Source organism: Winkia sp. C0117E2 (assembly GCF_056590455.1).
The window spans coordinates 57,672-288,357 of record NZ_JBWPWD010000002.1 but is presented as its reverse complement, the minus strand read 5'-3'; the positions used below and the strand labels follow the sequence as shown (position 1 = coordinate 288,357).

At 56.1% G+C, this 230,686-nt stretch carries 220 protein-coding genes, 1 tRNA gene and 1 riboswitch (2 of these 222 only partly in view); of the genes, 64 read left to right on the top strand and 157 right to left on the bottom strand.

Translation table 11 applies throughout. The annotated features are described in order from the left end of the window. Positions 1 to 643: the final stretch of a multifunctional oxoglutarate decarboxylase/oxoglutarate dehydrogenase thiamine pyrophosphate-binding subunit/dihydrolipoyllysine-residue succinyltransferase subunit gene (locus tag AC1EKG_RS03750; RefSeq protein WP_101485659.1), read on the top strand. Its footprint begins 3,041 nt before the window's first position; the window shows 643 of its 3,684 coding nt (coding positions 3,042-3,684); its start codon lies off the left edge, out of view; it ends in the stop codon at positions 641 to 643. Between the two features lie 64 nt (positions 644 to 707). Then, a complete protein-coding gene (locus AC1EKG_RS03745) occupies positions 708 to 1,292 on the top strand; it encodes a GDSL-type esterase/lipase family protein (protein WP_004806067.1) in 585 nt (194 codons plus the stop codon). A gap of 39 nt (positions 1,293 to 1,331) precedes the next feature. On the opposite strand, the gene AC1EKG_RS03740 is transcribed toward AC1EKG_RS03745, so the two are convergent. From AC1EKG_RS03740 to AC1EKG_RS03725, 4 genes are all read right to left on the bottom strand, one after another. Further along, entirely contained in the window at positions 1,332 to 2,315 is a 984-nt protein-coding gene (locus tag AC1EKG_RS03740; RefSeq protein WP_004806065.1) for a bile acid:sodium symporter family protein, read from the bottom strand. Positions 2,316 to 2,553: 238 nt separating this feature from the next. Beyond that, positions 2,554 to 2,625, bottom strand: coding sequence for a 50S ribosomal protein bL37 (locus AC1EKG_RS03735; RefSeq protein ID WP_391592316.1), 72 nt, complete (start codon positions 2,623 to 2,625; stop codon positions 2,554 to 2,556). A gap of 72 nt (positions 2,626 to 2,697) precedes the next feature. Beyond that, the gene (gene rsrA / locus AC1EKG_RS03730) at positions 2,698 to 2,988 is read right to left on the bottom strand and encodes a mycothiol system anti-sigma-R factor (protein ID WP_004806064.1); all 291 of its coding nucleotides are present in this window, start codon (positions 2,986 to 2,988) and stop codon (positions 2,698 to 2,700) included. Next, complete coding sequence (locus AC1EKG_RS03725; RefSeq protein ID WP_004806062.1) at positions 2,985 to 3,575, bottom strand: sigma-70 family RNA polymerase sigma factor; 591 nt, start codon at positions 3,573 to 3,575, stop codon at positions 2,985 to 2,987. Before AC1EKG_RS03725 ends, rsrA begins: the two co-directional genes overlap by 4 nt. Positions 3,576 to 3,718: 143 nt before the next feature. Between AC1EKG_RS03725 and AC1EKG_RS03720 the strand changes: the two genes are divergently transcribed. From AC1EKG_RS03720 to AC1EKG_RS03700, 5 genes are read left to right on the top strand one after another with little or no spacing between them, the layout of a single operon-like run. Next, positions 3,719 to 4,213: a DoxX family protein gene (locus tag AC1EKG_RS03720; RefSeq protein ID WP_004806061.1), complete on the top strand. Its 495-nt coding sequence runs from the start codon at positions 3,719 to 3,721 to the stop codon at positions 4,211 to 4,213. Further along, entirely contained in the window at positions 4,213 to 5,469 is a 1,257-nt protein-coding gene (aroA, locus tag AC1EKG_RS03715) for a 3-phosphoshikimate 1-carboxyvinyltransferase (protein ID WP_004806060.1), read from the top strand. The genes AC1EKG_RS03720 and aroA overlap by 1 nt, the downstream gene beginning before the upstream one ends. After that, entirely contained in the window at positions 5,456 to 6,472 is a 1,017-nt protein-coding gene (rsgA, locus tag AC1EKG_RS03710) for a ribosome small subunit-dependent GTPase A (RefSeq protein WP_004806058.1), read from the top strand. The genes aroA and rsgA overlap by 14 nt, the downstream gene beginning before the upstream one ends. Before the next feature lie 43 nt (positions 6,473 to 6,515). Beyond that, positions 6,516 to 7,652 carry an exonuclease SbcCD subunit D gene (locus AC1EKG_RS03705; protein ID WP_004806056.1) on the top strand — a complete coding sequence of 379 codons (1,137 nt, stop codon included), beginning with the start codon at positions 6,516 to 6,518 and terminating at the stop codon, positions 7,650 to 7,652. Beyond that, positions 7,639 to 10,590, top strand: a complete 2,952-nt coding sequence (locus AC1EKG_RS03700) for an AAA family ATPase (protein ID WP_004806055.1) — start codon at positions 7,639 to 7,641, stop codon at positions 10,588 to 10,590. The genes AC1EKG_RS03705 and AC1EKG_RS03700 overlap by 14 nt, the downstream gene beginning before the upstream one ends. Here the strand turns inward: AC1EKG_RS03700 and AC1EKG_RS03695 are convergent. Genes AC1EKG_RS03695 through AC1EKG_RS03685 form a run of 3 tightly spaced genes read right to left on the bottom strand, consistent with a single transcriptional unit; the run spans position 10,568 to position 12,718 of the window. Continuing rightward, positions 10,568 to 10,972, bottom strand: coding sequence for a DUF6912 family protein (locus AC1EKG_RS03695; RefSeq protein ID WP_004806052.1), 405 nt, complete (start codon positions 10,970 to 10,972; stop codon positions 10,568 to 10,570). The two genes, AC1EKG_RS03700 and AC1EKG_RS03695, sit on opposite strands and share 23 nt — an antisense overlap. Before the next feature lie 4 nt (positions 10,973 to 10,976). Then, complete coding sequence (locus tag AC1EKG_RS03690) at positions 10,977 to 12,146, bottom strand: CpaE/TadZ family protein (RefSeq protein ID WP_004806051.1); 1,170 nt, start codon at positions 12,144 to 12,146, stop codon at positions 10,977 to 10,979. Continuing rightward, a complete protein-coding gene (locus tag AC1EKG_RS03685; RefSeq protein ID WP_141740527.1) occupies positions 12,143 to 12,718 on the bottom strand; it encodes a hypothetical protein in 576 nt (191 codons plus the stop codon). Before AC1EKG_RS03685 ends, AC1EKG_RS03690 begins: the two co-directional genes overlap by 4 nt. 154 nt (positions 12,719 to 12,872) lie before the next feature. On the opposite strand from AC1EKG_RS03685, the gene AC1EKG_RS03680 reads away from it, so the two are divergent. Next, positions 12,873 to 13,076, top strand: a complete 204-nt coding sequence (locus tag AC1EKG_RS03680) for a helix-turn-helix domain-containing protein (RefSeq protein WP_040314892.1) — start codon at positions 12,873 to 12,875, stop codon at positions 13,074 to 13,076. Here the strand turns inward: AC1EKG_RS03680 and AC1EKG_RS03675 are convergent. After that, the gene (locus AC1EKG_RS03675) at positions 13,073 to 13,567 is read right to left on the bottom strand and encodes a hypothetical protein (RefSeq protein ID WP_004806045.1); all 495 of its coding nucleotides are present in this window, start codon (positions 13,565 to 13,567) and stop codon (positions 13,073 to 13,075) included. The genes AC1EKG_RS03680 and AC1EKG_RS03675 overlap by 4 nt on opposite strands. A gap of 85 nt (positions 13,568 to 13,652) precedes the next feature. On the opposite strand from AC1EKG_RS03675, the gene AC1EKG_RS03670 reads away from it, so the two are divergent. Further along, complete coding sequence (locus AC1EKG_RS03670) at positions 13,653 to 14,288, top strand: LysM peptidoglycan-binding domain-containing protein (protein WP_004806042.1); 636 nt, start codon at positions 13,653 to 13,655, stop codon at positions 14,286 to 14,288. Continuing rightward, positions 14,285 to 14,788, top strand: a complete 504-nt coding sequence (locus AC1EKG_RS03665) for an Rv3235 family protein (RefSeq protein WP_004806041.1) — start codon at positions 14,285 to 14,287, stop codon at positions 14,786 to 14,788. The genes AC1EKG_RS03670 and AC1EKG_RS03665 overlap by 4 nt, the downstream gene beginning before the upstream one ends. Here AC1EKG_RS03665 and secA read toward each other — a convergent pair. The 9 genes from secA to AC1EKG_RS03620 all read right to left on the bottom strand — a co-directional run bounded on the left by secA (position 14,785) and on the right by AC1EKG_RS03620 (position 24,895). Beyond that, entirely contained in the window at positions 14,785 to 17,529 is a 2,745-nt protein-coding gene (gene secA, locus AC1EKG_RS03660) for a preprotein translocase subunit SecA (protein ID WP_278614561.1), read from the bottom strand. The two genes, AC1EKG_RS03665 and secA, sit on opposite strands and share 4 nt — an antisense overlap. Before the next feature lie 147 nt (positions 17,530 to 17,676). Continuing rightward, on the bottom strand, positions 17,677 to 18,333 hold the full coding sequence (gene hpf / locus AC1EKG_RS03655) for a ribosome hibernation-promoting factor, HPF/YfiA family (protein WP_004806037.1): 657 nt from the start codon (positions 18,331 to 18,333) through the stop codon (positions 17,677 to 17,679). A gap of 155 nt (positions 18,334 to 18,488) precedes the next feature. Continuing rightward, positions 18,489 to 19,160 (bottom strand): ComF family protein, encoded by a 672-nt coding sequence (locus AC1EKG_RS03650; protein ID WP_146002937.1) that lies wholly within the window; start codon positions 19,158 to 19,160, stop codon positions 18,489 to 18,491. Between the two features lie 76 nt (positions 19,161 to 19,236). Further along, positions 19,237 to 20,892, bottom strand: coding sequence for an LpqB family beta-propeller domain-containing protein (locus tag AC1EKG_RS03645; RefSeq protein WP_481067747.1), 1,656 nt, complete (start codon positions 20,890 to 20,892; stop codon positions 19,237 to 19,239). Beyond that, positions 20,879 to 22,660 (bottom strand): MtrAB system histidine kinase MtrB, encoded by a 1,782-nt coding sequence (mtrB, locus tag AC1EKG_RS03640; protein ID WP_102202072.1) that lies wholly within the window; start codon positions 22,658 to 22,660, stop codon positions 20,879 to 20,881. Before mtrB ends, AC1EKG_RS03645 begins: the two co-directional genes overlap by 14 nt. Then, positions 22,657 to 23,340 (bottom strand): MtrAB system response regulator MtrA, encoded by a 684-nt coding sequence (gene mtrA / locus AC1EKG_RS03635; RefSeq protein ID WP_102202070.1) that lies wholly within the window; start codon positions 23,338 to 23,340, stop codon positions 22,657 to 22,659. Before mtrA ends, mtrB begins: the two co-directional genes overlap by 4 nt. A gap of 53 nt (positions 23,341 to 23,393) precedes the next feature. Next, entirely contained in the window at positions 23,394 to 24,302 is a 909-nt protein-coding gene (locus AC1EKG_RS03630; RefSeq protein ID WP_048707242.1) for a cation diffusion facilitator family transporter, read from the bottom strand. After that, entirely contained in the window at positions 24,299 to 24,466 is a 168-nt protein-coding gene (locus AC1EKG_RS03625; RefSeq protein ID WP_146002935.1) for a Trm112 family protein, read from the bottom strand. Before AC1EKG_RS03625 ends, AC1EKG_RS03630 begins: the two co-directional genes overlap by 4 nt. 12 nt (positions 24,467 to 24,478) lie before the next feature. Beyond that, a complete protein-coding gene (locus AC1EKG_RS03620) occupies positions 24,479 to 24,895 on the bottom strand; it encodes a DUF3499 domain-containing protein (protein WP_048707241.1) in 417 nt (138 codons plus the stop codon). Between the two features lie 481 nt (positions 24,896 to 25,376). Here AC1EKG_RS03620 and AC1EKG_RS03615 point away from each other — a divergent pair, with 481 nt between their 5' ends. Beyond that, on the top strand, positions 25,377 to 26,561 hold the full coding sequence (locus tag AC1EKG_RS03615; protein WP_146002934.1) for a hypothetical protein: 1,185 nt from the start codon (positions 25,377 to 25,379) through the stop codon (positions 26,559 to 26,561). Between the two features lie 20 nt (positions 26,562 to 26,581). After that, positions 26,582 to 27,001 (top strand): metallopeptidase family protein, encoded by a 420-nt coding sequence (locus AC1EKG_RS03610; protein ID WP_082149283.1) that lies wholly within the window; start codon positions 26,582 to 26,584, stop codon positions 26,999 to 27,001. Here the strand turns inward: AC1EKG_RS03610 and AC1EKG_RS03605 are convergent. From AC1EKG_RS03605 to AC1EKG_RS03595, 3 genes are read right to left on the bottom strand one after another with little or no spacing between them, the layout of a single operon-like run. Then, positions 26,988 to 28,238 carry a DUF5719 family protein gene (locus AC1EKG_RS03605; protein WP_048707237.1) on the bottom strand — a complete coding sequence of 417 codons (1,251 nt, stop codon included), beginning with the start codon at positions 28,236 to 28,238 and terminating at the stop codon, positions 26,988 to 26,990. The genes AC1EKG_RS03610 and AC1EKG_RS03605 overlap by 14 nt on opposite strands. Beyond that, a complete protein-coding gene (locus tag AC1EKG_RS03600) occupies positions 28,220 to 31,279 on the bottom strand; it encodes a glycosyltransferase family 2 protein (RefSeq protein ID WP_239181395.1) in 3,060 nt (1,019 codons plus the stop codon). Before AC1EKG_RS03600 ends, AC1EKG_RS03605 begins: the two co-directional genes overlap by 19 nt. Continuing rightward, entirely contained in the window at positions 31,276 to 31,512 is a 237-nt protein-coding gene (locus tag AC1EKG_RS03595) for a WhiB family transcriptional regulator (RefSeq protein ID WP_176744646.1), read from the bottom strand. The genes AC1EKG_RS03600 and AC1EKG_RS03595 overlap by 4 nt, the downstream gene beginning before the upstream one ends. Before the next feature lie 234 nt (positions 31,513 to 31,746). Between AC1EKG_RS03595 and AC1EKG_RS03590 the strand changes: the two genes are divergently transcribed. Continuing rightward, positions 31,747 to 32,433, top strand: a complete 687-nt coding sequence (locus tag AC1EKG_RS03590; RefSeq protein ID WP_239181394.1) for a TIGR03089 family protein — start codon at positions 31,747 to 31,749, stop codon at positions 32,431 to 32,433. Here the strand turns inward: AC1EKG_RS03590 and manA are convergent. Genes manA through AC1EKG_RS03575 form a run of 3 tightly spaced genes read right to left on the bottom strand, consistent with a single transcriptional unit; the run spans position 32,410 to position 35,949 of the window. Beyond that, the gene (gene manA, locus AC1EKG_RS03585) at positions 32,410 to 33,594 is read right to left on the bottom strand and encodes a mannose-6-phosphate isomerase, class I (protein ID WP_239181393.1); all 1,185 of its coding nucleotides are present in this window, start codon (positions 33,592 to 33,594) and stop codon (positions 32,410 to 32,412) included. The two genes, AC1EKG_RS03590 and manA, sit on opposite strands and share 24 nt — an antisense overlap. Continuing rightward, positions 33,595 to 34,497 (bottom strand): aldo/keto reductase, encoded by a 903-nt coding sequence (locus AC1EKG_RS03580; RefSeq protein WP_239181392.1) that lies wholly within the window; start codon positions 34,495 to 34,497, stop codon positions 33,595 to 33,597. Between the two features lie 54 nt (positions 34,498 to 34,551). Next, the gene (locus tag AC1EKG_RS03575) at positions 34,552 to 35,949 is read right to left on the bottom strand and encodes a class II fumarate hydratase (RefSeq protein WP_004806008.1); all 1,398 of its coding nucleotides are present in this window, start codon (positions 35,947 to 35,949) and stop codon (positions 34,552 to 34,554) included. 1,373 nt (positions 35,950 to 37,322) lie between these two features. Between AC1EKG_RS03575 and AC1EKG_RS03570 the strand changes: the two genes are divergently transcribed. After that, positions 37,323 to 37,889, top strand: coding sequence for an SGNH hydrolase domain-containing protein (locus tag AC1EKG_RS03570; protein ID WP_070425039.1), 567 nt, complete (start codon positions 37,323 to 37,325; stop codon positions 37,887 to 37,889). A 61-nt stretch (positions 37,890 to 37,950) separates the two neighbouring features. Continuing rightward, positions 37,951 to 38,838, top strand: a complete 888-nt coding sequence (locus tag AC1EKG_RS03565) for a glycosyltransferase family 2 protein (protein WP_004806004.1) — start codon at positions 37,951 to 37,953, stop codon at positions 38,836 to 38,838. Positions 38,839 to 38,889: 51 nt separating this feature from the next. Here the strand turns inward: AC1EKG_RS03565 and AC1EKG_RS03560 are convergent, their stop codons facing one another. After that, positions 38,890 to 40,785 carry an S-layer homology domain-containing protein gene (locus AC1EKG_RS03560; protein ID WP_004806001.1) on the bottom strand — a complete coding sequence of 632 codons (1,896 nt, stop codon included), beginning with the start codon at positions 40,783 to 40,785 and terminating at the stop codon, positions 38,890 to 38,892. 143 nt (positions 40,786 to 40,928) lie between these two features. On the opposite strand from AC1EKG_RS03560, the gene AC1EKG_RS03555 reads away from it, so the two are divergent. Then, the gene (locus tag AC1EKG_RS03555) at positions 40,929 to 42,770 is read left to right on the top strand and encodes an S-layer homology domain-containing protein (RefSeq protein WP_004806000.1); all 1,842 of its coding nucleotides are present in this window, start codon (positions 40,929 to 40,931) and stop codon (positions 42,768 to 42,770) included. 103 nt (positions 42,771 to 42,873) lie between these two features. Here AC1EKG_RS03555 and AC1EKG_RS03550 read toward each other — a convergent pair whose 3' ends face one another. From AC1EKG_RS03550 to AC1EKG_RS03520, 7 genes are all read right to left on the bottom strand, one after another. After that, positions 42,874 to 43,800, bottom strand: a complete 927-nt coding sequence (locus AC1EKG_RS03550; RefSeq protein WP_004805997.1) for a glycosyltransferase family 2 protein — start codon at positions 43,798 to 43,800, stop codon at positions 42,874 to 42,876. A 2-nt stretch (positions 43,801 to 43,802) separates the two neighbouring features. After that, on the bottom strand, positions 43,803 to 44,537 hold the full coding sequence (locus tag AC1EKG_RS03545) for an ABC transporter ATP-binding protein (RefSeq protein ID WP_004805996.1): 735 nt from the start codon (positions 44,535 to 44,537) through the stop codon (positions 43,803 to 43,805). Continuing rightward, positions 44,537 to 45,406 (bottom strand): ABC transporter permease, encoded by an 870-nt coding sequence (locus AC1EKG_RS03540; protein ID WP_004805993.1) that lies wholly within the window; start codon positions 45,404 to 45,406, stop codon positions 44,537 to 44,539. Before AC1EKG_RS03540 ends, AC1EKG_RS03545 begins: the two co-directional genes overlap by 1 nt. Beyond that, positions 45,406 to 46,590: a UDP-galactopyranose mutase gene (gene glf, locus AC1EKG_RS03535; protein ID WP_004805990.1), complete on the bottom strand. Its 1,185-nt coding sequence runs from the start codon at positions 46,588 to 46,590 to the stop codon at positions 45,406 to 45,408. Before glf ends, AC1EKG_RS03540 begins: the two co-directional genes overlap by 1 nt. A 101-nt stretch (positions 46,591 to 46,691) precedes the next feature. Beyond that, entirely contained in the window at positions 46,692 to 47,261 is a 570-nt protein-coding gene (locus AC1EKG_RS03530) for a glycosyltransferase (protein ID WP_143484504.1), read from the bottom strand. Next, entirely contained in the window at positions 47,204 to 47,662 is a 459-nt protein-coding gene (gene pssD / locus AC1EKG_RS03525; protein ID WP_004805987.1) for a PssD/Cps14F family polysaccharide biosynthesis glycosyltransferase, read from the bottom strand. The genes AC1EKG_RS03530 and pssD overlap by 58 nt, the downstream gene beginning before the upstream one ends. Further along, positions 47,659 to 48,585: a glycosyltransferase gene (locus AC1EKG_RS03520; RefSeq protein ID WP_004805986.1), complete on the bottom strand. Its 927-nt coding sequence runs from the start codon at positions 48,583 to 48,585 to the stop codon at positions 47,659 to 47,661. Before AC1EKG_RS03520 ends, pssD begins: the two co-directional genes overlap by 4 nt. A 123-nt stretch (positions 48,586 to 48,708) precedes the next feature. Here AC1EKG_RS03520 and AC1EKG_RS03515 point away from each other — a divergent pair, with 123 nt between their 5' ends. Next, complete coding sequence (locus AC1EKG_RS03515) at positions 48,709 to 50,271, top strand: polysaccharide pyruvyl transferase family protein (RefSeq protein WP_081499163.1); 1,563 nt, start codon at positions 48,709 to 48,711, stop codon at positions 50,269 to 50,271. Here AC1EKG_RS03515 and AC1EKG_RS03510 read toward each other — a convergent pair. The 10 genes from AC1EKG_RS03510 to AC1EKG_RS03465 form a co-directional block, all read right to left on the bottom strand. Further along, the gene (locus tag AC1EKG_RS03510; RefSeq protein ID WP_481067746.1) at positions 50,265 to 52,244 is read right to left on the bottom strand and encodes a DUF6541 family protein; all 1,980 of its coding nucleotides are present in this window, start codon (positions 52,242 to 52,244) and stop codon (positions 50,265 to 50,267) included. The two genes, AC1EKG_RS03515 and AC1EKG_RS03510, sit on opposite strands and share 7 nt — an antisense overlap. Before the next feature lie 76 nt (positions 52,245 to 52,320). Further along, positions 52,321 to 53,613 (bottom strand): nucleotide sugar dehydrogenase, encoded by a 1,293-nt coding sequence (locus AC1EKG_RS03505; protein WP_004805980.1) that lies wholly within the window; start codon positions 53,611 to 53,613, stop codon positions 52,321 to 52,323. Positions 53,614 to 53,737: 124 nt separating this feature from the next. Continuing rightward, positions 53,738 to 55,723 carry a DUF6541 family protein gene (locus AC1EKG_RS03500; protein WP_481067745.1) on the bottom strand — a complete coding sequence of 662 codons (1,986 nt, stop codon included), beginning with the start codon at positions 55,721 to 55,723 and terminating at the stop codon, positions 53,738 to 53,740. 1 nt (position 55,724) lies between these two features. Next, positions 55,725 to 57,020, bottom strand: coding sequence for a lipopolysaccharide biosynthesis protein (locus AC1EKG_RS03495; RefSeq protein ID WP_004805976.1), 1,296 nt, complete (start codon positions 57,018 to 57,020; stop codon positions 55,725 to 55,727). Beyond that, positions 57,017 to 58,255: a glycosyltransferase gene (locus AC1EKG_RS03490; RefSeq protein WP_004805975.1), complete on the bottom strand. Its 1,239-nt coding sequence runs from the start codon at positions 58,253 to 58,255 to the stop codon at positions 57,017 to 57,019. The genes AC1EKG_RS03495 and AC1EKG_RS03490 overlap by 4 nt, the downstream gene beginning before the upstream one ends. 13 nt (positions 58,256 to 58,268) lie before the next feature. Next, a complete protein-coding gene (locus tag AC1EKG_RS03485) occupies positions 58,269 to 59,408 on the bottom strand; it encodes a glycosyltransferase family protein (protein WP_004805972.1) in 1,140 nt (379 codons plus the stop codon). A 2-nt stretch (positions 59,409 to 59,410) separates the two neighbouring features. Continuing rightward, positions 59,411 to 60,574, bottom strand: coding sequence for a glycosyltransferase (locus AC1EKG_RS03480; RefSeq protein ID WP_004805970.1), 1,164 nt, complete (start codon positions 60,572 to 60,574; stop codon positions 59,411 to 59,413). Between the two features lie 38 nt (positions 60,575 to 60,612). After that, positions 60,613 to 61,599 carry a Gfo/Idh/MocA family protein gene (locus tag AC1EKG_RS03475; RefSeq protein WP_004805967.1) on the bottom strand — a complete coding sequence of 329 codons (987 nt, stop codon included), beginning with the start codon at positions 61,597 to 61,599 and terminating at the stop codon, positions 60,613 to 60,615. Next, positions 61,599 to 62,699: a DegT/DnrJ/EryC1/StrS family aminotransferase gene (locus tag AC1EKG_RS03470; RefSeq protein ID WP_004805965.1), complete on the bottom strand. Its 1,101-nt coding sequence runs from the start codon at positions 62,697 to 62,699 to the stop codon at positions 61,599 to 61,601. The genes AC1EKG_RS03475 and AC1EKG_RS03470 overlap by 1 nt, the downstream gene beginning before the upstream one ends. Continuing rightward, entirely contained in the window at positions 62,700 to 63,290 is a 591-nt protein-coding gene (locus tag AC1EKG_RS03465) for an acyltransferase (protein WP_004805964.1), read from the bottom strand. A 194-nt stretch (positions 63,291 to 63,484) separates the two neighbouring features. Here AC1EKG_RS03465 and AC1EKG_RS03460 point away from each other — a divergent pair, with 194 nt between their 5' ends. The 4 genes from AC1EKG_RS03460 (at position 63,485) to AC1EKG_RS03445 (ending at position 67,080) form a co-directional block, all read left to right on the top strand. After that, positions 63,485 to 64,162 (top strand): glycosyltransferase family 2 protein, encoded by a 678-nt coding sequence (locus AC1EKG_RS03460; protein WP_004805962.1) that lies wholly within the window; start codon positions 63,485 to 63,487, stop codon positions 64,160 to 64,162. 7 nt (positions 64,163 to 64,169) lie between these two features. Then, complete coding sequence (locus tag AC1EKG_RS03455) at positions 64,170 to 64,526, top strand: DUF2304 domain-containing protein (RefSeq protein ID WP_004805959.1); 357 nt, start codon at positions 64,170 to 64,172, stop codon at positions 64,524 to 64,526. Beyond that, positions 64,523 to 65,806: an LCP family protein gene (locus tag AC1EKG_RS03450; protein WP_004805958.1), complete on the top strand. Its 1,284-nt coding sequence runs from the start codon at positions 64,523 to 64,525 to the stop codon at positions 65,804 to 65,806. Before AC1EKG_RS03455 ends, AC1EKG_RS03450 begins: the two co-directional genes overlap by 4 nt. Positions 65,807 to 66,048: 242 nt before the next feature. Continuing rightward, on the top strand, positions 66,049 to 67,080 hold the full coding sequence (locus AC1EKG_RS03445) for an LCP family protein (RefSeq protein ID WP_004805956.1): 1,032 nt from the start codon (positions 66,049 to 66,051) through the stop codon (positions 67,078 to 67,080). A gap of 49 nt (positions 67,081 to 67,129) precedes the next feature. On the opposite strand, the gene galE is transcribed toward AC1EKG_RS03445, so the two are convergent. From galE to AC1EKG_RS03430, 3 genes are read right to left on the bottom strand one after another with little or no spacing between them, the layout of a single operon-like run. Further along, positions 67,130 to 68,137: a UDP-glucose 4-epimerase GalE gene (gene galE, locus AC1EKG_RS03440; RefSeq protein WP_004805955.1), complete on the bottom strand. Its 1,008-nt coding sequence runs from the start codon at positions 68,135 to 68,137 to the stop codon at positions 67,130 to 67,132. Beyond that, positions 68,138 to 68,653 carry a 5-(carboxyamino)imidazole ribonucleotide mutase gene (gene purE, locus AC1EKG_RS03435; protein WP_004805953.1) on the bottom strand — a complete coding sequence of 172 codons (516 nt, stop codon included), beginning with the start codon at positions 68,651 to 68,653 and terminating at the stop codon, positions 68,138 to 68,140. Beyond that, a complete protein-coding gene (locus AC1EKG_RS03430) occupies positions 68,650 to 69,792 on the bottom strand; it encodes a 5-(carboxyamino)imidazole ribonucleotide synthase (protein ID WP_004805951.1) in 1,143 nt (380 codons plus the stop codon). The genes purE and AC1EKG_RS03430 overlap by 4 nt, the downstream gene beginning before the upstream one ends. Positions 69,793 to 69,843: 51 nt before the next feature. Here AC1EKG_RS03430 and AC1EKG_RS03425 point away from each other — a divergent pair, with 51 nt between their 5' ends. Beyond that, positions 69,844 to 70,269, top strand: coding sequence for a GtrA family protein (locus AC1EKG_RS03425; RefSeq protein ID WP_004805949.1), 426 nt, complete (start codon positions 69,844 to 69,846; stop codon positions 70,267 to 70,269). Here the strand turns inward: AC1EKG_RS03425 and AC1EKG_RS03420 are convergent. From AC1EKG_RS03420 to AC1EKG_RS03390, 7 genes are all read right to left on the bottom strand, one after another. After that, a complete protein-coding gene (locus AC1EKG_RS03420; protein ID WP_004805947.1) occupies positions 70,266 to 71,894 on the bottom strand; it encodes a DUF6020 family protein in 1,629 nt (542 codons plus the stop codon). The genes AC1EKG_RS03425 and AC1EKG_RS03420 overlap by 4 nt on opposite strands. Before the next feature lie 35 nt (positions 71,895 to 71,929). Then, a complete protein-coding gene (locus AC1EKG_RS03415) occupies positions 71,930 to 72,346 on the bottom strand; it encodes a GtrA family protein (RefSeq protein WP_004805944.1) in 417 nt (138 codons plus the stop codon). Beyond that, complete coding sequence (locus tag AC1EKG_RS03410; protein WP_004805941.1) at positions 72,336 to 73,274, bottom strand: glycosyltransferase; 939 nt, start codon at positions 73,272 to 73,274, stop codon at positions 72,336 to 72,338. Before AC1EKG_RS03410 ends, AC1EKG_RS03415 begins: the two co-directional genes overlap by 11 nt. 112 nt (positions 73,275 to 73,386) lie before the next feature. Next, positions 73,387 to 75,060 (bottom strand): DUF6020 family protein, encoded by a 1,674-nt coding sequence (locus tag AC1EKG_RS03405; RefSeq protein WP_004805940.1) that lies wholly within the window; start codon positions 75,058 to 75,060, stop codon positions 73,387 to 73,389. 50 nt (positions 75,061 to 75,110) lie between these two features. Further along, the gene (locus tag AC1EKG_RS03400; protein WP_004805938.1) at positions 75,111 to 76,400 is read right to left on the bottom strand and encodes a HAMP domain-containing sensor histidine kinase; all 1,290 of its coding nucleotides are present in this window, start codon (positions 76,398 to 76,400) and stop codon (positions 75,111 to 75,113) included. A 21-nt stretch (positions 76,401 to 76,421) separates the two neighbouring features. Beyond that, a complete protein-coding gene (locus AC1EKG_RS03395) occupies positions 76,422 to 77,099 on the bottom strand; it encodes a response regulator transcription factor (RefSeq protein ID WP_040314880.1) in 678 nt (225 codons plus the stop codon). 116 nt (positions 77,100 to 77,215) lie between these two features. Beyond that, on the bottom strand, positions 77,216 to 78,265 hold the full coding sequence (locus AC1EKG_RS03390; RefSeq protein WP_048707215.1) for an adenylate/guanylate cyclase domain-containing protein: 1,050 nt from the start codon (positions 78,263 to 78,265) through the stop codon (positions 77,216 to 77,218). Between the two features lie 96 nt (positions 78,266 to 78,361). Here AC1EKG_RS03390 and AC1EKG_RS03385 point away from each other — a divergent pair, with 96 nt between their 5' ends. Next, a complete protein-coding gene (locus AC1EKG_RS03385) occupies positions 78,362 to 78,973 on the top strand; it encodes a Maf family protein (RefSeq protein ID WP_004805932.1) in 612 nt (203 codons plus the stop codon). A gap of 71 nt (positions 78,974 to 79,044) precedes the next feature. Here the strand turns inward: AC1EKG_RS03385 and dapC are convergent, their stop codons facing one another. Continuing rightward, the gene (gene dapC / locus AC1EKG_RS03380) at positions 79,045 to 80,160 is read right to left on the bottom strand and encodes a succinyldiaminopimelate transaminase (RefSeq protein ID WP_004805931.1); all 1,116 of its coding nucleotides are present in this window, start codon (positions 80,158 to 80,160) and stop codon (positions 79,045 to 79,047) included. A 1-nt stretch (position 80,161) separates the two neighbouring features. Continuing rightward, complete coding sequence (gene fdxA / locus AC1EKG_RS03375) at positions 80,162 to 80,485, bottom strand: ferredoxin (RefSeq protein WP_004805928.1); 324 nt, start codon at positions 80,483 to 80,485, stop codon at positions 80,162 to 80,164. 55 nt (positions 80,486 to 80,540) lie between these two features. Between fdxA and AC1EKG_RS03370 the strand changes: the two genes are divergently transcribed. Further along, complete coding sequence (locus AC1EKG_RS03370; protein WP_004805927.1) at positions 80,541 to 80,780, top strand: putative acetyltransferase; 240 nt, start codon at positions 80,541 to 80,543, stop codon at positions 80,778 to 80,780. A 49-nt stretch (positions 80,781 to 80,829) separates the two neighbouring features. Here the strand turns inward: AC1EKG_RS03370 and AC1EKG_RS03365 are convergent, their stop codons facing one another. The 5 genes from AC1EKG_RS03365 to AC1EKG_RS03345 form a co-directional block, all read right to left on the bottom strand. Further along, a complete protein-coding gene (locus AC1EKG_RS03365; RefSeq protein ID WP_004805925.1) occupies positions 80,830 to 81,753 on the bottom strand; it encodes a LysR substrate-binding domain-containing protein in 924 nt (307 codons plus the stop codon). Between the two features lie 15 nt (positions 81,754 to 81,768). Beyond that, a complete protein-coding gene (ahpF, locus tag AC1EKG_RS03360; protein ID WP_004805923.1) occupies positions 81,769 to 83,301 on the bottom strand; it encodes an alkyl hydroperoxide reductase subunit F in 1,533 nt (510 codons plus the stop codon). Continuing rightward, positions 83,301 to 83,864: an alkyl hydroperoxide reductase subunit C gene (ahpC, locus tag AC1EKG_RS03355; RefSeq protein ID WP_004805922.1), complete on the bottom strand. Its 564-nt coding sequence runs from the start codon at positions 83,862 to 83,864 to the stop codon at positions 83,301 to 83,303. Before ahpC ends, ahpF begins: the two co-directional genes overlap by 1 nt. Before the next feature lie 219 nt (positions 83,865 to 84,083). Further along, a complete protein-coding gene (gene typA / locus AC1EKG_RS03350; RefSeq protein WP_004805919.1) occupies positions 84,084 to 86,000 on the bottom strand; it encodes a translational GTPase TypA in 1,917 nt (638 codons plus the stop codon). Between the two features lie 108 nt (positions 86,001 to 86,108). Further along, positions 86,109 to 86,807, bottom strand: coding sequence for a YflT domain-containing protein (locus tag AC1EKG_RS03345; protein ID WP_004805918.1), 699 nt, complete (start codon positions 86,805 to 86,807; stop codon positions 86,109 to 86,111). Between the two features lie 69 nt (positions 86,808 to 86,876). On the opposite strand from AC1EKG_RS03345, the gene AC1EKG_RS03340 reads away from it, so the two are divergent. The 4 genes from AC1EKG_RS03340 to AC1EKG_RS03325 are packed head-to-tail and all read left to right on the top strand — an operon-like array spanning position 86,877 to position 90,532. Beyond that, positions 86,877 to 88,184 carry a magnesium transporter MgtE N-terminal domain-containing protein gene (locus AC1EKG_RS03340; protein WP_004805915.1) on the top strand — a complete coding sequence of 436 codons (1,308 nt, stop codon included), beginning with the start codon at positions 86,877 to 86,879 and terminating at the stop codon, positions 88,182 to 88,184. Next, entirely contained in the window at positions 88,177 to 88,713 is a 537-nt protein-coding gene (locus AC1EKG_RS03335) for a DUF1003 domain-containing protein (protein ID WP_004805914.1), read from the top strand. Before AC1EKG_RS03340 ends, AC1EKG_RS03335 begins: the two co-directional genes overlap by 8 nt. A 42-nt stretch (positions 88,714 to 88,755) precedes the next feature. Continuing rightward, positions 88,756 to 89,865: an Mrp/NBP35 family ATP-binding protein gene (locus AC1EKG_RS03330; RefSeq protein WP_004805911.1), complete on the top strand. Its 1,110-nt coding sequence runs from the start codon at positions 88,756 to 88,758 to the stop codon at positions 89,863 to 89,865. Between the two features lie 34 nt (positions 89,866 to 89,899). After that, complete coding sequence (locus tag AC1EKG_RS03325) at positions 89,900 to 90,532, top strand: O-methyltransferase (protein ID WP_004805910.1); 633 nt, start codon at positions 89,900 to 89,902, stop codon at positions 90,530 to 90,532. Positions 90,533 to 90,576: 44 nt separating this feature from the next. On the opposite strand, the gene AC1EKG_RS03320 is transcribed toward AC1EKG_RS03325, so the two are convergent. From AC1EKG_RS03320 to galK, 5 genes are all read right to left on the bottom strand, one after another. Further along, positions 90,577 to 90,738: a DUF3117 domain-containing protein gene (locus AC1EKG_RS03320; RefSeq protein ID WP_004805908.1), complete on the bottom strand. Its 162-nt coding sequence runs from the start codon at positions 90,736 to 90,738 to the stop codon at positions 90,577 to 90,579. Between the two features lie 99 nt (positions 90,739 to 90,837). Beyond that, positions 90,838 to 91,563 (bottom strand): LOG family protein, encoded by a 726-nt coding sequence (locus AC1EKG_RS03315; RefSeq protein WP_004805907.1) that lies wholly within the window; start codon positions 91,561 to 91,563, stop codon positions 90,838 to 90,840. A gap of 89 nt (positions 91,564 to 91,652) precedes the next feature. Next, the gene (locus AC1EKG_RS03310; RefSeq protein ID WP_004805904.1) at positions 91,653 to 92,798 is read right to left on the bottom strand and encodes a BMP family lipoprotein; all 1,146 of its coding nucleotides are present in this window, start codon (positions 92,796 to 92,798) and stop codon (positions 91,653 to 91,655) included. After that, positions 92,795 to 93,844 carry a mannose-1-phosphate guanylyltransferase gene (locus AC1EKG_RS03305; protein WP_004805902.1) on the bottom strand — a complete coding sequence of 350 codons (1,050 nt, stop codon included), beginning with the start codon at positions 93,842 to 93,844 and terminating at the stop codon, positions 92,795 to 92,797. The genes AC1EKG_RS03310 and AC1EKG_RS03305 overlap by 4 nt, the downstream gene beginning before the upstream one ends. Beyond that, the gene (gene galK / locus AC1EKG_RS03300) at positions 93,844 to 95,040 is read right to left on the bottom strand and encodes a galactokinase (RefSeq protein WP_004805900.1); all 1,197 of its coding nucleotides are present in this window, start codon (positions 95,038 to 95,040) and stop codon (positions 93,844 to 93,846) included. Before galK ends, AC1EKG_RS03305 begins: the two co-directional genes overlap by 1 nt. 74 nt (positions 95,041 to 95,114) lie before the next feature. Here galK and AC1EKG_RS03295 point away from each other — a divergent pair, with 74 nt between their 5' ends. Continuing rightward, positions 95,115 to 96,332, top strand: a complete 1,218-nt coding sequence (locus AC1EKG_RS03295) for a YihY/virulence factor BrkB family protein (RefSeq protein ID WP_004805897.1) — start codon at positions 95,115 to 95,117, stop codon at positions 96,330 to 96,332. Here the strand turns inward: AC1EKG_RS03295 and AC1EKG_RS03290 are convergent. The 9 genes from AC1EKG_RS03290 to AC1EKG_RS03250 all read right to left on the bottom strand — a co-directional run bounded on the left by AC1EKG_RS03290 (position 96,323) and on the right by AC1EKG_RS03250 (position 106,163). Continuing rightward, positions 96,323 to 97,141, bottom strand: a complete 819-nt coding sequence (locus AC1EKG_RS03290) for an exodeoxyribonuclease III (RefSeq protein ID WP_040314975.1) — start codon at positions 97,139 to 97,141, stop codon at positions 96,323 to 96,325. The two genes, AC1EKG_RS03295 and AC1EKG_RS03290, sit on opposite strands and share 10 nt — an antisense overlap. Positions 97,142 to 97,145: 4 nt before the next feature. Beyond that, the gene (locus AC1EKG_RS03285; RefSeq protein ID WP_004805892.1) at positions 97,146 to 98,216 is read right to left on the bottom strand and encodes a BMP family lipoprotein; all 1,071 of its coding nucleotides are present in this window, start codon (positions 98,214 to 98,216) and stop codon (positions 97,146 to 97,148) included. A 31-nt stretch (positions 98,217 to 98,247) separates the two neighbouring features. Beyond that, positions 98,248 to 99,141, bottom strand: coding sequence for a bifunctional methylenetetrahydrofolate dehydrogenase/methenyltetrahydrofolate cyclohydrolase (locus tag AC1EKG_RS03280; RefSeq protein WP_004805890.1), 894 nt, complete (start codon positions 99,139 to 99,141; stop codon positions 98,248 to 98,250). Further along, positions 99,141 to 100,424, bottom strand: a complete 1,284-nt coding sequence (gene glyA, locus AC1EKG_RS03275) for a serine hydroxymethyltransferase (protein WP_004805887.1) — start codon at positions 100,422 to 100,424, stop codon at positions 99,141 to 99,143. The genes AC1EKG_RS03280 and glyA overlap by 1 nt, the downstream gene beginning before the upstream one ends. Positions 100,425 to 100,455: 31 nt before the next feature. Beyond that, positions 100,456 to 100,542, bottom strand: a riboswitch (ZMP/ZTP riboswitch). Between the two features lie 151 nt (positions 100,543 to 100,693). Further along, positions 100,694 to 101,557 (bottom strand): formyltetrahydrofolate deformylase, encoded by an 864-nt coding sequence (purU, locus tag AC1EKG_RS03270; protein ID WP_004805885.1) that lies wholly within the window; start codon positions 101,555 to 101,557, stop codon positions 100,694 to 100,696. 73 nt (positions 101,558 to 101,630) lie between these two features. Further along, a complete protein-coding gene (locus AC1EKG_RS03265; protein ID WP_048707210.1) occupies positions 101,631 to 102,524 on the bottom strand; it encodes a carbohydrate ABC transporter permease in 894 nt (297 codons plus the stop codon). Next, entirely contained in the window at positions 102,521 to 103,465 is a 945-nt protein-coding gene (locus tag AC1EKG_RS03260) for a carbohydrate ABC transporter permease (RefSeq protein WP_004805882.1), read from the bottom strand. Before AC1EKG_RS03260 ends, AC1EKG_RS03265 begins: the two co-directional genes overlap by 4 nt. Positions 103,466 to 103,522: 57 nt before the next feature. Continuing rightward, positions 103,523 to 104,824 carry an ABC transporter substrate-binding protein gene (locus AC1EKG_RS03255; protein ID WP_004805880.1) on the bottom strand — a complete coding sequence of 434 codons (1,302 nt, stop codon included), beginning with the start codon at positions 104,822 to 104,824 and terminating at the stop codon, positions 103,523 to 103,525. A gap of 346 nt (positions 104,825 to 105,170) precedes the next feature. After that, on the bottom strand, positions 105,171 to 106,163 hold the full coding sequence (locus AC1EKG_RS03250) for a malate dehydrogenase (protein WP_004805879.1): 993 nt from the start codon (positions 106,161 to 106,163) through the stop codon (positions 105,171 to 105,173). Between the two features lie 322 nt (positions 106,164 to 106,485). On the opposite strand from AC1EKG_RS03250, the gene AC1EKG_RS03245 reads away from it, so the two are divergent. Beyond that, positions 106,486 to 108,318, top strand: coding sequence for a PPK2 family polyphosphate kinase (locus AC1EKG_RS03245; RefSeq protein WP_004805877.1), 1,833 nt, complete (start codon positions 106,486 to 106,488; stop codon positions 108,316 to 108,318). 158 nt (positions 108,319 to 108,476) lie between these two features. Here AC1EKG_RS03245 and pgi read toward each other — a convergent pair whose 3' ends face one another. From pgi to guaB, 6 genes are all read right to left on the bottom strand, one after another. Then, positions 108,477 to 110,162, bottom strand: a complete 1,686-nt coding sequence (gene pgi / locus AC1EKG_RS03240; protein ID WP_004805875.1) for a glucose-6-phosphate isomerase — start codon at positions 110,160 to 110,162, stop codon at positions 108,477 to 108,479. Between the two features lie 132 nt (positions 110,163 to 110,294). Further along, entirely contained in the window at positions 110,295 to 112,625 is a 2,331-nt protein-coding gene (locus tag AC1EKG_RS03235; protein ID WP_004805873.1) for a 6-phosphofructokinase, read from the bottom strand. Between the two features lie 223 nt (positions 112,626 to 112,848). Continuing rightward, positions 112,849 to 113,694 carry a hypothetical protein gene (locus tag AC1EKG_RS03230; protein WP_167568326.1) on the bottom strand — a complete coding sequence of 282 codons (846 nt, stop codon included), beginning with the start codon at positions 113,692 to 113,694 and terminating at the stop codon, positions 112,849 to 112,851. A gap of 383 nt (positions 113,695 to 114,077) precedes the next feature. Then, a complete protein-coding gene (locus tag AC1EKG_RS03225; protein ID WP_004805869.1) occupies positions 114,078 to 114,800 on the bottom strand; it encodes a hypothetical protein in 723 nt (240 codons plus the stop codon). Beyond that, positions 114,794 to 115,534, bottom strand: a complete 741-nt coding sequence (locus AC1EKG_RS03220) for an exonuclease domain-containing protein (RefSeq protein WP_004805866.1) — start codon at positions 115,532 to 115,534, stop codon at positions 114,794 to 114,796. The genes AC1EKG_RS03225 and AC1EKG_RS03220 overlap by 7 nt, the downstream gene beginning before the upstream one ends. A 175-nt stretch (positions 115,535 to 115,709) precedes the next feature. Further along, complete coding sequence (gene guaB / locus AC1EKG_RS03215; protein ID WP_004805863.1) at positions 115,710 to 117,215, bottom strand: IMP dehydrogenase; 1,506 nt, start codon at positions 117,213 to 117,215, stop codon at positions 115,710 to 115,712. 297 nt (positions 117,216 to 117,512) lie between these two features. Here guaB and AC1EKG_RS03210 point away from each other — a divergent pair, with 297 nt between their 5' ends. Then, positions 117,513 to 117,800, top strand: coding sequence for a WhiB family transcriptional regulator (locus AC1EKG_RS03210; protein ID WP_004805862.1), 288 nt, complete (start codon positions 117,513 to 117,515; stop codon positions 117,798 to 117,800). Between the two features lie 212 nt (positions 117,801 to 118,012). Here AC1EKG_RS03210 and groES read toward each other — a convergent pair whose 3' ends face one another. Further along, positions 118,013 to 118,309 carry a co-chaperone GroES gene (gene groES / locus AC1EKG_RS03205; protein ID WP_004805860.1) on the bottom strand — a complete coding sequence of 99 codons (297 nt, stop codon included), beginning with the start codon at positions 118,307 to 118,309 and terminating at the stop codon, positions 118,013 to 118,015. 323 nt (positions 118,310 to 118,632) lie between these two features. On the opposite strand from groES, the gene AC1EKG_RS03200 reads away from it, so the two are divergent. Then, complete coding sequence (locus AC1EKG_RS03200; protein WP_004805859.1) at positions 118,633 to 119,766, top strand: THUMP-like domain-containing protein; 1,134 nt, start codon at positions 118,633 to 118,635, stop codon at positions 119,764 to 119,766. A 159-nt stretch (positions 119,767 to 119,925) separates the two neighbouring features. Here the strand turns inward: AC1EKG_RS03200 and tsaD are convergent, their stop codons facing one another. The 10 genes from tsaD to glmS form a co-directional block, all read right to left on the bottom strand. After that, complete coding sequence (gene tsaD, locus AC1EKG_RS03195) at positions 119,926 to 120,972, bottom strand: tRNA (adenosine(37)-N6)-threonylcarbamoyltransferase complex transferase subunit TsaD (RefSeq protein ID WP_004805857.1); 1,047 nt, start codon at positions 120,970 to 120,972, stop codon at positions 119,926 to 119,928. A gap of 213 nt (positions 120,973 to 121,185) precedes the next feature. After that, positions 121,186 to 121,947, bottom strand: coding sequence for a succinate dehydrogenase/fumarate reductase iron-sulfur subunit (locus tag AC1EKG_RS03190; protein ID WP_004805856.1), 762 nt, complete (start codon positions 121,945 to 121,947; stop codon positions 121,186 to 121,188). Beyond that, positions 121,944 to 123,947 carry a fumarate reductase/succinate dehydrogenase flavoprotein subunit gene (locus tag AC1EKG_RS03185; RefSeq protein WP_004805853.1) on the bottom strand — a complete coding sequence of 668 codons (2,004 nt, stop codon included), beginning with the start codon at positions 123,945 to 123,947 and terminating at the stop codon, positions 121,944 to 121,946. The genes AC1EKG_RS03190 and AC1EKG_RS03185 overlap by 4 nt, the downstream gene beginning before the upstream one ends. 9 nt (positions 123,948 to 123,956) lie before the next feature. Further along, positions 123,957 to 124,697 (bottom strand): succinate dehydrogenase cytochrome b subunit, encoded by a 741-nt coding sequence (locus AC1EKG_RS03180; RefSeq protein WP_004805850.1) that lies wholly within the window; start codon positions 124,695 to 124,697, stop codon positions 123,957 to 123,959. Between the two features lie 304 nt (positions 124,698 to 125,001). Further along, positions 125,002 to 125,490, bottom strand: a complete 489-nt coding sequence (gene rimI / locus AC1EKG_RS03175; protein WP_004805849.1) for a ribosomal protein S18-alanine N-acetyltransferase — start codon at positions 125,488 to 125,490, stop codon at positions 125,002 to 125,004. Beyond that, complete coding sequence (gene tsaB, locus AC1EKG_RS03170) at positions 125,483 to 126,220, bottom strand: tRNA (adenosine(37)-N6)-threonylcarbamoyltransferase complex dimerization subunit type 1 TsaB (RefSeq protein ID WP_004805846.1); 738 nt, start codon at positions 126,218 to 126,220, stop codon at positions 125,483 to 125,485. The genes rimI and tsaB overlap by 8 nt, the downstream gene beginning before the upstream one ends. 9 nt (positions 126,221 to 126,229) lie before the next feature. After that, positions 126,230 to 126,838 carry a tRNA (adenosine(37)-N6)-threonylcarbamoyltransferase complex ATPase subunit type 1 TsaE gene (tsaE, locus tag AC1EKG_RS03165; protein ID WP_048707201.1) on the bottom strand — a complete coding sequence of 203 codons (609 nt, stop codon included), beginning with the start codon at positions 126,836 to 126,838 and terminating at the stop codon, positions 126,230 to 126,232. After that, on the bottom strand, positions 126,825 to 128,018 hold the full coding sequence (gene alr / locus AC1EKG_RS03160) for an alanine racemase (protein ID WP_040314962.1): 1,194 nt from the start codon (positions 128,016 to 128,018) through the stop codon (positions 126,825 to 126,827). Before alr ends, tsaE begins: the two co-directional genes overlap by 14 nt. A gap of 168 nt (positions 128,019 to 128,186) precedes the next feature. Continuing rightward, complete coding sequence (locus AC1EKG_RS03155) at positions 128,187 to 129,839, bottom strand: bifunctional ADP-dependent NAD(P)H-hydrate dehydratase/NAD(P)H-hydrate epimerase (RefSeq protein ID WP_004805841.1); 1,653 nt, start codon at positions 129,837 to 129,839, stop codon at positions 128,187 to 128,189. Then, a complete protein-coding gene (gene glmS, locus AC1EKG_RS03150; protein WP_040314959.1) occupies positions 129,839 to 131,761 on the bottom strand; it encodes a glutamine--fructose-6-phosphate transaminase (isomerizing) in 1,923 nt (640 codons plus the stop codon). The genes AC1EKG_RS03155 and glmS overlap by 1 nt, the downstream gene beginning before the upstream one ends. Before the next feature lie 153 nt (positions 131,762 to 131,914). On the opposite strand from glmS, the gene coaA reads away from it, so the two are divergent. Then, positions 131,915 to 132,919 (top strand): type I pantothenate kinase, encoded by a 1,005-nt coding sequence (gene coaA / locus AC1EKG_RS03145; protein WP_081499161.1) that lies wholly within the window; start codon positions 131,915 to 131,917, stop codon positions 132,917 to 132,919. 155 nt (positions 132,920 to 133,074) lie between these two features. Here the strand turns inward: coaA and glmM are convergent, their stop codons facing one another. From glmM to AC1EKG_RS03105, 8 genes are all read right to left on the bottom strand, one after another. Beyond that, positions 133,075 to 134,427, bottom strand: coding sequence for a phosphoglucosamine mutase (gene glmM, locus AC1EKG_RS03140; RefSeq protein ID WP_004805836.1), 1,353 nt, complete (start codon positions 134,425 to 134,427; stop codon positions 133,075 to 133,077). A gap of 207 nt (positions 134,428 to 134,634) precedes the next feature. Further along, entirely contained in the window at positions 134,635 to 135,132 is a 498-nt protein-coding gene (rpsI, locus tag AC1EKG_RS03135) for a 30S ribosomal protein S9 (protein WP_004805833.1), read from the bottom strand. A gap of 34 nt (positions 135,133 to 135,166) precedes the next feature. Continuing rightward, positions 135,167 to 135,613, bottom strand: coding sequence for a 50S ribosomal protein L13 (gene rplM / locus AC1EKG_RS03130; RefSeq protein ID WP_004805831.1), 447 nt, complete (start codon positions 135,611 to 135,613; stop codon positions 135,167 to 135,169). 182 nt (positions 135,614 to 135,795) lie between these two features. Further along, positions 135,796 to 137,961 carry a beta-galactosidase gene (locus AC1EKG_RS03125; RefSeq protein ID WP_004805830.1) on the bottom strand — a complete coding sequence of 722 codons (2,166 nt, stop codon included), beginning with the start codon at positions 137,959 to 137,961 and terminating at the stop codon, positions 135,796 to 135,798. Positions 137,962 to 138,004: 43 nt separating this feature from the next. After that, on the bottom strand, positions 138,005 to 138,862 hold the full coding sequence (gene panC, locus AC1EKG_RS03120) for a pantoate--beta-alanine ligase (RefSeq protein WP_004805828.1): 858 nt from the start codon (positions 138,860 to 138,862) through the stop codon (positions 138,005 to 138,007). Next, positions 138,859 to 139,698, bottom strand: a complete 840-nt coding sequence (locus tag AC1EKG_RS03115; protein ID WP_481067737.1) for a Rossmann-like and DUF2520 domain-containing protein — start codon at positions 139,696 to 139,698, stop codon at positions 138,859 to 138,861. Before AC1EKG_RS03115 ends, panC begins: the two co-directional genes overlap by 4 nt. Continuing rightward, positions 139,665 to 141,233, bottom strand: a complete 1,569-nt coding sequence (locus AC1EKG_RS03110) for a PH domain-containing protein (RefSeq protein WP_004805825.1) — start codon at positions 141,231 to 141,233, stop codon at positions 139,665 to 139,667. Before AC1EKG_RS03110 ends, AC1EKG_RS03115 begins: the two co-directional genes overlap by 34 nt. Further along, positions 141,230 to 141,769 (bottom strand): PH domain-containing protein, encoded by a 540-nt coding sequence (locus tag AC1EKG_RS03105; protein WP_231288177.1) that lies wholly within the window; start codon positions 141,767 to 141,769, stop codon positions 141,230 to 141,232. The genes AC1EKG_RS03110 and AC1EKG_RS03105 overlap by 4 nt, the downstream gene beginning before the upstream one ends. A gap of 203 nt (positions 141,770 to 141,972) precedes the next feature. Between AC1EKG_RS03105 and AC1EKG_RS03100 the strand changes: the two genes are divergently transcribed. The 4 genes from AC1EKG_RS03100 to AC1EKG_RS03085 all read left to right on the top strand — a co-directional run bounded on the left by AC1EKG_RS03100 (position 141,973) and on the right by AC1EKG_RS03085 (position 145,775). Then, complete coding sequence (locus tag AC1EKG_RS03100; RefSeq protein ID WP_040314872.1) at positions 141,973 to 142,674, top strand: response regulator transcription factor; 702 nt, start codon at positions 141,973 to 141,975, stop codon at positions 142,672 to 142,674. Beyond that, on the top strand, positions 142,671 to 144,185 hold the full coding sequence (locus tag AC1EKG_RS03095) for a sensor histidine kinase (RefSeq protein WP_004805820.1): 1,515 nt from the start codon (positions 142,671 to 142,673) through the stop codon (positions 144,183 to 144,185). Before AC1EKG_RS03100 ends, AC1EKG_RS03095 begins: the two co-directional genes overlap by 4 nt. A gap of 95 nt (positions 144,186 to 144,280) precedes the next feature. After that, a complete protein-coding gene (locus AC1EKG_RS03090; protein WP_004805818.1) occupies positions 144,281 to 145,342 on the top strand; it encodes an HD domain-containing protein in 1,062 nt (353 codons plus the stop codon). Positions 145,343 to 145,484: 142 nt separating this feature from the next. Further along, complete coding sequence (locus AC1EKG_RS03085) at positions 145,485 to 145,775, top strand: WXG100 family type VII secretion target (RefSeq protein WP_040314871.1); 291 nt, start codon at positions 145,485 to 145,487, stop codon at positions 145,773 to 145,775. Positions 145,776 to 145,801: 26 nt separating this feature from the next. Here AC1EKG_RS03085 and groL read toward each other — a convergent pair whose 3' ends face one another. Continuing rightward, positions 145,802 to 147,424 (bottom strand): chaperonin GroEL, encoded by a 1,623-nt coding sequence (groL, locus tag AC1EKG_RS03080; protein ID WP_004805814.1) that lies wholly within the window; start codon positions 147,422 to 147,424, stop codon positions 145,802 to 145,804. 281 nt (positions 147,425 to 147,705) lie between these two features. Then, complete coding sequence (locus AC1EKG_RS03075; RefSeq protein WP_004805813.1) at positions 147,706 to 148,305, bottom strand: LytR C-terminal domain-containing protein; 600 nt, start codon at positions 148,303 to 148,305, stop codon at positions 147,706 to 147,708. Positions 148,306 to 148,392: 87 nt separating this feature from the next. Between AC1EKG_RS03075 and AC1EKG_RS03070 the strand changes: the two genes are divergently transcribed. Beyond that, positions 148,393 to 149,070: a uracil-DNA glycosylase gene (locus AC1EKG_RS03070; protein ID WP_004805810.1), complete on the top strand. Its 678-nt coding sequence runs from the start codon at positions 148,393 to 148,395 to the stop codon at positions 149,068 to 149,070. A gap of 74 nt (positions 149,071 to 149,144) precedes the next feature. On the opposite strand, the gene AC1EKG_RS03065 is transcribed toward AC1EKG_RS03070, so the two are convergent. Continuing rightward, positions 149,145 to 150,266: an ABC transporter ATP-binding protein gene (locus AC1EKG_RS03065; protein WP_004805807.1), complete on the bottom strand. Its 1,122-nt coding sequence runs from the start codon at positions 150,264 to 150,266 to the stop codon at positions 149,145 to 149,147. Positions 150,267 to 150,495: 229 nt separating this feature from the next. Here AC1EKG_RS03065 and AC1EKG_RS03060 point away from each other — a divergent pair, with 229 nt between their 5' ends. The 6 genes from AC1EKG_RS03060 to AC1EKG_RS03035 all read left to right on the top strand — a co-directional run bounded on the left by AC1EKG_RS03060 (position 150,496) and on the right by AC1EKG_RS03035 (position 155,071). Further along, positions 150,496 to 152,097 carry a serine/threonine-protein kinase gene (locus tag AC1EKG_RS03060; RefSeq protein ID WP_051004219.1) on the top strand — a complete coding sequence of 534 codons (1,602 nt, stop codon included), beginning with the start codon at positions 150,496 to 150,498 and terminating at the stop codon, positions 152,095 to 152,097. Positions 152,098 to 152,127: 30 nt separating this feature from the next. Beyond that, a complete protein-coding gene (locus tag AC1EKG_RS03055; protein WP_004805803.1) occupies positions 152,128 to 152,961 on the top strand; it encodes a DsbA family protein in 834 nt (277 codons plus the stop codon). Positions 152,962 to 153,024: 63 nt separating this feature from the next. Further along, positions 153,025 to 153,100 (top strand) — tRNA-Thr (locus AC1EKG_RS03050). A gap of 192 nt (positions 153,101 to 153,292) precedes the next feature. Further along, complete coding sequence (locus AC1EKG_RS03045; protein ID WP_004805801.1) at positions 153,293 to 153,601, top strand: ClbS/DfsB family four-helix bundle protein; 309 nt, start codon at positions 153,293 to 153,295, stop codon at positions 153,599 to 153,601. Then, positions 153,552 to 154,019, top strand: a complete 468-nt coding sequence (locus tag AC1EKG_RS03040) for a hypothetical protein (RefSeq protein WP_004805800.1) — start codon at positions 153,552 to 153,554, stop codon at positions 154,017 to 154,019. Before AC1EKG_RS03045 ends, AC1EKG_RS03040 begins: the two co-directional genes overlap by 50 nt. Before the next feature lie 551 nt (positions 154,020 to 154,570). Beyond that, positions 154,571 to 155,071 carry a hypothetical protein gene (locus AC1EKG_RS03035; protein ID WP_004805796.1) on the top strand — a complete coding sequence of 167 codons (501 nt, stop codon included), beginning with the start codon at positions 154,571 to 154,573 and terminating at the stop codon, positions 155,069 to 155,071. A gap of 654 nt (positions 155,072 to 155,725) precedes the next feature. Here AC1EKG_RS03035 and AC1EKG_RS03030 read toward each other — a convergent pair. Beyond that, positions 155,726 to 156,517: a hypothetical protein gene (locus AC1EKG_RS03030; protein ID WP_004805793.1), complete on the bottom strand. Its 792-nt coding sequence runs from the start codon at positions 156,515 to 156,517 to the stop codon at positions 155,726 to 155,728. A 203-nt stretch (positions 156,518 to 156,720) separates the two neighbouring features. On the opposite strand from AC1EKG_RS03030, the gene AC1EKG_RS03025 reads away from it, so the two are divergent. From AC1EKG_RS03025 to AC1EKG_RS02995, 7 genes are all read left to right on the top strand, one after another. Then, a complete protein-coding gene (locus AC1EKG_RS03025; RefSeq protein ID WP_160309227.1) occupies positions 156,721 to 158,742 on the top strand; it encodes a bifunctional metallophosphatase/5'-nucleotidase in 2,022 nt (673 codons plus the stop codon). Positions 158,743 to 158,833: 91 nt separating this feature from the next. Continuing rightward, positions 158,834 to 159,313 carry a GNAT family N-acetyltransferase gene (locus AC1EKG_RS03020; protein WP_040314868.1) on the top strand — a complete coding sequence of 160 codons (480 nt, stop codon included), beginning with the start codon at positions 158,834 to 158,836 and terminating at the stop codon, positions 159,311 to 159,313. Positions 159,314 to 159,324: 11 nt separating this feature from the next. Beyond that, positions 159,325 to 159,672: a DUF488 domain-containing protein gene (locus AC1EKG_RS03015; RefSeq protein ID WP_004805788.1), complete on the top strand. Its 348-nt coding sequence runs from the start codon at positions 159,325 to 159,327 to the stop codon at positions 159,670 to 159,672. Between the two features lie 20 nt (positions 159,673 to 159,692). Next, positions 159,693 to 160,850 carry a pyridoxal phosphate-dependent aminotransferase gene (locus tag AC1EKG_RS03010; protein WP_004805787.1) on the top strand — a complete coding sequence of 386 codons (1,158 nt, stop codon included), beginning with the start codon at positions 159,693 to 159,695 and terminating at the stop codon, positions 160,848 to 160,850. A gap of 58 nt (positions 160,851 to 160,908) precedes the next feature. After that, positions 160,909 to 161,421, top strand: a complete 513-nt coding sequence (locus tag AC1EKG_RS03005; protein ID WP_004805785.1) for a gluconokinase — start codon at positions 160,909 to 160,911, stop codon at positions 161,419 to 161,421. Between the two features lie 21 nt (positions 161,422 to 161,442). Beyond that, positions 161,443 to 162,837 carry a GntT/GntP/DsdX family permease gene (locus AC1EKG_RS03000; protein ID WP_004805783.1) on the top strand — a complete coding sequence of 465 codons (1,395 nt, stop codon included), beginning with the start codon at positions 161,443 to 161,445 and terminating at the stop codon, positions 162,835 to 162,837. Positions 162,838 to 163,104: 267 nt separating this feature from the next. Next, complete coding sequence (locus AC1EKG_RS02995; protein ID WP_048707195.1) at positions 163,105 to 165,948, top strand: hypothetical protein; 2,844 nt, start codon at positions 163,105 to 163,107, stop codon at positions 165,946 to 165,948. Positions 165,949 to 166,012: 64 nt separating this feature from the next. Here the strand turns inward: AC1EKG_RS02995 and AC1EKG_RS02990 are convergent, their stop codons facing one another. Then, complete coding sequence (locus AC1EKG_RS02990) at positions 166,013 to 167,434, bottom strand: sodium:proton antiporter (RefSeq protein ID WP_004805778.1); 1,422 nt, start codon at positions 167,432 to 167,434, stop codon at positions 166,013 to 166,015. A gap of 181 nt (positions 167,435 to 167,615) precedes the next feature. Between AC1EKG_RS02990 and AC1EKG_RS02985 the strand changes: the two genes are divergently transcribed. Then, on the top strand, positions 167,616 to 168,743 hold the full coding sequence (locus AC1EKG_RS02985; RefSeq protein ID WP_004805776.1) for a 6-phosphofructokinase: 1,128 nt from the start codon (positions 167,616 to 167,618) through the stop codon (positions 168,741 to 168,743). After that, positions 168,744 to 169,532 carry an alpha/beta fold hydrolase gene (locus AC1EKG_RS02980; protein WP_004805775.1) on the top strand — a complete coding sequence of 263 codons (789 nt, stop codon included), beginning with the start codon at positions 168,744 to 168,746 and terminating at the stop codon, positions 169,530 to 169,532. On the opposite strand, the gene AC1EKG_RS02975 is transcribed toward AC1EKG_RS02980, so the two are convergent. The 8 genes from AC1EKG_RS02975 to AC1EKG_RS02940 form a co-directional block, all read right to left on the bottom strand. Beyond that, entirely contained in the window at positions 169,529 to 170,920 is a 1,392-nt protein-coding gene (locus AC1EKG_RS02975) for an amino acid permease (RefSeq protein WP_004805773.1), read from the bottom strand. The genes AC1EKG_RS02980 and AC1EKG_RS02975 overlap by 4 nt on opposite strands. 66 nt (positions 170,921 to 170,986) lie before the next feature. After that, complete coding sequence (locus AC1EKG_RS02970) at positions 170,987 to 171,745, bottom strand: iron ABC transporter ATP-binding protein (RefSeq protein WP_004805771.1); 759 nt, start codon at positions 171,743 to 171,745, stop codon at positions 170,987 to 170,989. Beyond that, positions 171,742 to 172,701 carry an iron chelate uptake ABC transporter family permease subunit gene (locus AC1EKG_RS02965; protein WP_004805769.1) on the bottom strand — a complete coding sequence of 320 codons (960 nt, stop codon included), beginning with the start codon at positions 172,699 to 172,701 and terminating at the stop codon, positions 171,742 to 171,744. The genes AC1EKG_RS02970 and AC1EKG_RS02965 overlap by 4 nt, the downstream gene beginning before the upstream one ends. Further along, a complete protein-coding gene (locus tag AC1EKG_RS02960; protein ID WP_004805767.1) occupies positions 172,698 to 173,696 on the bottom strand; it encodes an ABC transporter permease in 999 nt (332 codons plus the stop codon). Before AC1EKG_RS02960 ends, AC1EKG_RS02965 begins: the two co-directional genes overlap by 4 nt. Then, positions 173,696 to 174,673, bottom strand: a complete 978-nt coding sequence (locus AC1EKG_RS02955) for a siderophore ABC transporter substrate-binding protein (protein WP_004805765.1) — start codon at positions 174,671 to 174,673, stop codon at positions 173,696 to 173,698. Before AC1EKG_RS02955 ends, AC1EKG_RS02960 begins: the two co-directional genes overlap by 1 nt. Before the next feature lie 223 nt (positions 174,674 to 174,896). Continuing rightward, positions 174,897 to 175,160: a DUF1540 domain-containing protein gene (locus AC1EKG_RS02950; RefSeq protein ID WP_004805764.1), complete on the bottom strand. Its 264-nt coding sequence runs from the start codon at positions 175,158 to 175,160 to the stop codon at positions 174,897 to 174,899. A gap of 251 nt (positions 175,161 to 175,411) precedes the next feature. Next, a complete protein-coding gene (locus AC1EKG_RS02945) occupies positions 175,412 to 176,089 on the bottom strand; it encodes a glycerophosphodiester phosphodiesterase family protein (RefSeq protein ID WP_004805762.1) in 678 nt (225 codons plus the stop codon). Beyond that, entirely contained in the window at positions 176,086 to 177,453 is a 1,368-nt protein-coding gene (locus AC1EKG_RS02940) for a DUF4032 domain-containing protein (protein WP_004805760.1), read from the bottom strand. Before AC1EKG_RS02940 ends, AC1EKG_RS02945 begins: the two co-directional genes overlap by 4 nt. Before the next feature lie 90 nt (positions 177,454 to 177,543). Here AC1EKG_RS02940 and AC1EKG_RS02935 point away from each other — a divergent pair, with 90 nt between their 5' ends. Next, positions 177,544 to 178,755 carry a hypothetical protein gene (locus tag AC1EKG_RS02935; protein WP_004805758.1) on the top strand — a complete coding sequence of 404 codons (1,212 nt, stop codon included), beginning with the start codon at positions 177,544 to 177,546 and terminating at the stop codon, positions 178,753 to 178,755. On the opposite strand, the gene truA is transcribed toward AC1EKG_RS02935, so the two are convergent. The 10 genes from truA to AC1EKG_RS02885 all read right to left on the bottom strand — a co-directional run bounded on the left by truA (position 178,752) and on the right by AC1EKG_RS02885 (position 184,288). Further along, positions 178,752 to 179,591 carry a tRNA pseudouridine(38-40) synthase TruA gene (truA, locus tag AC1EKG_RS02930; protein WP_102202036.1) on the bottom strand — a complete coding sequence of 280 codons (840 nt, stop codon included), beginning with the start codon at positions 179,589 to 179,591 and terminating at the stop codon, positions 178,752 to 178,754. The two genes, AC1EKG_RS02935 and truA, sit on opposite strands and share 4 nt — an antisense overlap. Next, complete coding sequence (locus AC1EKG_RS02925) at positions 179,584 to 180,354, bottom strand: ROK family protein (RefSeq protein WP_004805753.1); 771 nt, start codon at positions 180,352 to 180,354, stop codon at positions 179,584 to 179,586. Before AC1EKG_RS02925 ends, truA begins: the two co-directional genes overlap by 8 nt. A 95-nt stretch (positions 180,355 to 180,449) precedes the next feature. Beyond that, positions 180,450 to 181,022, bottom strand: a complete 573-nt coding sequence (gene rplQ, locus AC1EKG_RS02920; RefSeq protein ID WP_004805751.1) for a 50S ribosomal protein L17 — start codon at positions 181,020 to 181,022, stop codon at positions 180,450 to 180,452. 55 nt (positions 181,023 to 181,077) lie between these two features. Then, positions 181,078 to 182,073 (bottom strand): DNA-directed RNA polymerase subunit alpha, encoded by a 996-nt coding sequence (locus tag AC1EKG_RS02915; RefSeq protein ID WP_004805749.1) that lies wholly within the window; start codon positions 182,071 to 182,073, stop codon positions 181,078 to 181,080. Positions 182,074 to 182,226: 153 nt separating this feature from the next. Continuing rightward, positions 182,227 to 182,619 carry a 30S ribosomal protein S11 gene (rpsK, locus tag AC1EKG_RS02910; protein WP_004805747.1) on the bottom strand — a complete coding sequence of 131 codons (393 nt, stop codon included), beginning with the start codon at positions 182,617 to 182,619 and terminating at the stop codon, positions 182,227 to 182,229. Between the two features lie 40 nt (positions 182,620 to 182,659). Continuing rightward, positions 182,660 to 183,037 carry a 30S ribosomal protein S13 gene (gene rpsM, locus AC1EKG_RS02905; RefSeq protein ID WP_004805745.1) on the bottom strand — a complete coding sequence of 126 codons (378 nt, stop codon included), beginning with the start codon at positions 183,035 to 183,037 and terminating at the stop codon, positions 182,660 to 182,662. Between the two features lie 133 nt (positions 183,038 to 183,170). Next, the gene (gene rpmJ / locus AC1EKG_RS02900) at positions 183,171 to 183,284 is read right to left on the bottom strand and encodes a 50S ribosomal protein L36 (RefSeq protein WP_004805743.1); all 114 of its coding nucleotides are present in this window, start codon (positions 183,282 to 183,284) and stop codon (positions 183,171 to 183,173) included. Between the two features lie 33 nt (positions 183,285 to 183,317). Beyond that, entirely contained in the window at positions 183,318 to 183,539 is a 222-nt protein-coding gene (gene infA, locus AC1EKG_RS02895; RefSeq protein ID WP_004805742.1) for a translation initiation factor IF-1, read from the bottom strand. A 208-nt stretch (positions 183,540 to 183,747) separates the two neighbouring features. Beyond that, positions 183,748 to 183,987, bottom strand: coding sequence for a hypothetical protein (locus AC1EKG_RS02890; RefSeq protein ID WP_141740535.1), 240 nt, complete (start codon positions 183,985 to 183,987; stop codon positions 183,748 to 183,750). A gap of 82 nt (positions 183,988 to 184,069) precedes the next feature. Further along, positions 184,070 to 184,288, bottom strand: a complete 219-nt coding sequence (locus tag AC1EKG_RS02885) for a hypothetical protein (RefSeq protein WP_004805739.1) — start codon at positions 184,286 to 184,288, stop codon at positions 184,070 to 184,072. Between the two features lie 175 nt (positions 184,289 to 184,463). Here AC1EKG_RS02885 and AC1EKG_RS02880 point away from each other — a divergent pair, with 175 nt between their 5' ends. After that, positions 184,464 to 185,339 carry a patatin-like phospholipase family protein gene (locus AC1EKG_RS02880; RefSeq protein WP_101485604.1) on the top strand — a complete coding sequence of 292 codons (876 nt, stop codon included), beginning with the start codon at positions 184,464 to 184,466 and terminating at the stop codon, positions 185,337 to 185,339. Between the two features lie 72 nt (positions 185,340 to 185,411). Here the strand turns inward: AC1EKG_RS02880 and map are convergent, their stop codons facing one another. The 13 genes from map to rplN all read right to left on the bottom strand — a co-directional run bounded on the left by map (position 185,412) and on the right by rplN (position 192,588). Continuing rightward, on the bottom strand, positions 185,412 to 186,266 hold the full coding sequence (gene map, locus AC1EKG_RS02875) for a type I methionyl aminopeptidase (protein WP_481067731.1): 855 nt from the start codon (positions 186,264 to 186,266) through the stop codon (positions 185,412 to 185,414). Continuing rightward, positions 186,263 to 186,838 (bottom strand): adenylate kinase, encoded by a 576-nt coding sequence (locus tag AC1EKG_RS02870; protein ID WP_004805732.1) that lies wholly within the window; start codon positions 186,836 to 186,838, stop codon positions 186,263 to 186,265. Before AC1EKG_RS02870 ends, map begins: the two co-directional genes overlap by 4 nt. After that, complete coding sequence (gene secY / locus AC1EKG_RS02865) at positions 186,835 to 188,133, bottom strand: preprotein translocase subunit SecY (protein WP_004805729.1); 1,299 nt, start codon at positions 188,131 to 188,133, stop codon at positions 186,835 to 186,837. The genes AC1EKG_RS02870 and secY overlap by 4 nt, the downstream gene beginning before the upstream one ends. Before the next feature lie 128 nt (positions 188,134 to 188,261). Next, positions 188,262 to 188,732, bottom strand: coding sequence for a 50S ribosomal protein L15 (gene rplO / locus AC1EKG_RS02860; RefSeq protein WP_004805727.1), 471 nt, complete (start codon positions 188,730 to 188,732; stop codon positions 188,262 to 188,264). A gap of 2 nt (positions 188,733 to 188,734) precedes the next feature. Continuing rightward, the gene (gene rpmD, locus AC1EKG_RS02855; RefSeq protein WP_004805725.1) at positions 188,735 to 188,917 is read right to left on the bottom strand and encodes a 50S ribosomal protein L30; all 183 of its coding nucleotides are present in this window, start codon (positions 188,915 to 188,917) and stop codon (positions 188,735 to 188,737) included. Continuing rightward, positions 188,917 to 189,624 carry a 30S ribosomal protein S5 gene (rpsE, locus tag AC1EKG_RS02850; RefSeq protein ID WP_428837434.1) on the bottom strand — a complete coding sequence of 236 codons (708 nt, stop codon included), beginning with the start codon at positions 189,622 to 189,624 and terminating at the stop codon, positions 188,917 to 188,919. The genes rpmD and rpsE overlap by 1 nt, the downstream gene beginning before the upstream one ends. A 17-nt stretch (positions 189,625 to 189,641) precedes the next feature. Next, entirely contained in the window at positions 189,642 to 190,013 is a 372-nt protein-coding gene (gene rplR / locus AC1EKG_RS02845; protein ID WP_004805721.1) for a 50S ribosomal protein L18, read from the bottom strand. Next, complete coding sequence (rplF, locus tag AC1EKG_RS02840) at positions 190,013 to 190,549, bottom strand: 50S ribosomal protein L6 (RefSeq protein ID WP_004805719.1); 537 nt, start codon at positions 190,547 to 190,549, stop codon at positions 190,013 to 190,015. Before rplF ends, rplR begins: the two co-directional genes overlap by 1 nt. Before the next feature lie 18 nt (positions 190,550 to 190,567). Beyond that, positions 190,568 to 190,966: a 30S ribosomal protein S8 gene (gene rpsH, locus AC1EKG_RS02835; RefSeq protein ID WP_004805718.1), complete on the bottom strand. Its 399-nt coding sequence runs from the start codon at positions 190,964 to 190,966 to the stop codon at positions 190,568 to 190,570. Between the two features lie 75 nt (positions 190,967 to 191,041). After that, positions 191,042 to 191,227 carry a type Z 30S ribosomal protein S14 gene (locus tag AC1EKG_RS02830; RefSeq protein ID WP_004805716.1) on the bottom strand — a complete coding sequence of 62 codons (186 nt, stop codon included), beginning with the start codon at positions 191,225 to 191,227 and terminating at the stop codon, positions 191,042 to 191,044. A gap of 3 nt (positions 191,228 to 191,230) precedes the next feature. Next, positions 191,231 to 191,788, bottom strand: coding sequence for a 50S ribosomal protein L5 (rplE, locus tag AC1EKG_RS02825; RefSeq protein ID WP_004805713.1), 558 nt, complete (start codon positions 191,786 to 191,788; stop codon positions 191,231 to 191,233). A gap of 2 nt (positions 191,789 to 191,790) precedes the next feature. Beyond that, the gene (gene rplX, locus AC1EKG_RS02820) at positions 191,791 to 192,216 is read right to left on the bottom strand and encodes a 50S ribosomal protein L24 (protein WP_481067728.1); all 426 of its coding nucleotides are present in this window, start codon (positions 192,214 to 192,216) and stop codon (positions 191,791 to 191,793) included. Then, entirely contained in the window at positions 192,217 to 192,588 is a 372-nt protein-coding gene (gene rplN, locus AC1EKG_RS02815) for a 50S ribosomal protein L14 (protein ID WP_004805710.1), read from the bottom strand. It lies immediately after the preceding gene. Positions 192,589 to 192,957: 369 nt separating this feature from the next. On the opposite strand from rplN, the gene AC1EKG_RS02810 reads away from it, so the two are divergent. The 4 genes from AC1EKG_RS02810 (at position 192,958) to AC1EKG_RS02795 (ending at position 199,531) form a co-directional block, all read left to right on the top strand. Further along, entirely contained in the window at positions 192,958 to 193,776 is an 819-nt protein-coding gene (locus AC1EKG_RS02810) for an HAD family hydrolase (protein WP_004805708.1), read from the top strand. Positions 193,777 to 193,913: 137 nt separating this feature from the next. Beyond that, positions 193,914 to 195,332, top strand: coding sequence for an aspartate ammonia-lyase (gene aspA, locus AC1EKG_RS02805; RefSeq protein ID WP_004805706.1), 1,419 nt, complete (start codon positions 193,914 to 193,916; stop codon positions 195,330 to 195,332). 27 nt (positions 195,333 to 195,359) lie between these two features. Next, on the top strand, positions 195,360 to 196,727 hold the full coding sequence (locus tag AC1EKG_RS02800) for a C4-dicarboxylate transporter DctA (RefSeq protein WP_004805703.1): 1,368 nt from the start codon (positions 195,360 to 195,362) through the stop codon (positions 196,725 to 196,727). A gap of 275 nt (positions 196,728 to 197,002) precedes the next feature. Beyond that, positions 197,003 to 199,531: an esterase-like activity of phytase family protein gene (locus tag AC1EKG_RS02795; RefSeq protein ID WP_004805702.1), complete on the top strand. Its 2,529-nt coding sequence runs from the start codon at positions 197,003 to 197,005 to the stop codon at positions 199,529 to 199,531. Here the strand turns inward: AC1EKG_RS02795 and AC1EKG_RS02790 are convergent. The 19 genes from AC1EKG_RS02790 to rpoB all read right to left on the bottom strand — a co-directional run bounded on the left by AC1EKG_RS02790 (position 199,515) and on the right by rpoB (position 219,016). Beyond that, on the bottom strand, positions 199,515 to 199,730 hold the full coding sequence (locus AC1EKG_RS02790) for a DUF6767 domain-containing protein (RefSeq protein WP_101485603.1): 216 nt from the start codon (positions 199,728 to 199,730) through the stop codon (positions 199,515 to 199,517). The two genes, AC1EKG_RS02795 and AC1EKG_RS02790, sit on opposite strands and share 17 nt — an antisense overlap. A 126-nt stretch (positions 199,731 to 199,856) precedes the next feature. Next, a complete protein-coding gene (gene rpsQ / locus AC1EKG_RS02785; protein ID WP_040314863.1) occupies positions 199,857 to 200,129 on the bottom strand; it encodes a 30S ribosomal protein S17 in 273 nt (90 codons plus the stop codon). 5 nt (positions 200,130 to 200,134) lie between these two features. Beyond that, a complete protein-coding gene (rpmC, locus tag AC1EKG_RS02780; protein WP_004805694.1) occupies positions 200,135 to 200,374 on the bottom strand; it encodes a 50S ribosomal protein L29 in 240 nt (79 codons plus the stop codon). After that, positions 200,374 to 200,793 (bottom strand): 50S ribosomal protein L16, encoded by a 420-nt coding sequence (gene rplP, locus AC1EKG_RS02775; RefSeq protein ID WP_004805693.1) that lies wholly within the window; start codon positions 200,791 to 200,793, stop codon positions 200,374 to 200,376. The genes rpmC and rplP overlap by 1 nt, the downstream gene beginning before the upstream one ends. A 3-nt stretch (positions 200,794 to 200,796) precedes the next feature. Continuing rightward, complete coding sequence (gene rpsC, locus AC1EKG_RS02770; protein WP_004805690.1) at positions 200,797 to 201,636, bottom strand: 30S ribosomal protein S3; 840 nt, start codon at positions 201,634 to 201,636, stop codon at positions 200,797 to 200,799. Beyond that, positions 201,637 to 202,005 carry a 50S ribosomal protein L22 gene (gene rplV, locus AC1EKG_RS02765; RefSeq protein WP_004805689.1) on the bottom strand — a complete coding sequence of 123 codons (369 nt, stop codon included), beginning with the start codon at positions 202,003 to 202,005 and terminating at the stop codon, positions 201,637 to 201,639. A 34-nt stretch (positions 202,006 to 202,039) separates the two neighbouring features. Further along, positions 202,040 to 202,321: a 30S ribosomal protein S19 gene (gene rpsS / locus AC1EKG_RS02760; protein WP_004805686.1), complete on the bottom strand. Its 282-nt coding sequence runs from the start codon at positions 202,319 to 202,321 to the stop codon at positions 202,040 to 202,042. A gap of 14 nt (positions 202,322 to 202,335) precedes the next feature. Next, the gene (gene rplB, locus AC1EKG_RS02755) at positions 202,336 to 203,172 is read right to left on the bottom strand and encodes a 50S ribosomal protein L2 (protein ID WP_004805685.1); all 837 of its coding nucleotides are present in this window, start codon (positions 203,170 to 203,172) and stop codon (positions 202,336 to 202,338) included. Positions 203,173 to 203,195: 23 nt separating this feature from the next. Then, positions 203,196 to 203,501 carry a 50S ribosomal protein L23 gene (rplW, locus tag AC1EKG_RS02750; protein WP_004805684.1) on the bottom strand — a complete coding sequence of 102 codons (306 nt, stop codon included), beginning with the start codon at positions 203,499 to 203,501 and terminating at the stop codon, positions 203,196 to 203,198. After that, positions 203,498 to 204,148: a 50S ribosomal protein L4 gene (gene rplD / locus AC1EKG_RS02745; RefSeq protein WP_004805682.1), complete on the bottom strand. Its 651-nt coding sequence runs from the start codon at positions 204,146 to 204,148 to the stop codon at positions 203,498 to 203,500. The genes rplW and rplD overlap by 4 nt, the downstream gene beginning before the upstream one ends. A 2-nt stretch (positions 204,149 to 204,150) precedes the next feature. After that, on the bottom strand, positions 204,151 to 204,819 hold the full coding sequence (gene rplC / locus AC1EKG_RS02740; RefSeq protein WP_004805680.1) for a 50S ribosomal protein L3: 669 nt from the start codon (positions 204,817 to 204,819) through the stop codon (positions 204,151 to 204,153). Positions 204,820 to 204,830: 11 nt separating this feature from the next. Further along, complete coding sequence (rpsJ, locus tag AC1EKG_RS02735; RefSeq protein WP_004805679.1) at positions 204,831 to 205,139, bottom strand: 30S ribosomal protein S10; 309 nt, start codon at positions 205,137 to 205,139, stop codon at positions 204,831 to 204,833. 293 nt (positions 205,140 to 205,432) lie between these two features. Next, positions 205,433 to 206,833 carry a MocR-like pyridoxine biosynthesis transcription factor PdxR gene (pdxR, locus tag AC1EKG_RS02730; RefSeq protein ID WP_004805676.1) on the bottom strand — a complete coding sequence of 467 codons (1,401 nt, stop codon included), beginning with the start codon at positions 206,831 to 206,833 and terminating at the stop codon, positions 205,433 to 205,435. An 82-nt stretch (positions 206,834 to 206,915) separates the two neighbouring features. Then, entirely contained in the window at positions 206,916 to 208,106 is a 1,191-nt protein-coding gene (gene tuf, locus AC1EKG_RS02725) for an elongation factor Tu (protein WP_004805674.1), read from the bottom strand. A 126-nt stretch (positions 208,107 to 208,232) separates the two neighbouring features. Beyond that, entirely contained in the window at positions 208,233 to 210,350 is a 2,118-nt protein-coding gene (fusA, locus tag AC1EKG_RS02720; protein WP_004805673.1) for an elongation factor G, read from the bottom strand. A gap of 67 nt (positions 210,351 to 210,417) precedes the next feature. After that, the gene (rpsG, locus tag AC1EKG_RS02715; RefSeq protein ID WP_004805670.1) at positions 210,418 to 210,888 is read right to left on the bottom strand and encodes a 30S ribosomal protein S7; all 471 of its coding nucleotides are present in this window, start codon (positions 210,886 to 210,888) and stop codon (positions 210,418 to 210,420) included. Positions 210,889 to 210,891: 3 nt separating this feature from the next. Beyond that, positions 210,892 to 211,263, bottom strand: a complete 372-nt coding sequence (gene rpsL, locus AC1EKG_RS02710) for a 30S ribosomal protein S12 (RefSeq protein ID WP_004805669.1) — start codon at positions 211,261 to 211,263, stop codon at positions 210,892 to 210,894. A gap of 352 nt (positions 211,264 to 211,615) precedes the next feature. After that, positions 211,616 to 215,512 carry a DNA-directed RNA polymerase subunit beta' gene (locus AC1EKG_RS02705; protein WP_004805666.1) on the bottom strand — a complete coding sequence of 1,299 codons (3,897 nt, stop codon included), beginning with the start codon at positions 215,510 to 215,512 and terminating at the stop codon, positions 211,616 to 211,618. Positions 215,513 to 215,521: 9 nt separating this feature from the next. Beyond that, on the bottom strand, positions 215,522 to 219,016 hold the full coding sequence (gene rpoB / locus AC1EKG_RS02700; protein WP_004805663.1) for a DNA-directed RNA polymerase subunit beta: 3,495 nt from the start codon (positions 219,014 to 219,016) through the stop codon (positions 215,522 to 215,524). A 301-nt stretch (positions 219,017 to 219,317) separates the two neighbouring features. On the opposite strand from rpoB, the gene AC1EKG_RS02695 reads away from it, so the two are divergent. The 4 genes from AC1EKG_RS02695 (at position 219,318) to AC1EKG_RS02680 (ending at position 224,075) form a co-directional block, all read left to right on the top strand. After that, positions 219,318 to 220,967: a glycosyltransferase family 4 protein gene (locus AC1EKG_RS02695; RefSeq protein WP_048707177.1), complete on the top strand. Its 1,650-nt coding sequence runs from the start codon at positions 219,318 to 219,320 to the stop codon at positions 220,965 to 220,967. Positions 220,968 to 221,056: 89 nt separating this feature from the next. Next, positions 221,057 to 221,962 (top strand): ABC transporter permease, encoded by a 906-nt coding sequence (locus tag AC1EKG_RS02690; RefSeq protein WP_004805659.1) that lies wholly within the window; start codon positions 221,057 to 221,059, stop codon positions 221,960 to 221,962. Then, the gene (locus AC1EKG_RS02685) at positions 221,946 to 222,854 is read left to right on the top strand and encodes an ABC transporter ATP-binding protein (RefSeq protein WP_004805657.1); all 909 of its coding nucleotides are present in this window, start codon (positions 221,946 to 221,948) and stop codon (positions 222,852 to 222,854) included. Before AC1EKG_RS02690 ends, AC1EKG_RS02685 begins: the two co-directional genes overlap by 17 nt. A 54-nt stretch (positions 222,855 to 222,908) precedes the next feature. Then, positions 222,909 to 224,075 (top strand): hypothetical protein, encoded by a 1,167-nt coding sequence (locus tag AC1EKG_RS02680; protein ID WP_481067726.1) that lies wholly within the window; start codon positions 222,909 to 222,911, stop codon positions 224,073 to 224,075. Here the strand turns inward: AC1EKG_RS02680 and AC1EKG_RS02675 are convergent. Genes AC1EKG_RS02675 through AC1EKG_RS02660 form a run of 4 tightly spaced genes read right to left on the bottom strand, consistent with a single transcriptional unit; the run spans position 224,072 to position 228,156 of the window. Next, complete coding sequence (locus AC1EKG_RS02675) at positions 224,072 to 226,261, bottom strand: glycosyltransferase (protein ID WP_004805653.1); 2,190 nt, start codon at positions 226,259 to 226,261, stop codon at positions 224,072 to 224,074. The genes AC1EKG_RS02680 and AC1EKG_RS02675 overlap by 4 nt on opposite strands. Next, positions 226,258 to 226,923 carry a hypothetical protein gene (locus AC1EKG_RS02670; RefSeq protein ID WP_004805651.1) on the bottom strand — a complete coding sequence of 222 codons (666 nt, stop codon included), beginning with the start codon at positions 226,921 to 226,923 and terminating at the stop codon, positions 226,258 to 226,260. Before AC1EKG_RS02670 ends, AC1EKG_RS02675 begins: the two co-directional genes overlap by 4 nt. Positions 226,924 to 226,925: 2 nt before the next feature. Further along, positions 226,926 to 227,357, bottom strand: coding sequence for a UDP binding domain-containing protein (locus AC1EKG_RS02665; protein WP_004805650.1), 432 nt, complete (start codon positions 227,355 to 227,357; stop codon positions 226,926 to 226,928). Then, on the bottom strand, positions 227,326 to 228,156 hold the full coding sequence (locus tag AC1EKG_RS02660) for a nucleotide sugar dehydrogenase (RefSeq protein ID WP_481067724.1): 831 nt from the start codon (positions 228,154 to 228,156) through the stop codon (positions 227,326 to 227,328). Before AC1EKG_RS02660 ends, AC1EKG_RS02665 begins: the two co-directional genes overlap by 32 nt. Before the next feature lie 118 nt (positions 228,157 to 228,274). On the opposite strand from AC1EKG_RS02660, the gene wecB reads away from it, so the two are divergent. After that, the gene (gene wecB / locus AC1EKG_RS02655; RefSeq protein WP_070425048.1) at positions 228,275 to 229,450 is read left to right on the top strand and encodes a non-hydrolyzing UDP-N-acetylglucosamine 2-epimerase; all 1,176 of its coding nucleotides are present in this window, start codon (positions 228,275 to 228,277) and stop codon (positions 229,448 to 229,450) included. On the opposite strand, the gene AC1EKG_RS02650 is transcribed toward wecB, so the two are convergent. After that, on the bottom strand, positions 229,447 to 230,686 hold the 3' portion of the coding sequence (locus AC1EKG_RS02650) for a glycosyltransferase family protein (RefSeq protein ID WP_004805644.1). The gene runs 650 nt beyond the window's last position; only the last 1,240 of its 1,890 coding nucleotides appear in the window; its start codon lies beyond the right edge, outside the window; its stop codon occupies positions 229,447 to 229,449. The two genes, wecB and AC1EKG_RS02650, sit on opposite strands and share 4 nt — an antisense overlap.

The window sequence follows — 230,686 nt, the reverse complement described above, 5'->3', positions numbered from 1 at the left end:
TGAGGGGCAGGGCCCGGATCACTCTTCCGCCAGGATTGAGCGTTATTTGCAGCTTGCCGCGCAGAACAACATGCGCATTACTCAGCCTTCTACCCCGGCTCAGCATTTCCACTTGCTGAGGTCGCAGGCTTATCAGCGCCCGCGCAAACCACTGATCGTATTTACTCCGAAGCAGCTGCTTCGGCTGAATGCCGCCACCTCGCCAGTAGAGGACTTTACTCGCGGCTCGTTCCACGAGGTGCTCCAGGAGTCTCAGGATGAGGTGTTGGCGAACGCTTCCAACGTCGATCGGATCATCCTTACCTCCGGCAGGGTCTACTACGACTTAGTGAAGGCTCGCGCAAAAAGGAACGACAAATCGACCGCGATTGTTCGTCTGGAGCAGTACTATCCGCTTGCCGAAGAAGCGCTTGCTAAGGCTCTGGGCGCATTCCCGTCCTCGGCCGAGCTGGTGTGGGTCCAAGACGAACCGCGCAACATGGGGGCGTGGCCTTTCTTGGCCTTGAATATTACAGATGCGGCCACCGGAGGCCGAACCCTTCGCGTGGTATCAAGACCCTCCTCGGCAGCTCCTTCAGCCGGTACGGCTGCTATGCATGCTGAACAAAACGAGAGGCTCATGGAGGCCGCCTTCCAGCGATAGTTGTATTGGAGTGGGCAGCTAGCTGCCCACTCCTCTATTTGTGCGCACTTTGTAGGATGTAGTTGTGGATACCCCTCAGAATTTGATTGTGATTGGCGATGAGCTGGCCGCAGGTGCCGGAGATCCTCGCGCTCTAGGATGGGTTGGTCGGGTTATGGCCAGAACCCAGGCTGCCCGAGAAGTACAGACTTTCACGTTGGCAGTTCCCAACGAAACTTCGATAGATCTAGCCGATAGGTGGGAAGAGGAAGCTGCCAGGCGCTGTACCAAAGGCGCCATAAACAGGTTGCTAATAGGGATGGGAAGCGCGGATATTGCCGCTGGCCTCACTTCTCCTCGTTCGCGTCTTTCCCTGGCCAATATTTTGGATAAGGCTGCCGGTGCCAACATGCCCTGCTTTGTGGTGGGACCTCCCCCGCTACCGGCAGTAGAAAGCACTGGTCTGGCCAAGCTAAACCATGCGCTTGAGGACGTTTGCTCTAGGCGTTCCGTAACCTACGTTGACACTTTCACTCCGCTTAGTACTCACGATGGGTGGCTGTCAGAGGTCAACCAGTCTCCCACAGGGCTGCCCGGACAGGTTGGATACGGGCTGCTAGCATGGCTCGTCCTGCATTCAGGTTTCGGTTCCTGGATTGGAACAGAATGAAAAAATGCCGGTCCCGCGGGACCGGCATTTTTTCAACTACTACTTACTAGCCTGGCGCTTATCTGCCGTGCGGCACAGGGCTGCCACTACAGCGCCCGACAGGTTATGCCATACCGAGAAGACAGCCGCGGGCAAAGCTGCGGTCGGGCTCATGTACTGCATTGCGAGAGTTGCGGCCAAACCGGAATTCTGCATGCCCACCTCGATGGCGGTCGTACGAGAAGTGGTACGAGTCCCTCCAGTGAATTTCGAGGCGAAGAAGCCGAGCACATACCCAAAGCAGTTGTGCAGAACTACGGCCACGAAGACGACTACCGCCGAAGTGGCGATAGTTTCCTTAGACCCGGCGACCACCGTGGCAGCGATGACACTGATGGCTACAACCGATACCCAGGGCAGTGCCGGCTCTACCTTTTGCACTGCGGAATTGAAGAACGCCCTCAAAGCGAGGCCGCCTACGACCGGCAGAAGTACTACCTTGACGATCGACACTGCCATGGCGGCACCGCTCACCGGCATGTACTGACCTGCGAGCCACAGAGTCAACAAGGGGGTAAGTACCGGCGCTAGCAGCGTCGAGATGGAGGTCATCGTGACGGACAGAGCCACGTCGCCCCTAGCAAGATACGAAACCACGTTAGAGGAGGTTCCACCCGGCGCACACCCGACCAGGATGACACCGGCGGCTACCTCAGCGGGAAGCTGCATTACCCATACCAGCACTACGGCAAGCAGCGGCATGACCACATACTGCGAAACGACACCGATAAGAACAGGTAGCGGACGTTTGGCAACCAGCACGAAATCTGCCGGTTTTAGGGTAAGTCCCATGCCGAACATGACAACCCCTAGAAGGAGGTTAACCCAACCCTTTAGCGGCAAGACGACACTGGGAGCTGCAAAACCTACCAAGCCACCAATAATGACCAGAATAGGAAAACCTAGGGCAGCGATGTATGCTGCGCGTTCTTCTTTTTGCTGCACGGTTTGCGCAGACGCTGCTTTTTGCAGTGTAGCGGACATCTTCACTCCTATTCTGTTGCGCGTTCACCCAGCGTGAACGTTACAGAAACAGTAGTTGCCTGCTCAGTGACTGAGAATATATGTCCGAATAGTAGAACGACATTCTCTTTTTATTCATACCGGCTTCATCCAATCCCTACAGATTCGGCCAAAACAGCGTCGTTTCGTGAATAAATATTCAATACTTTTTGTCAAGAGATAAAAAAGAGCCCCACCGAAGTGGGGCTCTAAAACTCAGTTACTGAGGGCGTTTGCCATGGTTGGCAGGCTTGAACCTGCGATCCTTACGCTTGCGTCCACGCTTGCTCATGGGACACACTCCTTCCGGGTCGATAACCAAACCAGTTTCGCACATGCAACCCCGGAAAACCAAGCCAACCGGCTAGTAAGACTCCGAAATAGTAATAGACATCCCATTTTGGCCATCCGAAGCTGCAATGGTTCGAACGATTCTGCCGCGAAGACGTGCCGGCGCGCTCTCTCGGCACTGCCGAGCCATCAAAGCTCGCAGTTCCCGCTCCCCCTCAGCGTGGGCTGCACAATGCGGGCACCCACTTATGTGCGCCGCTAACCTGTGGATCTGGGACGGAGACAGAGTCTCGTCTACAAACTCGTATAGATCGGCCATTACCTCGTCGCAGCGACAATCATCGCTACCACATCCGCAGCTCATGATTCCTCCCCTTCTGCTACGTAATTCGCAAGAGCCTTGCGCAACCTGGATCGCCCTCTGTGCAATCGAGACATCACCGTTCCAGTGGGCGTGTCCATAATCTGCGCGATTTCTTTGTACGAGAAACCTTCCACATCCGCCAAAAAAACCGCGATCCTATAGTCCTCTGGCAGTTCCATCAAAGCCTCTCGAACCGTACCCTCTGGAAGTGCGGCAAGAGCTTCGACCTCGGCGGATAACAACCCCACAGAATCGTGACTAGCGGCCTTTGCAAGTTGCCAATCCTGCAACTCGCCAGCATCTGCGGTAGGTGGCCGGCGCTGTTCCTTGCGATATTTATTTATATAGGTGTTCCGCAGGATACGGAACAACCACGCTCGCAAGTTTGTTCCTGGCTTGTACTGGTCGAAAGCCGCGTACGCCTTGACCATGGCATCCTGCACTAGGTCCTCGGCGTCTGCCGGGTTCCTAGTGAAGCGCAATGCGCCGCGATACAGTTCATCCAGGTGAGGCAGAGCATCCTGTTCGAAACGCTGCCGGCGCTCGGCGACGGATTCTGCCGGCGCCCTCTTGGTTGTTTGTGTCATCACCTTTCAGCCTATCGCAGCACTCAGAACTAGTCTTTGCGAACTAACTAACTGAACACGAAGCCGCCCTGTTTTATTCCCGGACCAGATTTTATTTTTCCAATAGCTAGCGAAAAGCACCCAGGTGCGGTACCAATTGTTTTATGAGCATTTTACGCACTCTCGCCCGCACTATGATCGCCTCTCTTTTCGTCTCTGACGGCATCGACGCCGTTATCCACTCCGAAGAACACGTAGCGCGTTTTCGGTCTGTCTCTCCGAAACTAGAGAAGTGGGGACTTCCCCCAGTACTGGACTCTGACGCGCGCATGGTTACCCGTGTTGCCGGCGGAGTCACCACCGCTGCCGGGCTAGGTCTGATCTTCGGCATCAAGCCCCGTACTTGCGCGGCTGTGCTTGCCCTGTTGAACCTTCCGATCACCGCAGTGAATTATCCCGTCTTGTTTGCTGAGTCCGACAAGCGGAAGCAGAACCTGTCCATGGCGGTTACTCGGCTAGGCTTGACCGGCGGACTCCTACTGGCGGCTTACGATCGCGAAGGGGATCCGTCGCTAGGCTGGCGCTACCGGAACTACAAAGCATTGCGCGAAGCCGAAGCGGATGCAGCTATGGAACAAATCGAACAGATCGGGGATTAATGGCGCAGTGGTGGGAGGCCCCCTTAGCCCAAGGGCCGGTTTCTGGAGTAGTACGGATTCCCGGTTCTAAGTCTTTGACCGCCCGCCATCTAGTGTTGGCTGCCCTTTCGGACCAGCCCACTACCATCCGCGGTGCTCTCCGCTCGCGGGACACCACCTTGATGGTCGCCGCTCTTAAGCAGTTAGGCGTGGCCGTCTCCTGCCAAGGCGACGTTTGGACCGTACGTGGGGGCACCCTGCGTTCGAGCGGACAAATTGATTGTGGCCTCGCTGGAACCGTTATGCGCTTCGTGCTTCCTCTAGCGGCCATGGCGCAGGGTGACTGCATATTGGATGGGGACGAGGGCGCCCGAGTCCGTCCTATGGCAGGGCTGGTACAGGCTTTGCGGCGGATGGGAGCTCGGATCGATTCTCTCGGTGAAAGCGACCACCTCCCACTTGCTGTACACGGCAGCGCGCTTGAAGGGCCAGTCCGTGTCGATTCGAGTTCCACTAGCCAATTTCTTTCCGCACTGTTGCTCGCCAGTGCTGCCATGCCAAATCCACTGCGGGTTGAAGTAATGGGAAAGCTCCCCTCATTGCCGCATATTCGGATGACTATGCAGACACTAAGGGCCCATGCGGTACCGTGCGTGCAAGATGGTAACGCCTTCGTCGCTGGCGGCGTTCGCCCTGCAGGGGGAACCGTAACTATTGAACCGGATCTTTCCAACGCCGGCCCGTTCTTAGCCGCGGCCGCACTTACTGGCGGCACCGTTTCGATCCCCGATTGGCCCGCAGCTACTACACAGGTAGGAGCCCACTGGAAGAGCATCCTGACCGATTTTGGCGCTAGTGTCAGCCAGGAAGCAAACCGACTTACAGTGGAAGGAAAATCCCTTCGCGGGATCACCCGTGACATGTCTGCCGAGGGCGAGCTGGTGCCTACTGTCGTGGCGCTCGCACTCTTTGCAGAAGGCCCCACTCACCTGTATGGAATCGGGCATCTGCGCGGTCACGAAACAGACCGTCTTGCCGCCCTCGCCTGTGAAGGATGCAAGCTGGGAGCCCAGATCGAGGAAGGCCCTGATTTCCTAACTATTACTCCGGGCACTCCAAGACCGGCAAGAATCAATACTTATGAAGATCACCGAATGGCTACTTTTGCTGCGATTGCGGGGCTAAGGACTGCGGTCAAGGTAGAAAATATTGCCACTACCGCAAAGACACTGCCTGATTTTGCCCGGATGTGGAGGGGACTAAATGGGTTGGCGTGATATTGGCACGGACGATCCCAGGGTGAAGGTACGCCCCGCGCGTTCATCTAGACCTAGGTCCAAGAAACGGCCAGATTATTCAAAAGCCGAGATCGCTTCGGTAGTTGCCGTAGATAGAGGGCGTTTCACCCTTTCTTTAAAGAACAATCTCCTTCACGCGGTAAAGGCCCGCGAACTTGGACGACGCGCTGTAATCGTAGGCGATAGGGTGCGCGTTGTTGGAGACTTGTCCGGATCGAAAGGATCCCTAGCTCGCATCGTCGTCGTCGAGGAACGGAGCACCGTGTTGATGCGCTCTACTGAAGACGACGCAAGTAAAGGCACCGAGAAACCTATGGTTGCCAACGCAACTCAAATGGCAATCGTAACTGCCCTGGCAGATCCGCCTCCGCGCACGGGCATGATTGACAGGTGCCTTGTGGCAGCGGTTTCGGCGGGCATAAAACCCCTCCTAGTGCTTACAAAAGCCGATCTAGCCCAGCCCGAAGAGGCGCTCACTTTCTACAAGAATCTGGATATTGGTTTTGTCTCTACCTCGGTAACTGAAAATGGCATTGTGGGACTAGCAGAACTGGAGGCACAGCTAAAAGACAACTTGACAGTTCTGGTAGGCCACTCTGGGGTGGGCAAGTCAACACTGATCAATGCCCTTATTCCGCAGGCAGATCGGGCAACCGGCCATGTCAATGCCGTGACCGGCCGAGGGCGACATACTTCCACTTCAGCGGTTGCCTTACCGTTGAAGGACGATTCTGGATGGGTAGTCGATACCCCCGGGGTCCGTTCCTTTGGATTAGCGCATGTTGAACCTGACGAATTGTTAGCTGGCTTCACTGACCTTGCCGAAGTCGCGCAGGAGTACTGTCCGCGTGGGTGTTCCCACGGTGCGGATGCACCTGATTGCGCACTGGATGCGAAACAGGTCTCGCGTGAACGAGTCGCCTCGTTCCGTCGCCTGCTGGCTTCTAGGGAAGCGGGGCTGGAATCTTGGGAGCGGTCCTAAGGTCTGTCCTCATTAGTCGGAGGCGGGGCATAACCTTAGTGGTATGAAGTTCATCCACACTTCCGACTGGCATCTGGGACGCACATTGCACGGGGCAGACATGGTGCCGGCCCAGCGGCTCTTTATAGATTCCTTGGTGGATCTTGCCAAAGAACACCGGGTAGATGCGGTGCTAATTAGCGGCGACGTATATGACCGGGCACTGCCGTCAGCAGGGGCGGTAGAACTGTTAGAAGATGCCCTGCACCGGCTTACCAAGTTCACCCGAGTAATCTACTGTCCCGGCAACCATGACTCCGCCAAGCGGCTGGGATTCGGAGCAGAATTCTTTAGGGACGAACTAGTAGTGGTATCGCGGCTGTCCCAGGTCGGAAAAGCGGTGCCGGTAGCAGACGGAGTCGTCTATCCTCTCCCCTATCTAGAACCAATAGCTGCCAGTCATTTCTTTGGTACTGCCACAACTCATCAGGATGTGATGAGCGCGGCTATGCAACTCGTTTCCCAGGATTTGCAGCAACGACGCCAGAAAGACCCGTCTCTACCTGCCGTTGTAATGGCCCATGCTTTCGTTTTAGGGGGCATAAGTTCCGATTCAGAAAGAGACATCTCTATCGGAGGCGTGGAAGCAGTATCTGCTGACCTATTTGAAAAAATGTCATATGTGGCTTTGGGACATTTGCATCGCTATCAGCATCTCCAAGGGCCAGTTCCTATCTACTACTCGGGTTCGCCCGTGCCGTATTCATTTTCCGAGGCTGGTACTGCAAAGTGCGCTCTACTCGTTGCCTGCCAAGATGGCAATACGACAGTTACCAGGCTACCTATCCCACAGGTACGCCCCATAGCCACTATCACAGGCACTTTAGAAGAGCTTCTTTCGCCCGCTTTTGCCTCTTATCAAGATGCGTGGGTGGCGGCACAAGTCACCGATGTTTCGCGGCCCCCCAATCTTCATCGGCAGTTACTGGAGCGTTTTCCACATTTGCTGACTGTCCAGTTTGTAGGTGCGCAGCGGCGTCCGTCTCTACCTACAACCACGGTGGTCCAGCAGGATCCGGTACAGGTGACCATTGATTTTGCCCAGCAGGTCGGCAGGAAAGAACTTACGCAGAAGGGCAAGCAAATTGTCGAGCAGATCTGGTACCAGGTAAGGAAGGGCGACGAGCATGCGGCTTCTTAGACTATCTTTTTCCGGGATTGGTCCTTTCCCCGGGCGCCAAGACATAGATTTTGAAGAATTTGAGCCCGAGGGAATCATGCTTATTACAGGCCCTACCGGAGGCGGTAAGACGACTATTCTAGATGCCGTAGTGTTCGCTCTATACGGCCGTCTTTCCAGCCAAAATGCTGATCCCGCCCGAATGCGCTCTACTTTATGTGCTCCCACTGAAGAAACCTGGGTTGAACTAGATTTTGAAGTGTCTTCTGGGCAGTACAGAGTCCGCCGCTCGCCCGCATACGAAAGGCCCAAGAAGCGGGGCGATGGCTTTACCTTGCATCGCACTACCGCGCATCTGATTCGCATTGACGATCCGGCGAATCCGCTTGCGACCCGCCCTGTAGATGTTGGCCCGGCTATCTTAGAACTGGTAGGCCTCACAGGGGAACAGTTCTGTCAGACCGTGATTCTGCCTCAGGGAAAATTCGATACGTTCCTCAGGGCGAAGTCTGACGATCGCAAGAAAGTGCTCGAATCTATCTTCCGCACCCAAGACTACGCTCGTTTCGAGGACGCATTACGCGAGAGCGCGAAGGATGCACAGGCAGTCGCAAAGGATGCTTCTGCCGCCCTCAATAGTGCGTGGTCAGAGTATTTGGACCAAATACAGGAAAAGGGAATAGAGCTTAGCGAGAGGTCACCTCACGCTGCCCGAGCCGCCGTTGCGCAGGCAATGGATGCCTCGGTAGAGACCGCTAAAAGCGGCCTTGCCAAAGCCAAAGATCAAGAGCAAAAGGCCGCCGCTGCATTAACCCACGGGGAGCAGGTAATTGAGGCCAAAGCACAATTCTCTCTGCTAAAGCAAACTCTGCATACGCTGGAGCAAGAAGCCTCGCTCAGAGAGCGCCAGCAGCTCACTCTCGATGCTGCTGCTCGCTCTAAAGAGGTACTGGGCAAAAACTCAATACATGAGCACGATCTGGCTGCTAAGGAAGACGCTGAGCAAGCCGTGACCGAAGCTGAAGAAATCTTGACTCAGGCCGTAGCGGAGGTTTCGTTTTATCGCGGTGACTTGCGGGAAAAGGCTGGCCAGTACGCAGCAGAACTAGTGCCACTAGTAGGCGTAGAAGCAGACCTGAAAAATAGACAAGAAGAACTACACACGCTCCAAGATAAAGCTGCGGCGGCAAGCAAAGGGGGCCAGGAATGCTCTGCCAAGGCTGCAAAGGCGCACCAGGTAGTCGAGCACGTGAAGCTACAGGTCTTGGCTTCCCAGAATGCATCCAAGGCAATGCAGGAGCACGGCGAAAAACTAGAAAAGCTACAGGCCCAGCATCAGGCACACGAGGAATGGAAAGAGGCTGCAAAAGCCCTATCAGATGCCGCTGAGCAGAAAATTGCCGCGGCACGTGCCTGGGACACGGCCAAATCCAAGGAGGCACACCTAGTTACGCAGCGGCTGCAGGGGCTTGCGTCTCAGGTAGCCTCCCACTTGCAAGATGGGGTTCCCTGCCCCGCCTGCGGTTCTTTGTCGCACCCGCATCCTGCTGAGGAGGGCGCCCAAACTGTGTCCCTGGATCGCCTAAGCGAGGCATACAAAGAAACTGCTAGAGCCGAAGAGCTATTCAACGCTGCAAAGAGTAGGCACGAACAAGCCTTAGAACGCACTACTAAAGCTCAAGCGGAAATATCAATCGCGCAGGAGGTACTTGCGCCCCAGCTGCAGTTGGAACGAACGCTCTTCGAGCAGGCCGAACGGCAAGCAAATAAACTGGAAGGCTATCAGAACAAGCTCCAAGAAGAACAGAATAAGAAGGCGCAATACGACACCGAAGTTGCCCTCAATAAACAGGCTTTGCAGGAACTACAGCAAAGGATCCACTCTCTTACAGAGTCAATCAGTAAGCTAAAAGGTCAAATAGCGCCGCTTACCCAAAACGGAATCACTGTTCGGCAATTGCACGACAAACTGGTGCAGATTCACACTTTAGGTGACCGCCAACTACTCAACATCAAGCATCTGGAGCATGCAAAGGTAGCTGCCGAGACATCCGGCGAGGAGCTAATCCGGTCGCTGAAGAAAAACAACTTTCCTACCGTCGAGGACGCGCAGAAGGCGGCTTTGGACAAAGAGGCAGAATCTGGTCTTCGCAGCCAAATTGCCGATTGGAAAGCACAAAAACAATCTTGTTCGCAGCGTCTTTCTGAGCCCAAGTTAGTTGCACTGGCAGCAGAGAACAGTCCCGATACCGTAGCCCTGCAAAATGCTAAAGACTCTGCCACTGCCACGGCTGACGCGCAAAACCAGCAGCTCGGAAAGCTGCTAGCTGAGCGGGACCAACTGCTTCGAGCAGTAGAGCGAATTAGCTCAGCTACCGACCATTTGGATAGCCTAACTGCCGAGCACAAAGATCTACTTTGGCTTTTCGAACTGGTCAACGCTGGCCCAGCAAACCAAGATTCAATTCCGCTTTCTACCTGGGTACTACTCGAGCGATTGAACCAGATTCTTGCCGTTGCGAATCCACATCTGCAGGCCATGTCCGCGGGTAGGTATGAGCTCGTGCGCACCGATTCTGACGGGGGACGTTCTGTAAATCAAGCTCTCTCACTAGCCGTTAGGGACCATTACTCGGATACAGAACGCAAAACCTCATCGCTATCTGGCGGGGAAATGTTCTACTGTTCGCTCGCCCTCTCGCTAGCACTAGCTGAGGTAGTTAGCTATGAGGCAGGGGGAATAGTAATCCAAACGATGCTTATCGACGAGGGATTTGGAAGCCTAGATCCCCAAAAACTGGACTCTGTGATGGATCAGCTCCGTGTCAGTAGTGCTGGCAGATTAGTTGGCATCATCTCTCACGTCCGCGAGTTAGCAAACCAGGTGGGCCCGAAAGTGCAGGTAATTGCCTCAGAGCAGGGATCCCGGTTGAAACTTAATCTGCCAACTCGGCGATAAGATTTTGCCGTTCTACTATGTCGTACCATTCCAGTGCTTCGGCGCCAGCCTCTTCCCACTTGCCAGCGGCGACTAGCGCACGTCCTTCAGTGCCGTCTACATGGATTGACACGACATCCTCCCAGGAAAGGCTTGCGGGCTGCACCATGCCGTGGCCCACTTCGGTAGCCTCGCAATCTGCCGCAGCAACAATGCGCATGTCAGCCCCGAGTTCCTTACAAAGTCCAGCTGCAACCATCATGGATATGAATTCGTAATCCTCGATGTCAAAGCCTTCTTCGTGGTATTTTCGCTGAAATTCTTCCGTGGCAGCAACAGCGTTACGCGATGGCAGTTCCAGGTCGGCTAGTTCGGTCCTCAGCAAGGGAAGATATATACGCATGGCCCTATTTTCGCATGTCCTTACGGGATCTGTAACTTCGCTCCCCCGTTATACGGTCGACCAGCTTCGAAATAGCTACAGCCTCGTATGGTCTAGCCTCCAGTAATGCCTGAGCAATCCCCTCCGCATCAAAGTCAATCCCTACGATCTTGGCATGGGCAAAACGTGCAACCACATCCCCCACGTGTCTCTCGCGCATTCCTGGGATTACGCCCGTACCAGTCACAGCTACAGTGTCCGGCTTGCGCCCTCGATCTGCCTCGTCTCCATATGCTGCGAGTAGCCGCCGAATAGCAATTGGGTCAGCACGTCCGACAAGCACTTGGTGATCACAGTTATTTAGGATGGCTTCCAGAACGTCGTCACGGGCAGGCCCAAAAACAGTACCGGACTCATCTGGATCGGTTCTTGCAGCAGTATCCACAACAACCCATTCGAACATGGTCGCAGCTACCTCAAGGATTCTGCTGATGGTGCCTCCGGGCACCTCCTGCCACCTATGCGCTCTGTTTAGCCCAGTTAGTACCTTGAAGCCAGCCGATTCCTCGACGATTAGGTCCAATTCCATCTGGTCTAAGGCTCCCCGATCAGCCAATCTTGCCGCTGCTGCAATGCCAGCTCCAAAATCGTCCAGCCCCAATGTCATTGCCACAGACGGGGCAGTAATATCGGCATCGATCAGCAGCACGGAATGACGCTGCGCCAATGCGCCAGCGATTCCCGCAGCTAAGGTGGTACGCCCCGGAGATCCTATCGGGGACGTGATTACTACTATCTTTCCGAGAGGCGTCTCCTCACCGGATTCCTGCTTATCGCTTTCGGTCGAGGGCGTAGCGAGGGAGGTACTTGCAGCCTTGGAAATGACCGCGGCAACCCTGTTTAAGATTGCCGTCTTATCTGGGGGAACGACACGCGCAGGACCAAATTCTTCAATAGCAGAGGAGACAACCAGCGTGTGCATGCCGGCCTCTTCTAGGCGTTCTACAGTCGAGATTGTAAGTCCGTCTACTTCCCCCGAGATGATCGCTACAGAACCGAGTCCAGCTTCAGCCGCTGCAAGTAGCTCCGTAAGATCGGCGCATCTACGTTGAACGGCTATGTCCCGACCGGCAGAGATCGACCGGACAAGATCAACTTCTAACTCGCCTTCAAGGCATAGCAAGACCCCGATCATCGGTGTTTCGCCACCGCTACTATCTTGGATCCTTTCCCCTGTGCGGCTAGCACTCTGGAAACGGATTCTCCCGGCACCCTAACTTCGAGTTTTACCCCGTCACTGAACGCCCTCTCGTCCTCTTTAGAAGAGACGAGTCCGGCCACGCACATAAGTTGCGGTTCTTGGGATTGTCCCGAGTCGGAATTTGCCACCTCCCACAGTTCTATCTGGTCACCGGCCTTGACGGATGCGGGAAGAGAAGACGCGGCGGTGACCATCATTGGCCTGGAGGTAACAGCGTCAGCATTAGCAACAGCTGCTTTTGGAATAATCTCCCCTTTTCCTACCGGCCTCGCCAGCGGTCGATTCTCTTTTAGTTCTGAAGCCGCTAGGTAGATATCGCCCTTCCCTGCAAAACCATCAGCGACAATAGTATTTGCCTCACTCAGGACCGTGCCGGCGGCCAAGTCACTTCTTGCCTGCAACATTGCAGGACCGGATGCAGAGCGATCTAGAATGAACCAACCCGCTAGGGCCGACCCGATTATCAGAATAATTCCCGCTAGGAGTCGGGGATCGCGAAGCCTCATTGCATTAGCCATCTTGTCTCCAGTTGCCGTTTTTTGCCTTTCCTATTTTGCCCGGGTTTTTCCCGATGCGAAAGCGGAAAAGTCACTTCCGTAGCAACCCAAACAATACATTATCTATAGACATAAAACATACTAAATGGGCATAATAGGCAACATGGAACCTAGATTTTACACAATCTCTGACGTGGCCGATTTACTTGCCCTTTCAGAGCAAGGGGTCCGTGCCATGATCAAATCGGGCGAACTTCCAGCCATCCAAGTTGGCGGACGCAAGCAGTGGAGGATAGAGAAGTCTGTCCTCGAAGACTACATTCAGAATGCATACGCAGCCTCAGCGGAAAAAGCTAAAAACCTCTAACACACTCGCACGCTCTCAATAACGGCCAGCCGCACAGCACATCTCCTGTCTAGCTCTAGATAGTCGGCCCCAACCCCGGACAGTCGACCTCGCCACTGCTGCCCCGCTACAGAGGTCACCAGCACCACACGCCCCGATCTTGCAATTTCACGCATAACCATGCCGATTTTCTGCCTAGACTGCAACAAAGATTCAACGGTTCCAGCACGCCCCGGAGCACCCATCGCCGCTATTGCAGCCAACGCAACAACCGTCCGATTCCCTGCCTGATCTACAACCTGCGCCCAGGCAGAATTCACCTCTACCGCCAGCCCAGCAATCCGCGCCCCGGAAAATAGTTCCAGATCAACACGCCTACCTTGCTGCTCGCGTATCAGATCAGCCAAGTTAATGCTGAGACGAGCAGCCTCGGCTAATTCGTGCGCCTCCGCTTCACGCTCTACCGCCCACTGCCCTTCAAAAGCAGCTTCCAGAGAATCTAAAAAATCCATATCTAAATATTACTGTTGACAGAGTCGCACCCGCACGCTTAACGTTAAGTATCAAACATGCTCAAACATAGTCGTTAGGCATTCAATGCGAAGCATAAACAATATCGGCGCCGGTATCGCAACGTTGGCGGCACCAAGTAGTTGCGCCTACTGCTCTGGCATGGCGATCGACTCTGCACACCAAATATTCGTGCAAGAATTGCCATCAGCCCAGCTCTCGGCGTTAGTGGCCTGCATACTAGCCACAATCGGAGCCCTACTATCGCTGTGGTATCTAGCCGGCGGGCTGGCACTTTTGGTTGCCCAGTTTGCCCCGGCAAGAGTTGCCGAGACAATTCGCAGCAAAGTTCTACAATACGGTCCGCCCCTGTTGCGAAAAGCAGCTGGAATCTCGATCTCAGCATCCACGGCAATTGGCTTCTTTTCCGCCCCCGCAGCCCTCGCAACTACTGCTTCGCCTGCTACCGAAGGAAGTCCCGTAGTTGCGACCTCCCTCGTTGATCTGGGGCCAGGAGCTCCCTCACTGGATCTAACTGCCGGAGCGCCACCCCAAAACCTCTCCTATTACACCGTGCAAGCCGGTGATTCTCTGTGGAGCATATCGCAAGAGCACGCCACCTCAGTCAATGCCCTTTACGACCGAAACAAGACCGTTATCGGACCAAATCCGAACCTAATTCAACCAGGACAAAACCTGGCTATTCCAAAGGAAGACAAATGAGCGCACCACTAAGCCAATCCCCAAAGATGATAAAGCTTGCTCCCAAGCGACCAATGACTCCACCCCCAACCCGCACCCAGATTCCGGTACTACGGCCTGGGTGTGCCGCCCGGAGCAAGCTTAGACCTAATCAAGGTCTGCCCACACCAAAGATGCCACACCCAAGACCATGGGCGGCGAACATCGCTAAAACCGTAATCGAACTACTCACCGGTTTTCGCCCTACTTCCCCACTGTCTCAGTGGCTATTGCCCGAAATACATGGGGCGTTACTCAATCGGGTAGAGATGGCGCGAAGGCTGAATAAGCATGCCGCTCCCGCTAAATCCGCCAGAGTTGTTAGCGCACATGTGAAGGCAGTGCAGGCAATAAAAGGCGGCGGCCTCCAGGCTGTAGAGGCCGCCGTCGTAGTATTCGATGGAAAGAAGTCCAGGGCCGTAGCACTGCGCCTTGAACCGCTACACGGTAGGTGGGTTACTACGGCACTAGAAATTGGCTAGCTGCGATTTTTCTTCTTCGCGGCACGCCTCTCTGAACGGTTCATGGGCTTTCCTTCTGCCTGCCCCGCAGATGCGCCTTCCTCTTCCTCGCTCGAGGGAGAATCGGATGGCCCGGAGTAGGCAATATTGGTCGGCTCCTCACTTGCTCCGACAGTACCCATCACATTTCCGGAGTTGTCGGCCTGCTGGGCTTCAAGCTGTTCACGCACAGCCTTGAACTGGTGAGCAAAACCGAATACCGAAGAGACGGTGTCCTGGCGAATACGCCCCATCATCTCGGTAAACATCTGCGCCCCCTCGGAAGAATATTCCACCAGGGGATCACGCTGGCCCATTGCGCGCAGGCCGATGCCTTCCTTCAGGTAATCCATCTCGTAGAGGTGTTCCCTCCACAACCTGTCGACTGTCCCTAAAAGGACCCGGCGCTCCAACTCGTTCATGGGAGCATCGCCCAATTGCGAAATTGCAACCGGATTATTATCTACTTCTTCAACCGCAGTTGCGTAGGCGTCAGTAATGTCATCCAACAGAGCTTCCGTGACGTCGTCAGCCGATAGGGCGACCCTGCCACCTACTTCTTCTTCTAGGTCTTCGATCTTCAAGCTGATTGGGTAAATCGAACGAAGTTCAGTCCAGAGCTTCTCCAGCTCCCAATCTTCGGGGCTTCCTTCCGCAGTTACGGCCGCGACCGATTCGCGAATTACCTGCTCAATAAAGCCCGGGACCTGCTCCCCCATGTCAACTTTGTCGTTTAGTACCTGCCGCCGCTGATCGTAAATCAGCTCACGCTGACCGGTCATAACATCGTCATACTTCAGCACGTTCTTACGAATCTCGGCATGCTGTGCCTCGACCTGGCTCTGGGCGGACTCGATCGTGCGCGATACCAAGCGCCCTTCCAGAGGCAGATCCTCCGGATACGAGTCTGATGCCATGATCCTCTGCGCCAGACCGGTTGCAAACTTCAGCATGAGCGGGTCTTGCATAGACAGGTAGAAACGGGATTCGCCCGGGTCACCCTGACGGCCAGACCTACCACGAAGCTGGTTATCGATACGACGCGAGTCGTGCCGTTCCGTACCGAGGACGTATAGTCCACCCAGCTCCTTTACCTCGTCATGCTCCGCCTTCACAGCGGCTTCGGCCTTGGGAAGCGCCTCCTCGTAGGCCTTCCGGTAGGCATCGAGATCTTCTTCAGGATCAAAACCGGCTGCACGCACTTCTTGCTCGGCAATGCGCTCAGGATTGCCGCCGAGCATAATGTCGGTACCACGACCAGCCATGTTCGTAGCGACAGTCACTGCGCCTTTTCGGCCGGCATCGAAAACGATTTCTGCTTCGCGCTTGTGCTGCTTAGCATTCAGCACGGTGTGCGGCACTCTAACTTCCTTTAGAAGTGCAGAAAGCTCCTCGGACTTTGCCACGTCGGTAGTGCCAACCAGTACCGGTTGCCCCTTTTCGTGACGATCCGCGATATCTTTTACAATCGCCCGCAGCTTGCCAGCGCGGGTCGGGTAGACCAGGTCAGCCTTATCTTGGCGGATCATCGGCTTGTTCGTTGGGATCGGCACTACCCCGATCTTGTAAGTATTTGCGAACTCGGCAGCCTCAGTTTCGGCAGTACCCGTCATGCCGGCGAGTACCTCGTATAGGCGGAAGTAGTTCTGCAGTGTAATCGTCGCCAAAGTCTGGTTTTCGGCCTTTACTTCAACGCCTTCCTTGGCTTCGATAGCCTGGTGGATGCCCTCGTTGTAGCGGCGTCCTTCCATCGTACGACCGGTATGTTCGTCAACGATGATTACTTCCCCACCCGAGACGATGTAGTCGCGGTCGCGTTTGAAGAGCTCCTTAGCCTTAATAGCATTGTTCAGGAAGCCGATCAGCGGCGTATGCGCAGCTTCGTAGAGATTATCAATACCGAGCATATCCTCAATCGCTTCAATGCCCGCTTCGGTTACCCCAACGGTACGCTTCTTCTCGTCTACCTCGTAGTCCTTACCGCGCTCTAGCAGGCGGACCATCTGTGAGAACTTCGAGTACCACTGATCCGCTTCGCCCTCGGCAGGACCTGAAATGATTAGTGGCGTACGAGCCTCGTCGATCAAAATGGAGTCAACCTCGTCGACAATGACGAAGTAGTGATCACGCTGCACCAAGGCTTCGACTGACTGAGCCATGTTGTCACGTAGGTAGTCGAAACCGAACTCGTTGTTCGTACCGTAAGTAATGTCGGCGTTGTACTGCTTTCGGCGCTCATCAGGGCTCTGGTTCGCAACGATGCAGCCAACAGTGAGCCCGAGGAACCGATACACGCGGCCCATCAGCTCACTCTGGTAGGAAGCCAAGTAATCGTTCACAGTAATTACGTGAACGCCCTTACCTGCCAGTGCCCGAAGGTAGGAGGGCATGGTCGCAACCAGCGTCTTGCCTTCACCGGTCTTCATTTCGGCAATGTTGCCTTCATGAAGAGCGATGCCGCCCATGATCTGTACCTTGTACGGGCGCAACTTCAATACGCGGTCAGCGGCTTCACGCACAGTCGCGAATGCGTCCACCAGTAGCTCATCGAGTGTCGCGCCGTCCTCCAGGAGCGCCTTAAACTCGGCGGTCTTGCCCTGCAACTCTTGGTCGGTTAGGGCCTTGTACTCGTCTTCCTTCGCAAGTACTTCCCCTGCCAGCTTTTCTAAGCGGCGTAGCGTTCGGCCTTCGCCAATACGCAGAATCCTGTCGAGAATCGACACGTGAGCTCCTTCAGTTGATCGCACACAACATGCCTAGTCTAACGGCCAAAGCATACGGCATTACAACTGGAGTCCATCACATTTACCGATAGGTGAAAAGATGGCCCGGTCCTCACCACTGAGAACCGGGCCAACACACTTAGCAGATTACTGTTCGACCTTCGCGTCTAGCCTGAGAACGCCATAGGTCCATCCGTGCCGCCTGTAAACCACACACGGCTGAGATGTCTCGGTATCTACAAACAGATAGAACGGGTGTCCCACAAGCTCCATCTGGTACAGGGCCTCAGATACGGTCATTCGATCCGGCTCATGTAGTTTTTGTCGAACGATCACTGGGGAGTCGCCAAGCTGCTCTTCGCGCTCCTCGCCAGCCTTCATATCGGCGACAGACTTGGTCTCCTCGTGTACCGCCTTGGGGGCATCTTCAACAGCCAGTTCAAACTTCAGCGCCTCAATATCTAAGGGCTTTTCAGTCTCCTGATGAGTTACTCCCTTGCGATGGTCTTTCGCCCGATCCCTAGCTCTGCGCAGACGCTCGTACAGCTTCCCTGCCGCAATATCTACGGCAGCATAGCGGTCAGACGAGGATGCCTCTGCCCTAATAACCGGCCCCTTGCCGTGAACGGTAAGTTCAATACGCTCGGCAGTATCTGCCTGACGCGGATTACGTTCGTGGTTTAGTTCAACGTTCACGCGCTGGGCGCGGGGATAGAACTGGGTTACTTTCGATACCTTCTCTTCTACGTATTCGCGGAAGTTAGGGTGAATCTCGGCATTTCTAGCATTGACGATAATATCCATTGTGTCCTCCGGGGCACTCCGTTGGCCGAAGCCAGTTTGTGGGTACCAACCGCACCAACTGCGGCGGTCTTGTGTGTAGCTACCACCCCTCCCCTTGGAAGTTCAGGCCCATGCCTGATTTCCTTTAACTTTACCGTCTATTCACGTATCGCACATCACATATGCGGACTCGTATCTTCTATTTGGACAGGTGGCTTAGCAGCGGCTATTACTACGGCTCCGACTACCTGTCCCCCATGTTCTTCAATGGCTCTTGCACAAGCCTTCAAAGTTGCGCCAGTGGTTGCTACATCGTCCACTAACAGCACCTTTGGGCCTACCTTCCCTACGCACTTCACTCCCTCTTTCAAGCGCTCAGTTCTGCCTTTGCCTGATCTGCCTGCCTGGTGAGCACGTAGCGGCAGATACAACACATCTTGAATCTTCACTTGCTGGCCTTGCTTCGCCAGATACGCAGCTATTCCTAATGCAAGAGGACGACCGATCTTGTTTCCGAAGAGTCGCCGCTTCCAAGATGGCGGCGCCGGAACGATAGCAAGGTCATCGGCCCTACTTAGAAATGGCGCCTTTGCCAAGGCATGCCCGAGGCGAAGTAAATAGGGGTAGGGATCCACCCGCTGGTCATGTTTGAGAGCAAGCACAAGATTACGCAGGGCCCCCTCATACCAGTCGAGACACCATACGTTAGAGAGGTATACCCGCAAAGATGCAGACACGTCGAATGGAGACTCATCAAAGATGCCGCTGCATTCTTGGCAAAGTGGCGTATCCCAGGCGCCGCAGCCCATGCATTGGACGGGTACAACGAGGTCAAGTAGAGCTCCCATGGCAGTAATTGTTTCGAGGATCCGAAAACGAATCACCCGCAAAAAACCTAGGTTGTGGGTTGACTCCTGTGCACGCTTACCCGGGATAATTTAGCGAGGTAGCCTTTGTCTCTACAGACTTCCACCCGGCTCCAGACTTTATGAATAGCCGACCGTTTGAGTCAGCTACACGCACCGACTGCGAAGGGCCGCCCCGCAGCACCCGTGTTGCCCCCACCGGGCCAACCAAGTTGGTCGAGGTCGATCCGATCTCTTCTGTCTCAATATCGGGGGCGGATTGCCCATCCGCCTTCGCTAATACCGCAACCGTTGTCGAATCCACCCACCCGACATCGCGAATCTTCTGGATAGAGGTGGCAACCTGCGTGGGGTTCACCAATGCCACCGGGCTCCCGTGCTCGTCGCGGTGGACCACACACACGTAGGCCTCCTCAGTACCGTTCTTCTCGGATACCAGAAGCATCGCCCGCGCCCCATCCAGCGTAAGGACCAGGCGAGTTACTGCCCTACCGGACAGCCATTTTGCCGACACATCCTTGAGCTGGCCAGCTTCATTCATGACCACTACCGTCGCCGAGGAAGAATCGCCTGTCCAAATCCATCCTCGTCTATCCACTGCCGGAGGGCGCAATGCCTTCCCGGGGTAGGCGACTATCGGAGTCGATTGGCCAAAGAGTACCAATCCGGAATCTTCTGCATTGGCTACCAGTGGCGAGCTACTTACGGGGGAAATAGCCGGATCTGTCAACTGGTAGCTCTGAGTTTTCTGCGCGGATACTAGCTGCCGAGAATGGGAATTCAGGTCGCTTACTACGACCCCAGAGCGAATACCCAAGAGATAATCCGCGTCGTATTTCTGTTCTTCTGGCTGGGTTCCTGCGGGCAAGGCGGAACCTCCAGAAATCACGTTTAGCGTGGAAGAACTGGTCAGCCCAGACAATGTCCGTTCGATCTGGCCGCGAGCCCATCCTAGGTCTTTAGAGGAAAGGGTACGTACCCTCCCAGATAGCTTCACGGACAGCTGTGATCCGTCCGTTTTTACAGTGTCATCTAATTTAGTGTTTGCGGGAATAAAAGTTCGCACGGCTGGGCTAATGGCACCCGAGGGGCCCTTCAGCAACAGCTTGATCAGGTTAGTGGACATGCCTTGCTTCGGCAGCCACCTGGGGTCGGCTACGTACACTTTCGCGTCAGTAGAAACAAAGTACAGGTTTCGCTTCGTATAGGCAGTGTTAAAAGAATCCAGGGGGATCATGATCCCCTGTGGCAAAGAGGTGATGCGCCACTGCCCACCTACCTTGCCGAAAGTTATTTCAGCGCCTGCCCGCGTGCCTATCTGGGAGGAATCACCAATGCCGTTCTGATCAACGCGCATTCTGCGGATACCGCTGAGCTTAGACACTTGTCCGTCCTGGTCATAGGTAATCCGAATAGAATCCTGAGTAACCGTAATTTCGCGCTTGGGATCCCAAATCCGGGCTGCTTCCTTGGTCAGGTATTCGCGCGCGGTAGCAAAATCGTCATAAGTACCGGCAGCCGCAGCACGCAAGAAATCCTCAGTAAGTCGCTGAGGACTGGCCCCTTTTGTGGGTGGAGCTGCCAGCTGCGCCAATGGATCTTGTACCCCCTGCTCGGGTTTGGCCGGAGTGACCGGCCCCGAGGTAGGTAACGACGCGCAAGAGCAAAGGAGGGAGACGGCTGCGCCTAGCAAAGCTAGTTTACGAATCTTCACGACGTTCCTCCTGCTCCTCTGGATAGTCGCCCTCGCTGACATTTTCCGGATCTGCCTCGTACATAGAAGGCGTCCCATCGGCAGATAGAAGCTCCACTGTCTGCTCTCCATTATCGGCAGCAACCGAACCCAGAGTGATGTCCTCGGGGTGGGTCCTAGACCACTCGGCGCGGGCCCTGTCCAATTCCGGATCGGATATTTGCAGCGGCAGCTCGGAAATGGGCACATCTGCCTTCACAGGAACCACCAGCATGAACGCTGATCCTGCCTGTGGGCACCCAATCACCGTAAGTAAACCGTTGTGGATATGGGCATCTTCTGCCGCAATTGCCAACCCCAAGCCGGTTCCTCCGGTGGTGCGGGCTCGGGCGGGGTCGGCACGATAGAAACGATCGAACACATGCGCAGCAACTTGGTCGGTCATTCCGACGCCCCAATCGCGAACGCGCACCGCCACAGCAGTCTTCGAACACGCTACCGAAACCTTCACAGGACGGGCTTCGGCGTGTTCCAAAGCATTTGTGTACAGGTTCCGAATGATCCTTTCTATGCGGATCGAGTCAATAGCTGCGATCGCTGGACCGGCAGTCTCGAAAATAGTTTCCACCCCGTTAGCCTGCGCCAAAGCCTCAGAATCAGAAATCACCCTGGCCGCAATCTGGCTAATATCTATGTCTTCACGTGTGGAAAGCGCAGTGTTGGCATCAATCCGGCTTATTTCAAGTAGATCAGAGAGCATCCGTTCAAAGCGCTCTACCTGTTCGTAGAGAATCACCGCCGAACGCGATTCCACCGGTCCCATGTCCTCTTTGGAATCGTGCAAAACTTCAGCCGCCATTCGGATAGTGGTCAGCGGCGTACGAAGTTCATGGGAAACGTCCGAGACGAAACGGCGTTGTAGATCTGCTAGTGTCTCGTAATTTGCAATCTGTTCCTGCAGCGAATGAGCCATCTTATTGAAGTTAGAAGCCAGGATCGATAGCTCGTTGTCGCCTTCTACCTCCAGACGGGCAGACAAGTCGCCCTCGCCAAATCTGGAAGCAGCCGCCGCGGCCCTTCGCACAGGCGTAATTAGCTGGTAGGAGACACCAATAATGGTGACCGTCAGCAAGATCAAAATGATCAGCGTTCCTACCGCTAGCACCTGGATGATCATGTCGATGGTTCCCTGTTCAGGCGCGAGCGAATAGACGATGTAAAACTCGTGAGCACCTGCCATAGGCAACTGCACCGACTGGCCTACAACTATGCCGGGGACTTCTTTTCCGCCCACGTCCAGCTTCACCGATTGCCACTGAGCAGTTGAATCCGCCGCTACCTCGGTGCGCATCTGCGGAGTCAGTACTCCTTGCAGGGAGGTATCTACTACCTCGTTGATTCTTACGCTGGAGGCTTCTTGTGGACTGCGCAGCAACATGACCCCAACCGCACCGGCACCAGCCGCGCCTTCACGTTGATCCTGCATAAGCTGGTAAGCCACGTCCTGCAGCTCACCGCCATCCGTTACATTGGACTGGTCGAGCACCGTCTGCACGGCAGCACGACGCACGGACGCGTCAGAAATAATCTGATCCAGTCGCGATTGAAACAAGCCGTCACGAATGTGCGAGGAGACGAAAACCGAAAGCAACAGCATCATCACCGCTGTAGAGGCAACCAGCACCACGGTGATAAACACACCTAGGTTCTGGCGAATTGCTTTAACTAGGTATCGATCCTGAAACCACTTTACTGGGCGTAAAGAGAGGATACGTCCAGCAAGACTCACGCTTTGTCGCCACCAGCGCGGTAGCCAACTCCACGCACAGTAAGAACGATGACGGGATGTTCTGGATCAGCCTCGATCTTCGACCGAAGCCGCTGGATATGCACGTTCACCAAACGAGTGTCGGAAGCATGGCGGTAGCCCCATACCTCTTCGAGCAGCTCTTCCCTGGTGAATACTTTCCACGGCTTCCGGGCAAGGGTAACCAGCAGATCAAACTCGAGCGGGGTCAGTCCCAGATCCTTGCCATTCCTGGTCACTTCGTGGCCAGCAACGTCGATCTCGAGATCGCCAATTCGGACCCGTTCCGTCTCGGAATTATCTACATGACGCAGGCGAGCGCGCACCCGCGCCACCAATTCTTTCGGCTTGAAGGGCTTCGGAATGTAGTCGTCAGCCCCGGCTTCCAGTCCCCGCACCACGTCAGTGGTGTCGGTTTTTGCAGTGAGCATTACGATCGGTACGCCAGAAATTGAGCGAATCCGCCTGCAGATCTCGATGCCACTCAATCCCGGTAGCATCACGTCTAGAAGTACAAGGTCAGGCTGATCGCGTTCGAATGCTTCTAGGGCCTTATCGCCGTCTGCGCAGAAGGTCGCCTCGAAGCCCTCGGCACCTACTACAATGCCGATCATCTCGGCCAATGCCTCGTCGTCGTCTACAACCAAAATACGCGCGCTCATAAGGCTCCTTCTCTGTTGTTCGCCTCTTTATCTTACTTTGAAAGATTCCAGTTTTACTTCGAAAGATCGGGCTCAATGAATATTGTCAGATCTAGTTCCGGCAATGAGCCGCGGATGGCAGCTTCAGCCTCGTTGATGTGGTCCGCTATCTGCTTGCCAGAAGAATTCGCCGCCACAGCAATCTTGGCAGCCACCAGCACTTGCTCAGGCCCCAAATGCAGAGTCTGCAAATGGATGATGTGCAGATCAGCTTCCCTAAACCCTTCCCGCAGCCGTCTGGCGACGTTTGGGGTAACCGACTCTCCTAATAGCAATGAAGCCGTCTCAGAGGAAAGGAACGCTGCTACCACTATCAGCAGGATACCAATGGCGCCAGATCCTAGAGCATCCCATCTGCCATTGCCGGTAGCTAAGGTTGCTCCCACCCCACACAACGCGAACACCAGACCGGTAAGTGCAGCAATGTCTTCCAACATCACTACTGGAATTTCAGGTGCTCTAGCAGAGCGAATGTAGCCAAAGATACTCTGATTCCCTCTAGCTTTACCCGCCTCCTTCAGGGCGGTCCTAAGCGAAGTGGCCTCGGCAATGATTGAAATCAGCAGTACGACTACGGGCACCCAATGCCATGAGGTAATCGGCTGTGGATCGACAAACTTGTGGTAGGCCTCGTAGAGGGCGAAACACCCACCTGCCAAGAACAGCACAATAGAGACGATGAATGCATACAGGTAACGGGCGCGAGCATAACCAAAGTTATGTTGCGAATCAGGCTCCTTTTGCGCCCTCTTGGAACCCACCAGTAGCAAGCCCTGGTTACCGGTATCCGCAAAGGAGTGGATTCCCTCGGCGAGCATTGCTGAAGACCCGGTCAGTAGCCACGCCGCTATCTTTGCGATCGCAATTGAAACATTTGCCGCAGCGGCAGCAAAGATTGCCTTCGTTCCGCCCTTGTTACTCACTGGCGACCGCCAACATTATTCTGTTCACTTGTCAGTAAAAGAGGGACTTCGTCACGAATTGGGTATGCCTCACCGGAGGTGACGTCTACCAAGTATCCGTCCTGCTCTTCAAGCTTGTTACCGCTGGAAGGTGACACGAGAATATCTTTCACCCAGTCGCGCATACCTAACTCCTTTTACTGTTGGGGGGAAGTTTCTTGTCCCGATATTACGCGTAAATACCCCCGTTTTCTTCCTACCTGCGTCCTCGCTGCCGGATGACGCGAAACTGACGCGTCAAGTTCACTCTTTGGCTCCGGTTTGGCTATCGGCTGTGACTTGGGCTCGCTAGCCTTGCGCACTTCATTCGCGAGAGCCATCAGATCGTCATCGGTTGGGTCCCGCTCTTCGAATTTTGTTTCCAACCTGATTACTTCCCAGCCATTGGGAACAGTCAATCGATTTGCGTGGTCCGCGCAGAGATCATACGCCTGCGGTTCCGCCTCGGTGGATAAAGGGCCCAACACAGCGGTCGATTCGTCGTAGTCAAAAGTCAAAGTTGCCACAGCCGGGCGCGAACAAGTGGTCTTAAAACAGGTGCGAATAGGTCTCACATGTGCAGACTACCCGCCGGAGGGCGCGTTCCCCGGTTGGCAGGGCCGGGCAACACCAACTCCCCATAGATCTGAGTGAACAGCTGATTCATCTACCCCACAAAGACACAAATAGAATAATATGCAGTTACACTAATTTGTCGTTTCAGAAGAAATGCCTCTGCCACAGCTTTTAGCATGCATGAGTGTTCCAAGAAACTAATTGCTTAACTATTATCCAAGGGAAACGAAATTGAGACAGTTGAGGCCGTCCAAGTTACTAACTATTTGCGCTAGCGCCGCCATCTCGTATTTAGTCATGCTCCTCAGTTTCTACCCAGGCGTCCTATACGGACCTGATCTTGAAGAGCAGTTTGCGCAGGCCTCCGGTCAAATTCCTTTCAACGATTGGCACCCGCCCCTTATGGCACTCGTATGGAAATGGGGAATGTGGCTAACTTCCAAACCGTCGTGCCTATTCATCTTCGAAATAACCCTCTTTGTGGGCTCACTCCTGGTTTTTGCCTTGTCGGGATATCGAAGGGGAAAACTCGATTTGCTCTGGGCCTGCCTGATTACCCTCCTCCCCCTTTACGCCCCTCTCCTTATCCAGTCGGGAAGGTTATGGAAGGACCAGTTCCTAACATTTTGCCTTCTTGCGGCAATTGCAAGCCTTTGGGTAGGCGGCAAAAAACGCGGCCAGTGCTGGTCTTTAGCCTTGTTCTTTGTGTTCGCAGCCGCGGCCATCTTGTTACGCGCGAACGGCTTCTTTGCAGTAGTTTTCTTGCTTCCGCTAGCCGGGACGAAGATCCGCGCCTTGCTTCCACATCTGCAGTCAGGTCAGGGCAAGACCAAAAGACTCTTTCGTAGCAGAACCGTTATAGCCATCGGCTGTGCCTGCCTAGCTCTGATTGTTGCCACCGCAGGCTTGAATGCCACTGTGAAGATCGCTGCACAGCCGACAAAGACTCATCAGATCGACCAGCTATTTTTGGATGACCTCATAAATACTTCCTCCCCTACGGAGGTGATGGATTTGCCGCTATCTGGCGATTTCAAGAAATTCTTGTCCTCTGCCATCACTCGCTGCTCGGCCGAAGGGCATAAACAGAACCTGATGTGGTATTCCTGCGCAGATGGCAAACGGATAACCATTAAAGATGGAACCACAGTTTTCTCTAGCATCCACCGCTTCCACCCAGAGTTTATGAAGGCCTGGTTCGCGGTCATTCCACAGCACCCGTTTAAATATGTTGGCTACAGAATGGAAGTGTTCTCCCATTTTATTTTCGATACCTGGCCTGCCAATCTAGGAAAGATCAAAGAACATTTCTCTCCAAGGTTTTCCGCCGCATTTACCTCAACATCAAGCTACACAGATTCTGTAAGTTCCAGGTGGGCCCCATTCCTGTTCTGCCCCGCTACCTATCTTCTGATCAATCTAGCGACTATTTGCTTCCTACAAAGACGAAAAGGCCAGCTCTCAGAAGAACATCATTCATTTGCATTCTGGCCCCCTGCAGCATCTTTGTTCTGGCTGGTAAGTCAAATTCCGATAGTTCCCGTCTCGGATTACCGCTACAGTTATTTTTCGATCGCCACAACCGCGCTCGCAGTTGCAGTATTGATGGGCGGGTTGAGCCTGAAGACAAAAACTCCCGGCGGACATGCCTCGCTAGCTAGGTAAATCGGAACTAGAGTCTACGTATGAGCATCTGCAGAGATCGACACGGTAGAGGAAGACGCGGCGTATTAATGCCACCCACCTTGCCCGGTTCGCTCACTCGGTCCCAGTTCTTTGACATGCTTGTGATCGCTAATGCCAGATCCATCAGAAAGGGATTCCCTAGTGTGGCAGATTGGGAATTCGCCGTCGAGGATGTGCCTCCGTCTGATCCTGCCCCCTGGGAACGACAGGCGCCGGTCTTAGCACGAACGTTTACCGGGCGCGCTGGGTCAGGGCTGAAGCCTAGGGTGGTGCTCTACCGTATTCCACTTTCTATGAGGGCGAGCAACCGCCGCGACCTGGCAAAAATTATCCGGCTGGCGCTAGTAGACCAGATCGCCTCGGCACTGGGAATTGCCCCCACTGATGTAGATCCGGGGTTTGACCCTAACGGATTTTAACGCCTATTGCTGTGAGTTCGCGGGCTGATCTTGAACTGGTAAAAGTGGAGATTGCGGACTTGCTTACCACTGCTGTGATCGCAACCGGCCCGTCGGACTTCCATTGCCATGTGCCTTCAGGCAGCGCAACTGAAGCACTCTTTAGGGCGGGCACCTTTAGCTTCTTCGGGGTTTGCCCCGCGCCGCGGAATTCCACTACGCCATCGGCATTTGCACTGGCATAGATCTGGGCTCCCTTGGGGACGATCAAAATCCCGTCCTTTGCCGCAGCCCTTGCAGTCGTCCACGTGAAGTCTTTATCCTGTCGTTCGCGGACTGCAGCCAGAACTGGCTTATCGGATAGCACCTGCACTGTACCGCGTCCCTGTCCAAGACCAGCTAAGGAGATCTCGGCGACGGCTCCGGGTTCTACCGTAACTTTCCCGCCGGGAACGGGTATTCGTTCATCGCCCTCGGCCTTGTACACCTGAGCGTGGATGGCCTTATTTGCGGGGTTAGTAATCTGCAACTGGGCATCGGCAAAGCCTACCCCAGGAATCAAGTTGGTCATGTCGGGGCCTTCGGCGGCCTCTGTTACTTCTGCGCCTAGGTCGTTTAGCCCTTTAGTCATCGACTGTTGTAGCCAGGCGCTTACTCCCGCACCAGTCGCAGTCAGGTGTAGGCTCACGCGTTCTTCTTCAGGGGCTAGTCCTGCTAAGGGAACCGTTACCGTCTGGCCTGCTGGCAGACTCACACGCGAGCTCACCAAATCGACAGGCCCAGTCTTCGAGAATGCTTCGATCGTAACGGTAGAATCTTCCTCGCTGGGATTAGCCAGTAGCAAGGTGGAATCTGTCCCGGTGGTGGTGGCTCCTCCAAGTAACCACATTGAAGTACGCGGACTTTCGCAGGTGGAAAAGGCCTTTGGGGTGTTGCTCTGAAGTCCCACAGCCACGGCAGCTTTCCCGTTTGAGGGCGGCGCCTGCAGTATCGCCCCGGCGGGAGCCTCGGCCTCTACTTCCTTGCCGTTAACAAGCACGCGTGCAGGCGTGCCTTGTTGGGTGATGCCGGCAATGACTGCCTTTCCTTTTCCGCCTGTCGGAGCGCATGCGGTAAATGTCGGGCCTCGTTGAGGCGTGACGTAAGAGTGCGCAACGGCCTTAGTCCCAAGCGGATGAGTCCCATAGGCAATAATGCCGCCAAGTCCACCGATAAGTGCGAGGGCCGAGAGGGGCGCAATTATTTTCCTAGCTTCCACGTTACGACCTCCTTCCGTTCGGGCCAGATCGCAGCTGCCAGGGTTCCTAGCACGAGCGCCCCGTAGGCTAGCCGCCACGGCCAGATCCAGAGCGGATTGATACTCAGCCGAAGGGTGCCACCCAGATTAGCTGGCACTTCAAAGCTCTGCAGTCCTGCCGCATTAGTTGCCTCTAAGGCCTTGCCGCCGAGTGAGGCCTTCCAGCCGGAGTCTGCCCGCTCCGCAAGTTTTAGGGTACGTACGGACGGACTTGCGCCGATTTTTGCCCGAGCGCTCAGATACCCGGAGGGTACTACCTGGTCGCCAACCTTTAGGCGGGCGCTTTGAGGGCGCACACGCCACAGTATTCCTAGGTCGTTAGAGCCTATCCGGGTTATTCCCTTCGCAGCGTCGATTTTTTCGGCGAGATTCCGGGCGAGCGCTTGTTCAGTAGAGGGCGAAGCTACCTCGTCGCTTCCTAGTACGGAGCGCGGGATTATGACTTCGCCTACCCCCAGATCCGCTAGTTCGTTAGCAACATCAGTCCCCGAGTTAGAGGCTAGGTTTGCTACTGCGGAACGCAGTTTCGCCGCGGCTCCCTCACCCGGCGTCTGCGGGCTAGAGAGCACGTTCCGCCCGGTCAATGAGGCGGTATTTGTGCGCAGCAGGGACACTTCTATTGCGTCGCTTGTAGGACGCAGGGTAGCGACCTTGGAGCGCGTGCCGGAATCTTGCACTCCTTGTTGGGTTGCGGGTACCTGTCGGTTTGGCGCTGCCTGGAAGCTACCTGGGGTGGGTGAAATTGCGAAGTAAGTACCACTGCCCAACCCGCCAATTAGAAGCACCAGCGACAGAGCTACTCCTAGCACCAGGATCGGCTTTTTCCTCCAGGGTCTGCGCAGATAGTCCAGAGTGGCAATTGCCGCTCCGACTAGTCCTACCCAGGCCAGTGTCAGCCCAGGGCCGGGCCAAGTAGCAACCATGTTGTAGTTTTCGTCTACGCCTGCCGGAACAGAGGCAGACAGGACCGCGATTGCCGCCCCTGCCAGCAAGCAGAGCCAGGAGATGCGGGCAGAAACTACGCGTTCCGGAAGAGCGAGGGCGATTACTGCCAGAACAGCCAGTGCCGCCCCCAGTAGGGCCAGTAGCTCTTTGGCGGCTAGGGGTACTCCTGCAAGTAACGCCCAGGTAGGAACATTCGGGGTCTGCACCGGCATGCCAGCAGTTGAAAGAAGCGCGGTTGGTAGGTGTCCCTTTCCTAGGGCATCCGCAAGCGAGGGCGATATTGCAACTAGCATGGGAACGCCTGCCAGCACCCCGATGAGCCCGCCAGGCCGGTGGGTTAGAAGCAGATAAATACCAGCGACCAGGTATACCAGGGCTCCGCTCAATCCGAGGATCGGGGAGGCGGCGCCGACCACCAGCAGCGCTAGGATGCCGACAAAGGCTCGCGTGTGAGGACGCCCAAGTTCACCGGCAACCTCTTTTCCATTCACCCCAAAGGCTAGGTGCGGGGCGTGGGCTCTGACCAAGCCCGCGACAGCCCACACAATAAGTGGGAAGAGGGCGTGGGCCAGGGAGGGCGCAAAACGGCCCTGGTGCATTCCGATTAGGAAGAAGGGAGCACACATCCATCCGAAAGCTCCGACGGTTCTAGCCCACGGAGCGCGGGTCACGGCCCCCGTACCGGCCCAGGCTGTGGCAAAGGAGATTAGTGGCAAGAATGCGAAAAGGAACGCCATCGCTTTAGATGGAGATATTCCCACTGCAGCGAAGGGTGCTGTAAACATGCAGAGAATCGCTAGAATCGGGTCTGCCATGCCGACTTCCCCTAGCCCCGACGGGATCCAATTAGAGAAGGCTGCTTCGGCCAGGTCGCGCCATCTAGAGGGAAGGTCCAGCCAGGCACCGCCGTACGGGTGTGCCCAAACACCGCGGGTGAGGAAAAGGTTCAGAATGCCAGCCACCACTAAAGATGCTGCTAATGCGGCTTTCTCGCGTCCTCGTCTTGCTACTACCGCCGCAGCAGCGACCGGTTCTAAAGGCGCGGGTCGGGCCGCATCAAGTTCGATCTTCTTGGCAATCTTCCGTTCGGCTCGCACCTCAGCTCTGGTCAGCTCCAACGGGGCAAGCCTTGCTCTTGCCATTATTTTGGCTCGGCGAATGCGACTGCGTCCTGCTACTACTTCCCCGGGACGGGTCAGAAAAGCGATGGCTGCGTGAAGCTGCGCCCTCGCCTGTGCTCGCTGGCCGCGGACCGTGTGGCCGAGCCACCGAGTAATCCCGCTCCCCAACGCCCACAGGGCGATGAACGGCACGGCAAACCAGTACACTGCCAAGGCCGCGTTGTAGTAGCGCGAACGGCGTAGCTCTGCCGGGTTGGCCCGCTCTCCACGGAACGATTCCTGAGCGTGCCTCACTCGTGCTTTTGCTACTAGTACGACTCTGTGCCCTGCCAGGTGTAGTCTCCGGCCAAGTTCAAGTCCTTCACCGTACCTACCGGATGATGGGTCTAGTCCCCCGGCTGCGCGAACTTTCTGCCAATCCAGGAGCAGTCCCGCAGTGCCAAGAGCTAATACATCCGAACGGTCGTCATACTGGCCCTGGTCGATGTCGTCATTTAGGGGCATCCGCCATCCTGTACGCGTGGCCTCTATGCCTGCGCTCAGGAGTTTTACCCCTTCAAAATCAAGTTGCGACGGACCGCATGCTGCGATGGTCCGCCCTTTTTCCATCTCTAAAGCAAGTAGTTCCAAACAGTTTGGAGCGGGAGACGAATCGTCGTGTAGCAGCCACAGAAGAGGTTCCTCAATACTATTAATCTGGGCTATTACTTGCCCCAGTGAGGTAGCTCCTGGGACAGAAATGACGTCCAACCAGTCAGATTTCACTTCCGCCAAAAGAAAATCAGCACTGGTATCTACCACGCTAACCCTGTCGGGGCGAACAGTAGAGGAAAGAATAGCTTCTAGAGTGGCGTCGAGGTACTGGCTGTCTCCGGGAGTGACAACCAAAGCCCGCACGGGCTTGAAGGCGCGGGCGGAGGAAAGTTCGCGGTTCAAACCGCTTTGCGACGTAGACGCCGCCGCTCACGTTCAGACAGGCCGCCCCAGATCCCAAAGCGCTCATCGTTTTCAAGAGCGTACTCTAGGCATTCTTGGCGAACTTCGCATGCCGCACAAACGTTTTTTGCCTCGCGGGTGGAGCCACCTTTTTCCGGGAAAAATGCCTCCGGGTCGGTCTGGGCACAGAGGGCGCGTTCTTGCCAAGCAAGTGGCCCTTCAAGTACGTCCATGTCGGCATACTCGGAACCGAAGGCTTGGGTTAGGTCAAGGTCACCTTCGCCAAGTATGTTCCACACAGCGCTCCCCCTCGTTGTTGCGAATCTAAATTACATGCGTGTCATTAGTCTATGTCAAGAGCATACATGATAGCGAGCCCCATTTTTCCGCCCGATGATTTCCATCGCTTGTGTCTTTGTTGCTATTTCGCGCCAAACCTTGCTTGCAAAGGACTCTATTATTAGGTTATGAATCTTGTATCACTTGTTCGAGACCTGGATAAACGCGTAAGCCCCGCCCTTACTTCCTATGTTGGAGGCGAGCGGGTAGAGCTAACCGGCCACGTACTTGCCAATTGGTTTTCTAAGATCGCGAATTTACTAGTGGATCTTTCAGATGGTGACACCGAGGCGGCAGTGACCCTGGACCTGCCGCTGCACTGGCGCTCAATTTGCTGGACTATTGGCACCTGGCATGCTTCACTCCCCCTCAACACGTCTGCCCCCGTCCTTGCAGTGACAGACCAGGTAGACACCGCTAAGATCTGGGTAAAAGAAGATAGGGCCGACTCGGTTGGGCTACTATCTTTACCTTTCCATCACCTTACTTACCCCCATCCGCTTCCGGAGGGAACCATCGACATCGCCTCCGACATGATGGCGAACGCCGACTCTCTAGTGTGGGCTCCCTCGCCGGATGAAGACCTTCCTCTTTACGAGGGCGGACCCGCTTTTACCGAGGTAACTTCCATTGCGCCCGTTCCTGCCGGAAGATTCGCTATTAGTGGCGACCTCTTCGCGGTTAGCCTGTATTGTGTTCGACTATGGGCGGCCGGCGGCAGCGCGGTGTTGCTCCCAGCTGATATGGATGACCAAGAGTTGGAGCGCATCCTGCAGATCGAGGGCGCTACCTTAGGGGACGTCCACCTGCGCTAGGTGCCCGTGCCCGCGCACTCGCACGGTACCGTCAGAGGCGTCGATAAACGCCCCATGGCCCCGCTGTAAAGAAAGCTCATTCGATTTTGTAGCGATCACTGCTTGCCCATCGAGGCAAGTCAAGATCCTGGGCCCCCTCCCTGGCAGAGGGCGCCACTCGGCTCCCGGCTGCGCTAGCGAGAGTTCAAAATCGTCAACAGGGGCATAGTATACGGCGGTCCAGTTGTTGACCCACTCTGGGGCTATACGCATCGGTGGGGCTGCAGAAAAATCTGTGCATCGCAGTGCCTCGCGCGCATCCACGTATTTCTCGGTTAACCCGGCTCGCAAGACGTTGTCGGAAGCTGCCATCAGTTCTAGACCCAAGCCCGACATGTAGGCATGGATATGCCCGCAGGGAATGAACAGGGTCTCGCCTCTGCGCAAGGTGACAGGGTTTAGCAGGAGCGAAAGCACTGCTCCTGCGTCTCCGGGATATTCCTCCCCAAGCTCGCACGCAATGGTATCGGCTCGCTTCGATGGCGTGGTTCCCCGGTCGATGCGGTCTCGGCAAGCCACCACCACTTCGTTGACGGCTGCCTCATCCGGGCACGTGTCAGGATCCATCAGTTGGGTCGCAATGGTACGCATTCCGAGCGCATTAGTTTGGTGGTCCAGAATATCGAAGAGAGAGCGAGCTAGCGGTGCGGCTAAGTCGCGTAAGATCTCGCGGGCTTTGCGGGGCGCCCTAAAACCGACCACCGCCTCAAAATCGGTGAGCGCCATAAGCATCTCTGGCTTGTGGTTGGAATCCTTGTAGGAGCGCGAGGGCGAGGAACGATCAATCCCCTGTTCTTCCTCGCGCGCGTATCCCTTGACCGCGATCTCTTTCGAGGGATGTACCTGCAGAGAAAGGGGCCTGGCAGGCGCCACATATTTCATCAAAAATGGCAGAGACTGCCCAAACCGATCAACGGTGTCCTGTCCGAGTGCGGACAACGGATCAGAACAAATATGTTCCTCCAGCGTTCCCCCGCCCACTATTTTGGTTGGTGCTATCGGGTGGGATCCGTACCAAATTTCGGCTACCGGTGTAGAGTCGGCAGGCTCGCGTAGTAAGGCTGGCAGTGCATTTCGTGAGCCCCACGCGTAGGGTTGCTTAGCGCCCTCGAGCAACAACATCTAAGGAATATTCCTTCCCCGCGCGTGCTGGTAGAGGTCGTACCACTGACTCCGCTCTAGACGGACTTCCCGGGCACGCGCACAAGCCCAAATCCGTTCCGGCTTGGTAGTACCTATGACTGGCACTATGGCTGCCGGATGCTTTTCTAACCATGCCAATACTATGGCCTCTGGCGGCACCGACATATTCTGGGCCAACTGATGCACAAGTTTCCGGGTCTGTTCGACGTTCGGATCGGCTGCGGGCACATCCGCGGTGTAAAGCCCGCCGTCTAGGGGGCTCCAGGCTTGAATTTGCACGCCCCTATTTAGACACCATTCGATAGTTTGCTCGTCAAAGCTGGGCTGGCCAGCAGTGTTGAAGTCTACCTCTGCGTCCACAAAGGCGTGATGTCCCAGCGAAAGCTGGAGTTGATTTGCGGCTAGTGGAACGTATCGAGCCCAGGCTTGCAACTGCGCCGAATGCATATTCGAGACCCCCACTGCCCCGATTACCTTCTGTGCCAGCAAATCCATGAGTGCTTTACCAACGGCTGCCTTGTCGGCCAACGGATCGGGCCTATGTATCAGAAGGACGTCGATGTGGTCGGCGCCGAGGCGCTCCAGCGACCCCTCCAAGGATTCCTTCAATCTATCCGGCGTCTGTTCGTACCTGGGCACTCCTTTTAGGTGGATCCCAAATTTAGTCTGGATTTTGAAATGCTCGCGAAGCGAAGGATCGGCCTGGAAAGCCGCAGCTATGGCCTTATCGGCATACCCGTCCTTATAGATGTCAGCCGTATCGATCGTGTCGATCCCAACCTCTTTAGCAGCCCGCAAAGCCGCGAGCGCTTGAGCCGCTTCTGCCTCGCCAACACGCGGCGAGTCCCATGGGCCGCCCAGCCCCATTGCTCCGTAGATCATGGTTAAACAATAGCGGGGGCGCACCAGAGCCGCCCCCGCTAAAGTGATTACCTACTATTTTTCTTTCGGATGAGTCATAGAGGCCACGTCAAGGGCCTTGTCCAGATCCTCTTCGCTAATTTCGCCACGTTCCACAAAGCCCAAGTCAATGGTGGATTCGCGGATTGTAATACCTTCCTTGACCGCGTGCTTGGCGATCTTAGACGCTGCCTCATACCCGATCACCCGGTTCAGCGGGGTGACGATCGAGGGCGAAGATTCAGCCAGTTCCTTACAGCGGTCAACGTTTGCCTTTAGGCCATCAACTGTCTTCTCGGCAAGAACCTTGGCGGCGTTACCCACGATGTTGATTGATTCGAGCAGGTTGGAAGCCATGACGGGCAGCATAACAAGCAGGTCAAAATTGCCTTGAGCTCCCGCAAAGGCGATGGTCGCGTCATTGCCTATCACCTGGGCTGCGACCTGGACGGTGGCTTCAGGAACAACTGGGTTGACCTTGCCTGGCATGATCGAAGAGCCCGGCTGCAAGTCGGGCAGTGCCAGTTCGCCAATACCGGTACGCGGGCCCGATCCCATCCAGCGCAGATCGTTACAGATCTTCACTAGCGAGACGGCCACGGTGCGAATAGCCCCGGACATTTCAACTAGAGAATCCTGGGCCGCCTGCGCCTCGAAGTGGTTGGGCGCCTCGGTGAAAGGCAGGCCCGTGTTCTGGGCAATCAATTCGATAACACGCTGGCTGAATCCGGCAGGAGTATTGATTCCGGTGCCAACCGCAGTGCCACCAAGCGGCAACTCGCATAGCCGCGGCAGTGCGCCCTCGATCCGCTTGATGCCGTTGCGGATCTGCATAGCGTAACCGGAGAACTCCTGCCCCAGCATGATCGGGGTAGCGTCCATTAGATGGGTTCGGCCAGACTTCACAACGTCGGCGAATTCCTCAGACTTCTTCTCCAGTGACTGCGCCAAGGTCTTGAGTCCTGGAAGCAACACTTCGTTGACCGCTTGCACGGAAGCAATGTGGATAGAGGTCGGGAACACGTCATTTGAGGACTGGGAAGCGTTCACATGATCGTTGGGGTGTACGGTGTCGCCCTTGATCCGACTTGCCAAGGTGGCAACCACTTCGTTTGTGTTCATATTCGAAGAAGTGCCGGATCCCGTCTGGAAGATATCGATCGGGAATTCCTTGTCGTGCTTGTTTTCGATGACTTCTTCCGCAGCCTGCTGGATCGCCTTCGAGGTGGCCTCGTCAATTACGCCCAATTCTAGGTTGGCAATTGCTGCCGCGCGCTTTACTTGCCCAAGAGCGGCAATGTGGTGATCCGATAGTCCCTTTCCAGATATCGGGAAGTTTTGTACTGCACGCTGGGTCTGTGCGGCATAGAGAGCCTCCTTTGGCACCTTTACTTCGCCCATCGTGTCATGTTCAATGCGGAATTCGTCAGCCATTGACTTGTCTCCTACTCGTAGTTGGGTGGCGCTGCGCGCCGCTGCTAACTATTGTCTCGCACACATTTTTTCTAGGCTAGTCGTAGGTCCCATTATGCCCGCGCAAACCCTTGGGGTATGCCTTATCTGCCCATCTGCCACCACTACCGCATATACATTCGCCCATATTGGTCTGGTCCGTGTTGATGAAATAGGCAAAGACACATCCAAGGGTTACTTCCGCGGGAAAGTTTCGTTCTGAGCTACACGGACTTAGAGCCGCATCAATATTGATGGTGGTCGTGTACCACACTTGGAATTGGAAGAGTCAGCGGCGGAATTGACATCTTCCTACTCATCTCCAGCTATTTGCTGATGCAGATGTTCTTACGACGCATAGATAGAAATGGCCCGCTCAATGTTGTCCAGTACTGCCTGAAGGTCTTCCGCCGACTATTACGCCAATAAAGACCGGGTTAGCCCGTTTCAACATTTTTGGTCCCTTTCTATTCAGGGGCAGATATTCCTGGCCTGGCCCGCCCTTATTTCTTTGACTGTGTGGATAGACCGCAAGATCGGGGTGTGCGCTAGGAGCGGGCTGTGGACTGTTTATGGAATAATCTTTGTCGCATCCCTGACCTGGTTTATATACATAACTAACGCAGATCAGACCTACTCTTACTTTTTCTACTTTCACCCGCCTGTGGGAATTCGCAATAGGCGCGCCGTTCGCCCTCGCCCTGCCCTTAGTGGAGCAGCAGTTTGGCTTTGGACCAAACTTTCGGGGAACTCCTTCACTTCCCAATCGGCTGGTGCGGGCAACCGTCGTATAGGTCGCATTCATAGCCATTTTGCTGTGCGGGATTATCTGGGACGTGCAAGGAGGATTTCCTGGTTTCACGGCATTATGGCCCACTGTAGCCGCACTATTAGTTATTGCATAGGGACGCGCTCACCTTCCCTGGTCGGTAGCCTCGCTCCTTTCTACAAGACCGTTCCAACATTTGGGGGACATTTATTACGCCCTCTACCTGTACACTGGCCGCTCCTCATCACCCTTACTATCACTGCCGAGGGCGGAAAGCGTGGTTGGCTTCGCAAACTTGCGGTTCTATTCGGGAGCGTAATAATTGCTGGGCTACTCACACGGTTTGTGGATGCGCCAATACGCTACTCAAACTGGCTAACCCAGAAACGGCGCCGCTCAGCGGCGGTCATTGTAGTAGCCCTAGCAGCAGCACTAGTGCCGCTCACCGTTGCGAACATTCACCTAGATAGAATGGTTCAAGCAACAGACAGGCTAGCAGCGCGCAATAATCGGGGAGCCCGAGTTCTTTTGCATCCCAATCTGCGAAAAAATACTTGGCCTGCTTCCCCGCTCACCGAACTAAAGAATGATTGGTCGCTTACCGCACTGTATCAAGGTGAGTGTGCCCATGGGGCGGGCCTCAAAGGCGGCGAGCCAGGAGTCAGCCCAGTGTGCAAGATGGAGTAAGGACGCATTGGCTTTCACCCTGACTATGAAGCCCGATTTGGTGATATTGACTTCCTCCTTCAAACCTAAGGACAGCAATAATGAGGAAATAGTTCAACCCGGCGTCCAGGAAGCTATAAGGAGGTATTTGCAGGGTGGAAGTGCTGTATTGGCCCTGAGAGATGCTCCCCGATTCTCGACGGATCCGAACGTGAACATAGAACGTGCCCAGGAGATGGCGTTTAAGGCCACAGGTATACACCCCACGCCTGCCCCTTCGAAAGCCTATATTGCCTTTTTAAAGAAGCAGAGAGAGCCGGTGTCCTACCTAGACCCATCGCCGTGGATCTGCCCGTCTGGGGCTTGCCCAATGATTATTGGTAACATCTACGTTTATCTTGACCAGAACCATTTAAAGGCACAATACGCTAAATCCATGGGACCACTATTCGCGTGCGAGGCGCCAAAATTAGCTTTACCCAAGTAAGCTACAGGGTGTAGTGGCCTCTGCAGAATGTATTGAGGCGTTTCCACAGGAGGGAGAGGGCATGGCGACAAGGCCATTGGTTTCTATTGTTACGAGGACGAAGGACCGCACCGTCCTCCTTGATCGCGCACTCAAAGACTGCGCCAAGCAGACCATGCGCGATTTCGAGCTCATCGTAGTAAACGACGGCGGCGATCCAGCTCCTGTAGACGCGCTCCTCGAAAAGCATGCAAGCCTCTTGCAGGGACGGGCACGCGTCATTCACAATGAGACTTCCCAAGGCATGGAACGAGCCTCAAACATAGCGATAGAGTCCTCTACCGGCCGCTACATCTGTATCCATGACGACGACGACACCTGGTCGCCCCTGTTCCTAGAACGTGCATCCAACTTCCTAGACGAGCACCCCGGCTACGGCGGCGTAGCCGTTCGAACGGAAATCGTCCTGGAAAAAATCGAAGGACAGACTGTAACTGAGTTGGGCCGCGAAATTGCCTGGCCCGATGTAAAACAGTTCTCGCTGTCTAGACTAATGAGTTCCAACATTGCGGTACCAATATCGTGCATGTACCCCCGCTCGGTCATCGACGAATTGGGCGGTTTCCGTGACGATCTACCGGTCGTCGGAGATTGGGAATTTCATCTGCGCCTAGCAGCAAAGTACGATGTGGGCTTCATCGATGGGCAGCCGTTGGCCTTCTGGCATCAGCGCCGATCCCAAGCTGGTGTATTGGGTAATTCCGTGTTTGCAGGCGCAGAAAAGCACCACTATTTCGATCTGAAAGTGCGGGATGAGTACTTGCGCGAATACGCCGAGAAGAACGGAGTTGGCGCACTGCTATGGCAAGCGGCAATGTTTAATCAGTTACGGGGCAGCCAGGAGACTGCCTTCGGATGGGCAAAGTGGAAAGTAAAGAACTTCATCCAAGACCGTAGAGGCAGGAAATAGACAAACCACACTGTGGGGCCACTCCAATATTGGAGTGGCCCCACATGCTTGTTACTTGGATACGGTCATGCGGTAGACGAATGCAGCCATCGCATTACGATCAATTCGCTCCCAGGGACGGAACGTCTTGTCTTCTTTCCAGCCAGTAGTTACCCCACTGTTGTAGGCCCAGAAAATGTCGTCTGCAAAAGCCATTCCCTTCTTCACGTCACGCAGCCCGTGCCGGTCCGCTGTATCAGCTATCATCGCAAGCGCTCTAGAGTCCGGATATTTGGCTCTAAACTCTGGCGTCTGTACAAAGCGACGTAAGAAGGCTGCCATAGCATTGCGGTCGATAGGTTGCCACGGACGGAATTCCTTATGACCGCGCACCTTCCAGCCTGTAGTTATCCCCCGCTCAGCTGCCCAGGAAATCTCTTTGTAGAATGCATTCTTGGGGGTTACATCGGTGAACACTTTCTTTTTCGGAGTATATGCGGGCGAACCAGCCAACCTATATAGGTAAGCCGCCATAGCATCGCGGTTGATCTTGTTGAACGGACGGTACGTCCCATCAGGCCAGCCGGTAGTTACTCCCCGATCCCTTAGCCACTTGATTTCTGCAGCAAATGGGCTGTCCGCCCAGACATCTACAAAGACCTTACCTTCCGGCTTCGACAGTTGGGCAGCCGGTGCCGGCTTCGGCTTTTCAGCGGGAGCCGGTGTCGGCTTCGGCTTTTCAGTGGGATCTCCCCACTTCGGAAATAGGGTCCAGTCCTGGTCAATTACTGTTTGCGCATCCACTTCAGTACCGGGCGCACAATTGCGCTCGCGGCACCATTGGATGGAAACCTTCCCATCTTCCCTACCTATCTCAGGCAGTTCCCCTAGCTTCTGACCTACGGTTAGGTCTCGCTGTTTCGGCGCGATGGCCTCGCCCTTGGTGTCGAACTTTAGAAATACCTTGCTTTGTTCCCTTTGTTGTTCAGCGGTCTGGTAGACGCGAACGTAGTCAACATCGATTTTGGCATTCTTGTAGTCGAGCTCAGTTCCACTAGGCCTTCCGGCCCATATGCCTGGCGCCTTCAGGCCCATGTTCAAGATCAAGTAGAATTTCTTGTCGAATGGTGCAAGCGCTGGAGAGTCCTTGTGTACGGTGCCGTTTTCCTTATTTATCCAAGAAGAGTCCCACCGCCTATTCCCATAGGTATTTCCCTTTGCCTTTTCATGAACTGGCGGCTCAGCAGAGCGCGTATCCTTGCGCGCGTATTCCTTGCCATCCATATAGAAGACGAAGCCGTCCGGAGTCCAGTCCATTGCCCACACATGCCAACTACCTGCCAAATCTCCTCGCGCAGGTGAGAAAGCAATCGCGGCGCTATCGCCGTCGTCACGAGTAGAAGTAGATCCTGAAGTATGCAGTACTGTCTGGTTCTGCTTAGGAGTGGCAGATCGCGGATATTCAATCCAGTCGATCTCTCCATCCCTAGGCCAACCGTACGGGCTCTGTTCTGGCATCATCCATAGCGCTGGCCACGTCCCAGGTGCCGAGTAGAACTTTACGCGGGCCTCAAAGTGACCAAATTTCCACGCCTTTACTCCTGCAGTCTGAATGCCTGCGGAAGCATCTTTCCCCCACACTCCTGGCAATCGAGTGGCCTGCAAACGCAAGATGCCATCTTTCAAAACCAGATTGGAGCCATCAGGGTCAGACGGATCGAACTTATTCACATACTCCATAGCTCCGTTCGACCAAGGCTTCGACTTGTTTATATCCCCCCATCCTGCATCTAATTGCGAACCATTAAATTCGTCATTCCAAACCAGATTGTATGTTTTACCTTGCGAAGTAATAGTTTGTGGCACTTCGGAGGTAGCCTGATCATCTGCTATAGCAGATGGAATTACTATCCCTGTTGCCATAGCAGAAGTCGCGACGACTACAGGAATTAGGGTACGTCTTTTCATATTCAAACCTCAGAGCATTAAACTGCAGATTAGACATTCTCATCCTACCTGGTCAGCACACTGCAATTGATCACACTATTCTCATTTTCACAATTTAATTAGCTACCATCTAATCGACTTACACCTTGACCACAGGAGTGCTTATGCGAAAATGCATTTTACTTGCTATACCTTTAGTATCTTCACTTGCGCTTACCATTACGCCACTAAGCATTGCCCAGGCAGATGAGGGCAACATTGAGCCTCAAGCATGCGTAGCTAACACTAATGGATCCACTACCACCGAAGCCGTCCCGCGAACCGTGACCGCGGAAGGGCGCACATATGACCTCGTATGGAATGACGAGTTTTGTGGCAGTGGAATTAACTGGGCTAACAAATGGAATCGTCATGGAGAACCAGAAAATGGTCCATTTAAGTACACCAATATCGAGGCCCCAAAAACTGACCCCAGCTCTAATCTATTCGTCGAAGCAGGCGCATTAAATATTCGGGCACACCCGGCTACCGGCAAGAACGATCGAGGCATTGGGGTCCTAGCCAACTCCGGTTCTATCTCAACACGCAATCATGCGGCTTGGAAATATGGCCGCTTTGAAGTCCGGCTGCGCACCCCAGGACAACGGGGAACCTGGCCGGCTTTTTGGCTAATGCCTAAACAAAATCCTTACGGTTGGCCAAAAGACGGAGAGCTCGATTGGTTTGAGAATCTAGGCGATTCTTGGGCACGAAACACTAACTTCACTTCTATTCATGCCTCCACTGTTCCCTGGAATACCCACCGCAGCAACGACGATCACGCAACAGACGCAGACTCCAAGAACATAGGCCCAGTTGATCTTCCCGGCTCCTATCACACCTGGACTATGGATTGGAGTCCGAGCGGATTCATCTTCTACGTCGATGGGAAGGAATACTCGCGCCGTTCTACCTGGCAAAACCAGTGGGTTAGACCAGACGGGTCCCATTATTCCGGGCCAATGCCAGAACCATTCGACAAGAAGTTCTACGTAATTGCCAACCTAGCCATGGGAGGTTGGGCATCACGGCCCAACTCCACCACTGATTGGTCTCGTACTTTCCAAATAGACCATTTCCGCGTCTATCAAACTAAGGAACAGCAGGAAGGCCAGAATCGGGCATACGTGAAGTATCAGACCGAAGGGTACGGAAAGGCTCCAGCGGCCTTGCAGAACCAACCTATTGGCTCCGTAATTACTAACCTTCCTTCTCTGTCTGATCCTCGCGCGCAATTCCAAGGCTGGTACTTTGACCAAGGCTTCACCAAGCCGGTCGGAAATTCTTTTACCCTGGCAGATGATACTGTCTTATTTGCCAAGTGGAACGTGAAGAAGACTACTGTGGCAAGGGCCGGCACGCCGAGCAAGGCGCCGTTTAGGGACGTTTCTCCTTCTTCTGCTTTCGCGGGCGAAATCTCGTGGATGAAAGACACAAAAACTACGACAGGTTGGCCGGACGGCACTTTCAGACCATGGAATAAGATTAATCGCGACGCAATGGCTGCTTTCTTGTACCGAATGGCCGGTTCACCTGCTTATACTCCACCCAAATACCCCCTGTTTAAAGATCTAAAGAAGTCGAACGCCTTCTACAAAGAAATCTCGTGGATGGGCGAAACAGGTATCTCCACAGGGTGGGACGACAGAACCTATCGGCCTTATCAACCAGTAGAACGCGGCGCAATGGCTGCTTTCCTGTACCGCTTCTGCTCTAAACACGCCGACAAGTGCTCGCCTGCAGTAGCTACAAATAACTACGTGCAACCTATGAAGGACATCTTTAGGGACGTTCGTTACAAGAGACGGGGCAACCTAAGTGTCGCGGCCTTCCACAAAGAAATTGGCTGGCTAGCGGATTCTGGTATCACCACCGGTTGGCCCGATGGCACTTTCCGACCTGTCAACTACATAGACCGCAATGCAATGGCAGCGTTTATCTACAGGATCAAATCTAACAAGCGGTAGCTAATAAGTGGGCGGGCAGCAAAGCTGCCCGCCCATATACTTTTAATTGCCAAGGTGGCAATCGAACCTTTCAGTAACCTGCTAAGGTTGGCTCCCCTAAAAGCTAGTCCTTTTTCATAGCCCTGGGATAGCGAACCTTTGGCCGCAAGAAGAATCCGTCAAGGGCGAAGCGAACAAGCTTTGCGCGTACTTTCCACGGCACCGAAGACCCCTTGAGCTGCGATATCAGGTTCTGGAATAGATCAGCCAAGATTCGCGCCTTGCGCAGCGAGATCGCAGCGGCGACTTGGTTTCGCGCTCCTCTACCAAACTTCCAGAGGTTCTTCTCGGTAGCTTCGCCCCAGAACACAGCGGAATTGGCGGGCATCAAGTGGTCTACTACCGAATCAGGCACAAAGATACCGGGACGCCATTTGGCTAGCCGGTAGGTGTATTCTGCGTCGTCGAACCAGATGAAATATTCGGGATGCGGCAATCCACACGCCTCTACAGCTTCGCGTGTTACCAAGCACGATACGAAGGAGGCGCAGTCGACATCGATCCAGTTCTTTCCTTCGGCAATTGGCCGAGTCCAATCCCACCTAGGGGTAGGAATATTCATGTCGCATGCGCGCCCATCTTTCCAAACCACCATAGAAGCGGCATAAGAGGGCATTTGGCCGCCTCGAAACTCGGCGGCTTCTTCGAGGCCGCGAACGAGCTTACCCAGAGATTCAGGGCGAGGCTTCGTGTCGTCATCCATCATCCAGAAGGCGTCGTAACCGCCATCATAAGCAACATCCATCGAGAAGAAGAATCCGCCGGCTCCACCGGTGTTCTTCTTGAGCCTGTGCACCTCAATAGGGAGCTTATTCTTGCGTTCTTTGAGCATCTGCTGCGTAGCATCGGTAGACGCATTATCCACCACTACGATCTTAGAAACTGGATACTCCTGTGCTTCTAGCGCAGTCAATGTTTTCTTTAGCAGCTCAACGCGGTTATAGGTTACAACCACCGCGGCAACGCGCATAGTACCTGCATATGTAGCCATTTTTAGCCCCTCATACTTTCGACGCACTGTGTAGCCGTTCCATCTATTTTCACTTTACCGTGATCGAGCAGAATTCCTCGGTCGCACAACTTGGACATCATATCCAGATCGTGGCTGACTATAACAAGAGTCTTCCCCTGTGCTTGTAAATCTTTGATACGGGCAAGACATTTCTTCTGGAAAGGTTCATCGCCTACTGCCAAGATCTCGTCAATCAGGAAAATGTCCGGATCAGTGTAAACACACACCGAAAATGCCAGACGCAAGAACATCCCCGAAGAATAGAACTTCACTTCGGTGTCGATAAATTTTTCAATCTCGCTAAAGGCAACAATGTCGTCGAAAGCGGCATCTATCTGTTTCTTGCTCATGCCCAAAATGGCACCGTTGAGGTAGATGTTTTCCCGCCCCGTTAGATCTGGATGGAATCCAGCCCCGACCTCGATCAGTCCGGCAATCCTGCCCTTGTGGCCCACAAATCCTGAAGTCTGGCGCATAACCCCGCTGATTAGCTTCAGCATGGTTGACTTGCCAGAACCGTTGAAGCCCATAAGGCCTACAGTTTCGCCCTTGTAAATATCAAAAGACACGTGGTCTAAGGCTCTGAAGTTATCCCGGACATCGCCTTTGCGACCGGTCAGCGACCAAACTAGGATTTCTTTTAAAGTATGCGCATGCCGCAAGGTAAAGTCTTGGACTACGTCCTGTACTCGAATTACTACGTCTTGATTATTCATTACAGTTCCTGAGCAAACCTTCCGTCAAAGCGCCTAAAAGTCGCCTCTCCTAAGGCTAAGAACAATAGTGACACGACTAGCGAGACGACGGTCCAGATTCCCATTTGCGGTGGCATCGGATCTGTAACCCCCGCGGTAGGAAGCCAAAAGGCATAGTGGAATAGTTCAACTACTGGAGTTATGGGGTTCATCTGGTACAGGTACCAAACCCAGTGCAGCGGTCCTTCAAAGACTTTGGCCACCATTTCCCACCGATACAGCACCGGGGAAGCCCAAGTAGCAACCATCAGCAACAGGTCTACAAAATTTTCCGCGTCGCGGTACATAACGTTCAGTGCACCGGCAAAGAGTCCCAGTCCGAGGGCGAAGATGGTAATGATCGCAAAACCTGCGAAAGCCGCCGCAATATTCAGGATTCCCGGGCGCCACCCGTAGATCAGTGCGCCCACTACCAAAATCAGTACCTGTGGAAACAGGTGAACCATGGCTACCCACACTGACGACAGTGGGAACAGCTCACGGGGCAGATAGATCTTCTTCACCAGCGGGGTGTTCTGCACTATGGAACGGGTAGCATTGCCAAAGATCTCGCTGAAGTAGTTCACTACTACTACCCCGGCGAACATGTACACCACGTAGTTAGTAATGGCCCTGTTCATACCCATGAACTGGCCTATCGCAATGAAGAAGACCAAGAACTGGGTTGCGGGTTTGGCGTAAGACCAAAGCATCCCGAGTACGGAACCGCGGTAGCGTACCCGCAGTTCTTTATGAACGATTAGGTTCAGCAAATACCGTTCGTGAAGAGCTTCAATGAGCCCTTTCGACCGACCGGGAATGGTGAACCCATCAGTAGTTTTAGCGGTCATTATTCTCCGCTTTCCCACTCGACTTTCTGATCGCCCTCGAAGAAGGGCTTCAGTAGATTATCAACTCGCGATAAAGCCGATCCAATCGCCATGTGCATGTCGAGGTACTTATACGTGCCCAGACGTCCACCGAAAAGAACGTGCTTTTCACCCTTCGCGGCCTCTCTGTACGCCAACAGTCGGGTTCGATCCTCGGCCGTGTTGATGGGATAGTACGGTTCGTCGCCGCGTTCAGCAAAGCGCGAGTATTCCCGAGCGATTACGGTCTTATCCTTCGGGTAGTCGCGTTCGGGATGGAAATGCCTGAATTCATGAATACGGGTGTAAGGCACATCCAAGTCGCCGTAGTTCATTACGGATGTCCCCTGAAAGTCGCCCACATTAAGCACTTCCAGTTCTAGGTCAATCGTGCGCCACGAAAGGTCGCCCTCGACGTAATCAAAGTATTTATCCACCGGGCCGGTGTAAACCACGGGAACGTTTCCAACACAGGCCTTCTTGTTATACGGCTGAGATTCGTCGAAGAAGTCAGTGTTCAGGCGCACCTCGATATTGGGGTGGTCTGCCATGCGGTTCAGCCATGCCGCGTAACCATCTGTCGGCAGACCCTCCCAAGTATCTTTGAAGTAGCGATTGTTGTAGGTGTATCGCACAGGTAGGCGCGAAATGATAGACGCGGGCAGATTCTTAGGATCTGTCTGCCATTGCTTGGCGGTGTAGCCCTGGAAGAATGCTTCGAACAGAGGACGGCCAACCAGCGAGATGCCCTTCGACTGGAAATCGTTCACGTCTTTGCCAGCAACTTCCTGTGCCTGCTCGGCAATCAATGCCTTCGCTTCTTCTGGCCCGTAGGCTGCGCGGAAGAACTGGTTGATTGTGCCAAGGTTGACGGGCATTGGGTACACTTCACCGTCAACTGTCGTGTACACGTGGTGCACGTAGTCAGTGAAGCTGGTGAACTCGTTTACGTAATCCCACACCCGCTTATTGGAAGTGTGGAATAGATGGGCCCCGTACTTGTGGACCTCAATTCCCGTAGTAGGTTCGATCTCTGAATAAGCATTGCCGCCAATATGGTCGCGCTTATCAATGACTACTACTTTCAGGCCCAGCTGGGTAGCAGCCCGTTCGGCTACTGTTAGCCCAAAAAGACCTGAGCCAACCACAACCAAGTCAACGTTCATTTACCTACTCCTATTTGTTTTCGGGCGGGGCCTACCCACTCACACTAGCGTAAAAGGAGTGTTGGACCAGGATTTGCCCCGCCAGAAAGTCAGTTTCCGGATTATCTGTCCCGCCTGGCTCGTAGCGCATCTGCCACAAGGCGACCAACATTGTGCGCAGCTGCAACGGAGTCAAGATCGGCTAGATCCTGGGGACAGGAAACGCCTTCGAGACCGTTTCGTACCAGCGCAATTAGGTCGTCAGCTGAGGCGGCTACATCAACCCACCCACGGTGGGCCATAAAGTCTGTAAAGAGCATCTGGTGTTCGTCTAGGTGCTCTCCGAGAGCGGGGTCTCGGGGTACCACTACAGGCCTAAACCCGGCCCTGAGCCACTCGACCATTATCGATGGGCCTCCGTGGCAGATCAGGATCTTCGCGCTTTGCCGCAGGCTGAGCATCTCTTGCTGGGTGAGCGAGACTATCCCGTCTGCAATAGATGGTGCCTTCGAGTTGCCATATTGCACCAGAACTTCGATGCCTGTTGCGGCAAGCTTGTCGGCCCAGTCTATTAGTCGGTCAAACGGACAGTGATGGGTGCCAACCATGACTACTACCGAATAGTTTTGCAGGTTCATAGCAGCGGCCCCACCACCGTAGCGTTCGGGTATAGCTTCAGTTGCTCTTCCCACTGCACCCCAAATTTGTCAGCTATGTGGTAGCAGATTCTGCCGGACATCGATTTCAATTCGATGCGATCGAAGACCTCCACGTAGACCGTGGCAATCCCTAGTAGGCGGGCAATCGCAATGAAGATAGTCCCTAGCGATGCTCCGGTGGACACAACCACGTCCGGCTTCAGCTTAGGTACCAGCCTAATGCCTGCCCACAGGGTCTTCAGTAAGTCCCAGGGCTTACGTTCCGGGGAGTGTTTCATCCAGAACACCTTTTCGTTTTCCAAGGCACTGATAGCGTCCGGAGTGTTGAAAGTGACCCAGATGCGCTGATGGTTCTTATACCAGGGGCGCATTGAAATCATCTGCGCGAGGTGGCCCCCAGACGAGCCCACGAATAAAACCTTCAACTGGTTCATCTATGCTCCATCTTCGCGATCGCGGGGCCCACTTCTGCAGAGGACGCAAATACCTCGCGGTTGGAACGGGGGGCGCGCATTCCTGCTTTTAAGCCACTCCAACCTACTTTGACCATAGCCGGCCTATCAGCTGAGGCGCTGAACATCTTCGCCCACCGTCTGATACAAGATGCCCCGTAGAGCACGCGATCCATCAGATGCAGACCGGTGCTGAGCCTCAAGAACCAGATTTTGTTGCGCACTTCGTAGAAGAATCTATCGCGAGGGTCTTCATTCACTCCCGCAAGCTTCTTGGTGGCATGGAGAACGCGCGAGGACGGCACGTACAGTCCGACGCGATTCTTGCCTATGCGACTCAGATATTCTAAATCGTCATTCCAAATAAAGTAGTCCGCGATAGGAAGTCCTTCTTCGCGAACAGCCCTTGTATCTATCAGAACGGACACGAAAGATGCAGATCGAACCGGAATGGCTCCTACTTTCTTGGCGTGATCAATCTGTTCTGATGGCACAAAGGGGCGCCTGCGGTGAGTATTCATCGGGTGCACCTGCCCGTCGAACCACTCTGCTTTAGAGCAGAGGAATGCTGGTGCACCAGGGTAGGCGTCGGCTGTCTGCAATAGTTCTTCGAGGGCGTTCGAAAACGGGATGGTGTCATCATCCATGAGCCATAGAAAATCGACATCATGGCCCATTGCCGATGCAATGCCTGCGGTGAACCCTCCGGCACCGCCGGTGTTCTCTTGTAAGGAAACTACTTCTGCCCCACTAGCTTTAGCTACTTGCAGCGAATTGTCTGTGCTGGCGTTGTCTACTACCACTATGTGCTGCAATGGAACAGTTTGCTTCTGCAGTGCAGCGAGGCATTTACCTAACAAGACTTCGCGATTGTAAGCAACAACAACCGCAGCTACTTTTCGCATACCATCGACCTTGCCGCTCCGTGGACCTTTTTCATCCGCCCATCATACAACCCGCTAGTTCGCCGCCTCGCAGGCTACGCCACTGGGAAAGCAAACATATATAGTTAAGCCACGTTCTTTCGCATGCTACATCTCGAATGGGAACCTATGGCAAACATTGGCATCTTGACAGACATTGGCAACCCCTCTTGGCACGTTGGCGACGACGCCATTGCGCTTTCCTCCTTTAAACAGATAAAAGAAGCCGGCCATACCCCATATCTGTTTACCCATGACGCCACTCGTAGCCAACAACTTGTTCCCGGCGCCAATTTCCTCCGCTCGATTGAATTTCCAGAGCTGCCGCTAGAACGGGAAGAGTTTTTCCTTAGCGCACAAGATTTTTCAGATTTTAGGCGTAACCCCGTAGCGGATGGACTGGCGCAGGTGCACCACTTGGACGCTCTGATAATTGGTGGGGGCGGGTCAATAAATTCCTACTTTTCTAGGCTCCTTCTTGAGCGTTCCCTGTTTGCCCAATACGCCAAACACATCGGTCTGCCAGTGGCAATTTCTGGGCAGTCGGTTGGCCCCCTTCTATTAGGACACGAAGAACAGGCGGTACGCCGGCTTTTTGATTCGGCCGATCTGATTGGCGTACGCGGTCCTTTCTCTAAGAAGGAAGCCCAAAAGTACACGTCCAAAGAGATTTATGTGGCCCACGATGATGCCATCTGCTTCAGCGGGGTAGAAAACCTGCGCGGCGGGGATTTTATAGCGGGCTGCTTCAACGATGCCCATGCTGCTTTCCCTACCTCGACGTCGGCAGCGCTTATCGCTGCTACTTTAGATCGACTCAGTAAAGCCACCGGGCTTACTACGAAGCTGATCTCGCATATGGCAGACTCAGCAAAGCAGGACCAAGATGTTGCTTTCCACGAAGCCATAGCCCAGCGCATGTCTACGCCGGTGGAGGTCTTCAACCCTGCCCACCCAAGCCAGTTAGTCGCCGCTCTAGAAGGAGCTAGTCTCTCTGTTACAAACAGGTTCCATCAAGCAGTCTTTGCCATGACTTCGGCTATTCCGACTCTATTGCTTGCACCTAACCTGTACGCCAATCTTAGAATGGCGGATCTGCTGGCAAACCTCGGGCTGGATCCTAACTGGGTTCTACCGGAAGCAGCACTGGATGCAGTCGAAAGCTACCAGGCAATAGACCAGTTCGTGGCACTGGCGAACCAGATCAGTTCGCATCTGCAGTCTCGGATGCCAAAGTTGCACACCGATACAAAACGCTGGTGGCAGCAGGTGATTGCTATGTGCACCAACAACAAGGCAGACGCCTCCTCTTTCGTTTCCACGGCCTCGCCCACGCTGGCGGCCCCCGAAATTCTCGCTAAGCTTCACACGCGTTATTTAGGGCAGTTGCAGCTCATGGAAGATGCAACCGCCGACCATGAATATCTTGCTAGAGCCTGGCAGCTGTTGGAATCTTACGAGAGGCAGATTCACGCCCTTCAAGCTGAAAAGAGGCTACTAAGTGAGCAGGTGGAAACACAACAGGCACGAATCGGGTACCTGTACTGTCGCGAGGCCGAGCTCGTACAGGATCCGGGGGCACGCGTAGGCCGTTTTAGCTACCGCCAGTTGAAGAAGATCGCGCGGGTAGGTGCGCTGGCATCGCGCCTGAAGAACAGGGGTCACTGAATAGTGCAGTCCGGGAGCTTTACCAGCTTCGCTTCCCCCTGCTGATCTACCACTTTGGCACCTGGAATGTCTTCCAGATGATCAAGCGAGGAGAAATTCTTCTCGATATTCCAACCGGAGCCTCCCCACAAGTACACGTCTCGCAGCTGCAAGGCGTAGTGGATATTCTCCCGCTTCAGCAGCGAACACACCTCTGGTATCTGATCTGCCTTATCTAGATCATTGACCAGCAACTTGTAAGTGTCGGTAAGACCACCAGTAATCCTAGGGAAGAAAGGCATTCGCTTGCCGTATGGCCACGTGAGCGAGCCTCCCTCCCATGGATTAGCCAGGATCTTCTGTCCTGGTGGTACGTGTTTGTCCAGTCTGGAGAACAGCTGCAACTCATCGCTGTCCAACAGGCCGCCCTGGGAATAAATACCCCGCAGCGAATTGGTGTGGCTTATTGCAGTAAAAGCAGAGGTGATCGCTGGAGAGAACAGCGTTGCGGCAAGCAGCACCACAAGCGCAGCAGCGGTAGAAACGCCCGAAGTAGCTCGCCGTCTGAAAAGGTGGCACCCTGCCTGCAATGCCAAGGCGGCAAAAATCGGTGCACCGACACATAGTGGCGCAAACACCCTGGGAACGTCGCAGTACCAAAGCCCCGTCCAATACAAGCGGGTGTCACCGTCAAGGCAAAAGGCACAGACGAATAGTACTGCTGCCATGAAATGCGCACCTAGCAGCGGCCACGCCCTCTTCATGCTTATAGCCACCAATACTCCCGCCAAGATCGCCAAGGCGGGAACTATCATCTGGGGCAGCGTATAAACGTCCCAGTTCCCCTGGGGCTTTCCCCCTGTGAAGACGAACAGCTGGAATAGCCCCCGCAACGCATGTCCTTGGCGATACCACGTGGTTGTTCCAGTCCTCATAGTCGAAAGCTGGTTTACAGAATCTATGCAAAAGTTCAGTGCGGCATACAAGACCACTGCGGCCCCCAGGGCAACAGGGACTGTACGAAGTTTCCGCCTAGTTTGGCTCCAGAACTTCACAATTAGCCAGGCAATCGCCATGATCGCAAAAGTAATTACCGAAACAGGCTGCGCCAGAGCCATTCCGGCAGCAGTCACCAACAGGGCAACCAGGTAGATAGGAGTTACTTTGCTGAACCGTTCAAGCACCCTGTCAAAGAGAGTCATCCCAATAGGCAACAGCGCATACCCAAGTAGGTTCGGGTACAGGTTTCCCCACCACAAGAACGCCAGAGGAAACTGGGGAAATAGCAGGGCCAGGACCATTGCACATGTTTTGGTACCTGTCGAAGACGTTACTCTTCCGACTAGTGCGTAGATGCCGACGGGCCACACCAAGAATGACACGACGGCAGCCGCAGCGTTAGTAGCAACTGGTGTAAGTGTTCCCGTAAGCTGCGTAACCAGCGCGACGATGCCGTGCCAAGCGGCCGGATAGAAGTGTTCTTTTCCATCCCCGGTAAGATCCACGTGAAGGGAAGAGGCACTATCTGTAGACAGGATGAGCTCGGTTGTGTTCAGGTGAAAGACAGTGTCCCATGTCTGGCTGAATGTCCCCGGCGATTGGATTGCCAACGCAAAACGCACTGTAAAAGCAGCGAATAAAAGAATACAGATGACGGGCGCAAGGAAAGACTTACTTCCCGCCCTAGAAATATTCTTGTACGGGCGCGCCACTGCCCTATACAAAACCAAGATCACTGAGATGACCGCAGTTAGCGGCAGTAGCATCAGCGCGTTCCAGCCCCAGCCGACCTCCCGGGCCATTATCCCGCTTACCGCACTGATGCCAACTGAGGCAGCCGGTGCAAAGGCTGCAAGCGTGGACCTTCTAAATCCCGCTGCAATACCCACAACAAGCCCCGGGAGGAAAACTACCAGGGTAGTTACTCCTAGGCAGACTAAGAATCCACCCCAACTATAAAAATGACTCAGCTCTGTGGAAGCTGGGAACAACATAGACCCTCCAGGGGATGCAAAATGGGCACATGTTTTAGCCAAGATGGCTAAGACACGTGCCCATTGTAACTAATGACTATTTGTCGCCAATAACCATGCGAGGCGTACCAGCCCAGGTTTGCGGATCAGTCACGCGACGCCCGTCGAAGAGCAGCTTGATACCAGGGATATCAGAAGCAGAGATAGTCCGGTATTCCTTGTGGTCGGCCTGCACGATGGCTACATCAGCGGACTCGCCGAAGTGGTAAGCCTTCCAGCCGAATCCGGCCAATTCGTCATCACTGAACATCGGATCGTGCACGAACACGTCCGCGCCCTTTTCTTCCAAGGCTTCGACAGTACGGAACACGCCCGAGAATGCGGTTTCCTTCACGCCACCACGGTAGGAAGCACCCAGCACCACAGCCTTTTGGCCCTTCAGGTCACCCAGTACTTCTTCTACCCTGCTAACCACGTAGTCAGGCATTGCCGCATTGTACTTACGGGCAGTACGGACCACCGTTGCGTCAGGGTCAGTCGACAGGTAGAGCCTGGGGTAAACCGGGATGCAGTGTCCGCCCACCGCAATGCCAGGGCGGTGAATGTGACTGTATGGCTGAGAGTTGCAGGCATCAATAACCTTCTCTACGTCGATGCCAACCTTGTCTGCGTACACTGCGAACTGGTTGGCCAGTCCGATGTTCACATCGCGGTAGGTGGTTTCGGCTAGCTTCGCCATTTCAGCTGCCTCAGCGCTCCCCATGTCCCACACGCCATTCTGGCGAGGCAGGTCTTCCCTATCGCGGAAAGTGAGCACCTGCTTGTAGAAATCAATGCCGGCCTTCGTGCCTTCTTCGTTCAGACCACCGACAAGCTTCGGGTACTTCTGCAGATCGTCGAATACACGGCCGGTGAGTACACGCTCCGGAGAGAATACGAGGTGGAAATCTTCGCCTTCCTTCAGACCCGAGATTTCTTCAATCATGGGCTTCCAGCGGCCCCGAGTAGTTCCTACCGGCAAAGTAGTTTCGTAAGAGATCAGAGTGTTCGGCTTCAGATTCGCTGCCAAGGACTTGGTGGCGGCATCCATCCACCCGAAAACTGGCTCCCACGTCTGATCGTTTACAAACAGGGGTACAACCAGTACAACCGCATCAGCCTGTGGAATAGCTTCCGCGTAGTCGGTAGTTGCGCGCAGCTTGCCAGCAGGAATGAGCTCATCCAGTTTTTCCTGCAGATGAGCCTCGCCGGGGAACGGCTCCTTACCGGCGTTTACTAGGTCAACGGTTTTCTGGTTTACGTCAACACCAACTACTTGGTGTCCCATATCGGCAAACTGTACTGCCAGAGGAAGACCAATCTTTCCCATTGCCACTACTGCAATCTGCATATATCCTCCAAAATTTGAGTCTCATACGTATTGTAAATAAAGTCCTGGCTCCCCGCGCACTTACCCGTTGCCTGCAGCAAATATGTGCGCTCACTCTCGTCTCTAGCGGGGACGTTAGGCAATTTCAGGAGCTCCTGCAGGCGGTGATCTTGTACAGCCTGGCGGTTCCTCCCCTATCTACCAGTTCGGCCTCCTTCGGTGAGGGCGGCACTTGGATTCCGTCGTCCTTTACCTGCCCCGTCTTGCCGAAGGTTTCCTTGTCACTGTCATAGTAGAAGTACCTAATGTTGTACTTACGAACTAGATCGCAAACCTTCGGCTCCGTACCCAACTTGTCGAAATTCGATAGCAGGTAGGCCTCGTTAGTATTCGAAGGCCTGTAGTACATCTGCGGAAATACCACTTCCACGCCTCCCAGAGCCTGCATCATGGCACTGCCGTTGGTTGGATCGCCGATTACTCGCACCGGCCCCTTAATCTTCTTTTGTGCCCGCTCGATCATAGCTATTTCAGGGCTCGACATATGTATCGTCACAAAATCTGATTTCGGATTGTAGACAACCTGATAGAAGGCATTCTTAGTAATAATTCCGGCGCTAAATCCTGCTACTAACACAACACCCAGTGTGATCGCTCGTGACAGGCCAGCAGCGTTCTTTGCGCGAAAAACCGTCTTCAAAAGAAGTGAAAGCAGGTAACTCCACTGGGCTAGTCCCAACCCAAATAATAACGTCGCCGGCACTTCAAGCGGTGCTATTACCCTATGTGCGTTCATGTACCAGAATCCGCCAATCATCCCGAGGACTCCGGGTACTCGCCAATAGACAATTAGCGCTATGAATGCGGTTCCCAGCCACGAAAGCCACACGATCTTGTCACGCCTACGCCAGCACATTAGAACGGCCCCTATAAACAGGACCATGCCACAGACGTTCATAAGAGCCTGCGACATCTTTACTGGAACTACCGTTCCTTCCTTATGCGCGGTGGCTCCGGAAACAATCTTCAGTATCGCCTCGATGCCAATTGCCGGTTCCCCGCCGTATGAGCTCATCATACGCGCAGCAACAGCGCTGACATACGGAATAGTGAACATAGCCAGACTCGCTCCCACTACTACGAGTACTACGCCACCTAGCCACAGCAGAGACTTCCTTCTGCGCTGACTGGGGGAACGCCATATCCCGCGAATTAACAGATAAAGCAGGGGAAATACGCTGAGAGAGGCCATGTTGAAGACAAATGACGGGTGGACGAGCGCAATTCCGCAAGTAATCAAAATCGCTGCGGCCCCTACTCCTACATACCCAAGAGCAGAGTGTTTCTGCGCCCGCCAGTCTCTTATCGCCATCCACATTGCCGCACAAGCAAATGGAAGCAAAGCAATAGCTAACGCATTTGGCCACACCGGATAGCTACTTTGCAAGATAGTGGGAAACTCACTGAATACGAGACTTGCTAGCTGGGTCCACACCACCAACTTCGTATTCGCAGAAAAAGCTACATATGCAAGCAAACTAATACCGACAACCCAAAGCGTCGGCAGTACTATAGCCATCGTATTCGTCGCTTCCACAACCCGACCCGTACCCATAAGAGCAACCAGGTCATGCCACCCGGAAGGGGCGGCAGTCTCAGAGGTTTCAAGCCCGAACATTCTTGTCGGTGCGCTAATGGAAGAACCATTCCCAGTATTCGCCATGAACCACACCAAATTCATGTGGTAGGTGGGATCAATTTGCTGGATAGGGGTGCGCGGAGAACGCCCAATCACCGCCGGTAGTACGTGACCGAGCCAAGCGACAACGCCTCCTATCCACAAGGCAGAGAGCAAAGCCACCCGTTGCGGCCAGCGTGCTCGCCCTCGACAAATCAGAGCGACCGCAAGGCAGAAAACCACAAAGGTTCCGGCAAAGGAACCTATAGACCAACGCATCCCGAATTTAGCGAACAATACGGGAAGGAGACTCACTAGCGACATAGAGATAAGGGGCGCAAGAGCCACCACGTAACGCGGACGCATTCCAGCAAGCAAACAAATGGATGCACCCGGAATAAAAACAATACCTAGCAATCCCGCAAGTAACGGGATGCATCCTAGCCACGCCATACTATTTTGTAGTTCCCTCTCGGTCGTAAATCCTTGCGGCTCTGATCGTTAGAAGAATCATTCCCACCAGGGCGAGGGACATAAACAGCGACAGTCCCCAAACAGTTGCGACAATTCCCGCTCCCAGTTTGGCAAAGCCCCACACAGACCCCAGCCCCGTAGACATGTATACCACGGCAAAGCCAAGCATCTCCTGCTGCCTTTCAGTAACAACGAAGACGGTCGAAATTGGCGAAGTGGCAACATTCAGAAATAACCATGGCACCAGCGCCCTGCCGATCAGACCGGATTGCTCCCAGCCACTGCCTAAAAACCAGGGGAAAATCCAAGGTGCAAGAAGAGCCATTAGAAGGAATGGAATAATTCCCAGCAGTAAAGAGTATTTCACCGACTGCTTCACCGCCGCTTCCATCTTTCCTGGCTCTGTAACCGAAAAGCGCTGGAAAAATACTTGCGAAATAGCCCCGGTGATAAGCGTTACGGGAGCCTGCATCAACCTCCACGCCTGCCCGAATTGACCAACCGTATTAGCAGAATAGAGGGCACCAATTAGCATGTTGATACCGTTCAGCCGGATCGAATCTACCAGCCCGTTCGGAGCATTGAGCAGCGGCATCTTCTTATAGCGGCGCAACAGCTGTATGGCGCTGGCGCTTGGCTCGCCTTCATTTTCCGCCTTCGCCCGGCCCTTATACATTAGGGTGGCCATTGCCCCACCCTGCCCCAGCAGATGTCCAACAATAAGCCCGGCGATGCCTCCGAAAGACACAAGCGCGAAGACAATCTGCAAAATCGCGGTTGAACCACTCATTTGCACTTTGTTTATAGAAATTGCCTTGTATTGCAGCGTCCTAGTGAACCAATAGTTATAGGAATTCACTTGCGCCAGCGTGAAAATGGCGATTCCCGCAAGTGCTAGCCACGGGCCGAGTCCGGGTTGGCCCATCGATTTAGCTAAAGCATTCCCGCAGATGAAAAACACTATTGTGCACGCCAGCGAGACAATCCCGATGATCACTGACACGGTATTGCGCAGCACCCGCGCATTCGCGTGGCTCTTCGGTAGCACGATCGCCATGTCGTAACGCAGTCCCGCAACAGCAACAACGGTCATGAAGACGGAGATGAATAAGGTGTACTGCCCCATCTCTTCCGGCGAATACATTCGCGAGATTATCGGGGCCGTGACAACGGCCAGGACCTGTCCCGCCAGGGTTCCGCCCACAAGAGTAGAGACGTGCTTCAGGGTAGGCCTAGCGGTGAAAACCCCTTTTATCTTGTCGAAGGGGGAACTCACATCTGTTCCATTTCTGCAATCAGCTTCGGGTACACATTACGAGCGTCGCACTTTTCTTCCCAGGTATTCCGCGCATTCTTGCTAAAACGTGCGTACTCGTCCTGTCCCATCCGGTACCAGCGATCAAGGATCTCTGCTAAATCATTCGGTTGTATATCCGCCGCTAGCAGCGAACCGTTAACGCCCTCTTCTACCAGTTCGCCACTTCCGCCGACATCTGTGCAGACAGTCGGGAGCGAGCATCCCAACGCCTCCATGATCGAAACAGGCACGCCCTCGGAAGAGGAAGTATTCATGAACACGGTCAGCTTCGGGTCCGCCAGGAAATTTAGCGCCTCTTCGTGGGGCAGTTGGCCGATCAGAGTTACAGATTCGCTTATCTGGAGCTCGTCCAACAGCCCTTTGAGATCTTCTACCTGTTCCGCCTTCGCGCCTCCGATGTGGTACCAGTGCAAGTCAACGCCACGGCGAAGCGCTTGCGCTATACCCCGCGCGCCTAGATCCAACCGCTTCACTGGCGCCAAAGAGGAGAGGGAGACAATATTTAGCCTCCCAGTCTTTTCCCGGTGCACTTCGGGCAGAGGGCGAGTTCCTAGCCGTTGGATGCTCATTGCGGCACGCATCGAATCTCCCATGTCCCTGGAGAGCACATCTTTCGCATTCTTTGAAATGGGAAAGGCCGCATCCAAATGTTTACCTAAGAATGACCTTGCAGGTAGATATCCGAACGGAGCCTGGTCCTGATATACATCGAAGCGGTGCGCCCGCGAGGCACACTTGGTTTCGGTAAAATCTTTTGCCCACTCGGAAAGCCAATAGGCAATCATTGCTGGCTTGGCCATCCAATACCCGTAGAACACCGCCTGGTCATAGCGCGAAAAATCCACGTCTGCCAGCGCATTTTTTGCCAGTTCGAAACGATACCTACCCGAGGTCAGCGCGCGCATTTGCAAAGCAGCTGGGATCGGCGACAGCAGGGGCGAACGTACCCAGCCGCTAACAGCTTTTAGCCCAATCCCAGCGCTCTTGCATGCCGGCACGCAGCTGCGCAGGCTGCGTGCCTCAACATTCTGCGGCAGCTTTCTGGTGAGTTTCTTGGGATTTAGTTGATGTACGGGCAGAATTATGACCCTAGTAAAAGAAGCTGCCAGATACGGGAGCTCAACCTCTAAGAACTCTTCTCCGCTGTCATAGGGGAAGACGGAGGTAAGCAGTACCAGCAGCTTCTTCTGCATTTAGGTTCCTAACTCATAGCGACAACATACGTTTAAGTATTCCTCTTGCTACCTTAGCCTCATTGTCAAAAGAAAGTTCTTTGGAGTGGGTGTGAGCTTGTGCTTTGAAAGACCTCACTTTTTGCGAATCCAAGCTGGATAGAGTCTGTGTAATGCTGGAGACTTCAAATCTTTCCGAAACAACTCCCAGTGAATGCTTTCGAACCAGTTCAGCCATCTCGATCGACGGACCTACAGCAACTGCCAAGCGTGCCTGTACAAAGTCGAAGAATTTATTCGGCAGCGAAAGGCGCGCATTCGTATTGGTGGGAGGGATCCAGAAGATGCCTACATCGTATGAATTCAATGTGGCGGGAAGCTCGGCAGGCTTTACCGGATCATTGAACCTAATTCTCGGGTCACCGCCCGCTACATCTTTCAAAGTCTGTAGATACTTGCCGCCATCGCCGGCAGTAGTCAGATAGAAGTCTAGGCTGAAGCGATCGTCCAGCGTTTTGACCGCTTCGATCATCTTGTCAATAGACCGGCCCGGAACCGCACTGCCAGAGTGGACCAGGCGAATCTTGTCGTCACTTACAGGACTCGGTTCCAGATCCTGCCAAGCGGGCGCATTGCGCATCACTGAGGGAGTAACTCCAAAGTGCTTCTGGTAAAGCTGGGCGATGTGCCCAGCGACAGTCGTCTGTGCTGCGGTAGATGGTAGATAAGTTTTACAAATATCCCGCATCAAGGGAGCGACGAGCAACCTCCAGGACAGCAGCTGGGTGCGTTCCTCCGGAGCCCATTCGTGCAAATCAGCCCACACTGGCGTATCGTCCCCGGCAATAGCCATGCCAAGGGGAAGCGCTCTTGCATCGTTAGCAATTATTGCGTCAAACTTGCGATTGCCCACCAACTTCAATCCCTGCTTAGCTGCAGGAATAAGCCGTTCCGCTGTACGGAATCTATGTGCTGCCAAGGCAGCCACCCCCGCAGGAGTCTGCGGCAGAGACGGCAAAGAAGAATCAATCCGCAGATGCTCATCTGCAAATTCGGCCTTTTCTCCATAGGCAAGTGTCGTGACATGGCCGAACTCGCGCACAACCGATAGTTGACGCAATACGCGGGCGTCCTTCGGAATATCCGAAAAGGTGATCACCAGGATGTTCTTCATTACTAACCTTCTTTAGATGCCTCTAGCAGAATCTGTGCTACCTGCATGCCAGAGCTAGAGATCGACTTATTTTCTTCGGCCCATTTGCGAATCTGCTGACGCGGCCATTGCTCGGCGGCTACCGTAATCATCGCCTTAGCTACTTGGCCAGCGTCATAGCCGGCTACTATCCCAAGATGGGCATCGCGGATATCTTGCGCCGTTGGCCCCTGCCCTACGTAGAGCAACGGCGTCCCGCAAGAAAAGGACGACAGTGCTTTCGTAGTGTATGCCAGTTCGTAGCCACTATCGGGGTGAATAGAGGCCAAGGAAGCCTTCGCTCCTCGTAACCACTTTGCTAGTTCACCGGGCGCGATAAGGCCATTTACGTGGACTCGTCCTCGTAGCTTCCCCGTATTGGAGCGTTCCGCGAACGCTTGCCAGCTAGTGCCCCTACCGAAGAACACCAAATCGAAATCTACTTGGTCGACTATTTGCTCAAAGGCGCCCAAAAAGATCTCGGCTCCGTGAACCTCGCTAGCGTTACCTCCGTAAAGCAGATATGGCCGCTCCCCCAGTCCGATGGCTGCTTTCTGCGCCGGCGTGGGAACCTCACCCGAACTGGAAAAAACTGTCGTATCTACGCCCTGCGGCACGACTCGTACGTCACTAGCGCCCATTTGCCGACAAATGGAAGCGACATCTTCGTTAACCGCTACGACCTTTGCCGCGCCTCGAATCGCGAATTTTTCGATCGCCCTCAACGTGTTCGACACGATTGAAGGAACCGTTCCGTCCGCTGCGCGAGACCAAATATCAGCAGCGTAGTAGACGTAGGGCACACGTTTCAGAAAACTTGCAATGCGAACCATCACTCCCGTTGTTGGAGGAGGTTCTACTAACACGGCACTGGCAGACCTAGAAAAGAGCAGCCGCGCTAGCAGCGGGACATCGAAAGATGCGTACTGCACGTAGCCCCGCAGGTAGCCCTCGGAATCACGCAATGCTGGCCATCTACTTATCCGAAGGGCACCTTTCGATTCACTGCCGGTGCGCTCATACGTAGTTGTCAGGACGTTAACAGCGCAGCCTCGATGCAGTAGTGCTTCCACCACTGCATCGAGGCGCAATGTAGCAGCTGCAACCTCCGGAGAGAATATGCGCGATACTAGCTTGATCGACTTCATAGATCCTCTAGAGTGCAATATTTCCCTCTTCTGGCAGCTTAGAAGGAGACAGCCTTGCCGGATTCGGCAGAGTCCAAAATCCCCTGAATGACCTTCATCGTCGTCAATGCTTCCCGCATGGTGACGTGTTCTTCGGCCTTACCTAGGATGGCGTCCCGGAAATGCTCGTGTTCGACTGCGAGCGGTTCCCGCTTCTGCAGGGCGTAACGAGTAACTTCACCTTCGGATACGCCGCGGAAATTCCGGATTTGATCCCAGCCAAGAGGTGCCTTGCCATTCTCGTAGAAGGTCAGATCTCCCATGACGGTCTCGGCTACCAGGGCACCCTTCTCTCCTAGAACAACAGTGGTGCGATCCTTGAAGGGGCTCAACCAATTGACAGTATGGTTGACCAGAATACCGTTCTTCAGTTTGCCAGAAGCAATAACCATGTCTTCAAATTCGCGCCCTGCCCTATAGGTGGTCTGCGCAGAAATGGTCTCGTAGGCAGAATCGGCTACCCATGCGGTCAGATCGACATCGTGGGTTGCCAAGTCTTTCACAACTCCGACATCCGAGATACGCGCCGGGAACGGCGACTGCCGCCTAGTGGAGATCTGGTAAACCTTCCCTAGCTGGCCCTCAGTGATGCGCTTACGCATTTCGAGCAAGGCAGGGTTGCAGCGCTCAACGTAACCTACAGCGCCAACCAGATTCGCCTCTTCAAATGCCTTTACCATGGCCTCGCCATCTTCGATCGAAGAGGCAAGCGGCTTTTCTACCATCGTGTGAACGCCAGCAGCTGCCAACTTCAATGCGGTCTCGGCATGGAAAGCGGTAGGCACAGCAACCATGGCTGCGTCTAGGTTCTGCTCAATCAAAGCCTCGACGTCTGGCAACACCGGCAGGTCTCCGGCAACTCCAAACTTATCGCCATACGGATCCGCCACGGCTACCAGGTCCACGCCCTCTAGGGCACGGATATTGCGGGCGTGGTGGCGCCCCATGGAGCCAAGGCCGATCAGGCCGTAACGCAGGTTAGCCACTATGCACCTGCCTGAGCGAGCTTATTGACTGCCTCGACGATCCGCTCCAGATCTTCCTGATCCAAGGACGGGTGTACCGGCAGCGACAGGCACTGCTCCGCCACCTGCTGCGTGACAGGCAGCTCCAAATTCGGCGCGTACTCGGCCAAAGAAGGAAGCTTGTGGTTCGGAATCGGGTAGTAGACACCGGAACCGATCTGGTACTCGTCCTTCAGAGCCTGCTGGAAGCCATCGCGATCGGACTCAACACGGATCGTGTACTGGTGGTAGACGTGAGTTGCCCCTTCCATGACCTTAGGAGTAATCACGCCCTCGATGTGGTCAGAGAGGTACTTCGCGTTCTGCTGGCGAGTCTCGGTCCAGGCGCCAACCTTCTTGAGCTGTTCGCGGCCGATCGCAGCGTTAATGTCGGTCATACGGTTGTTGACGCCAACCAGTTCATTCGCGTAACGCTTTTCCATGCCCTGGTTACGGATCATCTTGGCACGACGCAACACCTCTGGATCGGAGGTAGTGATCATGCCGCCTTCACCGGCCGTCATGTTCTTGGTCGGGTAGAAGCTGAAGGCACCAAACGCACCGAAGGTACCAACCTGCTTGCCATTCAAGGTGGCTCCATGCGCCTGAGCACAGTCTTCAAAGACGAAGAGGTTGTGTTCCTGAGCAATCTTTACAATCTGCTCCATCTTGGCCGGATGTCCATAAAGGTGCACCGGCATGATGGCCTTAGTGTGCTCGGTAATCTGCTCTTCTACATGCTTCGGATCGAGGTTGAAGTAGTCGGCCTCGATATCAGCAAATACCGGCTTGGCGCCGGTCATTGCTACCGAGTTAGCGGTAGCCGCAAACGTAAACGAAGGAACAATAACTTCGTCGCCAGGACCAATCCCGGCAGCCAGCAAACCAACGTGCAATGCCGAGGTACCCGAGTTGACTGCACAGGAGGAAGCTCCCTTGGCCATCTGGGCCGAGAACTCCTCTTCAAAAGCTGCGACCTGAGGGCCCTGTGCGACCATCCCGGATTCCAGCACCCGCTGGACAGCTTCTTCTTCTTCCTTGCCAATTAGTGGCTTGGCTGCAGGAATGAATTCCTTAGACATTTATTCGCAAACCTCCGTCAGTTCGCCGTTTTCTTCCTTGTAAAGCATACCTGTCTGCGGGCAGCGGTATCCTTCTGAAACACTTTCAAGCTTAACCCCTGCTTTTCCTACCCAACCGATCTGTTTGGCAGGAACTCCCGCAACTAACGCGTGAGCAGGTACATCTTTTACTACTACTGAGCCTGCGGCAACCAGTGCCCACGGCCCGATCTTCACTGGAGCTACACATACCGAACGAGCCCCAATTGCAGCGCCCTGTCCGATAGTTACTCCTACCTGCTCCCAATCAGAAGCAGATTTGAGCGAGCCATCTGGATTGACCGCCCGTGGATAGTGATCGTTCGTAAGTACGACAGCTGGACCGATAAACACGCCATCTGCAATCTTGGCGGGCTCGTATACCAGCGCGTAGTTTTGCACCTTGCAGTTATTTCCTAGCTGCACGCCCTCGCCGATATAAGCCCCACGGCCGACGACGCAATTTTCACCTAGGACTGCATGTTCACGTACCTGGGCTAGATGCCAGATCGAAGAGCCTTCGCCAATCTTTGCCTCATCAGACACGTCTGCAGTGTCAACTATCCGAACCATGAGCCTCCCCTTGGGCCTTACTATTTACACAAACACGTTAGCTTATTTTCGTTAAATACGACTATGACAAACCGCCTAGAGGCCACATTAGATCAGCCTTCACCTGGCAAGGGGCATGTCAGCATGACACTTTTCACCAGGGGCACGCCCTCTTTGTCAAGCAGTTTTAACGGAACTTGTGCAACACTGTTACCATGTCTTCTCTCACTACCAATACGTACCTGGTTATGCCTCTTTATAACGAGGCCGAAGTAATTGGCCAGGTCATTCGGGACACCCTAAAAGTGTTTCCCAACATTATTTGTGTAGATGATGGCTCCACAGACGACTCTGGTCAGGAAGCATTAAGAGCTGGCGCTACAGTGCTCACCCACCCTATCAATATGGGGCAGGGGGCAGCCCTTCAGACCGGGTTTTCGTATTTTCTTCGCAAAACTAACGGCAAGTATGTTGTGACATTTGATGCCGACGGACAGCATCAAACTTCCGATGCCCTAGCGATGGTCCAGTACGCCGAAGAAAACGACAAGGCCATAATTTTTGGCTCCCGTTTCTTAGGCGGCAATATCGAGGCCGGGAAGATCAAGCAGCTAGTGCTGAAGACCGCCGCATTCGTCACTCGCATTGAGACCGGTCTGAAGCTCACCGACGCGCACAATGGTCTACGCGCTTTGCGCCGCGACGCTGTGGAGCGAATTTATCTGAACCAAAACCGGATGGCTCACGCAAGCGAGATTGTGAGCAAACTTGCCGCCACCAAACTCCCCTGGTCCGAGTTGCCGGTTCACATTCGTTACACGGACTATTCACGGGCGAAGGGACAGTCCCTGCTGAATTCCATCAATATCGTCACTGACCTTCTGCTTCACTGAGGAAACCATGCTGATTAAAGTAATTCTTATCGTCGGAATCCTTGCCGTAGCCGTACTACTGATCCGCTCCCGCGAAGGTTCAGACAAGAAACTCGCCCTGCGGCGCCTTTCCATCTCGATATTCGCACTACTCGCAGTTATTGCCATTTTGTGGCCATCCATCACCTCGAAGGTGGCAGCCATGGTTGGGGTTCAGCGTGGCGCCGACCTGTTGCTATACCTGCTTGTTATCGCGTTCTTCGCCTCGCTGGCTTACCAGTCGAAACGGTCGCACTTTCAGCAGCGCAAAATCACAAAACTAGCACGTGAACTAGCTATCATGAACGCCCAAAAACCTGAATCGAGCAATAGTATAGAGCGATGACTAATAGGCACGCATTGTATCGTGACCACCCAACGCATGCATCAAAGCTACCCAGAGGGCGCAGCTGGCCAACGCGGATTGGGATCGCGATCTTGGCATTTGCAGTATTCCTCGTTACAGCAGGCATACTGTTCTACCAGGATTTGAACAATTCGCTTAACGTTGCGGGCGGTCGCGGGGGCTTCCTTCCCTACGATCACTACGCGGGACGGGCAGTAAACGTGCTTGTTTTAGGCTCGGACACTCGCTCCGGCAAATCCGGCGAGGGCGAAGACACCGGAGTCGAGGGCATGCGCTCAGACACCATGATGATCGCCCACATTGCCAAGGACAGGAAATCTGTTTCCGTCATATCTATCCCTCGCGACACAATGGTTGATCTGCCGTCTTGTAAAACCGAGGGCGGCGGCGAAACAGAGGAAAGCTTTGGCCAAGTTAACAGCGCATTCAGTGAGGCAGCTGGCAACTCGGATACCGTAGCGGGCATCGAATGTGCCAAGAAAACTGTAGAGGCCAACACGGGCGTTCGGATCGACGAATATGTGCTTGCCGATTTCAATGGCTTCTCCTCGATGGTCGATTCACTTGGCGGCCTAAAGCTCTGGCTTGATGAGGATATAAGCGACGAGCAGGCCCACATTGATCTAAAGAAGGGCTGCAACCACCTGAATGGCAAGGCGTCGGTTGGTTACGCCAGATTGCGCTACATTGGCGATGGTTCAGATCTCTCGAGGATCCAACGCCAGCAGCGCCTCCTAGGGATTATGATCCGCACGGCCCTAAAGAAGAATCTTTTGACAGACCTATCTTCGCTGTACGGGTTCACTAAGGCGGGGCTCTCTTCGCTTACAGTTTCCTCCGGCTTTTCATCGCTCGCAGCGCTGGGCGGGTTCGGCAATTCTCTGAGGTCGATCGATCCCGCTAATGTTCGCTTTGCCACGGCTCCCAACGAGCCCTACCCGCTAGATCCGGATCGAGTCATTTTCTCTGACCAGGCCCAGCAGGTGTGGGAAGCGCTCATTAAAGATACTGACCTACCTACCGGCTTGTCGGTTCGCGATGGAAATTCGAAGACTTACGTGATTCAACCTCCCGCGCCCAAGCAGACTCCGAAGAAGGAAGAGTCAGCCAAGCCGGAGCCGGCTCCTTCATCGTCCGAGCCAGAGCCAACTGAATCCGAGTCCACCCCGAGCGAAACGCCGACAACAGAGACTTCCTCCCCCGTGGGAGCAGCTGTAGAAGACTCCAACAAAGCCGCACAGGAGAAATGCGAACCGTGAGTACACCACCTTCCTTCCAACCGAAGAAGCGGCGGCGTCCTACCACTAGCTCTGCTGCAGGCTCTAGCGGCAGACCTGCTCCGCGGAATACGTATCGACCAAACTCCGCGACCGAAGGTGCCCCTCGCCAAGACCGATATTCTCCCTCCTCCGCAACGGTCCCGCCCTCGTACGCGCCATCGCGTGCAAGAAGGACTACTAGTTCCCCGCAGTCATTCGCACCTGGCACGCAAAGGCGACCGGTGCAAGGCACTCCCCCGCAGGTACGGCCCCGACCAAAAAATCCAAACGGGCTGTCCAATTTGCGCAAACGGGCGCCCAGGTGGCGATACCACTTCACTGCTAAACCGATCGTGCTGGCGCTTGTCGCGATGCTGATCTGTTGGCCGCTAGGCCTCTTGCTATGGGCCAACTCCAAGCTTGGCCACACCGAAGCTTTAGATAACGTAGGCGAGCAGTCGGGACAAACCTATTTGCTGGCCGGCTCGGACGAACGCAATACCTCCGAGGGGAAGAGCGGCATTGGCCCAGACGGTACCGAGGGGCACCGGGCCGATTCAATCATGCTCATCCACAAGGCCGCCAATGGACAGTCGGTAGCTATCTCCTTGCCCAGGGACACTCTGGTAGATATCCCAGACTGGGGCTATAACAAACTGAACGCTGCCTACGCTTATGGCGGCGCGCCGCTCCTAGTTACATCGGTTGAAAAACTGACTGGAATAAGAGTTGACCATTTCGTGCAAATAGGAATGGGCGGAGTTGAACAGATGGTTGATGCGGTAGGTGGCGTCAACCTCTGTATGGATCTAACAGTTCAGGATCCGGAGGCTAAATTAGACTGGAAAGCCGGTTGCCATGATGCCGACGGGAAGACTGCACTTGCCTTTTCTAGGATGAGGAAGTTCGATCCACGCGGTGATCTGGGTAGAGCTGACAGGCAACGACAGGTTGTAAATCAGGTGCTGAAGAAGGGGCTCTCCCCCGCCTCCATTATCAATCCGTTCAGGCACGTAGCACTTGGGGGCGCGGTAGCCGAGTCGCTAACTACTGACCCGGACACTGGGATTATTTCGCTGGCCAAACTTGGACTGGCCTATAAGAACGCTTCTTCTGCCGGACTTACCGGTATTCCCCCCATTGGGACCACCGACTACTATGTCGAGGGCGCCGGCTCCACCGTACTCCTAGACGAAGAGAGGGCGCCGGAGTTCTTTTCCAAGGTAAAGCAGGGCACTCTTACTAAAGCCGATTTCCAGTCTGTAGACGAATAAAGGGTATAAAAAAGGTGGTTGGGGGACTCTCCCAACCACCTTTTTCTATCTACTTGTCCGCGTTGAAGGCCTCAACATCGATGGCGCGGTCGTGCGCCTGCCATGCCTTCCATGCAGATTTCAAGATATCCGAGACGTCGTATTTTGCCTTCCAACCGAGCTCTTCGGTAATCCGGGACGCGTTACCAATTAGCTGCGGCGGATCCCCCGCACGGCGGTCGAGCTCGTCTGCAGTGAACTTCAGTCCCGTGACTTCGCGGAGCCCATCTACAATCTGCCGCACCGAGGTGCCCTTGCCGGTTCCCACGTTGAAGGTGTGGTAGTTCATTTCCTTTCCGGAAGCCACATAGTCGAGGGCGGAAAGATGCGCGTCAGCCAAATCCAGTATGTGGATGTAGTCGCGAATACAGGTACCGTCAGGAGTGTCATAGTCTGTGCCGAAGATCTTCGGGTTGTCCCCGTTTGCCAGGCGGTCAAGCAGCATGGGAACGAGGTTTAGCGTTGCGGGATCTTCCAAGTCATCCCAACCGGCACCGGCGACGTTGAAGTAGCGCAATCCGATCCACCGGAGTCCCCACGCCCTCTGGCAGTCGGCCATCATCCATTCGCCGATAAGTTTCGTTTCGCCGTATGGATTGATCGGGTGCTTCTCTATGTCTTCGTTGACTACCTCTACGGGAGGCATGCCATAGACGGCTGCCGAAGAGCTAAAGATCATCTGCTTGACATCAGCTTCCTGCATAGCCTGAAGCATATTTGCTAGGCCACCAATGTTCTGCTGGTAATACCACGTCGGTTTTTCTACGGATTCGCCAACCTGCTTCCGCGCAGCAAAATGGATCACAGCGCTAACATTCTCTTCACGCATAGTCTGCGCCAGCTTCTCCGGCGCCTGGGCGCTTGCAATGTCCAGTTCGACAAGCTTCGCATCGCCGATGCGGTCAGCTTTGCCATAAGAGAGGTCATCGACCACCACTACGTCCTCGCCCCTGTCGGCCAGGAGTCGAACCACGTGCGCGCCGATGTAGCCGGCGCCTCCAGCAACTAAAATACTCATTTATTCCCCTCTAATCTGTTCTAGCTCTGCATCAAGCCGCTTGCCTTTTTCAATGGCTACTTCGCGCAGCGACTGTTGATATTTCTTCATGGCCTCGCGAATCTTGCGAGCCCCTTCTCCTTCTCCGGCGCCCAAGATTCGGGCCGCAAGCAAACCAGCGTTCTTTGCTCCGCCTACGGAAACGGTAGCTACCGGTACTCCCCCGGGCATCTGCACAATAGAAAGCAACGAATCCATGCCGTCAAGATATTTGAGCGGCACAGGCACACCGATGACTGGGAGCGGAGTTACTGCTGCAAGCATGCCCGGCAAATGTGCCGCTCCGCCGGCTCCCGCAATAATCACGCTGTAACCGGCCTCTTCTGCCTGTGCTCCGAACGCGATCATGTCCGCAGGCATCCGATGAGCGGAAACAACTTTTGCGTCATAGTCGATACCGAGCGCAGTCAGCTCCTGCGCGGCAGCCTTCATGGTGGGCCAGTCGGAGTCTGAACCCATTACAATTGCAACCTTCATTTTTCCTTCCCCTGCAAAATATCGACAACCCTACGAGCTTTCCGAGCGCATTCGCTCGCATCGGCGCCAACTACCGTAACGTGACCTAGTTTACGTCCCGGGCGGACCCCTTTGCCGTAGTAGTGCACCTTGGCTTCGGGAACTTCCGCGAGCGCACGGGGGTAGGCTTCGCGTGGCTCTTCAAGTTCGGATCCCAGCAGGTTCACCATAGCCGCACCATCACTAACTGGGGCCGTGTCTCCTAAGGGCAGATCCAGTACTGCGCGCAGGTGTTGCTCGAATTGTGAAGTTATCGAGCCCTCGATGGTCCAATGCCCACTATTGTGCGGGCGCATAGCCAGCTCGTTCACGTACAGCTTGGTGTCTGCGCCGTCCCCTACTGCGAACATTTCTACTGCCAGAACACCAGTTACATCTAGTTCAGTAGCTATGCGTTCGCCCAGTTCCCGTGCCTGTTGGTCAATTTGGTCGGACAGGTCGGGTGCCGGAGCTAACACGACCGAGCAGACCCCGTTTTCCTGGATCGTCTGGACCACCGGCCAGCATCTTACTTCTCCGGACGGACGGCGGGCGAGGAGCACCGCTAATTCTTTATCAAATGGAACGGCTTCTTCCGCCAGGAGGGTTTGCCCGTCCTCCAAGCGATCGAGCCAGTCCTGTGCCTCAGCTAGATCTTGAATCTTCAAGACTCCCTTACCGTCATAACCTCCGGTAGGAGTCTTCAATATTAGAGGAAGACCTACCCGGCTTGCGAAGTCGGCAAGTTCTCCCCTGCTTGCGACTTCGGCCCACTGCGGATTTGGAGCCCCAATCTTGTCCATTACCTGCCTCATCCGCAACTTATTTTGCGCATAGACCAACGCGGCAGGTGCGGGCCTTACTGGTACCGGCAAAGTTTCAAGGAAGGCGTTCGGCACGTGCTCGTGTTCAAAGGTTAGAACCTGGGCGCCGGTTACCAACTCTTCGACTGCCTTTTCATCATCTGCCTGCCCAACGGGCGAATCTGGAACCACCTGCGCTGTAGAGGCTTCAGTCGATTCGACTAAAACCCGCAGATGGATTCCCAACGCGTTGGCGGCTTCTTGCATCATGCGGGCTAGCTGCCCGCCTCCGACTACTGCAATAATTGGTGCACTCACACTTGGATTCTATCTTTGGGAGGGCGAAACACCTTCGCATAAGGTGGGTACGTGCAATATATTTCAAAAATCATGAGCCCTAACTGGGGTCAGCTCTGGCGTTTCGGGGTGTGTGGAGGTTTAGCCTGGATCGTCGACACAGGGGTTTTGGATTTATTGCTCTATCTAGGGCTCTTCCCGCTCCTCAGCAAGGTTATTGCTGTGTGCGTCGCTACCGCTTTTTCCTGGTCAATAAATAGGAATTGGGCTTTCAAAATGCCCAACAGTGCCAACCTTGTGAAAGAAGCCTTCGAGTTCGCTCTAGCCAATGTGATCGGCATGATTCCCCCTCTTATATGCCTCTGCATTAGCCACTATCTACTGGGCTTCACATCGGCTTTCGCAGATACAATTTCAGCAAATGTTGTGGGGCTGGCATTTGGAACTATCACCCGGTATTTCCTGTACAAATACCTGGTTTTCACGCCCAACCCCTAATTGGGGGTCGCGACTTTGCGCCGCTCTTTAGCAGAGAACAGCAGAAGCAACGCTAGTGGAACTGTGAGGGTAAGGAATGCCGAGTACCTGAACACTAGCGAGTGAGGAGAGGCAAGAAATAGCGTCCCCATGATAACTGCAGACGGCAATAGGGACACTAGAACGTCCCTTCTGCCATATCGCAGCGCTGCTACACAAATTAGCACTAGTCCCCACATCCATGCTCCTGTGCCGCGAGTCTTCTTCAGCACAGGCAGCCAACTCGCGTTAAACACCTCGTCCGCTTTCTGCGGCAATTGAGATTGATTGACCACGCCGTGCTTGCGCAAAGTTGCAGTGTAGCCATATTGGTAGTTGGTCTCGTTGCTAACTAACTGGGTAAAAGTGGACTGGGTAGTACTTCCGATTTCATTCCCTGACGCAGTCCAGTATGGGTAGGTGTGGTTTATGTAGGCGCGCGCAAAATTACGCGGGCAAGATAAAGCGGAACTGAGGAAATGCTTTGGAAATTCCTCCTTGTGCTCCTGTATGTAGCCCCACTGGAACTTCGGGTTGTATTTTACCGAATCGATAGTCACAGGATCATAGACATGTGCCCACAGATCGAGCGGGAAAATTTTACTGTAGAAGGCCAGATCATCCGGCGGCAAACAACCTCTATTTACCTTAATCGTGTACCCAATCATCTGAAGCGGAACCCCAACTGATTCCGCATATTTATGGGGACCTGCATAGTGGGAGGATATGACTGCTGGGATAGAGCCTATAACCAACGCAGCAATACCCGCCAAGGCCGCAACTTTTCTACGTCCTTTTGCCCAGCCAACGGCACACACTAGCGCAATTAGAACAAGCAATGTTCCGTTGTTTCGACTGGCACTTATTACGACCAGTACCACCACGAAGAGGGCGACAAACGCGGGGCGGGTGAAAGGCTTCCCCCTACTATTGAAGATCCTCACCAGCATGACACTGAGCATGGCAATTCCCAGCATGAATGGGGAATCTTTTACCAGGGCTATTGCGTAGTCACTCACCACAGGGAAAAACGCCGCATAAATAATAAAGCCCACAACAAGGGGGGTGCGCACGCGCATTACGTTCAGAGCGTCTACCACATACACCAGCCCGGCGGCCCACAGAAGCACCTGGACTACAGAGGCAAAAGCAATTCCTCCTGCCTGACTACCGAACAGATATTCTCCCACAGCCGTCAGCCCGGTCAGATAGATTCCGAATCCGAGGGGGTGCTGATTCGAGACTTCTAATGGCCCTTCGAAAACTGCCCAAGAATCGTTCATTGCCACTGCTGGCCAAAAACGTACGAGCGGTATTAGCCATGCAGCTACGAAGATAGCGAAAGCACTGAGGTTCAGTTGGAGGCGAGGCAAAATGCGCCTACGCGCCGCCCAGTTAGTGCGTCCACCCCATGCTAAAAATGCACTGGCAATTGCGCCAAGCAAAAAATACTTTATGAACCGGTACGGGCTAGCAACAGGAACAGCCGGGTTGAGCTGGTGAGCCACTATTTGGCCCACAATGTTCACTACCGCGAACGCTAATCCTCCGACTAGGACAAAGCCGATATAACGGAAGTCCCAAACCTTGCTAAGAGATGCTCGCATAGAAGCCCTAACCTTTCAGCTGCGCGAGGATATTCCTAGTTCTTCTTCGTGAAGAGGGCGGCATAACCCAAATAATTGCAGGTCGCCCCTACCGCCATAGCAGCTATTTTAGAAGCCGCCCGAGCAGCAACAATAGGACCATGCCAAATAAATCCTGAAATATGCATCACTGCCCAGATAACACCGGACTGAAGGACCATTCCTGTGAATAGGGTAAGTCCAGCAAACGAAACAAATGATGCCCAGGAAATGCGTTTCGATTCGAACACAAAGAAATTGTTAACGAAGTAGGATGCGACGATAGTGATTGCGGTGGAGAAAATATTCGCTACCACTTCGGGCAGGCCTATTACAGACGAGAAAAACAAAAATAGAAGAAAGTCCATCAATGAAGTACCCACTCCAACGAATAGGTACTTCACTAGCGATGGCTTCAACCACTTATTCCCCATCAGCTGGTGCCTCATATTGCAGGTATGCCAGGCGGGCGATTTCTTGGCGAGCACGCAACACCCCACTTAGCGTCATTCCTACCGTCAAAGACAGCGCGCTGATCACTGCAAGTCCGGATGCTAGAACTGCCGATGGAAGGCGGGGCACCAGCCCTGTTTGAATGTAATCCCACACCACCGGTGCGCCGATGAGCAACGAGAAGATGGCCGCAATTAGGCTAATTATCCCGAAGGTTGCAAAGGGCCGCTCGTGCGCTAGCAGGCGCGCGATCGTGCCCAGGATCTTGAAACCGTCGCGGAATGTCCGCAGCTTCGAATCCGACCCCTCTGGGCGATCTTTGAACCCCACCTGATATTCGGCCTGGGGCACTCCCAACCGCATCGTATGCACCGTGAGTTCTGTTTCGATTTCAAATTCTTTAGAGAGGGCGGGGAAGGATTTCACGAACCTTCTAGAGAAAACCCTGTAGCCGGAAAGCATATCCGTCACCGGCATTCCAAATAGGCCTGACACTAGCCGATTAAACAACCTGTTGCCCTGCGCATGCCCAGGACGGTATGCGGTGGATTCCGGATTATCCATCCGGCATCCGAGGACGTGATCCAACCCTTCCGAAAACAGCTTCGCAACCATTTTCGACGCTGCCGCTGCCTCGTACGTATCGTCGCCATCGATCATCACATAGGCGTCAGCATCAACGTCGGCAAAGGCCCGCCTAACCACGTTGCCTTTTCCCTTACGACCTTCGAAGCGCACCACTGCCCCAGCGGCTTTTGCCTCACTGGCAGTGTTATCTGTGGAATTGTTGTCGTATACGTAGATAGTTGCCTGCGGAAGAGTTTGCTTCAGGTCCGAGACTACTCGGCCGATGGCGGCTTCTTCGTTATAACAAGGGATAATCACCGCTACATGGTCACGCTTTTTCACATTTAGCCCTTCTGGCCAACAAACACAAAATTATCTTCGCAATACCGCACCCGATTGCAGCCTTATTGCTCTTACCTCCCGAATTATAAAGATTCCTCCATCAAAAACACACTCACCACCAGCTTTTATTCACAGGTGTTTTTGTAGTGGTGCCCACATTTATCGTCTGCTTAGCCGGCTCGCCTACTAACAGGATGGCTAGAGAAAAAGGGGCCACCAAAGCCAAGAATGCTACGTATCTAAAGGGATAGGACACAGGAGAAGCCACCAAAAGAGTGGCATAGATTAGCGCTGAGGGAAATGCCAGTGCTAATCCTGCATATCTACGCCGGTACAGAAAGCCACCTACCGCTACCAATAGGGCCCACGCCCACGTACCAGCACCGGGAAAATGGGCAGTGCCAGTCCGGAACCAGGCCATCACTGCGGAGGTGAGCCCATCTGGCAGCAGCGAGTGGTTGCTTATCCCCCGCTTTCCTAGCTCCTGCCGCCACGCAGTGCTGCTAGCTGAATCATTCGACACTAAAGAGTGAAAGATGGATTGACTGGTTCTGCCAATGGGACGGGTCTGGGGCGACCAGTAGTTCCTGGTGTGCAGCAGATACCCTTTCGCAGCGGACACAGGACAGGAAAAACTATAGGCCACAAAGTGCCGCGCAAACTCACCCTTCGTTCGTTGCAGGTAGTCTCGATCGAACTGACCATTATCTTTAGTAGCATCTACTGAAAGCGGCGAATATGCCTGCGCCCACTGTGCAATTGGCATGATCTTAGAGAAGTAGGTGCGCTGCGCCCTCGGAATGCACTGTGGTTGCGCCCAGATGCCATACCCGATCATCTGAAGGGGCATGCTGACTGACTCTACATATTTATGAGGGCCCACGTAAATCTTCGAGATCTGTCCCGGTATGGACCCAGCCACTATAGCTGCAACTACGATCCCAATTGCAAGTTTCCTATTGCTATCGCAGATGAAAAACAACAGTGGCACCATGATCACGGTAAGCGCAATCCCGTTGTTACGCATTGCAGTTACCGCGAGCGCTGAGAAGAACAATGCGATCTGGAAGCCTCTACTACCTACTGCACTTCCCTTACTTACCCAGACACGAAACAGCAAAACGGTTATTGCTGCGATAGCTATCGAAAACGGAGAATCTTTAACTAGGGCTATGGCATAGTCACCCACCACGGGAACGGCTGCCGTGTATGCCACGAATGCGTATATCACCATCCTTGGGGCGCCAGTCATGCGAAGTGTATCCGCCATAGCTGCTACCACGAGCGCCCACAGCACCATTTGCACCATTGCGGCAAAGGCCAGCCCTCGCGACACATTCCCTAGCAACAAGGACCCACCATGTACCAGTGCGGACAGGCCGTACCCGTAGGCTAAAGGATGCTGACTAGAGGCAGCTAAAGGCTCACTGAGGATAGCCCAGGTGTCGTTCATCGACACCCCGGGCCATAGGCAGGCTAACAGGAGCGACCAGCTGAGAAGAGGAATCAAAAAACCAGCCAGTAAAACCCTGCGCCTTGGCAGAGGCGCGGGCGCGCCCTCCCGCCCCGCCAACGCGAACACCAATCCACAGATCACTATTGCGAGGACGAAGACAGTCCCCGTACGAGCAAGGGAAAAAATTGCCCAGGGCTGGGCCTTCCCTTCCGGGACGATCTGCGAGAGAAGATCAAAGGCGCTAATCGCCATTGCGGAAAAGAGCGTGTAGCCCCAAAAACGCAAGTTCACTCTAGAGTGCGCCGACCTGGAAGTGTTCCCCACAGCCATACTCCCCTCCAATGCCTTACCCCACTATGTCCTTCCTGCCCACTGCAGCCTCAAAGCCTTCTTCTACGCCTTCCCATGGAAACCATGGCACCTCGTGGCATCACTTTATCCGGATCCAACGATGTGGGAAGTGCTGCTAGGGAAATGGTGAAAATCGGAGGCTGTCGCTGAGTTAGTTCAATACGTCCCCCATCAGCCTGTACTAGTTCGCGGGCGAGGGCTAGACCGATGCCCGATGAGCCATGGCCCGATACCCCCTTCTCGAAGATTTTTGGGGCCAATTCATCTGGGACGCCATCGCCCTCGTCCGATACTTCAATGAAGACCGACCTAGAGGACTTTCCCTTGCGAGTACTAACCTGAACCTTGCCCTTGCCATACCTAAGCGAGTTTTCTATCAAAGTGGCAAGCACCTGCGACAGATTTCCCGGAGTTGCAAGCACTACCCGCTCAGCGTCGTCCACGAACACGAGCTCGCGCCCCGCGTTCTTAAAAGCTGGCTCCCATTCACCCTTCTGCTGGGTGAAGATTGCGTCCAGCTTCACGGCCTGCGTTGTGCCACCGGACCGTCTTCTTGAGGACAGCAAATCAGTTACTACCTGAGTTAGGCGCTCAACCTGCTCTAGACATGCACCGGCTTCCTTGCGCACCTCTTCGTCGTCCGAGATCAGCTCTATCTCTTCAATTCGCATCGACAATGCAGTTAGAGGCGTCCGCAGCTGGTGAGAGGCATCAGCGGCGAACTGCTGCTCGGCGGCAAGTCGGCCTGCGATGCGCTCGGAGGTATGCGCTAGTTCTTGGGCTACCAGGTCTATTTCTTCGATTCCCGAAGGTTTGATGCGAGCTCGCACCTCGCCCTGTCCGACCTGTTCAGCCTGCGCCGCCAAGTAGATAAGCGGAGCAGATAGCCGCCTAGAAGAGCGGAACGCCAGCACTGCTGCCACCCCTAATGCGAGGGCGGACAACAACACCACCAGCAACACGAGCATTGCAGCTTGGCCGATTGTGGGCCACGCAGAGGTTTCAATAAAAACGGTATTGCCATTTGAAGAAACCGTCGACACTGAGATGGAGGGCCAGGAAGGTCGTTCTCCGGCCTCAGTGGCCGCGGCATGTGCGCCATATACCTTTATCCAAGTGGATTTTCCGGCCCCCCAATATCCCAGGTTCGCATAATCCATCGAGGCGCCAGCACCCAACGTGTGATCGGTAAGCCGAGCAATAGCAGCGGCCTTCTCGTTTAGGGCAGCTGCGGTCGACATCCAGACATAGGCTGACCCTAAGATAGCGAGCGGCAACCCCAGCAACAACACGCCGGCGGTAGCCGCCCACAAAGTCATTAGTAGCGCACGGCGGCGCAACTATGCCTCTTTCTCGAAGCGGAAACCCATCCCTCGTACGGTCGTAATGTAACGAGGGCGAGCCGCATCGTCACCCAGCTTCCTCCGCAACCACGACACGTGCATATCCAGCGTCTTGGTGGAATCGGTGGGGTCAGAGGACCACACTTCCCGCATCAAGGTTTCCCGTTCCACCACATTGCCGGCCTCACGCACCAGCACCCGTAGCAGTTCAAATTCCTTTGCGGTCAATTGCAGCTCAGTATCGCCCCGGAATGCCCGGTGTGCAGATACGTCTACGCGAATATCTTGCGCTTCTAGGTAGCCGTCGGAGGAATCGCTGCCAGCGCGGCGCAGCAGCGCCCGCACTCGAGCCAACAGCTCCGCCAAGCGGAACGGCTTAGTTACGTAGTCGTCAGAGCCCGCATCTAGGCCAACTACCATGTCGACCTCGTCAGTACGGGCGGTAAGAATCATGATGGGGACAGAAGAGCCTCCGGCGCGGATCTGCCTAGCAACATCCAGGCCATCAATATCAGGCAGGCCCAAGTCCAAAACCACTAAGTCAGTGCCAGCTAGATCGGCCAGCGCACCTTTGCCGGTACCGTGAGCCGACACTGTGTAGCCTTCCCGCCCAAGCGCGCGGGCAAGCGGCTCGGAGATTGCGGGGTCGTCTTCAACAAGTAAAACTCTAGTCACATGCCAATCGTAGCGCACGAAGACAAAAAATTGTTATCGAGGCTGAAAAATATTTACACTTTACATGCATCAGATTTACCTGTTTTTGACTCTGCCTGCCCAGCCAGCGGAAATGCCTACAGGGTCCGCAAATATTTCTCCCAATCTAAGAAATACGGAACCACTGTGCCCACGCCCCGCAGGTCTGCCGGATCCGCCTTCCAAATCAGAGAGTCATCAAACTTAGAGTCCGCATAAAGCATTTGCGCAGTCTGCTCATCCATAAAGATAGACGCCCTCGGGGCAATGTCCACTAGGCGCGAAGCTAGGTTCACAGGGGGGCCAAAAATGTCTCCTGAGCGCGAGACCACTCGCCCACACACAAGAGATGCTCGGACCGGAAGAAGCTCCTCAGAAGTCACCAGGGTGTGCACCAGCTTACTGGCCACGCGCAGCCCCGTGGCTAGATCGTCGCATACCCACAGCACAGCATCGCCAATGGTCTTCACCACCCTGCCGCCATTGCGCGTAACCACGTCGCGGCACCGAAATTCAAAGCCCTCAACTAGATCTGCCAACGCCTCCGCCCCGAGGCCGGCCGACCGCCTGGTATACGCGACCATGTCGACAAATCCCATAGTCCGGCGGAGCGGATAGGTATCAGCTGTCATGTCTTCCATTCCGCGCTGGCCCACCTCGTCATCGATATGAGTAAGCAGTGCTGCCAGCTGGCGTCTCCAGGCATACCTAACCTGCTTCTCTAAAATGCCCGTGAACTGGTCAATACGGTCGAGCAGCAGAAGCCTGGCGGTAGTATCGTCCAGATCATATTGGGACACCAGGTCCTGCACTATTGCCTCAGTCTGCCACAGCACCAAACGATCCATGGTGTGCGACTGCGCGCGCAGCAGCGAGGTCGCAGACCTAGTTTTGAGCCCGAGCTCGCTCATAAGCGAGAGCCAAGACTTCAACGATGCCAGGTCTAGCTCGGTGAACATATCCTCGTCTGATTTCAAGTCAGGAAAGCCCATAGCGCGCCAGAACCGCTCCGCATAGGCGACCTCGCACCCCGCAGCCTCGGCCAGCTCCTTGAGATTCATCGTGGGCCGACCCCCGATGAGCACGTTTCTTGCAGCGTCGATAGTGGCCCCCGGCATTGAGCCGGACGATGCCTTCGCTTGGGTCAACTCCCCACCCTTCCGTAAACGGTATTGCCTAGTTCACACTACCTGTTTTTAATGTTGCCGGGGTAAGGCCAGAAGAAAAGTTCCTAATATATACATATGAATCTTGTTCTAGCCTCGCAGTCACCGGCACGCCTACAAACTCTAAAACATGCAGGTTTGCACCCCCAAGTACGGGTAGCAAACGTCGATGAAGCAGCCCTACTTGCCAAAGCCAAAGACCTGCCCACCACAGGGAAAGTTGCCAACCTGGCCAAGGCGAAAGCGCAAAAGATTGCCGCTTCCGACGATTTCTCTACCCCTACCTGTATTGTAGGGTGCGATTCGATGCTGCTAATTGGTTCAGAGCTCGTTGGCAAACCACATACCGCAGAAGTAGCCCGCAACCGCTGGCAGAAAATGCGCGGTAAAACCGGCACCCTGCTGACCGGACATTACCTACTAGTTGGCACCAGCGGCAATTGGCAAGAAAAGGGCGAAACTGCAAGTACTACCGTCCACTTTGCCAACCTCTCTGACGCCGAGATCGATGCCTACGTGGCTACCGGTGAACCACTAGAAGTAGCCGGCGCATTCACCGTAGATTCTTTAGGAGGGGCCTTCGTCACCGGAATCGAGGGCGATTTTCATTCAGTAGTCGGCATCTCCTTACCGTTGTTGCGGCAAATGTATACCGAGCTGGGAGGTTTTTGGCCCGATCTGTGGAAGTAGTCCGTAGCGGCGCGAGGTCGCGGGCGCGCCAAGGCTCGCGTCCGCGACTGTTACGGCCGGCGCTACGGTCTTCAGTTACTAAACAGGGGCTCTTTGTTTAACCGGTCTTCCGCAGCGCGAATTCGCTCGTCAGAAGCGGTCAGCGACATCCGCACGTGCGAATTGTCCTCATAGAATGTTCCTGGAGCCACTAAGATACCGATCTTCGCCAAGGCCTCTGCGATCTGCCATGCGTCCATACCGGGGGCAGAAAGCCACAGATACAAGCCGGCCACTGACTGCGGATCATGTATCAAGCCGGCGTTCGCAGTAGCCTTCAGCAATCGCTGTCGCCTATCCGCATACAATTCGCGCTGGGCTGTTACATGTTCCCTATCCGCAAGGACCGCACGCATTACATGCTGGATTGGAGTAGGCATCATAGCCCCCAGGTGCTTGCGAATCCCAAGCACGGTGGAAACTAGTTTAGGGTCACCAGCCATAAAGGCTGCCCGATAACCGGCAAGATTAGATTGCTTCGATAGCGAATAGACCGAAAGTAAACCCGTGGTGTCCCGATCGCAAACCCGATCTTCCAAGATCGATGGCGCCTCAGGAGTATCCCACACCAATTCGGCATAGCACTCGTCGCAGGCAACAATAGCGCCGTGGTGGCGCGCCCACTTTACGATCTTCCGCAGCTCGATCACAGATAGTACTCGTCCGTCCGGGTTCGAGGGCGAATTGAGCCATACCATCTGCGCGCTCGGCCAGGTATCTGGGTCTGGCCCCACCGGCACTGGAGTTGCCCCGGTAACCCGAGCTCCGACCTCGTAAGTTGGGTAGGCAACCTGTGGCATGAGTACCCGATCGCCCGCACGCAGACCCAAGTAGAAGGGCAGCCCCGCCACTAGTTCTTTAGAGCCAACAGTGGGGATAACCCCGTGGGCGAGGACCGCACTAGCGCCCCGCTTCGCGTGGTACCACCTCGCTATGTCCTCGCGCAGTTGCGCACTCCCCTGCACCGGCGGATAGCCGGGAGCGTCATACGCCTCGGCTAGGGCCTGGCGAACAAAGGCTGGCACGGCATCGACTGGGGTACCAATCGATAGGTCCACGATGCCATCTGGGTGCCTTTTGGCAGTTTCTTTTACTGGTTCCAGGGTATCCCAAGGGAACACTGGTAGTTCTAAAGCGCGCGGCAACATGTTAGGCCTGCGGGGGCAGCTCAGCAATCATGGGATCATCATAGTCTACGGGCCCGACGGCTGCGGCACCGCCCGGAGATCCGAGATCCTTCAGGTTAAAGAAATCAGTATTAGCGCGGTAATAGTCAGACCATTCTTCGGGCAAATCGTCCTCGTAGAAAATGGCCTCAGTGGGGCAAACAGGTTCACAAGCCCCGCAGTCAACGCACTCGTCGGGATGAATGTACAAAGTGCGAGCGCCCTCGTAAATGCAATCCACCGGACACTCATCCACGCACGCGCGGTCTTTGACATCCACACACGGTTGAGCGATGACGTAAGTCATGAATACACCTTCCTGGTTCTTCCCTTTCCAAGCGTCTAAACTAGTATGTCCCACGATGGACCAAAAGACTTATTCATGTGATAGCCCTAACCCTCCGAAGCTGCCGTGGCTCGAATGGAAGGTGGGCGAACGGGTAGTACTTCGGTATCGCGAACCGGACGGCTTCTACGACGCTCTAGGCGAGGTTTTGCAGGTAGAGCGCGATTTCGTCGACATAATGACCCGGAAAGGAAAGGTCCGCGTGCCCGCCCAAAAGATGGTCACGGGCAAGAGGGTTCCGCCCCGCCGGTGGTAACCACGGCTGCCTTCCAGAGGGCGGAAAACGTCACTGTCGTCTTATTTATTTACGCCAGGTGGATGCGCAGTCCAGGATTTCTAACCCGAGTCGGCATGGCTACCATTACTTTACGAAGTAGCGCGACGTAATCTTTTTGGGCATCCTCCCGCCGCACTACCACCCGAATGATCCGCTTAGGGGGCGGAGAAGCAAAGCGGCGGAACCTAATGTCCTCGTCCGTCTCGTCAGTGCCGGACACAGCGAGCGAGGGAATAAGTGCTGGCCCCACCCCGGCCCGCACCATCTGCTTTAGAGTTTCTACGGAATTTACGTGATAATCCGCCCGTTCCTTGGCTCCCACCTGAGAACAAAGAACCAGTGTCTGGTCGCGCAGGCAGTGCCCATCCCCCAAGAGCAGCAGCTCAGTCCCCTTTAGGGCTCCGGTGTCGATGCTGCCATAGGAGCGAGCCAGCGGGTGTTCGACCGGCAAAGCCAATACAAATGCCTCGTCGAGGACGGGAAATTGCACCATCTCGGGACCAAAATCATCATCTGCAAGGATCGCCACATCAAGTTCTCCCTTGCGAAGATGTTCCTTTAGAACTCCCGACTTTTCGTCCTCAACTAGGAAGTGTATATCGGGAGCTGCCTTGCGCATCTGCGGCAGCAAGTACGGCAGCAGGTACGGAGACAGGGTGGGAAAGACCCCGAGTCGCACCTCGTGCACCACTGGTTCTGTGCCACTGGCCAATGCCTTGATGCGATCCGTAATCGCAAAAATTTCGAGCGCCTCAACTACGATCTTCTGGCCCACCTCAGTTAGCTGCGCTCCCTGGCTGGACCGCTTCACCAGCTGGGCTCCCAGTTCAGTTTCCAGGCGCCGGATCTGGGTGGACACGGAGGGTTGAGCGACTCCCAATGAGATCGCGGCACCGCGAAAGGAGCCCTGCTGTGAGAGGGCCACTAGATACTGCAGCGACCGAAAATTCAACAGGACTCCTTTGCGTTAGTTGCGAATTGAGTGCTCGAATGATCCGAGGGCGGCATTCGCGCCCTCACCCATGGCTACCACTATCTGCTTGTGAGGCACGTTTGTGCAATCACCTGCAGCAAATACTCCAGGAATTGAGGTGGCGTTGGACCGATCAATGGCGATCTGCCCCCGGTCCAGCTCCAGCGTTCCCTCTAGCCATTCCGTGTTGGGCACTAGGCCGATCTGGACGAACACGCCCTCTACGGGCAGGGTCTCTGAAGAGCCATCGCTCTTTTGGACCACCAGTCCGCTGACCGCATCGCTTCCCAGGATTTCTTTAGAGGTAGCTGAAGTAAGCACGCGAGTGTTGGGCAGCGAATTCAGCTTGTCTACCAAGACCTGGTCGGCACCGAGGTGATCCATTAGCTCCACCACGGTTACGTGGCTTGCCAGTCCGGCAAGGTCGATTGCTGCCTCGATGGCCGAGTTGCCACCGCCGATGACGGCTACCGGCTTGTCCTGGAAAAGAGGACCGTCGCAGTGCGGGCAGAAAGTTACGCCTTTATTGCGGAGTTCTTCCTCGCCGGGGATGCCGGTGGTGCGATACCGCGCACCGGTAGCCAGGATGACCGACTTTGCCTTCAGCTTGACGTCGCCAGCGAACTCAACAACAAAGAGGTCGCCTTCCTTGCTCAGGCGCTCCGCCTGCAAGGACTCCATAAGGTCGACCCCATTGGCTACCATGTTCTGGCGCAGCTCGGCAGCAAAATCGCTACCCTGGGTCTTCGAAATGGCAATCAGGTTTTCAATGCCAGCAGTATCGTTTACCTGCCCACCTACTCGCCCGGCAGCGACTCCGACGTTGAAGCCCTTGCGCGCCGAATAAATAGCCGAAGAGGCACCGGCCGGGCCTGCTCCAACTACCAGCACATCGAAAGGTTCCTTCTGATTGAGCTTGTCGGCAGTGCGCGCGGCAGAACCTGTATCCAGCTTTGCCACAATCTCGGCCATGGACATACGCCCCTGGCCAAATAGTTGCCCATCCATGTACACAGTGGGCACCGTCTTCACTCCCGCACCATCAACCTCGGCGCGGAAGGCTCCGCCCTCGACAGCGGTGTGGCTCAGGTTCGGGTTTAGCACCGCCATAGCGTTCAGGGCCTGCACCACATCAGGGCAGTTCTGGCACGTCAACGACATGTAGGTAACGAACTCGTGCGGTTCAGAAAGCTTGGTGACTTCCTCGATCGTGTCCGCGTCAGCCTTCACCTCGTGGCCACCAACCTGCAGCAAGGCGAGGACGAAGCTGGAGAACTCGTGTCCCATAGGCAGGCCCGCAAAGCGGACCCGCGGCTGCTCGCCCTTTTGCCGGATGCCGAAAGACGGTGTGCGCTTGTCCGGTTCCTCGACCAGAGAGATCTTGTCGGAAAGTGCGCTCACCTCTTCTAGCAGCTCACGCATTTTTGCCGACCGATCCGTGTCATCGAGCGATGCGACAAACTCGACCGGGCTGGCGATCATGCCGATGACGCCAGCTACCTGGTCGAGCGTTTTCTTGTCGAGCATCAGAGCTTACCCGTCAGGTCGAAGCTCGGGGTTAGAGTTTCTTCGCCCTCTTCCCACTTCGCGGGGCAGACCTCACCCGGATGGTTGTAGATGTACTGCGCAGCCTTGACCTTGCGCACCAGCTCAGTGGCGTTGCGACCGATTCCCTCGGCGGAGGTTTCCAGGTACTGGATCACTCCATTGGGATCGATCACAAAGGTCGACCGGTGGGCACAGCCTTCGCTGGCGTCCAAAGATTCAAAAGCGCTGGCGATTTCTCCGGTCGGGTCGCCCACCATCGGGAACTTGATCTTGGCGATGCGGTCAGAGGTCTCGTGCCACGCCTTGTGGGTGTAGTGCTTGTCAGTCGAGAACGAGTAAACCTCAACGCCCAGCGAGGAGAGCTCGTCATAGTTTTCGGCCATATCTTCAAGCTCGGTCGGACATACGTATGTAAAGTCTGCCGGGTAGAAGAAGATGATTGCCCATTTGCCTTCATAGTCTTTAGAGGAGACGTCTACGAATTCGCCGTTGTGGTAGGCAGTGCCGCTCCACTGCGGTGCCTGAGTATTAATGAGAGACAAAATAACCTCCAATTTTGTTTTTGCGAACCATCGCAACTGACACACCCAGTGTACATATAGCTATCATCAACCGCTAGCGTTAAAGCATTCTCCTATAGCTGCAGGTGTGCTCGAGGGCGACACTTGCTTCCCACTCCAGCGGCTCGCTGCCACTATGCGAAAAGCCCCGCCGAAGACCTCCAAAGAGGTGCCCGGCGGGGCAAGGCAAATGCCTGTCTCCTACTTGTTCTCGCGGCGCGCCTTGGCGGCGATCTTGAATCTATCCTGTGCGTTCAGCACAACCTTGCGAATACGGATGGCCTCAGGGGTTACCTCAACGCATTCGTCCTCGGCAGCAAATTCGAGCGATTCTTCCAAGGTCAGAGTACGCGGCGGCACCAGGCCTTCGAAGGAATCGGCACTTACCGCGCGCATGTTCGTCTTCTCTTTTTCCTTGCAGATATTGACGTCCATGTCCTCGTTGCGCGAATTCTCGCCAACTACCTGGCCTTCGTACACCTCGGAGCCCGGCTGAACCATGAATGCACCGCGTTCCTGCAGCTTGATCATCGCGTACGGGATAGCCTTACCCGGACGATCCGAGACCAGTGACCCGGTCAAGCGGCGCTCAATCTGGCCGTGCCACGGTTCGTAGCCAGCGGAAATCGAGTAGGCGATGCCAGTACCACGGGTGTCAGTAAGGAACTTAGTGCGGAAGCCAATCAGGCCACGCGCCGGAACCATGTATTCCAGGCGAATCCAGCCTGTTCCGTGGTTTGCCATAGTGTCCATGCGACCCTTGCGAGCGGCCATCAGCTGGGTGACGGCGCCAAGGTGTTCTTCGGGGATGTCAATAGTCATGGATTCCATCGGTTCGCACCGCTGACCATCGATCTCTTTAGTAACTACTTGCGGCTTGCCAACGGTTAGCTCGTAACCTTCGCGACGCATCTGCTCTACAAGAATTGCCAGGGCTAGTTCACCACGGCCCTGCACTTCCCAGGTGTCGGGACGCTGCGTAGGAAGCACGCGGAGCGAGACGTTGCCGATCAGTTCGCGATCCAGCCGGTCCTTCACCTGCCGCGCAGTTACCTTGGCACCCTTCACTCTGCCTGCCATCGGAGAGGTGTTAATACCGATAGTTAGCGAGATAGCCGGATCATCGACCTTGATTAGCGGCAGCGGCCGCGGATCTTCCAGATCTACTAGCGATTCGCCAATGGTGATGTCTGGAATACCGGCAATAGCAACTATGTCGCCTGCGTGCGCCTCTTCGACCGGCACGCGATCAAGCGCCTCCGTGGCCAGCAACTCGGCAATGTGCTCCCGCTGCATGGACCCGTCGTGGCGCACCCAACCAACTGTTGCCCCCTTCTTAAGGGTGCCATTGTGAATGCGTAGCAGTGCCAGCCTGCCCAGATAGGGCGAGGCATCCAGGTTTGTAACGTGTGCCTGCAGGGGCGCCTCCGGATCGTAGGAGGGCCCGGGAATGCGCTTGATGATGGTCTCGAAGAGCGGTTCCAAGTTCTGGTCTGGCAGCTCTCCCGGAGCTGGCTGCTCTAGCGAGGACTTGCCTGCCTTAGCCGAAGCATAAACAACCGGCACATCCAGCAGAGAGTCCAGATCAATATCGGCGCCGTCATTTACCAAGTCATCTGCCAGGTTCAGCAGCAAGTCCATGGTCTCTTCACGCACCTCGTCGATGCGCTGGTCGGGGCGGTCCACCTTGTTGATCACGATGATTACAGGCAGGGCGGCCTCTAGCGCCTTGCGTAGCACGAAGCGGGTCTGCGGCAGAGGGCCTTCAGAAGCATCGACTAGCAGCACTACGCCATCGACCATGGAGAGGCCTCGTTCGACCTCGCCCCCGAAGTCCGCGTGCCCAGGAGTGTCAATGACGTTGATTACGACCTCGTCGCAGCCGGAGTGCTTGACTGCAGGACCGGAGTAGCGCACGGCGGTGTTCTTCGCCAAAATGGTGATGCCTTTTTCGCGCTCGAGGTCGCCGGAGTCCATAATGCGCTCGCCACGACTTTCGACCGTATCGTGCTCACCGAATGCACCCGACTGCCACAGCATGGCGTCGACGAGCGTGGTTTTGCCGTGATCGACGTGTGCAACGATTGCGACGTTTCGAAGATCTTGGCGAATTGCCATATTGCTCCTTATTAAGACTCGCTAGCGGCTATCTGGCCTTTTATATGGTACGTCCAGCTACGTCTTATTCCCGCCCCCAGCAGGGCGGTATTGGTCACGATTAGCGGACTATTCCTGGTCTTGAGTGCCCGCCTGGCCCTCTTCTGGGGCAGCGGGACCGCGGTGACGGCCATGTCCAGTTTCGGAGTTCCGCTTTGCCTTTTCGGCATCAGAAAGACGAACCCCATAAGCGGGCTGCTCGGTTGACTTGGAGCCAAACGCCGTAGGGCCAGCAGGTTCTGAGCCCGCCTGGATCGGCCTATTTGCGGCTTCGAGGATATTTCCTGGCGCGCCGGCTAGTGCCTGCCGCGCTTTTGCAGCATCTGCGAGGGCAAGCACTGAAAAACGCGAAGCTGCAACCGAGGTAACTGAGGTGTAATCCTGACGCCGCTTCTTGCCAGCGATCGCGTGCACGGCAACATTGATCAGCCCAAAGATGAGGGTGATAACGCCGGCGGTAATAATTATTGCCGCCCCGCCCAAATCCGGGTTGATGAAGGCGCTCAACAGTCCGAGCATGACGCCCCACCAAAGCCCATTAAGAGCTCCGCGAGCAAATGCCTTGCCGGCCGTTGCCCGTCCTGTGACACGCTCGACCATTACTAGATCGGTACCAATAATAGTTAAGGTATGCACCGGGTAGTCGGCCTCTGCCAGCGCATCTACTGCAGATTGTGCCTCCGCGTAGGTGCGAAATGAAGCCACTTCGGTACCCTTGGGAGCCGGGGCTTTGCCAACTGGTGAAGTAAAGTTTAGTGGTGTAGACATAGTATTGAGTTTGCCAGAAAAGTAGTTTGAGCGCGTCTGCTAGCCGCGAAAAGCGTAACGGAGGTCCACATGCGCCATTCCGCAAAAACTGTAAAAAGCGTCGGGGGCAGGGTCTTCGTAGCTAAACTTGCAGGCACTGCGGTGTTCGATCCGGTCGGGGACGCGATTGGCAAAGTCAGCGACGTGGTTGTGATGATGCGCTACACGGGCAACCACCGCGCAATCGGCCTGGTAGTAGAGGTCGGTTCCCTGCGTCGAGTCTTTATGCCTCTCACTCGCGTAACCGCTATTAAACCCGGGGCGGTAATCACTACAGGCATGCTGAATTTGCGTCGATTCAGCCAGCGGCCGGTTGAGTCGCTGGTCGTTGGTGAAGTATTGGGACGCCTAGTCACCTTCAAGGACGGCTCTGGGCAGGGACGAATCGCTGATCTAGCCATTGAGCAGGACCAAAATAGTGATTGGTATATTTCAAAGGTTTACGTAGAACGAGGGCGCCCGGGCACTTTCGGATTCAAGCGCACCGGAGGGGACGCCCTCGTAACGCCCTCCCAGATCACCGGCATGCGGGTCAATATGATTCCCGCTGACACGTCCCACCTGCTGGCCATGTATGAAGGGCTGCGCGCTGCGGACTTGGCTGATGCTCTTCACGATCTACCTGACGACCGTCGCCTCGAAGTCGCCGAAGAACTACCGGACGAACGACTAGCGGACGTGCTCGAAGAATTGGGCGAAGAGGACCGCGTTTCCATTGTGGCTCACCTTGCTGCCCCAAGGGCTGCGGACGTGCTAGACGAGATGCAACCAGACGACGCCGCCGACTTGGTCCAAGAGCTACCCGACAACAAAGCCAGCCAACTTCTGGAACTGATGGAACCCGAAGAGGCCGAGGATGTGCGCCGCTTGCTTGCTTACGGTGAGCACACTGCTGGCGGTCTGATGACCACTGAACCCGTCATCTTGCCCCCGGATGCCAACGTCGCCACGTTGCTTGCACACGTGCGCAAGGTAGACGTACCCCCCGCCCTCGCCGCGCTGGTATGCGTGGTCCGTCCTCCCTTAGAGACACCCACCGGCAGGTTTTTGGGGATTGTGCACATACAGCGCGCCCTACGAGAACCCCCGCAAACACTATTGGGCTCTATTCTTGACGGCGACCTAGATGGAGTCGACGCTTCGGCAGGTATCGGTACCATCACCAGGCTCCTGGCAACTTACAACCTGACTGCTCTGCCCGTAGTAGACGCGGACGGGCATCTCCTCGGAGCGGTCTCTGTAGACGACGTTCTAGACGAGCTACTCCCCAACGACTGGCGAGAAGCAGACGAAAAGATAACAGACGAATCGATGGACAGGGAGCATTCAGATGAATGAGCGCCTAGACACCCCCACAAAGTCAGGCAGCCGCTTCGGACGCTTTATGAACCGGTCCAGGCGACGCTCTTCGGGCGGAGAAAACGAAACCTTCGGCAGGGCTGCGGAGGCAATAGCTCGCTTTTTCGGGACGCCTAAGTTCTTGCTCTGGATGACTATCTTCGTGGGAGCCTGGATCATTTCAAACATCGTGCTTGCCCGAGTACGCGGCCTCTCCCCCTTCGACCCGTACCCGTTCATCCTGCTGAACCTGGCCTTTTCCACCCAGGCCTCCTATTCGGCCCCACTGCTCCTGCTGGCCCAGAACAGACAAGACGACCGCGATAGGGTGCTGGCCGAACAAGATAGGCGCCGCGCAGAACGGTCTCTGTCAGATACGGAATACCTGACGCGCGAAATTGCCTCGCTGCGAATCGCTATGAACGACGTAGCCACGCGCGATTTCGTCCGTTCGGAAATCCGTGATTTGTTAGAAGAACTAGTAAACGCGACAGAGGACAAAAAGAAGTCCGATTCGCCAAAGGCATAACAGGGTGCGGACGCACCAGCGCAACACCATACGATTGGAACTATGACTGAGTTAGAACAAGCCGTTGCAAATGCGATGCAATCTGTGATCGATCCAGAACTGCGTCGCCCGATCACCGACCTAGACATGGTCCGAGAAGTCTCAGTTGCTGACGGTAAGGCAGACATTAGTATCGACCTAACCGTTGCAGGCTGTCCCCTGCAAAACACGATCAAGGCCGACGCTACCAAAGCCGCCCTCGAAGTAGACGGCATCACTGACGTCGAAATCCACCTGGGCGTGATGAACGAGGAGCAGCGCAAAGGACTACGCGAAAAGCTAAGCGGCCCCACCCGCCAGGTTCCCTTCGCCCAACCCAACTCGCTGACCCGCGTTATCGCAGTAGCTTCCGGCAAGGGCGGCGTAGGCAAATCCTCAGTCACCGCTAATTTGGCCGTGGCCATGGCTAAAGAAGGGCTCAAAGTCGGAGTTGTCGACGCTGACATCTACGGCTTCTCGATCCCCCGCATGCTGGGGGTTGAGCACGAGCCCACGATGATCGACGGCATGATCGTGCCGCCTGTCGCCCACGACGTAAAAGTAATGTCTATTGGCATGTTCGTACCAGACGGGCAACCGGTGGTCTGGCGCGGACCAATGCTTCACCGCGCCCTGCAACAATTCCTCACCGACGTGTACTGGGGCGATCTGGACGTACTACTACTAGATCTTCCTCCCGGGACAGGCGACGTCGCCCTCTCTATTGCCCAGCTACTTCCCGGCAGCGAGATCTTGTTGGTGACAACCCCGCAGATTGCAGCTGCCGAAGTGGCGGAACGCTCCGGCTCCATCGCTGCCCAAACTCACCAGCGAGTAATTGGGGTCGTCGAGAACATGGCCTACATGCAAACGCCAGACGGGCAAAAGATCGAGGTCTTCGGCTCCGGCGGCGGAGAAATGGTATCGGCGCGTCTAGCAACCGTTCTTGGCTACCCGGTAGATCTACTGGCCCAGATCCCGCTCGACGTAGATCTGCGAATCGGTGGAGACAACGGCACGCCGGTTGCCCTTTCCGACGGCCCCGCAGCCAGCGCGCTACAAGGCCTTGCCAAGAAACTCTCTAAACGCTCCCGCGGCCTATCCGGGCGCAACTTGGGCGTGTCCCCGCTGTGAGCCTAGTAGGCTTAGTAAATAAAAAGGAGTAACCGTGAGCGAGAAAGCCCTCTCCTGGACCTACACAGAAGAGATTGCCGACCAGGACGATGTTATTGCCAAGGCTCGTGCCCTAGGAGAAGAGCTGGGAGCGCCAGCAGTATCCCGCGCATCCGGGGCAATGCTGCGCACGTTGGCAGGCGCAATGGGAGCCAGGACTGTACTCGAGATCGGTACCGGGACTGGAACTTCTGCCCTGTACTTGCTCGAAGGCATGGCTGCCTCCGGGGTAATCACCTCTATTGACATCGAGTCTGAATTCCACAAGGCAGCTCGAGGGCTTTTCCGCGACGCCGGTATCCCCTCTCAGCACACTCGCCTAATCACCGGACGGGCACTGGAAGTGCTTCCCCGAATGGCGCACAACGCCTACGACATGGTGGTAATTGACGGTGACGTCAACGAGGTCGACGCCTACCTCAGGCACGCATGGGAGCTAGTGCGCCCTGGCGGTGCAGTGGTGCTCCTGCATGCTCTCTGGCACGACCAGGTGGCCGACCCCGCTCGCCGCGATCCAGAAACAGTGCAGATGCGCGAGGCCATCAAGTCCCTGCAAGACAAAGATTCTTGGATCAGCTCCGTGCTGCCAATCGGAGACGGCATGGCCATTGGGATTGCTCGAAAGTAACCCGTTATAGCGTTGGGGGCGACCAAGCGGTCGCCCCCCATTTTTTACAGTTCCTCAAGTGCCTTGGCTAGGTCCTGAGCCTCTTCATCGCTAAGCTCAACTACCAGCCGTCCGCCGCCCTCTAGAGGGACCCGCATTAGAATTCCCCTGCCCTCTTTTACAACTTCGAGGGGGCCGTCGCCAGTCCTGGGCTTCATTGCTGCCATGTGCGCACCTGTCCTTACATGTATTGGCACGATTGCCAGCTACTTTTCGGTAGCATAGGGCCATTTTACCAAATTGATATAAAAGGGGCCTGAGATAACCTACAACTCAGCGGTAGCGAGCTTTACGGCCTCTTCGGGAGTATCTGCGACATAGAACATATCCGGATCTTCCTCGCTGATGTATCCCGCTTCTAGAACGGTCTCGCGCATCCACTTCAGCAGGCCTCCCCAGTAATCAGCGCCTACCAGCACGATCGGGAACCGCTTGATTTTGCGTGTTTGCACCAGCGTCACAGATTCGAACATTTCGTCCAACGTACCAAATCCGCCGGGCATCACGATGAACCCAGAAGCATACTTTACAAACATTGTCTTGCGGACAAAGAAGTACCGGAAATTCACGCCCAGGTTCACCCACTGGTTCATCATCTGTTCGTGAGGCAGCTCAATTCCGAGCCCGACGGAAGCGCCGTCGTGTTCGTGAGCACCCTTGTTCGCCGCTTCCATTACGCCGGGGCCTCCCCCGGTAATCGTCGCGATGTTCTTTTGGGCTAGCAGCTTGCCCACTTCGTAACCGAACTTGTAGTGGTCACTGTCCGGCTTCGTTCTTGCCGATCCAAATACACTGACCGCAGGCCCCAGCTCTGCCAGCGCCCCGAATCCCTCGACAAATTCTGCCTGGATTCGCAATACCCGCCAGGGGTCCATGTGGAGCCAATCAGATTCCTGCCCTTTCTTGAGCAGCCTAGTGTCGGTGGTTTCTTTTGGGATCATCCGTCCCCGCAGCATCACCGGACCGCGTCTATACGTTTCACTTCTACTCATTTTCCCAGCATGCCTCACTTACGAAAGTTTTGCGTGCTGACACCTGCACTTTTTCCGTATTGCGACCTGCAGTTAACCTTTCGTTCAGGCTACTTCTTCAGCTTCTTGGCTAATTCTTCGCTCTTTTCAGTGGGAGGCCGGAACGTCGTCGCATCAATCTGCCCGGGTGCTGGCTTGGGTTCTACCAAGGAATGCGGATCTTTTGCGAACTGTTTTCGGGCAGCCGAGGCGGCCTCGCAAATGGCCTTGGTGACTGGCCCGGCACCATCTGGCAAAATCTGAAACTCTGTTTCTTCTTCTGGCTCGCTGGCAATGTAAGGAGCAGAGCTGAAGCCCTTCTTTCTAACCTGCTCCAAGACAGTCCTAAGAGCGGCTTCCCAGTTTCGCACAACCGCCCCAATAACCAGTTGCTTCGCCTGCTCAGTTCCCAGCGCCTTAGCAACGTCAGGAGGGCCCAGCAAGATCACTCCTAGGGTCTTCTTTTCCCCTTCGCGATCGGCGGACCGTTCCTTGATCAGTGTGCGGATGAGGGCGTTATTCGCCTGCTCCGAAGCAGCGGCAACTATTACATCTGCATCGGTTTCGTAAAGTTGCTTTGCTGCCTCCTCTCCTTGCTCCGGGGCGGCCATTGCCCCTAAGTAAAAGCCTTCGCCCTCATCGGTAGTATTCGATAGTGAGGGCTGGGCGTGCGGGTGAGCTAGATCGAAATGGGACATTCCGGCGCTGAAATTAGCAAGCACCGTGGCGGAGACGTTGCTGTAGTCTCCGGCCACCACCGCCAATTTCTTGGTGCGCGTGTACCGCGCTCCAGCATAACCGGCCTGAAAAGCAGATGTAGACAAGTTGAACCGAACAGGCTTTACATTCTCGGGTAACTCGGTGCTGCGCAGAGGCATCGATGCAAATACAAAGTGCACTTTCGGGTTGGCCATCGCAAGCTTGGTAGCAGCAGCTTCCAGGTTTGCACCAAAAACAACCTGCAAGTTACAGCCATCTTCTAAAAAGCCTTCCATTGCCAGCTGGCCGGCAACGGAATCAGGCACAAACCGCACCTGTGCTCCGCGCCTGGCAACGATCCCCTTAGCTGCATTAGCTGCCTCTGTGCCAGGCCTATCTGCACCCTCCAGAACCGCGCACACCTTAGTAGGAGGTTGGGCAATATGCGCCGGCTTATCACTTGCCTGACACCCAGCGGCAAGTAAGGCCACGCATAAAATAGCTAGCAGACGTCTCATCGGTAATCCGCGGGAAGAGTTTCTACCAATTTCTTGATCTCCTGGGCCTTTTCGGAGCTTGCGACCAAAGTTGCATCCTTAGTTCGCACTACCACGACGTCTTCCAGTCCCAACACGGCAATCATTTCGGACGAATCCAGGTCAGTCGCCACGAAGACGCCCTCGTCGGCTTCGACCTCGGCAGCTTTTCTGCCAACCTGGACGACAGGGGCTACTTTAGCGAGAGACTTGAAATCGCCAAGATCATCCCACCCCATCGACGGGGCGGTAGGTGCCACCGCCACCTTGCCGAGGGCGGCTGCCGGCTCAGCAACAGCATGATCGATAGCAATCTTAGTTAGGCAAGGCCAAACGCGTTCGCGCACGTCATCGCGTTCAGGACCGTCCCACGCCGCAGCGATCTGCCGCAGTCCCCGGGCAAGATGGGGATGGTTTAGCGCTAGAGTATCGAGCAGCACACCCGCCTGCGCGACGAACATCCCGCCATTCCACAAGTACCCATTGCGCACATATTCGCTGGCCACTTGTTGGGATGGCTTCTCTACAAATTCCCGGACCTTCCGAGTTCCCTCGCAATCGGTTTCCTCGCCCGGGGCAATGTAGCCGAAACCCGTCGAAGCAAACCTCGGACCAATCCCAATGGTGCAAATCCAGCCCTGCTGAGCAGCTCGCACTGCCGCTTCCACCGCGCGTCGAAATTCGCTCACGTCAGCAACCACGTGATCAGCTGCAAAAGAGCCGACTACTTCTGACCGACCGTGTCGAGCCTCGACGATGGCCGCTGCTAGGCCAATCGCAGCCATAGAATCGCGCGGAGAAAGCTCGGTAATCACCTCGACATTGGAATCCAGCTGGGCGCGCACCGCGTCCTCGTGCATCGATCCCGTTACCACCATGACCGAAGCAGCACCGTCTAGCCGGGAAACTGCGTCGGCAAGCAGAGACTGGCCGGTGCCAGCTAAATCCAGAAGAAACTTCGGTCGATTCCGCTTCGACAATGGCCACAGGCGGGTACCCGCTCCCCCAGCTGGAATAATCGCCCTCACTAGCAAATCCTTCCTGCTGCCGGCCCCGGTTCGACCTCTAAGAAGACGGGTTCGGTAAACGAATGCGCGGCATAGGCGTCGATTATCTGCGCCCGCACTGGTTCGCTCTGCTCCGAATCAACCAAAGCGATGGCTGACCCGCCGAAACCGCCTCCGGTCATACGCGCCCCATAGGCTCCCGCCGCGAGCGCTGCCTCCACTGCCACATCCAATTCTTCGCAGGAGACCTCATAGTCATCACGCAACGAAGCATGCGATTCATTGAAGAGGCTCCCAATGCGTTCCAATGTGCTAGCGTCCAGCTGCTCTTCGCGCAGGAGCTGCACGCTATGGCGAACGCGCGCTACCTCGCTCACGACGTGCCTAGTGCACCGCCGCAACATGGGATCTTCTAGCCTTTCCAAGGCGCCGGCTAAACCTTCCGGAGGAATATCCGCTAGGTAGCTCACGCCCAGGATTTGCGCGGCTCGTTCACAGGAAGTGCGGCGTTTGCCGTACTGGCCATCCGTCAGCTCGTGGGTCGCACGGGTATCAATAACCAGTAGCTGCGCCTGCGCTTTCGCGAGGTCGAATGGCACATTCGTCGCGGACATGTCCCTACAGTTCAATTCCAGCGCATGCCCGCGGGCACACCGCACCGAGGCAGACTGATCCAAGCCACCTGTGGGAGCACCAGCAATCTGATTTTCGGCAGCTCTGGCCGCCTCCACTATCTGTTCTTTCGAGATGGCCAGCGAATAGAGGTCAACCATTGCGACTGCCACGGCGCATTCCAACGCTGCAGACGAAGATAGCCCGGCTCCGAACGGAACGCAGGAATCAATCGCAATATCTGCCCCGCCCAGAATGAAGCCCTGCTGACGCAGTGCCCACACCACCCCGGCAACGTAGGTGGCCCACCCAGGAATCTTATTCGGATTACCGGGCAGGACCTGTTGAAGATCAACCTGCAACACACCCGGGATCTGTGCCGACACTAGCCGCATCAGCCCATCTTCACGTTTCGAGGCCGCCACATATGTGCCGTGCGGCAACGCAATCGGTAGGCAGAGGCCACCGTTGTAATCAGTATGTTCGCCAATAAGATTTACCCTGCCAGGGGCAAACCACACGCCGTCGGCTTCGGCCTCGAAATTCTTCAAAAATAGCTTCTTCACCCGCGAAGAAGCCTCCTGACGATCCCACGCCTGCAACACTCTACTCACCCTGTAATCGTACAGGAGAACTTAGAGTGAATACGGCGCAAAGCAATACCTTGTAACCTTGAGCCATGGCCAAAAATTCACAAGTGACTACTGCCGCTCAACCCTACGACCACACCTATCCCGAATCAGCGCACACTCTAAAGAGCGCATTCACGGAGAAGGGGCTAAAAGGAAAAGTAGGGGCGCTCTCTTCCTGGTACAAAGACTCCCGCATCGGCAGGTTCCTTGGCAGGTACGGCGTACAGCGAGGCGCCCTCTTGGCAGGCGGCATTTCCTACACCGCACTATTTAGCCTGTTCGCTGCATTGGCCATAGGCATCACCATCTTCATGTCGCTACTAGGCTCAAACGACGAGCTGCGCGAATCCGTATTCAAGGCCATCAACTCGGCAATGCCCGGGCTGATTACGGTGGACGGCAAAGAAGGACTAGTGGAACCGAGCTCACTAGTGTTGTCTTCCCCCTTCACATTGCCGGGGATCATCGCCCTCGTGTCATTGCTGCTATCTGCAACCCGCGTAATGCAAGCACTAAAAGTGTCAATCCGAGACATGTTCGGCATTACCGTCATGCCCGTCTCTGCAGTCAGCGACAAACTACGCGACCTAGCAGGATTCATTGTCATCGCCCTGTCGGTGCTAGCAACGGCAGGCGTGGGCGTACTTGCCTCCAGCGCGGGTGGCGCAATCTTTTCCGCCCTCGGCCTATCAGACGGGGTAGGCGCATTTCTGGTGCGCATCCTCGTGCTTGCAGGGGCGGCCCTAATCGACGCCGGAGTTTTCTGGATGCTGGTGCGCTTCATAGCCGCCGTCAGAGTCCCCAAACCAGACCTCATCAAAGGTCTAGTCACCTTCGCTGTCGGGTCAGGCATCCTAAGATGGGCCGGCACCTCACTAGTGGCATCCGTCTCCGACAACCCGATCCTCGCCTCGGCCGCGGCACTAGCCACGCTGCTGCTATGGGTCAACCTCCTAGCCCGCGTCACACTGATGGTCTGCGCCTTCATGGCAAACCCGCCCAGAGCTGCCCTACCGGCAAACCGCGAGCACATTCACGCCGACGAAACCCCCAACTACATCACGGTCACGTACCCGCACACACTAACCTGGCCGCACCAGTCACTTACCGGCGCAATCGAACCGGATCCGCAAAATGATCCCATGGCAATCGAAAAGCGCCAACGCATCCCCCGCTGGGGCGGACTAGTAGGTAAATACAAGACCTGGCGTCTAGGGCACCTCCGCCGGAAACTCCAGCGGGCAGAATCTAACTACTACCTGTAAGACAGGTTGTATTCGGCAACCAGCGGAGCGTGATCCGACCAGCGCGAATCGTGCTGACTGGCCCGGTCCACCCACGTGGGCCCCGCCAAGGGCAACGCCGTATCGGTGACCATCTGATAGTCGATACGCCACCCCGCGTCGTTATCGAATGCACGGCCTCGGAAGGACCACCACGTATAAGGGGCCTGCACGCCCTCGCCCAAATGGTGCCGAGTCAGATCAGTCCACCGCTCCCCGTTCATCCAAGAATCCAAGAAAGCAATCTCGCTGTCTAAAACACCAGAGCGCTTGTTGTGGTTCGGTTTCCAGTTCTTGATGTCATACTCCGACCGCACCACATTAAAGTCCCCGGCGACCACGCACGCGCCCTCTAGTTGCGGCAGGCGCTCAGAGACCTTCTGCAAATAAGCCATCTTCTGCTCCTGCTTCGGGCTGTCCAATTCCCCCGAATGCAGATAGGCAGATACGACCGTAAACGGGCGCGAGCTTCCGTCCGGCCCCACAGTATCCAGGGTGACCTCGGCCCATCGGCCCGAATCTACGTCGAGGTCGTCCTCGTAAAGGAAATCCCTCCGAGAGAGCACGCCCGCCCCTGCCTTAACCGCGATGGCAACGCCGGCCCGCCCCTTAATCCGGCAAGGAACGGCGAATACCTCCCATTGCGACCCCAACAGCGAAGACACAATATCCTCCGGGGCACGCACCTCCTGAAGCAGTAGCACGTCCGGATCAGCCTGATTGATCCAATCTTCCATGCCCTTGCGGAAAGCAGCCCGGATACCGTTTACGTTTACAGAAGCGACCTTCAGCAAATTAATCCTCCTGTGCCAGCGACGACTGAACCTTTACCTGCCCACTCTTCAGTTGAGAGACCAGCTCCTCTACTTCATCCTTGAGCTGCGGCGTAAGTTTCGAATCGTAGGATCCATAAGAGGCGAGCTGGATGCCCCCATTTTCCAAAGTTCCGATCCAGGCATTCGAATCGGAAGAAGAAGAGGCGCCCTCGACAACGGCCTGCACGCCGCGATCTACGCGCTTCAAAATGGAGGTGACAAAGTGGTCCTTCTGATCCTTAAACACCTTCGCACCGTCCGCGCCAACCCAGATCAAGCCCAAATCCTGGTTATTGCCAATCTTGGAAAGGGTTCCCTCAGAAGCAACGCCCGCGATAGGAACAATTACCCCTGCCTTCTTGTCCAGCAGCGCCTTGGTCAGCTGGCCTGCCTTGTCCTTATTAGCAAAATCGCCAACCGCGAAGACTGACTTGCCATCGGCGTCCCAGCCCTCCAGGGCTACAGAGGTGCCCTTCGCATTGTTGTAGTGATCAATGCCCTCGGCAAGACCAGAGGCAGCCGCCTCAGTGAGTTCGGTACGCCGGCCCACATACGTGCCGACAATACCGGTGGTTGTAGTTCCCGCAGCCAGGTACCCGGCAACAAAGGTTCCCTGGGCGGTATCAAAGAGGATCGGCCGGACATTATCCAGCTCCACTGCCTTCCCATCCACGATGGGCTTGGCATCCACGAGGGCGAACCGAGCGTCCTCGTGTTCCTTAGCGACCTTTGCAACCGACTCGGCCATCTGGGCGCCTACCGCGACTATGACCGAACACTTGTCGGAAACAGCCTTCTGCAACTTTTCCTGATATTCAGAGGCGTTCTTGGTTTCGTAGACCTGGGTTTTCGGGGCCTTCTTATCGGTGCGGACAGCCTCCAACCCGTTCACAGATGCCTCGTTTAACCCCTTGTCCTTGGGGCCTGCCTGGTTAGTCACCAGGCAGGCCTTATCCAAAGAAGCGGGTTCGCTGCCATTCTGCCCGTTCGAGCAGGCAGCAAGTCCGAAGGCAAGTGCTGCAGTAGTGGTCAGTACAAGTGCTTTACGCATTGGGGCTCCTTTACAGTAACTAGCCCCAATGCTAACTGCGCTCGGCTGCTTCCACCACGTTTGCGAGTAGGAACACACGAGTCATAGGGCCAACACCACCAGGATTCGGAGACATCTTTCCTGCTACCTGGTCTACCCCATCGGCGACGTCACCTGCGATCTTGGACTTCCCGGTAGTGGGATCCACGGTTCTGGAAACACCGACGTCAAACACAGCTGCCCCCGGGGCAACCATGTCAGGGGTAATAAGATTCGCCACCCCCGCAGCAGACACCACAATGTCGGCTGCGCGCACATGCTGTGCCAAATTGCGCGTGCCAATGTGGCAGCAAGTGACAGTGGAGTTGGTGTCCTTACGGCCAAGCAACAATCCCAACGGACGGCCTACGGTAAGGCCCTGGCCAACTAGGCAAACATTTGCGCCATCAAAGTTGATTCCATTGCGCCTGCCGAGCTCTACGATCCCTCGCGGAGTACACGGCAGTGGCGAATCAACCGGGCTACCAACCCGCAATACCAGGCGGCCAAGGTTTACCGGATGAAGCCCATCAGCATCCTTAGCTGGATCGATCGCCTCCAAGACCGCGTTCGTATCCACGTGATCAGGTAGCGGCAACTGCACGATGAACCCCGTCACCTCCGGGTCGTTGTTCATCTGTTCTACCGCCGCCATCACTTCCTGCTGGCTGGCCGTGGCAGGAAGCTCAATGCGATGAGAGGTGACTCCCACCTCTGCACAATCGCGATGCTTGCCGGCAACATATTTCTTTGAACCCGGGTCATCCCCAACCAGGATCGTTCCTAGGCCGGGGTAAATTCCCTTTTCATTTAAGGCTTTCACACGCGCTGCAAGCTCAGCCTTTATCTGGCGAGCCGCGGCGGTCCCGTCCATCAGGGAGGCGGGACCATCCCACGGAAAACGCACTAGCCGAGTTCGGGGTACAGCGGGTACTTCGCGGTTAGCCTGTCGACCCTGGCACGCAGACCAGCCTCGTCAACTTCCGCCCCGGAGGATGCCTGTACCAACGCGGTAGCAATAATGTCTGCTACCTCGACAAAATCTTCCTTGCCGAAGCCTCGCGTGGCCAGAGCCGGGGTACCAATACGCAAACCAGAGGACACCGAAGCCGGCCGTGGGTCGAACGGTACGGTGTTGCGGTTTACGGTGATGCCAACGCGGTGAAGCAGATCTTCGCCTTCTTGCCCATTCAAAGAAGAGTTACGTAGGTCGACAAGCACCAGGTGAACATCAGTGCCGTCAGTGAGCAGCGAGATGCCCTGCTCAGAAACATCTTCACGGCTTAGGCGTTCAGCCAGTGCCTTCGCGCCCTCCAGGGTGCGGCGCTGTCGATCCTTGAAGTCATCAGAAGCAGCAAGCTTCATAGCTACTGCCTTCGCAGCCACCACGTGCATCAGGGGACCACCCTGCTGGCCGGGGAATACTGCGGAGTTGAGCTTCTTCGCGAGCTTAGTGTCGCGAGATAGAATCATGCCGGAACGCGGGCCGCCCAAAGTCTTGTGCACAGTGGTAGACACGACGTCCGAGTACGGCACCGGCGAGGGGTGCAAGCCCGCAGCTACCAGGCCTGCGAAGTGGGCCATGTCGGTCCAAAGGTAGGCGCCGACCTCGTCTGCGATGGCGCGGAAGGCAGCAAAGTCAATATGGCGGGGGTAAGCCGACCAGCCGGCGATGATTACCTTCGGCTTGTGTTCGAGGGCGAGCTCGCGCACCTGGTCCATGTCGATGCGGAGCGTTTCCTTGTCCACGCCGTAAGCGGCCACGTTGTACAGGCGGCCAGAGAAGTTGATCTTCATGCCGTGGGTCAGGTGCCCGCCCTGGTCCAGAGCAAGGCCCATGATGGTGTCGCCGGGCTTTGCCAGCGCGTGCAGCACTGCGGCGTTGGCTTGGGCGCCCGAGTGGGGCTGAACGTTCACGTATTCGGCGCCGAAGAGCTCTTTGGCGCGATCAATGGCAAGCTGCTCCACAACGTCGACGTGCTCGCAGCCGCCATAGTAGCGACGGCCCGGGTATCCTTCAGCGTACTTGTTAGTTAGGACCGACCCCTGACATTCCAAAACCGCCTGGGGCACAAAGTTTTCCGAGGCGATCATTTCTAGGGTCGAGCGCTGGCGGGCCAGTTCGGCGTCCACCGCTTCTTTAATTTGGGGGTCCAGTTCAGCTAAAGATTGCTGTAGGGGATCAGTCAATTTTTCCTCCAGTGGCGGTATGAATGTTTCCGGCTCCAGCCCAGGCGAGCGACTGGTGGGCCTCTACAATGCCGCTCCCCGGTGGTATCCACCTTAGGCGCCAGTTGCGACAGGTAAAGGGTATATCAAGTCGGCCCGTCGGCGCCACACGCCCCGCCGCCCCGGAATGGAGTGTACGTTCACTCCACGCAAGGCCAGGCTCGCCCTCAAAAAGGTAGTGTACGTTCACTCCACGCAAGGCTGGGCGGAGTGAACGTACACTTAAAAAGTTAGGAGAAGACTACCGTTCTATCCCCATTGAGCAGCACCCTATGCTCGGCATGGAACTGCACCGCACGCGCCAGCACCCTGCGCTCCACATCTTGTCCCAAAGCCACCATGTCCTTGGTCGAATCCGCATGATCCACGCGCGTCACATCTTGCTCAATAATTGGCCCCTCGTCCAAATCCGCCGTCACATAGTGCGCCGTAGCCCCAATCAGCTTTACTCCCCTATGATGAGCCTGCGCATACGGACGAGCCCCCTTGAACGACGGCAAGAACGAGTGGTGAATATTAATTACTGCCCCAGCCAACTTCCGACAAATATCGTCACTTAGTATCTGCATATACCTGGCAAGGACCAGCAGCTGCACATTCTCAGACTCAATCAAGTCGAGCAATTCGGCCTCAACCTGGGCCTTATTTATCTTAGTGACAGGCTTGCAAATGAAGAGAACAGAGTGGAACTGCGCAATCGGGGCCAAATCAGGATGGTTACCCACCACAGCCACGACCTCAATAGGCAGCCCCTGAAAATCCTGCCGATACAGTAGATCTGCCAAACAATGCCCTTCTTTGGAGACCATCAATATCGTCCGAACGCGTTCCCCAGCACGATACAAGTTCCACTGCATAGAAAACTCGCCGGCAACCTTGGAAACCTCGCCTTCCAATACATCTTTGCCTTGATCAGAACAGATTTCTACCCGCATAAAAAATAAGCCGGTATCCGGATCTCCAAACTGCTGAGACTGCACTACGTTTCCACCCGCGCGCGCAATGGCCCCAGTAACCTCATGCACAATGCCAGGACGATCTTGGCAAGAAATAGTAAGTACGAAATCTTCGCTTCCGACAGATTCAAGCATCATGCCGCTAGCCTACCTTTTTCCACACCAAATATTGGAAACAGGAGCTAGCGGCACGAGCTACTTGGGCTATTGCCTATCCCTTAACCGATCCGGACATCATTCCCGAAACGAAATACTTACCCAAGAAAATATAAACGATCAGCGTCGGCGCAGAAGCTATCAAAGCGCCTGCCATCGAACCTCCATAGTCAGCCATAATTGAGCCGTGCGCCAATTCGTTCAACGCTAACGTCACAGGGCCCGTCTGAGCGGAACCACCAAAGAACAACGCAAACAGGAAGTCATTCCAAGCCTGAGTAAACTGCCAAATAATCACCACAACGAATGAGGTGATTGAAATCGGTAGTACTACAGACCCGTAAGTACGCAGCATCCCCGCCCCGTCGACGCGCGCGGCCTCGACTAATTCCTCTGGAACGGATTCGTAGTAATTACGGAATATGAGCGTACAAATCGGAATACCGTAAACAATGTGCAACAGCATCAGTGCCGGAATACCAAATGGAGTAACCCCCAATGATTGCCCCGCACTGACTACCAATTTCATCAGAGGGATCATCACCGCTTGGTAAGGGATGAACATCCCAAACAAAATTAGCGTGAAAACAATATTCGAGCCTGGAAACTTCCACCTGCTAAGCACGAATCCGTTCATTGACCCTAAAATCGCAGAAATTATCGAAGACGGAATCACCAATATCAAAGAGCGTACGATACCGCCCTTCAGCGCATCCCACGCCCGGATCCAATTGTCGAACTTCCACTCTGAAGGCAGCGACCAAGCAGTAGAAGGATTAACTTCGGCACCGCTCTTAAACGAAGTAATGAACAAGACATAGACGGGCAATAGCACTATGCAGAGGATCATTAGCAGCAAAAAATACCGCAAAGCTGAAGCGAACACCGAAGTATGCTTCGCCCTCGGCGTGTGGCTGACAACCCTCTTAGCCTCTAATTTGGCACTCATCGTTTGTTCTGCCCCTTCGCATCATGGATCAAATACGGTATGACCAGCGCAGCTACCACCAGGAGAAGGACCGTACCGATAGCCGCGGCTCGCGAATGATCATTCACCGTCATCGCGTTATACATGTCAATCGCGGGCACGAAAGTCTGATACCAATTCTTGTCAGCAATCGCCATAATCAGGTCAAACGACTTGAGGGACATGTGCCCAATAATGATCACCGCAGACAACGCGACCGGTGTCAGCTGAGGGAAAATAATGTTCTTATACAGTTGCCACTCGTTGGCTCCATCAATCCGGGCTGCCTCCCTGAGCTCGTCTGGGATGCCACGAAAGCCAGCTAAAAATAGCGCCATAATGTAGCCCGACAACTGCCAAATCGCGGGAACCGCAATAGCTATAATCGCCCACTTTTGGGATGCGATCCAACTATTCTGCAAAAATCCAAGCCCGAGCGACTGGAATAGCCTATTCAGCCCAGAGGCATCAGCCCCCTGCCCCGAATTAAGCAGCCACCGCCACACAACGCCAGAAGCAATGAACGACACGGCCATAGGGAACATGTAGACAGATCGGAAAATGCCATCGCCCTTTAGAGGGCGCTCCAACAGCCATGCCCACAGGAAACCCAAGATAAGCGTGCCCAGTAAGAAAACTACCGTGAAAATTATCAGGTTCCTAAATGACCACAAAAAATCCTGGTTCTTGAATAGAGCAATAAAATTATCCAGCCCGACAAAATGCACAGGTTCCGCCCCATTGAGCTGGCCGGCAGTGTGATTGTCCAACATGGACGTATAGATGTTCGTTCCAATAAGGCCGTAAACAAAGAAACCAACCAACACCAACGAAGGGCTGATAAGTAGCAGGGCCGGCCCCCACTGCTTTATTCCTCCAACAGAACGTTTCCGCTTACGCAATTTCACTTGTGAAGATGACACGGCTATTCCTCGAAATAATTGGGGTGGGGGCTTGCCGCCCCCACCCGAGACAGCAAATTACTTAGTTTCTGCTGACTTTGCGAACTGCTCCTGAAGCTGCTTGGCATCAAAGTTCCCAGCAGTGAACTTGCCCAAAGCTTCCTTCTTCATAGATTCAGTTACCTTCAGCGGCAATGCAGCGCCGTGCGCAACAGAAGAGACAATCTTGTCCTCGCTAAACGACTTCATCGCCGTCTTCTGGTACTCGCTGAACTTGTCCTTCTCGTCCTCGGTCAAATCAGAACGAGCCGGGATCGAGCCCTTTACGGAGTTGAAAGCGATCTGGCCTTCCTTTGAAGAAATCGTATCCAACCACGCGTCTGTACCGCCCGCATGCTTAGCGCCCACCGGCTTAGTGAAAGAATCGGCTAGGAAATCGAAGACGCCCTGGGTACCCGGCACCGGCCAAGCAAAGTAGTCCTGGTTCAACTTCTTTCCAGCCGCTTCGAACGCAGGCGGAGTCCAGTCGCCCATAACCGTGTAGGCCTGGGTGCCATCATTGTTGATTACGCCCTTCATTGCCGGCTCCCAGTCCTCGTTGAGCAACGATGGGTCAGCGAACTTCATAATCTTCGCGTAATGTTCGAAAGCCTTCGCAACCTCGGCGGACCGCCAGTCTCCCTTGCCATCCATCAGATTCTGGTAGCCGTCAGCCCCCAGATCCGCGATCATGATGGTTTCCAGCAGGTGAAGCTGCCAGGTCGAATTGCCTACTGCCATCGGATACTTCACGCCGGCCTTCTGGAGCTTCTCCATGTCGGCTATCCACGCATCAATATCTGCCGGGGCCTTTGACGGATCGATGCCAGCCTTATCCAAGGCGGCCTTAGAAACCCAAGTCACATTCGCCCGGTGAATATTTGAAGGGATGGAATAGATCTTGCCATCAACCGACAGACGATCAATGAGGTCCTTCGGGAAAGCCTCCCGAAGCTTTAGCTTGTCGTAGGTGCCAGACAAATCCTCTAGGTAACCAGCTTTAATGTCCTCGCTGAGCTCAGCACCCGCGTGCGCCTGGTATGAATCTGGCGGATTCTTTGCCGCAAGGTCCGCCTGCAATTTCTGCTTTGCCTGATCGCCGCCGCCACCAGAGACTGCCTGATTTTGGAAACTCGTCTCAGGGTGTTGCTTCTCTAGAACCTTCTGCAGAGCAGCTAGGCCTTCCTTTTCGGATCCAGCCGACCACCAACTGACAACATCAACCTGGGATGCGTCACTATTGTTGCCGCCGGACGACTTCGCGTCCCCACCGCTGCCACCACAGGCAGACAAGGTTAGGGAAAGTGCAGCCACACCGGCTAACGCTACTAATCTACGCATTCATGCTCCTTTGCACACATGCTTCTGGGAGGAAACGCCATCGTTTTCCTAGTTGCCCTTTGCGGGCCTATTTTATCCCAAAGGAATGGTGCCACTCGGGCATATCGCCGAATTAGCACAGTGCCGGATGTCACGTGCGAGGGCGCGATTCCAATCAATCCCTGTTCTACCAGCAGAAACACCTGCCCCTCTTCACAGTCCCCTACTTATTGGAAGGGGTACCGCCGCCGGCATTCCCGGCGTCTGTAGTGAACGTACACTCCGCGCAAATAGTGAACGTACACTCCGTTGGAAATAAAAATAACCCCGGCGGATGCTACTCTGCCGGGGTCACTAAGAAAGCAGACTACAAAATTCCAGCCTTCTTCACGGTTTCGATTTCTGCCTGCGCAGCCTCAGCATTCTTCTTCAATTGCTCCTTCTGCTTCGCATTCAGATCAAGTCCCTCAACGACCTTCCAGTCGCCACCATCAGAAGTACAAGGCACGCCATAAACAAGGCCCTCAGGAATGTCGTACTGCCCCTTGGAAGGAAGCGCCACAGAAACCCAGTCGCCCTCGGGAGTACCCAAAGCCCACGAACGCATGTGGTCAATAGCCGCAGAACCGGCAGAGGCCGCAGAGGAGGCACCCCGCGCCTCAATAATGGCAGCGCCGCGCTTGGCGACAGTCGGAACGAAGTAGGAATCCAACCATTCTTCATCAACCAGTTCAGAGGCCGCCTTATCGCCGACTGTAGCAAAAGAAATATCCGGGTACTGGTCAGCGGAGTGGTTACCCCAAACCACTACCTTCTTAATATCTGCAACTGCCGCCTCCGTCTTCTCGGCTAGCTGGCTAATTGCACGATTGTGGTCGAGACGCATCATGGCGGTGAAGCGCTCCGCAGGTACGTCCGGAGCTGATGCCGCAGCAATGTAAGCATTCGTATTTGCAGGGTTACCAACGACCAGCACGCGCACATCATCAGCGGCATGGTCGTTGATCGCTTTACCCTGCGGGCCAAAGATTCCACCGTTGGCCTCGAGTAGGTCAGCGCGCTCCATACCCTTAGAACGAGGACGTGCACCAATCAGCAGAGCGTAGTTACATCCCTCAAATGCCTTGTTCGCGTCATCATAAACATTCAAACCGGCGAGGGTCGGGAACGCTGCGTCACGTAGCTCCATTGCAGTACCCTCGGCAGCCTTGACCGCCTGCGGAATCTCTAGCATGTTGATGATTACAGGCTGGTCCGCGCCAAGCATGTCACCCGCGGCAATGCGGAACAAGGTTGCATAACCAATATTGCCGGCCGCTCCCGTAACAGTGACAACTACCGGTTTTTTCGTCTGTGCCATATCTCAAACTCCTTCGTGGATCGGGCGATGCATCCGCCCTGGCGTTACGCCGTAGTTAAAGGATAGATCCGTCACTATCTTTTTTCTTCGGCATAAGTCCCACAATTGCCAATTGGCTCACTTTCTGTCCCGAAATAGTGAACGTACACTCCGCACTCGCTACCCCCTCCTTCTCTCTCCCTCCCCCCGCCCGCAACGCATCTGCGCCCCAACCGACAGATAGTGAACGTACACTTAAAAACAGACTCTCTCGCACCACATACACCAGTGATGCGCCCCTGTATGCCACCAAGTAGAGTGGGATCACCAGAAAGGTGGAACCATGACTAAAACCGACACTTCGCCCTCTGCCAAAGGTGGCAAGGGTAATGCACTAGATGGATGGACTGACGACCCCAGAAAGTTACTACGAGCCCGGGCAAACGTACCCATAGCCCGTTTCGAACGCGATTCAACTCCCGGGTGGGACCTCGGCAAAGAAGCAGCAATAGAACAAACAGCCAAACGCGGAGAAATCATGGCTGAGCTGCAGGAACGACTCTGGGCGCAGGCCAATGCGGGCGAATCAGACCAGAGCCTGCTAGTAGTCGTACAGGGCCTGGACACCGCCGGAAAAGGTGGGGTCGCCCGCCACGTCCTGGCTATGGTCGACCCGCAAGGCGTGTCCATGACAGCATTCAAGAAACCTACCCCAACCGAAGCCAAACATGACTTTCTCTGGCGCATCGAAAAGGCACTTCCAAAGCCGGGTTACATCGGCTTCTTTGACCGCTCCCACTACGAGGACGTGCTGGTCCCCTACGTGCAAAACAAGCTCAAGGGAGGCAACCTAGAAAAGCGCCTAGACAAGATAAATAGGTGGGAAAAAGCCCTAGGCGAGAAGAACATTACGGTCGTAAAGTTCGCCCTCTTAGTGAGCTACAAAGAGCAGGCCGAACGCCTTCTTGAACGAGTTGACCGCCCCGACAAACAGTGGAAATACTCGCCTAGCGACATTGACACCAGGGCCGATTGGTTTGAATACCAGTCAGCCTACGAGGAAATACTGCAGAACTCGGACACTGACAACGCGCCCTGGTACATCATCCCCGCAGACCACAAGTGGTATGCGCGGCATGCAATAACCGAAATTATTTCGCGCACTCTAGCCGACATGAATCCGCAATGGCCCAAACCCACCTACGATGTCGAGGCCGAACGAGCAAGGATTCTTGCGACGATGGACTCCGAGCAGCTCGAGGACTACGAGAACGAAAAGGCAGAGAAAGAGCCGAAGAGGTCGCGGGAAGAGGCCGACTTCAAAGCGAAAGTCGCTGAGCTAAACCCCGATGCCGACGCCGCGACGGTGACGCGGAAATTTGATGGGAAGAATGCCCACGGCGCCGCCTACGACTTCGGCGCACAAGTTACTTCTTGGAAGCCGGACGGTACTGAACGGCTCTGGCTATCCAGTAAGGCGCCTAAACACGGCGATCCTACCCGCGGCGGCGTGCCTATCTGTCTGCCCTGGTTCGGTAATGGCGTCGATGGCAAACAGACGCCTAAACATGGTCTTGCACGATCCCAAAGCTGGCAGTTTGTGGGCCAGCACCAAGACGGAGGAAGGGTGATTGCCAAGTGGGCGCTTCCCAAGGGAGCGTTGGCAACCGAAAATGGCCTTTGGGCCGACCTTTCTGCCACCTATGAGGTGTCGTTTGGAAACAAGTTGCGGCTACAGCTGACTGTTACCAATGAAGGTAAGAAAGCGGTGGATTTCGAGAATGCTCTGCACACATACCTGAAGGTGTCCGATATTGAGAAGATTCGTATCGACGGCCTACAGAAAGTGAAATATGTAGATAAGGTTCCCGGGAAGGAAGGCACTAGGTCCAGCAAGTCCGAGATTCGATTCGGGGGCGAAATGGATCGCATCTACCTTGGTTCCGGCCCGGTGACGGTGAAAGACGGCACGTCGCAACTGCAAATTCGCACTGATGGTGCTTCGAACATAGTTATCTGGAATCCTGGCGGCAAACGCGCAAAGGAGTTTGCTGACATTAAGGGTTCCGAGTGGAGGAACTTTGTTTGTGTGGAGGCAGCAAACGCGCTTGATGATGCGCTCCGACTGAAGCCAGGCAAATCGCACACTATGAAGTACGAAGTAGCTATCGACTAGCCGTCTAGAAGAGGCGTATGGGCTCGGCGTAGTAGGAGCGCCGAGCCCAATATTTTCACGAATTTTGAGTGTACGTTCACTATTTCTGGAGTGTACGTTCACTGAAACGAGGGCGAGAGCCCCTGCCCCGCCCTCGTTTCAGGTACTAAGAATTGAAGCTACCGCCTCTGATCCAAGTAATACTGCACCAAAGACTTAGTAGAAGCATCCTGTTCCGATAAGGCTGCCTCGTCACCGGCTACCGCAGGCATAATCTGCTTTGCCAGCACCTTGCCTAATTCGACGCCCCACTGATCGAACGAGTTAATTCCCCACACGACGCCCTCGACGAAAGTAATGTGCTCGTACAGAGCGATTAACTCCCCCAAAACGCGAGGAGTCAGTTCGGGGGCCATAATCGAAGTAGTGGGACGATTCCCCTCAAAAACCCTGGCTGGGACAATGTCCTCGGGTGTACCCTCGGCCCTAACCTCATCGGCCGTCTTGCCAAAAGCTAACGCTTTGGTCTGCGCAAAAAAGTTCGACAAGAACAACTCATGCTGATCAGTACCATCTGCCGCTTTGAGCGGCCAAGTCGGGTTAGCAAAGGCAATAAAATCAGCAGGAATAAGCTCAGTCCCCTGATGAATCAACTGGTAAAACGCATGCTGGCCATTCGTTCCAGGCTCCCCCCAGAAAACTTCACCAGTCAGAGTGGTTACCGCCGAACCATCACGACGAACACTCTTCCCATTCGATTCCATAGTCAACTGCTGCAAATATGCAGGGAAACGGTGCAAATACTGCGAATACGGCAGAACAGCGTGCGTCGAAGCACCCAAGAAATTCCGGTACCAAACGTTCAACAACCCCATTAGTAGCGGAACATTCTTGCCAGCCGGAGCAGTGGCAAAGTGCTCATCCATCGCGTGGAAGCCTTCCAAGAGATCAGCAAACCCATCAGGGCCAATCGCGATTGCCAAAGAAGTTCCCACCGCAGAATCGACCGAATAACGTCCTCCAACCCAATTCCAGAAGCCAAACGCATTCGCAGGATCGATGCCGAAGTCCGCAACCTTATCCAAGGCGGTAGACACGGCGACGAAGTGCTTAGCAACAGCTTGAGCACGCCCGTCCTCGGTATCTTCAATCGCACCAGCGTCCACTAGTGAAGCGAGCAGCCACCGCTTCGCGGCATTCGCATTAGTGAGAGTTTCCAAAGTAGTAAATGTCTTAGACGCAATGATGAACAGGGTGGTCTCGGGGTCGAGATCTGCGGTTGTCTCACCAACATCCGTAGGATCGATATTAGAAATGTAGCGGCACTCCAGACCGTCCTGGCAGTAGGGACGCAGCGCCTCATACGCCATGACCGGACCAAGATCAGATCCGCCGATCCCAATGTTCACCACAGTGCGAACAGGCTTTCCGGTTACGCCTACCCATTCGCCGGATCGGACTTTGTCTGCGAAAGCGTAAATCTTTTTGAGGACGGCGGCCACATCTTCACTGACGTTTTGGCCGTCCACATTTAGTTCGTCCGAGGGCGGGCGACGGAGCGCCGTGTGTAGGACCGCTCGGTCTTCGCTGGTGTTAATATGCTCGCCAGTGAACATCGCCTCGCGGATGGAGTGTACGTTCACTTCATCCGCAAGCTGCAGAAGCGCCTCGAACACCGGACGCGTCACTAAGTTTTTTGACAGATCTACACGCAAATCAGCGGCATCAATCGTCAAATCGGCGACCCTATCAGGTTCCTCTTCAAACCATTCACACAGGTCAGGCTGGAAATTATTCTTCAGTTCCTGAAGTTCGCCCCAGGACGCAAGTTGAGTTGGATCAATCGGTCTTACATGGTCACTCATGTCCGTTCCTTTCCATTACATACCCAAGTGTACGTTCTAGTAGGCGACAACGAAATTAAGTGTACGTTCACCCTGCGCGACGGTGAAGGGGGCACAGCTGCAAGCAACCGCCCCTCCCTCTTCGACGCTACCTTACTTTGCTTGCCCCAGGCCTTCAGGCCCGATTGCTGGCATCGGCGGAACAGCAGACTCGTCCTCTTCTAAACTCACCACGGGCACCATTGGCAAGAACTGGAGCCACCACTGCTCATAAGGGCGCCTATGGGCCAAATCGAGTTGATCCATCATACGTTCCACCGGGAAGATAACAGCATCATCCTCAGATTCGCCAACATACACAGCCTTTGCGCGTCCCTCTCTGAACTGGTCTTCCAACTCAGCCATGGCACGAGCCGTAAGCCGCGAAGCCAGCAACCTGTCAAACGGCGTCGGTGATCCTCCCTGCTGGAGGTGCCCGATAGCACTGGCACGTACGTCATAAAGGCCCTGACCTTCCTGCTCAAACACGCGCTCAAGGAACTCCAAGTTGTACAGGCCAGAAGCCTGCTCATTCCTGACCGCTAGGAACAGCCGCCGCCCCTCCTCAAAAGAGCGGCGCATCAACTGTGCGTCCTCTTCAATGTCAGCTAGGGTAACAGTCTCCTCATTCAGATAAACTCGCTCAGCCCCCGTGGCAATACCAGCCATAAGAGCCAAATACCCGCAGTAACGACCCATCGTCTCGGCAACAAAACACCGCTTAGACGCCGCGGCAGACTCCTTCACCCTATCCAGCGCCCACACCGCATTGTTCAACGCAGTGTCAGTGCCGATCGACAGTTCCGACCCCGGCAAGTTGTTATCGATGGTTGCCGGGACAAGAACAATTGGAATCCGGAAGGCAGGGTACCTACTGGCCTCCTCGACCATACGGTAGACCGCTAGATAGGCGTTAAGCCCACCCACTATCACGAGGGCGTCCAAGTGGTTGTTCTCGATGGCACGTCCTACGGCGTAAAGTTCGTCGACCTCGGGAACATGGCGCCGGGTACCCAGCTCCGCTCCCCCATTGAAGCCCCAGCCTTCAACATCACTCCAGGCCAGAGGGTAAATCTTTGAATCCATAAGGCCTTTGAAAGAGCCGTGCACGCCGAGCATCTCGAAACCCTTGTCAATGCCAATTCGAACGGCCGCTCGGGCTGCCGTGTTCATACCCGGCGCAAGTCCCCCCACGTGCATGATCGCCACCCGCTTACGGGGAGTAGCCGCCCTCTGCGAAGGAGCCACCTTCGGTGGGCACGAAAGTACCCTATTCAAGGCCAGCATGTTGACGAAAGAACGACCGCGCGCTCGAACCGCCTCATCGTAATTGTGGTCCGCCGTGAGCTTCTTGACCGCCCTCGTATCCGCGACAGATTTCATCAAAGGTAGACGCGCAATACGGTTCTTGCGAGTCCCCAAAATATAAGGTTCCGAATCAGCCGTAGCCTTTAATACTTCCACTGCAGCCGCATACCCAAGGGCCGTAGGCATCCACCGATCATAAGCCGAGGGCGTACCGCCCCTCTGCGTGTGCCCCAGAATAGTAATACGTGCCTGCTGGCCAGAGTACTTTTCAACGGCATCGGCAACTCTACGCGCAGTGATCTGCTGCCCTTCGCTATCTACTGCGCCCTCTGCCACAAGAATTATGGATTCGCGACGACCAGCGGCACGACCGGCCTCGAGAGCATCGATCATTTCCTGCTCCCACCCCGGGGCAGGAGGCTGTTCCGGGATAAAAACGTAATCGCATCCGCCCGCAACCGCCGCCATGAGAGGAAGATACCCGCAATGCCTGCCCATAACTTCCAACACGAAGGTGCGTTGGTGGGAGGCAGCCGTCGACGAAATCTCGTCAATCGCGGACAATATTCTGTGCAGCGCGGAATCCGTTCCGACTGTCATGTCAGAGCCAACAAGGTCATTATCAATGGAACCGACAATGCCGGCTATACCTAAGCTTGGATGGCGTTTAGCCACTTCAGGGTCGATTTCGCCCTCATTGGCGAGCTCCTTGACCATAGAAGGCCACTCTGAGCGGAATTCGTCAGTGCCTGACAGGGAGCCGTCCCCGCCTATCACGATCAGGCGGTCGATCCCATTTTCGAGCATATGCTTCGCCGCTTTTTTCATGCCGGCCCGTTCCCGGAATTCGGGTGAACGTGCAGTGCCTATGACTGTGCCGCCTCGATTCAGGATAGAGGAAACATCACCCCATTGAAGAGGGCGAATTTGGGAGCCGCCCTTTACGGCACCAGCCCAACCGTCCAGGATGGCGAATGGTTGAGCACCAAGAGCAATAGCAGTTCGAGCCACCGAACGTACAGCCGCGTTCATGCCTGGAGCATCACCGCCCGAGGTAAGAACGCCAACTTTTATGGGGCTACCGTCTTCGTTCCGGAATTTGCCCCTAAGATCAGCAAGTGTACGTTCACTATCCATTCATCCTCCATTGACGAAAAGCACTGCACGCATTGTTGTGATTCGCGCCTCTATTGTCTCCTATTTTTCCATTATGGGGTAGGACGAATAGGCCTAAGGCTTGATTGAACCACTAATTGGGCAGTATGGATGATTCCACCAACTTTGGAGTGTACGTTCACTACTGCCGCAGGAGGGCGCCGCTGCCCAGAACGCTACTAGCACTGTCGTTTTCCTGCGACGATTAATACCAACCCGTCGACCCGCGTGGTTCCCAGGATTTCATCCTGTAGGTTATCCACTCCCGCGCGCGTAGGAGCATTCCGCCAAGCCGCACAAACATCTGTTTCAGCCTGCTAACGAGCTCTCCCAACTCTTCGAGTTCCGCCCACTGAACGTGCACAACGCGCAAACCACAGGCCTCTAATTCAAGGTCACGCACCTGTTGTCGCCTTCGTTCACGCAGTTCTTGCTCGAACGAAAACCCTAATTTGCAGAGACCATCAAATTCCAGCACCAACCCCACCGCAGGATAATAGGCATCTAGATACCGTGTTGTTCTAGCGGTCCGAAGCTTGTACTGCAACGTAGCAGCAGGTAGGCCGGCCAAATGGCACACCCACACCATTGTCGCTTCGAACACAGAATCGACAGCCGGAGTAAGAAGTGCAAGCAGCCTTATTGCTTGCCGAAATCTCCTGTCATGCGGGTATTCATCTTTCAGCCGCTTCAAGATTCCAGCTTTTATAGATTTTGCTCGCTCCATCGCTACCTCAGGATTATTCCGATCAAATCCAACCAGCTTACGCAGCGCCATACAGCCGAACGTGACGCCATCGGCAGGGGGAGCAAGACGGAGCATATCCAGAATGGTTTGACGTACAGAGGTGACCAGGACGCCCTCGACATCTTCCACTTCAGGAGCCACGACCCATTCGTGTCTAATGATCTGAGCTGCAGGTAAGTGGGTATTTCCCACATCAATCCTGGGAAGGGCAAGCCGCTTCCTACAGCCTCTGTCGATCAATAGGTGAACGTCCGGGGATGTTGCCTTACATGGAATATTGTGGAGTGCCGCAGCCGATTCCATGCATGCTACTCCCCCGCCACATCGGTCAGTGCTGGCCAGTATCCGAGCGAAACGGAGAAACTCAACGTCTGAGGCTCTGGCACCTACTTCTTGGACTCTTATGGAAGCGTTTGGACTAACTCTAACGAGGGCGGGACTTGTCTTTTGCGCACTTGTACGCGGGTGCAAGCTTAACCAGGCCCTCTCGCGAATCTTGTATCTATATCGTCTGGGTTGAGCGAACATATTCGAAGTGTGGCGCTAATGAGGGCGAAGAGCAGCCTTCTTTTTGAGTTGCTGTGGATAAACGCCGCCAATCGAACTGTGGAAACCTAAAATAGTGAACGTACACTCCGCGTCTGGCGCGGAGTGTACGTTCACTAAACAATGTGGGTCGGCAGAGGCTACTTCACTGCGTCTAACAACCTGTATGTGTCAGTCTCGACCTGGAAGCCACGCCCAGTCGTCAACTCCGCACACGTCAACGTTTCCCCATCGTCACCACAAGCCCAACCATTGCGCTGAATGCGCTTGCCATATTCAAGCGGCTGCAGCTTCATCCGCTGGTCCGGATTCGGATTGTCCTCAACCTCAGCGTCGAAACGAAGCGGCTGTCCGTCCTCGACGCAAGCACCGGCACCACGACCCCCCGGCCAGACTGCCAAAGTATCTCCGCTGCGATAACCCGCCTTACAGGTCTTCTGATCCTCCGGATGTAAATCCACGGCTCGCACAAGCCCACACTGCACGCTCGGAGCCGCCGCACCCGATCCGTCCTCGCCCTTGAAAGGCAGGATCAGATCCGTACCCAACGCCCCCTTCTCATCAGAAAAAGCGCATACCGCATTACCTGATTCGGTGCGGAAAACCAACGACTTCCCCACGGCGAAATCCGCAGGCTCAGAACGAGGCATCCCCAACAAGGCCCCGACAGAAGTATCTGCCCCCTCAGGCACCTTCACGTCATCGGGATCCGACGCATCGGCCTGAGCACTCCCGCTCGCTGACTTGCCCTGGTGACCTCCGTCGAACTGACCCGTAGAAATCCCATAAACGTAGTAGCTCAGCCCAACCAACACGACAATGAGCACAACAGACCACAACGTCCAACCAATTCTTCTTACCACTGGCCCATTCCCTCTACTAGTGGCCAAGCACGGTCAATGTGCACATCCGAACCGCGTCGGCCTCGCAAGAACCCTTCGAAATCCTCCGCCCAGATAGCGTGCGCTCGCCTTTGCAACTCATTTATCTGATTGGGCAATAGCTCATCGAACTGCGCATGTTTTTGCAGCATAGCCGCAACCAGATCAAGGGTTGCGCTCGCGTCCACAAACGCATCGTGCAAGCCTTCCGGCAACTCCACGCCGTAATGGGATAACAGGTCCGACAACCGCCGCTTACCACGCCGCCGCGGCACAAAAGCCCGATCCAAAACAAGGGGGTCGAAAACGGGTGCGGCCTTACCTTCAAGCAGATCCCGCAGCGTTGCCAGCCCGTGGCGAGCAAGCTCGCTCTCCAAAATAGTCAGATCATATGAGGCGTTGAAGATGACGATCACAGCACCATCATTCACTGCCTGCACCAACGCATTCGCTATCTGCGGCAACGTGTCTACAGGATCAGTTCCGTTTACACGAACATACTCCGTGCTCATCCCATGTACGGCGGTCGAGGCAGCGGGGATTTCCACCCCAGGGTCGATCAGCCAGGATCGCACATGCTGGTCTTCCCCTGCCGAGGGCGAATTCCGGAGCACCAAAGAGGCGCTTATTATGCGTTCGCTGCGCGGATCAGTTCCAGTCGTCTCCGTGTCAAAACCAACTAACGGGGTTTGCTGCCAAACCTGCTGTGAGTCCACTCCTGCTCCCTTTCCAAGTACAAGATTAAGTGTACGTTCACTCCTAACGGGCGTTAGGAGTGAACGTACACTTAATGAATTTTGTGGGCGTGCACCACTTCTCTACTAGTGGGCACTCCCGTAGCGGCAGCCGGGCTCGCCTATCTTCGCCCTCGAACCGCCACTATGGCAGCCCTTACTTGTGCGACTGGCCGTGGTAGTTCGGTGCCTCAACAGTCATCTGCACGTCGTGTGGATGGGACTCACGAAGACCAGCAGCAGTAATCTGCACAAACTGCCCACGGTCCTTCAAAGTAGGTAGATCAGGAGCGCCGACGTAGAACATCGACTGGTGCAAACCGCCCAGCAACTGGTAAACAACCGCTGCCAAGGAACCGGAATATGGCACCTGCCCCTCAATGCCCTCAGGAACGATCTTGTCATCAGATGTGACATCGGCCTGGAAGTAGCGATCCTTAGAGTAGGACTTCCGCCCACGCGAACTCATCGCACCAAGCGAACCCATGCCGCGGTAGTGCTTGTACTGCTTACCGTTCATGAACACGAGCTCACCCGGCGATTCCTCACAGCCAGCCAGCAAGGAACCCAGCATGACCGTGTCCGCACCCGCAGCCAGCGCCTTCGCAATATCACCAGAGTATTGCAAACCGCCATCAGCAATTAGCGGAACGCCAGCAGGCCTACAAGCCTTCGCAGCCTCAATAATCGCCGTCACCTGAGGAACACCCACACCGGCAACAACGCGGGTGGTACAAATCGACCCCGGCCCAACGCCGACCTTGACCGCGTCAACGCCAGCATCAATGAGCGCCTGTGCGCCCTCTTCAGTAGCAACATTTCCGCCAATAATCTCAATGTTCGCAAAGCGCTCGTCGGACTTCAGTCGCGAGATCATCTTGCATGCCAGATCCGCAGCACCATTGGCAGTATCGACAACGAGCACGTCAACACCGGCTTCAGCTAGCGCCTCAGCGCGCTCCCAGGTGTCTCCCCAATAGCCTAGAGCGGCACCAACTAGCAGGCGCCCTTCCGAATCCTTAGTGGCATTCGGATACTTCTCGGTTTTCACAAAGTCCTTGACCGTAATCAGACCGGCCAGGTGCCCGTCCTCGTCAAGGATGGGAAGCTTCTCAATACGATGCTGCGCCAGCAACTGCTTGGCTTCTTCACGCGAGATACCTACCTTGCCAGTGATCAGCGGCATCGGAGTCATGGCTTCCTGTACCGTCATCTGGGACCACTTCGACGAGGGGATAAAACGCAGGTCGCGGTTCGTAATGATGCCGAGCAGGGTGTCGTCCTCGTCAACTACGGGCAATCCAGACACGCGGTAGTGCCCACAGAGCTTGTCGAGCTCATCGATAGTGGCCGTCGGGTGGACCGTCACCGGGTCGGATACCATTCCCGACTCTGACCGCTTTACCTGCCGGACCTGATGAGCCTGCTCCTCGATAGAAAGGTTGCGGTGCAAAATGCCAATGCCGCCTTGGCGAGCCATGGCGATCGCCATTCGAGCTTCAGTCACCGTATCCATTGCCGCAGATATAAGAGGCATACGCAGCTTGATTTTCTTAGTTAACACCGCCTCCGTATTCACATCGGAGGGGACGACGTTCGTGGTTCGCGGCAGAAGCAGAACGTCATCGTAGGTAAGACCTGTAAGAACAACTGGATTTTGCATATCGTGGCTCACATTGCAATGTTATCGCCCATCTGGATGAGGATTAAGTCCCGCGGGTGGGATTTTTATCATGTAAGATCTGTGCGCTGCAAAAATAATTCACGATTGTGCGAGTTTCGCCACAGCGTCAACGCCTCGTAACTACGCAGTTTACCCGCTGTTGCCAAATTGTTAGCCCTATCTTCGGACTACGTTCAGGAAACTCTAAGATTCAGCTGAAACACTTCTGTATAAGACATCTGGCTAATCAGTTTTTAGGTTTCCCATGAAGCCTACGCAACTGCTAAGGAGATGCGGATGACTGATGTATCGCGACTTCCCGGGCCCAGCATGGACCTGTGGGAATGGCAGTACGAAGGCGCCTGCCGCGACCTAGACACTGAACTTTTCTTTCACCCCGAGGGCGAACGCGGGGGAACACGCAGGCGTCGAGCAGAAGCGGCAAAAGCCATTTGCGCAACCTGCCCAGTAATCGACAAGTGCCGCGAGTATGCGTTGAAGGCTCATGAGCCCTACGGAGTATGGGGCGGCATGACTGAGGAAGAGCGCAGGGCGCAAATCCACAAGGCTCGCAAGAGCGCTTAGGCGACTGCGAACAGCAAGTTCCTAGGGGAGTGATCCGGCGCGGACACTCCCCTTTTTCATGCCCTCTTTGGAGTGTACGTTCACTTTTCGACAACGCCAGAACCGAGTGTACGTTCACTCCCCTTAGACGGAATACGCCCCCACAATGACACATCCGTGCAGAAAAATAGCGGCTGGCAATTAACTGCCAGCCGCTACCTCAGAAAGCTATATTAGCGATCAACCTTGGCCAAAATATCGCGAGCATTCAGCAACAGGTACTCCTGCCCGTCATACTTCACCTCGGTGCCGCCGTACTTTGAGTAAATGACTACGTCGCCCTCGGCAACGTCCAGCGGAACCCGCTTACCAGAGTCATCAACGCGTCCCGGGCCTACTGCCAAAACAGTTCCCTCTTGCGGCTTTTCCTTAGCGTTATCCGGAATGACTAGGCCAGACGCCGTCTTCTTCTCAGCTTCAACCTGCTGGACCAGAACACGGTCCTCGAGCGGCTTAATGGAGACCGACACTGCGGACCTCCCTTTCTATAGATCGAATGGGATTGCTAATGGCCGCCTACCCTCCGTCGCGGGTGGTCGAATAGGTGACCTGCGTTTAGCTACTCGCCTCACGTACAAGAATAGGTTAGCCCCCTCTTAGCACTCTGACAACCTGAGTGCCAAAGATTCTCTGTCAGCCCAACTTTCCGACGCGTCCGCATTCCCATTAGACTTCAGGCATGCACCCCAAAGTTGGCCTTCGCCCTCAAAAATCTTCCTTTTCCCAAGGTGGTACGCACTTCAACCTACTCGAGGAAGCCTTCCGAAGCGACCGCTCATCTCATGAGGTCGGAATGAAGCTCCGTAAGATGGGCATACCGGCCGATATAGCCGCAGAAGTGGCACTCCAGTGCGAACTGCGCCGCCAAGCTGCAACAAAATTGGGCGAAGACGCCGACAAAATGCTCTTCACTCGAGACGGTATGGAACAGGCCACACGCGCCGCCGTTGCGACATGGCACGCCGAAAAAATGTCCGAGGCGAACGTACACTACATTGCCGATCTAGGCTGCGGCCTGGCAACCGAAGCAATCGCCTTTTCGAAACGGGCACTGAAAGTTCTTGGCATCGAGTTAGATCCCAAAACAGCAGCCTATGCCAAGAACAATGTTTCCCGATGGCCTGATGCGGACATTCAGATCGCAGACGTCACAAAAATCGATATCGGGAAACTCAAGGCCGAGGGAGTAGACGCGCTTTTTGCTGACCCCGCCCGAAGAGGCCCACGCGGTCGCATCGCAAATCCTGCAATGTGGTCTCCGCCGTTACCGGCAGTGTACGCGTGGCGAACCCTGATCCCGAACGTGGCGGTAAAAGTTGCGCCAGGCATCAGGTACTCCGATGTTCCCGCAGATGCGGAAGCCATCTGGGCCAGCGTCGACGGTAGCCTCGTAGAAGCAAGCTTATGGTTTGGGGATTTGCGAGAACGCGCAGGCCGCTCAGCCATTATTTTTAGGGGCGATCAGCGGCATCTTTTCCAGGTTGAGGGCGAAGGTCCAACCGCTCCCGCGGCCGCCGCACCTGTCGCGGACGGAATCATGCATTGGATAGGTGAAGTTGATAGCGCCGTATTGAGGGCGGGCGGCTTAGCACAGTGGGCGCACTCCTGGCCCGGGGCTGGCATCCTCCATGATGGAATCGCCTACGTTACGTCTGAAACTTCGCCTTCCCCTGAGGCCGCAAAATATGGTCACTTTTGGGAGGTGCAGACGGTGCTGCCCTTGAATGCGAAGAAGGTCAAGAAGGAGTTAGCGAGGCTCGGGATCGGCAAATTAGAAGTGAAGAAGCGCGGAGTGCAGATCGATCCCGCAGCATTCAGGAAGTCGGTGCTCAAGGGCGCCACCGGGGATGGTGCAGCGACTCTTTTCCTGACGAGAGCACAGGTGAACGGCAAGTCTAAACACGTTGCCATAGTCGCGACGGAGTGAACGTACACTCCAATTCCGGACGGGTTTTCATACCCAACTCTTAGTGAACGTACACTTCGGCCGAGTGAACGTACACTCCGCTAACGGGCGCGAGGATTCAGCCTCTTAAACGGAAAATGCCAGCCCCGCCTAGGGCCGGCATCATCCCAAAAGCTTCAGTTACACGCGCGCCACAGACAGCGACAGTCCTGAATCAGGACCGAATTCCGGATCGGACGGGGCGACGCCCTCGCGAACCAACGCACTACCAATAGCAGCGATCTGCGCACCATTATCAGTACAGAAGCGCAGCGGAGGTAAGCGAACCTCGATGCCAGCGCTCTGGGCTCGCGCCGCGAGGAGCTCACGCAGCCGCGAATTTGCAGAGTAGCCGCCCCCCACAACGATCGTGGAGCACCCCAAGTCCTTGGCCGCCCTCACTGCTTTAGCAGTCAACGAATCATTGACAGCCTCAGAAAAGCCAGCGCACACGTCCTCGGCGGGAACCTCTTTACCAGACTGCTTTATGCCTTCAACGTATCTAGCCACTGCCGTCTTCAGACCGGAAAAACTGAAGTCGTATCGGTGCGCATCCTTGTCTTTCGCGGAAGCAAGGCCACGTGGGAAACGGATCGCCTTGCGATCACCAGCCTGCGACATACGATCAACATGCGGCCCACCTGGATAGGGAGTCCCCAGCATGCGCCCGACCTTGTCAAACGCCTCACCAGCAGCATCGTCGAGCGTACCGCCCAGCTCTCGGACGTCAGTCGCAATATTGCGAACATCGAGCAAGTTTGAGTGCCCGCCCGAAACTATCAGTCCAACGAAGTGATCTGGGAAAGGCCCGTCTACGAGCTCATCAACCGCCAGGTGCCCAATTACGTGGTTCACGCCGTATAGCGGCTTATCTAGACTTGCCGCGAGTGCCTTAGCCGCTGAAATACCAACAGTCAGAGAACCAACCAGCCCAGGCCCTGCAGCGCACGCGATTGCGTCAACCTCACTGAGGCTGACACCGGCCTTATCAAGAGCCGCCTTCATCGTTGGGAGGAAGGACTCCAAGTGAGCGCGCGAGGCAATTTCAGGAATAATGCCACCGTAGCGGGCATGCTGGTCCATGCTTGTCGCGGTCACGTCGGCAAGAAGTTCCCGGCCTCGTACTAGGGCTACGCCTGTCTCGTCACAAGTCGATTCAATACCAAGAATTAGTGGTTGAGCAGTCACCTTTTCATCCTACGCGCTCCGAGGGCGTGCGCGAAGTTAAGTGTACGTTCACTCCCCCACAGACGAATCCATGCCCCAAAACGGAGTGTACGTTCACTCCCCCACAGACGAATCCATGCCCCAAAACGGAGTGTACGTTCACTCCTTTACTCAGAGGGGAGCAGCAAAAAGGGCCCTGAGAGGTTTCCCTCCCAGGGCCCTAATCCAAGGAAACTACATGCCCTTGAGAACAGCCTTCCCAAGCTGACGATTCAACACCGAAATCGTCTCCAAAGGAATCTGCTTCGGGCAGACCGCAGCGCATTCACCAAAGTTAGTGCACCCGCCAAAGCCCTCGGCGTCATGCTGCAACAACATGTTCTTCACACGCATCAAGTTCTCGGGCTTGCCCTGCGGCAACAGGCCCAAATGTGTCACCTTCGCAGAGGTAAACAACATTGCCGACCCGTTCGGGCAAGCAGCCACACAAGCACCGCAACCAATGCAATTCGCAGCCTCGAACGCGCGATCCGCATCCTCTTTAGGAACCGGAGTAGCGTGCGCGTCAGGAGCAGCACCAGTATTGACGGAAATGTAGCCGCCAGCCTGAATAATACGATCCAAAGCGCTCCTATTTACCACCAGGTCCTTAATGACCGGGAAAGCCTTAGACCGCCACGGCTCGATCGTGATCGTGTCGCCATCCTTGAACGAACGCATGTGCAACTGACAAGTAGGAGTATTCCCCTTCGGGGAGGCACCATCATTGCCGTGCGGCACACCATTGATGACCAAACCACACATACCGCAAATGCCTTCGCGGCAATCAGAGTCGAACGCTACCGGGTCCTCGCCCTTGGCAAACAACTCCTCGTTCAAGATGTCCAGCATCTCTAGAAAGCTCGTATCTTCTTGCACCCCAACGAGCTCGTATTCCTTCATTACGCCATCAGCCTCAGGGCCAGCCTGGCGCCAGATACGCAGTTTAATTTTCACTTGTAACTCCGCTGCTTCAGCTCGATGTTGTTATAGATCAGATCTTCCTTATGCAAGACCGGAGGTTTGTCCTCACCCGTGTATTCCCACGCAGCCACATACAGGTAGTTCTTGTCGTCACGCAACGCCTCGCCCTCTTCAGTCTGAGATTCGCCACGGAAGTGGCCACCACAAGACTCATTGCGGTGCAAAGCATCAATACACATCAGCTCGCCCAGTTCCAAGAAGTCGGCGACACGGCCGGCACGCTCAAGCGACTGGTTCATCTCGCCAATCGATTTACCCGGCACACGCACGTTCGACCAGAACTCTTTCCTAAGAGCGCGAATCTTCTCGATTGCCCCCAACAGACCATCATGGGTGCGGTACATGCCGCAGTAGTCCCACATGATCCTGCCAAGTTCCTTATGGAAGGAATCCACTGACCGCGACCCGCCAATGCTCATGAAGCGGTCTATCCGCTCCTGCGCACTCTGGAGGGCGGCCTGCACATCCGGGTCGTCCTGATCCAGCACGGACTCCGCCAACTTGTCAGCCAAGTAGTCATTGACCGTGTTTGGCAGCACGAAGTAACCGTCGGAAAGCCCCTGCATTAGCGCAGACGCACCGAGCCGGTTCGCGCCGTGGTCACTGAAGTTCGCTTCCCCACCAACGTAGAGGCCGGGAATGGTGGACTGAAGATCGTAGTCAACCCACAAGCCACCCATCGTGTAGTGCGAGGCCGGGTAAATACGCATCGGCACTTCGTACGGGTCATCGTCAGTAATGCGCTCATACATTTCGAACAGGTTGCCGTACTTGGCCGAAACAGCGTCCTTACCCATGCGCTCGATTGCATCAGCGAAATCAAGGTACACGCCACGGCGCACCATGCGTTCTTCGCCGTCGGGACCGACCTCGGCTAGCGCGGGACCGACTCCCCTACCCTCGTCACACATGTTCTTGGCCTGTCGCGAAGCAATGTCACGCGGCACCAAGTTACCGAAGGAAGGATAGATGCGCTCCAGGTAGTAGTCGCGATCTTCCTCGGGAATATCGCGCGGATCCTTTTCGCAGTCTTCAGCCTTCTTCGGAACCCAAATACGGCCGTCGTTACGGAGCGACTCGGACATCAACGTCAGCTTCGACTGCTGATCGCCATGCTGCGGAATGCAAGTCGGGTGAATCTGCGTGTAGCAGGGATTAGCGAAGTACGCACCCTTACGGTAGGCCCTCCAAGCCGCCGTAGCGTTGCACCCCATGGCATTAGTAGACAGGAAGAACACGTTGCCATAGCCGCCGGTGCAAAGCACCACGCAGTGGGCAGTGTGTGCCTCGAGCTTCCCAGTAGTCATGTCTCGGGCGATAATGCCTTTGGCGTGGCCATCCTTCAGGATTAGCTCGACCATCTCATGGCGCGAATGCTCGGTAACCGTCCCGGCCTTCACCTGCCGCTCCAACGCCTGATATGCGCCAATCAGCAGCTGCTGGCCAGTTTGCCCGCGAGCGTAGAACGTACGCGATACCTGCACACCACCGAAGGAACGGTTGTCAAGCAGTCCGCCATACTCACGCGCAAACGGCACGCCCTGCGCAACACACTGGTCAATGATGTTCGCACTAACCTCGGCCAGCCTGTACACGTTAGTTTCACGAGCGCGGTAATCCCCGCCCTTGACGGTGTCGTAAAAGAGGCGGTAAACCGAGTCGTTGTCGTTGCGGTAATCCTTTGCCGCGTTAATTCCGCCCTGCGCAGCAATAGAGTGTGCTCGACGTGCCGAATCCTGGTAGAAGAACACGTCAACGTGATAGCCCATCTCGCCAAGCGAAGCAGCTGCTGCGCCGCCTGCCAGCCCGGTACCAACGACGATAATCTTCAGCTTACGACGGTTCGCCGGGTTCACTAGCTTGGCCGTAAACTTGCGGGTCTCCCAGCATTTCTCGATGGGAACGTCCAGCGGCGCCTTGGTATCAGCGATCTTGTCGCCCTCGTAATAAAGTCCTGAAATAAGTTCGCTCATGATCATTCCCTACTTAATAACGCCCAGCGCGATTGCAAGGGGCGGCAGCACAAACATGAACCAGATGGCAAAACCAATAAGCCCAGACAGCACAGTCATAGGCTTGCGAGTGTTTTCGCGCATCCACCCCATAGTTTGGAAAGCCGACCAGAAGCCGTGTGCAATATGCAGGCCAATGATGGAGACGAACACGATGTATACCAACACCATCCACCAATTCGAGAAGGTGGTTAGCATCATGTCAAAGGGCATAGCCGGAATCTTCTCACCGTCGACCACCATTGTGTGCGAGGCATAAGCCGCATTGTTGCCCACTTTGAACGTCTTTGTTGTGAAGTGCAAGATGTGGAAGATGATCAGGAAGATCAACAGGATTGAGCCAACTCGCACTGTGCGCGCCGCGTAAGAGTTTGTCACCGCCTTCTTCACGTCGTAACGGGTTCCCCGAGCTGCGCCGCCGCGGTGCCACAGATAGAGCGCGGACACCATGTGCACAACAATGAGCACAACCATGATCACGCGCAAGATCCAGAGGAGACCTTCGTGAGGCAGGATCGGGACCAGGAATTCCCGCAGGTGATGAGCGTAACCGTTGTACGCGGCCGCACCGCCAAACGCCTTTAGGTTCCCGTATGAATGAAATACCAGAAAAAAGACAAAGAAGAGGCCGGAAATCGCCATCGCCTGCTTCATGAAGACGGTGGTGTTCCACGCATGTCTCTTCTTGGTCGTCACATTTGAATTCGCCACGTTTTTTAGCCTAGTCTCACGACCTGACACGGAGAGTAGATCTAGGTCCTAAACTTTTCTCTCACGCTCTCTAAAAACCTTCATTAGGGCTATAACCACGGATTTTAGGGAGTTTTACCGAAACAAAGTCGACCCATTTTTCTGACACAAGCAGTCAGCGGAGCCCTTGCTCGACCTCCACATGTGAACCTTTTGACAACGAAAGTGTTACGTAAACTACTTTTTAGCTATTTTGCGCTACCAGGCTTTCTCGAGGGCGGACCCATACTCCGCCCGGCCGACACCTTGAACTTGCCCGGCAAAGTTACAACTTTTTACCCATCCGCACCGCATCGTCCGGTGGGAGCCGGTAGTAGCGCTTGATCCTGCCGAGGGCTTCATAGCCCGCCCTCTTATAAATTCGTTGTGCAGCTAAGTTCTTCGAACGTACTTCCAGGAAAATCGAACTTGCCGACCGCCGCCGCGACGCCTCATCTATCCACGCCACAATCGCTGAAGCAATTCCGCGTCTTCTAGCCTCCGGAATCGTGGCAACCGTCATCACATCGGCCTGGTCTCCAGCGTAGCGGGCGCCCCCATACCCCAACAGGACGCTAGAGTCCTGCCCGGCCAGCGCCCCCACATATTCACGATCGGGACGGCTTAGTTCCGCAACCAGGGTCTGCTTATTCCACGCCTCTCCCCCAAATAAGGCAGACTCCAGCGAGGCAATCTGCTCGACCCACTGCGGGCCGAGCTTTACCAGGTGAAACTCGCCCGCCGGCGCTTCGGCGTGGAGTGTACGTTCACTCATTTAAGAGGCCGAGGCGGCCCTTCTGTGCAGCAGCCACCTTAGCCGCTACGCCCGGGTGAATATCCGGCCTACGCAGGTAAAGCGGCTCAGAAGAGAAGTCGACCTCCTCGCCACCGGCCTCACGTGCCAGCCTTGCCGCGCCGATGCGGGCCATAACTACCGGGTCCAACGTGTCAGCCAGCTGTGCGGACGGGGGCAACGCCTCAGGGTATAGTTCAGCACCCGCACCAACGATGAAAGGATCTTCACCACGGGACTTGTTGAAGAACGATTCAGCTGGACCAACCTCAGGCCCCCACAACGCTGTCACATCATCTGGGCCAGCAGCTTCGTAAAGTCCGGCGTAGACCTCTTTGCGCTTGCCATCGGTGGCCACCAGAACCTTCCGATCGCGCACCTGATCCAACGCCTGCCTAGCTAATACGTCCAAGCTGCAAATGCCGAGCACCCGAGCGTCAAGCACCTCGCCGATTACTCGCGCCGACACCAAACCTGCACGTAACCCAGTAAATGGTGCGGGACCAGTTCCAACGGCAATAGTCTCGATTCCAGCCTCGGCCAATTCCTTGCCACTGCCCTGCTTCACGACACGTCGAATCAGCTCATTCAGAGCTTCCGCGTGTCGCCGCTGATCGGCAATGACCTCCTTCGCCAAGACCTCGACAGACTGATCAATATCTACTAGTCCGACACCGGCTCCAGCCGAGGTGTCAATACACAAAAACCGCACGGGTCAACCCTAGTCCTTCACTACTCCATTGTGACAATCTGCCTGGCCAACCGGGATCTCACCGGTAGCTGGGAATACCCTAGACAGGTCCTCCCCCAGCTGCCGCAGGTCAATATTCGCCCACCGCTGGCCGTGTCCTGTCAGACGCAGCGTCCGCTTACCATCGTCCATCTGTGTCAGATCCACCGTGCCATCAGCGTCAACCTGCGCCGTCCCGCCAGTTGGCCGAATAATGTCGACCTCAAGCCGGTCCTCGGAAAGCCCCTCGGTCTTCCCCTTGCCCCATTCGATAACGGTCACGGACTCACTCAGCGACGACTCCAAGTCAAGAGTCTCTAGATCCTCTGCGTCCTCGATACGGTAGGCGTCCGCATGAATCAAAGGAACGCTACCGCCCTCGGGAGGATGCACCCGAGCCACGATGAAAGTGGGAGACGAAACGTTGCCGTGCACGCCCATCCCCTTGCCAATACCCTGCGTAAACGTGGTCTTACCAGCGCCCAATTCCCCAGAGAGCATCACCAAATCACCAGGCCCAAGCAACTTCGCCAACCGTTCGCCAACGCGCCTGGTCTCGTCGGGTTCTGCGACCTCTATCTGCAAATTATTCGTCACCATCTTGCCTACCTTTGACGTCAATACGGGGTACACGGGCGCCAACCCGCGTCACCACCTCATAGTTTATTGTGTTAGTCCAATTAGCCCAGTCCCGCGCTGTTGGCTCCCCATCCGAACCGTCGCCGAAGAAGATGGCATCGTCGCCGACTTCCGCTGGGGCGTGTTCGCCCTCGCCCAAATCAAGAACGACCTGATCCATGCAGATTCGGCCCACAATCGGCGCGTCGAATGCCCTATCCTTTGTCTTAATCCGCACCCGCGCCCCATCGCAGGCACGCGCAATCCCGTCACCGTACCCAAGCGGGGCGACGGCGAGCCACCGCTGCGAAGGCGTAACCCACGTCCCCCCGTAAGAAACCGGGCGCCCCGCCTCGACTTTTTTAACCACCGTCAAGCCTGCCTGCAGGCGCATGGCTGGCCGCAACGCCAGGTCAGAGTTGGTTTGCACGCGCTCATCTGGGCTGAGCCCATAAACCCCAATCCCGTCACGCACCATCGGCGTATGTAGCTCCGGGTGCCACAGCGTAGCCGCAGTTGCAGACAGATGGGAAAGCTCGGGATTCAAGCCGGCCTCTTTCGCCACGGCGAGGGCGGCGGCAAACTCTTGGCCCGCACGTTTCGTCTGCGCCTTGCCTTCCGCTGAAACCTCGTCGGCCCGCGAGAGGTGCGACCAGACTGCCACGACCCGGATTTTCCCCGCCTTTTCTAGGCGGAACGCAGCTTCGCAGAGGGCGGGCCAGGTGCGGGCGGTGGCTCCGGCACGGGACATTCCCGTATCGATTTTTAAGTGTACGTTCACTATCTTCGAGGTTTTTTCGGCTGCCTCTTCTAGCCGATCTAATGCCCAAAAATCAGAAACTGACAAATCAATGTCTGCTTCTACGGCCTCTTCAATCGGGGATCCTGGTAGGAAAATCCACGAAAATATGCGCGGCCGCTTGCCCACAATTTTTCGTATCTGCATCGCCTCGGTTAGCTGTGCCGCACCAAACCAGGTTGTCCCCGCCTGGATTGCCGCGCGCGCCACTAAGGCCAACCCGTGGCCGTACGCGTTCGCCTTCACGATTACCATGTGCTCACTATCTGGCGCAGCTGCCCGTAGCTGGCGCACGTTGGCGGCAATCGCCGCAGTATCGATCAGAGCTACTCCGCCATAGGTGTCGTAAAGGTGCTGAGTCATGACTCCCATTGTGCCACTGTCTAGGCGCTCTTCCTGACCTTCCTGCACACATTCTCTTTTCGCGCAGGTTAGAGGCATTTATTACCAAGAAATTGCCCAGTTACTTCCAATCTGTTTAGTGAACGTACACTCCACACGAAACCGCAAACTAAGTGAACGTACACTCCACTAGCGCAGGGCTAGTTCTATCGCAGCCGGAATCTGCTGCACGATATCTGAAGCAAGAATTGGATGCCCCACCTTCTTCTTGCGTCCCAGCTCCGGGCCTGCGCCCAATCCCGCCGCTAGCCGCGCCGCAATCGAATGCACCCATGTGCCCGCTGCAGCACCAGCAGCCGTCTCCGACGCAGAAAGCGAATGCCCATCAGCCTCAGCCTGCGCCTGCTCCATCGCGAGCACCGCCCCAAGGATCCCCGCAAGCGCATCACCAGCCCCCGCAGTAGCAGTCCACCCTGGCGCTTCCGCTTGGGTGAAGGTATCGCCCTCGGGACCACACACAACGCTCACGGCCCCCTTTAGCAGAACGGTCGCACCCGTCTTCTCCGCTAACAGACCTGCCCATTTTGCGGGTGCCGCCTCAATATCCGACCTGGCCACCCCACCAGAAGCCTCGCTAAAACCCAAACGGGTAGCTAGTTGCGCAGCCTCACCCGCGTGCGGAGTAAGAACCACATTCGGGGCGAATTTCCGCACTCGTCGCACGGGCGAAGACCCCATGGACTCTGCCCGCTCAGGTAGCCGCGCCAAAATACGATCAATAATCGAAATGCCACCAGCATCCACAACCACCGGCAGGGACCGCAAAATCGCCTTAGTGGCAGCACGAACCATCTCGTCTACCCTGCCCTCATCTTTCGGATCGAGGCCGGGACCAACCACCACGGCCTGCGACCTCCCGCTTACCGGCACCGCTTCCGGCAGTACCGCAAAAAGCGAGGCCGAAGCAGCCGCGGGAATATTCACGCGAACCATGCCGGCCCCAGTGCGCGCGGCCGCTCGAGCACAAATAATCCCCGTAGCCGGATACGAGTCGGAGCCGGCCACCACTTCCACCACCCCGCGGGTGTACTTGTGATCCGCCCTCCCTGGTACCTTCCAGAGGTCGGCCACGTCAGCCGCGGTCAGTCGGCATGCGGACACGGGAGCTTCGACCGGCCCCAGTTCCACTACCTCGATAGAGCCGAAAGAGTTGCATGCAGGCGGCAAAAGGGCAGGATTCTTCATTGCGCCCATGGTTACCGTGACGTCAGCAGTAAGGTGAGGGCCGGCTACCTTTCCGTCCTCGCCACCTAGCCCGGAAGGAACGTCGACTGCTACCACCACTGGTTCGTCAGGACTGGAATCTCGTAGTGACACCAGTTGCCCCACGACGGTGGCGGCAGTTCCTCGGAGTGGCCCACTACCGCCGGTACCGACAATGCCATCTACCCACACCCCGGCTTTGTTTGCTGCCTCGGCAACGAGGGCTCGCAGCTGCGACCGCTTAGTCAGCCTGGCCGCGTCCAAAATGTCCACCCCTGCCTTCTTGGCAGCAGCCAACGCGCGCGGATGGGCCTTAGTCGAAACAAGTAAGGCCTGCACCTTCGCCCCCGAATCAGCCAGGTATTTAGCCGCATAGAGGGCGTCACCACCGTTATCGCCACCCCCGACAAGAGCTAGGACGGTAGAACCATGCACCGTAGCCCCAAGCAGGGTCAGCTGATCCGACACAGCCGCAGCCACCCCATCGGCGGCTTGCTTCATCAAGGCGTCCTGGGGAGCGGCAGCAACCAGCTCGCCCTCGGCACGCCGAACATCACTGGAGGCGTAGGCGCGCAGCATTATTCGACGGTCACCGACTTAGCTAGGTTCCTAGGCTGGTCCACATCTAGGCCACGAGTCTTCGCAACCTCGCAAGCCAGAATCTGAAGAGGAACAACCGTAAGTAGCGGCAGATACAAGGTTGGGGCGGCCGGCACGCGGAAGACAGCTTCGGCGAAATTGTCCACCGAAGAATCGCCCTCTTCTGCTACACAGAACACGCGCGCGCCCCTAGTACGCACCTCTTGGATGTTCGACAGCACCTTGCGGTGCAGCTCAGGCCGACGCGGAGTGGGAACGATAAAGACGACAGCAACCCCGTCCTCGACAAGGGCGATCGGCCCGTGCTTCAGCTCGCCCGCAGCAAACCCCTCAGCGTGAATGTAGGCAATTTCTTTCAGCTTGAGGGCGCCCTCCATAGCAACTGGGAAGCCCACGTGCCTGCCAAGGAAGTACACGGATTCTTCAGAAGCCAAAGTGCGGGCCACCTGGCGCACCGTCTCGGCATTGTCGAGGACGCGCTGCACCTTCTGGGGAAGCTTCTCGAGCTTCTCCATGTAGTCTTCGATCTCGTCAATGTACTTGTTCCCACGTACCTGCGCCAAGAACAATCCCAGCAGATAGCAGGCGGAAAGCTGCGCCGTGAAGGCCTTAGTAGAGGCAACCGCGATCTCGCGGCCGGCATGTGTCAGCAGCACCGCATCCGATTCACGCGAAATAGTCGAACCGGGGGTGTTCACAATCGCCAATACGCGTGCCCCCTGCTCCCGAGCGTGCCTAATAGCCATGATCGTGTCCATCGTCTCACCAGACTGAGAGATGGCCACTACCAGCGTCTTCTCGGTTACCACGGGGTCTCGGTAAGAGAATTCGTGAGCCAATTCGACCTCGACTGGGATGCGACACCAGTGCTCAATCGCATAGCGGGCGACCTGTCCGGCGTACGCGGCCGTACCACACCCGACAACGATCATCTTGTCAATAGTGCGGAGTACCTCGGTAGGAATGCGCAGCTCATCCAATGCCAGGTGCCCTGTGGAATCGAAACGATCCTCCAAAGTAGCCTTGATCGCCTTTGGCTGCTCAGAAATTTCCTTCTCCATGAAGGTGGGCCAACCGCCCTTTTCAGCAGTCTCGGTCTCGAAGTCAATCTTGTAAGTAGACGGTTCAGTTGCCTTGCCCTCGACGTCCACAATCACGACCTCGGTGGCGGTCAGAAGAACCATTTCGTCTTGGCCGACCTCGACCACCTGGTCGGTGTGCTCAGCAAACGCCAACACGTCAGAGCCAAGGAAGTTCTCGCCCTCGCCAATTCCCACGACGAGCGGAGAAGAGCGGCGAGCTGCAACTATCGCGTCCGGACAGTCCTGATGCAGCACCAGCAAGGTGAAAGTGCCTTCCAAGCGCGCAGTCGTCTTCCGCATCGCCCGTGCTAGACGCGCAAAAGCTGCCTTGTTGGAAGCATCAGGAACTACGGCTCCCTGATCCGCTACCTGCTCAGAATCGCCCTGATCAGCGCGGTAATAATGGGCAACCAGGTGGGCTACGACCTCGGTATCAGTGTCCGAGACGAACTCGACCCCGGCAGCGGTAAGTTCCCCCCGCAGCGCGTCCGCATTCTCAATAATGCCATTGTGGACCAGAGCCAGCCGCCCCTCGTCAGCAATGTGAGGATGCGCGTTTTCGGTGGTCGGAATGCCGTGGGTCGCCCACCGCGTATGCCCGATCCCTGCAATCGCATCATCCAACGGCTCATCCTGTAGAAGCTGACGCAAATTCGCCAACTTACCCACAGATTTGCGCACCTGCAGGAGCTGCGGCGCGGCCACAGCAACACCAGCAGAGTCGTATCCGCGATATTCAAGGCGAGCCAACCCGCCCATTACTACCTGCGCGCTACGAGCGCCGAGCTTACAACCAATATGTCCAACAATTCCGCACATACGTAAATCAAACCACGTACCGGTGACATTTTCAGCAAACAAAACAGTAAATACACCGTAAAAATAAGTGGAATACGCCATTCAACTTTGCGTCATTACCCCCGCTTGAGGGCATAATGAAGCGTGAACGCTCTACAGAACAACCCTTGGGGTATGCCTTCCAGTTTTTTCGAGGGCGAAACTGGCAGCCAACTTGCCCCAGCTAGGGGGCCACAGACTTCAGATCGCAGCCCCTATCAGGAATTCGACAGGCGCAGCTGGGCCTCGTTGGCATCTGCCACCCCGCTGCCGCTCACTGAATCAGATATTCGCAGGTTGGCCGGTCTGAACGATCCAATTGACATGCGAGAAGTAGACGCAATCTACCGCCCTCTTTCAGCATTGCTCCAACTTTACGTGAATGAGCAGCGCTCTTTGGCTGATGCGCGGGCCGCTTTCCTGCGCGAACCGCACGGGCGGACCACACCCTTCGTGATTGGTATTGCGGGATCTGTGGCGGTCGGGAAATCTACCGTTGCTAGGTTGCTGACCGAGTTGATGCGACGGTGGCCTCAGACTCCGAAGGTGGAGTTGCTTGCAACCGATGGGTTCTTGAAGCCGAATGCGGAGTTGAAACGTCTGGGTCTGATGGACCGGAAGGGATTCCCGGAATCTTACGATAGGCGCGCTCTGCTACGTTTCCTTGCGGCGATTAAATCTGGGGCCCGGCAGGTTTCCGCCCCGGTTTATTCGCATGTTAGCTACGATATTGTGCCCGATGAGCGGAACGTAGTTGAGCAGCCGGATGTTCTGATTGTCGAGGGGCTGAATGTGCTTCAGCCGCCGGTGCGGTCTTCAGAAGCGTCGACGGCCCTTGGCGTGTCAGACTTTTTCGATTTCTCGATTTACGTTGATGCCCGTCATGAGGACATTAAGAATTGGTACATCGAGCGTTTCTTGAGGCTCCGCGAATTCGCATTCAAGCAGCCGAATTCTTATTTCCGGTCCTACGCTAATTTGTCGGACGAGGAAGCGGTGCAGACTGCCGACCGGATTTGGAACGACATTAACCTGGTCAATCTGATCGAGAATATTCGCCCAACTCGCGGCAGGGCAACACTGGTCATTACCAAGAACGAAGAGCACCGGGTAAACCGGCTTCGTCTGCGCAAACTCTAATTTGGCGGAGTGTACGTTCACTCCCCACCGCCCGATAAACGAAGTGTACGTTCACTCCCCACAGCCCGATGAACGGAGTGTACGTTCACTATTTTTCGGCAAAAAAGTAGCGGGGCAGAGAGCCCACCAGACTCCCCGCCCCTCTCTTTTAGGCTCTAGAGCGACAGCTCTTCCTTCACCACGCTCGCCAGCTCCTTGCACACGCGGTCGGATTCTTCCTGAGTAGCCGCCTCAACCATCACGCGCACCACCGGCTCAGTACCGGACGGCCGCAACAGGACACGACCATTCTCGCCTAGGTAATCTTCAGCCTGCATGACAGACTTAGCCACGGCCTCGTTCGAAGAAGCCGCCGCCTTGTCCACATTAGGTACGTTGATCAGCGTCTGCGGCAGCCGCTTGACGAAATCCGTCAGCTCCGCCAGCGACTTGCCGGTCTGCTTGACCCGCTTGGCAATCATCAGCGAAGTCAAAACACCGTCACCAGTAGTCGCATAGTCAGAGATGATGACATGCCCCGACTGCTCCCCACCAATGGCGAAGCCGCCCTCACGCATCTTTTCGAGGACGTAGCGGTCCCCCACGGCAGTCTGCACAGTGTCAATGCCGACTTCCTTCATAGCTAGCAGCAGGCCAAGGTTGGACATTACAGTCACGACAAGGGTGTTCCCTGCCAGCTTGCCTTCTTCCTTCAGGCCGACTGCGAGCATGCCCATGATCTTGTCGCCGTCTACCAGGTTCCCCTCGGCGTCAACAGCCAGACAACGATCGGCATCCCCGTCATATGCCACACCGAAGTCGCAGTGCTGACTTACCACGGCCGCCTGCAGGGCCTCCGGATGGGTGGATCCGCACTCATAGTTGATATTGCGTCCATCCGGGGAAGCATTGATCACTACAGCGTCGGCTCCGGCCTCACGCAACGCTTCCGGCCCCAAGAACGAGGCAGCCCCGTTCGCACAGTCGACAGCAATGCGCAGCCCAGACAGATCCGTACCCACCGCAGATACCAGGTGATCGATGTAAGAACGGTCTACTGCCTTCGATTCCTCTTCGACCTCGCCAACATCGCCGCCCAACGGGCGCTCCCACTCTTCACCAAGAATGGCCTCAATCTTGTCTTCTACCGTGTCAGGTAGCTTGAAGCCGCCGCGAGCAAAGAATTTAATGCCATTGTCGGGCATTGGGTTGTGGGAAGCCGAGATCATCACGCCGAGGTCGTAGTCCCCCTCTGCCGTCAGGAAGGCGACGGTTGGGGTGGTGACGACTCGGGCCCTATCTACGTCCATCCCGGCCGAGGCCAGGCCTGCCACTATTGCGTGGTCCAAAAACTCGCCGGAGATCCTGGTATCGCGCCCGACTACGGCGCGAGGCTTCTGACCGTTCTTGGTCTGCGCGCTCTCAGAAAAAAGCCGAGCCGCTGCGATACCAAGGTTGGTAGCTAGCTCGGGAGTTAGTTTCTTATTTGCAAGGCCTCGTACGCCGTCTGTGCCAAACAGTCTGGGCATTTCGCTTCCTTCCGGGAAATTACAATTCTTACCAAGCATACCGCCTTGAAAGGATTTGCCCGCTTTGGCGTTGTGCCGCGAGCCTCCGCCCATCCACGCCCCGATGGATGGGCCCGGAGGATGGAAATGCCGGGATCGCCGGAAACGCGAAGGATATTAAAAGCAGAAGACCCGCCCCAAGTGGGACGGGCCTTCCGAAAAGTGAAATCAGCGCTTGGAGTACTGGGGGGCCTTACGGGCCTTCTTCAAACCAGCCTTCTTACGCTCAGTTGCGCGAGCATCGCGGGTCAGGAAGCCGGCCTTCTTCAAAGCAGGACGGTTCGCATCGCGATCGATCTCGTTCAACGCGCGGGCAACGCCTAGACGCAGAGCGCCAGCCTGCCCGGAGATGCCGCCACCGTTGATGCGGGCGATCACATCGAAGCGACCGGCCAGATCTAGCAGGGTGAACGGGTCGTTGACAAGCTGCTGGTGCAGCTTGTTCGGGAAGTAGTCTTCCAAGGTGCGGCCGTTGATGGTCCACTTGCCCTCGCCTGGGATCAGGCGAACGCGGGCGACGGCGGACTTGCGGCGGCCCAGCCCCGAACCGGGAGCGGTGACGGACTGGCCGGCACCGGCGGCAGGAGCCTCGGTCTCGGAAGTGTATTCAGCCGGAGCGTTCTCCAGCTCTTCGTTTTCTTCTACAGTTGCAGTGTTCTCAGCCACGGTTTTCCTCAAACTTCTATAGCCAGCGACCCGGTCACTGAGCGATCTTCTTGATCTCGACAGTTTCGGGCTGCTGAGCAGTGTGTGGGTGTTCAGAACCAACGAACACGCGCAGCTTCTTCATCTGGGCGCGACCAAGCTTGGTGTGGGGGACCATACCCCGGACAGCCTTCTCTACCGCCTTTTCGGGGCTCTTTTCGAGGAGCTCACGGTAGGTCAGCGAGCGCAGCCCGCCCGGGTAACCCGAGTGGCGGTATGCCCGCTTTGTGTCCAGCTTGTTGCCCGTCAGAACGACTTTGTCAGCGTTGATCACGATGACGTAGTCGCCAGTGTCAATGTGGGGCGCGTAAGTCGGCTTATGCTTCCCACGGAGCAGGTTTGCGACAGTGGTCGCTAGTCGTCCGAGGACGACGTTCTCGGCGTCAACGATGTACCACTTCTTGTTGGTTACATCGGCAGCCTTCGGTGTATAGGTGCGCACGGCGTAGCCTTCGTTCGTCGTAGTTGATTGGTGCCCTGAGGCGACCAACTTCGGTCAAATGCTAATGGTTATTGCGTTCGGGCAGTGCGGGCGAGTGGGAAGCGCCTGCGTGCCTACGTAACGCACAACTAGATAATAGTAACTGGCCTGCCCTCTCGTTTCAAAGCGGTGTGGCTAATAACTCACTGCCAGAGTGCGATGGCAGAGCGTGGGGGAACCACCACGTGCCCGCTTAGTTGGGTGGCGCTCAGCAGATCTGTTCCCACCATTCCACTCAGCTCTGCAGCCTTGTCCGCGTGATTCAGCACGAAGAGCACTTTGCCTCGCTTTACCGCTTCCACGCCCGCGGGGGCTCCGGGGAGGACGGGCCGCACCCGGGCATGCGCGCCGACGAGGGCGAGCACTCCGGCCCTACCTGCTAGGTCTAGGTCTGTACCTACATACCACGCCTGCCCCTTCCCAACTTTCCGGCGCGTGATGGCAGCCTTTCCGTTCAGGTCGGTGGCAATGCCGTCTGTGAAGAACGCGATTGGGGTGGCATCTTCGACCTCTATGGAGTCCGCCCTGGTCTTGCCGCGCAGTGCCGGGCGTACTTCGCACAGACTGTCCATGGCTCGCTCTAGGGCTGGATCGACCGGCTCGATGCCTACGTATCGCGCCGCAGCAGGCGCGCCTACTGCAGCCGTAATACGGCAAACGCGCGGGTCCGGATTTCCGTCTGGGGCGCCTTGCGGAGTAGAGCCACCCAGGTGTTCATTCACGCCCTCGGCCACCACTGCCGTTTCCGCAGCGTTTACTCCGTACACGGTCCCCTCGACATTCACCCCAAAGAGGGACGACAACACTCCCAGGTATCCCCCTAAGGCAGCCTTGCCTTCCGGAGTGAACCGTCCCGTGCCGGTAGTGCCAATTAGCTGGCCTCCGCCCTCGACAAATTCCTCCAATTTCTTTCCAAGGATGGCATCAGGAGCGGCTAGGTCCGCCACGATCACCATGCGGTATTGGCTTAGGTCGGCGTCGACACCAACGACGTCGGCGGTTATTCCTGCCTCAAATAGGCTCCTATGCCACACTCGCGCCTGGCCCATCCACGAATGTGGAACCGGCCCAATAGAGGTTGAGCGGATAATCTCGCTCTCCCAGTCCACCATGACCGCCACCTCGGCCTGAACCTGCGTGCCGGCCACGGGTGAAAGATTCGCCAATTTGGTTCCGAGGTCGACCATTTCTTTCCAGTGGGACCCTGCAGTACCGTAGTGCGGCACCATGGCGCCATGCCAAGTCTCTGCCCCTGCCTCACTTTGGCGCCACTGGAAGCAGAGTGCCCCGTCAGCTCCCCTAGCAATCTGGGATAGGGACCACAGAGCCCACTGCCCCGGCCTCTTCGAGGCATTCGCGGCGCGCCACTGCACGACGCCTGGCGCCTGTTCCATGATTAGCCAAGGCTGGCCCTTGTAGCCGCGCTGCATGTCAGCCGACCACGCCTGTTCTGCAATGGCAGCCGGGTCTGCCGGATCTGGGTATTCATCATTAGAGACTACGTCCACCTCGCGCGCCCACTGCCGGTAATCGACTGGCGGGAAATATCCCATGAAATTAGTGGTAATCGGAATTTGTGGAGCGCGCGCCTGCAGCTGTTCCTTCTCTAGGCGAAACAGTTTTAGCATCTGCTCATTGCTGAAGCGCCGCCAGTCGGCCAGATGCGCGGGATTGTGGAAGGTAGGCGTTGCTCGCGGCGGCTCCACCTGCTCAAAATTGCGGCGGCGCTGTGACCAGAAAGCACAGCCCCAAGCGTGGTTCAGTTCCTCGATCGACCCGTATTTCTGCTGCAGCCATTGCCGGAATTCGCCGGCGCAACGTTCACAGAAGCATTCGTGAATATGGCAGCCATACTCGTTGTTTATGTGGAAGAGGGCGACGGCCTCGTGACTGCCGAAACGCGTGGCTATCTCGCGGGAAAGCCGGACCACGCCCGCCCGATATTCCGGAGAGGACAGGCAGTACCCCTGTCTAGACCCGAATCCTAGCCTTACCCCCTGCCGATCTACCGGCAGTGAATCCGGGTACTTATGTGCCATCCATGCTGGTGGGGCGGCAGTTCCCGTTGCTAAATCGACACTAATACCCGCTTTCCCAAGCGCATCAATGCGTTCTGCCAGCCTAGAGAACGCCTCCTCGTCCCAGCACCCCTCGTCTGCTTCTAGCTCTCCCCAAGCGAACACGTTCACGGTTGCCATATTCACTCCGGCTTCCCGCATTAGGGGAATGTCCTGCTCGATGGTCTGGCGATCCCACTGTTCCGGGTTGTAATCGCCGCCGTAATAAAGAGCGTTGGTCTTCAAAGGCATGTCCCATTCCTTCCGTGCTCTGGGAATTCGTTCGTTGTGCGAGCTAGCGCGGGCCCAACACCACTAACGTGTTGTCGATTAGTCTGGTCGAGCCTACCCGCGCTGCCAACATTAGCGTTGCAGTCACCTTCTGGCCTTCCCGCACCTCTTCCATAGTATTGGGGTCAACCAGAGCCACATATTCGGTCTGCACTCCCGGCGCCTGCTCAAGGACTGCCTTGGTCGTTTCCAACACGCTGGTCGCAGATCCCGTCGCGGCCGCTGCCTGAAGCCCAGCTGTCAAGGCCTTATTTAGCGCAGTGGCCTGCTCGTGTTCTTCGGGGCTGAGATAGGCATTTCTGGAAGAAAGCGCCAATCCGCTAGGTTCCCGCCGGATAGGGATTGCCTCAATCCGAATGGGATAGTCCAAATCCCGTACGAGCTGCCTTACAACCGCCAACTGCTGCGCATCCTTCTGCCCAAAATAGGCCCGATGCGGGCGCACCAAGTTGAACACCTTAGACACGATCTGCACTACCCCAGCGAAGTGGGTGGGCCGGGCAGCGCCCTCGTAGTTAGCCCCAACCTGACCAACCTGGAAAGAAATTTGCGGCTGCCCATTGGGGTACATCGTTTCCGGCGAGGGCGCAAACACCACGTCCGCCCCCACTTTGGAAAGGGCCTGCACATCCTGCTGCAGGTCACGTGGATAGGCCCCGTAGTCCTCCTCTGGCGCGAACTGTATCGGGTTCACAAAGATCGAAACCACCACCACGTCATTGGCTTTACGAGCTGCACGAACCAAATCCAGGTGCCCCTCGTGCAACGCGCCCATAGTCATGACCAGCCCAACCTGGCCATGCTTATCCTGTAACGCCTGACGTAGCTCTGATCCCGTGTACACGAGCTGAGGATCCATCATTGCCTTTCCTTAGTTTGTTCAGAAAGCAGCTTATACGCTTCCGCAACGCCGTTAATATTCGGAGTAAGATCCCTATTATCCGGGTCTGCTCCCAGCGCGAGGGCGTCCTGTTCAGCGCGAGTAATAGCTGCAAGCGCCGCAGGAGTGCCGATCCGTTCTACCTGAGGCACCTCATCAATTCCCTCTAGCATCGCTTCAGGATTGTCCAAACCAGCCATGGACAGTAAAGCTTTGGCTTGCTCTAATACGGTAGCAACGTGTGCGCTAGCATGCGTCAGAGCCGCGGCCACAAGAGGGCGGTCGTCCTCGGCAACGGGAATTGGGCTGCCGCCAAGTTCCACCGCGAGCGCCTGCGCGATCGGCAGCAGCGGCGCCGGAGCGGTTACGATTATGGGCCGATCCTGCATCCGCGAGAGGTCGATGGAGGTGCCGGTCAAAGATATTACCGGGTGGATAGATAGCGGTAACACTCCCACAGCGGAAGCGCTCTGCAGGACGCGGAGGCCTGCCATGGCGGCATGCACCACGATCTGCCCAGATCTGATCACTCCTAGTTCCGTCAATCCTTGGCACACCTCCGCAATGAGCGAGTCGGGCACGGTGAGCAACACCAGGTCTGCCTGAGGTACCAACTTATCTGCATCTAGGATAGGTACCCCCGGCAGCATTGCTTCTACCCGGTCTGTGTCAGAGGCGGGCGTAACCCCAACGATTTCGTGTCCACTGGCACGCAGGGCTGAGCCGAGGACGCATCCTGCCTTCCCCGCCCCCACCACGGCTATCCGGAGGCGAGACTGGGCGCTCATGCGGAGGACCTCGCCATGCGCTTTTGCCACTCCTCCATCGGTTCTTCACCGCGCCGCAGCCTGGCTAGCTCTGCCTGTTGCATGACGGCGGCGGATAGTACCTCCTCGGAGAGATGTTTTACTTCGCCCATCCCCGTTGAGTTGAAAACTAGGTCCAAACGCATGTTGCCCACGTTGAGCCAGCGTTCTAACGGGCCCTGCTTCGCAGTGACAGATTGGGCGTGCTCATGCGGGATGATGTCGAGTGTTCTAGTAATCCGGCCGTCGCGAACCGCTACTACCGTGTCGGTGATGAACACGGACTTGCGGTTGTACGTGAGCGGATCTAGTAGGCGTACTTTCCTCCCCACAGGAGTGAAGTATTTTCCTTCCCCACTACCCGTTAGAGCTTCTTCCAAGAACGCGTCAGGATCGTCTATTCCAAGGTCACGGACTACAAGCCAGAGCGCCCTAAGCGCCTGGTCCCGGGTCCCCGTTGGCAACATGGTGACCTTACCACGACCGCCCTCGCTTGAAGCCTCTTTTGCCGCTTGAGCAGTTTGGCCTACGCCTGCTTGCACTGCGGATACTCGCCACCAGTCCTTGGACCGCCACAGCAGTGGCTGCTGCAACCGCACGGCGTGTATGCGCCCCGGCGGTATAGTTTGGGAAATCTGCTTCGTTAGACCTCGGGTAATGCGGATGCCCGCACTCGTTACTGCGGCAGTGAAACCGTATTCAGAATTCACTCGCCCCCATACCGCAGAGCCTATACCCGCAATAGCAACGACGATGGAGATTATGAACTGGATGCCTCCAAGAGCAATCGCAAATTCTGAGGCGCCGAGGATACTCACCAGCACGATCGCCCCAACTACGAACCCCAATATGGTGACCACGGCAATAATGATCCCTACCGAGCGCACCATGCCCCCAAGGAAGATGGGTAAGTCCAGTTTGTATAGTTCCCATGGCTGGAAGTTAGGCCCCTTATACTCCGCGCCAATTACTCCTGAATGGGCAATCCCCGAATCTTCGGTTGCTGAGCCCGCATTCTCCTCGCCCTCTAACACCTCTTCGTTCTGTATCTCTTCTCGGTGCAGTATTTCGCGTCGTACGTCCTCGGCTTTCCCCACAGAAAGATACTGGATTTTCACCGATGACCCCGGGCCGCCAGCAGACTCCACTCTTATTTCGGCAAGTCCTAGCACGCGCGACAGTAGTGAGCGCGAAATGTCTACCGACTGCACGCGGTCGAGTGGGGCGCGCCTGTGGGCTTTGAAAATGACGCCGTGGCGAAAGTGCACAGCTTCGTCAGTTACTGCGTAGAAGGTGTTTCGCCACTGCAAGTACGTGAAGCAAAGTAGCGCTAAAATAAGGGCTACTACTGCCCCCGAGACAATCAGAATGACCAAGCCGACGCTAAATTTTCCATCTAAGTACTGGGCGGCTTCCGAAAGCACCTGTAAGTTTCCGAACAGGACGACCCCGAGGAAAGTGGTGAGGGCGGCTCCTCCATTTAGTAATGGAGAGAGCGGGTGGACTTTACGCCATTGGTCGGCGCGTACTTCTTCCTGGACGCTCATAGACCGGCCATCTCCGCATTGCCGAGGGCGGACAGGCGGTCACGCAGCAGGATTGCGTCTTCTTTGGGGAGGCCAGGAATGTTCGCGTCGGTGGTGGCTGCAGCGGTGTGCAGTTTGACGGAAGCAATGCCCATCCATCGGTCTAGTGGGCCTTCGTTTAGGTCGACGAATTGCATGCGCCCGTACGGTACTGCGCACATGGATTTGAACATGATGCCACGGCGGATCAGGAGTTCGTCATTAGTAGCTGCCCAACCTATGGCACGTACCTGCCTTGGGATCAGCCATGTCAGCCATGCGATGAAGGCAACCAGCGCGGCTACGCCGATCCACAGTAGTGGCTGGTGAGCCAAGATGGTGATAGCAATCAGCGCTATTAGCAGGGGGACGGGCACCATGAGGGCTCCTGCCAGCCTTGCCTTCCACAGCTTCATGGATACTGGATGGAACTGCGCTCCCGCAGGAGTGAAGGGGTCGCCGTTGGCCCCGGCCGCTCGCATCGGCTGTTCAATACGGCTTTGAGGTGCATCAGTCATAGTTAAAGTATTGGCGAGACGCGGGGCAGCCGCAACCTAGCTTTTGGAGTGTACGTTCACTCCGCTGACCCGAAAAACCAGCCCGGATTTAAGTGTACGTTCACTCCAATTTGCGGCGGAGGGGCAGCCCACCTGGGACTATACTTCGCGCTCTTACAGGCCCCATCCAGCGATCGTTCAGCTGCATGGGTAAAATTGGTTTTATGGATCAAAACCAGTCCGAAGCCAAACTGTTAGTAGTCGACGACGAGCCCAATATCCGCGACCTGCTCGCCTCCTCACTGCGTTTCGCCGGATTCGACGTCGAAATTGCAGCCGACGGCGCCACAGGACTCCGCGCTGCCAAGGAATATAAGCCAGACCTGATCGTCCTCGACGTCATGATGCCCGACATGGACGGCTTCGCCGTCACCCGGCACCTGCGCGAAGCAGGGCTACAGATGCCGGTCCTGTTCTTGACCGCCCGCGATGACATGCAAGACAAAATCCAGGGCCTCACCGTTGGCGGAGACGACTACGTGACCAAGCCCTTCGGCCTCGAAGAGGTCGTCGCCCGCATCCGGGCGATACTACGCCGCACCAAGACCACCGTCGCGGACGAACCCAAAATGCGCGTTGGGGACATTACTTTAGACGAGGACGCACACGAAGTTCACCGTGCCGGAACGCTAGTCGACCTGTCCCCCACAGAATTCAAGCTGCTCCGCTACCTGATGCTCAACGAAGGCCGGGTCGTCTCGAAAATGCAGATCTTGGACCACGTTTGGGAATACGACTGGGACGGAGAAGCCGCGATCGTTGAATCCTACATCAGTTACCTCCGCCGCAAACTGGATGTAGCTGGCTCTTCCGGCGAAATTATCCACACCCGGCGCGGTGTCGGCTACATCATGCGGGAAGAATGAGAAACGCCCGGAAACGGCGGACCAAGAGAGAAAACGCTGACGTCGCCCTCCTGCGAAATCTTCGCTTGCGCTGGCACTCCACTCCCCTTACTTTCCGCCTCGTCACAGTTACTACCTCGCTGATCACGGTTGGGCTGGTACTCGCTGGTGCCTCGATGCTGGGCATTTTGCAATCTCACTTGGTCGGACAGGTCGACCACGAATTGATCTCTACGGCGCAACGCCAGGTGACGGCCATATCCCCTACGCTCGATATGAGGACGGATCCGGAATTGCCGTCGAATTACTACGTGCGTCTGGAATATGGCGAACGGCACGGCAAACAGCAGGCCAAAGGCCAGGTCATCATCACTTCTGCCACGCGGCAGCAGTTCGGCGTCCCCGAAACCGGCGAGCTGCTTTCGTTCAACGAATTAGATGATGCGCATATGACTCAGCCGATCACGGTTCCGTCTTCAAAAATTGGAATCGCCTGGCGCGCTGTGGCCGTACCGCTTTACCGGGCGGATATTCCGGTGGGGGTGGCAACGGTCGCCCTCCCTTTGGCGGGCGTGTCACAGACTATTTACCGCACTTCCCTGTACCTGCTGTTTTCTTCGCTTTTGATCGCAGCAGCTGGGGCACTTGCCGCCTTTTACCTGGTGCGTCGTTCGCTTCGTCCTCTGCGCGAAATTGAATCAGTGGCGGGCAAGATCGCGGGTGGCGACATGACGCAAAGGGTTGACAATGAACCGCCCACTACCGAGGTCGGTTCCCTTTCGCAGTCGCTAAACAAGATGCTCACCTACCTAGAGGAGTCTTTCACTGCCAGGAAGGCCTCCGAGAAGAAGATGCACCAGTTTGTGTCTGACGCTTCCCATGAGCTGCGCACGCCTTTGGCGGCGATCCGCGGTTACGGCGAGCTGTACCGGATGGGCGGGGTTCCGCCCGAGGGCGTGCCGGACGTTATGGGACGGATCGAGTCAGAGGCCTCTAGGATGAGCGAATTAGTCGAGGACCTGCTGAAACTTGCCCGCTTAGATGAGGGCCGAAAGTTGAAGTTCGAGGACGTGGACCTAACGGAGCTCGTCCAACTGGCTGCTTCGGACCTTGGGGCGCTCGACCGCAAACGAAAAGTAGAGATCGTTGATTTGGAGGGTAATCCTGCGCGCGAACCTGTCTTCGCCCACGTGGATCGCAATCAGATCATGCAGGTACTCGCTAATCTGGTGGGCAACGCCGTGCGGTACACCCCACCTGGCAGTCCCGTCGAATTTGCGGTGGGCACGCGCTCTAGCATGACTTTGTTGGAGGTTCGCGACCACGGACCCGGCATTGCCAAAGACGAAAGGGCCCAAGTATTCAAGCGTTTCTACAGGTCTGATACTTCTAGAACTCGGAACACGGGTGGCTCTGGTCTGGGGCTTGCCATTGTTAGCGCTATTGCTAAAGCGCACAACGGCAGTGCCGAATTGCGCACTACCGAGGGCGGGGGGCTCACGGTTAGGTTGTACTTGCCTACGGTGCCGTAACTGCAATATTTGCCACTACGGATGGCAAAAGTTGGGCTAAATTGCCGTTTGGGGCATAAGCTAGCCGGTGTCATCGTAGTCGTTTGAGGTTGTTTATGACTTCCAGTGAAACTCCGCAATGGCTTCCGGGCGCGTTCGCTCGTTCCATGTCGAACATTGGCGTGGATTTGGATCGCGCACAGCTCGAAGAGCTGGCGGGGCAGCTATTGGCGAAGTGGGATTCCCCGAATCGTCACTACCATAATGTGCAGCACCTGGTTGCTGTTCTATCCGGTATCGACGAGTTGCAGGGGTGCACCCACGATCCTGATTTGTTGCGTGTTGCTGCGTGGCTACATGGCATTGTTTTCGTGGATTATGAGGACGGCGACGATGCACGTGCCGTTGGCGAGGACGAGGTAGCTTCGGCTTCTGCGGCGGCCAAGATTTTGAAGGCGACCGGTTTGGACGAGTCGGTGGTTGAGCGCATCTGCGGGCTGATTATTTCTATGAAGTCGCACCGGTCTTACCCGGACGATGTGGACCAGCAGGTGTTGTTGGACGCTGACATGTCGATGCTTGCCGCTGATCCGCAGGATTATCGCGACTATGTGGCTGCGGTGCGCGAGGAGTACGCGCATGTTCCTGAGGCCGCGTACTGTCGTTTCCGGCGGCGTATTGTGCGCAAGCTGCTGGGGCGCAATGCCATTTTCAATTCTCCGATGGCGGAGGATTGGGATTCGGTGGCGCGCAATAATTTGGAGGCCGAGAAGGCCCGGCTGGATACGGAGCTTTCTAGTCTGGAATCTGATGTCCGTCGAGAGGCTAATGATGCGGCGGAGGAACACGATGAGGCCATTGAGCGCTATCAGCATCGCTCTGATGACCCCTCAACTGGGGTAATCAAGGGCATGGCACCGCTTAAGTCTGCATCGGAGCCTCAGGTAATTACTGCGGAACTGCCGGTGATCAAAGCCGAGGAAGATTCGGAGGAGCAGCCGCAGATGGCTCCAGACGAGGGCGCCTTGGAAGAGAAGGCCAACCAGGACCAGGATTTAGAAGAGGAGCAGGCGGAGCAAGAAGATCTTTCCTCTTCGTTAGAGCTTGCCATTGACGTCTTGGATTCCCTACCCAAACGCGAAGAGAAGCCAAAGGAATCCGCGGCGGGGACTGACTAGGCTAGCTATTTAGCAGTAAATCTTTTTCCACAGGTGTCCTGTGCGCGTTATGCCCACGGCGCCTGTTCATTTCTACCTAAACACTAGTTGGGGTTTTTCTATTCTGATCGTGCCAGTGAGGGAAAATCAGAAAGGGAAAATCATGGCACGTTTTACAGCGAATTCGGGTTCTATTTCTTTGGCTGCCGGCCAGGTCTCTACGATCGCTGGGCAGATTCGTTCCGATGTGGCGCAGATGATGTCTCAGCTTGGTGCGCTCGAGGGCGAATGGCAGGGTGCCGCTTCTGCCGCTTTTAGTTCCGCTACGACCCAGTGGCGCGGGGCCCAGGCCCAAGTGGAATCTGCGCTCGATTCCATTTCTCAGGCGCTCACTGCCGCTTCTACTACCTATGAAGACGCGGAAGCCCGCGCTACCTCGCTATTTGCGGGATAACGCGGGCTTTCCGGTTGGAGTACTTTTTAGTACATTCCGCCCATGTCGTCGCCACCGGCGGCCGGGACTGCTGGCGGTTCCGGCTTGTCGGCGACCACGGCTTCGGTAGTCAGGAACAGGCCGGCAATGGAGGCTGCGTTCTGCAGCGCGGAACGAGTTACCTTGACCGGGTCAGCAATGCCTGCTGCCATTAGGTCCTGGTATTCGCCAGTTGCTGCGTTCAGGCCTTCGCCTTCCTTCAGCGAGAGGACCTTGTCAACTACAACGCCGCCGTTCAGGCCTGCGTTGTTTGCAATCTGGGCCAGGGGCGCTTCTGCCGCTACACGCACGATCTGTGCGCCAGTGGCTTCGTCGCCTTCGAAGTCGTTGTTGTCTAGGACCTTGGCTGCTGCCTGCAGCAGAGCTACGCCGCCACCGGAAACAATGCCTTCTTCGGAGGCTGCACGCGCGTTGCGTACTGCGTCCTCGATGCGGTGCTTGCGTTCCTTGGCCTCGACCTCGGTGGCTGCACCGGACTTGATCACTGCAACGCCGCCAGACAGCTTTGCAAGGCGTTCCTGCAGCTTCTCGCGGTCGTATTCGGAGTCAGAGTTCTCGATCTCCTGGCGGATCTGGGCAACGCGGCCGTCGATCTGCTCCTTGGAGCCTGCGCCGTCGACGATGGTGGTGTCGTCCTTGGTGACAACAACCTTGCGGGCCTTGCCCAGCATGTCCAGCTCGACGCTTTCGAGCGAGAGGCCGACGGTCTCGGAGACAACCTGGCCACCGGTGAGGATAGCCATATCCTGCAGCATGGCCTTGCGACGATCGCCGAAGCCCGGGGCCTTCACAGCAACGGACTTGAAGGTGCCACGAATCTTGTTTACGACTAGGGTGGTCAGCGCCTCGCCCTCGACATCCTCAGCAACGATCAGCAGCGGCTTGCCGGACTGCATGACCTTCTCAAGAATCGGCAGCAGGTCCTTGATGTTGGAAACCTTGGACTCAACCAGCAGGACGTAGGCGTCCTCTAGGACTGCTTCCTGACGGTCGGCATCGGTTACGAAGTAGCCGGACAGGTAGCCCTTGTCGAAACGCATGCCTTCGGTGGTTTCAAGCTGAATACCGAATGCGTTAGATTCTTCGACGGTGATGACGCCCTCGGCGCCAACAATCTCCATAGCCTGTGCGATCAGCTTGCCAATCTTGGGATCAGCAGCAGAAATCGAAGCGGTGGCGGCGATTTCTTCGGTGGTCTCGATTTCCTTTGCGGAATCGAGCAGGTGCTTGACAACGGCCTCTACGCCCTTGTCGATACCGCGACGCAGAGCGATCGGGTTAGCACCTGCAACTACGTTGCGCAGGCCTTCGCGAACCATTGCCTGTGCTAGCACGGTTGCAGTGGTGGTGCCGTCGCCAGCGACATCGTCAGTCTTCTTGGCAACTTCCTTGACCAGTTCGGCGCCAATGCGCTCAAACGGTTCTTCCAGGTCAATTTCCTTCGCGATGGACACGCCGTCGTTAGTGATGGTGGGGGCGCCCCACTTCTTGTCTAGGACAACGTTACGGCCCTTGGGACCGAGGGTGACCTTGACAGTGTCGGCAAGCTGGTTCAGGCCAGCTTCAATAGAACGACGAGCTTCCTCGTCAAACTTAATGATCTTTGCCATTGTGGTTTATTCCTACCTACGGTTGGCGGTGTGCATGCCCGCGACGGACGGATAGAACTGCCCGGACCATCCGGTAGGCTCTACCCTCATGCAGCACCTGTATTGGTTTTTGCTCCGCGGGGATAAGCAGTCAGTTATCACTCACCCCGGTGGAGTGCTAACTCAAAGTTTGGCACTCTCAGCCTCAGAGTGCAAGACGGCGTAAGTTTAGTCCGCCCGGTTCGCCCACTAGCGAAAAGGCGCACCCACCTTACGGGTGGATGCGCCTTCGATACGCTTAGCTATTGCTGGTAGTCAGACTTTATATAGACGTAGATTCGGCCCTGCTCTGTCGCAATGTCAGGCGACAGTTGGACAGCCGAAATACCTAGCTGCTCACCAACGGCCTTGGCAGCTTCTGCAAGATCTTCAGAACCGTAGTAGACGGTAGTTTGATCCAGCACTGCGTCGGGCCTGTTCGATGCAGCCGAATCGGTGAACCCGTAGTTGATCAGCTTCTGCGCGGCCTCACCAGCTACCCCGTTTCCGGCGTCCACGTTGAATACCGAAACTGGGATGGAAGCAGCCTGAGAGGGATCGAATTCCTTCTTTGCTTCTTCCGTCTTTTCTTCCTTCGCTTCCGTAGATGGCGAGGGCGAAGGGGTTTGTTTCTTAGGGCTGGCCTTTGGCGCTTGGCTAGTCGACTGCGCTTTGGGGGTTTGCACACCCGAGTTGTGTTTCACCAGGCCCACCACTCCCCAGGCGAGCAACGGCATAACAATCAACACAATCAAGAAGGGCAGCACTTTCGAGAAAGTGGACTTGGAGGCGCGGTGCACCCCAGCGGGCAGGTCCCGGCCGATCTGATCGAATTCGTCTTCTGGATAGCTATTCTCGCTCACGCGCTCAGACTACCTGGTATAGATTAATCCGCGCGCAATGGCGCGGACTATTACCAAGAATCTACTTGTGAGGGGACAGAAGTAGGTATGAATGAAGCTAAACCGCTTTCTGAACTCATAGACCCAGGGTGGGCGAAGGCCCTCGCCCCGGTGGAACAAAAAGTGCACGAATTGGGCGACATGTTGCGGCAGGAGAACAGTGCCGGCAACGGTTATCTTCCGGCTGGGACTGATGTACTGCGCGCCTTCACCTATCCGTTCGACAAAGTGAAATGTCTGATTGTAGGTCAGGACCCCTACCCCACGCCAGGACACGCCATGGGATTGAGCTTCTCGGTAAAACCGGGAGTGCGCCCGCCGCGTTCGCTTGTCAACATTTTTAAAGAGTTGACCGAAGATCTGCACGTACCCACTCCAACCAGTGGCGATCTGACTCCCTGGTGCGAGCAGGGCGTTTGCCTGCTAAATCGGGTGCTGACAGTACGCCCGGGAGCACCAGCTTCCCACCGAGGACGGGGCTGGGAAGAAGTCACCGAATGCGCAATAGATGCGCTGGTGCGCCGTCCCACACCATTCGTCGCGATCCTTTGGGGAGCCGATGCGCGTAAGCTCGGCCCGAAGCTAGGCAATAATCCGCGGATTGAATCGCCTCACCCCTCACCTTTGTCGGCATCGCGGGGTTTCTTTGGTTCCCGCCCCTTCTCGAGGGCGAATGCCGAACTGGAAAAACTGGGCATCGCACCAATTAACTGGCAGCTCCCGTAGGGGGGCTGCGCATAACAACACATAAAAATTTGGGGGTGAAGCACCTGGCTTCACCCCCAAAGTCTTACTGCCGATTAATCAGGCAGGCGCTTGCCGGTGGCAACAGAGAAGTTATGCTGCATACCCGGACGCGGACGCACGTGGATGGTCTTGCCGATTCCCGGCGCGGTACGCGGGGGAACACGCACGATCATGGTGTTGGCATCGGAGTCATTGCCCGAGCCCAGACCTTCTGCGCCCTCGACATGACCGTAGATGTAGGCGTCAGAACCGAGTTCTTCAACCATGTCGATAGTCAGCGGAATGGTTGCTTCGTCTGTCGAATCAACAACTTCCATGGCCTCGGGGCGGAAGCCAATCTGGATCTTGCCGCCATCTTCAGGGGTCAGCGCGTCGATTGCTTCACGCGAAAGCTTCACATGCGCCGGCCCGTGCACGGCGTGGTCGCCCTGCACTTCGAAGGTTCCAATGTTCATTGCGGGCGAGCCGATGAATCCTGCCACGAAGGCGTTGGCGGGGCGCTCATACATGTCGCGCGGGGTACCAACCTGCTGCAAGATGCCATCCTTTAGAACCGCGATGCGGTCGCCCATGGTCAGCGCCTCGGTCTGATCGTGGGTCACGTATACGGTGGTGACGCCCAGATTGCGCTGCAGAGTAGCGATCTGAGTACGAGTCTGTACACGCAGCTTCGCATCCAAGTTGGACAGCGGCTCATCCATTAGGAATACCTTGGGCTTACGGACGATCGCGCGGCCCATTGCTACACGCTGGCGCTGGCCGCCAGAGAGTGCTTTCGGCTTGCGGTCAAGGTATTCGGTCAAGTCAAGAATCTGCGCCGCCTCGTCAACGCGACGACGAATCTCTTCTTTGTCGACCTTCGCGATCTTCAGCGCAAAGCCCATATTTTCGCGAACGGTCATGTGCGGGTACAGAGCGTAGTTCTGGAAAACCATCGCAATGTCGCGATCCTTGGGCTGCACGTCGGTGACATCCTGGTCACCAATGAAAATGCGCCCTCCGTTTACGTCTTCAAGTCCTGCGAGCATACGCAGTGATGTGGACTTACCACAGCCAGAAGGACCTACCAGGACAAGGAATTCCCCGTCTTCAATGTGTAGATCTAGTTCGCTAACCGCCGGTTCTGTTGCCCCGGGGTAGACGCGGGTAGCCTTGTCGAAGGTTACAGTTGCCATTTCTTCTTTTATTCCCTCCACCGGCAGGTACGTGCCGGACGATCCGAGTGGAGTGTCAGGTGTCTTCGCTGACACACGCTCTGCGATTTCGCAGGGGCGTTGACGCTATTTTCGCATATTTTCTCGCGAGCGCAATAACCTTTCGGCCCAGAATTTTCTGCCCCGCTCCCCTTTCCGGGCTGAGCTGGACTTACAGTAATTTGTCAGAGCACTCCATTACCATTGGGGCGTGGAAGTTTCGCAACAGATCGCCGGATACAAGTTGGTACGGCAACTAGGCAGCGGTGGCATGGGCACCGTATACCTGGCGCAGGATCCTGCCGGGAACTTTGTCGCTTTTAAGCTTTTGCATTCCTTTTTAGGGTCGGATTCGTCTGCCAGAAAGCGGCTTTCTAGGGAAGCGGCCACGATCAATAAAGTGCGCTCGGACGCGGTGGCTCGCGTCTTAGATTTAGAGACAGAGGGCGCGGACGCGTTCATAGTCACAGAGTTCATCTCTGGACCTACCTTGGCCCAGGATATTCGCGAAGCCGGGCCGTGGAGCGGTGATGATCTAGTTGACCTGGCGGATCGCTTGGCAGCCGCGTTGCGTCAGCTGCACCAGTCGGGAGTCATCCACCGCGACATTAAGCCGGGCAACATCATGGTGTCCGCCCGCGGCCCGGTCCTTATCGATTTTGGGATTGCACAGTTAGCCGGAGACGAAAGGTTAACTTCTACGGGACTAGTCACCGGCACTCCAGGATATTTAGCGCCGTGGGTGTTAGATGGTGCTGCCCCAGACGCCGAATCTGATTGGTGGTCTTGGGCTGCAGTCCTAGTACATGCCGCAACCGGCCGCCCTCCTTTTGGATCGGGACCACTAGAAGCGGTAATCGCGCGGGTGCGCACTGGCGCCCCGGATGTGCGCGGGCTTCCTATGGGATTGCAACGGGCGCTCACTCAGGCGCTCTCCCCTACGCGCGGGCAGGTTGATCCGGAGCAGGTTCTTGCCCAGTTACGTGAGGGGCAAAATGAACCGGCTCCGGCGGAAACAGAACTGCTTACTGCCCCTACGCAGCCTCTTTCCGAGGGCGCCCCAACGCAGGCGCTGGACGTTCCGGTAGCACCCACTTTGGCCTACCCGGTGCAGGCTTTCCAACAGACTGTTGCCCAGGCTCCCGCCTACGGTTCTGCAGGGGTGGTGGCAACGCCAGGGCTTGAAGACGGGCAAAGACCGCAGTTGCTAGAGCAGGCTGACGGTACCGCCCTGCCGGCCCCCTACCGTCCCTCCACAGCCAAGATGCACCCGTTCTTTGGACTGTGTTTACTGGCTACCGCTGCTGGGATAGTGGCGTATGCGGGGCTGGCTGCGATCCCTGTGGTGGCGGTCCTTTTCCTTCTTGAGGGCGTTGTTGGTTCCCAACAGGCCTTTTACCACTCGGTCCGTCTGCCCAGGGGCGGGCCTGCTGCCTCTGATGGGGCCAGAGCTTTAGCCCGCCTACCCTGGCATTTACTGCGCAGCGCCATAGCTGTGACGGTCGCCGGGCTTATCTCTTTGACCGTAGCCCTTGTGTGCGCTAGTGCCACCTTTTCGCCCTCCATAGCAAATCCCTTCGACATTCAAGCACTGGCGGAGGCGCTCCAAGCAGAGCCCAACTTTTGGGTTTTTCCAGCAGCTAGCATGTTTGTATGGTGGATCCTGCCCGGCATGGGAAAGGTGAGGCAGGGAGGGCGCGCAATCACAGATCGTTTCCTTGCTCCATTTCCCGCCCGCGTCATTGTAGGCTTGCTAGCCTTAGGCGCTTCAGCGTTACTAGTTGTACCGTTATTACCAACATCAGTAATTTGATCCCAGCAATTAATTTGCAAAGGAGTACACATGGCCAAAAAGCCTTCCAAGAAGAACTCCGCTGCTGCGCACATGAGCCCAGAAGAACAGGAACGTTTGGCGCAGGCTAAGCAGAACTTGCAGGCGAAACGGCAACAGCAGCAGAAGGCTAAGACCACCCGCAACATAACGATCGCGGTGGTGGTCATCGCGGCTCTAGTCGCAATCGGCTTGATCGGCGGCGTGCTGTGGTCCAAGAAGTCTTCTTCAAAGGGAGCCAGCGCCTCCTACAGCCAGTCTGTCAAAGAGAACAAAGGCATCGTCATTTCAAAGGACGGGGTTGGCAAACGCGTCAAAGGCTTGCCCAATGTGGATCTTTATTCCGATTATGTCTGCGTGCACTGTCTGGAGCTTGAACAGGCCATTGGCCATGATCTTGTACAGGCCGCCAAAGATGGCAAGATCAACCTAACTTTCAAACCAGTTGTCACTATGTCTTCCCACTACTCGTGGGGTTTCCCCGCTGCTGCAGGCGCGCTGCAAGTGGCTTCCAAAGCGCCAGAAAAGTTCATTGACATGCATTTCGCTCTAACCAACCAGGTACTGAAAGATGCCAAGGAAGGTAAAGCTGAAACGTCCCTAACCAGCGTGGACGAAGGCAAGAAGGAGGTTGCAAAGGTAGCTAAAGATCTTGGCATAGACCAGAAGATCATTGATTCCTTCGATACTGACAAGACAAAGGAAACGCTGCAGACCTGGACTAAGCAGTGGGTAAATTCTGGTCTAACTGACAAGAAATCCTACGGCACTCCTATGATTGTGCGAAACGGCAAGCTAATTCAGGCAAAATCGTTTGATGACATGTTGACGCAAGCGACTAAGTGATGGAGCCAACAGAAAGCTAGTTTCACATCGCGGCAAGTTCTGTGTAAAACTAGTCCTTGCCCAGCCACCTTAGCTCAGTTGGTAGAGCACCCGCCTTGTAAGCGGACGGTCGTCAGTTCGAGTCTGACAGGTGGCTCCACATAGACGCTGGATTTGATAAGTAGGCGTTTGCGTTAGCGAGTATCCCCCAAAGGGGCGTGAATTTTCGGCTGCGTTAGCGGGTTGGGATTTTGCGTTAGCGCGTATCGTGTTTCCCCTTGTAAAATGCTGTTTTTTCATTGAACCCGCTAACGGACAATAATTTCAAGGCCGTTACACAAGGAGGTGTGTGATGAGATCGTATGAATCTGGCACCGAGTTTCAGGCAGAGATCACTAAACGTGGGAGTCTGTTTATTGGCGAGTTCACTGATGTTCCCGACGATGGGTGGGATCGGCTGATTGATGGTGTTGACCGCACACCCCGGCAGATGATCGCCTACCAGGTGGGCTGGATGGAGCTACTGCTCGGCTGGGAAAAAGACGAGCAAGCAGACAAAGAAGTAATTACTCCGGCACCTGGTTTTAAGTGGAATCAGCTGGGCGGGTTGTATGAGTCGTTCTACCAGCGCTGGAACAGGAAAGCATCAACATACTGCTAATGCGCTGATCGGGTCTGAGCTAAGTGTTGTCGATAAGTACCTCACGAGCCACGGAGTTAACGCGAAGAAATTGCAGGTAAGATGCAACCTCACAGATATGTGTGATGATGCTGACGCAATCTTGCTAAGTAAGATACTGCAGGATAATCCACCAAATAATCTGCATGCCCTTTCTGCCACGATGAACTCGCTTTACGCCGAGATTATTGTTCAGAATCGCTATACAGCCTTTGAAGCAGATGGCTTGGATTACTCCTCCCAAAAGGCGTTAGCGGCAAGCATTTGGAATACCATGAACAGCATCGGCACAGGCCTGTGGTGCGTTGGATTAGCCGAACTTGCTGGGGATTCGAGCGATGAAGATCGCCGAGCCTGTTGCAATGCCTTGGCAGGCTACCTACTGGCTCACTCGCGCTAAGCACAAGGCATAGTCGGGTGTGGTCGAGGAGCTATTCTTCTGCCACATCCAACTGCCCCTTCCTCCTTAGCAAGAAATATCTCAAGAGGACAGCTGCGACTGACACGACAATGGGATACAGCAAGTAAATGATGCTGCCTTCATGAAGGTAATACATGATACGACCATCCAAGACAGGACCTGTGCTTGCCCCTGTAGTTAGCACAGTCAAGAACAGGACGACGGGCAATTTAAGTGTGGTGAAAAACTTGAGGTTCGCAAGTACGGCCTAGTCCACCAAATTAAACACTCCCGCAAGGGATAGCAGGACTAGGAAGAACCACATATATGTTCTCAATGCCCCAATGTCGTTGCCAGACTCAATAAAAATCTCTTGATGGTTTGCGTTTATCCACGCGTTTATAGTCGCCAGCGTGGAGAAAAGTAGCCCAAGTTTCAGCAACTGGAAGCCGCTAGGAGACAAACACCTCTCCAGCGAAGTTAAGGCCTCTTGCAGCAATAATTTCGCCCGTTCCACATTCCTATTTGGCCACAACAATCAGGAGTAAAGCATGGCGAAAGATGGCACCAATCGCGGTGGCCGCCGGGTGCGGGCTGGCGCGAAACCCGACCCACTCAACGAAAAACTGGCGAAAGGCCTGCCTGCCACGCGCCCGGAGCACCAACTAGCGACTCCTTTTGATTTCGACGGCTCTGATATCGGTGAGGGTGCGGTACTTGCCGGCGAGGTCATGCCGGAACCTTCTGAGTATCTATCTGCGGTTCAGCGTGATGGTAAACCGCTGGGTGCGGACATCGTTTACCGGGAGACCTGGCGGTGGCTTGATAAACGCGGTTGCACCCGCTTTGTCTCCAAACGGCTGATTGAGGCTTATGCGCAGGCCTTCGCTCGTTATGTGCAGTGCGAGCAAGCCATCTCCAAATTCGAGCTGCTCGGTAAACATCCGACTACGGGGGCTGCTACCGCCTGTAGGAAACGTTTGTGGCTTCCACTACCTATTAAAACAACGATGCAAGCCGTCACCTATAAACAGTACGTACTCAAACTTTAACTGATCGTCAAAATCATTGACGTGTTTAAGGAAAAAGATTCGCGTCTATCCAGCGTGGGTTGTGACCATGGATCATCCTCAATTATTTCAGTAATTCTATCTACAAAACGACCAGAGGATATAAACTCCTCAGCCTCTCCAGCTATAGCAGTAATTTCGTTGATCTAGTTAAAAGCCACCCCTTTCCAGCTTTCCTGCGCTTAAGTTTCAAACAATTTGGGAACGTGGTGTTATAAAAATGCCTCCGCCACCTCACATACCGGCTTATGTGTTAGAATTCTAATTACTGCGCCCAGGCAAATCTAGGCTCATTCGGCATCGCGCCCCCTAGAGCACTAAGGATTTAACCTTCTGCCGCGTATGTAGAAGACGGTGAAGGGATGTTTATTACAGGAGTTGCGTCACCTGCCGAAACTTGCAGCGTTTCCGATCTTAGTCACGGCTGAGCCGCTCCGAAATGGAGTTATTCATCAATTCCTTTTTTCCGACGAAAATACCCAACACCTAAAACTGACACACCAAGCAACAGTGATGGAACAACTATACTCAGTACCGTACGTAAAGGGAAAAACATTAGCATCGACAAAGAAAATAGGCAAACCACCAGCGTAAAAATTAGTAAGCTGACCCCCAGTTCGCGCATAGTACGCGGCATTATACTTCCCACCAATTCCACGCCTCTTTTGCGGCGCATCCAACAGCGTAAACACCTAACCATGCAGCAAACCCCGCTGGAGTTGACTTAATGATTTGTTTAAGAACAATATTGCCACTCTTTTTGGCGATTTCTTTCTTGGCGTACCGCTTAAGTAAATCAGCAACTTTTTTCCAAGACTTTTCGTAAATGTATTTTCCCAATAGGTTGTAGTCGATTTGGAAGGGCGAAAAACCAAGGACTCCCGTCACTACGCATGACCCGAAAGAGCCCCAGCTACGATCCGACTGCGCATCAACATACGGATTGTCGGCAGCTCCATTTAGTGAGTTAACGATAAGAGCAAGCTGCTCAGAACTTCCTCCGAAACCATATTCAGCAGCCAGTCTTTCATCTACAACGAACTTCGCTCCATCATGTTTGATGACATCACGAAATAGAACCACAAAACTATCCGCTGCGGCACCGGCGAATTCCTCAATTTCAGCTTCCGTAAGTGAATCGTCCCGCCTTGTGGTATTGAAATTAGAAGTGCGGAGAGTTAACTGTGAGGGAGCGGCTGATGCTGAACGCAAGTCGCTAAGATCTTCTGCGCACGCCACCCCTGCTGCCGACAGTGGTACGCATAGCACACATAAGCTGGCAGTCGTCATTTTTACAATCTTTTGAAACTTCGGTGTTTCTACTCCTTTGGTCGTGCCACCGTCCTTGGTGGCGGGTTGCGCAGCACGGGAAAACTGGGCTGCGGCTTCCTCTGACAAAATCGCTAGGCGGCTTTCAGGTTGGCCCACTTGATGCAGTTTTCATCCAACAATGCGGTCTGCAGCAATGCAAAAATTTGTGCCTGCTTAGCCCACAGATAAACCTTACTTCACCGCCTATTTACGTTCTCTCATTACATTGGCAGCAGTCTTTATTGCTTCCATCAACGTCATAGGAGAGGGCTATGCTTCGGCCAAAGCACAGGGCATCCTACCTACCAATACTGTTCGCAATGGCGGTCTCGCTGTTTACACTCTCTGCCCCGCAGGCTCGTGCGGCAGCCCAAGTAGAAATTAGCATTGCAGCTATCACCGATTTTCACGGTCACATCGAGATGGCTCCTAACCTGTCCGAGCAGGTCACACGTATGCGCGCTCAGAACCCCAACACGTTCCTTGTCTCCACCGGCGACTCAGTTGGAGGATCTACCTACGTTTCCTCTATTGCTAAGGACGAACCGACCATGAAAATCCTGACGAAGCTGGGATTGGAAGTTTCTGCGCTCGGCAACCACGAATTCGATGCCGGGTATTCAGACATAGTAAGTCGGCAGTTAGGTCAGGTGGGCTGGGACTTCGTTGGCTCCAATATTTCCGGGGTCGATACCTCAAAGGTCCTCCCCTACAAGATCAAAACAACCAAGGAAGGCATCCGAGTAGGCTTCATCGGCGCGACCACCGCCGATCTGCCGAACCTGGTTAACCCAGCAGGACTAGAGGGGCTTGCAATTAGCGACCCGGTCACCGCCCTCAACAATTCCGCTGCGGCCTTGAAGGATGGCGATGATGCCAATGGCGAGGCAGACGTTGTAGTTGCACTACTACACGAGGACTACACCGCTGCAGCCCGATTGGGCGCCAACGTGGACGCAGCGGTAGCAGGACATACTCACACCAATAAGACCACGCAAACAGCCTCCGGGGCCCCCGTTGTGCAGCCCGATTGCTTCGGACGACTCCTTGCAGACATTGAGCTGTCTGTAGATGCCAGCACCAGGAAGGTCATCGCTGCCAATTCAAAGATGCGCACCATCAAAGATGCCACGAAGGATCCCTCTGTCCCTTCCGACGCGACAATTCTGCCCATGGTGCAGCAGGCCACCGCGCAGGCAAAAGAACTAGGCAAAGAAAAGGTTGGAACCATAGCCAACGCCGCGAAACGTGGTGTCCAAGGTGATCCGGAAGGAACTGAAAATCGCGGCGCCGAGTCCACCCTGGGCAATCTAATCGCAGAGGGTTTCTATCAGTACGCCAAAGGCGAGGGCGCCACTCCCTCGTTCGCGATCATGAATGCGGGCGGCCTACGCACGCCCTCATTAGATGCGAATTCCGACGGCATCGTAACGGTCGAAGAGTCCTACAACGTACAGCCATTCAACGGGGACATGGGCACCATCGACCTAACTCCAGCACAAGTCTACAAGCTCGTAGAACAGCAGTGGAAGCCCGAGGGCGCCTCCCGCCCAATGCTGAAACTGGCCTTCTCTAACAACTTCTTCTACACCTACGACCCAAGCCCAAACTTAGGGTCCAAAGTAATCGATATTTATATAGACAAGAAGAAACTTGACCGAGGCGACACCACCTCGAAGCTGCGGGTAGCAGGTGGAACGTTCCTGCTCAACGGCGGGGACGGCTACACGGTCATGAAAGAAGGCACTAACTTCGCCCAATTGCCCGGCATCAATGACCTGGGCGCTTTCAATCACTTCCTGGCTGCCCACCCCGGTTACGCCGTCTCCCAGTCGCAAGGCTCGGTTGGCATTACTGGGCCGCGCAACCTCAAAGCCGGCCAGAAAGTTACGCTGGGCCTCTCCTCGCTCTCGTGGACTACTGACGAACCAAACGCGGACACGGTTACTGTCCAATTTCAGGGCAAGCAGGTGGCCGCTGCCCCGATCGACAACCGGGTTGTGCAAAGCCTGGACGAAACAGGGCGCTCGCGGGTGAGCTTCACTGTGCCCCAGGTGAAAAAGAGCGGCTACTACCCGCTGGAGCTGCAATTTGGTGTCAATAAAGTCACCTACCCTCTCTACGTGCAGGCAGCTTCGAAGCCAACGCCGCCTTCCCCCGCCGACCACGCCGATCAACCTGCATCTGTCTCCAGTAGGCCGACCCAGCATAGGAAAGCTAAGAAGAGGGATGCAGGCGCAAAAGAACTCGCTGGTACAGGCATCTCCCTGTTCGCAGCTGCTACGTTGGCAACCGCTCTCAGCACAGGTGGCCTAGTGCTCCTCCAAAGAAAGAGAGGCTAATCCGCGCCAGCCATTTCCGGACCTTGCTCGCCCTCTCTATAGGGCAGCTGCCGCAATTGTCCCACCGGACCTGCCCCACTACGCTGAGGGCATGGAAGAAGTAGCAGTGGTCCAAGTGCCAGCGGCAGAAAGAACCGAGGAACTTATCGCCGAGCTAACCGAGGTGTGGGAATCCTCTGTTCGCGCTAGCCACCTGTTCCTTACCGAGGCCGACATCACCCAAATCAGGCTTGTTCTGCCGCAGGCGTTTACTGCTCTAGAACACTTAGTGCTTGCTACTTCCCTTGACGGAAGAGTAGTCGGCTTCATGGGCGTACAGGGCAACCGCCTGGAGATGCTTTTCCTTGCGGCTCCTGCGCGCGGCAAGGGAATAGGCACGAGGCTACTGAAACTGGCAATGGCGGACTTTGGCGTCACCGAGTTGACGGTGAATGAGCAGAACCCAGATGCGAGCAGATTCTACTGCCACCACGGATTTCGCGTTTACAAGCGTAGCGAATTAGACGAGGACGGCCGCCCATTCCCACTGCTGTATATGAGGTATTGCGGCGAGGGCAAGCAAACCAGTTAGGAAGAAAATCGGTGAGTATTCGGATAAAACGCGTCTACGAAGACGCCTCCCCCGAGGACGGATACCGAGTCTTAGTAGATAGGCTTTGGCCGCGCGGGGTACGCAAAGACGCTCTCAAAATGGATGAGTGGGCTAAGGATGTAACGCCCACGTCCTCCCTGCGCAAGGATTGGCATTCGGGCCGCATCACTGACACCGGCTTTGCCGCCAATTACCACGCCGAATTAGATGGCAACCCAAAGCTTGCGGAGCTCGCGCAGAAAGCCTCCCGCGGCGCCCTTACACTGCTGGTTGCAACTCGGAACGTGGCGACCTCTCACGCGCATGTCCTAGCCAAGGCGATTCAGGATTGTATCTAAGTCGCGTCTAATATTGGCTCATGAAGTTTTCCACGCGGGTAGGCGCATCGCAACCGAATTTGATCACCTTGGCACTGCGAGCGGCAACCGGACCCGTCACTAACCTCTCTGACTCCAACCCCACCCGCCACGGGCTAGCTCCCGCGCTTCTGCCAACCACCTACCAAGCAGATCCGCGCGGAAGCGCGCAGGCGCGCCAACAGCTTGCCGATTTTTTGTCCAAACGCGACGGTCGCGAGGTCGATCCCGATCGCCTCTACCTGCTCAGTTCCACCTCCCAGGGCTACGCGTGGCTGCTCAAGCTCTTCTGCGATCCGGGCGACTACGTGCTGACGCCTCGCCCCGGCTACCCCATGGTCGACCAATTGGCTATGTTAGAAGCGGTCGAAGTGGACAACTACTTTTTGTCTTGGGACGGCGCCTGGCTGACTGACGTGGGGCAACTGCGCCAACACCTCCAGACCAGCACCCCAAGCGCACTGGTAGTGATCAATCCGAATAACCCTACTGGCTCCTATCTTCGCCCCGACGAACGGGCGGGCATGGTCCAACTGTGCCACGACTTCTCCGTGCCGCTAATTGCCGACGAGGTCTTTTTTGACTACGCCCTCTCGAATGTTTTCCGCGAGCGTTTGGCCGGCGAAGAGCGCGTGCTCACTTTCGCCCTCGACGGGTTGTCGAAGAATCTTGCGGCACCCCATGCGAAGGTTGCTTGGCTGGAGGTATCTGGCCCGGATGAGCTGGTTCGGCAGGCGCAGGAGAAGTTGGATCAGATAGCCGACGCCTATCTGCCTATGAGTGACCTGATTACGGCTCAGCTGCCTAGTTTGTTGGATGCTATCGGCTCCCAGATTGAGACGGTGCGGGATCGTCTTCGCAAGAATTTGCAGCGGTTGCGCAGTTGTGTTGCGGCTTCGCGTACTGGGGTTATGGATCTTTATGAGCCGGAGGGAGGCTGGAGTGCGCTGTTGCGTTTCCCAGCGTGGATTGACGAGGACGAACTAGTCACTTCTTTGATTAGGGACGCGGCTATTAGTGCCCAACCGGGGTATTTCTTTGACATGCCCACGGCCGGGTTTTTAAGCATTTCGCTTTTGCTGCAGCCAGAGGTGATGGCGGCTGCGGCAGAGAGCGTTATTGCCCGGATTGATACCGCGGTAGAAGCCACGCTTTTTTAATCTTTTGGGCAGAAGATAGTAAATTGTGCTGCAGGGCTAACTATTCGAGGAGGAATACATGGATCCTATCCATCTAGTTTTTATGGGCGTAGCAGGCTCTGGGAAAACAACTGCCGCCGAAGGCCTTGCGGCAAAACTGGGGTGGCCCGAGGCTGAGGCCGACGATTTTCACCCAGCCGCAAATATCGAGAAGATGAGCTCTGGTCATCCACTCACTGACGAGGATAGGTGGCCGTGGTTGCGTAAGCTGCGCGCCTGGATGGACAAGAATTCTGAGCAGAATTCTTCCACCATCGTTACTTGCTCCGCGTTGAAGCGCTCCTACCGCGATCTGCTCCGCAATGGCCCCGGAAGGGTCTGCTTTGTGCACATGCAGGCCCCGGCGGAGGTCATCGAAGAACGCATGGCAAAGCGGGACCACTTCATGAGGCCGGGCATGCTCGGCTCCCAGTTCGACACGCTTGAAGACCTTGAAGAGGGCGAAGATGGCTTTACCGTGTCCGCCCTCGGTACAAAAGAAGAAACCTTGCAGGCCGTTGAAGACGGGCTAAGCGAGCGCGGCTTAATCTAGCTGAATTAGAAAGTTTTACAAATGAATACGTTACTCTTTGCCGCTGGCGACACGGTTGCACATACTAGCAATGTTCCCCAGCTGATCATCGCGGCATTGGCGGGTATCGCCACGATCGTAGTGTTGATTGTTTGGCGGAAGATGCACCCCTTCCTGGCACTGACGCTCGGAAGCGTTGTTCTTGCGCTGATCGCAGCGATTCCGCTCACTGATACGTTTACTGCCTTCACTAAGGGGCTTGGCTCTACTGTGGGCGGGGTGGGCGTACTGATTGCGTTCGGCGCAATTATTGGGAAGCTACTGATAGATTCCGGCGGCGCTGACCAGATCGTCGACACGGTATTGGACCGCACGTCCACTAATGCCTTGCCGTGGGCGATGGCTTTTGTGGCATTCGTGATCGGTATCCCTCTCTTCTTCGAGGTCGGTATCGTACTGCTGATCCCGGTAGTCATGCTGGTGGCGCGCAGGGCGAGGATGCCTGTGATCGCCGTAGGCATCCCCGCACTGGCAGGCCTATCCGCCCTGCACGGCCTGGTTCCCCCACACCCCGGGCCGCTAATTGCGATCGACGCTTTCAAAGCAAACATCGGCCTGACACTGGGCTTGGGACTGCTAGTGGCAGTTCCTACCGTCATCATCTCGGGTCCGCTAGCCGCCCGGCTCATGGTTCGCTGGGTACCCCGGCAGGCTGGCGCGCTCTTAGGCGACGGGCAGAAAACGGAAACTGAGCACGACCGTCCCTCCTTCGGGGTCGCCCTCTCAGTCGTGCTACTGCCAGTCGTGTTGATGCTGGCAAGGACCGTAGTGGAAATGGTAATGCCCAACGCCGATGGCTCTATTTTCTACAAAGTGTTCGAATTCTTGGGCGAACCCGTGGTTGCCCTGCTAGTGACCGTTCTATATGCAATGCTCGTGCTGGGCAGAGCTACCGGGCGCAGCGCTGGTCAGGTCAATTCCATCGTCGGCTCGTCCCTGGCCCCCATCGCATCGATCCTATTGATCGTGGGTGCAGGCGGCGGTTTCAAGGAGACCCTGGTTGAATCCGGCATCGCCGAAGTGATTGCCCAGTGGATCCAAAACATCGGCATGCCCGTGCTGGTCGCCGGGTGGATCGTGGCGGTTGCAGTCCGACTCGCTACCGGGTCGGCAACGGTTGCCACCATTACCGCCAGCGGAATCATGGCCCCGATGGCCGCCCACCTCTCCCCCGCCGGCACCGCCCTCCTAGTGTTGGCTATCGGTGCAGGCTCGGTCTTCCTCTCGCACGTAAACGATGCGGGCTTCTGGTTGGTAAAGGAATACTTCGGGATGACCGTGGGTGAAACCTTCAAGACCTGGTCGCTTATGGAGACCATCTTGTCAGTGGTCGGTTTGCTATGCGTACTCCTAATAGCAATACCGCTGGGAATATAACCCCTAGACAACATTTGGCAATGCATGAAAAATAGTGGCCAAATATAGAAAATACGCGCATCATTCTTATGTGAATTTTGCGCGTATTTTTCTTTTCTTCTATTATTGCTGGTCACAGCTGTTTTAACGGCTTTTCGTCAGTTGCAGGTCAGTTTCCTATGACTTTTCCATGAAAACTGTATTTGCAGCTAAAAGGGGTTACCTGTCAAACGCGATCCTTGTAATCTTTTTATCTTGTAATAGCAGGTTTTAACCGGAAGGCTCATAATGAACCCCTCGAAACTCGTGGTGCCCGCCCTGGCAGTGGGAGCATCTTTATCGCTCCTTAGCCCCACTGCCCTGGCGGATCCCTCACCGCAGCCGGCCCCACCAAAGGCAGATACTGCATCCGAGGACGCAAACACCGCAACAGAACTGCGCGAACAAGTTGAAAAGGCCGAAGCAAACCTGGCCTCCTTGCGCAAAGCTCAGGAAGACAACGAAGCCCAGCTAAAGGATGCACAGAAAGAACTCGAACAGCGCAACCAGGCGGTCGCCCTCGCAAAGCAAGAACTAGATAAGCCCGCTGCCACCGAAAAGGACCTGCAGCAGGCGCAGGCAGCCCTACAGCAGGCAATGCAAGAGGCTCACCAGGCCAACTTGCAAGTAGAGGCCCTCAAACAGGCAGCCAAGGCCTATAAGGATGCGGCAGCCGATAGCCAGAAGAAGGTAGCTGCGGCGGCCACTAACGTTGCCAAAGCTGTGAACGACCGAGACGAAGCCGACCGCGCGCAGTCGCAGGCTTCCGACTCGCTAAAGCAGGCAGAAGGGAAGCTCGCGGACAAGGACTTGGCAAAGTTCGAAGGCGACAAGGCAGCGGCCAGCAGCGAAGTAGCCAAGAAGGACAATGCCCTCGCTGAAGCTACCAAGGCAAATGATCGTGCCAAAGCTGAGGCAGACAAGGCGGCAACCGCCCTCAAAGATGCAGAAGCGGCCGTTTCCACGACGAAAGCCGAGTTGGAAAAGCAGAACGAAGAACTAGCCCGTGCCGAAGCCCGCAAGACGGCAGCCGCCGCCGAGGATAAGGCAGCCAAGGCCGATAAGGCTGAAAAAGAGGCAGCTCTAGCGCAGGGCAAGGCTGAAGCGCAGACAGAAGAAGGTAAGACTGCGCAGCTAGAGAAGACAGCCAAGGAAGCCAAGCAGAAGGAAGAGGCGGCAAGCGCTGGGGCCGACGCAGCTCGCAAAGCCCGCGAGAAGGCGGTGGAGCTAGCTACCGCAAATTTGAAGGAAAAGCAGCAGAACCTAGAAGCAGCACGCCAGGCTGAAATGGCCTCCCGCAGCCGCCTCGAAGAAGCCCGCAAAGAGCTTACATCTACTAGCGCGCAAAAGGAGTCCGCGGCGCAGGCTCTGGCAGAAATACAGGATACTATTGCCAGTCACGACTCGCTAAAGTCCCAGCACGAGCAGGCGAAGCAGAATGCGGCAACGCAACTCTCTCACGTTAGCGCACTCGAAGACGAAGCGAATGAGCTAAACGCCAAACAGGCCGACGCAAAGGCACGCTTGGACGCGACTAACCCGACCGACAAAGAAGCGCTAGCTGACGCACAGCGCAAGTTCAATGAGGCAGCAGCCGCAGCCGATGCTAAACACCGCGAGGTCGAAGCCGCTGCCGCTACCCAAATCGAAGCTGCGAAGGCGGCAGATGCTCTAGCAGCACGCCTTGCTGCCCTTCAGCCTGCCTATGGGAAGGCGACCGAGTCTTTGGCCAGGCTGCAGGCTGCCGATAGTGCTGCTTCTGCCGCCCACACTAAAGCTGTACAAAGCGCGGAACAGGCAGACCAGAAGTATAAGAAGGACTGCAAGGACTTCAACGATGCCGCCGCAGAGGTCGAGCAGGCCCAGGCCGAGGCAGACAGGGCGAACACCCCCACAGAAGCTGAATCGCTCTACGAGTCCGCACATCAGGAAGCTCTAAAGGCTGCAGAGGCACTAAAGACCAGTCAGGATGCGTTCGCCGCAAAGGCCAAGGAGGTCGAGGCCCTGACTCATGCGGCAACTGAAGCGGATGTGCGAGCCAAAGAGGCAGCCATTGACCTGCAAAAGAAGGAAGCAGATCTAGCCGACACACGCGCAACCCAGACTGGAGCAGCTACTGCAGCAACTGCCGCGCAGGAAAAGCTCGAAACAGCTAAAGCCGGCAAGGCGCAGAAGGACCAAGCTGCAGCATTTGCCTCCCAAGGGGTCGATAGCGCCCAACAAGAGCTCCAGGATGCCAAAGCAAAGCTAGCTGAAAGCCTCCAAGCACTGAAAGACTACGAGCAGGCCCAGGCAGAACTTGCCCGCGCGCAAGAAGCTTTTGCGCGAGCCAGCGAAGCCAAGGGGCGAGCTGAGGCAGCGTTGGCCCAGGCCAGTTCGGTCGCCGAAGCAGCAATCGGAGAAGCAAACAAGGCGGCAGTAGATCTGGCGCAAAACACCCAGAAGCTAAAGGAAGCCCAAACCAAGCTGGAAAAGACTCTCCTGGCAGTAGTCTCCGCCAAACAGAAGCTGACGGGCCTGGCAGCCAACACCCCACAGGCAGCTCAGGCCAAGCTGAAAGCAGCTGAAGAGGCGCTTACAGTGATCCAAGAGAAGGTAGCCTCACTGGCCTCCATCAAAGAAGAGCTGCCGGCAAAGATTGAAAGAGCCCAGGCCCACCTGCAGTATCTGAAACTACGGTTTCAACTGGCTTCCTCAACCACGCCCACGCCTGCACCCGCGCCCTCAGCTCCGCAGGACGAAGAAAACGGGAAGAACTTCCCCAAGGCACCTGAAGGCAATACGAAGAAGTCTGAGAGGCCCCGTCACTCCGCTGGATACAAAGCCGGCACCAACCCGGGCAAGACCGGTGGCAACATCGTCACTACCCCGAGTAAGAGCAAGGCCATTGACAAGAGCGGGAAGCGTGCCACGGTAAAGGCAACTGCCAAGACAAAAGCTGTTTCCTCCGCTTCTGCTACTCCAGCACGGCATGCCCTGGTGAGCCAACCGGGAGTTCTAGCTCGTACAGGCGTGGCCCCCGCCGCCCTGGTGACGGGCGCATTGGTGTCGATAGGCGCCGGCTTCGCTTTGCGGCGACGCAAGGACAGCTAACTGCGCACCTTTAAATAGTTGTGGGATCTGCCGGAGGGCAGATCCCACAACTATTATTTTCTGTTTACAATTTGCCTTCACGCAGCAACTGGTGATTTTCACTCTTGCGCGAGTGGGCAATAATCCACGTGGCTTCTCCTAGCACGGCTATAACTAATAGCAAGCCGATGATTGTAGTTACGACTCCCTCGGCAATGGACACGAGCACCATTGCTGCCAGGACCGGTGCCAGGTAGCGCAGTGACCAACCGATGTAGCCGCCGAAGGAAGGCATCTTCACGCCCTGCTCTTCAGCCACGGACTTGACCATAAAGTTCGGCCCGTTGCCAATGTAGGTCATAGCCCCACAAGTTACGGCGCCTAGTGAAATAGCAACCAAGTAAGCCTCTGGTACGCCCGCTACCTTGGCTCCTCCATCGAGCTGGGATGCCATCTCGAAGAAGGTTAGGTAGGTAGGAGCATTGTCTAGGAACGAGGACAGCCCGCCGGTAAATACGTAGAAGGTGATCTCGTTCAACGGTAGCTTAGGTGCAATCTGTGCCAGGTACTTTAGTGCCGGCATCATGGTTAGGAAGATGCCAATGAACAGGACTGCGACCTCGACAATCGGGGCCCATGTGAATTCGTTGAGCTTGTACCGGATCTCTTTAGTGCCGAATACAAACGAACCAATAACCGCTATCAAGAAGACGATTTCTCGGAGCGGCAGATATTCGTGCCAGGCGGCGCTTCCGTCCTGGATAGCTTCCAGATTCATGGAAGGCACAACCGCAACGGCCACAATGATCATGGCAAAGAAAATGAAGTTGATGGCACCACGAAGCCTAATAGGCGTGATGTTCGTATCGTCCATCCGCAGGTCTTCGGGGGATTCTTTAGCGTAAGCCCGGGTGTCTAGCGCAAAGTAGGTGATCAGCAGCAGTGCGTTGATGCAGAACCATTCGGGAATCAGGTGGAAGGTCCAAGTAAAGGGCACCCCACGCAGGAATCCCAAGAATAGTGGCGGATCACCGAGTGGGGTCAGTAACCCACCGTTGTTCGCAACGATCAGAATTGTAAAAATTACGGTTTGTGCTTTGTGCTTGCGCTCCGAGTTCACGTTCAGCAACGGCCGAATCAGCAGCATTGCTGCACCGGTAGTGCCAATGAAGGAAGCGATCACGCCGCCAACAGCTAAGAAGATGGAGTTGTTCTTTGGCGTAGCACGAATATCGCCCTCCAAGAAGATACTGCCGGACACCACGAAGAGGGCGAACAGCAGCGCAATAAATTGGAAGTACTCGAAAGCAGTGTCGGCGACCGCCACCATGCCAAAGTGGATGGCCATGTAGATCGCAACTGGAACACCTAGTACTAGGGCGATGGCTAGCTGGAACCGCCAGTCTTCCCAGAGTTTTGCTGTAGCTGGGATAAGGGGCAATATAGCGATGGATAGCAGCATCGCCACGAAGGGGATGAGCATCCATGCGGGAACAGTATTAGTCATCACTCTTGCACTCTAAACCTTACCTTCAGTCAGGAGCGAATCTTGAGTACCATTTGGGCAGAACAAGACCGTATTTTCCTGCCTGAGAAGGACGCAACTTTGCTTTCTCGGGCCACTTTTGCGCCCACCACCAATCTTTTCCGTACGGTAGGGTTAACCTGGTCCATCGAAGGGGAAGAGCATGTCCAAGAAAAAGCGCATCGGAATTCTTACTGCCGGTGGGGACTCGCCGGGACTAAACGCGGCAATCCGCGGTTTTGGCAAAGCAGCCATCGGGCACCACAACATGGAACTGGTGGGCTTTCGCGAAGGCATTCGCGGCATGGCGCTGAATCAGACGGTTCCAATCGATTCGGCAACACTTTCTGGAATTTTGACTGTCGGAGGCACAATCCTCGGCACCTCTAGGGACAAGCCGCACAAGATGGACGTGGGCAACGGCAAAGAGGACATGATTCCCACCATTTTGAAAAACTGCGAGGCGAACGGACTCGATGGTGTGGTCATGATTGGCGGCGGCGGCACAGCGAAGAACGCCAACCGCCTGTCGAAGGCGGGTCTAAACGTAATTCACCTGCCCAAGACTATTGATAACGACATCGCTCACACAGACACGTCGTTTGGTTTTTCTACCGCGCTGGGCATTGCCACTGACGCCATCGACCGACTGCACTCCACCGCGCACAGCCACCACCGCATCATTGTTGTCGAGATTATGGGTCACAAGGCAGGCTGGCTTGCACTCGGATCGGGTATTGCGGGCGGAGCCGATATTATTTTGTTGCCCGAGATTCCCTACTCCATTGACTCCGTGGCAGCTTCCATCTCGAAGCGCGCAAAGGGCGGACACCCGTTCTCGGTAGTAGCCATTGCCGAGGGCGCCCGCGAAATTTCCGATGCGGCGGACTACGCTGCAGCGCAAGCACTGATCGACGGCGCCTCCAATGCGGATGCTAAGGCGGCTGCCAAGAAGCACCGCTCGATGTTGGAGGCGGCCCACCGCGGCAATGCGCTGAAGCTCGCCGAGCAGCTGGAGGCAGCTACCGGCTTGGAAGCTCGAGTCACCGTCCTCGGCTACGTACAGCGCGGCGGTACGCCAAATGCAGAGGATCGGCTGCTGGGCACACTTCTGGGTGGCGCTGGCGCTGACTTTGTGGCTGAGGGCAAGTACGGCATTACCGTTGCCGCGAAGGGTCAGTCTGCCAAGGCGGTGCCGCTGAAGGACGTGGCCGGAAATCTGAAGACAGTTCCAAAGGATCACCCGTGGGTTAGTGCCGCAAGGCACGTCGGCACCTGCCTAGGTGACTAAATGGAGCAGTTGCTGCCGCTGGGTGAGGTCACCCTATGCGTGGATAGCTTCGGAACTCCCGGGGATCCGCTCATAGTAAATATTGAGGGCCATGGAGCCCAGCTCATCTCTACCCCAGCCAGCTACTGCGCAAGGCTCGCGAAGGCGGGTACCCACGTCGTGCGATTCGACAACCGCGACGTGGGCCGGTCTACTCGGATGAGCAAAAACTACCCGCTGATGGATATGGTGCGCGACGTGCACGCCCTCATCAACTATTTCGGTTCGCCCGCGGTAGTTACCGGCCGTTCTATGGGGGGAGCCATCTCCCAACTGCTGGCCCTGCACTACCCCGCCGATGTTAGCGGCCTGGGGCTGTTCTACACTTTCAGTTCACCCCGCCCTTTGGGCGCCCCACTTCCGGCCCCTTTTTCCGACGAAGCCACTTACCGCGCCTGGTACAAACCGAACCTGCGGGCAATCGCGGGCAGCGCCTATCCGTGGGACGAGGGCGAGCTCGACGCCCTCACAAGGGAAAACTGGCGGCGCGGCGTTAGCTGGCAAGGGATGGAACGCCAACGCCAAGCCATGGCAGTCCAGGCACCCTGGGCGCAGGATCTTTCCAAGATTGGGGTGCCCACCGAAATCATTCACGGCACTGCCGACGTGGTGGTTTCCCCGGCAGAGGGGAAACGTCTGCACCACCTTATTCCCACCGCGAATCTGCAGCTTGTAGAAGGCATGGGCCATGGACAGCCACAGGCCCTGGACGACCTATTTGCGCAGGCTAGCCTTCGCCTTCTTCGCTAGTGTCCCTCCGGCAATTTGGCAGGCTTGGGAATATAGCGGAAAGATCGCAGCACAAAGTAGGACCCGCACAGCAGGGCCAGATACGGAATACCGGCAATCCACACCACCGGCATCTGCCAGTGCAAGGCAATGAAGATCGCTACGCAGGTGGCGATGCCAATCCAATTCGTGTACGGCGCGCCCCACAGCCGCGCCGGACCGGACGGCTTCCCCGCCCTCTTCTTGCGGAACTTGAGGTGGGTTGCCAGGATAATCACCCAGGTGACCAAGATTGCTAGGATTGCGCATCCCATAAGGTAGTTGAAGGCCTCAGCAGAGGCGAAAATGGCCAGCAAGGAGGCAAGCACCATGCCGGTGGAAGCCAGCAATACGGCTCCGCGCGGCGATCCAGAGGGCGAAGTCTTCTTTGCGAAGGCGGGGGCCATCCCATCCAAGGCCAACGAGTGGAACATGCGCGAGGACGCATACAGGCACCCGTTTGCAGCGGACAGCGCCGCCACGATCAGAACGCCGTTCATGATGTGTCCGGCAGCGGCCACGCCAGCATTATCCAGAGCATGTACGAACGGGGAGGATTCCACTGTGCCGTCGCTGGCTGCCGTGGCCGTCCACGGTTGCAGCGCCACAACGACTCCTACGGCCAGCACGTAGAACAGCAGTAACCGCCATATCATTGTCCCAGCTGCTCTAGGAATGTCCTTTTCCGGATGTTCCGACTCTGCCGCCGAGGTAGATACGTTTTCGATTCCCCCGAAACTAAAGACGGCAGTGGAGGCCGCAAGAAGAATGCCACTAATGCCTGCGGGCGCAAAACCACCGTGCTGGGTTAGGTGGGACAGGCCGGTGGGCGGATTGTGCGAGGGCCACCCAAATAGGATTAGCGAAAGCCCAAGCAGGATAAATACGCTGATTGCCACCACTTTGATCATCGAGAACCAGTATTCGCTAGCCCCATACAATCGCACGGTGGCCAAGTTCAACCCGACCACAAAGGCCGAACAGCACACGGTAGCTACCCCTAGGTTTAGCCCCGGAAACCAGTGCTGCAGATACGTTGCGGTGGCTACGACCTCGGCCCCCACCGCAATGAAGGACTGGATGGCGAAGTTCCACCGCGCGATATACCCACCCATACGCCCCAGATAGGCACCAGCTACCGCTCCATGCCCGCCGGGGACCGGGTGGACAGATACCATCTCGGCCAGCGCCCACACGATCTCTAACGCCAATGCTCCAGCGATCACATAGCTGATAACAGTGGCGGGGCCCGCGAGCGCAATAGTGGATCCTGATCCCAGGAATAAGCCGGTACCAAGTGCACCCGAGAGGCCAATCATTGCCACTTGCGGGCTGGTGAGACGGCGTTCCAGTTGGGTTCTCTCAGCCATCGCCATTCCTTCTACTGCTTTTTCTACCCAGCCATATTAGCGAAAGGAGCATGCAATAAGGAATTCTTATGGTATGGGCATTGCCACGGGTCTTCCCGACATGGTTGTCACTTCTACCTGCACGTCGTAGATGTCTTCTAGGGTTGAGGCGGTCATGACCTGCGTTGGGGTCCCCTGTGCGCATACTTTTCCCTCTTTGAGGGCGACCATTTGGTCCGCGTAGGTAGCGGCCGTGTTTATGTCGTGAATTACGACAACAACGGCCAGGTCGCGAGCCTTGCACACACGTTGCAGGTGTCGCATCATTTCCCGGCTGTAGTGCATATCTAGCGCCGATAGGGGCTCATCTAGAAGTAGATATTTGGTTTCTTGGGCTAGGGCCATGGCTACGAAGGATCGCTGGCGTTGGCCGCCAGATAGTTCGTCGAGGAACCTATTCGCCAAATCGGTCATTTGCACTGTTTGCAGAGCCTGCGCCACCTTATCGTGGTCCTCTGGCCGGGGCCTGCCGCCGTTGTGCGGATGCCGCCCCAGCATGACCAGCTCTTCCACGGTCAAGCGCACTGCAAGATGGTTTTCTTGCCGCAATATGGCGAGCACTTTGGCCAGCTGCCCGGTGGGCCACTGCCCCAGCTCTCGCCCATCAATGGCGACGGTCCCCTTCTCTATGGGGTGCAGGCGTCCAACGGCCGCTAGCAGAGTGGATTTTCCTGCTCCGTTTGGGCCTATGAGGGCCGTGATGCCGCCCTCGGCAAGCGTAAGTGTTAGGTCTTCCACTACCGGTTTGGCCCCGTACGAGAGGGTGAGCGAATCGATTTCGATCATTGGCTCTCCTTATATATAAGAGTTAGCAGGACTAGGCCGCCAACCAGCTCGATGAGCACCGGCAGCACTGTACCGTAATTGAGCACGTGTTCAAGGAGTGCCTGCCCACCCACCAGAATCACGATTCCGAGGGCGGAGGAGGCAATAATCAGGTGCTTGATCTTGTCCGAGCGCACCAGGAACACGGCGATATTTACGACCAGCAGTCCAAAGAACATCAGCGGCCCAACTAAGGCGGTAGCACAGGCAACCAGCAGAGCGGAGGCCGCGAGCGCCTTCCGCATTTCTGCCTGGTAGGGCACGCCTAGTTCCACGGCAATGTCGCGGCCCAAGGCAAGCACATCCCAGGTGGGGCTCTTGCGCCAGATGTATATGCATGTGAGGGCGGTAATGGGGGCCGCCAGCGCCAAGGATTCTTGGTTTACCAACGCAAACGACGCGGTGGTGCGAACCTGCACCGAGAGCAGTTCGTTCGGGTCCATGATGAATCCGATCATGGCTGACAGGGAGCGGAACAGGGTGCCCATCACGATGCCCACAAGAACTAGTAGGTGTAGTGACCGTGATTGTTTCGATATCAGTGCCATGAACATGGCTGTTGCTGCCACCATCATGATGAAGGCGTTCCCGACAAATAAAGCAGGTGCGGGGATCCGGTTTAGTGTCGCTGCCCCGAGCGCAAGGGTCCCCGCAGTTAGCGTCAGTGCGTACATTGAATCAAAGCCCATTACACCTGGCGAAAGAATGCGATTTTGGGTGATCGCCTGGAATACAACAGTAGAGGTTGCCAGCGCTACCGCAACCGTCAGAAGCGCTCCAAGGCGCACTAGGCGGAGCGGCCCGATAATGCTCCAGAAGCCAATGGCCCCGTAGAGGGCGAAAAAGATGCAGGCAGCTACCGCGCCGACGCAGGAGATCGCGATGCGCTTTTTTGTTTTCTCGTAGCGTTTATTCACCGTTTCACCGTTTTCAGAAGGAAGGCGATGAAGATCGCGGCCCCTATTACACCCATGACTACGCCGACGGGGATCTCTGCTGGGGCAATGAGGGTGCGGCCGATGATGTCGGAAATTAGCACGAAGAAGGCTCCCCCAAGTGCAACCAGGGGCAGACAGCGGCGCATGTAGTCACCAAGTATTAGTGAGGTCAGGTTGGGCACTATCAGGCCCAGGAACGGCAGCGTGCCAGAAACTACGGTACACACGCCTGCAACGGTTGCTACGATCGCTAGTCCGAGGGCGGTTATTAGGCGGTGGTTCACGCCTAGGGATTTCGAAAAGTACTTTCCAAGTCCCACCACCGTAAAGGTATCGGCAAAGATATAGGCGAGGGCGCACATGGCAAGCACTAGCCATAAGAGCTCGTATCGACCCTTGATAATTCCAGAGAAGTCGCCGGTCAACCACAGGTTCAGCATTCCTTGCATTTCGAATTGCCATGCCAAGAAGGTGGAAGCCGCTCCGATTATCCCCGACAAGACGATGCCCAAGAGAGGAACCACAATGGGGTCGCGGTACCGCAATGACGATACGAGCCACATGAGTAGTACGGTGCCAAGTAGAGCGAACCCAACGGCTACCAGCATTCTGGCCCAAAGTGGCAGTCCGGGGAAGAACAGTACGGCAACAAGGATGCCCAGGCCGGCCGATTCAGTAACCCCTGTGGTTGCCGGTTCAACGTATCGGTTTTGCACCATCAGTTGCATCACCAGGCCGGCAACAGACATTGCCGAGCCAGCAAGCAGCAGTGCGAGGGTGCGCGGCAGACGCGAGACGGTAAGGACCATCAGTTCGTCAACGTCGGCCTGCCCAGTAAGCACGTCTGCTATGGACATGTCCGCAGCACCGGTAATTACCGAAACGCCCGTCAGTATTAGTACAGCTAAGACGGCTCCACCGAGCCACAATGCGTAATGCGGCTCGGTGGGGTTTCTATCTTGCAATACAGCCACTATTTGATCACGTCTGCAATCTCGTCCAGTTCCGCCGGGTAGTTAGTGGCACCGTACATGACGATGTACCAGCGTTCTGGCGTCAAGTAGACAATGTGCTTGTTCTTTGCGGCCTTGGTCGAGTTGATTAGTTCGTTGTCCATCAACTGTTCGGCAGGCGTCGATCCTTCGGTTTTACCGATGGCCTTCGCACGGTCGACAACAAAGATGTAATCGGGATCGAGTTGCTTTACGGCCTCGAAGGAAATCTTCTTGGACTTGTGCCCTTCGTCGGGCTTGTAGTCAGTAGTGGCTTCCTTGAAACCAAACACGTCGTAGATCGGGGCCCAGCGTGACTGTGGCCCGTGCACGGACAATTCGCCCTCGTTAGCCATCAGGACGAGCGCGGTACCCTTATCTTTTGCAGTGTCCTTGTAGTCATCTACCTTCTTCTGGATCTGCTGAACCAGTTTTTCGGCCTGATCTGTCTTGCCAACGGCCTGCCCGATCTGGCGGACCTGGTCCTCAACCTGCTTCGAGTAGTTCGGCTTTTCCCAGTCCACATCCGCGTTCACCGTGGTGAAGTTCTTCGACAAGTCGCCGTACATGGAAGCAGTACGCGCACCGATCAACAGCAGATCCGGCTTGAGCTTGGCAATAGCCTCCACATCTGGTTCCTTCAATGAACCTACCGAGGCAACATCCTTGTACTTATCCTTCAACCAGCTAGGCACAGACTTGGTTACGGTACCTACTACCTTGTCCCCCGCTCCCAAAGCGTCAACAGTGTCCAGGGCAGCCATGTCGAGGGCGATAATGCGCTCAGGCTGCTTCTCGATCTTTGTTTCTCCCGAAGAATGCTTCACCGTGGTGGGGAAAGCACTGTGCGTACTAGGCGAGGCGTCCTTTGCCTCTTCTGCGGAGTTATTGCTGGAGCAGCCCGTCATCATTGCGGCTGCAGCTGCAAAGGCAACTACCGCGGTTGCGATTTTACGCATCTCAATCCTTCCTCAGATCAATTAGGCAAGGCAACCCTAACGTATTTGCCACCCTTTAGCCAACCCTGAAGGATTCACTCGCGCTGCTCACAGCTCTGCCGCCGCTAAATCCGCATTTTTTATGCGGCAACAAATCCTGCCCAGAGGCTAACATGGCTAGTCAGGACACAAAAACGCCCTCCCCAGCCAGCCGGCCAGGGAGGGCGGAAATTCGAGGGAGGTTTTAGCGAGCCTCGAAGGTTAGACAAGTTTCATCAGAAGAAACCTTTACGCCAGAGGCGTCACAAACAAGATCCTGGTTATGCACACAGTCGGCGCGCTTACATGCACCGACTGTGGAGCTCATGGTGGGAAGCCCACCCTTCTTGTCCAGGTCGATGAAAGTAACGCAGGCCTTGGTTCCCATGGTGACCATAGGGGCAGCGCAACCACCGCGGTTAAAGGAGCAGTCAGTGGCGGCGCAGGAAGCAATTGTAGGAGCGGACATTTCAATTTCCTTTCAGAAGTTCTTGACGCCTTCAGTATGCCCACAAATGCGACAATTATTTTTTCTGCACAAGCGAATGCTTTTCGGAGCAATCCATCGCCATTTTTACGCCTCTGACCTGGGCTTTTATTTTGTAGGCTGAATAGGTTTTCCTCACTAATGCAAGCCTAAGTTAAGTGGCAGATGCGCGGATTTTAGTTCCTAAACGATATTTAAAAACTCTGCCTTATCCTATTTAGTAGATGCTTTTTCTACTCGCTTACTATTCCCTTTGCGCCAAGTTTTTCCGCTTTTTGTGTGTCATCCCCGACCAGGTACAGCTCTAATCCCATTGCCTCGATTTCATGGGCGTCTTCTTCCCGTAGCACCTCCGCGGGCAAGATCACGGCAGATAGGGCGCCTCCACTCTGTAGCACTCCCCCGCACTCGGCCACGCCCTCTTTCCAATCAGGACCGGCCCAAAGAGCGAGCGGAATGGAAAGATGCGCCCGATCAATTTCGGCAATTAGCGAGGGCGAATAGCTCGACAGTACAAGCCGACCTGCCTTCAATTCTTCAACTGCGGCGGCAATGGCAGGGACAATCTTGTCCCCATCGGGATGCACCAAGGCAAGCCCGTTCCCAGAGCACCTGTTCATAAAAGCGATAATGTCGGCCAGTTCGGGGATGCGTTCGAAACGGAAAGTAGGCGCAAACCAGGCCCCCGCGTCCGCCCTGCGCACGTCTGCGTAGGATCCGCTACTGAGTGGTCCGGAAATATTGGTAGTGCGGTCGAAGGTGTTATCAGCCATGGCAACCAGGGTGCCGTCTGCAAGCATGCGCAGATCAAAGCTGAATCCTTCCCCTCTAGTTACCGCTGCATCAAAGGCTGCAATCGTATTCTCGGGAGCCAGAGCGCTCCTTCCCCGCATTGCGAACTTTCGCATCATTCCTCTTCCTCTTCTGGGGGCGGCCCAAATAGGCGGTAGGTGGGCACGAACTCCTCTTCGTAATCGTCCTCGTCACTAGCGAGGGCGTGGATGTCTGTCACGTCGCGTCTGTCCGCATCCGGTTCATCTAGAGTTTCGCTGCCATCTACCACAAAGCCCATGACCGCCTTTTCGTCCGGGCGATTAGCTAGCACCTCGGAAATGTAGGAATCCACGACCTCGTCCATGGGAACGTCATGGCCTACGCGTTCGGACATGAACCACCGGTGCTCCAGCACCTCGTGGAATATTTCCGCCGGTTCCAGCTTCGACCTGTATTCGGGCGGGATAGCGTTGATGACAGGGTTGAACACCTTGTCTATCCATACGTGGGCTACCAGTTCTGGAGGCTGATCCTCCATGTCATTCATCGCCCGGAACGTCTTCATGTCGTTCAAGATCCGTTGACCTTGCCGCTCCCCTACGTCCATCCCGGTAAGACGCATAACTTGGCGGTGATAGTGGCCTGCGTCCACCACCTTTGGTTGGATCGTCAGCTTCTGCCCGTCCACGCTTCGAGTCATGGACAGTTCCCCAACGTCAAAGCCAAGGTCATTCAAACGCGAAATGCGCCCTTCCACGCGCCAGCGTTCCTCCCGGTCGAAAGATTCCTCGGCAGTTAGCTCCGTCCACAGCGATTCGTATCGGTCTACCAGCCGTTCACCGATCTGCACCACATCCAAGGATTCATCGAAATACGCGCCGGCCTGTAAATCCATGAACTCGCCGATGATGTTAGTGCGCGCCAGATCTAGGTCATAGGATCGTTGCCCGGCCGTCAAAGATCCATGCAAGGCACCTGTCTCGGCGTCCACTAGGTAGGCCGCAAAGGCACCTGCGTCGCGTCTAAACAGCGTGTTGGAAAGTGACACGTCCCCCCAGTAGAAACCTGCCAGATGCAGGCGAACCAGCAGCACCGCCAACGAATCGATCAGTCTCCAGGTGGTGTCAGGGCGGACGGTCTGGCTAAACAGGGCGCGGTAAGGCAACGAGTACTGCAGATGCTCAGTGACTAGCGCCGAGGTGAGCGGCTTGCCGCGCATGGTTTCACGACCCGTTACCACTGCTGTCGGAGCCACCGCGGGCTGCCCCATCCGGTGCAGATCCCGCAACAGCCCATATTCGCGATAGGCAATGTCCTTGTTTATTTCTTTTACGGCGATAATGCGCCCGGACAGATTGACGAATCGGACCACGTGTCTGGAAATGCCTCTGGGCAACGCCGCCAGAATTTCAGAGGGCCATTCTGCCAGGGGAATCTCCCATGGCAAATCAAGAAGGGCGGGGTCTACCGCCGCCGCGGTGATCTCGATACTTTCTGCCATAAAAACTATTGTTCCACCCCACCTGTGAATCCGCTAACCCCCGCGCTGATGGAAAACCGCTAAACTGTATGCAAAACCATAAGGAGTGCCATGACTGTTAATTGGATTCCCGAAGAGGGCGCACTGGTTGCCGCTTCACTAAATCCGCAAAACGTTGCCAAATCGCTAGCCGATATGGGTGTTGTTGCCGAACTAGACTGGTACCCCAACACGGCGCACCTGCTAGGCCTTACCGTCCTCATTGATGAAAATGAAAAGGTCGCCGTCGTGGGCGAGCAGCAGACCTCGCTGCAGGCGGGAATGGACCTAGCCGAGGTCACGGAAAAGCTGGCAGAGCAATTCCACGCCGAGGTGTGGATCGGAAACACCAGCGCCGACAAGGTTCCCGAAGGCACCTCTTTCCCGGATCCAGAAAAATCCAAGCAAGGTGAAGTACGGGTAGTCGAAATAACGAAGATGCCCGCCGCCTCGGTACCCTTCATTGCCGCCGCCGAGGGCCTCGACGTGGGCAGCGTCGAGCTTGGTGAAGGTATGCGCGCCGTTATTTACGCGGGTACAGAAGAGGACGTGGTCTCGGGCGTAATGGTCTCCGAGCTACCCGCCATCGCGCTGTATGCTTCCAACGACGACCACCGGCTAGCAGGAGTAGAGGCCCCTACAGAGCAGCGGGACCACATTCCGTCAGAATCCCTGCTCCTCCATTCGTGGCAAATGAATACCACCCTTGTTGTAGGCAGCTGGAACGACCAGGCCCCCGCCGGTCTCCTAGCCGCTGTCCGGGCACACTTCGGAGAAGACCAGATGGCCGCCCGCCTAGCAGAGATAAACCCGCTAGCAGATCGTGACGACGTGGATCGGGCGCTGGCCACCTCAGGGACCGAGGGATTCAAGAAGATGGTCGCTGCGCTAGGCCTGCCAGACTTTTTGGGCGACTACCTAGATGGGGACGTCCAGGTTGCCGACCTTCCCGACGTGGCCGTCTTCGAAGCCTCTTCCTGGGGCTCCGCCCTAGGGAGCTCAGTAGACATCATGCTAGATAAGCCCGAGGAATCCGGTTCTAAACTGTGGAGCGCCTACCACACTGCAGCCCTAGACAAGCCCTGGATTGTTAGAGCATGGGCCGGGATAGAGGCAACGGCAGGTACCGCACTACTAGTTACTGCCTTCCGTTCAAAAGGTCGCAAATCCGGTTGGCTAAAAGCCGGAGCTGGGATTGGTACAGCACTAGTGTTGGACTCCCTTGCCCAGCTAGGCCTGTCGGGGTATCTGAAGCAACGCAAAAAGCGCCACGAAGGTCGCTAGTCTAGCGATCGCACCCGCCTAGTCCTTAGGCTCTGAACTGCCCATTCGCCCTCGTCCGGGTACCCTACTTCTTCCAAAGTAAGGCCCGCGGCGGGGGCGAGTTGCGGTTCAGAACCCCGACATTTTTCAGCCAGTCGCACTGCGGGCCAATCTGGTCCGTGCTTGCCAGTGCCAACAGCCACCAGAGCCCCCACGATAGACCGCACCATCGAGTGACAGAAGGCATCAGCAACTAGCTCAATCTCTACGATCCGACCCACCTGGCTGATGTAGATATTTCGAAGCGTCCGGATGGTTGTAGCCCCTTCACGCGGCTTACAAAAAGACAGAAAATCATGTTCGCCCAGTAGCCCAGCAGCTGCCTGGCCCATAGCCGCAAGATCCAACGCTGCCCCAAGCCGCCACAGATCCGTCCTAGTTGGGATCCAAGATGACACCGTAGGGGCAATCCGGTAAATGTAGCGGCGATAAGTGGCCGAAAAACGCGCGTCAAGGTCATCGCTAACCGCACTGACCCCCTTAATAACCGTCTGTGCTGGTTTTCCATCCGGTGACTTAGAAGTCAGAATCTTATTCATCCGGTTAGCCAGGCGCTCTATTCCGGTTCGACCCAGCCTCTCAAAAGCCTCGGCGGGGACATCTACATGAGCCACCTGCCCTAACGCGTGCACGCCCTTATCTGTTCGGCCTGCCACGGTCAGCTGGCACGGGATGCGAAAGATCATCGCAAGCACGTCTTCGACCTCGCCCTGTACCGTGCGAAGCCCAGGCTGCTTAGCCCATCCGGAATAATCGCTTCCGTCATAGGCAATATCCAAGCGCAGTCGTCTACTCATCTTGGAACTCCCACGCGCGTACTCCACCGAAGACCCCGGCATCGTTCGGAACAATGACCACTTCGGAGCCAATTAGCCCCCTCTGCCTGTCGGTAATGTGAGCACCGTTGCCGCCGCCTATATACAGCCGGTCCCACATAATCGCGGCCCGCAGCGATTCTACCGCCCTGCGTACCCGTCTGGACCAATGCACCTCCCCCAGGCGTAGCCGCTCGTGCTCGCCAAGGTAATCATCATAAGTAAGGCCCCATTTGACCGGCAGTTGCGAGAATTCTATGTGGGGCGCAAGTGTTCCGCCATCAAATATGGCGCTGCCCAGGCCAGTGCCCAGCGTCAAAATGACTTCGTGTCCCTTGCCGGTGATAGCCCCATAGCCGGCCACTTCCGCATCGTTTAGTACCAGAGCGGGCATATCTAACGCATCGCGCAGTGCCCGTGCCATATCGAAGAAGTGCCACTGCTCCACCAGCTCGGGTAGTACGCGCGTGCGCGGTCCGGATTTGCAGACGTAATGCGGGGTGGCCACCACTACCCCGTGCCGGATCATCCCGGGCATACCCATGGTGATCCGGTCCGCCTTAGGCAATGCCGCCGCCAGATCAGCCACCGTCTTGGTCATCAACTCCGGCGGCAAGGGATAAGGGGTTGGGGTGCGCACAGGCGTAGCTAAAGCCGTTCCCCGGCTGTCCAGAGCAGTAGCCTTGATCCCACCCCCACCGCAATCGATAGTGAGCGTAACCGGCCCAGAATTTCGCAAACTCATACGCCTACCCTATAACGGCCAGGTCGGCACGCCGCTCCAAAAACGTTTAGGGCCGGCACCTTTCGGTACCGGCCCTAATACGGGAAATCTAAAGGCTACTTCTCGTCAGCCTCAGCAGCGGTGGAGCCAGCTTCGGCCTCGGCCTTAGCTTCCTCAACCTTTTCCTCGGTAGTGGCTTCTTCGGCCTTTGCCTCAGTTGCCTCTTCCTTGGCTGCTTCTTCTTCCTTGGCTGCGTTTTCAGCAGTCTTGGTGGCGTCCTTTACGACGGCCTTCTTCTGCACCTTTTCGGTGATGATAGAAATCTGGGCCATCGGAGTGTTGTCGCCGCGACGAGCCGGCAGCTTCACGATGCGGGTGTAGCCGCCCTCGCGCTCCGGATCAATTTCCTTGGCGATTACGTCGAACAGCTCGTAGGTGTAATCCACATAGCTGGCGCTGCGCTTTGCAGTCTGGCTGCGCAGCTTCGAGTACACCTGGCGACGGGCGTGATCGGTGCCCTGCTTAGCCTTGGTGATCAGCTTTTCGATAACCGGCTGAACACGCTTGGCCTTGGCCTCGGTGGTGACGATGGAACGGTTGACAATGAGCTCGCGGCACAGGTTGGTGATGATGATGCGCTCGTGAGCGGGGCTGCCTCCCAGGCGGGGGCCCTTAGTGGGCTTAGGCATCTTAGTACTCCTAGGTAATAAATTTTTAGATCAAAGCTTGTCGGCTAGGCCGAATCTACTCGTCACTGAACTGGATGGATCCTGCGTTTTCTCCGTCAAAACCGCCGGCAGGCATAGGCGAGTCCTTCAGGACCATGCCCAGTTCAGCCAGCTTCGCCTTGATTTCCTCGATAGACTTCGCACCGAAGTTACGGATGTCAAGCAGGTCGGCTTCACTGCGAGCAACCAGTTCGCCAACAGTGTGAATGCCTTCCCTCTTCAGGGCATTGTAGGAACGGGACTGCAGGTCCAGATCCTCGATGGTCATTGCCAGATCGGCAGCCAGTTCGGCGTCGGTCTGGGTAGGACCAATCTCAATGCCTTCGGCCTCAATGTTGAGGTCACGGGCAAGCCCGAATAGTTCGACCAGGGTCTTACCAGCAGAAGCCAGAGCATCGCGCGGGCTAATAGCCGGCTTGGTCTCGACATCTACGATCAGGCGGTCGAAGTCGGTACGCTGCTCAACACGAGTAGCCTCAACCTTGTAGGTGACCTTCAGGACGGGGCTGTAGATCGAATCCACCGGAATGCGAGAAATTTCTGCATCCGGGTCCTTGTTCTGATCGGCAGAAACGTAGCCGCGGCCACGCTCGACGGTCAGCTCGACCTCTAGCTTGCCCTTCTCGTTCAGGGTGGCGATGTGAAGGTCCGGGTTGTGGATCTGCACACCGGCAGGAGGCGTAATATCACCGGCGGTAACAACGCCCTCGCCAGCCTTGCGAAGGTACATCACTACGGGCTCGTCATTTTCAGACGAAAGCACGATCTGCTTGATGTTCAGGATGATTTCGGCAACATCTTCCTTAACGCCAGCAATCGTTGAGAACTCGTGCGGCACTCCATCGATGCGGATGGATGTAACCGCCGCACCAGGAATGGACGAAAGTAGGGTACGACGCAGGGAGTTGCCCAGCGTGTAACCGAAACCAGGCTCTAGCGGTTCAAGGGTGAACCTCGAACGCTGTTCGCTTACTACCTCTTCGGTCAAATTCGGTCGCTGTGCAATAAGCACTATCTGTCCTTTCTTTCCGACGCCCGCTATATGACGTCAGCCAGGATTCCGTCCGACCCCGGGGGGCCGGCTTTTCTTTTGTTGTGAAACGAGTGCGGGATTATTCCCTGTTTCAGCGTTAGGCCAATGTTCCGAAGAACCAGGCCGGACGGATTAGACGCGGCGACGCTTCGGGGGACGGCAGCCGTTGTGTGCCTGCGGGGTGACGTCCTGAATGGAGCCAACCTCTAGGCCAGTTGCCTGAAGCGAGCGGATCGCGGTTTCGCGGCCAGAGCCCGGGCCCTTGACGAAAACATCAACTTTCTTCATGCCGGAATCCTGTGCGCGGCGAGCAGCGGCCTCGGCGGCCATCTGAGCTGCGAACGGGGTGGACTTACGGGAGCCCTTGAATCCAACCTGACCGGAAGATGCCCAAGAAATGACGGCGCCGGTCGGATCGGTAATTGAAACGATGGTGTTGTTGAACGTCGACTTGATGTACGCGTGTCCGTGAGTGACGTTCTTGCGCGCGCTGCGGCGCGACTTGAAGCTGCGGTTTGCGGCCATTTTTCCTTCTTCTGAGGTCGTCGGTCAGCGACTAGCGCTGCTACTTAGTTGCTTTCTTCTTGCCAGCGACGGTGCGCTTCGGGCCCTTGCGGGTACGAGCGTTCGTCTTGGTGCGCTGGCCATGGACAGGAAGTCCGAAGCGGTGGCGCAGACCCTGGTAAGAACCAATTTCAATCTTGCGGCGAATGTCGGCCTGCACCTCGCGGCGCAGATCGCCCTCAACCTTGTAGTTACCCTCAATGAAGGAACGAAGCTTTACGAGGTCGTCCTCGGTGGCGTCCTTCACGCGCAGGTCCGGGCTAACGCCAGTCTCTTTTAGAGCCTTCTGCGATAGCGTGCGGCCAACGCCGTAAATGTAAGTTAGTGCGACTTCCATCCGCTTTTCGCGGGGGAGGTCGACTCCGGCAATACGTGCCATCTGGTTTTCTCCATCTTGATCGGAGGTCGTCGCTTCGCTTTCCGCACCAGTTTTGCGGCCCTGGCCTCCGTCACCAGGGGTCGATCCTTTGATCGTTTAGCGAGCGCTTTCGGCCTAGGAGGCCGACGCCAAGTTAGCCTTGACGCTGCTTATGCCTTGGGTTGTCGCAAATAACCATGACAATGCCATGGCGACGAATCACCTTGCACTTGTCACAGATTTTCTTGACACTGGGCTTGACCTTCATGGTTTCACCTCTGCGGCTAAGCCGCGGTCTAGATTATTTGTAGCGGTAAACGATACGGCCACGGGAAAGGTCGTAAGGGGACATTTCTACTACAACCGTGTCCTCGGGGAGGATGCGGATGTAGTGCTGACGCATCTTGCCGGAAATGTGAGCCAACACGATGTGGTCATTTTCTAGCTTGACGCGGAACATTGCGTTAGGAAGAGCCTCGACGACTGTTCCCTTTACTTCAATGACGCCTTCTTTTTTCGCCATAACCTTCCGTCTACCTTGTCTGTAAATTACTGGGCGCCCACAGATCTTGTGGACAAGATCCGGGCATAGCTGTATGCACGGACACCCGACTATCAAGAATAGGCGACATTGCCCAGCAGGTAAAGGGAGTTAGGCTGTTTGATACCTCACGTGAGGTTGGACACTAATTTCGCTAGCCCCTTGTGGCTCTCCGAAAAGAATCTTAGCCCTAATTTTCGTCCTCGAAAAGAGGCGTGTCACCTGCCTGCATGTGTCTCGTTTCGCCGCCCTCGGCAGAGTCATCTTTGTGAATCAGGTGGATCAGGAATAGTTCAGCACCACATACCACCAACATAGCAATGGCCACAGTCCAGAACCACGACGGGGTCGAGTCCTGCAAGAGGGCGTAAACCAGTGCTCCTGCGCACGCTGCAATACCCACTTTTAGGATTACTGACAGAGTTTCCAAGGCGACCTCCCCTATTCCCATGCCAGGCTACTAGCAGCCTTTCGCGCGTGCAACGCTCACCTCGCGCCTACGGAGGTCTGCTTTATCTGTCAGCTGCTTCCCCTGTTTGGGTGTCGCCGTCATCCTGACTGTTCTTCTTCCGCAGCATCTCGGCACCCTTCACCATAGCTAAGGCAAGAATTACAAGGGGGATTGTTGCGTTTTGGAGCTTGTAAGGAAGGGTGCCAAAGAGTTCCCATAACGAAATCACGAATGCGATAACTGCTATTACAATCCCCGCGTAGAAAAGAAACTTTGCCACTGTTGCTCCTATCCAATTGGATCTTACATGCACTCTTGCTCGCCCTCACGCGCAGGGTACCCGGCCTACACTTTCTTTCCCACCCGGCCTAAACAGACTTGCAATCCTGCTGTAGCTTTGAGCGTGCTGTGCAGCTTTGTAGCCAGTTTCCTACACTGGGATCGGAAGGATTGATATGCCAACACTGGAAAACACAGCCCTAATTTTCGAGGGCGGCGCGATGCGCGCATCCGGTACCGCGCCTTTTGTAGTGACGTTACTTGAGAACGAAATCTTCTTCCCACACGTCTCTGGGATTTCGGCCGGAGCCTCGAACGCTGTCAACTATTTGTCCAGGGACGCTGACCGAGCAAAGCGTTCCTTCGTAGATTTCATTGCCGATCCCAACATTGGTTCCATTGGTTCCTTCCTGCGCGGGGATGGATACTTCAATGCCAAGTACATTTATGAGGAGGCGGGGCTACAGGATGCACCGCTCCCCTTCGACTTCGAAGCGTTTTGGAATAATCCTGCACAGTTGCGGATCAGCTCGTTTAGGGTTCGGGACGGCAAACCCGTCTACTGGAGCCGCGCTGATATCCGGGATGAGGCCGATCTGATGCGAAAGGTGCGAGCCGCCTCCACCATGCCGGGACTCATGAACTACGTGCAGATCGACGGCGAGCTCTACGCCGACGGTGCTCTAGGCCCGTCCGGAGGCATTCCGTTAGAGGCAGCCGAGATGGACGGGTACAGGAACTTCGTTGTGGTCCTTACCCGGCCCCGAGATTATGTGAAGAAAACACCTAAGAATCCCGCCCTCTATAAACGGGCTTTTAGGAAATACCCGCACTTAGTCAAGGCCCTACTGCAACGCCACAAAAAATATCAGGCAACCCGGCGCCGGCTGCTGCAGCTCGAACGGCAAGGCAGAGCATACGTCTACTACCCCTGGCACATGCAGGTTACGGGGTTGGAGCGGTCAGTACAAAAACTCCAGGCCAACTACGACGCCGGCTACTTCCAGTGCCAGCAAACCCTCCCCTACCTGAAAGCATGGCTGGGCCTGTAACCCACCAGGCCCCAACATCTAGGCATAGAGAATCCCCGGAAGGATACCTTCCGGGGATTCCTTATTGGTTTCTTACAGCTCTATGGGTTCGATCCCGTACTTTGCCAGACCGGCTTTACCAAAGTCCGGCGCGGATAGTACCGAGATGCCGTCTTCCAAGATGGCCACTGAGTGCTCCCAGTGGGCAGCATGTGAATGGTCGTGAGTCTTGACAGTCCACTCGTCATCCAATGTGAACACTTGGGCAGAGCCACGAGTCAGAATCGGTTCCACGCAAACAACCATTCCAGGAACAACCTTCGGCTGGCGTCCTCGCACCGAATAGTTCAGCACATCCGGTGCCTGGTGCATTTGCGTCCCAATACCGTGCCCGATGAACTCTTCGACAATGTCGGCCTCCCAGCCGTACTTGTCAGCGGCATCCGCTACCACCTGTTCAACTGCGTCGCCTACGCAGGCGATAGTCAGTCCCCGCTTCTTCGACGCCAGCGAAGCAATCCCGGCCCACATTGCCTCTTCAGTAATACGGGACAGAGTCAGGTCATCGCCGCGAGCCTTGTCGTCTCCGCCCACAATCATGGTGAAGCAGGAATCGCCGTGCCACTGCTTGCCATCCGTCTCGACGTAGGCGCCGCAATCAAAGGAGACCATGTCGCCCTCTTGCAACACATAGTCGTCAGGGATGCCATGAACAACCGTGTCATTTACAGACATGCAGGCAGTCGCCGGGTACCCGTAGTAACCCAGGAAATTCGGTTTCGCTCCGGCCTTCTCTATGACGAGGGCGCTGACCGTGTCTAGTTCTTCGGTGGTGACGCCGGGCTTAGCTGCCTCCCGAAGAGCCTTGTGAATATCGGCAACGACCAGGTCCGCACGTCGCATGTGCCGAACCTGGTCGATGCTCTTTAGTTCAATACCGCGCCTCATGCAGCGTCAACGGCCGCCTTCACGCGCTCCCACACCTCGTCGACGGTGCCCATGCCGTCGATTACCGTGAGTTTGCCAGCGGTCTGGTAGAACGCCGTGATCGGGGCGGTTTCCCGCTTGTACACTTCGAGCCGGTTGCGTACCGTCTCGTCAGAATCGTCGGCTCGTCCCTCAATCTGGGCACGCTTCTTGATGCGCTCAACGACCTCGTCGAAGTTGACCTTCAGCTCGAGGACGCCGTCGATCTCGACTCCTAGGTCATGCAGAATGTAGCCCAGGTTGTGCACCTGATCCAGGTTGCGCGGGTAGCCATCCAGCAAGAAGCCGCCATCGCGGACTGCTTCCTTCAGCGAGGTGGCCACAATGTCGTTCACGACCTCGTCAGGAACTAGATTGCCGGCAACCATGTATTCCTTGGCCTTGTTGCCGAGCTCGGTCCCGTTATCGATCTGCGAACGCAGCATAGCGCCCGTGGACATGTGCGGGATCCCTAGATATTCGGCAATCTTTTTTGCCTGCGTGCCTTTCCCGGCGCCCGGAGCGCCCAGGATGACGACTCGTTTCATTGTCATGATGCCAAGAATCCTTCGTAGTGGTGTTTCTGTAGTTGCGAGTTGATTTGCTGAACGGTCTGCAGGCCGACGCCCACAACAATCAGCAAGGTGGTACCGCCGAACGGCATCTGTGTAATGCCGAGGGCGATCATTACGATGGTGGGCACCATCGCCACAATCAGTAGATAGAATGCGCCGCCGGTGGTAATGCGGTTGATGACGTAGCGCAAATAGTCGGCAGTTGGGTGCCCGGCGCGCACGCCGGGGATGAACCCGCCGTACTTCTTCATGTTGTCGGCGATCTCTTCAGGGTTGAAGGTGATCGCGGTGTAGAAGAAGGCGAAGAACAGTACCAGGATGCCGTAGCAGATCAGGTAGAACGGGGTCTGCTGCGAGAAGTTGCGCTGGATCCACTGCACCCAATGCTGCTTCGGATCGCCAAACTGAGCAATCATTGTGGGCATCGCCAGGATCGAGGCGGCGAAGATGACGGGAATAACGCCCGACATGTTGATCTTCATTGGAATGTAGGTGGTGGAGCCGCCGAAGAGTCGACGCCCAACCATCCGCTTTGCATATTGCACTGGGACGCGACGTTGCGCCTGTTCCACAAACACGATCGCGAGCGTGACAACCAGGATGAGGGCGATCACGACAAGCACCTTTGCAACGCCACCGTTGGCCTTAGCGATGGACCACAGGTGAGCCGGCAGGTTCGCGGTAATAGAAGTAAAGATTAGCAGCGACATACCGTTGCCGATGCCGTGCTCGGTGATCAATTCGCCGAGCCACATGATCAGACCAGTACCAGCGGTCATGGTGATGATCATAAGAATGTAGTTGATAACCGAATCATTCGGGATGATCGGGTCTGCCGCGGAGCAATTAGGCAGTAGCCTTCCCGACCGAGCTAGAGAGATGATTGTCGTAGACTGCAGCACGCCGAGGGCGATGGTCAGGTAACGGGTGTACTGCGTCATCTTCGCCTGGCCGGCCTGGCCTTCCTTGTGCAGATCCTCGAAACGCGGGATAACCACGCGCAGCAACTGCGTAATAATCGAGGCAGTAATGTACGGCATGATGCCCAGAGCAAATACCGACAGCTGCAGCATTGCGCCACCGCTGAACAGGTTTACCAAGTCCAATAGACCGGACTGGGAGTTGTTGGCTAGACACTTCTGGACGTTCGAAAATGACACGCCCGGAGTAGGTATGAATGAACCAGCCCTAAACAGCAGCATGATGAAAGCCGTGAATAGTAGCTTCTTACGCAGATCCGGGGTTCGGAACGCCTGTGCAAATGCAGCTAACAAACTTTTCTCCAATGATATTCATGGGGATACCACGAGTTTTCAAAACCGGGTTCTATGGTATCGCCTTTTTCTGAAACGAAAAACGGGCGATCCGGCCTAGGGCCGAACCGCCCGTCCTTCACGGCTTATTACCGAGCTGTTAGAGAACCGCCAGCAGCTTCAATCTTCTGCTTTGCGGACTCAGACCACTTGTCGACCACGAGGTCGAACTTAGCAGCAGCTTCGCCAGAACCAAGCACCTTGACGGGCTTGTTCTTGCGAACCAGCGACTTAGCAACTAGGTCAGCAACCTCGATCTTGCCTCCCTCGGGGAATGCCTCCGAGAGTGCGTCAAGGTTCACAACCTGGTACTCGACGCGGAACGGGTTCTTGAACCCGCGCAGCTTCGGCAGACGCATGTGGGCCGGCATCTGGCCGCCCTCAAATCCTGCCGGCACGTTCTTACGTGCGCCGGTACCCTTGGTGCCACGACCCGAAGTTTTACCCTTCGAACCCTCACCACGACCCACGCGGATCTTGGCCTTCTTGGCACCCGGAGCTGGCTTCAGGTGGTGTAGCTTTACGGGCTTGTCGCCCAGCTTCTTAGCAGTGTTCGCCATTGTCAGTCGACCTCCTCGACGGTCACCATGTGGCTCACGACGTTGATCTGCCCGCGTACAGACGGACGATCTTCGTGGGTCACAACCTGGTGCATCTTACGCAGGCCAAGAGCAGCCAAAGTAGCGCGCTGCTTCGGAGTTGCTCCAGCCTTGGAACGAACCTGGGTAACTTTCAGTTTCGACATTACGCACTCACCCCTGCGGCAGCCTTATCGGCTTCCTTCTTTTCAGCAGCTGCACGCTTTTCGGCATCTGCTTCGGCGCGTGCACGCAGCATGGCTGCGGGAGCAACGCGTTCCAAAGACAGGCCACGGCGGGCTGCTACTGCCTCGGGCTGGTGCAGCTGCTTCAGAGCTGCGACCGTTGCGCGAACGATGTTGAGTGCGTTCGACGAGCCGAGAGACTTGGTTAGGACGTCGTGAATGCCAGCGCATTCGAGGACGGCGCGGACAGGACCACCCGCGATTACACCAGTACCAGAGGAGGCGGGGCGGAGCAGAACGATGCCTGCTGCATCTTCGCCCTGAACCACGTGGGTGATGGTGCGGCCAACCATGGGAACGCGGAAGAAGTTCTTCTTTGCTTCTTCAACGCCCTTGGAGATGGCCTGGGGTACTTCCTTAGCCTTGCCGTAGCCAACGCCGACGGTGCCTTCGCCATCGCCAACCACTACTAGAGCGGTGAAGCTGAAGCGACGGCCACCCTTCACGACCTTGGAAACACGGTTGATAGTGATAACGCGCTCGACGAACTCGTTGCGGTCGTTGTTGCGACCACCGCGACGGTTGTCCTTGCGCTCATTGTTGCGGCCGCGGCGTTCGCGACGATCCGTATCCTGCGATTCCGCGGAACCCTGACCGCCCTGCCGGCGGCTATTCTGAGGAGCCATCAGCTTTTCCTTTCTTTCGGTCAGAGGCTCAGGCCAGCTTCGCGTGCGCCTTCGGCGACAGCGGCGATGCGGCCATGGTACTTGTTGCCACCGCGGTCGAAGACCACGGCTTCAATTCCGGCAGCCTTCGCGCGCTCGGCCACAGCCTGGCCAACCTTGCGAGCTGCTTCGGTCTTGGAATCGCCCTCGGAGCGCAGTTCCGCTTCCAAAGTGGATGCTGCGGCCAAGGTACGACCGTTCTGGTCATCAATAACCTGCGCAACCATGTGACGGTTCGAGCGGAATACTGCCAGACGCGGACGCTCGGTGGTGCCGAATACGCGCTTACGAACGCGCAGATGACGGCGCTTACGAGCGGCTACCTTACCTTTGCCTTTTACAGAGTAAGACATTACTTACCTGCCTTTCCGGCCTTGCGGCGTACGTGTTCACCCGCATAGCGGATGCCCTTGCCCTTGTAGGGTTCAGGCGCGCGCAGCTTACGAATGTTAGCTGCAACTTCGCCGACGAGCTCCTTGCTGATACCAGAGACGGTGAACTTATTCGCCGCCTCCACAGTGAACTCAATGCCCTCACGCGGTTCGATTACGACCGGGTGGGACAGGCCGAGGGCGAACTCTAGGTTCTTGCCCTTGGCAACGACACGGTAACCGGTACCAACAATCTCGAGCTGCTTCTTGTAACCGTTGGTTACGCCCTCGATCATGTTGGCAACCAAGGTGCGGTACAGGCCGTGTAGCGAGCGGGCGGTACGAGAATCGTCCGGACGCTCCAACTTGATCGATCCGTCTTCGACCTTCACGGAAATGGGTTCGCGCACATCCAATGCGAGCTCGCCCTTGGGGCCCTTCACCTTTACGTTCTGGCCCGACACGGTGACGTCTACACCTGCGGGGATGGAAATGGGAAGCTTACCAATACGTGACATGTTACTTTCCCCCTTTCCTTACCAGACGTAGGCGAGGACTTCCCCACCTACACCCTTGTCGTTAGCTTCACGGTCAGTCATCAAGCCGGAGGACGTGGACAGGATTGCCACACCCAGGCCGCCCAGAACCTCGGGGAGGTTGTTGGACTTTGCGTATACACGCAGGCCCGGCTTGGAAACGCGGCGCAGACCTTCAATGGAGCGCTCACGCTTCGGACCGTACTTCAGGTTAAGAGTCAGGGTCTTACCAACCCTGGCGTCGGCAACTTCACTGCCGGCGATGTAGCCTTCGCGCTCTAGGATGCCCGCAATAGCGAACTTCAGCTTCGAGTAAGGCATGGACACCGACTGGTGGTGCGCCGAGTTAGCGTTACGCAGACGCGTTAGCATATCTGCGATTGGGTCTGTCATAGTCATATTTTTGGGCTTCAGCCCTTCCTCTTCGCGGTTTCCTCTCCGCCAGTTAGGCGGGGGACCTGCGAAGTAGTCGTTTTACCAGCTGCTCTTGGTTACGCCAGGGAGCTGACCCGCGTGGGCCATCTCGCGTAGGCAGATGCGGCACAGGCCGAACTTGCGGTACACGGAGCGGGGACGCCCGCAACGGTTGCACCGGGTGTAGGCGCGAACAGCAAACTTCTGCTTGCCGGCAGCCTTGTTCTTTAGTGCGGTCTTCGCCATTTGTCAGTCCTCCTTGAACGGGAAGCCGAGCTGACGCAGCAGCTCGCGGCCGTGCTCGTCGGTCTTCGCCGTAGTGACGACGGTGATATCCATGCCGCGAACGCGGTCAATGTTATCCGGATCAATTTCGTGGAACATGGACTGTTCGGTCAGACCGAAGGTGTAGTTACCGTTGCCATCGAACTGCTTGGCCGAGAGTCCGCGGAAGTCGCGGATACGGGGCAGAGCAGTGGAGAGCAGCCTGTCCAGGAATTCCCACATGCGGTCGCCACGAAGGGTGACATGTGCGCCAATGGCCTGGCCTTCACGCAGCTTGAACTGTGCGATGGACTTCTTGGCCTTGGTCACGGCCGGCTTCTGGCCCGTGATGGCCGCCAGGTCGCGAATTGCGCCGTCCATGAGCTTAGAGTCATGTGCAGCTTCACCAACACCCATGTTCACAACGATCTTGGTCAGACCGGGAATCTGCATTGGGTTGGCTACGTTGAACTTCTTTTCGAGGGCGGGAATGATTTCCTCGCGGTAGCGCGCTTTCAGGCGCGGGGTCTGAGTTTCAGTCATTCTCAGATATCCTTTCCGGTCGCCTTGTTGTAACGAACACGCACAGTGCGAGTGCGGCCATCGCGCTCGACCTCTTCTTCACGGAAGCCAACCTTGGCACGCTTCTTGGTGGAAGGATCGACCAGGACCAGCTTGGAAAGATCGACGGGCGCTTCGCGCTTCTCGATGCCTCCGGTTACCTGCCCCTGGGCGTTCTGACCCTGACGGACGTGGTGAGTGCGAACGTTTACGCCCTCGACCAGTGCACGGTTTTCTTTAGGGAATACTTTGAGCACGCGTCCCTGCTTGCCCTTGTCGCCCGGTGCTAGCGGCTCGAGCCCTTCGGCTTCGCGACGCTTGTTGCGGGCTACTAGGCGAGCATCCTTAGGATCGGACGCGCGGCCTGCAATGACCTGTACTAGGTCACCTTTCTTGATCTTGGCTCCCATTTACAACACCTCCGGTGCCAGCGAGATGATGCGCATGAACTTCTTGTCGCGAAGTTCACGGCCAATCGGGCCAAAAATACGCGTCCCGCGGGGTTCTCCGTCCGTGTTCTTCAAGATCACGGCAGCATTTTCATCAAATCGAATGTAGGAACCATCGGGGCGGCGGCGTTCCTTCTTCGTGCGAACGACTACGGCCTTTACGACCTCGCCCTTCTTCACGTTGCCGCCGGGGATGGCGTCTTTGACGGTAGCGACGATCATGTCGCCGATACCGGCGTAGCGCCGACCCGAGCCACCGAGTACACGGATGCAAAGAAGCTCCTTTGCACCAGTGTTGTCGGCGACCTTCAGTCGCGACTCCTGCTGAATCATTGAGTAATCTCCTGTCGTCGTGCCGGTTCTCTTTGGGTAAAGCCCGTGAGCCTAGCCGAACGTATCTGTACCATTGCGTACTCCGGCGCCTGAGAGGTGAGTCGCAGACTCGGGCACAACATGTGCCAGGTCTCTGCAAAACCCACGTCGTAGGCTGCTCCCGAGTGGCTGAACTATTGGCAGTCCGGCACTCCCACTAGGTAGACTAGTAGACACGCAACTCAACAAGCCTACCTATTTAGGCTTACAAATGAAACCAGTCTCCCTTGATTCACCCCTGTGCCTTTGCTCACCAAGCACCCAGGCTGGAAAGCTCTTTTTCCCTTCTGCTACGTAGACCGGTGCGGGAGCGTATGAGACGATACAGGCATGCAGAAACTCGTGTTCCTTGATGTAGATGGCACCCTAATCAATTCTTCCCAGCAGGCTCCACGATCTGCCGTGGAAGCCTGTCAGAGAGCAGCGCAAAATGGCCACAAGCTATTCATGTGCACCGGCCGCTCTTACCCGGAGGTGTACCCATGGCTGTGGGACCTTGGCATTTCTGGGCTTGTGGGAGCAAACGGCACCTACGTTACCTGCGAGGACGAGGTAATCTTCGACGAGCGCATTTCAGACGAGGACATTATCGAGATCTCGAATTTCATCAATTCGGTTGGCGGATATTGGATTTGGCAGGGGCCGGATCGAATCATGCCCTCTAAGGAATTCCTTGACTCCTACTCCGGCGCGGGCGCCGATCGGATCGCAGGGGACTGGACACCGTACCTACACCAGGTCGCTCCGTACCTAAAGACCGGTACTCCTACCAGCTGCGGGAAGTGTACGTTCACTCTGCCACCGACGGCGAGCGCCTCCCTAGAGGACGTCATTGAACACTTCGGCGACCGCTTCACCATCGTTGCTGGCTCTGTTACAGCAGAAGGCACCGAGGGCGGCGAGTTGGTACCGGCAAACATCTCCAAAGCCAGCGGAGTGCGGCAGGTGGTTATGCATTTAGACATTCCCCTAGAGCAAACGATCGGCATTGGCGACAGTGCGAACGATGGCCCGATGATGAAAACAGTAGGAACATCCATCGCTATGGGAAATGCTATCGACGAAATAAAAGAAATCTCCAAATGGACCACCACCTCAGTAGATGAGGATGGGATTAAGAATGCATTTGAGTATTTAAAACTCATCTAACTATTAAAAACAATTAATATTTTAGTTTTGGGACTCAAGGCACCGCCGATGCTTGGCAGGTAGTTTACACTTGGGCCAGACCGTAATTGAGCGGCAATCGCCCCATAAGCGATAACTACGAACTAGTAGAGGTAAATATGTCTCGCGTCGAAGAGGACCTGATTGGCACAAAAGAAATTGCAGATCAGAACTTTTACGGAGTCCACACAGCCAGGGCAATCGAGAACTTCCAAATCTCTGGGAAAAAGATCCAAGATGTCCCGGAGTTTGTGCGCGCAATGGTGCAAGTAAAGAAGGCTTGCGCGCTGGCAAACATGGCCTGCCACGCACTGCCCACCAAAATTGGTGAGGCCATCGTCAAGGCCTGTGACCTGATCCTAGACGAAGGTCGCTGCATGGATCAGTTCCCCATTGACGTGTTCCAAGGGGGCGCCGGGACATCGGTAAACATGAATACAAACGAGGTCATTGCCAATCTGGCCCTAGAAACCCTAGGGCTTGAGAAGGGGCGTTACGACGTTGTACACCCCAACGACCACGTGAACAAATCGCAATCAACAAATGACGCCTACCCAACCGGTTTCCGCATGGCCGTTTACGCCCTCAAGCAAAAGCTAACTGAAGAATTGGAAGCCCTCATTGGCGCCTTCGGGAAAAAGGGCACCGAGTTCGAAGATGTGCTGAAGATGGGTCGCACCCAGTTGCAGGATGCCGTCCCCATGACATTGGGCCAAGAGTTTCACGGTTATGAGCACAACCTAACCGAAGATCTAAAGACCATCGAATTTTGCACACAGCTGCTACTGCAGGTGAACCTCGGCGCTACCGCAATCGGTACCGGCGTAAACACTCCTCCGGGATACGCCAAGGCCGCAGCTGCCAAGCTTGGCGAGGTGACGGGATACGACGTGGTATCCTCGCCCGACCTAATCGAGGCCACCTACGACAACGGCGCCTACGTGATGGTGCACGCCGCCCTCAATAGGCTTGCCATGAAACTGTCGAAGATCTGCAACGATCTTCGCCTCCTGGCCTCGGGGCCTCGCGCCGGTCTAAAAGAGATCAACCTTCCTGAACTGCAGGCTGGTTCTTCGATTATGCCGGCAAAAGTAAATCCCGTTATTCCCGAGGTCGTAAACCAAGCTTGCTTCAAAGTCTTCGGCAACAACACCACGGTTATGTTCGCCGCAGAAGCAGGACAATTGGAACTAAATGTCATGGAACCAGCCTTGGCAGCCTCCGTGTTCGAATCACTACAGTTACTTACCAACGCCTGCAGGACGCTGCGTGAACGCTGCATCGAAGGTATCACCGCAAATCGCGAACGCTGCTACGACTACGTTATGAACTCCATCGGCATAGTCACCTATTTTAACGATGTAATTGGGCACGCTGCTGGCGACCAGATCGGTAAGGAGTGCGCTGCTACTGGCAAGTCGGTGAAGGAAGTAATCCTAGAAAAGGGGTTGCTACCAGAAGATAAGATCGACGAAATCTTATCCCCGGAAAACCTTATGCATCCGCACTACTCTGGCGAGCTGTACGACGCCAACTAAACCCATCTAAGAATTTCGGAGTTACGAATGAAATCAGAGCAAAAAGGCTCCTCCTCTGGGCAGGCTGTAACCGCAGCCGCAAAAAAGAAGGAGCCCTCTAACAGCAAAATGAAATGGCTGTTTGTTGCCGTGATCGTCGGGGTTGTCGCCGGTATAGTGGTCGGCTCCATCTTCGGCGAACGAGTCGCAGGCCTTGCCTTCCTTGGGTCAGCCTTCGTCGGGCTGATCAAGATGATGGTTCCCGCCATCATCTTCTGCACGATCGTGCAGGGCGTAGGTTCGGTCAAGGCCGCCGCAACAGTAGGCAAAATCGGCGGCATAGCGCTGGCCTACTTCATCACGATGACCACCTTCGCATTGGGGATCGGTCTGGCAGTAGGCAACTTTGTGAAGGCTGGCTCCGGACTGAATTTGCAGAACCTGCACTACGAAGTCCAGAAGAAAGCTGACGGCCCGGGCGGCGTTGTCGGTTTCATCCAGGGGCTGATCCCCGAGTCCGTCTTCTCGCCCCTAACCTCGCACAACGTGCTCCAGGTGCTAATCGTGGCGCTGTTGGTGGGCTTCGCTCTCCTTGGCATGGGCAAGGCCGGCGAACCCGTGTTGACCCTGGTCGAGTCCGTGCAGAAGATCGTCTTCAAGATCATGGGCTGGATCCTTTGGCTGGCCCCGATCGGCGCATTTGGCGCAATGGCAGGCGTCATGGCTACCACCGGTTGGAAGGCAGTTTTGGCCCTTGCGAAACTGATCCTTACCTACTACGCCACCTGCGCAATCTTCATCTTCCTGGTCCTGGGCGTAATGCTGAAGATCTTCACCGGCCTGTCTATTGGCAAGCTCTTCAAGTACCTGGCAAACGAAATCATCATCGTGCTAGCAACCTCCTCCTCTGAAACCGGCTTGCCTCACCTGATGCAGAAGCTAGAGCACATGGGGGTCGACAAGGCTACCGTCGGCCTGGTAATTCCTACGGGTTACTCGTTCAATCTGGACGGCTCGTCGATGTACGTAACCATGTGCGCGATCTTCATCTCCGATGCGATGAACAAGCCCATGGGCCTCGGAGAACAGATCGGACTACTGGTCTTCTTGATCATTGCGTCCAAGGGCATCGCGGGCGTCACGGGCGCTGGGCTAGCCACCCTGGCCGCTGGTCTGGAAACATACCGGCCCGAGCTCGTGGACGGCGTCTCGCTCATCGTTGGCATTGACCGTCTGATGGACGAGGCCCGTACCCTGACCAACTACATCGGCAACGCTGTAGCAACCCTGATCGTGGCCACCTGGACGCACACCATTGACAAGCAACGGGTGGCAGAGACGCTTGATGGCAAGCACCCGTTTGTCTATGACGTCGAAACCGATGAATCCAAGCAGCAAGAACAGATAACTGCCTAGTAACCTGCAATAAATCTGGGGGCGGATAATTCCGCCCCCAGATTTTTATATTCATTCTTCCTTACCTAAATTTTGTAATCTTTTTGATATCTGCATCACACTCATGGTGGAACATATTGTCTATCTTTTCTTTCACCAGGCACTTAATATATTTCTAAGAAGAATTGCTGAGCAGTCATTTACAAATACGTGCGCAAGTTCACCATTCCTTTACCTAAGCAAGAGAGCTAGTTCACCCTTTCGCGGTTTTATTAAGCCGTCTAGAAAGGATTCTTATGCACACTCTGCGTCGCACTTTAGCGGGAACCGCCGTGCTCAGCATGCTTGCCGGCCTCCCACTTTCCGCCCTCGGCTCCCCCACCGAGGCAGACCAAGCACCATTCGGCCGGGTAAGCACCTATCCGGTGTATCTAAACGTTCCTGCCGGCACCGACCGAAATGCCCAGACCAACGCCGAAATCTCGACTGTTTCGCAAGACGGCAACACCCTGATCTATACGGATGCTGCGGGAAAGCGGATTGGTTTCCTGGATATTTCTGATCCTTCCGCTCCAAGAGGACTCGGCTCATTTGATCTTGCTAAGGAGGGCGATGCGGACGATCAACCCACCTCGGTAGCTGCCTGTGGCGACTACCTGCTAGTAGTCGTAGATCAGACTGGTAAGAATTACGATTCCCCTTCTGGGCGCGTAGACGTAGTAAGAATCGCCGACCGGGAAAAAGTCGCATCTATCGACCTGAAGGGACAGCCCGATTCCATCGCCATCTCGCCAGACGGGAAGTATGCCGCGATCGCAATCGAGAATCAGCGCGACGAGGACAGGGGCGACGGAGGCCTGCCTCAGCTACCAGCCGGCTTCGTGCAGACGATCGAGCTGAATTCCAATCCGAGTTCATGGAAGGCTACGCCCGTCTATTTCGTGGACAAGAAGGGAAATCCCGACCCCAAAATCGCCGCTGCGGGCTGGGATAGCCCTACCGACCCTGAACCCGAATATGTCAGCATCAATGAGGCCAACCAGCTGGCAGTCACTGTCCAGGAAAATAATGGAGTGGCGATCATCGATCTACCTTCTAAGTCGATCACCTCCGCGTTCTCGACCGGCAAGGTCGACCTCAAAGGTATCGACGTAAAGAATGACGGTTTGATCAATCCGACGGGATCTTTGCAGGGGGTGCCCCGCGAGCCCGATGCTATCGCGTGGGTCGGCAACAACTACGTGGCCACTGCCAATGAGGGTGATTGGAAGGGCGGCTCCCGGGGGTGGAGCATTTTCGACACCTCCGGAAAGGTGGTCTACGATTCTGGCAACGAAATTGAAAATCTGGCCATCAAGTACGGGTTGCACAACGAGAAGCGCGCGGAAAAGAAGGGACCGGAGCCGGAAGGGTTAGCGGTCGCTACCTTTGCCGGTGTTCCCTATGCCTTCGTTGCTACAGAACGGTCTAACTTCGTTGCCGTTTACGACGTTTCAGATCCCGCCACGCCAGTTTTCAAACAGCTACTGTTTACAACAAACGGCCCAGAAGGGATTCTGCCCATCCCAGCCAAGGGCATATTGGCTGTCTCTTCTGAAACCGATGAGGCCGACGCTGGCGTACGCGCGAGCGTGAACCTTTACAAGCAGGGTGCTCACTCCCCCATGCACCTGACGTCGGCTGAAAAAGACGGTGCGCCCATCGGTTGGACGGCCATGAGCGGCCTCAGCCCCGACCCGACTGACCCAACCCACCTCTATGCTGTTTCGGACGATGCCCTTGCAGAGTCCTATATCTACCGCATCGGCAACATTGCGGAAAATTCTCCGGTCATTGATGAGCGCATCACGGTAACCGATTCTGGGTTGCCTGCTTCACTTGACTTGGAGGGCGTAGCTGCTCGCACCGAGGGCGGTTTCTGGCTCGCCCATGAGGGCAAGAGCGGGGCACAAAACGCCCTCTACAGGACCGACGCTAACGGGGCTATCCAAGAACGGGTGTCACTGCCTACGTCAGTTACTGAGCACATCGGCAAGTGGGGCTTGGAAGGCGTAGCCGCAACGGGAACCGGCAAAGACGAGGTGCTGTATGTGGCCGTACAGCGCCCTCTTTGGAAAGATCCCAAGGCTAAACCGCTTGCCGCCTTGGAAGGTAATAGTGCTCGCATCGGACGCTACCAGGTGGCCGCAAAGAGCTGGACCTGGTACTCCTACCCGCTAACTGCCACTTCTACCGAGGGCGATTGGATGGGCCTTTCCGACATCACCGTGCTGGGACCAGATACCTTGGCCGTAATCGAACGCGATAAGTTGAATGGCCCGGCCGCCCGCATCAAGAAAGCTCAGGCCATTCGCCTCCCGAACAAGGGCGGAAAGGAACAACCGATCCCCGTTCAAAAGCTCGGCAGCGGGCAGGATCTACGGGAGGTGGCTATGGGCTACGCCGGGTGGATGCAGGAAAAGTTTGAAGGTTTGGCAATGACCTCTACCTGCGATGTCTACGCAATCACCGACAACGACGGATTAAAGGATGCCACCGGGGAAACATATTTCCTTACCGGCATGACAAATGCGACCCTGCTTGGCAAGCAAGCCGCTGAGGTCCCCTGTCCTACCCCGGTGGGCAGCACATCTAAGGGAAGGCCCACAACTTCTGCCAAGCCAAAGGGCGAGCCTGCCACTCCTGTTACTAGCCGCCCTAGCCCAGCAAAAAAACATAAGCAGGGGCAAAGCCTGCAAAACACCGGTACCTACGTGGGCGGATTACTCTTGGTAGCCGCCGGTCTAGTAGCGGCGGGCTACCTGGTGATTAGGAGACGGGCGTAATCTTCTGAGCTTTACGCTGAGCGTTGTATTCGCGGCGACGCTCAGCTAGCAGCTCTCGTAGCTCGGGATCCTGCATTACCAGCTTCACTGTCTGGCAGTCCTCGGGCCCCGTAACGAATGCCTGACAAAGCGTACAGGGCTCCCCCGGACGCAGGGGGCAGCGGGGCGCTACCACACGTCTTTTTCCATTCGTTGCCATATGTCGATGGTATTACCCCACCCACCTAAGTCCCAAACAAAGGTCGGCAAACTCGCCTTTTCAGCCCGCGCACCAATTAAATAGTTGTGGCCCGGGAGAGCTCCCGGGCCACAACATTAGAGCAGCTTACTTAGCGCGCTCTAGGATTTCGGCGACGCGCCAGCGCTTTGTCTTGGAAAGCGGGCGGGTCTCCATGATGAGGACGTAATCGCCGATTCCGGCCTCATTGTTTTCGTCGTGTGCCTTGACCTTCTTGGTCTTGGTAACGACCTTGCCGTACAGAGCGTGCTTAGAACGCTCCTCCAGTTCGACCACAACGGTCTTCTCCATTTTGTCGGAGACGACGTAGCCGCGGCGAACCTTGCGCTGGTTACGCTCTTCGTTTACAGTCTCGCTCATATTGCTCACTTACCTGCCTCGGGCGCGGTGCGGATGCCAAGCTCCCGCTCACGCGCAATTGTGTAAATACGGGCGATGTCGCGGCGCAGTGCGCGGACCCGGCCATTGTCGGCACCGGAACCGGTCGCAATCTGGAAGCGCAGGTTGAACAGCTCGGCCTTAGCCTTATCGAGCTCTTCAGCCAGCTGCGCCTCGTCCATCATGTCGAGGTCGGCTGCAGTTAGACCCTTCGATCCTTTAGGCATTAGCGGTCACCACCTTCACGAGTGACGAAGCGAGTCCGCATCGGCAGCTTGTGCTGCGCACGACGGAGGGCCTCGCGAGCCACGTCTTCGGAAACACCAGCCAGTTCGAACATGATGCGGCCGGGCTTTACGTTTGCAACCCACCATTCGGGTGCGCCCTTACCGGAACCCATGCGGGTTTCAGCGGGCTTCTTGGTTAGCGGACGGTCCGGGAAAATGTTGATCCAAACCTTACCGCCACGCTTGATGTAGCGGGTCATGGCAATACGGGCAGCCTCAATCTGACGGTTGGTCACATAGTGGTGCTCGAGTGCCTGGATACCGAAATCGCCGAAGCTGATCTGGGTACCGCCCTTGGCTACACCGCGCCGATTGGGGCGATGCTGCTTACGGAACTTAACACGTCGAGGGATGAGCACGGCTCAGGCCTCCGTTTCTTTTTTCTCGGTAGCCGGAGCTTCAGCCTTGGGGGCCTCAGCTGCTTGCGCCTTGGCGTCCTGCTTCGGAGCCTGCTGCTTCGAAGCGTTCTGCTGGCGGTTGCCACCGCGTCCGCGGCGCTGGCCACGGCGATCGCCACGGCGACCACGCGGAGCGGCCTCAGCCTGCTGACGCGCGAATTCGCGTTCGGTCATATCGCCCTTGTAGATCCAAACCTTCACACCAATGCGGCCGAAGGTTGTGCGGGCTTCGTAGAAGCCGTAATCGATGTTGGCGCGAAGGGTGTGTAGCGGAACGCGACCTTCACGGTAGAACTCGCTACGGGACATTTCTGCGCCGCCCAGACGACCGGAGCACTGGACACGAATGCCCTTGGCGCCAGAACGCATGGCGGACTGCATGCCCTTGCGCATCGCACGACGGAACGACACACGAGCGGAAAGCTGCTCGGCAATGCCCTGAGCAACCAGCTGAGCGTCGATCTCGGGGGACTTTACTTCCAAGATGTTGAGCTGGACGCGCTTGCCGGTCAGCTTCTCGAGCTGATCGCGCAGACGATCGGCCTCTAGGCCGCGGCGTCCAATAACAATGCCCGGACGAGCAGTGTGCAAGTCGATGCGGACACGATCGCGGGTGCGCTCGATGTCGATCTTCGAAATGCCTGCACGTTCGAGTTCGCCCTCCATCATGCGACGGATGGCAACATCTTCCTTGACGAAGTCAGAGTAACGCTGACCCGGCTTGGTCGAATCGGCGAACCAGCGGGAGCGGTGGTCCGTCGTGATGCCGAGACGGAACCCTGTGGGGTTAACCTTCTGACCCATTTATCGGACCTCTTCCTTCTTGTCGTCAGCGCCAACTACCACGGTGATGTGGGAGGTGCGCTTCAAAATGCGGCCTGCGCGGCCCTGGGCGCGGGGCTGGAACCGTTTCATGGTTGGCCCTTCGTCTACCCAAGCGGCGCGAACAACCAGATCCTCAAGCTTTAGGTTCTGGCCGTTTTCTTCGGCCTGGTACTTTGCGTTGAAAATTGCGCTGTGTAGCACCTTGCGGACGTCTTCGGCGACCGCCTGGGGTGCATAACGCAGCACGTCGTAGGCCTGTAGGGCACGCTTACCGCGAATCTCGTTCACGACGCGACGTGCCTTCATCGGCGTGGAGCGCACGAATCGCGCTTGCGCCTTGGCTTCCATCGTTTTGCCTCAATTCTTCCAGTAGATGGGTTGCCTAGCGAAGGCGACCCTTGCGGTCGTCCTTGTCGTGACCCCTGAAGGTACGGGTGGGGGCGAATTCGCCCAACTTGTGCCCGACCATTGCTTCGGTCACGTAAACAGGAACGTGCTTACGACCGTCGTGCACAGCGAAAGTCAGCCCGATGAAATCGGGGGTGATGACGCTGCGGCGCGACCAGGTTTTGATTACATTCTTGGAGCCAGATTCGACGGCGGCATCGACCTTTTTCATTAGGTGATCGTCGACGAAGGGGCCCTTCTTCAAACTACGTGGCATCGTCTAACTCCTAATCAGCGCTTCTTGCCGGTCCGGCGACGACGCACAATGAGCTTGTCGCTGGGCTTGTTCGGACGGCGGGTGCGGCCTTCGGGCTTGCCCCAAGGCGACACTGGGTGACGGCCACCGGAAGTGCGGCCTTCGCCACCACCGTGCGGGTGATCGATCGGGTTCATAGCGACACCGCGAACCTTCGGGCGGCGTCCCTTCCAACGCAGACGACCGGCCTTGCCCCAGTTGATGTTGATCTGCTCGGCGTTGCCAACCTGACCAACGGTAGCGCGGCAATCGGCCTCAACGTTGCGGATTTCGCCGGAGGGCATACGCAGCTGAGCGAAGCGGCCTTCCTTAGCTACTAGCTGCACGGAGGAGCCAGCGGAGCGGGCAATCTTGGCGCCGCCGCCGGGCTTCAGCTCTACAGCGTGCACAACAGTACCTAGCGGAATGTTGCGAAGCGGCAGGCAGTTGCCGGGCTTGATATCAGCGCTTGGGCCTTGCTCGATCTGGTCGCCCTGCTTCACACCTGCGGGGTGCAGGATGTAACGCTTTGCGCCATCTGCGAAGTGCAGAAGAGCAATGTTGGCCGTGCGGTTCGGATCGTATTCAATGTGTGCGACCTTAGCCGGGATGCCGTCCTTATCGTGACGACGGAAGTCGATCACGCGATACTGGCGCTTGTGGCCGCCGCCGCGACGGCGAGCAGTCACGCGACCGTAAGAGTTACGGCCACCAGTCTTAGTTAGCGGACGGAGAAGCGACTTCTCGGGTGTCGACCTGGTAAGTTCCGAAAAGTCAGACACCGAGGAGAAGCGGCGACCCGGGGTCGTCGGCTTGTATTTGCGGATTCCCATGTTATTCCTCTATTTCCCCCGGCTCAGGCAACCGAATCGCCAAAGATGTCGATGGTGCCTTCGCGCAGCGTGACAATCGCGCGCTTGGTGTCCTTGCGCTTGCCATAGCCGGTGCGGGTGCGAACGCGCTTGCCCTGGCGGTTGATCGTGTTCACCGAGGCAACCTTGACGCCGAAGATGGATTCAATAGCGGCCTTGATAGCCGGCTTCTTCGCGGACTTTTCCACCTCGAAGGTGTACTTGCCCTGATCCATCAGGCTGTAGGCCTTTTCGGAAACGATCGGCGCGATGATGATGTCGCGTGGATTCCTATGCTTTTCGAGGCTCACTTGTCTTCCTCCTTGCCTTTGCCCAGGAACTTGTCGAGGGCGGCGGTGGTGAAGATGACATCGTCAGCGTCAACTACGTCGTAGGTGTTCAGCTGGTCTGCCCAGAGGAAGGTAACTTCCTGCAGGTTCGACAGCGAGGACGCGGTGGACAGCTCTTCGCGATCCAGGACTACTAGCGGGTGACGCTCTGCAACCAGAGCCTCAACAACAGCCTTAGCAGCCTTGGTCTTCGGAGTGGCATCCACATCCATGAACTTGGAGACGACGTGCATACGGTCCTTGCGGAAGCGATCCGAAAGAGCCGAGTACAGAGCGCCAAGCTTCATCTTCTTGGGGGTCCGCTGGGAGTAGTCGCGAGGCTGAGGGCCGTGAGAGACACCGCCGCCAACCCACTGCGGGGAGCGGATGGATCCCTGACGAGCACGACCGGTGCCCTTCTGCTTCCAAGGCTTCTTGCCGCCACCGCGGACGTTGCCACGGGTCTTGGTGGCGTGGGTGCCCTGACGGGCAGCAGCCAACTGGGCGACGACGACCTGGTGAATCAGCGGAATGTTGAGTTCGCGGTCGAAGATTTCGGCCGGAAGTTCATAAGTGCCGGTGGCCTTGCCTTCGGCATCCACAATGTCGATAGTCAGTTTCTCAGACATGTTCACGCACCCTTCACGGCAGTGCGGACCACAACGATCCCGTTCTTGGGACCGGGGATGGCGCCGGTGATGAGCAGGATGCCCTTTTCGGCGTCAACTGCGTGGACCGTCAGATTCTGGATGGTCCGGCGGGCGGAGCCCATGCGGCCGGCCATACGCAGGCCCTTGAAAATGCGGCCTGGAGTTGCACAAGCGCCGATAGAACCGGGCTTGCGGTGGATACGGTGGGCACCGTGGCTTGCGGGGCCGCCACCGAAGCCGTGACGCTTCATGACGCCTGCGAAGCCCTTACCCTTGGTCTTGCCAGTGACGTCGACCTTGGTGCCGGCCTCGAAGACGTCGGCAGCCAGTTCCTGGCCGAGTTCGTATTCGCCAGCATCGGGGGTACGGATTTCCACAATGTGACGGCGGGGGGCTACCCCAGCCTTCTCAAAATGTCCCTTTAGGGGCTTGGTGACCTTACGGGGGTCCAGCTCGCCGAAGGCTAGCTGAATTGCCTCGTAACCATCCGTCTCGTTGTTACGGATCTGGCTCACCACGTTCTTTTCAACCTGCACGACTGTGATGGGGACTAGTTTCTTGTCCTGATCCCACACCTGAGTCATGCCTAGCTTGCGGCCGAGAAGTGCCTTCACGGGCACTGCGGGCGCAGTCTGCTTTAGCGTGCTCATGGCAGAGTTCCTCAGAGTTTGATCTCAATGTTGACGTCAGCGGGCAGATCGAGTCGCATGAGCGAATCTACTGCCGTGGGCGTCGGGTCAATGATGTCGATTAGACGCTTGTGCGTGCGCATTTCAAAATGCTCACGGCTGTCCTTGTACTTGTGCGGCGACCGAATAACGCAGAACACGTTCTTTTCGGTCGGCAGGGGCACTGGGCCCACCACGGTGGCGCCGGCGCGCGTGACCGTGTCGACGATCTTGCGGGCCGAAGAGTCGATGACCTCGTGGTCATAGGACTTCAGCCGGATGCGGATTTTCTGTCCCGCCATGCCGTCATACCTCTATCTTTGATGTCGTATTTTGCCGACCCACGCACTCGGGCGTGTCGCATATGTTCTGCGGCGCCGAGTTTGTGGTTTCTCCTTATCTAACAGCCTCGTCTGCTCTTTCGAGCAGTTATGACTGCCGGTTTTCCAAAGCGGGCGCACGAATGCGCCATTTCGGAAGACCGGTTATCTACAATAACAGTCTTCGCCCTCGCATAAAAGGCGGTTTCTGTGTGAGTTGTACCGCTACCCGTACTCGGGCGTGTCGCGCGGGGGCGATTGAGCGGAGCGCTCCCCTATTTTGGCCTGGGAGAACAGGCCTGGACTAGCCGATCAACGGCTATCTGGAATTCTTCTTCTTTCAGCGCTCCCACTCCTACCATCAGGCCCACATGCCAGGATGCCTCTCCCCAATAATCGTGCAGCCCGCGCACCCGCAACCCCGCTTCTTCGCAGCGCGACACCAGGGCGCCCTCGGGGTAGGACGACGTCGTAAGCGCAGCGTTCAAGCCAGAGGCCTGGGCCAAAATCCGTACCCCCGGCACCCTCTCCAGAGACTCCCGCAATGTCTTAGAGCGAGCTTTGTACAGACGGCGCATCCTTCGCGTATGCCTAGCAAGTTCTCCGGACGAAACGTATGCCGCCAATGCCTGCGCCGTGATGGAACTAACCGGATTTCCTAATCCCGACCGTACTTTTGCCATCTTCTGGAACAGCGGCTTAGGAGCACTCAACCACCCCGCAGACATGCGCGGAGTCAGCAAAGTAGAGAACGTCCCCAGCAAGATCACATGCGGGTCGGCAGGGTCATCTAGCGATGCCAGCGCCGGCAAGGGAGCCGAAACGTGCCTCAGCAGCGAGTCGTAGTCGTCCTCTACCACCACTACCCTTCTGGTGCGGGCCCACTCCAGGACCGCAAAGCGCCTAGAGGCGGACATGGATGCCCCTGCCGGATACTGATGCGAGGGGGTAACCACCAACAGGTCCAGATCCAGTCCCTCCAGAGCCCGAACCATGACACCTTCGTCGTCAATAGGCACGGCCACCACCTCGTGGCCAAGCAGTCGCACCACCGTGCGCAAATGGCGGTTACCCGGAGATTCAAAGCCCACTTTGGCGGGGCGTCCCTTCAAGTATCGAAACGTATGCAGCACCGTGGCTAGGCCGTCTCTAGCCCCGGAAGTAACCATGATATTTTGCGGCGAAACCACCACCGAACGCAGATGACGCAGATGCTCAGCCAGCACCTCTGGCAGGTCGAGCTCGTCCAGTAGTTTCGCTCCGCTTCGCCACGCCGCTCGCCAAGGCGCCTCTTGTAACGACGACTCAAAGGGTATACCGGGAAGCAACGAAAGCGAAGGCGAGCCCCCCACCTTTTGCTGAGGCCGTTTTTCCGGCTTGGCCTGGGCTAATGTTGGGTGCAAATCCTCCAACTGCGTACTAACCCGTGTACCCCCACCGCGCGTGGCTTCCAAATATCCCTCGGCTGCCAGTTGTTCGTACGCGGCAACAACTGAGCCGCGGGAGAGACGCAAAGATTTGGCCAGCGCCCGCGAGGAAGGCATAGTATCCCCAGCAATGAGCACTCCCCTGCCGATCGCCTTCCGCAGCTCACCGACGATCTGCGAGGGCAACGAAGCCGAATCCGCCCGATCCAGCTGGAGCGGCAAATCCACCTCAATGCGACTTCTACCCACTGCATCTCCTTACCCTTACACAAAAAGTGGGCCCACCTGCAATGCAGGCGGGCCCACTAGAGCTATTCGCTAATCGAAAAGCTTACTTCTCGATTTCGGTCACACGACCGGAGCCAACGGTGCGGCCACCCTCACGGATAGCGAAGCCGAGGCCAACTTCCATAGCGATCGGGTGAATCAGTTCAACCTCGATCTCGGTGGTGTCGCCAGGCATGACCATTTCCTTGCCCTCGGGCAGCTGGATGATACCGGTCACGTCAGTGGTACGGAAGTAGAACTGCGGGCGGTAGTTCGAGTAGAAGGACTTGTGGCGTCCGCCTTCTTCCTTCTTCAGGATGTAGACCTGACCCTTGAACTGGGTGTGAGGAGTGATCGAGCCGGGCTGGCAGACAACCTGGCCACGCTCAACATCTTCGCGCTTGGTGCCACGCAGCAGCAGACCACAGTTTTCGCCTGCCCAGGCTTCGTCCATGGTCTTGTGGAACATTTCGATGCCGGTGACGGTGGTCTTCTGGGTTTCGCGAATACCAACGATTTCGACTTCAGAGTTCAGAGCGAGCTTGCCGCGCTCTGCACGACCGGTCACAACGGTGCCACGGCCGGTAATGGTGAAGACGTCTTCGATCGGCATCAGGAACGGCTTGTCGAGGTCGCGCTCCGGAGTCGGGATGTACTCGTCGACTGCGTCCATCAGCTTCTCAATCTGAGCAACCCATTCCGGATCGCCTTCGAGGGCCTTCAGAGCGGAGATGCGGATTACAGGAGCGTTGTCGCCATCGAAATCCTGGGAGTTCAGCAGGTCGCGAACTTCTTCCTCGACCAGTTCCAGCATTTCTTCGTCATCAACCATGTCGGCCTTGTTCAGGGCGACGAGGATTACGGGCACACCGACCTGACGGGCGAGCAGAACGTGCTCGCGAGTCTGAGCCATCGGGCCATCGGTGGCGGCTACAACTAGGATTGCGCCGTCCATCTGAGCCGCACCGGTAATCATGTTCTTGATGTAGTCGGCGTGGCCGGGAGCATCTACGTGAGCGTAGTGACGCTTCTCGGTCTGGTACTCGACGTGGGAGACGTTAATGGTAATACCACGATCGCGCTCTTCAGGAGCGTTGTCGACCTCGTCGAACGGGGTGAACTCGTTCAGATCGGGGTACTTGTCGTGCAGCACCTTGGTGATAGCTGCAGTGGTAGTGGTTTTACCATGGTCAACGTGACCGATGGTGCCGACGTTTACGTGCGGCTTGGACTTGTCGTACTGGGCCTTAGCCACTTTTGTCCTCCTGGGACTCGGGTAGTTACTCTCAAATAAGCCTTTGGCTGATTATAAGCCTAACAGGCGAATGAGACCACTACGGGTTTGTTTTTAATTTTGTGTGCAGGATCAAACCCGCGGGTCCTACTCGCCCCGGGTCTTTGCAATGATTTCGTCAGCAACGTTGCGAGGAACCTCGGCGTAGCTGTCGAACTCCATCGAGTATACTGCTCGGCCCTGCGTCTTCGACCGAAGGTCTCCGACATAACCGAACATTTCCGATAGAGGCACGGTTGCACGCACGATCTTAATGCCGTGCGCATCCTCCATAGCAGAAATACTGCCACGGCGAGAGTTCAGATCGCCAATCACATCGCCCATGTATTCCTCGGGGGTACGGACCTCGACGGCCATAACCGGCTCGAGCAGAACCGGGTTTGCCTTGCGAGCGCCCTCCTTGAAGACCATGGAGCCAGCGATCTTGAACGCCATTTCAGAGGAGTCCACGTCGTGGTATGCGCCATCAACCAGGGTGGCCTTCACACCGACGAGCGGGTATCCAGCAAGAATACCGGACTCCATTGCATCCTGAATACCGGCGTCAACCGACGGAATGTATTCGCGCGGAACACGACCACCGGTGATCTTGTCTTCGAAGATGTAAGTTTCTTCGCCATCGAGCGGTAGGGGCTCGAAGGAAACCTGCACCTTTGCGAACTGGCCGGAACCACCAGTCTGCTTCTTGTGAGTGTAGTCGACCTTTTCGACTGCCTTCTTGATGGTTTCGCGGTAAGCAACCATCGGAGCACCGACGTTTGCTTCAACCTTGAACTCGCGACGCATGCGGTCGACGAGGACGTCCAGGTGAAGCTCGCCCATACCACCAATAACGGTCTGGCCGGTTTCTTCGTCTAGGCGCACAGTGAAGGTCGGGTCTTCTTCTGCCAGCTTCTGGATAGCAGTACCCAGCTTTTCCTGGTCAGCCTTCGACTTCGGCTCGATAGCGACGTGGATAACCGGATCCGGGAACGACATCGACTCAAGAATGATCTGCTTCTGCTGGTCAGAAAGGGTGTCACCAGTGGTGGTTTCCTTCAGACCGATGAAAGCGTAAATGTGACCTGCGTGCGCCTCGTCCACCTGGTTCTCGTGGTTGGAGTGCATCTGGAAGATCTTGCCAATGCGCTCGCGCTTTTCCTTGGTGGAGTTAGCAACCTGGTCGCCGGCGTTGATCTTACCGGAGTAGACGCGGACGTAGGTCAGCTTGCCATAGAAGGGGTGAACCGCAACCTTGAACGCCAGCGCCGCGAAGGGCTCGTTCTCGTCAGGCTTACGGATCAGTTCCTCGTCCTCGTGACGCGGCTCGAAGCCGTGCACCGGAGGAACATCGAGCGGCGAGGGCAGGAAGGCCAGCACGCCGTCCAGCATCGGCTGGACACCCTTGTTCTTGAATGCGGAACCGGCGAATACCGGGTAGACCTCGGAAGCGATAGTACGCTGACGCAGACCAGCAATGATCTGCTCGTTGGTCAGCTCACCGGTCTCGAGGTAGGTCTCCATGAGTTCTTCAGAAGACTCAGCTGCGATCTCGACGGCCTCTTCGCGCAAAGAAGCAGCCTTGTCGGCTAGCTCTGCGGGAATCTCGGATTCTTCGACAACCGAACCGAAGGTGTCGTTGCCATCGGCATCCTTTTCAGGGAAGTGCAGGGCCTTCATACGTAGGACGTCAACGACGCCCTCGAAATCGTGCTCTGCGCCGATCGGGAAGGTGATGACGACGGGGGTAGCGTGCAGACGCTCGCGAATGGTACCCACGGAGTAATCGAAGTCCGCACCCAGCTTGTCCATCTTGTTGACGAAGCAGATACGGGGGACGTTGTACTTGTCAGCCTGACGCCACACGGTCTCGGACTGAGGCTCAACGCCTTCCTTACCGTCGAACACGGCAACAGCACCGTCGAGAACACGCAGGGAGCGCTCTACCTCGACAGTGAAGTCAACGTGGCCGGGGGTGTCGATGATGTTGATCTGGTTTTCTTTCCAGAAGCAGGTGGTCGCAGCAGAAGTAATGGTAATGCCACGTTCCTTTTCCTGGTCCATCCAGTCCATGGTGCCTGCGCCATCGTGGGTTTCACCAATCTTGTAATTGATGCCTGTGTAGAACAGGATGCGCTCGGTCACGGTGGTCTTGCCGGCATCGATGTGAGCCATGATGCCAATGTTGCGGACCTTAGTAAGGTCGGTAAGCACGTCTAGTGCCACTGGTGTTGTCCTAACTTGTTGACGAAACGGATAAAGAATCCGGTGGCCGTCGGCTTAACCCGGCGGATCACCAGCGGTAGTGAGCGAAAGCCTTGTTGGATTCGGCCATCTTGTGCATGTCCTCGCGCTTCTTCACAGAAGCCCCAAGGCCATTAGACGCATCCAGGATTTCGTTCATCAGACGATCAGTCATGGTGCCTTCACGGCGCTTGCGAGAAAAGTCTACCAACCAACGCAACGCTAGAGTAGTTGCACGGTTCGGCTTTACCTCGACAGGCACCTGGTAGGTGGCGCCACCGACGCGGCGAGAACGAACTTCGAGGGACGGACGGATGTTGTCAAGCGCGCGCTTCAGAACGGCAACCGGATCCTGATCCGTCTTGCCGCGAACACCTTCGAGGGCGTTGTAAACGATGCGCTCAGCCAGCGACTTCTTGCCATCAAGAAGAACGCGGTTAACCAGCTGAGTGACGATGGTCGAGCCGTAGACCGGGTCAACGGCCAGAGGGCGCTTGGGAGCGGGACCTTTACGAGGCATTTACTACTTCTCCTTCTTTGCGCCGTAGCGGGAACGAGCCTGCTTGCGGTCGCGTACACCCTGGGTGTCTAGCGAGCCGCGGACAATACGGTAGCGGACACCGGGAAGGTCCTTCACACGGCCACCGCGCACCAGCACGATGGAGTGTTCCTGAAGGTTGTGGCCTTCGCCGGGAATGTACGCCGAAACTTCGATGCCAGACGAAAGGCGCACACGGGCAACCTTACGCAGAGCGGAGTTCGGCTTCTTCGGGGTGGTGGTGTACACGCGGGTGCACACGCCACGGCGCTGCGGGGAGCCTTTAAGCGCAGGTGTGGACACCTTGCTACGCCTGGACTGACGACCCTTGCGCACCAACTGCTGAATAGTAGGCACTACGTCTCCGTTGTTTAGAAAATGAAATGATTAAGTTTAGCTCCGGCGTCCTTGGGAAATCCCTAACTTTTGATTACCGCCCCAGGGCAGCGTTCACCGCCAGGGGCCGGCCCGCCCAGACTGGCTGTACTGGAACGTCCGGAGCCTCAACGGTAGAAGCCCGATGCCGCTTGCTGCGGCGTAAAGCGGTAACCCGACGCATCGGGTACCAGCGTCAAGATTACGGCAATAGGCCTGGTGCGTCAAAGGTTCCTTGCCCTTGTGTGAGCAACCTGACGCTACCGCTGGCCTCCTTGTTCTTAAAAGCAAAAGGCCCGGAGCCCCATATGGGATTCCGGGCCTTCGCAGCTATTTACAGACCGTTGCGGAAGGCGGTTTCGAAGTTGATTCCTGCCAAGAAATCATCGTCTACCTCGCCTACGCGGAAGTCATCTTCAGACCAGCCAACGTTAGCCATCGCCTCGGCGGTGGGCTCTACGTTCACGTGCTGGTAGTTGCTCAGGCCGGTACCGGCCGGGATCAACTTACCAAGGATAACGTTTTCCTTGAGGCCGAGCAGCGGATCGTCCTTGCCGTTCATAGCAGCTTCTGTCAGGACCTTGGTGGTTTCCTGGAAGGATGCTGCAGATAGCCAAGAATCCGTTGCCAGCGACGCCTTGGTGATACCCATCAGCTCAGGACGGCCCGCAGCGGGCTTGCCGCCCTCGGCCACGGTCCGCCTGTTCTCGTCGCGGAAACGCATAGTGTCTACCAGTTCGCCGGGCAGCAACTTGGTGTCGCCCGAATCCAGCACGGTCACGCGGCGCAGCATCTGGCGCACAATGACTTCGACGTGCTTGGCGTGAATATCCACGCCCTGGGAACGGTACACTTCCTGCACTTCGTCAACCAACTGCTTCTGGGTGGCGTTCACGCCGAGGACGCGCAGCACCTTCTTGGGGTCTACACGGCCTTCGACCAACTGCTGTCCGACGCCCACATGGTCGCCGTCCTTTACCAGCAGCTTCTGGCGGCGCGAAACCTCGATCTCGAGGTCGGCTTCACCGTCGTCGCGGGTAATGGTAACCACGCGCGGGCCGTCTGCTTCGTCGACGATCTTCACGCGGCCGGCGGCCTCGGTGATCGCAGCTTCACCCTTCGGGGTACGAGCTTCGAAGAGCTCCTGCACACGGGGCAGACCCTGGGTAATGTCCGAAGCACCAGCAGCACCACCGGTGTGGAACGTACGCATCGTCAGCTGAGTACCGGGCTCACCAATGGACTGGGCGGCGATAATGCCTACGGCCTCACCGATGTCCACACGCTTGCCGGTGGCGAGCGAACGCCCGTAACAAGCAGCACAGGTACCAACTGAGGACTCGCAAGTCAGCACGGAACGCACCTTGATGGTGGTGATTCCAGCATCGATCAGCTTGTCGATCAGCGCGTCGCCCACATCTGCGCCGGCCTCGGCAACAACGTTGCCATCCGCGTCCACGGCATCCTTCAGAAGGGTACGCGCAAATGCGGTGGTCTCGACGATGTCAGAACGCACTGCCTTGCCGTCCTCGCCAATGGAACCAATGTTCATGGTCAGGCCGCGGCGGGTGCCACAGTCTTCTTCGCGAACGATGACATCCTGAGACACGTCAACCAGACGACGGGTCAGGTAACCGGAGTCTGCGGTACGCAGCGCCGTGTCAGCCAGACCCTTACGGGCGCCGTGGGTTGCGGTGAAGTATTCCAGAACCGTTAGGCCTTCGCGGTAGTTGGACTTGATAGGACGCTCGATCAGCTTCTGCTTCGGGTCCGACACCAGGCCACGCATACCGGCGATCTGGCGGATCTGGTCCCAGTTACCACGGGCGCCAGAGGAGACCATGCGGAACACGGTGTTGCGAACCGGGAAGTTCGCGCGCATTGCCTCTGCAACCTTCGCAGTACATTCGGTCCAAATCGCCACAACTTCGCGGTAACGATCGTCGTCGGTAATCAGACCGAGGTCGTAGTTCGACTGCACGTCTGCTGCCCGCTTCTCGTAGTCGGCCAGAATTTCCTTCTTCACCTCGGGGCTGACAACGTCGCTGAACGCGATGGAAATACCAGACCAGGTAGACCAGTGGAAACCGGCTGCCTTCAGCGCATCCAAGGAGGCTGCGGTGACAACCTTCGGGTACCGCTCTGCCAGGGTGTTGACGATGGTGCCGAGCACCTTCTTGTCAACGACCTTGTCTACGAACGGGTAATCCACAGGCAAGGTCTCGTTCAAAATGGCGCGCCCGAGGGAAGTCTCCAGCACGACGGGATCCCCGTCCTGCCAGCCTTCCGGAGCCTGCCAATCGACCGGCGGGACAATGTCCTCAAAGCGGATGCGAGCCTTGGCATTCAGATCCAGTTCGCCCAGATCGAAGGCCATGATGGCTTCGGCTACAGAGGAGAAGTAACGCACAACCGGGTTGCCGTCCTCGTCCTTCTTTACCTCGACTGCCGGGTCGGGCTCAGAGGACAGGTGGAACAGGCCGATGATCATATCCTGCGAAGGCATGGTAACCGGACGGCCGTCAGACGGCTTCAGGATGTTGTTTGCGGACAGCATCAAGATGCGGGCTTCAGCCTGCGCCTCAGCACCCAGCGGCAAGTGGACTGCCATCTGGTCACCGTCGAAGTCGGCGTTGAACGCACCACATACCAGCGGGTGCAGCTGAATAGCCTTACCTTCAACCAGTACCGGTTCGAACGCCTGAATGCCTAGACGGTGCAGCGTAGGTGCACGGTTCAGCAGCACGGGGTGCTCGCGAATGACTTCGTCCAGCACATCCCACACTTGCGAGCGCTGGCGTTCCACCATGCGCTTTGCAGCCTTCACGTTCTGGGCGTAGTTGTGGTCGACCAGACGCTTCATTACGAAGGGCTTGAACAGTTCCAGGGCCATCTGCTTGGGCAGGCCACACTGGTGCAGGTGCAGCTGCGGACCAACCACGATGACTGAACGGCCCGAGTAGTCCACGCGCTTGCCCAGCAGGTTCTGACGGAAACGACCCTGCTTACCCTTCAGCATGTCCGAAAGGGACTTCAGCGGGCGGTTGCCGGGGCCCGAAACCGGGCGGCCACGACGACCGTTGTCGAACAGGGCGTCGACCGACTCCTGCAACATGCGCTTTTCGTTGTTGATGATGATCTCGGGAGCGCCCAGATCAAGCAGTCGCTTCAGACGGTTGTTGCGGTTGATCACGCGACGGTACAGATCGTTCAGGTCCGAGGTCGCAAAACGGCCACCGTCCAGCTGCACCATTGGGCGCAGATCCGGCGGGATGACCGGGATGCAATCCAGCACCATGCCCTGCGGCGAGTTGCCGGTGCGCAGGAAGGCGTTTACTACCTTCAGACGCTTCAGAGCGCGGGTCTTCCGCTGGCCGGTGTTGGTAGCGATGGTTTCGCGCAGTGCTTCTGCTTCGCCCTCGAGGTCGAAGTTTTCGAGGCGCTTCTGCACGGCAGCCGCGCCCTTCGAACCCTTGAAGTAGATTCCGTAGCGCGAATCCAGCTCGCGGTACATCAGTTCGTCGCCCTCTAGGTCACCGACTTTCAAGTTTACGAACTTGTCCCACATGTCGTCAAGGCGCTTCAGGGTCTGCTCTGCCTTGCGGCGGATCTGCCCCATTTCCTTGTCGGCGGCCTTCTTCAGCTTGTCCAGCTGAGCCTTGGTGGGCTTGCCTTCGGCCTCCAGCGTGGCCAGATCCTTCTCGAGCTTCTCAGCTCTGCGGTTAATAGCAGAGTCAACGCCCTCTGAAACGCGCTTGATTTCAACATCCAGCTCGTTGCGCAGCGACGGCATATCTGCATGCCTGGCCTCTTCGTCTACCTCGGTGATCATGTAGGCAGCGAAGTAGATGACCTTCTCTAGGTCCTTCGGAGCCAGATTCAGCAGGTAGCCGAGGCGGGAAGGCACACCCTTGAAGTACCAGATGTGAGTAACCGGGGCGGCCAGTTCAATGTGGCCCATGCGCTCACGGCGCACGTTCGACTTGGTTACCTCTACGCCACAGCGTTCACAAATGATGCCCTTGTACCGCACGCGCTTGTACTTGCCACACGCACATTCCCAGTCGCGGGTAGGTCCGAAGATCCGCTCGCAGAACAGGCCGTCCTTTTCGGGCTTCAGAGTACGGTAGTTGATGGTCTCGGGCTTCTTTACCTCGCCGTGAGACCAGCCGCGAATATCTTCTGCAGTAGCAAGACCAATGTGTAGTTTTTCAAATGCCTTTGCGTCCATACCGACTCCTTAAATCTCATCCAGCGTGGAAGATGCAGCGTTCGGCCTAGCGCCAAGGTTGATCCCCAGCTCCTCGGTTGCACGGCCAGCATCGTCCTCTTCGTCGCGCAGCGAAACCGCTGTGCCTTCTGCGTCAAGTGCCTCAACGTTCAGGCACAGAGAACGCATTTCCTGGATGAGCACGCGGAACGATTCGGGGATACCCGGTTCCGGAATGTCGTCACCCTTTACGATCGCCTCGTAAACCTTCACGCGCCCGACGATGTCGTCAGACTTCACGGTTAGCAGTTCCTGCAAGGCGTAGGCGGCACCGTATGCCTCCATTGCCCAAACTTCCATTTCGCCGAAACGCTGGCCGCCGAACTGCGCCTTACCACCCAGCGGCTGCTGAGTAATCATCGAGTACGGGCCGGTCGAACGGGCGTGGATCTTGTCGTCAACCAAGTGGTGTAGCTTCAGCATGTACTTGTAGCCGACCGCGATGCGGTACGGGAACGGTTCGCCGGAGCGGCCGTCGAACAGCTGAGCCTTGCCCAGGTCGTTGACCATGCGCACGCCGTCGCGGTTAGGCAGAGTGCAGGTGAGCAGGCCGTTGAGTTCTTCCTGCTGCACGCCGTCGAACACCGGGGTGGCCAGCAGCGAACGTGCCGGGGCCTTCAGGCCGTCCTTCGGCAGTAGCTTGGTCCACTCTTCGTTGTTCTTCAGGGCCTCGGTAGCGTCCCAACCCTGCGAAGCGATCCACCCAAGGTGCATCTCTAGTACCTGGCCGACGTTCATACGGCCGGGCACGCCCAGCGGGTTCAGGATAATGTCAACCGGGGTGCCATCTTCCATGAACGGCATGTCCTCGACCGGCAGAATCTTCGAAACAACACCCTTGTTACCGTGACGACCAGACATCTTGTCGCCAACGGTAATCTTGCGGCGCTGCGCAACGTAGACGCGCACCATGTGCTTTACGCCCGGGGGTAATTCGTCCTCTTCGTCATTGAATTCGCGTACGCCAATGACGATGCCGGATTCGCCGTGAGGAACACGCATCGAGGTGTCGCGCACCTCGCGTGCCTTCTCGCCGAAGATGGCGCGCAGCAGACGCTCTTCCGAAGTCAGTTCGGTTTCGCCCTTAGGGGTGACCTTGCCAACCAGGATGTCGCCGGAAGTGACCTCTGCGCCAATGCGGATGATGCCGCGCTCGTCTAGGTTGGCCAGGGCGTCCTCGCCAACGTTCGGGATGTCACGGGTAATTTCCTCAAGACCCAGCTTGGTTTCGCGAGCATCAATTTCGTGCTCTTCGATGTGGATCGAAGTGAGGACGTCGTCCTGCACCACGCGACGCGAAAGGATGATCGCGTCCTCGTAGTTCAGGCCTTCCCAAGACATGTAGGCAACTAGCAGGTTCTTACCGAGGGCGAGTTCGCCACCGTCGGTCGCAGGACCGTCGGCCAGCAGGTCGCCCTTTTCGACACGCTGGCCTACCTCTACAGCAACGTGCTGGTTAGAGCAGTTGCCGGGGTTCGAGCGCTCGAACTTTTCCAGCTTGTAAACCTGGTGGGTGCCGTCGTCATTTAGAACCGAGATCGCGTCCGCATCCAGTTCTTCAACGACGCCAGCCTTGGCGGCTACTACGGAATCGCCGGCGTCAATAGCGCAGCGGCGCTCCATGCCGGTGCCCACCATCGGGGCCTCAGTCTTCAGTAGCGGCACAGCCTGACGCTGCATGTTCGCGCCCATTAGTGCGCGGTTTGCGTCGTCGTGTTCCAGGAACGGAATCAGTGCGGTTGCAACCGAGCACATCTGACGTGCGGACACGTCAATGTAGTCGACGTCCTCGACGGGTACCAGTGCGGGGTCGCCGCCTGCGATACGGCAGACAACTTCTTCACCAAGAATGTTGCCCTCGTCGTCCATCGGGGTGGACGCCTGCGCAATGTAGCTGCCGTTCTCGTCGTCTGCAGTTAGATATTCCAGTTCGTCGGTGACCTTGCCGTCGACAACGCGACGGTACGGGGTTTCCACGAAACCGAAGGGGTTGATGCGCGCGTAGGATGCCAGCGAACCAATCAGACCAATGTTCGGGCCTTCAGGGGTTTCAATCGGGCACATGCGGCCGTAGTGGGACGGGTGAACGTCGCGGACTTCCATGCCTGCACGGTCACGGGATAGACCACCGGGGCCGAGGGCGGACAGACGGCGCTTGTGGGTAAGTCCAGCCAGCGGGTTGTTCTGGTCCATGAACTGCGACAGCTGCGAAGTACCGAAGAATTCCTTGATTGCCGCAACCACTGGGCGAATGTTGATCAGGGTCTGCGGGGTGATCGCTTCAACGTCCTGAGTGGTCATGCGTTCGCGCACGACCCTTTCCATACGGGACATACCGGTGCGCACCTGCACCTGGATCAGTTCGCCGACGGCGCGGATGCGACGGTTGCCGAAGTGATCGATGTCGTCGGTCTCTACGCGCATCTCGACTTCCTGGCCCTTGCGCACGCCGGGGAAGGTACGCTGGCCGGCGTGAATCGCTAGCAGGTACTTGAAGGCGGTGATGATGTCTTCAATGCGCAGGGTGGATTCGTCCAGAGAAGTTTCGATTCCCAGCTTCTTGTTGATCTTGTAGCGACCAACTTTTGCCAGATCGTAGCGCTTGTCGTTGAAGTAGAAGCCCTCTAGCAGCGACCGGCCAGCTTCAGCAGAAGCCGGTTCGCCCGGGCGGATCTTCCTGTAAATGTCAGTCTGGGCATCCTCGGTGGTGCGGATCGCTTCTGGATCCTTCTCGAGGGTTTCCAGCATTACCGGGTAGTCCTTGAATTCCGAGCGGATTTCCTCGGGGGTCATGCCGAGGGCGCGCAGGAAGATGGTGGCGGACTGCTTGCGCTTACGGTCGATGCGAACGCCAACGTTCTCGCGCTTGTCGATCTCCATCTCGAGCCAAGCACCCCTAGAGGGGATGAAGCGGCAGCCGAAGATGTCCTTGTCGGAGGTCTTGTCGGCAGTTCGTTCGAAGTAAACGCCGGGGCTACGAACCAGCTGGGAGACAACGACACGCTCAGTGCCGTTGATGATGAAGGTGCCGCGCGGAGTCATGAGTGGGAAGTCGCCCATGAACACGGTCTGCGACTTAATTTCGCCAGTGTTTTCGTTTACGAACTCGGCGGTGACGAACAGCGGAGCAGAGTAGGTGTAGTCCTTCTCTTTGCATTCGTCAATGGAGTACTTGGGCTGGTCGAAGTAGTATTCCCGGAACGACAGAGACATCGTCTCGCCAAAATCGCGAATAGGGCTGATTTCGGCGAACACTTCTTCGAGGCCGGACATCGCAGGCAGTTCGTTAGAACCGGATGCCTGAGATTCTTCGACCCTTTCCTTCCATGCTTCGTTTCCAAGCAGCCAATCGAAGGACTGCATCTGCAGGCCCAGCAGGTTGGGCAGCTGCATTGGTTCTTGAATTTGGTTGAATGAGATTCGGTGGCGTGCCACCGGTGCGTCTGAGGTGCTCAAGGCAGCCAAAGGTGTCCCTTCCTAAATGGATGGTTGCGCACGGCGTCGAACTGGCCCCTAACTGATACTGGGTTCAACCGCACTTTGCGCTCATTTAAATGCGGGACTTCCAGCTCACCTCGGACACAGAACACGCGAACTATTAGATTAGCTTTTTTATTACCAGGTGTCTATACTTGCCCTTTTCATTGTAGGCAGTTTCACAAGGTCATGGGGCTTTTTGCAGAGGGCGCCCTGCCCAGCCAGTCGCAGTTGGCGATATTCCGATAAAATTGGCAGTCGAAGAACTGCTCCCCGGATTGGAATGCTTATGCCCCTTGCTCCTTTGCTTCGGCAATTGCGGGCCGGCCTGTCGGCATTTCAGACAATGTTTGCGGACGACCCAGCTCTGCTTGCCCTGCAGGTTTGTCGTCGCCTCCCCTTGCCGGTGGCAAATGCCTTAAGCCCACTCACGCGAGTACTTCCTTCGGGGCAGACAATTGCTGCCATGCTGCAGCGGGATTTACAGAGGGCGGCGCAGACGGCACAGCCTAGCCCTCGCAATGGTTTTGAGGCAGCGGTGTGGGCGTTGGCGGGAATGTGCCCACCAAGGAAATACGGGCGCGCCTATGCGCGTTTTCTGCAGCGAATTGGGAAAATTCCGGAGGCCATCGATGCCGCTCCCCCGGCACTGCAATCCCGCCTGGTCGCAAACGCCGCAATCCAAACGGATGGTTTTGCTCTGCCTACCGCGGATCTGCCGGCTCGCACCTACCAGGTGCCGCAGGGCCGCCACCGCGCTTTGCACATTCTTACCAATTCCCTCCCCTTCACCCAATCTGGCTATTCCCTGCGCACTCACCAGGTGCTGCTGGCGCAGACACAGGCCGGTATCTCAGTGCGCGCCTTGACCCGCCTTGGATACCCCCTGATAATCGGCAAGGTTGCCACTTCTGACAGGCAGCAAATAGACGGTGTCGACTACGCCCGGATGCTGCCCGCTAGTTGGCCCAGGCTGTGGCCTGCCCGACTTGCCCGGTCTGCAAAAGAGGCCGCCATCGCCGCCAACTCTTTTGCCCCAAATGTCTTACACACCACCACCGACTTTAAGAATGCCTTGGTGACAGCTGCTCTGGCCAAGCGTTTCGACCTCCCCTGGGTTTACGAGATGCGCGGTGAGCTCGAAAGTACCTGGCTATCCAAACTGCCGGAAGAATATCGGGCGAGCGGCGAAACCAGCTGGTACTACCGGCACCTAGCCCGAAAAGAAACGCTGATGGCAGCAATGGCAGACGCCGTTGTCGTCCTCTCTGCCGTGCATAAACAAAGGCTGTGTGCCCGTGGGGTGGACGCGCACAAGATCTTCGTAGTGCCCAATCTGCCACTATCTCCTCCCGCCCAATGCACCCGCCTCCAGGCGCGCGCCCAGCTGGGCATTCCTGCTGATCGCAAACTGTTCGGCTCCATTTCTTCCATCGTCGCCTACGAAGGCCTAGAAACGGCTATCTATGCCCTGGCACAGCTGTGCCAGCGCGGCGAGGACGTCCATCTTGCACTCGTCGGTTCTGGCGAATCAGTCCCCGCGCTAAAGGCGCTGGCGGCCAAATGTCAGGTAGCGCACCGGGTCAGTTTCGTAGGCCGGGTATCCCCCGAACGGGCTCGCCTGTGGTACAAGGCGCTGGATTGTTTTGTGATTCCTAGGCGCGATGAGCCGGTAACCAGGACTGTCACACCCATTAAAGGCATGGAGGCGGTAGCGGCGGGCACGCCCCTCATCTGTTCCAATTTGCCCGCGTTAGCCGAGATCACGCCACCGTCCCCATCCGGCACTCTGGTTGAGGCTGCCAACGTGAGCGCCTGGGCGGATGCCGTCGCAAAAGTCTTGAACCATCCTGTTCCTGTCGCCGCGCCGCCGCTGCGGACGTGGGCCGACAATGCGCAAATATACGATCAAATCTACAAGAAAGTGCGGGGGATCTGATGTCTGGGAAACGGAAAAAAAACAAGGCGCACGCAGACATCGTTGCCAACCCTCCTACCCGCCCTCGCAGTGTAGGAGGCGCCAGTGGCGTGAACGAGGATTTGAACAGTTGGCTTTCGGAAATAACGATCGATACTTCCCCATACGGCATCACTTATCTGGCCGACTGGAACTTGAAACCGGTGGTAGGCAGGCCGCCCCTGCGCACTTACATCAGCCAGCTGTGGGGGCGGCGCCACTTCATCTGGCAGAACGCTCGGGCAAGGGCTTTCGGCAAGTCTAAGAACATGCTTTTGGGGCATGCCTGGTTGATCTTGCATCCCCTGCTGGACATTGGCATTTACGGGCTGATGTTCGGCCTCCTCTTAAAGACTTCGCGAGGCGTACCGCGTTTCGTCGGTTATCTTGCCATTGGCGTTATCTTCTTCGCGTTCTTCACTTCCGCGCTCAACGGCGGGTCGAACCTGATCCGTGGCGGACGAAACCTAATTCGCGCATTCGCTTTTCCGAGGGCGGCGCTGGCGTTCTCGTTGGCCGTGCGCAACTTCGTCGATTCCCTCCCCACTATTGCCACGTTGTTGATCTGTCTAGCTATTGGGTACGGCACGGCGGCCGTAGGGCCCACGTGGTTCTTCCTAATTCCCCTGCTTGCCCTGCAACAGCTGTTTTGCACCGGCCTCATTCTGATCGGCGGCAAACTCTGCCACATGGTGCCTGACCTGGGAGCGCTGATCAACCTACTGTCGCGGTTCTGGTTTTACGGGTCGGGCATTTTCTTCTCGGTCAAGCGCTTCGAGCACATCCCGATCGCCGTGACACTGATGGAGTGGAATCCTGCATACCAATTCCTTACCGCCTACCGCGAGTGCCTGCTGTACGGCAGAGTGCCTGCGCTGTCGTTGTTCGGCACCATTGCGGCGTGGAGCATCGGCGTGTTCGTCTTTGGTTTTGTTTTCTTCTGGCAGCGGGAGGTCGAATATGGCCGAGAACGTTAAGACCGGGGTGGAGGTTCCACTTGGTTCCATATCAGTGCTGGTGAACAACATTTCTGTTACCTACAAGAGCGAGGTAAATGACGACCGTGCTCGGCGGCGGCATTCGCTTCCCACGAGGGCGCTAATGCGGGTGCTCGGGCGCAATCCGCGCCGCGAAGTGCATGCACTTAGGGACGTTTCTTTCGCCGTCCGGTCCGGCGAAGCAGTGGGATTGGTAGGGCTAAACGGCTCGGGTAAATCCACTTTGCTCCGCATTATTGCTGGCGTGGAGACCCCAAATTCCGGAGTGGTAAAGGCTTCTTCGCAACCCGTTTTGTTGGGAGTGTCGGCGGCACTTAGCCCGGATCTGTCCGGGTACCGGAATATAAAACTGGGGTGTTTGGCCATGGGCATGGAGCCGGCGCAGGTGCAGGAGGCAATCCCCCGAGTGGCGGCACTTGCCGATATTGGAGACGCTCTTTACCGTCCTATGCGTACTTATTCTTCCGGTATGGGCTCTAGGCTGCGTTTTGCTATTGCAACTGCCTCCCGGCCGGATATCTTGCTGATAGATGAGGCGCTCAACACCGGCGATGCCGCTTTTCGGGAACGTTCCGAGGACGCCATGACTAAGATGCGCCAAAACGCGGGCACGATGTTCTTGGTTTCTCATGCCGCGCAGACGGTAGAAGAGATGTGCACCAGAGCAATCTGGCTTCATAAGGGGCGCGTGATCCAGGACGGGGATGCCTACACGGTGGCGCGTAACTACCGCAAATGGTCGTGGCTGTTGGCTAAGAATCAGCACGAACAGGCACAGCAGATTTTTGCCGAAACGCTCGAGCAGTTCGAGGAACCAGATTTGGTGGAGCTTTCCCATATGGAAGGGACTATTAGGCGCCATGGCGCCTAGGACCGGTTCGTGCAATGCTTCTGTCTACAGATTGATTTTTGAATCGAGGACGCCATGGTCGCAGTTTCGTACGCTAACTTTGAACTAACGAATAACACTCGTCTTAGCTTTGACGTGCGTAGCGAAGAAAATAATTTTCGCTGTTTCTTCGAATTCTCGCGCCCAATAGTCATCACCGCAAAGACGCTCACCGCAACGCTAGCTATTATTTCGGGGCAGTCTTTCGACCAGATGAGCGTCGACCATGCTCTGCCTGCCCAGTGTGTCGACTTCCTTAGCCAATTTTGCCAATGCCAGCTGTCTGTCGGCTCAGCGGCCCACTCTATTACCAGCGAGGTTCCCAATGCTAAGTGCGGAAATATTGGCCTCAGTTTCTCTGGGGGCTTTGATTCCATAGCTGCCAAGGAACTGCTCGACCCAGACAAGACCATTCTTATTTCGCTGGATTTCGGGGGTAGGTTTGCCCGCGAAGCCGTCTTCTTTGATAACTTTCCCACGCTCACGGTACGAACCAACTTGGTTACCGAAAAGTTCCACCGCCATAGTTGGGCATTTATGGCCCTGGGCGCTATCTTGGCCTCCCCTACTCTGGGTCTAGATGTTCTCTCGTTCGGGTCGATCTTGGAAGCCAGCCCGCAAAATATGCTCTCGGCGGGCCCAGACATGGACACCACCAATTTCCCCGTTTTCGAATTCTTAGGACTGGATTGGTATAACCCCGCCCTCGGCATTACAGAGGTGGGCAGCGCCATCATTGCTGCCCAGACTATTCCCGACCTGCTGGACGATTCCTTAAAATCACTGGCTGAACCGGGAACTGAAAAGCTCTACCGCAAATGGGTGCTGTTGAAGCTGGCTGAACTTTTCACGGGATTGCCGCTGCAAGCTACAGAGCCCAGGAAGCCATACCCGCAGCATCGACTCCCGTTTGGGACGTCATTCGTTTCGCACCTTTTGTCTTTTTACATGCAGAAGAAATTGGGAGCACAGGTACGAGACATTTTTGTTTCGCAGATGCCCGACGAAGTCAACGACTTTATCGAGGGAGCCGATCTGACTTTCTTCGAACGTTACAATTCCAATTTCCTGCAAAAAGTACCTGCCCAATTCAGGGCAGGTCTGATTGCGCGCCTAGCTAGCTTTGGCACCTTGCCGTACACCCAGAAAGATTGGCAGGAATACCACCGTACTTTGGAACTACTCCAAAAGTATGGCCGTTAGCCTTTTTGGCTTATAATCCGCTTCAGCTGGTGCAAGATATCTGCCGAGTTGCCTGCCTCCGCCTTGTAGGTAACCTGCGCCTTATCTAAAGCCGAACCACGTTCTACTAGGGCCCAAATATCGCGCCCGGCGCCCAGGTAGTCGGCATACTTGGACGGCAAGAACGGGTTTATTGGCATAGTGTCCAGGCAGATGGCATCATTTAGCAAAAGCACGTCGCAGCCTTTACACACATTTAGAAATTCCAGGTACGGCAGGTAACCGTTTACGTAGGTAACCAGGTCGATACCGTAGGCGGTTACCAGTTCGCTGACCTCTTTGGGCTTGTTGCAGAACACGTGGAAGCGAACCTTCCGTTGCTCTTCCCGCGAGAGGTTTCGCAGGGCTACAAAGACATCGTCTAGGCCGCGGTTCTTATAAAAAGCACCAAAGTAGGCGATGTTTATATCGCCCTCAGGCATCTGGTACCTGGCTGGTACTGCATCGTAGGCGGTAGCAGGCGGCGTGGGATGGTGCCAGACTTTGGCCTTGGCCCGCACCAACTGTTGCAGCTGCGGCGGGTAATCCATGAGCATGTATTCGAGCTGGTTGTCATTGGTGAAGATCAGCTCGTCTGCAGCAAGGAACGTAGTAAGTTCAATGAGCTCGAAGTAGGAATCTTCCACCATCAATTCGGTGCCATGCTTCTTTAGGTAGCGAAGCATCATGTCCGATAGGTCATCCTTGCCGAAAGCACCTACGCGCAGGTTTCCGGTAACATCCCGGCGCAGCGGATCAGAAAACTCTGCGCTCCAGCGCACTTGAGGATGCCTGCGCTTATACAGGAAGGCAGCCACGTGCGAGGCCGCCCAGAGCGCCCTCGAATACATGGTTTCGTATCCTTCGCCGGCAGCTGCGGCCCGCTCTGCCACCGCTACGCCCTGCCGCGCAAAGGACACCGTCGGATCCCATCCGGAAAACGACACGGGAGCGGTGACTACATACCTATTTGCTATCCACCGATCCGAGATGGTGTTCAAGGAGAGATCCTTATGACGCAGTTTGGCCATGTCATTGCTGATCACGTCCGAGATGCGGCCCATATCGGCAACGACCTTCGCAGCCACGGTTGCGGACGTATCCGAAAATGGCGAGAAGCAGTAGGCAAATACCAGGTTGGTTGCCTTGCCCTTGTTGACCGTCTGCCAGGGAAAATCGAACAGGGAGCGAGCCGCCAGATCCCCCTCCAGCTTGGGGGCTAAGGCCGGATGTTCTTGCAGGTAACGCACCGCAAAACCATATTGGGAGCTGATAAGAGAATCGAGGGCACCCTGGTTATCCCGGTCCTTCACCTCTTGCAACGCGGCGACGCAATCGAGTCGGTCTTCCACGTTGAACTCGTATGAACTCTGCTGCCTGGACACGGATTCTGCCGTAATGTAACGGCGGTACGCGCAATCTTCCTGGGTTGGGAAATGGAAATGCAGTTTCTTACCCGCTAAGGCGGTGGCAAAGTAGACGACGTCCTCGCCAGAAGTCAGGTCTTCCCTGTAGCAAACCTGGCGGGCCAATTCGATCGGAACCAGCTTGCACGCATTGAAGCCGAGCATCCACGGCACCGAATCGACCGGGACGGACTTGCCGGCATTCTGCAAAATCCTCTCTGCAAGGGCATTTTCCTCGACTAATTCGGATCCCTGGTAGTTCAAGATCGGGGCAACCGGGATAATTCCGGGGCCAACCTCTTCTACCAACTGTTCCAGAAAACGCGGTTGTACCGAATCGTCCGCGTCGACGAAGGTGACAAATTCGCCTCGGGCCAGCGACAGCCCAATATTTCGCGCGTGTCCGGCGCCCGTCCGCGCCGCTCGTACCCACCGCAGGTTGGAATACTGCGGCTGCTGAGTCAAAGCCTCAAGTAGCTGCACCATGCCATCGTCGGGACCGTTTAGAACCACCACCACCTCGTAGAGGTTGTTCACCATGGACTGCACTGCCAGCGACTGCAGCGTTCGTTTCAAGGTCGCGGCCGACCGAAATGCTGGCACAATAACACTTACGAGGCACTGTGCCTCCTGGACCACCTGCTCTAGGGCCTTTTGCTCTGCACCTGCCAGAGCGTCCTCTACCCGCTTTATTTCCCGATCTAGTTGCTCATCGTCCAGTAGGATCTGGCGAAGTTCCTCGGATAGGTGTTCGTCTTTCACTTGTGTCCTCCGCGCTCCCACCACTTCAGAGTGAGCGATCCGAGTTTCGAGTTGGCCAGTGCCCTATAGCGGGCTTTTATCCTGTCATTTTCATTCTGCAGGTTCTTTATCTTTGCCACCAGGTGACCGGTTTGTTCAGCGTCCCCCTCGACCGAACTGGCAGCTACAGGAACATTGCGATGGTGGCGAACGTACTTGAGCAGGCCCAAGTAGCTGCCCGAAGATTCTGGCTTGGCTACTTCCTCACCGCCACTAGCCTGCAAGAACGCGTCTTTTGCCCATTCGTTTATGGCATCGGAATCCGTCTTTGTTCCGATCCTAAAGAGCCATCCGTCCCCCACCGGTTCGTAGCCACATACGCCGCTTTCTTGCAGCAGTTGCATCCATGCCACTAGCCACCGGTTGCGCAGCTCGACCGGCTTTCGTAGCAACACGAAACCCGCGCCGCCGCCCTGAGTCCACTCCGCCAGTTGGGGAATAGAAGCCGGATCCGAAGAAACCAAGATGACTTGGGATTCTGGGGAAGATTCTGGTAGCTCGTCCTGCCCCAACAGAGCGATGCGCGCCCCCGCCGGCAGGTGCAACTGCGCCAATTGCGGAACCGGCAGCTGCTCCAGCATAACGGTCGTGTCCTTGTCCGACGCCACAATGCTCTTGCCCATAATTACTTACCGATGTAGTTGAAGGTCTGGTCTGCCTGCAGCCCGGACAAGAATTCCGGGGTGAACTGGTCATGTCCAACCAGCACTAGGACTAGGTCATACCCCCTGCCAGGATTGGCAGTGTCCTTGAGTGTTGCCCCCTTGCCGCAGAGGATGTCTGGCAGTTCTGCGATATTCGGTTCGTAAACATCGAACTGTCCTTTGCCGCCCTCTATTAGCTCCGTCGCAATGCGAAGCGCCGGCGATTCACGCAGATCGTCAATATTCGGCTTGAAGGCTAGCCCTAGGATGGCCACCTTAGGCGCCTGCTTCCCTTCCAGAGCGGCACGCACCTGGCTTAGCACCCACTTGGGTTTCGCATCATTGACCTGGCGGGCAGTATTGATCAACCGCGAGTTCTTCCTATCGGCCGACACGATGAACCACGGATCCACCGCAATGCAGTGTCCCCCCCCCCACGCCGGGGCCAGGCCGCAAAATGTTGACCCGCGGGTGCTTGTTTGCCAGTTCGATTAGCTCCCACACGTCAATGCCCAAGTCCTGAGCAATAAGCGAGAGCTCGTTAGCAAAGGCAATGTTTACATCCCTAAAAGAGTTCTCTACCAGCTTGGCAAGTTCCGCCGTCTTCGCATCGGTAGTGTGAACGTGCCCAGCGCAGAACGTGTCGTAGACTTCCTTCGCCCTCTGCGTTGCTTCGGGAGTGAGCCCACCGATAATGCGATCGTTGGCCGTCATCTCGATCATGATGCGCCCTGGCAAAACTCGTTCCGGGGCATGGGCAAACATGACATGCCCTTCGCCCTCGCGCTTCAGGTCGGGGCGAGCAGCGAAAACCCGCTCTGCCATACGCTCGGTAGTCAGCGGCGGCGAAGTAGATTCCAGTACCACCAGTTCGTCGCCCTGCAACTGCGGAATAATCTTGTCGATGGCGGCGTCGATGTATGACAGGTCTGCTTCGTGGTCTCCCTTGAACGGGGTGGGGACGGAAATGATGTATACATCCGAGGCCGGAGTTTCCTTCTGCGCCACCAAGGCATCGGAATCAACTACCTCTTTTAGCGCGCTCTCTAACCCCTCTTCAACGAAGGGCAGCCTGCCCGCATTTACGAATTCGAGAGTACGGTCGGAAACATCTACGCCCGTTACCTTCCAGCCATTTTGAGCCAAAACAACTGCTGTGGGCAGCCCGATATATCCAAGTCCAATTACCGCAAGAGACCCTTGCTCGCGCATACTTCTACCTTCCGTACCACGACTTCATCCAAATATGCATCTAAGGAGAACAAGCACATACGTTCCTGTCGTACATGTTAGTATAATTTGGACTTGGCGTCCCTCGGAAAGAACACAAATGCCTAGGAAACACCGCATTCTGGTGGTTTACGGGACAAGGCCCGAAGCCATCAAAGTTGCCCCCATCATTCGCATACTGCGCACTTCCCCAGATTTTAAAGCAATCACTGTTTCTACGGGCCAACACAAAGAAATGTTGGATGCAGTGAACAGGCTGTTCGAGATCGAACCGGACTACGACCTGAGGGCGTTTGAAAAGGGGCAGTCGCTAAACAAGCTGTCGGCAAAGATCTTCAAACGACTAAGCCCCATTTTGGCCGAGGCCGAGCCTGATGCGGTGTTGGTGCAGGGAGATACCACCACGGTGGCAATTGCGGCCCTAGCCTCCTTCAACATGCAAATCCCCGTCATCCACTTAGAGGCCGGGCTGCGTTCTGGCGACATGTTCTCGCCATTTCCCGAAGAGGCCAACAGGAAAATCACGACGCAGGTGTCCTCGCTCAACCTGGCCCCCACCGAGGTTTCGCGCAACAATTTGCTGCGCGAGGACGTCAATCCAGACACCGTTGCCGTCGTGGGGAACACGGTAATTGACGCCCTGTTCCACGTTCTGAAAAAGCCCGTTTCCTTTGGCGAGCCGGAGCTGCAACGTATCTACGAATCTGATGCTCCCGTGCTGTTACTTACCTGCCACCGAAGGGAAAACTGGGGCAAGCCCATGGATCACGTAGGCCGGGCTGTTCACCAGCTAGCCGGGCTACTCCCCAACTGGCAGATCGTCTTCCCGGCGCACGCCAATCCGACTGTGCGCGCAACAATTGGCCCACACCTAAAGGATGACCAGAACGTATTTATCTGCGACCCGCTCAACTACAACGAGTTCTCTCATATGCAACAGCGGGCCCGGATCATCCTGTCGGACTCCGGCGGCGTCCAAGAAGAGGCTCCCGCCCTCGGCAAACCCGTGCTAGTTCTACGCGAAAACACTGAGCGCCCGGAAGCGGTCCAATCTGGCACCGTGCGGCTGATCGGCACGGATACCAAAAACATCGTCCGCGAGGTCATGCGCCTGGTAGAGCATCCAGAAAAATACGAGGAAATGGCCCAGGCGAAGAACCCCTTCGGCGATGGCAACGCCGCTTCCCTCTCGCTAATGGCTATTCGCAAGCTGCTGAAGAAGCCCATCCCCGAGGTCGAAGAAGGGCCAACCACAGTAGAGCTAAAGAAGGATTAGGGCAGCTCGGTTTTGTTTGGCCGCCCGTAGTGGCTCAGCCTAGAGTTGGCCAGCACCTCAAAGTCTGACACCGCCCAGGTATGTTTTTGCGAACCGCGCATCTGCACAAAGCCAAAACGGGAGGTAGAGAAGATCTTGCCGCCGCTGGCGCTCACATCCTTGAGCAGGGCACTATCTTCGCCCGTGGTGCGGTCGACAAAGCCCACTTCCTGGAGCAGATCACGCCGTCCGACGATCGTCGGACCGGACACGAAGCTGGTAAAGCGATGTTCCCACGGCGTAAACCGCAACACCGTTACGTCTTTAGAGGCCAGATACATGTAGTGCGCATGTTTGCCCACCAGGTCCGCCCCAGAGTAATCGGTAGCAGCTAACTGTTCTAAAAGGTAGTAGGGCGAATACAGATCGTCATCATCCATCTTCGCCACCCAATCGCCCTGGGCTACCTGAAGGATACGGTTGTAGCACTGCCCCAGGGACTCGGTGGCGGGAGCGTACAGCCAAGTCACGTCCAACCCTAATTCTTTGGCCCTCGCTACCTCTGTTCGAGACGGGGTAAACCCATGGGCCAGGATGACCGGGGCCATTTCGACCCCAACCTGCGCATGTAGGTAGTAAAGCACGTGTGCCACCTGCTCCGGCCTATTCGTCGATATCATCGGAGTCACAGTGGGCAGATGCCACTGGGCGCCCTCGAGCCCAATTGTTTGCAGCACTTGGTTTACCCGGTGCGCATAGGTGTGTTCCTGCCAAATGCGCCGCTGCGCCAAGTGCGTCATCCGCGAGCGCAGCTCCTCGTTACCTACTAGTGCCCGCAACGCGTATCCTGCCTCTTGCGAGTTGCCTACCTGCACAACCTCGTCTGGGGTGAAAAAGTTGTCGATGGCGGGCGAGGGTGCAGAAACGATTGGGGTGCCACAGGCCGATATTTCGAAGATTCTTCGCGCACACATGGAGGGCGAGGTCACTACCGAGTTGACGTTCAAAAACGCCTTATAACCGCGATAGGCGGTAAGCATCTGCGGGTAGGCAAGAGAGCCGACTACGCGCTTGTCCAGCGGGGTTGGAAACTGGTAGCGGGGGTCTCCGCCCAGGTAGCGGCTGAAGATGTCGAGCCCCTTGCTCATCCGCGGGGATACTTCGTCGGCGGCCCCCAGCAGCATCCCCATCTGGGCCCGCCGTTCCGGGAACTTGTGGGCAAAATACATGCCGGCAAAGGCAACATCGCGCCGCGGT

Coding starts and splice junctions, on each gene's coding strand:
- rpsG (WP_004805670.1), bottom strand. CDS start 210,888: ATGCCTCGTAAAGGTCCCGCTCCCAAGCGCCCTCTGGCCGTTGACCCG.
- rplO (WP_004805727.1), bottom strand. CDS start 188,732: ATGGCGAACACTGCTAAGAAGCTGGGCGACAAGCCCGTAAAGCTACAC.
- glmS (WP_040314959.1), bottom strand. CDS start 131,761: ATGTGCGGAATTGTTGGACATATTGGTTGTAAGCTCGGCGCTCGTAGC.
- AC1EKG_RS03020 (WP_040314868.1), top strand. CDS start 158,834: ATGGAAGAAGTAGCAGTGGTCCAAGTGCCAGCGGCAGAAAGAACCGAG.
- ahpF (WP_004805923.1), bottom strand. CDS start 83,301: ATGCTCGACAAGAAAACGCTCGACCAGGTAGCTGGCGTCATCGGCATG.
- AC1EKG_RS03085 (WP_040314871.1), top strand. CDS start 145,485: ATGGCACGTTTTACAGCGAATTCGGGTTCTATTTCTTTGGCTGCCGGC.
- AC1EKG_RS02935 (WP_004805758.1), top strand. CDS start 177,544: ATGACTGTTAATTGGATTCCCGAAGAGGGCGCACTGGTTGCCGCTTCA.
- rpsK (WP_004805747.1), bottom strand. CDS start 182,619: ATGGCCGCAAACCGCAGCTTCAAGTCGCGCCGCAGCGCGCGCAAGAAC.
- AC1EKG_RS02975 (WP_004805773.1), bottom strand. CDS start 170,920: ATGGCTGAGAGAACCCAACTGGAACGCCGTCTCACCAGCCCGCAAGTG.
- AC1EKG_RS03065 (WP_004805807.1), bottom strand. CDS start 150,266: ATGGCAACTGTAACCTTCGACAAGGCTACCCGCGTCTACCCCGGGGCA.
- rplX (WP_481067728.1), bottom strand. CDS start 192,216: ATGGGAGCCAAGATCAAGAAAGGTGACCTAGTACAGGTCATTGCAGGC.
- AC1EKG_RS03465 (WP_004805964.1), bottom strand. CDS start 63,290: ATGGTTCGGATAGTTGACACTGCAGACGTGTCTGATGAGGCAAAGATT.
- panC (WP_004805828.1), bottom strand. CDS start 138,862: ATGATGGATCCTCAGCTCGTGTACACGGGATCAGAGCTACGTCAGGCG.
- AC1EKG_RS02925 (WP_004805753.1), bottom strand. CDS start 180,354: ATGAGTTTGCGAAATTCTGGGCCGGTTACGCTCACTATCGATTGCGGT.
- AC1EKG_RS03090 (WP_004805818.1), top strand. CDS start 144,281: ATGACTTCCAGTGAAACTCCGCAATGGCTTCCGGGCGCGTTCGCTCGT.
- rplE (WP_004805713.1), bottom strand. CDS start 191,788: ATGACTGAAACTCAGACCCCGCGCCTGAAAGCGCGCTACCGCGAGGAA.
- rimI (WP_004805849.1), bottom strand. CDS start 125,490: ATGAGTGAACGTACACTCCACGCCGAAGCGCCGGCGGGCGAGTTTCAC.
- fdxA (WP_004805928.1), bottom strand. CDS start 80,485: ATGACTTACGTCATCGCTCAACCGTGTGTGGATGTCAAAGACCGCGCG.
- AC1EKG_RS03470 (WP_004805965.1), bottom strand. CDS start 62,699: ATGTCTAAGGAATTCATTCCTGCAGCCAAGCCACTAATTGGCAAGGAA.
- AC1EKG_RS03105 (WP_231288177.1), bottom strand. CDS start 141,769: ATGACTGATGCACCTCAAAGCCGTATTGAACAGCCGATGCGAGCGGCC.
- purU (WP_004805885.1), bottom strand. CDS start 101,557: ATGATGCTTGAATCTGTCGGAAGCGAAGATTTCGTACTTACTATTTCT.
- AC1EKG_RS03200 (WP_004805859.1), top strand. CDS start 118,633: ATGAAGCTCCGTAAGATGGGCATACCGGCCGATATAGCCGCAGAAGTG.
- AC1EKG_RS03485 (WP_004805972.1), bottom strand. CDS start 59,408: ATGAAGAACATCCTGGTGATCACCTTTTCGGATATTCCGAAGGACGCC.
- AC1EKG_RS02995 (WP_048707195.1), top strand. CDS start 163,105: ATGAACCCCTCGAAACTCGTGGTGCCCGCCCTGGCAGTGGGAGCATCT.
- dapC (WP_004805931.1), bottom strand. CDS start 80,160: ATGTTGCCGCGCGCTTTAGAACTACCAGTGTTCCCTTGGGATACCCTG.
- AC1EKG_RS03720 (WP_004806061.1), top strand. CDS start 3,719: ATGAGCATTTTACGCACTCTCGCCCGCACTATGATCGCCTCTCTTTTC.
- guaB (WP_004805863.1), bottom strand. CDS start 117,215: ATGCAAAATCCAGTTGTTCTTACAGGTCTTACCTACGATGACGTTCTG.
- rpmD (WP_004805725.1), bottom strand. CDS start 188,917: ATGTCGAAACTGAAAGTTACCCAGGTTCGTTCCAAGGCTGGAGCAACT.
- purE (WP_004805953.1), bottom strand. CDS start 68,653: ATGAAGGTTGCAATTGTAATGGGTTCAGACTCCGACTGGCCCACCATG.
- AC1EKG_RS03245 (WP_004805877.1), top strand. CDS start 106,486: ATGACTAAAACCGACACTTCGCCCTCTGCCAAAGGTGGCAAGGGTAAT.
- AC1EKG_RS03250 (WP_004805879.1), bottom strand. CDS start 106,163: ATGGCACAGACGAAAAAACCGGTAGTTGTCACTGTTACGGGAGCGGCC.
- AC1EKG_RS03590 (WP_239181394.1), top strand. CDS start 31,747: ATGAATCTTGTATCACTTGTTCGAGACCTGGATAAACGCGTAAGCCCC.
- AC1EKG_RS03415 (WP_004805944.1), bottom strand. CDS start 72,346: ATGGGGAATAAGTGGTTGAAGCCATCGCTAGTGAAGTACCTATTCGTT.
- AC1EKG_RS03040 (WP_004805800.1), top strand. CDS start 153,552: ATGAGTCGTTCTACCAGCGCTGGAACAGGAAAGCATCAACATACTGCT.
- AC1EKG_RS03045 (WP_004805801.1), top strand. CDS start 153,293: ATGAGATCGTATGAATCTGGCACCGAGTTTCAGGCAGAGATCACTAAA.
- AC1EKG_RS03010 (WP_004805787.1), top strand. CDS start 159,693: ATGAAGTTTTCCACGCGGGTAGGCGCATCGCAACCGAATTTGATCACC.
- pssD (WP_004805987.1), bottom strand. CDS start 47,662: ATGAACCAGTTGAAGGTTTTATTCGTGGGCTCGTCTGGGGGCCACCTC.
- AC1EKG_RS02980 (WP_004805775.1), top strand. CDS start 168,744: ATGGAGCAGTTGCTGCCGCTGGGTGAGGTCACCCTATGCGTGGATAGC.
- rpsQ (WP_040314863.1), bottom strand. CDS start 200,129: ATGAGCGAGACTGTAAACGAAGAGCGTAACCAGCGCAAGGTTCGCCGC.
- AC1EKG_RS02830 (WP_004805716.1), bottom strand. CDS start 191,227: ATGGCGAAGACCGCACTAAAGAACAAGGCTGCCGGCAAGCAGAAGTTT.
- AC1EKG_RS03625 (WP_146002935.1), bottom strand. CDS start 24,466: ATGCGCGACTGGGTGAAAGATATTCTCGTGTCACCTTCCAGCGGTAAC.
- AC1EKG_RS03480 (WP_004805970.1), bottom strand. CDS start 60,574: ATGAAGTCGATCAAGCTAGTATCGCGCATATTCTCTCCGGAGGTTGCA.
- rplC (WP_004805680.1), bottom strand. CDS start 204,819: ATGAGCACGCTAAAGCAGACTGCGCCCGCAGTGCCCGTGAAGGCACTT.
- AC1EKG_RS03460 (WP_004805962.1), top strand. CDS start 63,485: ATGTCTTCTCTCACTACCAATACGTACCTGGTTATGCCTCTTTATAAC.
- AC1EKG_RS02680 (WP_481067726.1), top strand. CDS start 222,909: ATGGTCGCAGTTTCGTACGCTAACTTTGAACTAACGAATAACACTCGT.
- AC1EKG_RS03385 (WP_004805932.1), top strand. CDS start 78,362: ATGAATCTTGTTCTAGCCTCGCAGTCACCGGCACGCCTACAAACTCTA.
- AC1EKG_RS03675 (WP_004806045.1), bottom strand. CDS start 13,567: ATGGATTTTTTAGATTCTCTGGAAGCTGCTTTTGAAGGGCAGTGGGCG.
- AC1EKG_RS03155 (WP_004805841.1), bottom strand. CDS start 129,839: ATGCTGCGCGCCTACGCCTCCAGTGATGTTCGGCGTGCCGAGGGCGAG.
- AC1EKG_RS03685 (WP_141740527.1), bottom strand. CDS start 12,718: ATGAGGCTTCGCGATCCCCGACTCCTAGCGGGAATTATTCTGATAATC.
- AC1EKG_RS02660 (WP_481067724.1), bottom strand. CDS start 228,156: ATGCGCGAGCAAGGGTCTCTTGCGGTAATTGGACTTGGATATATCGGG.
- infA (WP_004805742.1), bottom strand. CDS start 183,539: ATGGCGAAAAAAGAAGGCGTCATTGAAGTAAAGGGAACAGTCGTCGAG.
- AC1EKG_RS02955 (WP_004805765.1), bottom strand. CDS start 174,673: ATGCGTAAAATCGCAACCGCGGTAGTTGCCTTTGCAGCTGCAGCCGCA.
- AC1EKG_RS03265 (WP_048707210.1), bottom strand. CDS start 102,524: ATGAGTGCCAAATTAGAGGCTAAGAGGGTTGTCAGCCACACGCCGAGG.
- AC1EKG_RS02970 (WP_004805771.1), bottom strand. CDS start 171,745: ATGATCGAAATCGATTCGCTCACCCTCTCGTACGGGGCCAAACCGGTA.
- galE (WP_004805955.1), bottom strand. CDS start 68,137: ATGAGTATTTTAGTTGCTGGAGGCGCCGGCTACATCGGCGCGCACGTG.
- rplV (WP_004805689.1), bottom strand. CDS start 202,005: ATGGAAGCCAAGGCGCAAGCGCGATTCGTGCGCTCCACGCCGATGAAG.
- rpsJ (WP_004805679.1), bottom strand. CDS start 205,139: ATGGCGGGACAGAAAATCCGCATCCGGCTGAAGTCCTATGACCACGAG.
- alr (WP_040314962.1), bottom strand. CDS start 128,018: ATGACTCAGCACCTTTACGACACCTATGGCGGAGTAGCTCTGATCGAT.
- rplN (WP_004805710.1), bottom strand. CDS start 192,588: ATGATTCAGCAGGAGTCGCGACTGAAGGTCGCCGACAACACTGGTGCA.
- glmM (WP_004805836.1), bottom strand. CDS start 134,427: ATGCCCAGACTGTTTGGCACAGACGGCGTACGAGGCCTTGCAAATAAG.
- AC1EKG_RS03565 (WP_004806004.1), top strand. CDS start 37,951: ATGGCGACAAGGCCATTGGTTTCTATTGTTACGAGGACGAAGGACCGC.
- AC1EKG_RS03095 (WP_004805820.1), top strand. CDS start 142,671: ATGAGAAACGCCCGGAAACGGCGGACCAAGAGAGAAAACGCTGACGTC.
- AC1EKG_RS03670 (WP_004806042.1), top strand. CDS start 13,653: ATGCGAAGCATAAACAATATCGGCGCCGGTATCGCAACGTTGGCGGCA.
- pgi (WP_004805875.1), bottom strand. CDS start 110,162: ATGAGTGACCATGTAAGACCGATTGATCCAACTCAACTTGCGTCCTGG.
- aspA (WP_004805706.1), top strand. CDS start 193,914: ATGTCTCGCGTCGAAGAGGACCTGATTGGCACAAAAGAAATTGCAGAT.
- tsaE (WP_048707201.1), bottom strand. CDS start 126,838: ATGGTGACGAATAATTTGCAGATAGAGGTCGCAGAACCCGACGAGACC.
- AC1EKG_RS03450 (WP_004805958.1), top strand. CDS start 64,523: ATGACTAATAGGCACGCATTGTATCGTGACCACCCAACGCATGCATCA.
- AC1EKG_RS03700 (WP_004806055.1), top strand. CDS start 7,639: ATGCGGCTTCTTAGACTATCTTTTTCCGGGATTGGTCCTTTCCCCGGG.
- AC1EKG_RS03665 (WP_004806041.1), top strand. CDS start 14,285: ATGAGCGCACCACTAAGCCAATCCCCAAAGATGATAAAGCTTGCTCCC.
- AC1EKG_RS03335 (WP_004805914.1), top strand. CDS start 88,177: ATGAATGAGCGCCTAGACACCCCCACAAAGTCAGGCAGCCGCTTCGGA.
- AC1EKG_RS03610 (WP_082149283.1), top strand. CDS start 26,582: ATGAGCATCTGCAGAGATCGACACGGTAGAGGAAGACGCGGCGTATTA.
- mtrA (WP_102202070.1), bottom strand. CDS start 23,340: ATGAGCGCGCGTATTTTGGTTGTAGACGACGACGAGGCATTGGCCGAG.
- map (WP_481067731.1), bottom strand. CDS start 186,266: ATGAGGCGCGGTATTGAACTAAAGAGCATCGACCAGGTTCGGCACATG.
- hpf (WP_004806037.1), bottom strand. CDS start 18,333: ATGGATATTATCGTCAATGCTAGAAATGCCGAGATTCACCCTAACTTC.
- AC1EKG_RS03490 (WP_004805975.1), bottom strand. CDS start 58,255: ATGCAGAAGAAGCTGCTGGTACTGCTTACCTCCGTCTTCCCCTATGAC.
- AC1EKG_RS03500 (WP_481067745.1), bottom strand. CDS start 55,723: ATGGCGTGGCTAGGATGCATCCCGTTACTTGCGGGATTGCTAGGTATT.
- groL (WP_004805814.1), bottom strand. CDS start 147,424: ATGGCAAAGATCATTAAGTTTGACGAGGAAGCTCGTCGTTCTATTGAA.
- glf (WP_004805990.1), bottom strand. CDS start 46,590: ATGAACGTTGACTTGGTTGTGGTTGGCTCAGGTCTTTTTGGGCTAACA.
- rplB (WP_004805685.1), bottom strand. CDS start 203,172: ATGGGAATCCGCAAATACAAGCCGACGACCCCGGGTCGCCGCTTCTCC.
- AC1EKG_RS03400 (WP_004805938.1), bottom strand. CDS start 76,400: ATGACTTTGTGGGCGGCTACCGCCGGCGTGTTGTTGCTGGGGTTGCCG.
- AC1EKG_RS02945 (WP_004805762.1), bottom strand. CDS start 176,089: ATGATGCGAAAGTTCGCAATGCGGGGAAGGAGCGCTCTGGCTCCCGAG.
- AC1EKG_RS03370 (WP_004805927.1), top strand. CDS start 80,541: ATGGACCAAAAGACTTATTCATGTGATAGCCCTAACCCTCCGAAGCTG.
- coaA (WP_081499161.1), top strand. CDS start 131,915: ATGCCTTCCAGTTTTTTCGAGGGCGAAACTGGCAGCCAACTTGCCCCA.
- AC1EKG_RS02950 (WP_004805764.1), bottom strand. CDS start 175,160: ATGTCCGCTCCTACAATTGCTTCCTGCGCCGCCACTGACTGCTCCTTT.
- AC1EKG_RS02685 (WP_004805657.1), top strand. CDS start 221,946: ATGGCCGAGAACGTTAAGACCGGGGTGGAGGTTCCACTTGGTTCCATA.
- AC1EKG_RS02695 (WP_048707177.1), top strand. CDS start 219,318: ATGCCCCTTGCTCCTTTGCTTCGGCAATTGCGGGCCGGCCTGTCGGCA.
- AC1EKG_RS02940 (WP_004805760.1), bottom strand. CDS start 177,453: ATGGCAGAAAGTATCGAGATCACCGCGGCGGCGGTAGACCCCGCCCTT.
- rpmC (WP_004805694.1), bottom strand. CDS start 200,374: ATGCCTAAAGGATCGAAGGGTCTAACTGCAGCCGACCTCGACATGATG.
- AC1EKG_RS03035 (WP_004805796.1), top strand. CDS start 154,571: ATGGCGAAAGATGGCACCAATCGCGGTGGCCGCCGGGTGCGGGCTGGC.
- AC1EKG_RS03515 (WP_081499163.1), top strand. CDS start 48,709: ATGCTACATCTCGAATGGGAACCTATGGCAAACATTGGCATCTTGACA.
- AC1EKG_RS03210 (WP_004805862.1), top strand. CDS start 117,513: ATGACTGATGTATCGCGACTTCCCGGGCCCAGCATGGACCTGTGGGAA.
- AC1EKG_RS03740 (WP_004806065.1), bottom strand. CDS start 2,315: ATGTCCGCTACACTGCAAAAAGCAGCGTCTGCGCAAACCGTGCAGCAA.
- rsgA (WP_004806058.1), top strand. CDS start 5,456: ATGGGTTGGCGTGATATTGGCACGGACGATCCCAGGGTGAAGGTACGC.
- AC1EKG_RS03455 (WP_004805959.1), top strand. CDS start 64,170: ATGCTGATTAAAGTAATTCTTATCGTCGGAATCCTTGCCGTAGCCGTA.
- AC1EKG_RS03580 (WP_239181392.1), bottom strand. CDS start 34,497: ATGATCTACGGAGCAATGGGGCTGGGCGGCCCATGGGACTCGCCGCGT.
- AC1EKG_RS02795 (WP_004805702.1), top strand. CDS start 197,003: ATGCACACTCTGCGTCGCACTTTAGCGGGAACCGCCGTGCTCAGCATG.
- rplF (WP_004805719.1), bottom strand. CDS start 190,549: ATGTCACGTATTGGTAAGCTTCCCATTTCCATCCCCGCAGGTGTAGAC.
- AC1EKG_RS03000 (WP_004805783.1), top strand. CDS start 161,443: ATGAATACGTTACTCTTTGCCGCTGGCGACACGGTTGCACATACTAGC.
- AC1EKG_RS02985 (WP_004805776.1), top strand. CDS start 167,616: ATGTCCAAGAAAAAGCGCATCGGAATTCTTACTGCCGGTGGGGACTCG.
- AC1EKG_RS03510 (WP_481067746.1), bottom strand. CDS start 52,244: ATGTTGTTCCCAGCTTCCACAGAGCTGAGTCATTTTTATAGTTGGGGT.
- AC1EKG_RS03540 (WP_004805993.1), bottom strand. CDS start 45,406: ATGACCGCTAAAACTACTGATGGGTTCACCATTCCCGGTCGGTCGAAA.
- AC1EKG_RS03575 (WP_004806008.1), bottom strand. CDS start 35,949: ATGGCTGACGAATTCCGCATTGAACATGACACGATGGGCGAAGTAAAG.
- AC1EKG_RS03550 (WP_004805997.1), bottom strand. CDS start 43,800: ATGGCTACATATGCAGGTACTATGCGCGTTGCCGCGGTGGTTGTAACC.
- AC1EKG_RS02790 (WP_101485603.1), bottom strand. CDS start 199,730: ATGGCAACGAATGGAAAAAGACGTGTGGTAGCGCCCCGCTGCCCCCTG.
- AC1EKG_RS02670 (WP_004805651.1), bottom strand. CDS start 226,923: ATGGGCAAGAGCATTGTGGCGTCGGACAAGGACACGACCGTTATGCTG.
- AC1EKG_RS02810 (WP_004805708.1), top strand. CDS start 192,958: ATGCAGAAACTCGTGTTCCTTGATGTAGATGGCACCCTAATCAATTCT.
- AC1EKG_RS03560 (WP_004806001.1), bottom strand. CDS start 40,785: ATGAAAAGACGTACCCTAATTCCTGTAGTCGTCGCGACTTCTGCTATG.
- truA (WP_102202036.1), bottom strand. CDS start 179,591: ATGAGTAGACGACTGCGCTTGGATATTGCCTATGACGGAAGCGATTAT.
- AC1EKG_RS03110 (WP_004805825.1), bottom strand. CDS start 141,233: ATGAGCGTCCAGGAAGAAGTACGCGCCGACCAATGGCGTAAAGTCCAC.
- rpsS (WP_004805686.1), bottom strand. CDS start 202,321: ATGCCACGTAGTTTGAAGAAGGGCCCCTTCGTCGACGATCACCTAATG.
- AC1EKG_RS03705 (WP_004806056.1), top strand. CDS start 6,516: ATGAAGTTCATCCACACTTCCGACTGGCATCTGGGACGCACATTGCAC.
- AC1EKG_RS02800 (WP_004805703.1), top strand. CDS start 195,360: ATGAAATCAGAGCAAAAAGGCTCCTCCTCTGGGCAGGCTGTAACCGCA.
- rpmJ (WP_004805743.1), bottom strand. CDS start 183,284: ATGAAGGTCAAGCCCAGTGTCAAGAAAATCTGTGACAAGTGCAAGGTG.
- AC1EKG_RS02990 (WP_004805778.1), bottom strand. CDS start 167,434: ATGACTAATACTGTTCCCGCATGGATGCTCATCCCCTTCGTGGCGATG.
- AC1EKG_RS03070 (WP_004805810.1), top strand. CDS start 148,393: ATGAATGAAGCTAAACCGCTTTCTGAACTCATAGACCCAGGGTGGGCG.
- AC1EKG_RS03505 (WP_004805980.1), bottom strand. CDS start 53,613: ATGCAGATTGCAGTAGTGGCAATGGGAAAGATTGGTCTTCCTCTGGCA.
- rpsM (WP_004805745.1), bottom strand. CDS start 183,037: ATGGCACGTATTGCCGGAGTCGACCTCCCCCGCGAAAAGCGGATGGAA.
- AC1EKG_RS03055 (WP_004805803.1), top strand. CDS start 152,128: ATGGCCAAAAAGCCTTCCAAGAAGAACTCCGCTGCTGCGCACATGAGC.
- AC1EKG_RS03340 (WP_004805915.1), top strand. CDS start 86,877: ATGCGCCATTCCGCAAAAACTGTAAAAAGCGTCGGGGGCAGGGTCTTC.
- AC1EKG_RS03570 (WP_070425039.1), top strand. CDS start 37,323: ATGATTGGTCGCTTACCGCACTGTATCAAGGTGAGTGTGCCCATGGGG.
- AC1EKG_RS03295 (WP_004805897.1), top strand. CDS start 95,115: ATGGCCAAAAATTCACAAGTGACTACTGCCGCTCAACCCTACGACCAC.
- rplQ (WP_004805751.1), bottom strand. CDS start 181,022: ATGCCTAAGCCCACTAAGGGCCCCCGCCTGGGAGGCAGCCCCGCTCAC.
- AC1EKG_RS03255 (WP_004805880.1), bottom strand. CDS start 104,824: ATGCGTAGATTAGTAGCGTTAGCCGGTGTGGCTGCACTTTCCCTAACC.
- AC1EKG_RS03650 (WP_146002937.1), bottom strand. CDS start 19,160: ATGGGAGCTCTACTTGACCTCGTTGTACCCGTCCAATGCATGGGCTGC.
- rplR (WP_004805721.1), bottom strand. CDS start 190,013: ATGTCTTACTCTGTAAAAGGCAAAGGTAAGGTAGCCGCTCGTAAGCGC.
- rpsC (WP_004805690.1), bottom strand. CDS start 201,636: ATGGGTCAGAAGGTTAACCCCACAGGGTTCCGTCTCGGCATCACGACG.
- AC1EKG_RS03310 (WP_004805904.1), bottom strand. CDS start 92,798: ATGAGACGTCTGCTAGCTATTTTATGCGTGGCCTTACTTGCCGCTGGG.
- wecB (WP_070425048.1), top strand. CDS start 228,275: ATGCCTAGGAAACACCGCATTCTGGTGGTTTACGGGACAAGGCCCGAA.
- typA (WP_004805919.1), bottom strand. CDS start 86,000: ATGGCAATTCGCCAAGATCTTCGAAACGTCGCAATCGTTGCACACGTC.
- AC1EKG_RS03100 (WP_040314872.1), top strand. CDS start 141,973: ATGGATCAAAACCAGTCCGAAGCCAAACTGTTAGTAGTCGACGACGAG.
- AC1EKG_RS03330 (WP_004805911.1), top strand. CDS start 88,756: ATGACTGAGTTAGAACAAGCCGTTGCAAATGCGATGCAATCTGTGATC.
- AC1EKG_RS03595 (WP_176744646.1), bottom strand. CDS start 31,512: ATGGACGTACTTGAAGGGCCACTTGCTTGGCAAGAACGCGCCCTCTGT.
- AC1EKG_RS03025 (WP_160309227.1), top strand. CDS start 156,721: ATGGCGGTCTCGCTGTTTACACTCTCTGCCCCGCAGGCTCGTGCGGCA.
- AC1EKG_RS03230 (WP_167568326.1), bottom strand. CDS start 113,694: ATGGAATCGGCTGCGGCACTCCACAATATTCCATGTAAGGCAACATCC.
- AC1EKG_RS03695 (WP_004806052.1), bottom strand. CDS start 10,972: ATGCGTATATATCTTCCCTTGCTGAGGACCGAACTAGCCGACCTGGAA.
- AC1EKG_RS03555 (WP_004806000.1), top strand. CDS start 40,929: ATGCGAAAATGCATTTTACTTGCTATACCTTTAGTATCTTCACTTGCG.
- AC1EKG_RS03320 (WP_004805908.1), bottom strand. CDS start 90,738: ATGGCAGCAATGAAGCCCAGGACTGGCGACGGCCCCCTCGAAGTTGTA.
- AC1EKG_RS03680 (WP_040314892.1), top strand. CDS start 12,873: ATGGAACCTAGATTTTACACAATCTCTGACGTGGCCGATTTACTTGCC.
- manA (WP_239181393.1), bottom strand. CDS start 33,594: ATGTTGTTGCTCGAGGGCGCTAAGCAACCCTACGCGTGGGGCTCACGA.
- AC1EKG_RS03420 (WP_004805947.1), bottom strand. CDS start 71,894: ATGCGAGCATCTCTTAGCAAGGTTTGGGACTTCCGTTATATCGGCTTT.
- AC1EKG_RS03545 (WP_004805996.1), bottom strand. CDS start 44,537: ATGAATAATCAAGACGTAGTAATTCGAGTACAGGACGTAGTCCAAGAC.
- AC1EKG_RS02705 (WP_004805666.1), bottom strand. CDS start 215,512: ATGGACGCAAAGGCATTTGAAAAACTACACATTGGTCTTGCTACTGCA.
- AC1EKG_RS02880 (WP_101485604.1), top strand. CDS start 184,464: ATGCCAACACTGGAAAACACAGCCCTAATTTTCGAGGGCGGCGCGATG.
- aroA (WP_004806060.1), top strand. CDS start 4,213: ATGGCGCAGTGGTGGGAGGCCCCCTTAGCCCAAGGGCCGGTTTCTGGA.
- AC1EKG_RS03690 (WP_004806051.1), bottom strand. CDS start 12,146: ATGATCGGGGTCTTGCTATGCCTTGAAGGCGAGTTAGAAGTTGATCTT.
- AC1EKG_RS03405 (WP_004805940.1), bottom strand. CDS start 75,060: ATGGCTGTGGGGAACACTTCCAGGTCGGCGCACTCTAGAGTGAACTTG.
- AC1EKG_RS02870 (WP_004805732.1), bottom strand. CDS start 186,838: ATGACAATGAAACGAGTCGTCATCCTGGGCGCTCCGGGCGCCGGGAAA.
- rpsH (WP_004805718.1), bottom strand. CDS start 190,966: ATGACTATGACAGACCCAATCGCAGATATGCTAACGCGTCTGCGTAAC.
- AC1EKG_RS03725 (WP_004806062.1), bottom strand. CDS start 3,575: ATGACACAAACAACCAAGAGGGCGCCGGCAGAATCCGTCGCCGAGCGC.
- AC1EKG_RS03235 (WP_004805873.1), bottom strand. CDS start 112,625: ATGGATAGTGAACGTACACTTGCTGATCTTAGGGGCAAATTCCGGAAC.
- AC1EKG_RS03520 (WP_004805986.1), bottom strand. CDS start 48,585: ATGCGAAAAGTAGCTGCGGTTGTTGTTGCTTACAATCGCGAAGTCTTG.
- AC1EKG_RS03185 (WP_004805853.1), bottom strand. CDS start 123,947: ATGAGCGAACTTATTTCAGGACTTTATTACGAGGGCGACAAGATCGCT.
- AC1EKG_RS03125 (WP_004805830.1), bottom strand. CDS start 137,961: ATGCCTTTGAAGACCAACGCTCTTTATTACGGCGGCGATTACAACCCG.
- AC1EKG_RS03345 (WP_004805918.1), bottom strand. CDS start 86,807: ATGTCTACACCACTAAACTTTACTTCACCAGTTGGCAAAGCCCCGGCT.
- rsrA (WP_004806064.1), bottom strand. CDS start 2,988: ATGAGCTGCGGATGTGGTAGCGATGATTGTCGCTGCGACGAGGTAATG.
- AC1EKG_RS03315 (WP_004805907.1), bottom strand. CDS start 91,563: ATGAGTAGAAGTGAAACGTATAGACGCGGTCCGGTGATGCTGCGGGGA.
- AC1EKG_RS03005 (WP_004805785.1), top strand. CDS start 160,909: ATGGATCCTATCCATCTAGTTTTTATGGGCGTAGCAGGCTCTGGGAAA.
- rplD (WP_004805682.1), bottom strand. CDS start 204,148: ATGTCTGAGAAACTGACTATCGACATTGTGGATGCCGAAGGCAAGGCC.
- AC1EKG_RS03285 (WP_004805892.1), bottom strand. CDS start 98,216: ATGCGTAAAGCACTTGTACTGACCACTACTGCAGCACTTGCCTTCGGA.